Here is a 229,546-nt window from a genome sequence, read left to right as displayed (position 1 = left end):
GCGTTCCCTGGCGGCCCAGCTCGCGGTGAGCAGGACCGTGATCACTGAGGCGTACCAGCAGCTGTACGCCGAGGGCTGGCTGGACGGGCGGCACGGCTCCGGCACGTTCGTGGCCGAGATGGAGGTCACCAGGCCGCAGCCCAGGGAGAGCACGTACGTGCCCGCGCCGCCGCCGGCTCCGGCCGACTCGATCGACCTGACGCCGGGCGAGCCCTGGGTGCGCGACTACGACCAGGCGGCGTGGCGGCGGGCCTGGCGCAAGGCCGCCGACCTGCCGCCCGGCGCCGCACCCAACCCGTACGGCCTGCCCCGGCTCAGGGAGCTGCTGGCCGACCACCTGAGACGGGCCAGAGGCATGGCCGTCGGCCCGGAGAACATCCTGGTCACCAGGGGCACCGGCAACGGGCTCGACCTGTGCGCGCTGGCCCTGCTCGGCGGCGGCGCCCGGGCCGGCGTCGAGGACCCGGGCTACCACGTGGCGCGGACGGTGTTCGCGGCCAGGGGCGCCGAGGTGGTGCCGTGCCCCGTGGACGAGGACGGCGTGATCGTGGACGGGCTGCCCGGCGATCTCCGCGTGCTCTACACCACCCCCGCGCACCAGTACCCCCTGGGCGGGCGGCTGCCGGTCCCTCGCAGGGAGCGGTTGCTGGCCTGGGCCAGGAGCACCGGCGCGACGATCGTCGAGGACGACTACGACGCCGAGTTCCGCTACGACGTGGCCCCGCTGCCCGCACTCTACGGGCTGGACCCCTCCCGGGTGGTGCTGCTCGGCACGCTCTCCAAGACCCTCGCGCCCGACGTGGGCGTCGGCTGGCTCGTCGGCGACCCCGAGCTGGTCGCCACGATCGCCCGCCTGCGCCGCAGCGTCGCCGACCGCACCAGCGGCCCCGTCCAGCAGGCCGTGATCACCCTGCTGGAGCACGGCGACCTCGACAGGCACCTGCGCAGGATGCGCCTGGAGTACGCGCGCCGCCGCGCCGCGGTCGTCGAGCTCCTCGGGCCCGTCTGCCGCCTGCGCGGCGACACGGCCGGGCTGCACGTCCTGGCCGAGCTGCCCGCCTCCGTCGCGCCGGAGGTGATCGCGCGGGCCGGTGAGCGCGGCGTCCTGCTCGACTCCACCACGCGCCACCACCACGGCCGGGCCCACCTGCACGGCCTGGTGATCGGCTACGGCTCCGCCTCGCTCGCCGACGTCCGGCGCGGCTGCCGGATCCTGGCCGACCTGATCCGCGCCGCCCGTCCGCGCTGACGCCGCCGTCCCACGCTCGGCGCGGTGGCCGCTCTCCCGCCGTTCGTGGTCGCGGTCCTTGGGGGAGAGTGTGTGACCGACGGGTCACGGGGGCGTCAATGCTCAGGCCGGATCTGAGTAGCCGAGCCCTCGTGCCACCGAGCGCCGGCACCGCGAGGACGAGGCCAGGCGCATTGCCCGCCGCATGCTCGTCCTCGCGATCTGCGGCCACGTCGTGTCCGCCGCGGTGATCGCGGTCGTCACGTTCTTCTCAGGGGCCCAGACCGGTTATTACTTCGCCGGGTTCTACCTGCTGGCGACCGGTTTCCGGCCCATCGCGGCGTACACGTCGCACCTGCGTGACCGCGTCAGGACGCTCGGCCGGGAGGTCCGGTACCCGCGCGCGGACGTGGTGGCCCTGCGCGATCAGGTGTTCGAGCTGGAGGAGACCGCGCGGGGCCTGCGGCGGGACGTCGAGAAGCTCACCGTGGACCACCGCGCGCTGGAGCTGGCGGACCACGATCTCGGCCGGCGGATCACGCTCATGGCCCGCCGGTTTGACGAGACGGTGGACGGGCTGAGCGACAACCAGGAGGTGATCACGGGGCTGAAGGCGTTCCTGCGGCTGGTAAGGGCGGAGCCTGTGTAGGGGGCTCCAGGTCGCGCAGGACGGGGAGCGCTCGGCCGGCGTACATAGGGTCGACCGGGAGCACGTGCCGCGCCCACCAGCGCGCGGGGCCGGGGTCGGGGGACGGCTCGGTGAAGGCGGGGGCGTAGTCGTCGTACGGCGGGTCGTACAGGTAGCCGGTGGCCACCCCGCGCCGCTCCAGCTCCGCGATGGCCGCGTCGCGGTGGCGCACCAGGAGCGGCACGCGGAACAGCGGCCGCCGCACGTCGTCGCGTACGGCCGGGGCGGCCGTGGGCAGCCCGGCCAGGCGCGCGACGCCCGCCAGCCGCCGCCGGCGGTCCGCGGGCACCTTGGCCAGGCGTCTGGACTGATACCAGCGGGCCACCGGGCCGCGGCGCGAGCGGTAGTCGTGCAGGTCCGCGCGGACCCAGGGGTCGAAGGGCGGCAGCTCCGGGGCCTGGTCGAGCGCCCGCTTCAGGGCCTCCGGCTCCAGCGGGATGCGGTAGCCCTCGCGCTCCTCCTGCATGCCGAGGGCCCGCATGAGCCGGAGCGCTGGGCGTACGAGGTCGAGCCTGAGCGCCGCCTGGCGGGCCATCGAGGTGGCCACGCCGATCAGGTCGGCCCTCAGCGAGCCGGGCGCCAGCAGGGCGTCGCGGGCGCGTTCGAGCGCACGCAGGTCGGACTCGTGCTCGACGGCCAGGACGCCGCCCGAGCCCGCGCCCGGGTGCTTGGCCAGGCTGAACACCCCCGCCTGGCCGAACGTGCCCAGCGGCCGGCCGGCGATGCCCGTCTCCATCGCGTGCGCCACATCCTCGATCAGGATTTTTCCGGACAAGGCGGGGGCGTTGTCAGGGAGGCCGTACAGATTGGTCGTCAGGACGGCGTCCACCGCGGCGAGGTCGGCCCGGGAGACGTCGATGTTGCCGTCCCGGGGAGAGAGCGGCGCCATCACCGGGCGCAGCCCGGCCGCGAGCACCAGGAACAGGATCTCGTCGGCCGAGACCGGCGACATGAGCAACCGCTGCCCTGGCTCGCACCAGTGGCGCAGTGCCAGGTAGAGGCCGAGGCGGTTGGAGGGGAGCGACAGGCAGCGGCGGCCTGTGCGCTCCCGGATGAGCCTCACCCTTGCAGGACGGTACGGAGCCGCCCGTACGTCTTGAGCGCCTTGTCGGCGGTCTTGAGCAGCAACGGGTTGCCCAGCACCGTGGCGCGCGTCTTGCGCACCGGCACCCGCAGCATCCAGTGGACGCCCGCCGCCGCGCCGATCCGTGCCACACGGCCCTCGGCCACCTCGAGCTGGCCCGTCTTCAGCTTGTCCTTGTACTCCTTCTCCCCGCGGCCCATGTCGATCATCTGGATGCCGTTCTTGGCGGCCTGCTCGGCCATCGCCAGGTGGTGGATGAGGCCGGGGGAGTATTTAGCGAAATGGGGGTCGTAGGCGGGGAACCACCCGGCGAGCGTCGTACGCGTACGCAGCCCGAAATGCCCGGCCATCGGCCGGTCGTCCACGTACACCATGTCCAGCACCCCGGCGAAGCTGTCCGAGCGGGTCGCCAGCAGCCGCTCGACCAGCTCCACGATCCAGCGGTGCGCGAACCTGTCGGTGCGCCCCGTGCGGCGGTACTGGTCGGTCTTCCAGCCGAGCAGCGTGTGGAGGGGCGCCAGATCGGTGGTGGCGTAGTCGTGGCGGACCGTCCCCGCCTCGCGCTCGAGCTTGCGCGACTTGGCCAGGGTGGACTTGTACGTCTTGCCGGAGTGCTTCCTGAGCTCCTCCGTGTAGTGGTCGTAGCCGCCCCGCAGGTCGATGATCGGCGACGGGTGCCGCGAGTGCCGGGCGCTCAGCAGCGGCTGGCCGGACACCAGGTGGTCGAACTCGTACACCGCGAGCCCGCAGGCCTTCATCAGGCTGCGCGGTTCGATCTCGAAGTCCTTGGCGCGGATCAGCCCCTGCGCGTCGGTCAGCCCGGCGGCGACCGGTTTGCCGATGCCCAGCGGATGTCGCTCAAAAGGAAAGAAGCCCACGATGTCCGGACCATCGTAAAGAACGGCGACTCGCACCATATTTCGGAGTTTGCTGACCGTAATGGTGAATTCTGGGGACAAGAAGGGGCTGTCGACCGAAGGGTCCGCCTCCTGCAGATCCCGCCATCGGGTCAGTTCGGAATGGCCCAGCTCATGGGGGAGGGCAAGGGTGACGCGCATGGGCTCCTACCGTTGGCATGCCACTATTTCTCGATATTGAGGGGGGACCTGTACGGTCAGAGTAAAGGTTATTACTAGAAGCGTCATTGCCGCAGGTCCGGAACGTTGCAGAACTCCCAGCTGGTGTTCAGGACCGAGTGACGTTCTAATGTTGGTCCATGACCGTACCTGGCATTGACCGGCCCGCACTGGTCGCATGGATGGGCCGGCACGTGCCCGACGCGGGCGAGCCGCTGTCCGTCTCGCTGATCTCCGGCGGCAGGTCCAACCTGACCTACCTCGTCGAGGCCCGCGAGCGCCGCCTGGTGCTGCGCAGGCCGCCGCTCGGTCACGTGCTGCCCACCGCCCACGACATGCGGCGCGAGTGGCGGGTCATCTCGGCGCTCGCGCCCACGCCCGTTCCGGTGCCCTCGCCGGTCGCGTTCTGCGGGGACGAGTCAGTCATCGGCGCGCCGTTCTATCTCATGGGGTACGTGGCGGGCGCGGCCGTACGGACCCGGGAAGAGCTGGGCTCGCCTTCGCCGGAGCGGACGCGGCGGCTGTCGGAGCGGCTGGCCGAGGTGCTGGCGGCCATCCACGCGGTGGACTACCGCGAGGTGGGGCTGGGGGATTTCGGGCGGCCCGAGGGGTACCTGAGCAGGCAGCTCGACCGTTGGGGGCAGCAGTGGGAGCGGTCGAAGACGGCGGATCTGCCCGAGTACGACCGGCTCGTGCGGCGGCTGCGGGAGCGGCTGCCCGCCTCGTCCGACAGCACGCTGGTGCACGGGGACTACCGGCTGGACAACACGTTGATCAAGCTTGGCGACTCTCCCGAGATCGCGGCCGTGGTGGACTGGGAGATGTCCACGCTGGGTGATCCGCTGGCCGATCTGGGGCTCACTTTGACGTACTGGCACGATCGGGGGGATTCGGAACGGGCCGGGATTCCGGTGGCGGGAGATGTGACAGTGGCGCCCGGGTTCATGAATTCATCGGAGTTCGCCGCCCACTACGCAAAGGTTTCAGGCCGGGATATTTCAGATCTTGGGTTTTATGTGGCTTTTGGAAACTTCAAGCTCGCGGTCATCGTGGAGGGTATCCACGCCCGGTTCCGGCAAGGTAAGACGGTTGGGGAGGGATTCGACCGCATCGGCTCCGCGGTGCCGACGCTGATCTCCCGCGCACATCGCATGCTCGACCAGCCCTGACCCGTACGGGCACCCCTGATCCTCAGCCCTCAAGGAGCACCATGAGCACTGTTGCACTCATCACCGGAGCGGCCAGCGGCATCGGCGCCGCCGTGGCGCGGCGGCTGGCGGCGGGCGGTGCCAGATGCGTCCTCGTCGACCTCGACGGCGAAGGCGTCGAGCGGCTGGCCAAGGAGCTGGGCGGCGCGTGGCTGGCCGCCGACGTCAGCCAGGAGGAGGCCTCCCTGGAGGCGGTGGCGCTGGCCGAGCGGCGCTTCGGCCGGCTCGACCTGGTCCACCTCAACGCGGGCGTCTCCGGGCAGGTGGACCTCGCGGACTTCGACGTGGCGCGGTACCGCCAGGTGGTCGGGGTGAACATGGACGGCGTCGTGTTCGGGGTGCGGGCCAGCGTCCCGCTGCTCATCCGGTCCGGCGGGGGCGCCATCGTGGCCACCTCGTCGCTGGCCGGACTCGTGGGATTCTCCGGCGACCCGATCTACACCATGACCAAGCACGCCGTCGTCGGCCTGGTGAGGGCGCTCGCCGAGCCGCTGGCCGTGCAGAACATCCGGATAAACGCCGTATGCCCGGGATTCACCGACACGCCGCTGGTGGCCGAGTCGCGGGAGATGTTCGTCGATGCCGGGTTCCCGCTGCTCACGGCAGAGGACGTGGCCGCCGCCGTCGAATCCGCCTTCTACGCCGACACCCCCGGCACGCTCCTGGTCGTGCAGCCCGGCAGACAGCCGGTGCCGTACCGCTATGCGGGGGTGCCGGGCCCCGCAGGAGGCCAGCGGCCACCCGCGCTCTGATAAACGGCAAGTCACTTGCAAGCGGGATTATTACCGTAATAAGAGCCGGGGCTATCCCGGCTCTTGTGCGTTTCCTTATGTTCGCGCGCCCTGAAAAACCTTCGCCGGCTCGTGAGCCCCTTGTACATTTGCGCCACGATGAGGAGCCTCCAGTGATTCCAACTGACGGCCGGCACGCGCGGCGACGATCTCCGTGGCCGCTCGCTCTGGGAGCGGGCATTCTCGCGGTGGTGCTCGTGGCGGGCATCATGGTCTACGCCTCGACGCGCAGCAAGGCCCGGAGCATGTTCAGGGGCGACGAGGTCGCCTCGACGGTGCCCAACGAGCCCGCGCCGCAGCTGGAGCAGCCGCCGGCGCTCGCCAACTGGCCGCGCTGGGGCGTCACCCACACCCAGTACAGCGCCGACAACGAGCCGCGGCGGGTCGCCGAGCAGGCCAAGGGCATGCTCGGCCGGGTCCCGATGCTGCAGAACCAGCACATCATGGGCTGGGGCGTCGGCAACCCCGAGCCGAGTCCTGGTCAGTTCAACTTCCGCGACCTGAACCGGCGGCTGAGGTTCATGGCGTCGTCGCGGGCCGTGCCGGTGATCACGCTGTGCTGCGCGCCCGACTGGATGAAGGGCGGGCAGGCCGGGCGTACGGACTGGAGCAGGAACCATACGGTCGCGCCGAAACCGGAACACTTCGACGACTACGCGAAACTGGCCGCCAGGGTCGCCAGGCAGTATCCGACCGTCAAGCACTACCTGGTGTGGAACGAGTTCAAGGGCTTCTGGGATCCGTCCAGGAACCGCTGGGACGCCGAGTCGTACACCGCGCTGTACAACAAGGTCTACACGGCCTTGAAGCAGGTGGACAGGAACATCCAGGTCGGCGGCCCGTACATGCCGATCGAGAGCAACGCCAGAGGCGGCCGCTCCGAACTGAGCGGGCCGTGGGGCACGGTCGACCAGAGGGCGCTGGACGCGATCGAATACTGGCTGGACCACAAGAAGGGCGCCGATTTCGTCGTCGTCGACGGCGCCTCCATGACGAACGACCGGGGCAACATCCCCGATGATTTCGCGGCCCAGAACAAGTTCGGCGCGATCACGACCTGGCTGCGGCAGAAGAGCCGTGACCTGCCTGTGTGGTGGGCCGAATGGTACGTCGAGCCGGAGAATTCGGGCTGGTCGGAGCGGAAGCGCACGGCGGTTCAGGCGGCGGCGCTGATGGAGTTCGCCAGGAGCGGCGTGACGACCGCTCTTTACTGGAATCCGCAGCAGCAGGGGGCGGGCGAGTGCTCGGGCTGCCTGTGGGCCCCGAAAGTCGGCGGTGAGATGCCGATGGCCGGCCTGCTCAGCGGCTTCACGAAGTGGTTCCCGGTGGGGGTGCGGGTGGAGCGGGTGGACACCTCGAACCCCCGGATCACGGCACTGGGCCAGGAGCGCCAGGTCGTCATGGTGAACACCTCGGACAGGCCCGTCTCCGCGAGGGTGGACGGCCGGCGGGTGACGCTGAAACCGTACGAGATCAAGTGGTCAGGCCGCGGCGGCGCCTGAAAGCGCTCGCTTCGCTCTGAGCCGCCTCAGGCACCTGGTGCTTGGCTGTGGAGGCTGTGAGCCAGGTCGGTGAGCGCCTTGATCATCTGATCGACCGAGGTGTCAGTCAGGCCTGCGACGGTCTCGTCCGCGAGATCTTGCCACAGCTGCTTCAGCTGCGGGATGACCTGCTGCCCTTTGTCGGTCAGCTGTACGACGTTCGCGCGCGCGTCCTGGACCGCGGCGACGCGGCTGACCAGCCCCGCCGCCTCGAGCTTGCGCACCATGAGGGTGATGCTGGGTGGTTCGCAACCCGCTCCGGCAGCCAGCTGTCGCTGAGTCTGCGGGCCGTCGGCGTGGAGCAGGAGCAGCACGGCCTCATGCCCTGGGTGCAGTCCCAGCTCTGCGAGCTTGGCGCCGGCCCGGGCCCGGTGTTTCAGGGCGATCATCCGGATCGCTCCGTTCAGCGCCTCGGCCCGTTCGAAGTCCACCAGGCCTCCTTGCGTGCGAGATGGTTACGTGCATAATGGTTAGGCGCATAACGTTATGCCCGTAACCATCTGTTGAGTCTACAAGGGAGATCACCATGCGTGTAGTGGGCTTCACCTCCTTCGGCGACCCCAGCGTGCTGGCCGTCGTCGACGAGCCTTTACCCCAGCCCGGCGAAGGTCAGGTGCGGATCCGCGTCGAGGCGGCGACCGTCAATCCGGCCGACGTCGCCGCCCGTTCCGGCGCTTTTGGGCCGATGCTGCCCGCGGGACCGCGCTACGTCCTGGGCTGGGATGTGGCCGGCTGGGTCGACGCCGTCGGACCGGCCACGCCCGGCTTCGCGCCAGGAGACAACGTCGTCGGCATGTCCGACTGGCTGACAACCAAGCGCGGCACGCACGCCGAGTTCGTCGTGCTGGACGCCGCCGCGGTCGCGTCCGCTCCGGCCGGAGTCGACCCGGCCGAAGCGGCGACGCTCCCCGTCAACGCCCTGACCGCCGACCAGGCTCTGGACCTGCTCGGCCTGACCGAAGGCCAAACCGTGGCCGTCACCGGAGCAGCCGGCGCGGTCGGCGGCTACACCGTCGAACTGGCCCGGCACCGGGGTCTCAACGTCATCGGTATCGGTTCTCCCCAGGACGAGACTTTCATCAGCAGGCTCGGAGCCACCTTCCTTCCCCGCTCCGACGACCCGGCCCGCGCCCTGCGCGCGATCATGCCCGAGGGCGTGGACGGACTGCTGGACGCGGCGGTCATCGGCCCCCCGGCGCTGGCCGCGGTCAGGGACGGTGGCACGTTCGTGAGCGTGATGCCGCCCGCCACGCCACCGGCCGAGCGTGGCATCAGAGTCGAGACCGTCTTCGTCCGCAGTGACGGCGCACGCCTCAGCGAACTGGTCACCCTCGTCGAACAGGGTCGGCTCACCCTCCGGCTGGCCCAGACCTTCACCTTCGACCAGGCCGCCCAGGCCCACGAACTCTTCGCCAAGGGCGGCCTTCGCGGCCGCCTCGTCCTGACGCCGCGAGACCGGCCATGAACCACGAGGACGAGTTCGCCCGGGCATGGGCCGATCCGCGCAACACCCGCTTCGAGCCACCCTCCATCGACATCAACCGCGTGCTCGCCGAGCGGTACAAGACAAGCGAGCCGCTGACCTTCACCCGCACCATGCTGTGGGACCTCGAGGTCCGCAAGGCATGGCATCCCGACATCTACCTCCCCTACGTCGTACGCGAGGGGAGCGCCGTCACCTGGAACGCCGCAGACGATCGAACGACGTTCGACCGCTCCTCAGAGCAACGGCGCTGGATGGAGCAGGACGACTTCGGGCTGGTCCTGGAAAGGGTCCACCTGAACCCTGCCGAGCAACGGGTCACCTTCATCGGCGCGGCGGAACTGCCCGGTCCGACCGGCGCCACGCTGCGGGCGGGAACGAAGCAGCCGTTGTTCCACATCGAGCACGCGGTCGCCGGCGATGAGAAAGAGCCGCTGAATCTGTGGCGGATAGTCAACCTCACTCAGGAGCCGGACGAACGCCTTGCCCAGACGCTCAGCAGGCGCACATATGAGGGATGGCTGCCGGGCTTCATCGAGATCTACATCCGTTCAGCACTGAACATCGAGCTGACCAGGCTCGACACCGCCTGACCAAACGCACGCCGTACTTGCGTCCGGGATGGGCCAAAGCGGCCTCCCGGAGCGCGAGACTGCCAGGCCCACCGCTCGTTCTCCCCGAGCAGCAGCTAGTGCGGTGGCCACAAACGTTCGCCGGGTCTGGTGGCTGCTCCAGTTTGGGCAACAGCGACCGCTGGTCTGCAATGATCCGGGCGATTAGTCTGCTTTGCGTCGCACTAGCGAGGGGAGACCTTGTGGCTGTTCGTCATGTCATCACGATCCAGGTTGCCGCTGGCCAGGCCGCCAGTTTCGCCAGCGCTTTCAAGGCGCTGCAGGCTCTCGTGCAGCAAGAAGAGGGCTGCGAGCAGTACGAACTGTTCCAGAGTCTGGACGCCCCTGACCGGCTGGTGATACTCGAACAGTGGGCCAGCCAAGAGACGCTGGAGAAACACATGGAGGCGGAGCGCAACGACTACTCCTCACGCGTTGACGCTCTCGTGGCTCTGTGGGCACCCGGAGTTCTCCCGACAGTCGAGCGCTTCGACGTGTGACTGCAGTTCATCAGACCCGGCGCACGTTTGTGGCCACCGCACCAGGTCGGCAACACCGACTTTCGAGCTACGGTCGTTCGGGTGAGTACCGATGAGGACCGTGTCCGCCTGGCCCGGCAACTCGGGCGGTTACCCGTGCGCGAACTGGTCGACGTGCTGCGCCGGGTCCTGCCCCAGCACGCCGAGGACGGCAACGGAATGCGTACGACGCTGGTCCTGGCCACGGCCACCGTCTACGAGCAGGAGCCTGCCGGCATCGACGTGACGCTGGTGGCGTGGCCCGATCGGGACCACTACGACGATGGTCCCGGACCCGAGCAGGGCCTGTGGGAGGACGGGCGCTGCGCACGGTGTGACGTCGAGGTCAGCTCCAACGCCAAGCGGGCTTACTGCCCGGTGTGCAACACGCGCTGCACGCTGACCTGAACTGTGAATCAGGCTCGGGCTGCAACTTTGCCTTGTAGGGGTAATGAAGGCGATCCGAGGTGAGGTAGATCTTCTGCAGTGGTCACTGGTTTGATCAGCTTGCTCCACAACGCCGCTGGCTACGGATCCGGCCTGCGCGCCTTCCCCCAAGGCACGTTGACCTCCTCACCGCTCATCGCGCGGACCCGGTACGGCGTCAGGCGGGCCGGACATCCAAGTGATCAAGCCTATAAGAGTCAGGACGGGAATGGCGATCAACGCGGGAGAATGCCACTCGGGAGCTATCATCTCAAGATCGCTATCGTCATTGAGCAGCCAAAACCGTGTCAGGGGAGAGAGCAGCACCCCCACGACCAGAGTCAGTTCGTACAGGATGAGCCAGACGCCGGTCGGCACGGTGGACCTGAAAGGTGATCGATGGTTCAGGCGGTCGAGCACGGCGATGAGAACCGCCTCGGCGGCCAGAACCATGGTGATGCCGAGCGTCACATTCCGCGCATGCGCGACCTCGCGCTTCAGCTGTTCCAGCAATATGTCATTCCATGGCTCTTCGTACCAGGGATTGAGTTCTCCCTTCGGATGGGCGATCAGCTGGAGCGCGGTCATGTTGACCGCGGCATACAGAACCGGGGCTGCCAGAGCGGTCGAATATATGAGGCGACGTACGTTCATGCGCTGTTGGATGCCAATGTCGGCGTGCAAGTTTCGCTGGGCGCCCAGCCGGATGGCGAGGACGGGTTTGGCTCCATCCGAGGGAGCGGCTGAGCTGGGCGGATAAGGCATGGGCTGTTTGGACGGGTGGTCGTTGTCCACCGTGTGAGCAGACGCGCGAGACGGTGGTGGCGGCGAGCTCGGTGCTGGAGGAGTCTGTCCCGTTAACTGGCCACAGCCCCTGGCGACTTCAGTTGCGCCGGTGATGTGAGGCTCATCGTGACGGAGTAGTTACAGGATTTACATCACATTTTTGGGTAATTAGCACTTCCTCTGTGATTTCCGTCACATGGCCTTCTTGGTTTGCCAGCGTTGCAGGCATGTGAGCTGCCCGAACTCCATGAGCTGACTCAATTCGCCAGCCCTCTGCATCAACTCTTACCAGCTTGTCAAGATCTATTCCTGGTTCATCCTATCTGTGTATATCTGTGGCGTTATTTATGTGGCGCTTATGGGGATGCGCCTGAGGCCCTTGGGGTTTCTGGTCTACGGGGAGTGTGGGCGTGGCCATGCGGCGTGTTCAGGCAGCTGCGAGGGTGCTGGGTCGGAGCCGGTTAGGGCTTGGACAGAGTGGACCATCGAGATGGGCGAGTCGCGTCGCCCTGGTCGTGACCGTGGCTCTCATGCCGGGCGTTCTCGCGCTGGAGACGCAGGCGTTCGCCGTCGCCCCTTCTCCGAACCGGCTGGCTATCCCCGCTTCCCCGTCTTCAGGTTCCGTCAACAGTGCACCTGTCCAGGATTCCGGGTCCGCGGCGAATCTGCCGCACCTCGTCGGCCCGGCCGCCACTCAGCCCCAGGCGGAGGGCAAGACGGACAGCGACAGCAAGCGGCCCAAGGGCTCGCTTCCGCTGGAGAAGCCGCGCGAGATGGTGGACGAGCCGGCCGCAGACGGACTGAACAGCCCGCCGCCGCTGACCTGGGAATCGTCCCCCGACGCCGCCGGATCAGCACAAGCGACGAACGACGGACGACAGACCCGTGTTCGCGCTGAGAGCGCCGGCCTGCACAAGGTCTCCCTGGGAAGCGCGGCGCAGGACGATGCGAAGGCAACCTGGACGCAGGCTGTCACGGCCGCCGCGCTTCCGGCGGTGTCGGGAATGTTGGCCTCTCCCGGCCAGCAGGTGTCGGGGTTGTGGACGTTGCCGTCCACGCAGCCGACCTTCTACGCCTACGGCGGGGACGCGGACTCGCGGACGTTGCGTCTGGAGGCCCAGGTCGAGCACGACCCTTCGGTCGCCACCCAGGGTACGGGGCTGATCTGGTCCGCTACCGGCGACCTTTCGTCCAGCGGGTGCTACACGACCAGTAGGTGCTGGTTGCAGTCCCCTGCGGTGACGGCGGGCAAGTTGAAGGACGGTTGGCTGATCCGCTGGCGGGTGCGGGTCTCCACGTCCGGCGGCGTGGTGAGTGCGTGGTCGCCCTGGCAGGCCGGACGGGTGGACACCTCCAAGCCGGTGGTGTCGGAGGCGACGGCCTCCCCAGGCCAGTTGACGTCCGGGATATGGAGCCTGCCGTCAACTCAGCCGACTTTCTACGCGTACGGCGGAGATCCGGAGTCGCGGACGTTGCGCCTGGAGGCGCAGGTTGAGCACGACCCTTCGGTTGCGACGCAGGGTACGGGGTTGATCTGGTCGGGTTCTGGTTCTTTGTCGTCCAGTGGGTGTTACACGACCAGTAGGTGCTATCTGCAGACGCCTGCGGTGACGTCGGGCAAGTTGAAGGATGGTTGGCTGGTTCGCTGGCGGGTGCGGGTGTCGGCTGCCGACGGGGTGGCCGGTCCGTGGTCGGAGTGGCAGGGCGGACGGGTGGACACCTCCAAGCCGGTGGTGTCGGAGATGACGGCCTCCCCAGGCCAGCAGGTGGCGGGTCTGTGGACGTTGCCGTCCGCACAGCCGAGCTTCTACGCGTACGGCGGCGACCCCGATTCACGGACGTTGCGCCTGGAGGCGCAGGTTGAGCACGACCCTTCGGTCACCACGCAGGGCACGGGCCTGATCTGGTCGGGCTCAGGTGACCTGTCGAGCAGCGGCTGTTACACGACCAGTAGGTGCTATCTGCAGTCTCCTGCGGTGACGTCGGGCAAGTTGAAGGATGGTTGGCTGGTCCGCTGGCGGGTGCGGGTGTCGGCTTCCGATGGGGTGGTGGGGCCGTGGTCGGAGTGGCAGGAGTCGACGGTCGCGGTGAGCGGTACGGCGGGTAACGGCCTGGGTGCGGTGCCCGCTACCCGCGGTACCGACTCGTGGACGCTGGCGTCCGTCACACCGTGGTTGTACGCGAAGGTGACCGATGCCGGTGGTTCGAAGCTGGTGTTGGGCGCGGAGGTCGAGCACGACCCGGCCGTACCGGCGCAGGGTACGGGGCTGATCTGGTCTGGCAAGGCCACGACCTCCTATGCTTCAGGTGGCAATGCCTGGCTGCAGGTCCCGGCTGGGCAACTGACGGACGGGATGAAGGTCCGTTGGCGGGTGCGTGGTGTGACCACGGCGGGCGTGGAGGGCGCATGGTCGCCCTGGCAGAGCGCGATCGTCGATGCGACGAAGCCGGCCGCGTCCGATGCTGGGCTGACCCCGGCGACCAAGGGTGCGACGTCGTGGACGGCGTCGTCGGTGATGCCGTGGGTGTATGCCAAGGTCAGTGATCCTGATTCGCGCGCTTCGAAACTGTGGGCGCAGGTCGAGCACGACCCGGCCGCGACGGGGCAGGGTACGGGGCTGATCTGGGAGGGCAAGGGAACCACGGCGTACGCCTCGGGGGGCAACGCGTGGGTGCAGGTCCCGGCAGGAAAGCTGACGGATGGGATGAAGGTCCGCTGGCGGGTACGCGGTGAAACCACTACCGGCGCCCTCGGCCCATGGACCGACTGGACCGCTGCCGGCATCGACCTCAACAAGCCGTCGGTCGAGTCGCTGGGGATGGACCCGGCGCTTCCCGGTTCCGCGTCGTGGACGGCGGGAACATTGACGCCGTGGCTGTTCGCCAAGGTGACCGATCCGGAGAACCGGTCGAGCAAACTCAACGTGGAGGTCGAGCACGACCCGGCCGTTCCCGCTCAGGGGGCGGGGCTGATCTGGTCGGGTTCTTCGGACAAGGCGTACGTGTCAGGCACCAATGCCTGGGCGGTCGTGCCGTCAGGGAAGCTGACCGACGGATGGCAGATCCGCTGGCGGGCTCGCGCCACCACCACGTCCGGCGTATCGGGGCCGTGGTCGGAGTGGGTGTCGGCGCGCGTGGACACGACAGTGTTCAAGACGATCCCGCCCGGGCCCGCAGTGAGCATGGTGTCGGCGCCTGTCGGCCAGTTGGTGACGGGCAAGTGGATACTGCCGACCACCAGCCCGTCCTTCACCGCCGCGATCTCGGACGTGGACCGGCGGCCTGGCGTGCTGGAGGCGGAGGTCGAGCACGACCCGGCGGCGACCGGCCAGGGTACGGGTCTGATCTGGTCCGGGCAGAGCACGACGTTCGACGAAACATGTTTCACGGGGCAGACGTGCTGGGCTTCGCACGAGTCGCCCGCGGTGACGGGGCTGCAGAACGGCTGGCACGTCCGGTGGCGGGTGCGCGCGGTGGTGCAGTCCACCGCCACCGCAGGCGCGCTGGTGTCGGGCCCGTGGTCGGAGTGGCAGTACGCGCGCGTGGACACCTCCAAGCCGGTGGTGTCAGAAATGCTGGCTTCCCCGGGACAGCAGGTAGCGGGCTTGTGGACGTTGCCGTCCACCCAGCCGACCTTCTACGCCTACGGCGGCGATCCCGATTCACGCAAGTTGCGCCTTGAGGCGCAGATCGAGCACGACCCGTCGGCCGCCGGCCAGGGCTCCGGGCTTATCTGGTCCGATACCGGCACGCTGTCGAGCAGCGGTTGTTACACGTCGAGCAGATGCTGGTTGCAGTCTCCCGCGGTGACGGCGGGCAAGCTGAAGGACGGCTGGCTGGTCCGCTGGCGCGTGCGGGTGTCCACCTCCGACCAGGTGGCGGGCCCGTGGTCGGAGTGGCAGGGCGGACGGGTGGACACCTCCAAGCCGGTGGTGTCGGAGATGACGGCCTCCCCAGGACAGCAGGCGTCAGGACTGTGGAGGTTGCCGTCCACGCAGCCGACCTTCTACGCCTACGGCGGCGACCCGGATTCGCGGCCGTTGCGCCTGGAGGCGGAGATCGAGCACGACCCGTCAGCGGCGAGCCAGGGCTCGGGCCTGATCTGGGCGGCCGCCGGCGCGGTGTCGAGCGGCGGTTGTTACACGACCAGCAGGTGCTGGTTGCAGACCCCAAGCGTGGCGTCGGGCGAACTCAAGGACGGCTGGCTGATCCGCTGGCGCGTGCGGGCGTCCACCGCTGAGGGGGAGGCGGGCCCGTGGTCGGAGTGGCAGTACGCGCGCGTGGACGCCTCCAAGCCGGTGGTGTCGGAAATGCTGGCCTCGCCGGGACAGCAGGTAGCGGGCTTGTGGACGTTGCCGTCCACGCAGCCGACCTTCTACGCCTACGGCGGCGACCCCGACTCGCGGCCGTTGCGTCTGGAGGCGCAGGTCGAGCACGATCCCGCGGTCGCAGCGCAGGGCACAGGGTTGATCTGGTCCGGTACCGGCGCGGTGTCGAGCGGCGGTTGTTACACGTCGAGCAGATGCTGGTTGCAGTCTCCCGCGGTGACGGCGGGCAAGCTGAAGGACGGCTGGCTGATCCGCTGGCGGGTCCGCGTGTCCACCGCTGACGGGATTGCCAGTCAGTGGTCGGAATGGCAGGCCGGACGGGTGGACACCTCCAAGCCGGTGGTGTCGGAGATGACGGCCTCCCCGGGTCAGCAGGTGGCGGGGTTGTGGACGTTGTCGTCCGCGCAGCCGACCTTCTACGCCTATGGCGGTGACCCGGATTCGCGGGCGTTGCGTCTGGAGGCGCAGGTTGAGCACGATCCGTCGGTCGCGGCGCAGGGTACGGGGTTGATCTGGTCGGGTTCTGGTTCGTTGTCGTCCAGTGGTTGTTACACGACCAGTAGGTGCTATCTGCAGACGCCTGCGGTGACGGCGGGCAAGCTGAAGGACGGCTGGCTGGTCCGCTGGCGCGTACGGGTGTCCGCCTCCGACGGGGTGGCCGGGCCGTGGTCGGAGTGGCAGGAGTCGACGGTCGCGGTGAGCGGCACGGCGGGTAACGGCCTGGGTGCGGTGCCCGCTACCCGCGGTACCGACTCGTGGACGCTGGCGTCCGTCACACCGTGGTTGTACGCGAAGGTGACCGACGCCGGCGGTTCGAAGCTGGTGCTGGCTGCGGAGGTCGAGCACGATCCGGCCGTACCGGCACAGGGCACGGGACTGATCTGGTCCGGCAAGGCCACCGCCTCCTACGCCTCGGGCGGCAATGCCTGGCTGCAGGTCCCGGCCGGGCAACTGGCGGACGGCATGAAGGTCCGCTGGAGGGTACGCGGCGTCACCACTGCCGGCGTGGAGGGCACATGGTCACCCTGGCAGAGCGCCACCGTCGACGTGACGAAGCCCGCCGCCTCCGACGCCGGATTGACCCCGGCGACCAAGGGCGCGACGTCGTGGACGGCGTCGTCGGTGACGCCGTGGGTGTTCGCCAAGGTCAGCGACCCTGATTCGCGCGCTTCGAAACTGTGGGCGCAGGTCGAGCACGACCCGACCGCGACCGGGCAGGGTACGGGGCTGATCTGGGAGGGCAAGGGCGCCACCTCCTACGCTTCGGGCGGCAACGCCTGGGTGCAGCTCCCCGCAGGAAAGCTGACCGACAGCATGAAGGTCCGCTGGCGCGTACGCGGTGAGACCGCCACCGGCGCCCTCGGCCCATGGACCGACTGGACCTCCACCAGCATCGACCTGCGCAAACCCTCGGTGTCGGGCTTGTCGATGACTCCGGCGACCTGGGACGCCGGAAGCTGGACGGCGGCGGCGACCTCGCCATGGCTCTACGCGAAGGTGACCGACCCGGAGACCAGAGATTCCCTGCTCGCCGTGGAGATCGAGCACGACCCGGCCGCGACCGGCCAAGGCAGCGGCCTGATCTGGACGGGGAAGAGCGCTCAGCCGTACCACTCCGGCGACAACGCGCTGGTGCAGGTACCGGGCGGGAAGCTGACCGATGGGATGAGGATTCGCTGGCGGGCGCGTGCTGAGACCACCACCGGCGCCATCAGCCCGTGGTCGGACTGGACCCAGGCACGCATCGACCTCAACAAGCCGTCGGTCGAGTCGCTGGGCATGGACCCGGCGCTGCCGGGCAGCGCGTCGTGGACGGCGGGGACGCTGACGCCGTGGCTGTTCGCCAAGGTGACCGATCCGGACAACCGGTCCAGCAAGCTCAACGTGGAGGTCGAGCACGACCCGGCTGCCGCCGGGCAGGGGACCGGGCTGATCTGGTCGGGCTCCTCGGACAAGGATTACGCGACGGGGACGATCGCCTGGGCGGCCGTACCGGCAGGAAAGCTGACCGACGGATGGCAGATCCGCTGGCGCGCCCGCGCCACCACCACGTCCGGGGCGTCGGGGCCGTGGTCCGCGTGGGTGTCGGCGCGCGTGGACACGACGATCTCCAAGACGATCCCGCCCGGCCCTGCCGTGAGCACGGTGTCCACGTCTGTCGGCCAGTTGGTGTCCGGCAAGTGGATACTGCCGAGCACCAACCCGTCCTTCACCGCCGCCATCTCCGACGCCGACCGGCGGCCCGGTGTGCTGCAGGCGGAGGTCGAGCACGACCCGGCGGCGACGGGCCAGGGTACGGGGCTGATCTGGACCGGGCAGGGCACGACGTTCGGTGACACCTGTTTCACGAACCAGACGTGCTTGGCCTCGCACGAGTCGCCCGCGGTGACGGGGTTGCAGAACGGCTGGCAGATCCGGTGGAGGGTGCGCGCGGTGGTGCAGTCCACCGCCGCTCCGGGCGCGCTGGTGTCCGGCCCGTGGTCGGAGTGGCAGTTCGCGCGCGTGGACACGTCCAAGCCGGTGGTGTCGGAGATGCTGGCCTCTCCGGGGCAGCAGGTGGCGGGTTTGTGGACGTTGCCGTCCACGCAGCCGAGCTTCTACGCCTACGGCGGCGATCCCGACGCCCGGGCGTTGCGCCTGGAGGCCCAGGTCGAGCACGACCCGACGGCCACCACCCAGGGCACAGGTTTGATCTGGTCCGGTACTGGCACGGTGTCGAGCAGTGGTTGTTACACGACCAGTAGGTGCTGGTTGCAGACGCCTGCGGTGACGTCGGGCAAGTTGAAGGACGGCTGGCTGGTCCGCTGGCGCGTACGGGTGTCCACGTCCGGCGCGGTGGCCAGTCAGTGGTCGGAGTGGCAGGCCGGGCGGGTGGACGCCTCCAAGCCGGTGGTGTCGGAGATGCTGGCCTCTCCGGGGCAGCAGGTGGCGGGTTTGTGGACGTTGCCGTCCACGCAGCCGAGTTTCTACGCCTATGGCGGTGACCCGGATTCGCGGCCGTTGCGTCTGGAGGCGCAGGTCGAGCACGATCCGTCGGCCGCCGGCCAGGGTTCAGGTTTGATCTGGTCCGGTACTGGCACGGTGTCGAGCAGTGGTTGTTACACGACCAGTAGGTGCTGGTTGCAGACGCCTGCGGTGACGTCGGGCAAGTTGAAGGACGGCTGGCTGGTCCGCTGGCGCGTACGGGTGTCCACGTCCGGCGCGGTGGCCAGTCAGTGGTCGGAGTGGCAGGCCGGGCGGGTGGACGCCTCCAAGCCGGTGGTGTCGGAGATGCTGGCCTCTCCGGGGCAGCAGGTGGCGGGTTTGTGGACGTTGCCGTCCACGCAGCCGAGCTTCTACGCCTATGGCGGTGACCCGGATTCGCGGCCGTTGCGTCTGGAGGCGCAGGTCGAGCACGATCCGTCGGCCGCCGGCCAGGGTTCAGGTTTGATCTGGTCCGGTACTGGCACGGTGTCGAGCAGTGGTTGTTACACGACCAGTAGGTGCTGGTTGCAGACGCCTGCGGTGACGTCGGGCAAGTTGAAGGACGGCTGGCAGGTCCGCTGGCGCGTACGGGTGTCCACCGCCGACGGAGTGGCCAGTCAGTGGTCGGAGTGGCAGGCCACACGGGTGGACGCCTCCAAGCCCGTGGTCTCAGAGGCGACGGGCTCCCCAGGACAGCAGACGTCAGGGTTGTGGACGCTGACCTCGACGCAGCCCACCTTCTACGCTTACGGCGGCGACCCCGATTCGCGAACGTTGCGCCTAGAGGCGCAGGTCGAACACGACCCTTCGGTCACCACGCAGGGCACGGGCCTGATCTGGTCGGGCTCAGGTGACCTGTCGAGCACCGGCTGTTACACCACCAGTAGGTGCTGGCTGCAGACCCCCGCGGTGACGGCGGGCAAGCTGAAGGACGGCTGGCTGGTCCGCTGGCGCGTACGGGTGTCCACCTCCGATGGGGTGGTGGGCCCGTGGACGGAGTGGCAGGCGTCCACCGTCGCGGTGAGCGGCACGGCGGGTAACGGCCTGGGTGCGGTGCCCGCCACCCGCGGCACCGACTCGTGGACGGTCGCCTCGGCTACACCGTGGTTGTACGCGAAGGTGACCGACGCCGGTGGTTCGAAGCTGGTGCTGGGCGCCGAGATCGAGCACGACCCGGCTGCTCCCGCCCAGGGCACGGGTCTGATCTGGTCCGGCAAGGGCACCGCCTCCTACGCCTCGGGCGGCAATGCCTGGGTGCAGGTCCCGGCAGGGAAACTGTCGGACGGGATGAAGGTCCGCTGGCGGGTACGCGGCATCACCACCGCCGGCGCTGAAGGCGAATGGTCCCCCTGGCAGAACGGCACCGTGGACCTCCGCAAGCCCAGCATCGACGGCCTGGGGATGAACCCGGCGATCCGCGGCACGACCTCGTGGACCGCCGAGTCGCTGACGCCGTGGATGTACGCCAAGGTGACCGATCCCGAGAACCGGCCCAGCAAGCTCGATGTCGAGGTCGAGCACGACCCGGCCACCGGCGACGAGGGCACGGGCCTGATCTGGTCGGGCTCCTCGGACAAGGAGTACGTCTCCGGCACCAACGCCTGGACCGCCGTACCGGCCGACAAGCTAACCGATGGCTGGCACATCCGCTGGCGCGCACGCGCCACCACCATCTCTGGAGTGTCGGGGCCGTGGTCTGACTGGGTGTACGCGAGTGTGGCGGCGCTGCCGTTCGAGTCGTTCTCCCCGGAGAACAACAGCCAGGTGGGCACGTTGACGCCGGTGCTGTCGGCGAACGCGCGGCCCTTCAACAAGGGCGAGGTCAAGTACTGGTTCCAGATCTGCGCGGGCAGCGCACCGAACTGGCGCTGGTGTAAGGACTCCGCGGAGCAGACCGAACAGTGGACCACGGAAGGCGCCTGGCAGGTCAACGACAAGCGGTTGAAGTGGGGCGAGACGTACTCGTGGATGGCCAAGGCGGCCACGACGTACACCACGGTGACCTCCTCGTGGCGGACCTTCACCCCGGTGCCGGAGCAGGGCAACATCAATGGGTTGCTGGCCGCCGGCACACAGGGCCGCGAGTTCAACCACACCTCGGGCAACTTCGCGCACACCTCGACCGATGCCTCAGTGGCGGTGGTGGGGCCGCCGCTGTCGGTGAGCCGTACCTATAACAGCCTGGACCCGCGCACCGACGGCATGTTCGGCGCCGGGTGGACAACCCGCTGGGACATGCGGATCGAGGCGGAGCCGACAGGCAACCTGCTGGTGACCTACCCGGGCGGTGAGCAGCTGCGGTTCGCGCCCACGGGCAACGGCACGTATGCGCCTCCGCAGGGGACGTTCGCGACGATGGCCGCCGACCAGGCGGGTGGCTGGCGATTGATGGACAAGTCGGCCACCTCCTACTGGTTCGCCGCGTCCGGGCTCCTTACGAAGATCACCGATCATCGGGGACGGGCTCAGGAGCTGACCCGGGGCAGCGATGGCAAGCTGGCCAAGGTGACCGCGACGGGCGGCCGGTCGTTGACGTTCACCTGGTCAGGGAACCACGTGGCGAGCGTGTCCACCGACCCGGTGGACGGCAACCCGCTGACCTGGACCTACACCTATGAGGGTGATCTGCTGGTCAAGGTGTGCCCGCCGACCTCGGCGACGGACTGCACCGGCTACACCTACGGGACGAGCTCGCGGTACAAGAGCGTGATCACCGACGACCGGCCGGAGTACTACTACCGGCTGAACGAGGCCGAGACCCGTACCGGCACCACCGTCGCGAGCGCGGCGGGCTGGAACATCACCGAGGAGCAGGCCAAGCTGAACGGGACCACCCCGGCCGACCTCGGCACCCAGGTGCCGGGTGCGCTGGCCGGATCGCCGGACACCGCCATGCGTTTCAAGGGTGCGGCGACCTCGACCTTCGTGCAGCTCCCGCGGAACGCTGTGAGCGGCCAGGGCGGGGAGCTTGCGGTCGAGGCGTGGTTCAAGACCGCCGCCTCCGGCACGGTCATCGGCATGCAGGACAAGGCGGACAACCAGCCGTCGGCGTCCGTACCGGTGGTGTATGTCGGCACCGACGGCAAGCTGCGCGGCCAGTTCTTCACCGGCCTGTCCACCATCGCGCAGACCCCGATCACTTCCTCCGGGGCGGTGAACGACGGAGCCTGGCACCATGTGGTGCTGTCGGCGGTGGAGACCAAGCCCGCCACCAGCTCGGCGCCGGCGGAGCACACCCAGACGCTGTACCTGGACGGAGTCGCGGCGGGCACGCGGGCCGGGGAGATCCAGCACGGTGACATGGTGGAGACCCGGATCGGCTCCGGCTACAGTTCCTCGGCCTGGCCATCCACCACTGGCAGCGGCGCGCTGTTCCCGTTCAACGGCGACATCGACGAGGTCGCGATCTATGGCAAGCCGCTGGGCGCGGCGGCCGTGCAGCGGCACTTCGCGGCAGGGAAGCCGCAGCCGCAGCTGACCAAGGTGACCCAGCCGTCGGGCCGGGTCGGGGTGGTCAACGCCTACAACCCCGACGGCGGCCGGCTGGTGACGCACACCGACGCGCACGGCGGCACGTGGAAGCTGTCGGACCCGGTGTACGCCAAGCAGACCACCATCTCGACCTTCGCCACTGTGACGGTGACCGACCCGCACGACGGAGTCGTCACGTATGTCGCCGACGCGCAGCGTGGCTACCGGCAGGTGTCGGTGACCGACCAGGTCGGCGCGACCACGAAGTACACCTATGACATCGGAGGGTTCCCGGCCAAGGAATACGACCCCAACGGGAATGCGGTGGAGATGGCGTTCAACGCCCGGGGCAACATGTTGTCCAAGAAGACCTGCCGGGCGGCCGGAAATTGTTCCACCGAATACTTCGCCTATTTCCTGAATGCCGAGAATCCCTTCGACGCTCGCAACGACCTGAAGATCGCACACCGGGACGGCAGGTCGGCCTCGCCGACAGACGAGACGTACCAGACGTCCTGGACGTTCAACACCTATGGCGAGGAGATCAAGCAGACCACCCCGGCCACCGCGGACTTCCCGCAGGGCCGCTCGGCGGTGAAGACCTACACCGACGGCACGGAACCGGCGGCGGGCGGAGGGAACACTCCGGCAGGACTGCTGGAGTCGGCCAAGGACTACAACGGCAACGAGGTCACCTACGCCTACACCACGTCGGGGGACGTCGCCGTGGAGGCCACGGCGACCGGGCTGACGTACGCGCGGGAGTACGACGTGCTCGGCCGGGCGGTCAAGGAGACCGAGATCTCGAAGGCGTTCCCGGACGGGCTGGCCACGACGATCACCTATGACGCGCTCGGCAGGAACACCTCGCGTACGGGAACGGGCGTCAAGAACGAAGTCAGCGGCGTGACGCACACGGTGAAGTGGACTCGCACCTACGATCCGGACGGATTGCCGCTGATCGAGACGCTGTCCGACCTGACCGGCGGCGACGCGGCCAGGACCACCGCCTACGACTATGACTCCTACGGGCGGCTGGAGACGGTGACCGGTCCGGAGGGCGGCGTGCAGCGCTTCGCCTACGACCACAAGGGGCAGAAGGTCAGTTTCACCGATGAGCGTGGCGCCACCTTCCATTACGGCTACACGGCGCGGGGGGAGCTGGCGACGAGCACGTTGAAGGGGTGGACCGGTAGCCCGCTGGACCCGCAGCAGGTGGCCGACGTGGTGATGGTCTCATACGCCTACGACCTGGGCGGTCGGCTGGCCTCGGAGACCGACGCGATGGGCCGTACCACCGCCTACACCTACTACGGCGACGACCTGCCGGCGAGCAGAATCGCCAAGGGAGCGCGGCTCAACGGATCCTCCACACAGCGAGACGTGGTGCTGGGATCACGGGTGTATGACGCGACAGGCAATGTCGTGGAAGAGACGACCGATGGCGGCACGCTGCGGCTGGCAGGCACGTACGACGCTGCGGGACGGCTGACCAGGCTCGCGACGGATCCGGACAAGCTCAACCGGATCGCGAGCTACAGCTACGACGCCAACGGCAACGTGATCAAGATCAGCCGGACCGCGGCGGGCTCGGACCGCACCGAGGTCAGCGAGTACGCCTACAACGCCGCCAATCAGCCGATCCGAGAGGTGGTGCACAACGACGGCGGGGAGGATCTGATCACCACGGTGACCGTGGACGACCGTGGCCTGACCACGGCGACGACGGATCCGCGGGGTAACGCGCCGGGCGCCGATCAGGCGGCGTACACCACCAACATCACCTATAACGCCCTGAGGATGCCCACGCAGGTGCAGTCGCCGCCGGTGGCGGTGGAGCACGCGGGTGCGGCCCCGGTCAACCAGCGGCCGGTGACGAGAACCGGTTACAACACCTATGGGGAGCCGACGCACCGGGCCGACGCCGAAGGCAGGGTCGTGACCAGCGTCATGGACCGGGCCGGCCGAGTGATCGAGCAGACGATGCCGGCCTACACGCCGCCGGGCGGCCAGTCGGTCACGCCGAAGACCATCTCCCGCTATGACGCGGCGGGCCAGCTGATCAGCAACACCGACGCCAGAGGGCAGGAGACCACGTTCGTCTACGACGGTCTGGGCAGGAAGGTGCAGGTCAGAGCGCCTAAGGCGGCGGTGTCGAGCTACGGCTACGACCTGCTGGGCGAGGCGTTGTGGACGGTCGACCCGACCGGCGCCCGGTCGGAGTCCACCTACGACGACCTGGGCCGCCAGATCACGCTGACGACGATCGAGCGCCGGCCGGCTCAGGCCACCTATGTCACCCGGATGGAGTACGACGACGCCGGCCAGGTCACCAAGACCACCCGGCCGACCGGAGACAGCTCCACCCGGACCTACGACGCCACCGGCGCGCTGACTTCGCACACGAACGCGCTGGGCGACACCACGACGTTCGTGTACGACCTGGCCGGGCGCCCGGTCAAGTCGACCGATGCCCTGGGGCTGTCCAGCACGGCCGCTTTCGACCTGGCCGGGCGGAAGATCCAGACGCAGGAGCTGGACGCGCAGGGCGCGGTGCTGCGCACTCTGCGGTTCGGGTACGACGCGGCCGACAACCTGGTCAGCGAGACCTCGGCCGAGGGGCACACCACCACGCAGGTGTTCGACGCGGCCAACCGGCTGGTGGAGCGCCGTGAGCCGGTGTCGGCGACCGAGACGATTACCACGAGCTTCGGTTACGACGCCGCCGGGGCGCAGACCCGCTCGACTGACGGGCGCGGTAATGCCACCTACACCACCTACAACAGTCTCGGCCTGACCGAGTCGGTGATCGAGCCGAGCACTGCGGCGCACCCGCAGGCGGCCGACCGTACGTGGACCACCGTCTACGACGCCGGGAGCAATCCGGTGACCACCCTGCTCCCCGGCGGGGTGCGCATCGACCGGGTCTTCGACGAGCTGAACCGGTTGACCCAGCAGACCGGCACCGGCGCGGAGACCGCTACCGAGGCCAAGACGTTCGCCTACGACCTCGCGGGCCGGGTGACCAGCGCCAACGACCTGGGCTTCACCCTCAACGACCGAGGGCTGCTGCTGAAGGTCAGTGGGGCGGGCGGGGATGTCAGCTCCTACGCCTACGACTCCAACAGCCGGTTGGCTCAGCGCGTGGACGTGACCGGTACCTCCACCTTCACCTGGGACGACGCCGACCGGCTGACCCAATCGGTCGACCCGGTCAGCGCGGTGACCATCGACTATGGCTACGACAAGAACTCGCGGCTGACCTCGATGGCCTACGGCACGTCCGGGGCGCGGCGCAGCTACAGCTACGACGGGCTGAGCCGGCTGACCAAGGACCAGCTCACCACCTCGGCGGGAAGCCCCATCGCGTCGGTCGAGTACGGCTACGACCTGGACGACAACCTGACGTCCAAGACGACCGCGGGTACGAGCGGCGCCGGACAGAACACCTACACCTACGACTGGTCCAACCGACTGACCTCCTGGACCGCGCCGGACGGCACCAAGACCGGCTATGAGTGGGATGCGGCGGGCAACCGGGTCAAGGCCGGCGACAAGACCTTCACCTACGACGAGCGCAACCGCCTGACCTCGGGAGACGGACACACCTACACCTACACCGCCCGTGGAACCCTGGCCGAGGACTCGGCCGGCATCGTCCGCCGCACCAAGTTCGACGCCTTCGAGCGGTTGATCAACGACGACGGCGTCGTCTACGACTATGACGCCCTGGACCGGGTGGAGAGCCGTACCGGAGGTGGCAAGAGCACCCGGATGGCTTATGACGGCATAAGCAACAACCTGACGGCGGTGACCGACGGAGACACCGGCGTGGCTAAGTCGATCTTCGGACGCGACGCGCTGGGCCGCACACTCGGATTGTCGGACGGGGCCGGAGGGCGGCTGGCCTTCTGTGATCTGCGCGGTGACTTGATCGGCACCTTCGGGGCAAGTAGCACGTCCCTGGCCGATTCGGTCGCCTATGACCCCTTCGGCGAGGTGCTTGCCCGTACCGGGCAGGCTCACGACCTGGGCTACCAGGGCGGCTATACCGACCCGGACACGGGCAAGGTGAACATGGCCTCCCGCTGGTACCAGCCCAGCACCGGCAGTTTCGTCAGCCGGGACACTCTCGGCCAGGCCCCCGACCCCAGCGTGCAACTCAACCGCTACGCCTATGCCAATGACAACCCGCTGACCTCGGTGGACCTGGACGGGCACGCGACCAAGACGAAGACGAAGACGAAGACGACAACGAAGACGAAGACGAAGACGACGACGAAGGTGAAGACCCAGAAGGAGAAGGAGAAGGAGTACAAGGCTTGCGAGAAGCAGAACTTCTCAAACAAGAACGGGCTCAACTGTGACGCGGAAAAGAAGATCTCCAAAGAGACGAAGAGTTTCATCGTCGACTGCAAGAAGGGTCTCAGCGACGAGAATGCGTGCTCGGACGGTGGGACGGCTTACACTTCCTGCCGCCTGAAGGGCACGAAGTCGAGTACCTGCGAAGGCGACGGAGTCAAGCAAGCCTGCGTCACCCAGGGCGGAGGCAGCCTCTGCAAAAATTCCATCGAGGCATACGACGCCTGCCGGTCGGACAAGTCGATCTCCCGATTCGTGTGCATCGAAGGCAATCCACAGTACGTCGACTGCATGCATCGCTACACCAACGCGCACGACACCTGCGTCGGGGCGACCGGAGCCTATGAGCGGTGCCGCATCGACGGCAACCACGGTTCCAAGCCTCAGTGCATGGTGGCGGGCGAGGTCTACGCGGTCTGCTCCTACAAGGGAGGCCTCAAGGATCTGGGCTCTCGCAGCGGCTACGACCAGATTGACTCCGTCTGCAAGGAGGTGGCGAATGACACGGTCCGGTGCTTCCTGAAGGTTCAGGGCTCGCTCGGAGACTGCTTCGCCGCCGGCCTCGTCCAACTGGACTGCATCAAGGCGACGAAGAGAGTCGGCGATTGCGGAAAACTGGCCGACGGCATCTACTGGTGCATGTCCAATCCCAAGTCGGACTTCTGTGACTCCACCCCTTACGAGAGGCCCTGCGTCACCAAGAACAAATCCAAGACGTGCGAGAAGTACTACTCGGCGGTCCAGGCATGGTTCACATCGGAGATCTACAAGAAGTCCGATCTCACGACACCCGGGGTCTGTCAGGTGAAGGATTTCCTGTCCTTCATACCCATTGCCAAACCGGCGGAGACGGCGGCGGGCACAGTCTGTGGACTCATTGAGAACGGGATCAAGATTATCAACACGGTGACCAAGGACGCCGATGTCAATGCCGCCTGGAAGAAGGCGCGCCTGAGTTCCCCCGGCACCGGGCTCATCCTCAAGCGCGTCTGTACCGACGTCGCCAGCGATATAGGCTCCGTTTGTACCGACTCCATCCGTCCTGCCTGAATGGGAGGCTCTCATTGAGGCGGAATCAACGCTCCACGTGGATCCGGGCAGGGCTGTACGGCGGCATCGCGCTGATGGCCGCCCTGCTGGGCATCGGGTTTCTCTACGCGACGCCCAGCCCGCCCGCCGGGCCCGGCACGCCGGTTCACCAGCGGGTCACCGTCGGGGCCGCGGCGGAAAGGGCCCCGGCCCGGACCGCCGGCGCGCCGCTGAACGCGCCGGGTGTGTCGCGGGCCGGCTACCGGTCCTGCAAGTCGTCCGGCTTCAAGGGGAAAGCCTGCAAAGGGGCCGCCGGCCTCGACCGCGACCTGAAGGCGTTTCTCGCCGACTGCCGCAAGGCCGACGTGGCCGGAAGAGGCAGGAAGCCGTGTGTCACGGGCGCCGACGATGTCGCCAAGACCTATCTGAACTGCCGGTTCACGGGAAAGACGGATCGGCAGTGTGAGTCGCCCGCGGTATACGAAGCCTGCGTCTACCGGGGGGCCGGGCTGCTCTGCAAGGACGCCGTTCCGATCTATGCCGACTGCCGCGGCCCCGACGCTAATGGCGTGGTGACGAAGCGGAGAATCTGCGTCGAGGGGAACATCGAATACGAATATTGCAGGTATGCCTGGGGGGTAACTGTCAGCGGGGATGTCTGCGTGCCCGCGACGGCGGTCTACCAGGCCTGCAGGCGCGGATCGCCGGTCCTCGAATGCGAGGCCAGGAGAGACGAGTACGCGAGGACCCACCATCAGTAGTGTTCCGCGCTGGCCCAGTGTCATTTCCTGGGCCATCACCCTGCCACCTTGGAGCGTCGGAAGACCAAAAGGGCAGGCGTCAACGAATCGGCTGGGTGCCGCAGAAGACCCTCCCTCCCTGGTCCAGAGAAGAAAGAGAGGCTCGGAAAACGCGGATCGAGCCTCTCTTCCCATCTCGTCCGGCCAGGAAATCCGGCCAGGAAATCCGGCCAGAAAGTCCGGCTAGAAGGTGAATTCGCCCTTGCCCATGCCGTCTTGGAAGGCAGCCCATTCCGCCGCCGTGAACACGAGGGCGGGGCCGCCCCGGTCCTTGCTGTCTCTCACGGCGACGCGTCCACCGCTGAGGGGTGCGACCTCGACGCAGCTGCCGCCGTTGCTCCCCGATGCCCTGGCCTTGCGCCAGGCGGCCGTGAGCAGTTCGTTGTCAGTCTCCATACCTCTCCATCATCTCGCGAATGACTTTCTCGCTGACGTTCACGGGATGCGCCATGCTGCTCAGCGCATCCCACCGCACCCCAAGGGCTCGGACCTTGTCGATGTGCGTGATCACCTCACCCGTTAGCGCGCTCTCCAGATAGGCGGCATCGGGAGAGCCGTCCACCTGCGCGATTTCGAACGCGCCCAGCAGACCGGTGGTCATCCCCGCCGACAGGGGGACGACGCGTACGGTGATGCACGGATGCTTCATGACGGTGACCAGGTGTGCGAGTTGTTTGCGCATCACCTCTGCCCCGCCGATGGGTCGAAATAGCACGCTCTCGTCGATGAGGGTCGAATACATGGGCGGATTCGGCTCGTCGAACACGGCCTGGCGCTTCAGCCGGACCTTGACGGCCTTGTGCACCTGTTCTCGCGTGGTGCCGGGCTCGCCGAGCAGAACCTGTTCGGCGTATCCCTCCGTCTGGAGAAGGCCGGGAATCACCAACGGCTCGGACGTCCGGATGGTGTGGGCCGCGGCCTCGATGCCCGGCCATGGCCTGAACCATACGGGTCCCAGGTCTGTGTGGATGTCGGGCAGGAGTTCCTTCAGTTCGCCGTTGAGCCCGAGAACGCGCTCGATTTCCTCCGTGAAAGCCTCGCTCGGCGTGCGCTTGCCGCGCTCGACGGCGCCGATCTGGCTCTCGCTGTAGGTGACTCCGGGAGCTGCGGCAAGGCGTTCCTGCGACAGGCCATGACTTGTCCGGAATTTCCGCATTCGTGCGCCATACTCCGCTCGCGCGCGTAGGCGGGACTCCTGCCCGTTTGCCGTCATATCATGCCCTTTTGCCTTCCATCTCTGGCGCCCCCTACAAAGCTCACACACACCGCCGGCGGCACTTGGAGGAAAGTGGAGTCCTTTTCCCGCAACACAAAGTAACGGCATGACGCCATGCTGTGCAGAGGCTCCGGAGTTTTAGGCGCAGGCAATTCTCCGCTGCGCTGACCGTTTCAACGCTCTTCGAGGTGATTCCATGCGGTCAGGAGGGACAGCCCCGACACGGCTCCGGCGCGCCAGGCTCCACCAGGATCCGTACGCGCCTCACCGCGCCAGACTCGCCGTCAGAGGCTGGCTGGGAGCGACGCATCCGGCGCTGTACGACACCGAGCTCGTCGTCTCGGAGCTGGTGACCAACGCCGTCAAACACGCGCTCAAGGGCCCTGGCCGCGACTGGGTGCGGCTGAGCCTGGACCAGGAGCCGTCCTGCGTTCGCCTGGTCGTGACAGATCCCGGCAATCCCGGGTCCGAGCCGACGTGCAGGCCGCTCCCCGCCGACTGGAACGACTGGCTCCCGCGCATGAGACAGCCCGGCGGCATGGGCATCGCCACCGTTGTCGCGATCTGCGGCGGCGCCTGGGGGACGCACCTCACCGAGCGGGAAGAGCGCGTGGTCTGGTGCCACGTGCCCATCCACGCCCTTTGACGCGGTCACTCCGGGAGGGCGGCGGGGGAGTGAGGGGCCCGGGTCAGGCGGGCGGGGGTGGGTCTGCGCCAATATGTGAGAAAGCGCAGCAGCCACTCCACCGGCCCGTACCGGTGGCTCTTGAGCCACCAATGGCTGTAGACGACCTGGACGGCGAAAATGCCGAGGGCCATCAGCACCTCGAGCAGCGGGCTGACCCGGTCCACGAGCCCCAGCCCGTACCCAGTGAAGATCAGCGAGCAGATCAGCGACTGCGCGAGATAGTTGGACAGCGCCATGCGGCCGGGCGCCGCCAGCACCCGCGCGACGCGCGGCATGGACGGCAGCCGCCGCAGGAACGTCGCCGCGTACGCCGCCGCCAGCAGCGGTGCCGTCACCAGATCCACGGACTCGCCCCAGAACTTGTGCATCGTGCCGTGCCAGGCCGACAGCGTGTAGACGCACGCGCCCCCGAGCCCGAGCGTGAAGCCGATCCATTGCAGCGTGCCCAGTGTCCTGGTGTGGGCGGAGATGTCGCGCAGGGCGCCCAGCTTGCCGACCGCCAGGCCGATCAGGCACGCGGCCAGCACGGCGGGACCCTGGAAGAAGACGCGGAACAGGATGATCAGCGACAGCTTCCTGAGATGCTCGGTGACGATCTGCCCGACGGAGGCCATCAGAGCGGTGTCCGACTTGGCGGCCTCCGCCGCCGTGTCGGCCACCGTGCCCGCCGTGTCCAGGCCCAACGTGGCCAGCAGGGCCAGCAGCACGAAGCCGAGCGCCAGCGCCGCGGTCAGCAGCACCGCCAGCACCACCGCCGACCTGGGCTTGATCTTGCGGAGGACCAGCAGGGCCAGGCCGACGGCGGCGTACGTCGTCAGGATGTCGCCGGGGAACAGCAGCACGGCGTGCGCCAGCCCGAGCAGGAGCAGCCCGGCCAGCCGGCGCAGGAACATCGGCACGAACGGCCGCCCCTGCCGCGCCGCCGAGTCGACCTGGAGCGTGAAGCTGTAGCCGAACAGGAAGGAGAACAGCAGATAGAACTTGTTCTCCACGAGCATCGTCACGACCCACCGCACGTTCCAGTCCAGTGAGGACTGGAACGCGGGCTCCGCCATTCCGGCCATGCGGTAACCGGAGGCCAGGAAGGCGATATTGACGATGAGGATGCCGAGGAGCGAGAAACCCCGTAAGGCGTCCACAGAAGCGATTCTCGCTGCCGCGAGTCGTGCGTCGGACATGGCGGGACGTGTCTCCTGTGTCCTGAGATCGGGTTACATCATCCCGCACAAGCTGAGTGTTTCCTGTGAATTCAGTTATTTTGTGCGATGTAAATGAATCTCTCGACAATCACTGCCAGAGCCACCGCGAAAGCGGGAACCGCCAGGAACAGCAGCCGCTTGCGGGTCCTGCGCGCCCGCTTCCGGCCGTTCAGGCAGATGATCTCGTACGCGAAGAGCGCCACCCAGGTCACGCCCAGCGCGCCGATGCCCACCGGTGTCCAGGGCGAGGTGGGGTCGCCGCGCCCCTTGTACGGCCGGGGATCGGGGATCTCGGTGCCCCTGACGAACTTCTTCCAGGTGTAGAGCGCGGCGTCCTCGTTGGAGAACACCCGCTTCAGGTCGGGCGAGGCGTCCAGCGCCGCGCGGAACCTCGTCCCCCAGTCGTCCGGGAAACCATCGTTGAGCTGCAGGTAGCTCACCTGCCCGCGGCTCACGATCAGGTACGAGTTCCGCGGCTCCGCCTTCAGCGCCTGGACCGTGTCCGCGATCTGCGCAGGGTCCTTGTGCACGAGAGCCTGAACGCCGAAATTGACCAGCTCGACGTCCTTCTCGCCCCACGGCAGGGTCGGCGTGACCTCGGGACCCTTCTTGGGCACCAGGTAGAGCACCTTGGCGCTCGGCTTGTCGTGCTCGTAGATGTAGTGCAGGGCGGCCACCTCGCCCGTGGTGACCCGCTCGAACTTCTCGTTGCCGTACCTGGCCAGCAGGAACGCGAACGCGAACACCACCGCGAAGCACGCCGCCAGCACCACCGAGAGCTTCCTGGTGAACTGCGGGTTGACGCGTACCTTCCTGGGACGCAGCGGCTGGGTCTCCTCGCGCACGTCCACGCTGTCGGCGGGCAGGTTGGGGAAGAACGCGTACGCGGCCAGCAGGCACGCCCCCGGCAGCGCGAACATGTAGATCCGCAGCCCGATCTCGCCGCCGTAGCTCTGCAGCCCCAGCGCCAGCACCGGCACGCAGAGCAGGATCAGCGCCGACCGGTCGAACACCCCACGCCGCCACCGCCTGACCAGCCCGGTGGCCGCCAGGCTGAGGATCAGCGCCAGGATGCCGAGCCGCGCCTTCAGCACCAGCGCGTGCGCGGGGTCGCTGCCCTCGATCCGGTCGCCGGTGTTGCTGCGGAGGTTCTGCAGGATCCGGCCGAGCCCGCCGAAGATGGCGTCGATCTGGCCGGACCAGAAGCCCACCGTCATGTAGCTGATCCAGGCCAGCACCACCAGCCCGAGGAAGAACGGCAGTGCCCAGCTCAGCGAGGTCCGCTTGAAGATCAGGAGTGTGGTCACGACCCCGAGCATCATGAACGGCGTGATCTGGTGCGAGGCCACCGCCGCGACGAACAGCGCCAGCAGCATGAGCAGCATGAGCAGCTTGTCGACCCGGAACGTGCCGGTGTTGGCCAGCTCGCCGGGGGTCATCGCGTCCAGCTTGCCGAGCAGCTTGCGCAGCCCCTTCGGCGGGATCGGCTTCTTACGCGGCTCGACCCGGCCGAACCATCTGAGCAGGATCGCCACGAACGCCAGATACAGCGCGAACGTGAAGCCCTGTGGCGAGAAGTAGTCCTGCCCGATCCACTGCACCAGCACGAACAGCAGCGCCGCGAACCACCGGGCCCGCGTGGTGGCCACGACCTGGCGCAGGATCAGCACGAAAGGGAGCAGGTAGAGCAGGTTGGAGACGAGCGGCGTCCACTGCAGGATCGTCGTGAGGTCGGTGATGCCGGCCGCCTGCGTCACGAAGGCGAACAGCGCGAAGAAGCCGGGCCAGCCCATGCGGGCGTCAATGCTGATGGCCGACTCGCCGGTCCTGCTGATGAACTCCACGAAACCGGCATGGATGTACGCCGTGGGGAAGCGCGGCTCCGTCGCCACCAGGGCCCCGGCGCCGTGCAGGGCGAACGTGATGGCGGCGATCTGGAACAGCAGGAGGAACTTGCGGTCGCTGCTCTGGGCGACCGTGACGAAGAACGACACGATCATGATCAGGATGGCGAAGAACGCCGTCGGCGGGAGCGCCGAGATCAGGCCCAGGCCGTCGATGTCGTTCGGATCCAGGCCACGCAGCGGGCCCGGGGGGACCTTGAGGGCGAGGACGTACATGACGAGGCCCTCGAGGACCAGCACCGCGGGCAGCCACTTGGGCGCACCGGCGACCAGCGCCGCGAGCCGGCCGCCCCGCGCGCGCGGCCCGGCCGGGGCAACCTGCTGAGGCTCGGCTTCCGGCGCTGCTTCGGCGGGGGAGGTCTCGCTCGGCGGTGCTTCGGCGGGGGAGGTCTCGCTCGGCGGTGCTTCGGCAGGGGAGGTTTCGCTCGGCGGCGCTTCGGGCGCCGCCGGCGGGTGCCCGATGTGCAAGGTGGCAGGCAGTCGTACGACCGCCGTCGTGTCCGCGTCCGGCTCAACGCCGTCGCCCTCGCGTTGCGTCACGTTGACCATCATGCGACCCCGGCCGACCCGTGGGTAACAGCCTGCGTCCCTCTTTCGCCGAACCTGAGAATTCTGCGGAGGTTCCCAAGGATCAGAAGCCCCATGAGCACCTCGCTGAAGAGCAGTCCGTACCCGACCGCGTTGACGCCGGCGTACGGGAACAGCGCCACGGTGGACACCAGCACGAGAACGGCCAGCCCGATCTGCACGGCCGCCAGCATCCGCGCCCGCGACTGCGCCCGCAGCGCGCTCAGGTAGACCTCGATCAGCACCCGCGGCAGCACGGCCAGCGCCATCAGGCGCAGCAGCGTCGTGCCCTCGGCCGCGAACTCGGACCCGAAGACGGTCAGGATCAGCGGCGCGGCGATGATCGCCACGGCGATGATCGGGGTGACGATCAGGAAGGCCCGCCGCAGCGCATGACGGCAGTTCTCGGCCAGCCGGGCACGGTCGAAGGAGCCCTCGACGGTGAGCGAGACCGCCATGTTCATGGCCAGCAGCTCGATCATGCTCGCGAGGGTGTGCGCCATCGAGAAGCGCCCGAACGTGGCCTCGCCCACCCGCGTGGCCACCACCACGGGCACCAGGTAGACGATGCCCAGGATCGACAGCGTCCCGGGGAAGTCCCCGGCGAGGAACCTGCCGACCTCGCGCAGCCGGGGCGGCTCCTGCTCGGCGCGGGACTCCTTGACGTGCCTGGGCACCACGACGCCGAAGATCAGCCAGTTCACGGGGATCAGCGCGAGCGCGGTCGGGATGACCCACGAGACGAAGATCCCGCCCGACGGGAGCGCCCCGGCCAGCGCGACCAGCAGTCCCATCTTGACGATGCCGAAGAGCAGGTTGTTCACGGGTACGAACGGCGCCCTGCGCAGCCCGGTCAGCACCACGTCCTGCAGCGTGAAGACGGCCCACACCAGCACGGACGCCAGGAAGAACAGCCCGGGCCAGAAGCCGCTGAGCACCGAGTACGTCTTCCCCCACAGCGGCAGGGTCAGCAGGAACCCGAGCGCGGCGACCCCGCCCGTGGCGGCGGCCAGGACGTACCCGCGAAGGATCAGCTCGGGGGTGCGGCGGCCGGCCACCGGCAGGAAGCGGGCCAGCGCGCCCACGAACCCCAGCGCCGTCAGCGACGCGAACAGCCGCATCGCCGTGATCACCGCCTGCCCGCGGCCGAACTCCTCGGGCGAGTAGTGGTGTGCCGCCAGCAGCCAGTAGCCCATGCCGAGCACGCCGGTGACGACGGTGTTCGCCATGAGCGCGTAGCCCTGGCGGAACAGCGGATTACGCAGGTCGCCGAGGATCCTGCCCCAGAGGTTAGACATTTCCGCGCACCCGCTGCAGCCCGTACCTCGTCCGGCGCACGACCGCGTACCCCTTGGTGAGGATGCGCTCGCGCAGGTAGATGAGAGGAACGGCGCTGCCCTCGACGGCGCGTCTGAACATGGCGATGGTCGTGCCCTTTCCGACCGTCAATCGGGGGATGGCGAGCATGTCGTGGCGGTCGGCGGCGATCGTGTTGTTCACGGCGCAGGCCGCGAAATATCCGGCCTTACGGACTTCCTGGCGGACGCGGGCGCTGGAGTAGCCGTAGGGGTAGGCCATGGTGGCTACCGGCGCGCCGATCTTCTCCTCCAGCAGGCCCTTGTTCCTGCGCAGCTCCTGCCGGAGTTCTTCGGTGCGGAGCTGGTCGAGTTGGGGATGGCTGTGGCTGTGGCCGCCGATCTCGATGCCGGTCTGCGCGGCCTCGCGGGCCTGGCCCCAGCTCAGCATCCTGTCGAGAGGGCGGCCCGCCGCGTCGCTGCCCGCGTCGGACACCCAGCCACTGGTCAGGAAGACCGTGGCGGGGAACTTGTGGCGCTCGAGCAGAGGCAGCGCGTGACTGTGGAAGTCGGCGTAACCGTCGTCGAACGTCACCACGATCGGCTTGTCGGGTATCGACCGGCCGTTGTTGTGGTTGAGCGAGGCCACCAGGTCCCCCAGCGTGAGCGGGGTGAACCCGCTCTCCGACAGGTACGCGAGCTGCTCGGCCAGGTCGGACGGCCGCACCGCATGCGGGCTGGTCTCCTTGTTGGGGGTGTCGCTGACCGAGTGGTACATCAGGATCGGGATCCGGGTCATGAGCGTGCCGCCTTCAGCCGGGCGGAACCCACCACGTAACCCCAGGTCGTCCAGGCCAGCCCGACCACGATCGCGGCCGCCCTGCCGAGGCCGCCCAGGTCGCCCCGCAGCGCCTCGCCGACGCCGCGCAGAGCGCCGAGCGGCAGCGTCCTCAGCGCGTGGGCCCGCTCGCTGGCCAGGCCGTCCTGCGTGCCGACCTCCTGCGTCACCAGGGCCTTCGACAGCCCTTCCGCATAGCATCTGGATCTGAAGTAGGCGAACCGCTCGCGCTGCCTGGACACCTTGTGCCCGATCACCGCGCGCGGCTCGAAGAGCATGACCGAGCCCGGCCTGCGCTGGTTCAGACGGATGCAGAACTCCGTCTCCTCGCACCCCAGGGGGCGCGACTTGCGGCCCTGCACGCTGCGCCCGATCCCGCTGTGGAACCCGCCCACCTCGGACACGACGTCGCGCAGGAAGGCGGCGTTGCCGCCCATCACGTTACGGATCGGCGCACGTACCTCGGGCATGCCGCGGTAGGTGCAGCCGACCGTCCAGTCGAACTCGTACGGGAACCACTGTGGGCGCCTCCCCGACGCCCACAGCGGATCCGTCCGACCTCCTACGCCCACCACACCGGTTACCTGGAAGCCCTCCTCCAAAGCCTCCAGCCACCCGGGATCGGCGACCGCGTCGTCGTCGAGGAACGCGACGATCTCACCGCCGGCCGTGGCCACGCCGGTGTTCTTGCCTCCCGACAGGCCCTTCTCGTGCGTGTTCGCCACCACAGTGGCCTGCGGGTACGCGTGCTTGAGCTTGAGGTGCAGGTCGGGGTTGTGATCGACCACCAGGATCAGCTCGTGTGCCGGGCGTGTCTGGCTCTCGACCGACTCGACTGCCTGCCTGATGTCCTCCCACCGTTCCTCGGTGTAGACGCAGATGACAACAGACGTGTTCACAAGTGTTTCCTTTTATGCGACGCCTCGGTCAGCGGCGGGAGTGGCGGTCGGCTCAGGCTGAGGAGGAGCGGGCTGGCGACGCCACTCCTTCAGGATGGTCTTGAGCACGCGGAAGCCATCTCGTACGGCGCGAAGGTTGCTCTCGCCGTGAATGCGGGTGCGTTCGTGACTCGGCACCTCGTGCACCTTCAGCCCGGCCTTGGCGGCCCGCACGTTCATCAGCGTCTCCACCTCGAAGCCGTCGCAGTCGAGGTCGAGCACGTCGAGGTGGCGGGCCCAGAAGGCGTTGTAGCCGTAGCACAGATCGGTGTATCTGGTGCCGTACAGGACGTTGACGATCGTGGTTAAGACCTTGTTGCCGAGCCGCCGGTTGAGCGTCAGGTCGTCGCTGCCGCCGCCGGCCGCGTGGCGTGAGCCCTTGACGAAGTCGGCGCCCGTCACCAGGGCCCCCACGAAGGAGATGATCTCGCGGCCGTCGGTCGAGCCGTCGGCGTCGATCATCACGATGATGTCGCTGGTGCACGCCGCGAAACCGGCTGCCAGGGCGTCACCCTTGCCCCTGCCGGTCTGCGTGACCACTTTCAGGTTCGGCCGCAGCCGCCTGGCCACGGCCACCGTGTCGTCGACGGAGTTGCCGTCGACGAGCACGATCTCGTCCACCCACTTCGGGATCGTGGCGAAGACGTGCGGCAGGTTCTCTGCCTCGTTCATCGCCGGTACGACCACGCTCACCGTCGGGGAAATGGCCAGGTGAGGCGTGACCGGCGTGAAGCTGGTGGGTGGCGGCATCGACCGCAAGGGTGCTGCCTGCGGTTTGCCGTTGTGCTTGGCTATCTCGGGACTCATGGCGAGGGAGATCCTTCCGGGACCCCTCCCCGCCGCGAGCCGGACGCGGCCACACCCGGGTGCCGAGGGAATGGCGAAGCCGGTGAACGATGCATCGAAGGGTCCTGTGCTGTGAGGGTGTCTGCCGGGGACTCGGAAGCGCTCAGCGTGCTCCCGTTGGTTCTTTCACTACTGAGTTGGGTGACTCTTGCTGCTGCATCGAGGTACGCATTCGACCGAAGCCCTTGAGCACACGGTCGGCCGCCCTATAAAGAGACGGTCGTTCCATGACGATTGTTCGGGCCTTGTTGAAAGGAGTTCGGCCCATCCAGTGGACCGCGGCTGCCGCGGAGGGTCGTGAGATGCGACCTTCGGCGACGTACAAGACTCCGCTCTTGAGCCAGTCTTTGTACTCTTTGCCGCCTTTGCCCATATCCACCATGTGCAGCCCGTCGTTCGCGGCGGCCTCGGCCATCTGGAGATGGTGCACGATACCCGGTGAATAACGGCCGAACTCGGTGTCGTAGGCGGGGAACCACCCTACAAGCGTGGTGGCCGTTCGGAGGCCGAAATGCCCGGCAACCGGGACATCCCCGGCATAAAGCATGGTCAGGACACCTGCGAAGTCCGATGACTTTTCGGCATGCATCATGTCCGTCAATTCGACGATCCACGGCTGGGCGAATCTATCCACCCGGCCAGTTCTTCGATACTGGTCGGACTTCCAGGTCAGCAGCGTGCGCAGCACCTCGGGGTCGGCCGAGGCCCACTCGAAGCGCAGCTCGCCCTGTTCCCGGCCGAGCTTGCGCTCCTTGTAGCGGACGGTCTTGAGGTTTTTCGGGGAATTGGACTTGACCTGCTCGAGCCAGGCGTCGAACCCGGAGGTGAAGTCCATGACCGGAGCGGGCCGGACATCCTGTTCGTAGGGCGCGAAGGTCGGCTGGCCCGCCACCAGGTGGTCGAAGTCGAACACGCTGAGCTTGCAGGCCCGCAGCAGCGCCTTGGCGTCGAGCTGCAGCTCGGGGGTCGAAATTAACCCGTGGCACGTGGTGAGGAAGCCGCCGAGCGGCTTGCCGATGCCGAAGCTGTGCCGCTCGTGCGGGAAGAACCCCACGATGCCGTCGGTGTCGGAGATCACCGCCACCCTCACGTAATCGCGCAGGCGGTCCATCGCCACTGCGAATTCGAGCGAAAGGAATGGATTGTCCAGCCTCGAATCGGCTTTCTGGAGTTCCCGCCATCGGCTCCGCTCGGAGTCCCCGAGCTCTCCCGGCCGTATTACCTGGATGTTCACCTGGCCCCCTGCCGCGTCTGCATGCTCTTCCCCCGGTACAACACGCGAAGCACGTACATGAACCCTCCGAGCACGGCGACCGTCGCGACGCCTGCCCGGGGCGACCACGCGCCGAACATCAACATCGCCTGAGCGAGAAGCACGTTGAGTACGAGACTTGCCGCAGCCCCTACTGATAACGCGGCAAGGGGGTCACGATCGCGCAACAGTCCTACAACCGCCGCACCTGGAACGACCAGAAGGAACAGAGAGATCAAAAATGGGCGCAACGGCGTGTTTATGTCGAAAAGCGCCACAACTGCTCCAGCTATGCAGGCGAGAGCCACCAGCCACTTCAGTACCCTGCGGTGCTGCTTGAGCATCCTTCTCTCCTGCTCTGTTATCAAAGCACTACTGATCGCTATTTCATGGGACCAATCTGTGCCATGGGACGTCAATGCCGACGCTTGGCGACGCACCCTGGTTTACCGGCATACAAAGATTTTCTCGTGGGGTTTCAACGCGTAGTCAAGGGGTTTCGGCCTCGGGCCTGCTTCCAGACACACCACAATGCCCTATGTGGACAGTCGTCTTCGAGTGAAGGGTCAAATCATCCATTTATGTCGGCTATAAATGCCGATCTACACAATGGTGATCTTTTAGCCGTCGAGATTTTCGGCGTCGTCCGCGGACGCGGTCTCGGAGGGCGACGCGCTGGGCTCGGCGGAGGCCGTCGGCTCACGGGTCGGCTCGGACGTCTGCCCCGTACGGCCGTTCCAGGTCAGCGAGCAGCTCGCGGTGCCGCCGTTCGAGGTGAAGGTGACGCGGCCCCTGCCCGAGCTGTCCGGGTCGAGGACCGTCACCCAGATCGCCACGGAGCCGCCGGCCTTGATCGACCCGCTCGCCGGGAACACGTCCAGTCCTGGCGAGGCGGTCGCCACCCACGAGACCGCGGCGTTGCGGGCTCGGATCCCGATCTTGGCCGCGCCGTCGAGCGCCTGCGGGCACGAGGTGCCGAGCCGGGCGCCGGGTGCCGGCCTGCGGCGGGCGGGGGTCGGGACGGTCGCCTGCCTGGCGCTCGGCCGCGCCGTCGGGGTGGCGCGGCCGGAGGGGGTGCGGCTGGGCGTGGGGGCCGGCGTGAGCTCGTCCTGCTCGTCCGTGGGCTCGGGCGTCGGCGGGTCCTCCGTGGTGTCCTCCGTGGTGTCCTCCCCAGGGCTCTCCTCGAGGGAGACGGTGGGCGAGGGCGCGGCCCGCAGGGGAGTGTCATCGGAGGCGTCGCCGCCGTTGATCGCGACCATGGCCCCCGTCGCGGCCAGCACGCACGCGCCCGCCAGCAGGACCGGCGCCAGGCGGCGCGGTCTGCGTCGCCGCGAGCGGGGCTCGACGGCCACGGGGAAGCCGGCCTTGTCGAAGCTGTCCCCGCGATCGGTGATCAGGGTGCGGGTCTGGTCGCGTTCGGGGTTGACGCACGTGTCGATCACGCGGCGGCGCAGCGAGATGGGCGGGTACGCGACCGGCACCATGTCCAGGAGCCGCCCCGCCGAGACCTGCCGGTGCCGGCCCTCGGTGCACACCTCGCATCCGCCGATGTGCCCCGACAGCCGCCGCCGCAGCAGCGGGGTGAGCGGGGACTCGCAGCCGTCCAGCATGGCTGACAGGTCAGGGCAGTGCGCCCGGCCCGTCCTGGCCAGCACCACGGCGGCGGCGGCGTTCTCCAGGTGGTCGCGGGCCCTGCCGAGCCTGCCCACCGCCTGCCGCGAGGTCAGCCCGAGCACCGCGCCGACCTCGGCCGGCGTCAGGCCGTGGCGCAGCGACAGCTCCAGGACCTCGCGCTCGCTCCTGCTCAGCTCGCCCAGCGTCTCGTGGACCAGGTCGGCCAGCTCGGGGTCGTCGTGCTCCTCGAGCACCGGCAGCGGCATGCCCTCAGCGGGCGTCCGATGCGCCAGCCTGGCCCGCACCTGGAACCTGGTCAGCGCGTACAGCCAGGCGCGCAGCCTGGCCGGCTCCTTCAGCCGGTGCACGCACCCCTGCGCGGTGACCAGGGCGTCGTGCACGGCGTCCGCGGCCACGTCGGCGGCGAAGGAGGCGGCGTAGTCGTGCAGCCGCTCGGCGTAGGAGTCGTACAGCTTGGCGGGAGCGTCGGTGTGCGCGCGGCGCAGAGCCTCGACCAGCTCATGCTCCTCGGCGCGACCGATGGACGGCCATCCGGGCACGGATCCCCTCCCCGCGGGTAGAACGGGCACTCAAGCCCCACGCGGAGAGGACGCGGCCTCGTCATGACGGGTTCGCCCGCCATGCCCAACCGCTATGCGTGCTTATGGCCTCTGCTCCGCAGAGGCGGGTTCGGTCGCTTGGAGCCGTCGCCTTCCCTCGTCACTCCGGTCGCTACGCTCCCTGCGTTCCTCAGTCCAGGCGACGGCGCTCCCTCACCCGTCGCAGTTGGGGGTGCAGAGGCGGCGTTCCATGCCCTGGAGGAAGAAGTCGCGCACCTGGAGGATGTTCTTGGCGATGTACGCCTCGCCGCCCGTGGCCTTGGCCAGGGCGTCCATCTGCTGCTTGCCCTTCTCGGCCTCCGGACCGAACGCGATCAGCAGGATGCTGACGGGCCGCTTCGGGTTGTAGGTCTTCTTCAGGAACTGCAGGATCTCGCCGTTCTTCACGCCGCCGTCCGGGTCGTCGTTGCCGGCGCCGTCCGTGAGGATGACCATCGTGTTGATCTTGTCTTCCGCGTATGTCTTGGTCATCTGCGTGTACGCGGCCTTGATCGTGTCGTTCAGCCCGGTGTCGCCCGTGGCCTTGGCCTGGATCGAGGCGAACGTCTTGACCATCATGTCCTTGCGGAGCGTCCCGTTGATCGACTCGCTGAGCGGGCCCACGGAGACGAGCTCCTTCCAGTCCCTGCCCTGTCCGTCCATGTGCGTGGAGAACGTCCACAGGCCCAGCTCGGAGTCGGCGGGGAACAGGCCGAGGCCCTCGGTGGCGATCTTGTTGATGGCCTGCATGCGGGTCATCCCCGTACCGGGGACGGGCAGCGCCATCGTGCCGGAGACGTCGAGCAGCGTGAGCAGGCGGCTGCCGAGGTTCAGCCTGGACCAGGTCTGCACCATCCTGGCGACGGTCGCGCCGTCCGGCGGCTCCAGGGCCGGCGGCGTCTCAGGCGTGAACCCCTTGTCCTTCGAGAGCGCGTCGCCCGCCTTGCCGTCCGTGCTCCGGAAGCCCGCCTCGCGCAGGACCTTCTTGGCCGACTCCGTGGCGAGGTCCTGCTTGAAGTCCGCCGCGGCCTTGAGCACCGACGGATCCTTGGTGAGGATCGTGACCGGGTAGTCGAGGCTCAGCGTGCCTTCCTTCGGATAGAGCGCGACCACCGGGTTCTCCGGCTTTTTCGCGTTGTGGGCGTAGATGGCCTGCTCGGAGGCGACGCCGACGGGCACCCTGCTGCCCGACTTCACCGTGAGGCTCGCCAGCAGCGCCGTCGAGTCGGACGCGAGCTGCCCCGACAGCTCCTTCAGCGCGCCGACCAGGGCCTTGTCCTGCTTGGCCTCCTTCGCCGCGCCGGCGGCGGCCAGCAGCGCGGCCAGCCCGGCGGAGTTCTTCTGGGGGTCGAGCGCGAGCACGCGGACCTTCTTGCCCGGACCGTCCACGTTGGCCACGTTCGCCGCCGAGATCATCGCCGCCCAGCTCGGCTGGAGGGTGCCGGTCAGTTTCGACGCGAACGACTTGGCCGCCGCCAGCACCACGGGCGAGGCCGCGATCGAGCCGTCCACCTGCGGCAGCGCCTGGCCGGCCGGGGTGGTGCGCAGGCTCTCCATCAGCAGGCTGGAGTCGGCCACCCAGAAGTCGGCGTTGACCTTGCCCGCTGCCACCGCGTTCGCGGTCCTGGCCGCGGCCTCCTTAGCCACCGTCACCTCGACGCACTTGCTGTCTATCGAGTGCATGGCCTTGTTGTAGTTGCCCGCGATCTTGTTGAGGGCGGGCTGGATGTCGGGGGTGGCGACGACGCGCAGCGCCAGCTTGCCGCCCGAGCAGTCGTGATCGCGGTTGAAGATGACGAACGCGGCGACACCGAGGAGCACGGCCAGCGCGACGGCACCGGCCAGCGGCACGATCACCCTGCCGCGACCGCTGCTGGAGCGTCTGCGGGCCGGGGGTTCGTGCGATCTGTATCCGCCGTCGAGCTCGTCTGTGCGGTGTCGCCCCACGATGTCCTCTTAGCTATGGCTTGAACTTTCTCGGAGACCCTAGCGGGAGATGCTCCGCAATACTCCGGGAACGATACTCGGTGTGCTGAGTGTGGGAAAACAGCCCTTTTGGTGCGGTGATTACCGTCTGTAGGTGATGTTTCCTATCTGTGTGATGTTTTCGGAGAGGTATGGGTGATCGGCGGATGGAGTGGCTAATGGCAGCAGCCGTGGCCACGCCAGGCCCGTCCGCCCTCCCGAACGGCGACCCCGGCCAGCGCCACCGCCACGGCCGGATCGACCCACCACCAGCCCAGCGTGTTGAGCCACAGGCTCGCCAGCACCCCTGCCGCCATGGCGGCGCAGATGAGGTTCTGCGCGCCCTCTCCCGACGTGGCCGCGGACGCCAGCCGCGCCCCGAGCCGCCGCTTGGCGATCCCCAGAGCAGGCATGCTGATCAGGCTGAACGTGGTCACCAGAATCCCCAGCACGCTAGGCGCGGACCGCTGCCCGGCGTCCAGGTCGTAGACCACATGGAGGACGAGGTAGGGCGCGAGCAGCCAGCAGCTCACCGCGACCGCCCGCCGGGCGGTGCGCTCCGCGCTCAGCGAGAGCGTGCGGGCGCCGGTGAACCGCCACACCACGATCAGGCTGGCCGCCGCCTCCACGAACGACGACAGGCCCCACCCGATCAGCGCCAGGGAATGCGCCGCGAAGCCGGCTGCCAGGCCCAGTGTGCTCTCGATGCCCAGCCAGACAAGCGTGGCGATCGAGAGCGAACGGGCGGCGCGGGCAGCGCGCAGCCACTCTGCTGACGCGGCCGGATGCTCATGAATCCGCTGGTCAGGCACCATGACCCTCCGCACTCCCCGGCTATCCGGCCGTCGACAGCGATATGTAATGTACCCACTACGTACCGTAACGTAGCGTCCGGGCGGCAAAGGATGGACAAGTTTGCCCGCATAATGAGCGCTGATCGCAACGGAGGGGGGCCCGGTTTGCCGTTCACGCCCAGTCACATGGCCGCGGTGGTGCCGCTGATGTCGTCGCCGCGCGTACGCAGGTTCGCCGATCCGTGGGCGCTGGCGCTCGGGGCGATGGTCCCCGACCTGCCGATCTTCCTGCCGTTCCTGCCCGACTACGGCAAATGGCACTCCTGGGTCGGCGTGGTCACCATCGACCTCGCCTCCGTCCTGCTGCTGCTGCCGCTCTTCCACGGCGTCTTCAGGGAACCCCTGATCTCGCTGCTCCCGCCCTCGCTCGGGGGCCGCGCCGCCGTCCTGGCCTCCTCGCGGCCCCAACTCGTCCCCATGGCCGTCGGAGCGGTGATCGGCGCGGCCTCCCACGTCTTCTGGGACTCCTTCACGCACTCCAGCGGCCCCGGAGAGTGGGGTGACTGGCTGTCGATCCGGGTGTTCGGCGTGATCAGGCTCTTCCGGCTGCTGCAGTACGTCTCGTCCGTGATCGGCCTGGCCATCGTGCTGTGGTGGGGATGGCGCGGCCTGTCCCGGATGGCGGACAGTCCCGTGCCCGAACGCCTGCGGGTCAGCCGGCGCGTGCGGGGGCTCGTCATGCTGCTGTGCTCGATCGGCACGATCGCGGGCGCGTTCCTCTGGCCTCTCGTGGACGAGCCCGCTCCGGAGCTCGGCATCCCCAGCGTGCTCACCAAGACGGGCGCGGGCACCTTGATCGGCCTGTGCCTGGTGCTGACCTGCTATGCGACCGTCTGGCAGGTCAGGCAGCGCATGGCACTATCGGAAGGTGCTTGAGTATGTAACCGACGCCGACGACCCCCGCCTGTCCGACTACACCCGGCTCAGGGACGTGGAGCTGCGCAAGAGCCTGGAGGCCTCGCGCGGCCTGTTCCTGGCGGAGGGGGAGAAGGTGATCAGGCGGGCCATCGGCGCCGGCTATCCGATCCGCTCGGTCCTGACCACGCGCCGCTGGCTGGCCTCGCTCGAGGACGTCCTCGGGGACGCGCTCGTCTACGTGGTGAGCGACGAGATCATGTCGGGCATCGCGGGCTTCCAGGTCCATCGCGGTGCCCTGGCCTCGATGGAGCGCCTCCCCCTGCCCTCCGTCGAGACCCTGCTGAAGGGGCACGCGCGGCGGCTGCTCGTCCTGGAGGACCTGGTGGACCACTCCAACGTCGGAGTTGCGAAACAACACCCTCGGCGGATTCTGGTTCTAGAGGATTTGGTTGATCACAGCAACGTTGGCGCGATCTTCAGGTCGGCGGCTGCGTTGGGGGTGGACGCGATCATCTTGTCGCCCCGGTGCGCCGATCCGCTGTACCGGCGGGCGGTGAAGGTCTCGATGGGGGCGGTGTTCTCGATCCCGTACGCGCGTATGGACAACTGGTTCGAGGGGCTGTCGCAGTTGCGGGAAGCAGGTTTCCAGACGCTGGCTCTAACCCCGGATCAGACGACCACACCCATAGACACGGTCAAGCTGGGGGATCGGGTGGCGCTGTTGCTGGGTTCCGAAGGCGATGGGCTGTCGTCCCACTGGCTGGAGGAGGCCGATGAGGCGGTGTGTATCCCCATGAGCGCGGCGGCGATGGCAGCGGGCGTGGACTCGCTGAACGTCGTGGCTGCGGCGGCCATCGCTTGCCATGGACTGATGAGGTCAGCGGAGTTGCCGCGCTAAGTGCCCGTGTACAAACTGATCGTCAGGTTGATTTGGGAGATGCGGATCGTGTGAGTCGTCGTCCCATGAGGATGATCATCGCCCACAAGACCATGGCCTCGTGATGCTCGGATAACCGCTCATAGTCCCGCACGCACCGCCTGCGCTGGGAGATCCACGACAGCGTCCTTTCCACCACCCACCTACTAGTTACGTGGAATCTGGCCGCAGGGAACATCATCTCTCTGCGGAGCCACCACGAACTGAGGAGATGGGTTGGGCGGCACGGTGGTGCTGGAGGAGAAATGGCCGGTCCTGGTCAGGCACGAGCGGGCGGCCGAATGGCTGCGGGTGTGGACCGATCTCGGGCGGGCACCTCGGACGATCGACGCGTACGCGCGAGGGCTGGCCGAGTACCTGGCTATGTGCGACCGGGAGGGCGTCGACCCGCTGGCCGCGAACCGGGCGCACGTCGCCGCCTACGTGCGTGAGCTGACTGAGCGTCCCAGCCACAAGGGCGCGAACGTGATGTCGATCGACTCCGGGTCGGGCCTAGCCAACGCCACCATCCAGCAGCGGTTGGTTCCCGTCCGGCTGTTCTACGACTACCTGATGGAGGAAGGGCTGCGGGAGTTCAACCCGGTCGGCCGGGGCCGTTACACGCCCGGTCGTCGTCACGGCGGGCATCGGCGGGGCCTGGTGCCGAGGCTGACCAAGCTGCCGTGGATCCCCACTGAGCAGCAGTGGACGGACATCCTGGCTGTCGCCGCTGATGAGCCGGTCCGCAACCGGGTGATGCTCGCGTTGGCATACGACGCGGCGTTGCGCCGGGAGGAGTTGTGCTCGCTGCGCACCGATGACCTGGACCCGGCCCACCGGACGCTGCGGGTGCGGGCAGAGACGACGAAGAACCGACGGGAGCGTGTGGTGCCGTACTCCGCGCCTACCGGCGTGCTGCTGTCCGGCTACCTTACTCACCGCGCCACGATCAGCCGGGCACGCGGGCCGCTGTTCCTGTCGGAGTCGCGCCGCAACCACGCTCAACCGCTGAGCCTGTGGACCTGGTCCAAGGTCGTCCGCCGGATCGCCCTGGCCGCCGGCCTCCCGCGTTTCTCCACCCACACCACCCGGCACCTGTGCCTGACCGACCTGGCCCGGATGGGGTGGGAACTGCACGCCATCGCCACCTTCGCCGGCCACCGCTCGACCGACTCGACGCTCACCTACATTCACTTGTCCGGCCGCGACCTGGCGGACAAGCTCACCAAGGGCATGAATCAGATCCATGCCTGGCGCGTGGAGATGCTCGCCCGCCTCGGCGAGCAGGGGCTCGGAGCCGTGCGCCGGTGACCCTTTCGCCATCAGTGGCCGTCGACACGGCGGCCGCGGACGTCACGTGGACATGGCCGTTCGACCCGTCTCGCTACCAGCAGCGCGATGGTCTTACTGCCCAGGAGGTGTCAGCGCTTCAGCAGCTGGGCACCGACCTGCGTCGCCGGCCAGGCCGCCACAACCCCGACGCTCCGGGGTGGACAGCCATCGAATGGCTGCTCCACCCGCTCGACGACGTCCGGGCGTCATTGTGGTGCCCGGACAGCACATACCAACGCCAGGGCATGAACGACGCCATCGCCCTGATCCTGCTGCGCTGCATCGGGCAGGGCAGGACGTTCTGGTGCTGGACCGCAGAGGACTGGCTTCAGCTGATCGGCGTCGGCACCGCGGAGTTCCGCAAGTCCAGCCCAGGGTGGGTCGATGGGACCGCGCGGTCGACCCTAGCCGCATACGCCTACCTGCTTAGCGGCTTCACCGACTTCGACCGCCTCGGTGGGTTCCAGCGCCTCCCGCTGAGCCGACGCGTGTTCGGTGAAGAACTCGTCGAACAGGCCCACCAGCAGGTCAAGCGGGTCCTCTACGGATGGGGCTACCGGATCGAGTCCGACGTGGACTCTCGAATCTCTCCGGTCCTCTGCCAGGCCCTTCTGCTCAACCGCAGCCCACTGCTGCAAGACCTGACCACCGAGGCGTTCGCCCGGCTGCGCCAACACCCCGCTATGCGACGCCCACACATCGGGGCCCTGCATGCCATCCAACGCGCCGTCGCCTCCATCGGCTTCTGCGAACCCCCACCCTCCCCTTTTCGGGGGCGGATGCCTGAAATCGAGGGCACCGCGCGGCCGTGGGCGGATTGGGTCGAGCGGTGGCACGCCACCTCCACGCTCGCACCCAAGACCCGCGCGACCGCTCGCAGCGTCTTATCCAAGATCGGCCGCTGGCTCGCTGAGGAACACCCGGAGATCACCGAACCCGGCCAGTGGACCCGGCGGACCTGCGCGTCCTGGATCGCCGCGCTGGATCGGATGAGTATCGGTGACTACGTCCAGCGACGCGGCGGCCTGGGCGACAGGCAAGGACAGCCGATCTCCGCAGAAACCAAGGCCGGCTACCTGACCGCGACCAGGGCGTTCTTCCGCGACTGCCAGGAGTGGGAGTGGATCCCCCGACGCTTCGACCCCACTCGAGCCCTCGCCACGCCCAGAACCGTCCTGGCGATGCTCGGACCGGACCCCCGCGTGATCGCCGACGACATCTGGGCCAAGCTGCTCTGGGCCGGGCTGAACATCCAGCCCGAGGACTTGCCGACCAGCTACAACAGCCTTCGCTACCCCCTTGAGTTCCTCCGGGCTGTATCCCTGGCCTGGCTCTTCAGCGGCCAGCGCAGCGCGGAGATCGCCCGACTGCGAGTCGGCTGCGTCCGCTGGCAGCACGACGGATTCTCCATCCCCGGCGACTCCCGCGAGGTCCTGGCCCGGGACGCGGTCTGCCTCCTGGACGTGCCCACCCACAAGACCGGCACCGCGTTCACCAAACCGGTCGATCCGTTGCTGGGCAAGGCGATCGAGGCATGGGAGGCCGCTCGGCCGAGCCAGCCGATCCTGACGGATCGCAAGACCGGAGACCAAGTGCACCTGCTGTTCGCGCTGCGGGCCCACGCGATGGACAAGACCTACATCAACAGGACGATCATCCCCGCCCTATGCCGCAAGGCCGGAGTTCCCGCCGCGGACGCGCGTGGCGCCATCACCAGCCACCGGGCACGGTCCACAATCGCCAGCCAGCTCTACAACGCCAAAGAGCCGATGACCCTGTTCGAGCTGCAAGCATGGCTCGGGCACCGAAGCCCGGAATCGACCCAGCACTACGCCAAGATCACGCCGAACACGCTGGCCAGAGCCTACAACGACGCCGGCTACTTCGAACGCAACGTGCGCACCATCGAGGTCCTCGTCGACCGGGACGCCGTCACCTCCGGCGCCGCCGCGAATGGCGAGCCCTGGCAGTACTACGACCTCGGACACGGCTACTGCACCTACACCTTCTTCGAGCAGTGCCCACATCGAATGGCCTGCGCCCGCTGCGACTTCTACACCCCGAAGACGTCCAGCAAGGGCCAACTCCTGGAGGCCAAGGACAACCTCCAGCGCATGCGGGCCAACGTTCCGCTCACCGACGACGAACGAGCGGCCGTCGACGACGGCCAGGCCGCCCTTGACAAGCTTCTGGAACGTCTCGCCGACATCCCCACACCGTCCGGTGCGACGCCGCGGCAGATCGGCATTCCAGCCCAGGCGACGCTGCTCCCGGTCATCGCTGTCAACCAGAAGCCGACCTAATCGAGCTGCGGCAGGCCCCGCGACCAGGCAACATGACGGCATGACGGATCTCCGATGGGACGAGGTCAGGGAATTCTTCGATCCCGACTTGATGGGCGCATTGCCGAACCTCTTCGTCCCGGACGCCACCGTCGAGGACTGGCAGACCGTCCTGGACTTGGTCAGAACGCGTGGATGGCAGTGGCAGTACTCGCAAGGCGACACAGTGCTGCCGCTGCCTACCGCCGCCGAAGTGCTCGCGCGTCCACCCGAGGCCGAAACGGTGTCGCTGCGAGTCTGGCCTGCTCCAGGCGTGCTCGCGATCTTCCGGCTCATATCGGAGACCGAGATCGACTTCGACGTCAACCTTCGTGAACTACAAGGTCAAAAGGGGGTCGACACACTCTGCGACTTCCTTCGGGCGATCGGGAGCGAACTCGGCAAGCCGGTGCTGATGACCCCGGAAGGCGGAAGCCAAGAACACCCGGTCCTCGGCTTCGATCCCGTTGTCAGCAAGGTCATCCTGCTCGGGGATCCGGCACCCAACTGACCGCGACCGATCAGCGCGGCTTGACAAAACAGATTCCACAGAATGCGGGGAAGGACCACGAAGCCGCTGACATCGTCACTGCGCTTGACGATCTCCACAGTGAGCCGGACGTGCTTTTTGGCCCAGGTCACGAGCTTGCCGGCGTAGGCGCTGTCGGCCCAGATCAGCGCGATTCGCTCGTACCAGTCGCGCAGACGCGCCAGCGCGGGCTTGGCGCCGTCGCGGTCCTGGACGCTGGCGGCGGTGACGATGACGACCAGCAGCAGGCCCAGGGTGTCCACGATGACGTGCCGCTTGGTGCCCTGCACTTTCTTGGCCGCGTCATATCCGCGCGAGCCGGCGGCGACGGTCTCGGCGGCCCGCAGCGACTGCGAATCGATGATCCCCGCGCTGGGCTCCGGCTCGCGCCCGTCGGCTATCCGGACCTGTTCGCGCAGGTCATTGTGGAGAGCATAGAGATCACCGTCCTGCCACCAGCGCGTGAAGATCGCATGGACGGTGCGCCAGGGCACCAGGAAGTCGGCGGGCAGATTGCGCCATTTGCAACCGTTGTCGACCACGTATCGGATGGCGTCCACGATCAAGCGGCGGCAGTACTTCTCGGGTCGTCCGCCGTTGCCGTGTAACCAGGCCGGATGGGGCATGACCGGCTCGATGACCTGCCATTCTTTGTCGCTCATGTCGGTGGTGTAGCGGGGCGCACGGATCGGGTGATCGGCTCCGCGGCCGTACCGGCAGGCCACGCATGAGCAGGCAGTTTCTTCGTTACGGGAGACAGCGATGGGGGCGGTGGCGTACAACGGCGGCAGACCTTCCGGTTGGTGACGGGGTTTGGATAATCACCGTTGCTACCGGAAGGTCGCTTTATGTCGCAGGGGATTCACTCTACGTCACAGTTTCGTCCGATATCGGCCCCACGCAGCATGTCCGTTCCGCTTGAGGATTACCTGTACCGAAGAGCTGGGCTGCTGAATGCAAGGTCAAGTGAACAACGATCAGTCTGGTTGTTCGGATTTACTTTTCATTTTCGGCGTCACCCCTGGGCGCTGGGGCACGCCGAGCTCGGCTTCAGGAGGGTCAGTGGCCGACAGGAGGGGGCCCGTGATGGTCACGATCCCCAGTCGGGGTGAGAACGGTTCGGGTGGCCTGACCAGTTCGATCAACTCGGCTGTTGGGCGCTGGCCGGTCTCGATCGCGGCAATGTAGTCACTGGCTTGGGTCATGTTCAGGCTGGGAGCGCGTCGCCGGAGGAGGCGGATGGCGGCGATCCGACCGTCCGCCAGCACCTCGTGAACTTCGGTCGCGAATGGGATGTCGATATGAGGGTCGTTCTCAACAGAGCCGATGGGTTTGATGCGCTGTTCGTAGTCCTCTTCCCAGAGCCCGGCGACGTAGTCGGTGACGGGGATGAGATGGATGCTGCCGTCATGGCGGTCGACGAGATAGGGGCCGTTGCCGGCAAGCAGATCGCCGGTGCTGCCGCTGCGGAGGTACGCCTGGGACTGATAGCTGACGATCCAGCCGAGGCGGTGCTCGGTGACCCTGGTGATCGCAAGGGGCATGACTTGGCCGTGACGATCCACGGTCTCGCGGTCAGCACGGAGCAATCCTTCGATCAAGCGCACGGCGTGCTCTCTGTCGATCATCGGCCCATTCTCCCTGTCAATTCCGTCCTTATGCAGGGTTAGTCCGGACGCTGCGCAGCCGGTGGCAAGGTAAGTCCGGACGTGGCAAGGTTCGTGCGGATCGGACACAGCAAGCGCAGGGATCAGTTTGTACACGGGCACTAAGTGCGGCTGGCGGCAGACAGCCGTTGCATACATGGTCCGGTTTCAGTTGCGAGCCGAAGGGCAAACGTCTCGCTGAATCGCGCGCTCCGAGTAACTTGCAACGTTACTGTTTAGCGAGCGCATCCGCTAAGGCGTGAAGGCGAAGTGCGGTTGTAGCGGGTTTCTCGGCGGCACGATAACGGTCGCCCTCCTTGGTGATCGCACGAACGAGGGGAGAGGCCAAAAGGTCCAGCGACCTCTTTATCTGTGTCATGTCAGGCTGTACAGTCACATCGTTACGAAGGGTGCTGTAGATAACCTCTATCGGCAACGCGCCGCCGAACACCAAGTCCACATTGGTGGCCTCATCGTGGAGAACTTTTAGGATCCGTGCTAGAAGATGCGTTTCGCTGGAGGTGCGATCCCACGCCTCTTGAAGGAGTTCTTGCGAGTTGCCGGTGAAGAGAACAGCTACTTCCTTTGGTGCGAGTGGGGTATGGACTTGCCGGCGGACGGCTTCGGCGAGCAGATGGACATCTACTAAAGCGACGCCGCGCTCTTCAGCGCGACCGATGACCCGTCCCTCGAATCTTGGTGCCACGACAGCAATGGCATCCGCTTGGTGGAGGTTTCTATGCTCCATCAAGGTATCGAAGTCAATGTTGCGCTCGGTGATGACTCCCGCTGCGGAGGATTTGGCATCCACTATCAGGCGTGTGGCTCCCTTTGTCCCGAAGTCGATCCTTACGATCACGTCAGTCCTGCCGGGACGTCCCTCGTGCTCCGCATGAAGGCCGAGTGCCTCCATGGCCTCGGCTATAGCCCGTTCGAACCGTACCGGATGATCGGAATCTACGGAGGCCTCAATAAGCTCACTGGCAACGATCTCGACCGGGGAACGAGTGGTGTTGCTTTCCTCTGCGGGTGCAGTCTGCACTGCATCCGAAGACTCGTTGGCCTGAAGCTTCGGCAGAGAGTCGCGGAAGGCGACGCCTAGCGGAGTAGCACGGTATCGAGCGTTGCCTATATCTTCAATCAGTTGACAGTCTCGCAGTAGGTGCAGGCGGTTTCTCATCTCGTTCAGATTGACTCGCGAGCCCTTGTAGAAGCTTTCAGCATTTCCTACAAGCTTGGGAGCGTTATCGGCATGCTGTAACGAATCGAGGACTTCGCCGAAGTAGAATATCTTGGAATGGATCAGTCGTGCGAGTTCTAGGTCGTCCTCTGATTCCAGCCAATGTTTGGCCACCTCCGTCGTAGCGAACTTGTCTCTTCCGACCTGCTCTAGAATTCCTAAGCCTTTAAGTGTCGATATTGCGCCATCGCCGGACTTTGTATTAAAATCCTCCTCGCAGATGGAATGAAAATCGGCCCGCTCAATGCTAGGTACGGCTGCGGTTGCGAGTATTCTAATGCTGCGAACTACATTTCCGTCTCCTCTGGGAATGAATCCTATAACTGGCTTACGGGCCTTTAGGGCGGTATCGTCTAGGCTGCTCAGAATTCGCTTGAGTTCCTCTGTTGGTTCTGAAAGGAATGCGCTGTCTTCGTGTCCCGAATATCCCGAATCTGATGAGTGCGGCTCATGGATTCTCGTGGTGGAGAGCAATTCGCGCCCTGCTGGTGTTATGATCAGTTTATAATCGAAGCGTAACTCGATAAGGCCTGCTGCGCGTAGCCAGTTAGTTCTACGCCTGAGCTGATCAAGGCTGGACCAGCTCATGTCATACGCTTCGTTCGCGACCTCTAGCAATGATTCGTGCGAGAGGTCGTCTTTCTCGACCTCGGCTAGAATTTCAGCGATAAGTCGCACGTGAGCGTGAAAGACCGTAATGAGATATGCGTCATCACCCGACCGCAGCCAGTGGCGCGCAAACTCCGTGAGCCTTATAGCTTGCCCTTCGCGTCTCAGGAGGCCACACGTACCGAAGTGACGGACGGCATCACGCACCGTAGTTTCCGTGTTTTCGGTCGGCCAAGTGATCCGGCTTTCAAGTGCTGGATGCACCTCCAACTGCTCCAAGAGACGGCGGAGCGTCGCAAGAGACTCCTCCCACCCGCCAGGCATCGCAGGCAGCGAACCGGTCCGTGTCCGCCATGGAAGGAGAGGTGGAGGCGATGAGGTGTCCTGCAACATAGTCTGAGCGTAGAGCGCGGCGCCGACAATCTAGTCATGGTGCGCGAGCGGTGAAGGTGTCGACCGCCGTGAGGGCACGTTTGCCGCGATGCCTGCTGCGGTTATCGCTGTGTGCCATGGGCTTATGCGGTCAGCGGACCTGGCCCGTCAACAGGGCCGACCACATGGCTTCGGCTTTGCGGCGAAGCCATCGCGTCGTCTCCATGACCGTGCCTTCGGACATGCGCCGGATGAACCACTGGCCGCCGGAAGCGCAGAGTTCGTAGATCGGCCCGGAATGGTGGCAGGTCCAGGCGTAGACCCGGACGCGTTCGTCGGCGCGAGATGCACTCCAGTGGAGTGATGCGCAGTCGAGAGCCGCGGCTGGGACGTGAGGGCTCATGCAGGAGTCGTCAGAGCTCATGGCGTGCTGCGCAGGGCTGTCATTTCTACAGAGAGAATGAGATGGAGCAGGTCTTCAGGGCTATGCGCGTCGATCACGACGCACTGGGTGGGAATCCAGCAGGCGAAGGCTGAAAAGCTACGACGCCAGGGAGACCACATGACCATCCATCCAGGGCTCCGCTGTTGGAGGGTGGCCGCCAGCGCGCGTCCTTCCTCGTCGCGCATCACTGGCCGCCTGCCCGAAGGAGGTGCTTCTGTCCCATACCGCCATAGGGTGTAGGGCGTGTCAGAGGCAGGAGCGCCTTCGAGGGGTGTGCGGTCGTGCGGTCTCATCGCGACACCGCCTTCCGCGTGGAAGGCGTATCCAACTCACACCAGACCGCCTTGCTGGTCTCGTTCAGGCGGACGCCCCAGCGGTCGGCGTACGTCTCGACGATCAGTAATCCGTGGCCGCTCGCATTACCCGGCGGGGCCTGCCGCCGTACAGGAAGGTGGTTCGTGTCCCGATCGTGGACTTCGACCCTGAGCGTGCCCCCTGCGTACATCACCAGGCCCGTTACGGTGGCACCGCCGGTACAGGCGTGCTTGATCGCGTTGGTGAACAGCTCGGTGACCAGCAGTTCCGTGCGCCACTTGAAGACAGCAAGATCCCACCTGTCGAGCAGCTGCCGCACCCACTTACGAGCCACAGGAACGGAGGCTGGGATCGGCGACAGGGTGAAGGCCCGCGACAAGGTTGCGCAGGTTTCGTGTGTCAGGCGGCTGGTCATAGATCCGTAGGAAACGCCTCGACGCGCGGCAACTCCACAGCAGAACCGTGCATAGATGATGCATCAGTGTGGCGTTGCCCCTGCGGACCAGCGCGTTCAGGCGCAATACTCGGTTGAGGCTCCTGTCAGCTCGCGCGGGAGGAGATGGACCGTGCCACAGCGGCGGCAAAGGCTCATTCAGCGCCGAAAGACTCTGGGCTTCTCGCAAGAACGGCTGGCTCACACAGTCGGTGTCGAACGATCCACCGTCGTGCGCTGGGAAAGCGGCGAGACGGAGCCGCGTCCCTGGCAGCGTCCCAAGCTGGCCGCCGTATTGAAGATCTCGCTGGACGAGGTGGACGAACTCCTCACACAGCATGTGAACGAGGAACCGGAGGCCGAACGGCTCGACTTCGTGTTGCGCAACCCGGCAGCCGTGGACCTGGTTGCCGTGGCCCATCTGGCGGAGCGAGTGGATCGCCTTAACACCGAGTACGACACCGCGCCCTCCGCTTCACTGCTGGCGGATGCCGGCCACAGCCACAGCCAGGTGACGCTGCTACACAACTTTGCGCCGAACGGGCGCATCCGCCGCGAATTGTGCATCTCGCTCGCCGAGTCAGCCACCCTCATGGGCCAACTCGTATGGGACGCGTCACAGCGGCGCGACGGCGCGGTGTCAGTGCAGTACTTTGACCAGGCGATCACCGCCGCCAGGGAAGTTGGAGATCCCATCCTCGAAGCTCACGCCCAGCTCCGGAAAGGTTTCGTTGCTTTGTACGGCACGAAAGACGCCAGAGAAGGGCTGCGTCTCTGCAACGAGACGGCGATTGTCAGCCGGAATGCTAGCGACGTCCTCGCCGGTCTGGGGTTCCTACACGTCGGCGAGGCGTACGCGATGTTGGGGGAGAGGCGCCACTGCGAGAAGGCGCTTGGAGAGGCGGCGGACAGTTTCGGCCGAATCCACAAAGACGACGAAGCCCTGCACATGTTCTCGCCAACCCAATTCGACCGTCTGGCAGGCTCCTGCTACCTGTTCCTCGGCGTGAACCACAAGGCGGAGCAGATCTTGACCAAGTCGGCGCGCAGTCTGGTCCGCTGGAAGAAATCCCAGTCCATCGCACTGGGGAACCTGACACTCGCCTACATCCGGCAGGGCAAGCCGGAAGAGGCGTGCGGCACCCTGCACGAGGCCATCGACCTCATCGAGGAGACACGCGGGGGAGGAGGACTGAACATCGCCTTCACCGCCGGGAGAGAGCTTGGACCCTGGTGCCACGAGCCATGGGTACAGGAGATCAGCGATCGACTGTTCGCGCTGATGGCGACGTGATGAACTGGCGGTATGAGCCTCGACGATGCCAAGAACGCCGTCCGGGAGCGTATGTGGTCGGCCTTGATCGAATCTGAGATCTCCGCGCCCGACGCACGCGGCTACATCCCTCATTTCGTCGGCTCTGACAAGGCTGCTGAGCTACTCGCCACCACGGATGCCTGGCGGGCAGCACACACCGTGAAGGCCAACCCCGATACGGCGCAGCTTCCAGTCCGTGCCCGCGCCCTGGCCGAGGGCAAGATCCTTTACATGGCTGTCCCGAAGATCGCCACGATCGAGCCGTTCTACTTCATTGACCCGGCTCATTCCACACTGCCACCCGCTCAGGCAGCGTCGAGTAGCACCGCCTCGAAGGCGAGCCCCCGAGTGGGCACCGAGCAGATGCGGCCGATCGATCTGATTGTGTGCGGCACCGTGGCGGTCAACCGGGCTGGTGTACGCCTTGGCAAAGGAGCCGGCTACTCGGACATCGAAGTCGCTCTCCTGATCGAAGAGGGCCTCGTCACCGACGACACAGTGATCGTGACGACGGTGCATTCGCTGCAGGTCGTCGATGAGGCGCTGCCGGAAAGGGAGCACGACTTCCGCGTGGATCTGATCGTCACAGAGAAGGACATCATCGCCTGCCCGCGCTCACCGCGCCCCAGCGGGTTGATCTGGTCCAGCATGCCCGCGGACAAGATTGCGGCGATCCCGATCCTCGGCGCCCGCGCCAAGAACAACCTCAATTAGTCGGTGCGCCGATCCACTGAACCGGCGGGCGGTGAAGGTCTCAATAGGGGCGTGTTCTCGATCCCGTACACGCGGACGGGATCAGGCGGTGTGCATCCCGATGAGTGCGGCGGCGATGGCCGCGGGCGTGGACTCGCTGAACGTGGTGGCCGCCGCCGCGATCGCCTGCCACGGGCTGATGCGCGCGAGCTGACGCGGTTTCACCATGAGCAACGTCGCGTCCAGCGGTTGTTCTGGTAAATGCTCATGTGGAGTTCGGCACGGAGGTGGCCGTGCAGAACTCCCATGCGGAGACCGACGACCGGCTCCATCCCCTGCGCGAGGTCCCGCGCTGGACCTGGGAGTAGCGTCAGCGCCGGCCCTCGCCGAGCCAGTCGGGGTAGCCGTCGACGTCGTGGGCGACCGGCGCGCTGACGACGGAGCAGCATTCGCCGGTCTGCCTGATGTGCTGTTCGAGTGTGGCCGCCTGGCGGTCCGTCGTGACGAGCGTGAGCTCCCAGGTGATCGCGCCGGGGCGCGCGGACGGCACTTCCGCGATGTCGATCGAGGCCGCCAGACCCGCGCCGAGGAGGGCGTGCGCCAGGGCGGCCGCTCTCTCATAGCCCTCGACCGTGGCCCGGACCTCGATGAATTCCGCCATGGAGATGCCCCTCCGGGATGCTGCGAAGCCCAACCCTATCCGCGGGATCGGCCCGCCGGTAAGCGGTTTCTGGATCAGGTGGTCCAGCTGGCTGCCCTCGCCGGCTCTCATGCTCCTACTCGGGTGACTCCGCGGCGGCCGCCTCCAGGGCGGCCAGCCAGTCGTCCGCTGGCGGGAGTGCCCTGAGCAGCCAGGTCGCTCCCGCCTTCGCGTACTCCTCGGCCGCCCGTCCGGGACTCCAGATGGCCACCACGTCGAACCCCGGCGCGGCCGGCCCCAGCGCCTCCACGACGCGCCGCACCTCCTCCGGCTCCATGAACCCCCGCTGCCGGTCGATCGCCACGACGCCGTCCCAGCGGCGGGCGCGGGCGAGCGGGCGCGCGTTCGGCCAGCCGCAGGCGATCCAGATCGGCGGACGCGGGCGCTGCACCGGGACGGGCCGCATGACGGCGTCCACGGTGAAATGCGCCCCTTGGTGCCGCACCCGCTCCCCGCTCCACAGCGCCGAGACCACGTCCAGCGCCTCGTCCGTCCGCTCGGCCCGTTCCTTGAGCGAGGCCGCGTCGCCGAAGGCCGCGAACTCCTCCTCGGGCAGGTTCCCCAGCCCGACGCCCGTGATCACCCGCCCGCCCGACAGGTGGTCGAGCGTCACCACCTCCTTGGCGAACTTCTGTGGCCGCCGCCTCGAGAGCGGCGTCACCATGGCGCCCAGCCGGATCCGCCCCGTGGTCTGCGCGATCGCTCCCAGCAGCACCCATGGGTCGTGCGGCTCGAGAGCGGTGGCGGCGGGCATCTGTATGTGATCGTCGACGAAGACCCCGTCCCAGCCCGACCGCTCGGCCGTCACGGCGAGGTCCACCAACCGGCGGGGCGGAGCCATGCTCGGCAGTGCGAGCCCGAAACGCATGAGAACCTCCACTAAGATGAACCATCGTTCACGTTATATAGTGAACCATAGTTCATGTTGAAGGGGGAGACCTGTGGCACCGCGAGCGGACGCGATCAGGAACAGGGCCGGCATCCTGCGGGCCGCGCGCAGGCTGATCGCCGAGCGCGGCCCCGAGGTGGGCATGGACGAGATCGCCGCCGAGGCCGGCGTCGCGGTCGGCACGCTCTACCGGCACTTCCCGACCAAGGTCTCCCTGGTGGGCGCCGCCATGGCCGAGCTGGCGGACGAGATCGTGGCGCGCCTCGACGCCGCGCTGGCCAGGATCGACGCCGGGGGAGCGGCTCTCGCGGAGATCACCGCACTGCTCCGGTGGGTGGCGCTGGAGATGGACCAGGATCGGGCGCTGCGCGAGGCCGCGACCAACCTGGGCGCGTACTCGCTGGCCGACGCCGAGCGCCGGTCGAGGGACGCGCTCGGCATGATGGTGGAGGCGGCTCAGCGGCAGGGCGACCTGTACGCCGACGTCACGGTCGACGACCTCGCCCTGCTCATGACCACCATGCCGGGCACGGACACGCCCGCCGCGCGCAGGGAGCGCTGGCTCGAGCTCTCGCTGCGCGGCCTGATCCGTCAGGCCTGAGGCGGGGGAGCGGTCGAGGTGCGGACGACCAGCTCGTACGGGAAGATCAGGCGCTCCGGCTCGGCCGCGGCCCCCGACAGCAGCAGCCGCCCCGCCGCCTCGCCCATCTCCTGCTTGGCCTGCCTGATCGTGGTGAGCCCCGCCTCCTCGGCCGCGCTGTCGGAGAAGCCCACCACCGACAGCTCCCTCGGCACCTCCAGCCCCAGGTCGGCGGCCGCGTCGAGGATCCCCAGCGCGAGCACGTCGGTGTTGGTGAGGATCGCGGTGGGCCGCGGGTCGCGCCGGAGCAGCGCGTGCCCCGCCTTCCGCCCGGCCTCCCGTGAGTTACGCGCGACCTCGTAGAACGGCACTCCTGACCAGTCGACCCCGGCCTCCTCGCAGGCCTGCTGGTAGCCGCTCCGCCGACGCCGCATGGCATCGAACGCGGCGCCTTCCTGCCGCTCCTGGGAGGCCCAGCCGGTGTAGCCGTCGTCGTGCAGCCCGACCATGGCCACCCCCACCCGCCGGTGCCCGAGCCGCAGCACGTGCCGCGCGGCGGTGGCCGCGGCGGCGGGCTCGTCGATGCCCAGGAACGGATGTCCCGGCACGTACGGCTCGTCCACCACCACGACGGGCAGCTTCCTGGCGAGCACCTCGGCCAGCGCCGGATGGCCGTCGGGCAGCGACATCACGCAGAAGGAGTCGACCACCGCGTCCCTGACCGTCTCGCTGCGCCGGTCGCCGTGCGGCAGCGGCAGGATGAGCAGCCCCACCCCCGCGTCCTCGGCCGCCGTGGCCAGCCCCTGGAAGAACCCGATCGCGTACGGGTCGGCGAACGCGTACGCCAGCGTCTCGCTGAAGATCAACCCGAGCGCCCCCGCCCGCCCCAGCCGGAGCGAGCGCGCCGTCGGGTTGGGCCCCGCGTAGCCGAGCTCGTCGGCCACCTCCATGATCCGCTGTCGCAGCCCTTCGCTGAGCTGGTCGGGCCGGGAGAACGCGTAGGACACGGTGGCCCGGGACACGCCCAGCCGGTCGGCGATCGTCTGCAGTGTCACCCTGGCCATCGTCCCACCGTACCGAAGAGCTTGTCCGATTGGCCTTAATCGATTAAGGTCTTAATTGATTAAGGAGGAGTCATGGATGCTATGCAGGTCCTCGCTCACCAGACGGCGATGGGCTACCGGGATCAGCTGGGCGACGCGCTCCCTGGCGCGCCGCGCAGACCGCACCGCCCCAGGGCCAGGGTGCGCGTACGAGTGGCGTACTCGCTCAGGTGGACGGCCGACCGACTGGATCCGGCCTGCCGGACCATGTGAGAAAAGTGAGCCCGGCCTTCCTGAGGGCACCTGTGTCTGTGCCATGAGAAGCACAGAGATCGAACTCGAACAGCGGACGGCCAGGCTCGGCGACTGGTCGGTGACCGGATGGCGGCGCGTCCCGCCGGACGCGGACGGAAGCCCACCCGTGGTCTGCGTGCACGGCGCGGGCGTGTCGAGCAGGGAGCTGCGCCCTCTGGTCGCCGCGCTGGGGGAGCACCTGCCCGCCTGGACCGTCGATCTGCCGGGATTCGGGCAGAGCACGAAGCCGCCGTACGCGCTCGGCCTGACCGAACTCGCCGACGCGCTGGCCGACTGGCTGGAGGCCGAGGGGCTTCCGCCCGCCTGCCTGGTGGGCTGCTCGTTCGGCTGCCAGGTCGCCGTGGACGTCGCGGTGCGCCATCCGGAACGGGTCCGCTCGCTCGTACTGATCGGACCCACCGTGGATGCCGCGGCCAGATCGTGGCCGCGGCTCATCGCGCGGTGGGTCCGCAACTCCAGGCGCGAGGACCCGCGCATGATGCCCCTCAACGCCGCCGATTACCGCGATGCGGGGCTCCGGCAGGTCATGGCCAGCTTCGGCGCGGCGGTACGGGACCGCGTGGAGGACAAGCTCCCGCATCTCACGGTGCCCACGCTGGTCGTCAGGGGAGAGTTCGACAGGCTGGTGCCACAGGACTGGGCCGAGGAGGTCACCCGCATGACGCCGCGTGGCAGGCTGACGGTCGTGCCCGGTGCGCCGCACATGATCCCGTTCCGCGATCCGGCGGTCCTGGTGCCGCTCATCAGGGAGTTCGTGGCCGATGCATAAGTACGCCGCCTCTTTCGACTCGGCCACGGGCATGCTCCGTGCGCTCTCCCGCCATCTGCGCGGACGTGACTTCCCGGCGCTCGGGCAGTTCCCCGCCGCCGCCGAGCCGGTCGTCTCCCGCGTGCTGGGGGCGGCGAACCGGCTGCCGCGCCGCCTCTCGGAGCGGGCGTACGCGCTGTCCGGGTGGAGCGAGGCGAGCGCACCGGCGAAGCTGGCGAGCCTGCGCGCGGACGAACTGGCCGAGTGGGTCGTCGGGCACTACCCGCGCCGCCGCTACCCGGTGGTCTTCGTGGGCTCCGCCTCGGGCGCGCTGGTCCACCTGGCCGCGGCGCTCGGCGCGCCCTGGCTGCCCCAGACCCTCTTGGTGCCGGTACGCCAGCGCGGCGGCCACCCCGACGCCCCCAAGGACTGCCTCCGCCGCGTCCGCCCGGCCGGTGAGGCCATGCTGGCCGCCAACCCCGACCTGATCCTGCACCACATGCACGACGCGAACCAGGACCGCCTGATGATTTCGGGAATGTCCTATTTCCGGATTAAGTGGCGGCGGTTGCCGGAGGCCTACCGCCGGTTCCTTGATGAATGTCTCGACGGCACGCTCGTCGTCTCCGACTGCGAGCTGAGCTGGCCGACCACCCGCATCGGCGAGCGGTACGTCTTCCAGCACGGCGCGCTCGGCGGCCTGTCCCCTCAGGAGTACCGCCTCGGGAGCCCCGAGATCGCCCGCTACCTGGCGAGCCACGGCTCCCCGTACCGCAGCTGGGACGCTCCCGAGCCGGACGGCGAGAGCCCCGAGGCGGAGTGGGGGTTCGAACCCGAGCTCATGGACGATCTGCGGGACGCCGCCGGCCGTGTCGACAACGAGGTCGCCCTGCTGCGGTTCGCGGATCCCGAGGCGCTGACCCCGGCGGTGGCCGACCTCTACCGGTCCTGGTACGAGTCCCGCGGCCTCCCGGGTGACCGGCTGCTGGTGGAGTCGTTCGTGCTGCTGGAGCCGTGGTGGACGCTGCGTACGGGATCGGTGCCGTACTGGATGGTCTTCAACTCGGAGAGTTCACGCAAAGGGCTGCTGTCGTACCTCGACGGCGGGGAGCCGTACGACGAGATCCGGATGGCGCTCTTCTCACACGGCGTGGAGTCGCCGGGGATCGCGCCAATCGACGCGTGGCAGGACGTGCTGGCAAGGGGGCGGAAGATCGGGGTGTTCGCCGGGGTCGATCCCCGGGCGTTCCCGCGCGACTTCGCGGTCTTCGCCCGCATGCACCGTGATCTGTCCAGGGTGCGCACCACGTACCCGATGCCGCTGGCTCTGCCCCTGTCCCAGGTGGAGGAGGCGCTGGGGGCGCGCGAGGACGTGAGCTGGACCACCGGATGACGGCCGTGCGGCTGCGCCTGGTCGGCGTCGGCGCGATGAACTCCCCGCGCTACCGCCCCGCCGGGCTGCTGGCCCGCTGGCAGGGCCACCGCGTCCTGCTCGACGGGGGAGGCGAGGCCGCCGGCGGCGAGCGGCTCGACGGCTGGCTGGTCTGCGACGAACGCGCCGAGCTGATGCCCCAGATCCGCCGCGCGGCGCGGGCGCTCGGGATGACCACCGGGGTGGCGGCCTACGAGGCCGCGGGCGTGGAGATCGTGCCGCTGCCGGTCACCCACACCTCCCACCCCACCTACGGCTACCTGATCAGGACGGAGCGGGCGAACGCCGCCTGGGCGCCGGAGTTCTGGACCTTTCCCGCCTGGGCGGCCGGGGTGGACCTGATGTTCGCCGACGCGGCGGGCTGGGACCGGCCGATCCGCTTCGCGGGCGGCGTGGGCGGGCACGCGAGCGTGCTCCAGGTCGCGCGGCAGGCCCAGGAGCTGCGGGTGGGGCGGCTGGTGTTCGCCCACATAGGCCGCCCCTCCATCCGTGCGATCGATCGCGGCGAGCGCCCGCCGTTCGGCGAGTGGGGCGTCGAAGGTCGCGCCTACCGCCTCGGTCAGCCGCCCGCGATCTGCTCCCCGGCGTAGTCCAGGAGCTGCTCGGCGGTCGCGAAGCGGCGCTCGTTCCGGTCACCGAGCAGCACGCCCACCACGCGCTTGCCGCTCCGCTCCCCGGCGAACAGCAGGCAGTATCCGGCGGCCTTCGTGTAACCGGTCTTCACGCCCAGCACCCCGTCGGCACGCGACAGCAGCTTGTTGGAGTTGCGCCAGGTGTGCGCGCGGTGCAACGACGTCTTGGCCACCTTGTACACCTTGCTCCCCACCACGGCCGCGAAGTCGGCGTCGTCCAGCGCCCGCTGCGCCAGCTTGACCTGGTCGACCGCTGTCGAGTAGCCGCCGTCGCCCGGCGTGGGCATGCCGTCCGGGTTGGCGTAGCGGGTGTCGGACAGGCCGAGGGAGCGGGCGGTGCGGTTCATCTTGGCGACGAACGCCGTCTTCCCCGGACCGTAGCGCCGCGCCAGGGCGTTGGCCGCGTCCGCGCCGGACGGCAGCAGGAGGCCGTACAGCAGGTCCCTGACGGTGAGCTGCTCGCCCTTCTTCAGCCCGGCCGTGGTCGCGCCGTTGCCGGCCGCGTACTTGACGTCGGTCGCGCTGATCGTGATCGTGTCGCTCAGCTTGGCCTCCTGCAGCACGACGTACGCCGTCATGACCTTGACCAGGCTGGCCACCGGAGTCCGGCGAGTCTCGCTCTTGCCGAAGTGGATCGTTCCGGCCGAGTCGACCACGTACGCGGACTTGGCCGCGACCTCCGGCGCATCCGCCGCCGCGGCCGGGGAGGCGACCCCAACAACCAGCGCGAGTACGGCAGAGCCAATGAAACCCCCAATACGCATGCCAAACATGGTGACAGGAAATCAAGGGTCCGTTTGCCGAACTACGCCATAAAGCCCAGATCGGATCAGGAGACCAGGGCCTCTGACGAGGCGGCGCGCCGCTTCCGCCTGCGCCGCACCACCGCCCAGGAGATCGCGGCCACGGCGAGCACGGCCACGACCGCCGCCGTGACGGGGGAACGCGCGGCCAGCTCCAGCCATCCCCACACGACCGCCGTCGCGGCGAACCACCACAGCGGCGCCCAGGTGAGGCAGCCCAGCGCGCTCGCGACCACGTACCAGGGATAGGACACGCGCAGCGCCCCCGCCACCCACGGCAGCGTGTGCCGCAGCATGGGCACCCAGAAGCAGCCGTAGACGGCCAGCGCGCCCCACCTCTCGACGACCTGCTCGATCTTCGCGATCCGCTCGCGCCCCAGCCGGACGCCCACGCGCGAGTCGTAGAGCTTCTCGCCCAGCCTGCGGCCGACCCAGTAGTAGACCTGGAACGCTCCGAACAGGGCGAGGATGAGCACGGCTCCGACCAGCCAGTGCGGCAGGCCGAACCAGGACGGCTTCAGAGGATCGGCAATGCCGCTCATCCGCACACCCCTCCCAAGTCTTAGGTCAGGCTTACCTTAGTTCAAGCTGAAAGTTTCCGCCACACCAGCTTGCAAGCCACGGCAACCAGGCGACAACCAGGACTCAACCACCCAGCCTCACTCTAGGGGTGAGGCAGAAGGGGGTTGGACATGCCGGGGAGAAGCGCAGCGGTCCTGGCCTGCGGCGTCACGAACGCGGCCAAGCTCCTCGTGGCGTCCCTGGCCTTCACCGGCGCGTACGCCGGCGTCTCCGTCCACGACGGGGCCGGCAGCGAGCCCGCGCCTGTGACGACTGTCACCCTGTCGGCCCGCGAGATGCCCGTCACCGAGCCACTGCAGGAGCGGCCCGTGGCGGTCAGCCGGTCCAAGGCGCCGAGGCCGTCAAGAGCGCCCGTTGCCAGGTGAGCTGCTGACCGACCGCCGTCAGGAGCGTCCGTTGCCAGGTGAGCTGCTGACCGACCGCTGCGCCGCCTCCACCCAGCGCGGCACGCCGACCCGCTCGGCCACCTCCAGCGCCTTCGTGTAGTGGTCGCGCGCGGCGTCGGGCTGCCCCAGGCGGATGGCGAGGTCTCCGAGCGTCAGCGCCACCGGCCACAGCGCCACCACGCCGGTGCCCGCGCCCGCCACCCGGTCGGCGAACGGCTTGAGCTTGTCGTAGCAGTCGACCATCCGCTCCCGGTCGTCGAGCAGCATGCCGGCCAGGGCCCGCCAGGTCATCGCCAGCTCGTAGAGGAAGTCGGGACGCACCGGCGGACGGGTGGCGGCCACGGCCTTGGCGTCCTGGAGGTGCCCCGCCGAGGCCAGGGCCAGCGCGTACGCGTCGAGCGTCCACTTGGCGCCGCGCAGGTGGGCCTCCGCGAGCAGGTCGACCATCTCGGCCGCCCGGCCGTCGACCAGGTGCAGGCAGAAGGTCGTGATCAACGGGAGGTCCTGGCGGCCCTCCAGCATGCCCGCCCGCGCGGTCATCCTGGCCGCCTCGCGGTAGGCCCGCTCGGCGCCCGCGTAGTCGCCGGAGATCATCAGCCGCTGGCCCGAGTACCAGACCACGACCGCGGCGGGGGCCGACAGGTCGTACTGCTTGGCCAGGCGGTCGGCGGCGGCAGCGTGCTCGTCGGCGACCGTGAACTCGCCCCTGGCCGCCGCGCACTCCAGGAGCACCAGGTGGGCCAGCGCCTGCGTGGCCATCTGCCCCGAGCGCTGTGCGACCTCCAGCAGCTCCCTGCCGATGCTCTCGCGGCTGTCCACCGCCGGGATGTCGTACGACTGCCGCAGCCGCCCGCTCAGCGCCGCCGCGATCAGCGTCGGGTCGCCGCTCTGCCTGGCCAGCTCCAGCGCCTCCAGGGACGCCTGGCGGCCGCGCTCCGGCGAGGAGGAGCCCTCCAGCTCCAGCGCCAGCGTGGTCAGCAGGCTGGCCCGCAGCCGCTGCTCACCCTCGGGCAGCTCCATGAGCGCCTTCTCGGTGACGTCCACGATCTCCCACGCCGTGCGGGTGAAGTCGCGCGCCATGCCCTTGTGCGGCACGGCCAGCGACGCCGCCACCTTCGCGGTGATCTCCAGGTCGCCCAGCGGCAGCGCGGCGTCCATGGCCTGGCGTCGCAGCAGCCGGGCCGCCGTCATGTCGCCGCACAGCGCCAGCGCCCTGATCTGGCGGAGCATGAGCCGCAGGCGTTCCTTCGTGCGCTCCGGCGTCTGCGCGCCGCTCTGGTCGTCGCGCGAGCGGTCGAACGCCGCGATGGCCTGCTCCCACAGCGTGGCCGCCTCGCGGTGGGCGAAGCGCCGCTCGGCCTGCTCGGCCGCGAGCCCCGCGTAGTGGACCGCCTTGCCGGCCGCGTCGGCCAGGAAGTAGTGGTGGGCCAGCGCCGCCACGTCGGACGGCCGCTGGTGCTCGATGACCGCCGCCACGGCCGCGTGCAGCCTGGTGCGGCGGAGCCTGGAGGCGTCGGAGTAGATCGTGTCGCGCACCAGGTCGTGGTCGAACCTGAGCTGCCCGGGACCCGGCTCGGTCACCAGCCCGGCCAGCAGCGCCGCCTCGACGGCCTCGATCACGGCGTCCGCGTCGCCGGACACGGCGATCAGCACGTCGAGATCGACGTCGCGCCCGATCACGGCGGCCTGCAGCAGGATCTGCTGCGCCCCCGAGGGCAGCCGCGAGATGCGCCGCCGCAGCACGTCACGCACGCCGGAGGGCACCTGCGAGAGCACCTCGGCGGCGCTGGCCCGGTCGGCCGCGCCCTCGGAGTCGAGCAGGCGGACGGTCTCGCGGACGAAGAACGGGTTGCCGCCCGTGCGCTCGACGATCGACTCGACCGCGTCCTCGTCGATCTCGCGTACGCACGTCGCCTTGACCAGCTCGGCCACGGCCTTGGGGTCGAGCCCCGACAGGCTCACGCGCACCGGGCCCAGCCTGGCCAGCGCGGCCAGCACGTCGGACTGGCGGTCGTCGAGCTCGTTGTCCCGGCACGTCACCACCAGCAGCACCCGGCTGGTGGCCAGCAGGCTGGGCAGCGCGCGCAGCAGGGCGAGCGTCTGGTCGTCGGCCCAGTGGAGGTCCTCGAGCGTCAGCAGCACCGGCGCCCGGCGCGCGACCCCGGCCAGGTAACCGCCGACCGCGCGGTGCAGCCGGAAGCCGCCGGACGCCTCGTCCTCGTCGGGGTCGGGGGCGGCGTCGTCGAGCAGCGGCGCGAGCAGCTGCGCGTATTCGCCCGCGCCGGACACGGCGGTGAGCGAGCGCAGGATCTCCACCCAGGCCCAGCCCGGCGGGGTGGCGCTGGAGTCGGGGCACGCGCCGGACGCGGCGATCCAGCCGTCAGTGGAGAGCCTGCTCTCGAGCTGGCGCAGCAGCGTGGTCTTGCCCGCGCCCGCGACCCCGGCCACGATCGCGACCTGGAACCTGCCCGTGCGCGAGGCGGTCGTGGTCAGCCTGGCCAGCTCGGCGTCGCGGCCGACGAACGGCTCGGGCTCCAGCGGCGGCGGCTCGACGGCCGCGGCCGGCCTGGGCGGCCAGGTGTCGGTGACCGGCGCCGGACGCGTGGGCCGCGCGGGGACGGCGAGGTCCAGCTCCGGCGACTGGGCGAGGATGTCGGACTCCAGCTTGCGCAGCGCGGGACCCGGGTCGATGCCCAGTTCGTCGGCCAGGATGTTCCTGGCCCTGCGCAGCGCGGCCAGCGCGTCGCCCTGCCGGCCGCACCGGTAGAGGCCGAGCGCCAGCAGCCGCCAGCCCTCCTCGCGCAGCGGGTGCTCGGTGGTCAGCGCCTCGAGGTCGGGCACGGTCTCGGCGTGCAGGCCCAGCCGCAGGCCGGTGTCGGCGTGCCGCTCGCGCGTCACGAGACGCAGCTCCGCCAGGCGGTTGACCTCGGCCTCCGCCCACGACTGGTCGGCGAAGTCGGAGTACGGGGTGCCGCGCCACAGCCCCAGAGCCTTCTGCAGGCGGCCGCGGGCGGACTGCGGATCGCCCTCCTCGAGATGCTCGCCCGCCGCGCGTACGAGCTGCTCGAAGCTGAGCGCGTCGACCTGGTCGGCGGCCACCCGCAACGCGTAGCCGGACGCGACCGTCACCAGCAGCCGGTTGGGCCCGCCGCGCGGGCGGCCGGGCTCCAGCACCCGCCGCAGGCGCGAGATGTAGACCTGCAGACCCGACTGCGCGCCCTTTGCCGCGTCGTCGTCCCACAGATCGTAAAGAAGCGTGTCAACGGGCACGACCTGACCTCTGGCCACGAGAAGTCGGGCGAGGACGGCCCGCTGCCGCAACCCGCCGAGGTCGAGTTCGTCGTCTTGTTCGTACGCCTCGACTGGCCCCAGAACTCGGAACGCCACCATGTCAGCCGCCACGCTATGCGGGCCTAGGAATCACGCACAAGGTCTTTGATGGGTTTGGGATTGTCACTACTGGGCCTTCGAGATCGCGGACGGGGGCTCCGCGCCGGCGTTCCGGCCGTTGCGCCTGCGCAGCAGCGCCCATGCGCCCAGTGCCAGGCCGCCGAACGGGATCTCGATAGTGTAAGTCCAGAAGCCGAAAAGCAGCGCGGTGGCGATGGCGGGAGTGGCCGGCACGCCGAACGCGGAGATGAGCAGGGCGGCCACGCCGCTCTCCATGATCCCCGCCCCGCTGGGCGTGATCAGGGCGCTGGTCAGGACCCTGGACAGCGCGAAGACGGCGATCGACTCGGCCGGGCCAGGCCAGGCGCCGGTGGCGTACATGCAGGCCGCCATGATCGCCCACTGGAAGCCGAGGAAGAACACCATGCCGAGCGAGAGCCCGAGCCACCGGGTCCTGACGACGCCGGCGGTGTCGGCGCGCAGCTTGTGGAACGCGTCCGAGGCATGGAACTTCAGCCGGAGCAGCCGGGTGATGCCGTCGAGCGCGCGGCCGAGCACGTCGGCGGCGCGCTCCCAGTAGAGGGCGACGGCCACGATCACGCAGAGCACGAGGATCGAGATGGCCCCCGTCCACCCGGCGTTCGCGACGGTCGCGTTGGGCGCCTTGCCCGCCGCCAGCAGCGCGATGATCCCGACGGCCGGCAGGATGAACCTGAACAACGTGTTCCAGATGCCGCTGACCAGCGTCATCACCACGATCGACCGGCTGGTGAAGCCCCAGCCCTTGGTCATCGCGAACGTCACCGCCACGCCGACCGCCCCGCCGAACGGCAGCAGGTTGCTGACCGCGCTGCCCGCCGCGTTGATGGTGAGGCCCTGCAGGTTGTTGAGGCCGGGCAGGGAGTTGGTCAGCACGAACGTGTACGCCAGCAGGCTCAGCAGCCACAGCGCGCTCATCAGCGCGATCTCACCGGCCCCGAGCGTGCCGAAGACGGCGCCGATCTGGCGCCAGGAGACGGGCTTGCCGGTGAGCGTGTGGACGATCTGCGGCAGGTAGACCACGAGCAGCACGGCGAGTCCGAGCGACAGCACGGACAGGGCGGTCTGGAGCCACTTGTTCTTCATCGGGGTCCAGTCTGACGGGTCGCCGGAGCGACAACGTCCTTCTGGAGGATTATTTGGGCCACTGGTCGAAGGGATGAGTCAGCCGGGTGCCGGGCGGCAGGTCACGGCGTACGTACCACTCGGTGCCGAAGACGAACCGGTAGATCGGGCCGGGGACCTTGAGCATGACGGCGAGCGTGCGGTCGCTGTCGCCGCCGCTGGCCTGGGAGGCGTGCGCGGCCATGGACGCCCGCTTCTGTTTCGTATATTTCCGGACATTGACCCGGTGGGTGATCGTCTCGTTCGACGAGTACGCGCTCTCGAACGTCCGCACGTCGAACTCCGGCGGGAACTTGTAGAACCGGCCCGCCAGCCGCAGCAGCCTGACCAGCGGATCGCGGTTGACCGTCGCCTCCAGGACGATCTCCGTACCGGCGATCTTCGCCGCCCGCTTGCCCACCCGGTGCACCTGCACGTGGTCGGGGTGCCCGTAGCCGCCCGCCGGATCGTAGATCGCCAGCAGGTCCGCCTTCTCCTCCTGCAGGATCGCGGCCAGTGCCTTGGCCGCCTCCTCCGTGTCGGCGTCGATGAAGGCGTTGTCGGGCCGCTCCTCGGCGATGCCGCCCTTGGGACTCAGCCCGGAGTCGCCGTATCCGAGGCACTCCACGCGCGCGCAGCCGAGCATCGCCGCCGACTGGTAGAGCTCCTTGAGCCTGGTCTCGCCGAGCGCCTCGCCCGGCTCCATATCGGCCAGGCCGCGTTCGCCCGCGGTGGCCACCACGAGCACCACGCGGTGCCCCTCGGCCGCGAGCATCGCCATGGTGCCCGCCGTCAGCAGGGCCTCGTCGTCGGGATGGGCATGGAAGAACACAGCGGTACGTGGAGGCACACGCCCAGATTAGTCTGGGAGGGGTGCGGATCTTTCACGTGAGTGACTGTTACCTGCCGCGACTCGGGGGGATCGAGGTCCAGGTGGCCGATCTCGTGCGGATGCAGCGCGAGGCGGGACACGACGTCTCCGTGGCCACGGCGACCAGGGGCGAGGAGCTGCCGGGCGTCCACAGGATCGTCGCCAGGATGCCGTTCGACCTGCCGGTGCACCCGTTCGGCGTGGGGCATCTCACGCGCCGCATCACCTCACTGCGCCCGGACGTGGTGCACGTCCACACGGGGGCGGTCTCGCCGTTCGCCTGGATGGGCGTGCGGGCCGCCGCGAAGGCTGGGGCGCCGTGCGTGGTGACCGTGCACAGCATGTGGGACCCGGTCACGCGGATGGTCTACCGGCTGCTGCGGCTGGCGTTCGGCTGGCAGCGGTGGGGGCTGGTGGCGACCACGGTCAGCAACGCGGCGGCGGCCCCGATCCGCGCCGTGGCCGGGCCCGAGGTGCCGGTGCGGGTGGTCTCCAACGGCCTCGACCTGTCCGGCTGGGCGCCGCCTCCTGGGATCCGCGACCGCCGCGACGAGGTGCACATCGTCGCGGTGGGCCGGCTGGCGCCGCGCAAGCAGCCCGTGCGCCTGCTGAAGCTGCTCCAGGCGACCAGGGCGCGGGTGCCCGCCCGGATCCCCATGCGCGCCACGATCGTCGGCGACGGCCCGGCCCGCGGTCAGATGGAACGGTTTCTCGCCAGGCACGGCATGGCCGACTGGGTCTCCCTGCCCGGCCGCTACACCCGCGAGCAGATCGCGAAGGTGTTGGAGTCCGCGGACGTGTTCGTGGCGCCCGCGCCGCGCGAGTCGTTCGGCATCGCGGCGCTCGAGGCGCGGGCCGCGGGTCTGCCCGTGGTGGCCAGGGCGCAGAGCGGCGTCGCCGACTTCGTCGGGAACGGCACGGAGGGGCTGCTCGGCCGTACGCTCGGCGACCTGGCCCGCGCGGTGGCGCGCCTGTGCACGGACTCCGGGCTGCGCGAGTCGATCGCCGCGCACAACCGCGCGACGGTCCCGGCCGCGGGCTCGTGGCCCACGGTTCTGGCGGGGTTCGAGCGGGCCTACGGGGAGGCGGTTCAGTCGCGTCGCAGGACCACGTAGCCGTCGCGCTCGAAGACCTTCGTGTACCCGTTGGCCTGCAGGCCGCCGACCACCGCGAGCTGCTCGTCGGGGGAGCCGAAGGGGAACTCCCAGCGTGCGGTGTCGGCCACGACCCACGGAGCGCCGTGCGACTTGGCCGTCCACAGCAGGACCGTGGTCCTGGAGCTCAGGGCGGGGCCGAGGGAGTTGACCGCCTCGACGGTGACCCCGGAGGGCACCTTGCTCGCGGCCTCCGCGGCGGCGGCCGCCTTGGGCTCCTTGTAGAAGGCCGGATGGTAGAGCTGGTCCAGCGCGAACTTGGGCACCAGGGTGAGCGCGACCGCGCAGGCCGCCGCCGCCCAGGCCAGCTTGAGCGAGCGGTCGTCGGAGCGCTTGAGCCATCGCAGCAGCCTGGCCAGCCCGTCCACGCCCGCGCAGAACAGGATGATCACGGTGAACGCGCTGTACTGGAAGTCGGCCTGCCACCACTGGTCGCGGTCGGACAGCATGCGTTCGAGCACGTGGGGCAGCGCCGCCAACGACAGCGGCGAGAGCAGGCAGAGCATCAACGTCGGCCAGGCCAGCAGGAGCAGCGTGTCGACCTTGGCCTCCGCGCTGAACGGCAGCAGGACCGCGGAGACGGGATCGCGGACGATCCCCATGAGCGCGTCGGGGAGGTTTTTCCCGAGGTGCCCGTAGCCCCAGTAGTCCGTGGCGTCGCCCCCGAAGACCGAGGTCACCAGGCCGCGGGCGACCAGCACGGCGCCGAGGCCGTACAGCACACAGAGCGCGCCGCGCCACCGGTCGCCCATGACGACCAGGCAGAGCCCCACCCCGGCGACCATGAGCCCCATGTCCTCCTTGACCAGGAGGAGCCCGGACATCGCCAGGAACGCCGGCAGCGTCCGGCCGGCGTGGTAGCGCTCGATCATGATCGCGGTGAGCAGCGGGACGAACATCACCTCGTGCGCGTCGAACGCGACCGCCTGCGCCACGGGCCACGACAGCGCGTACGCCACAGAGAGCAGGTAGGCGGGCGCGACGCCCAGCACGCGCCTGGTGTAGCGCCACAGGAAGGGGATCGCGGCGGCGAACAGCGCCGCCTGCGCCACGATCAGCGACTCCGGCCCGTCGTGGATCCAGTAGAACGGCGACAGCAGCGCGTAGATCGGCGAGAAGTGGTCGGCGAGCTGGACGTAGTCCATGCCGCGGTCGGAGAACACGCCGCGCACCGGGATGTACGGCGGGCGGAAGTGCGCGTAGTTGCGCACGGCCTGGTCCACGATCACCAGGTCGAACGTGGTGGCCCGGAACGTGGCCAGCTTGACCAGCCCCAGCACGGCGTAGACCGCCGCGGAGACGAGCGCCATAGCGCCCACGCGCGCGGGGTGGCCGGAGAGCCGGGCCTTCCACAAGGCGGCGGACGCCCCCGTTCGCGCCGCCAGAATCTCAGCCGTCACGGGCAGCAAGACTAGAACGAATTGGCCCGGATGTGGCGCGGCCGCCGCACCGTCCTGCCCCCCACAGGAGGGGCGGCGACCGCGGGTCTGACGTCAGGAGCAGGCAGACGTGATCTTGCTCTGGAAGCCGCCGATCTTGCTGGTGAACTCGGCCGCGCTGCTCAGGTCGCCCTTCTCCATGGTCTCGAACCCGGCGGCGAGGTCGTTCAGCGCGGCGGCGACGTCGCCGTCGTACTTGCCCGCGAGCTCCTTGGTCTTGTCCGCCGCGGTCTTCGAGGCCTTCCCGAGGGCGTCCTTGTCCGTGGCGGCGCTCGCCATCGCGGAGCTCCACTCGGTGGCGATCTTGCTGGCCTCACTGGCGGCGGTGTTGCAGTCAACAGCCTGGCCGATGGCACCGCAGGCGGTGGTGAGGACGGCAAGGGTCAGCGTCGCGGCCGCGACGGCCAGGCGACGACGAGGGGGTGTCATTTCAAGCCCTTCGTAGGTTTAACGAACGAAGGGAACATTATGGAGCAGTCCTTGACCGTCACTTGCACCCCGCTAACACCATCGGTATCAAGCCGGTGTAAAAACCGGCCACGTTGTCGGGGTACAGCACCTACCTCTTGACAGTGTCCTAGGGCCGACTGACGATGTCCGCATAAAGTCGCATATAGAGCAACTCGGTGCGTCATGCGCAACAGAGGGGGCCGGTTGTCCAGCTTGATGCCCACGCTTCCCGGCCGCTCGTACACCGACCCCGAGGTGTTCGCCGAGGAGCAGGCCAAGATCTTCGAGGCCCTCTGGTTCTGCGCGGTCAGGGGCGAGGACCTGCCGAAGCCGGGCGCGTTCAGGACGGTCCAGGTCGGCAGGGAGAGCGTGATCGTGGTACGCGGCCGCGACGATCGGCTGCGGGCCTTCCTCAACGTCTGCAGGCACCGTGGCGCCCGCCTCTGCCTCGAGCCGGAGGGCGAGGTCAGGAGGACGATCAGGTGCGCGTACCACGCCTGGTCCTACGACCTCGACGGCCGCCTGGCCGCCGCCCCGAACCTGGCGAAGATGCCCGACGTCGACCGCGTCGAGTACGGCCTGGTGCCCGTGCACCTGCGGGAATGGCTGGGGTACGCGTGGGTGTGCCTGGCCGTGGAGCCGCCCTCGTTCGAGGAGACGGTGACGTACGCGGCTGTCGAACGGCTCGGCGACCCCGCCGCCATCGAGCGCTACCACGTCGACAAGCTCGCGCTCGGCCGCAGGATCGTCTACGACGTCAAGGCCAACTGGAAGCTCGTCGTCGAGAACTTCATGGAGTGCTACCACTGCGCCACCATCCACCCCGAGCTGGTCGCCGTGCTGCCGGAGTTCGCGGGCGGCTACGCGGCGCAGTACTACGTGGGTCACGGCGCGGAGTTCGCCGAGCGGGTCGAGGGGTTCACCGTGGACGGCGGCCCGGGGTTCGGCAAGCTGCCCGACGTGTCGCAGGACCAGGATCGCCGCTACTACGCGATCACCGTCAAGCCGCAGGTGTTCGTCAATCTCGTGCCCGACCACGTGATCCTGCACCGGATGGTCCCGCTGGCGGCGGACAGGACCGTGGTCGAGTGCGACTGGCTCTACCACCCGGACGTGGTGGCCTCCGGCGCCGACCTGTCGTCGTCGGTCGAGCTGTTCCACCGGGTCAACGAGCAGGACTTCGACGCCTGCGAGCGGACCCAGCCCGGCATGTCGTCACGCGCGTACCGCGACGGAGGGGTGCTCGTGCCCAGCGAGCACCACATCTCGCTCTTCCATCACTGGGTGAACCAGCGCCTGCGCGGATAGCGCACCGTCAGCCCGCCGTACTTCGTCCTGCCGCTGATCACGACGTAGAGGGCGCCGGGGCGCCGCCTGCCCGGCACGTCGGAGGTCGAGACGTGGCCGTGGTCGCTTCGGAACGCGTCGACGTTCGCGACCCCGCCCTCCGGAAGGATGATCTTGGCGGAGCCGTACGCGAGGTCGAGCTCGATGTCCACGACCGGGTGGGTGACCACGGCCTCGGACAGGTCCAGCTCGACGCCGCCGTACTTGGAGGTCACCCGCAGCCGCCGGGGGACGGCCCAGTCGCCGGAGCGCTTGATGTGGCCGTTCTTCGACTCCAGCTCGACCACGTCGTCGACCTGCGGCTGATCGACGGGGAGATCGTCGATCAGGCCCAGCAGGTCGCCGTAGGTCTTCGCGGTCAGGGCGATCTCAAGGCGGTCCTCGAGCTCCAGCTGGGTGAGGCGGCCCTCGGTGAAGGCATGCTGCAGCTGCTGCGCGGCGCACTCCCGGTCATCGTCGGAAACCCGCATCTGCAATTCCGGCATGTCCTCGAGCATAGGGTTCTCATCGCTCAGAACGGGAGGATCCGGCCGGACGGAGTGCGTAGATCGAGGGGGAGCGGCCTGGTTGCGGGGCGGGGGCGGCGGATAAGCGGCATTCTGCTCTTCACACTCACTAGATACCCAACTGATTGCCTTGAAGTCATCAACGTTGGGTAGCGTGAACCCTGATGTTCGCGGAACCGTTCGTACATCCGGCGCTCCTCTACCGGGGCGACCGGGAATACGTGGCTGCCACCACGGCGTTCGTCCGCGCCGGACTGGCCCTCGGCGAGCCCGTCGCGGTCGCGGTCCCCGCCGCGAATCTCGCGTTGATCGAGGCCGAGCTGGGTGACGACGCCAAGTCGGTGCTCCTGCTCAACATGCAGGAGGCCGGGCGCAATCCGGGGCGGATCATCCCCGCCGTGCTCCGCGACTTCGCCGACCAGCACCCGGGCGTACACGTCCGGATCATCGGCGAGCCGATCTGGGCCGGGCGCACCGACACCGAATACGGTGCCGCCGCGCAGCACGAGGCGCTGATCAACCTGGCGTTCGCGGGGCGGCGGGTCACGATCCTGTGCCCGTACGACGTCGTGGGGCTGGCGCCCGAGGTCATCCAGGAGGCGGAGCGCACCCATCCCGTGATGTGGGACGTCAGGGGGGAGTGGCCCAGCGCCGACTACGCGCCCGAGCTGGTGATCTCGGGGCACAACCGGGCGCTGCAGGAGCCGGCCGAGTTCGTGTCGCTGCGCTTCGACCGCACCAACCTTTCGGAGGCCCGCAGCCTGGCCGCCGGGCAGGCCGCGTTGATGGGGTTCTCCGGCGACCGGCTCGACGACATCCGCCTGACGGTGGCGGAGCTCGGGGCCAACAGCCTCGACCACGGGGGCGGGTCGGGGACCGTCCGGATCTGGGTGGAGGACGGGCGGATGGTGTGCGAGGTCAGCGACTCGGGACACATCACCGACCCGCTGGCGGGGCGCCGGCCGGTCGATCCCCGTCACGCGGGGTCGCGGGGGCTGTTGATCGTCAACCTGCTGAGCGATCTCGTACGCGTCCACACCCGCGCGGGGGCGACCACGATCCGCGCGTACTTCGACCTCCCGTCGTGACCCCGGCCCAAAGCGGCCGCGGGGTTATGCCTCGATCTCCGACATGTCCGGGTAGCGGGTGCCGGTGACGGCGTCGGCGGGGATGGCGCGGGCCAGGGCGTCGAGCTGGTCGGACGTCAGCGTGATGTCGGCTGCCGCAGCGTTCTCCTCCAGGTACGTCAGCCGCTTCGTCCCCGGGATCGGCACGATGTCGTCCCCCTGGGCCAGCACCCAGGCCAGGGCGAGCTGCGCCGTGGTGATCCCGGCCGCGTCGGCGATCTGCCGTACCTCCGCCACCAGCGCCGAGTTGCGCGCGCCGGCCTCGCCCGCGATGCGCGGCATCCACCGCCGGACGTCGTCCTCGGGCAGCTCGTCGACCGGGGGCAGCGTGCCGGACAGGAGGCCGCGGCTGATCGGCGAGTACGCCACCAGCGCCACGCCCAGCTCCCTGGCCGCGGGCAGGATCTCCGCCTCCAGCCCCCTGGCGAACAGCGAGTACTCGCTCTGCAGGGCCGCGATCGGGTGGACGGCGGACGCCTTGCGCAGCGTGTCCGCGCTCACCTCGGACAGCCCGAGGTGGCGTACCTTGCCCTGCTCGACCAGCTCGGCCATCGCGCCGACCGACTCCTCGACGGGCACGTTCCTGTTGCGCCGGTGCATGTAGTAGAGGTCGATGTGGTCCACGCCGAGGCGCTGGAGTGAGGCGTCGCAGGCGGCCCTGATGTACTCGGGGCTGTTCTCGATCGAGCGCGCGCCGGCGCCGCGCTTGACGCCGAACTTGGTGGCCAGCACGACCTCGTCCCGCCGATCCCTGATGGCCCGGCCGACGAGCTCCTCGTTGGCGCCGCGCCCGTACATGTCGGCCGTGTCGAGGAAGTCGATGCCCAGGTCGAGGGCGCGATGGATGACGGCGATCGACTCCTTGTCGTCGCCGGGGCCGTAGAACTCGGACATGCCCATGCAGCCGAGCCCCAGCGCGGAGACCTCCGGGCCGCTCTTTCCGAGAATGCGCTTCTTCATGCCATGTCCCCGTAACGGTTGATCTTGTAGTCGAGCACCTTCAGGTCCTCGGTCAGCTCGGCGATCTTCGACCTGACCCGCTCACGGTGCAGCTTGAGCAGTTCGCGCCGCTCGCCGGCGGTGTGCTTGCCCATGCGCCGCAGCTCCGCGTACCGGCACATGTCGGCGATCGACATGCCGGTGGTCCGCAGCCTGGTGAGGAACTCCAGCCACCGGAGGTCCTCCTCCGCGTAGTCGCGGTGCCCGTTGTGGTCGCGGCCCACGGAGTGGATGAGCCCGATGCGCTCGTAGTAACGCAGCGTGTGCGCGCTCAGTCCGGACCGCTGGGCGGCCTCCTGGATCGTCATGTATCCAGGTTCACCCTTAGAGTGCACTCGAAGTCAAATCGCGGTCGTGCGCCCCGTACGCACCCTGAGGGGGGAGTCCCTACCAAGGGTCGCTTCCGCCCAGGTCAAGTGGCACCTCTCAGGGCCGTGCATACCTCGGTATTAGGGGATGGTTCAGGGCCGTTTCGGGCCGATCTCCGATACTCCGCGAGCGCGCATTCCTCGAGCTTTAGGGCATGAAGGAATTGCTTGTCAGTGGATTCGCGGCCATAGGCACCGGAAGCGGCGCCATGCTCACCTTGCACGCCGAATCCGGCCTCGACCCGTTGCACAGCGTCATCAGTGAGTACGCCTTCCAGCCGTCCGGCTGGCTGCTGCCCGCCTCGCTGACCCTGTTCGCGGTGGGCTCCGCGCTGATCGCCGAGGCGCTGCGCCGGGCCGGGATGAGCCGCTGGATCGTCGCGCTGCTGCTGGTGTGGGGGGCGAGCATGTTCCTGATCGGCGCCTTTCCCACCGACCGGCCGGGCGTGCCACTGTCGTTGTCCGGTGGCATTCACCGGTACGCCGCTTTCGCCGCTTTCCTGGTGATGCCCGCGGCGGGAATGTTGCTGGCCAAGGCGAAGATCAGGTACGCCAGGGCGGTGCGCGTCCTCAGCGCCGTGGCCCTGGGCGCCCTGCTGCTGGTCGTGGTCCCGTACGTGGTGCGGATGTTCGGCATCCCGCTGACCAACGACGACATCCCGGCCGGGCTGACCCAGCGGATGGTGGTCGTCACCGAGCTCGGCGTGCTGGCGCTGGCGGGGCTGTCGATGCTGACGCCGTTGGCTCAGCGCTCCCAGGGCGGTTCTTCGCCCATCTTGGCGTAGTAGCCCGCCAGGTGCTCCTTGACGGATTCGATGTCCTTCTTCGGCAGATCGACCCCGCCCCGGGCGCCCTCCATGACCGCCGCCGCCGAGAACACGGCCCGCGGCACCGCCTTCAGGTCCCCGCCCACGACGTCGGCGATCGGCAGCTTGTACGCTCCGAACTCGTCGGCGTTGTCGGCGTCGTACCAGATGAAGGCCTTGCGGTACTTCTCGTTCGGCCCGTCCTCCGCGCCGGCCCACTTGCGCACCCGCTTGTCCGCCTCGTCGGCGTCCCACTCCCGGTCGCGCTCGGCGAGGGGCAGTTTCTGGAATCGCGTCACCGTCATGAAGGGCGGCCTACCCGTGAAACAGGCGTGAAACGGTTCGTGCGGGAAAGAGGTAGGCCCTGACCTCGTAAAGGAGTGGCTGCGATGACCATCTTGATCGCGTACGACGGCTCGGAGGACGCCAAGGCGGCGATCGCCCTGGCTGGGGAGATCATGCCGGGGGAGCCCGCGGTCGTGCTGACCGTGTGGGAGCGGGTGGCGATGACCACGGCCAGAGCCTCCGCCGGGCTCATGATGGCGGTGGACCAGCTGGGCGAGGAGGACAAGGCGGTCGAGGAGGCGATGAGGGAGCTCGCCCACCAGGGCGCGGACCTGGCGCGCCAGGCCGGGCTGGACGCCACCCCGCGGTGCGACGTGGACTCCGTCGCCGTCTGGTCGACCATCGTGGACGTGGCGGACGAGATCGACGCCAAGCTCATCGTGACCGGCACCCGGGGGCTGGGCGGGCTGCGCTCGCTGCTGCTCGGCAGCACGTCCGACCGGGTGCTGCACCACGCACACCGGCCGATGCTGGTGGTGCCCGCGCCGGAGAAGGCCACGTAGACGGGGCCGGCGGTAAACGTTCACCTGGGCGTCGGTGTGGACTGTCGGTGGGATGCGGCAGAGTAGGAGCCTCCTGAAGCAGAGGGGGAGGCGTGGCCGAGGAGTTGTCGCGGCGGCTCGGCACCACCGACGCGGTCGTCGTGGGCCTGAGCGCGATGATCGGCGCGGGCGTGTTCGCGGCGTTCGCGCCCGCCGCGGGCGCCGCGGGCCACTGGCTGCTCCTCGCGCTCGCGCTCGCCGCCGTCGTGGCCTACTGCAACGCCACCTCCTCGGCGCGGCTGGCCGCTCTTTACCCGGAGTCGGGCGGCACCTACGTCTACGGCAGGCGGCGGCTCGGCCCGCTGTGGGGCTACCTGGCGGGCTGGGGTTTCACGGTCGGCAAGACCGCCTCGTGCGCGGCGATGGCCCTCACGTTCGGCGCGTACGTCGCCCCTGAGCTGGCGCGGCCCCTGGCCGTCGGCGCCGTGGCCGCGCTGACCGCGCTCAGCGTGTACGGCGTGCGGCGCTCGGCGGGGTTCGCCAAGGTGATCGTGGTGTTCGTCCTGGCCGTGCTCGCCGCGGTGGTGGTCGCGGGGCTGTTCGGCGACAACACGGTCACGTTCGGCTGGTTCGTCTACGCGCCGCTCTCCGAGTACGGTCCTGAGCTCGCCAAGGCGCGGCACGACCTCGGGTTCACCCCGCTCGGCCCGGAGCACGTCGATGTGTGGGGCGTGCTGCAGGCGGCCGGGCTGCTGTTCTTCGCGTTCGCCGGTTACGCCAGGATCGCCACTCTCGGCGAGGAGGTGCGAGATCCGGCCCGCACGATCCCACGGGCCGTCGGCATCGCGCTGGGCATCGCGTTCGTCGTCTACACACTGGTCGCGCTGGCCGCGCTGCGCGCGCTCGGCCCGTTCCTGCTGGCCAGGTCCCCGGCGCCGCTGGCCGAGGTCGCCAGGGAGGCCGGGGCCGCGTGGCTGGTGCCGGTGGTGGGGATCGGCGCCGCGGCGGCGGCGCTGGGCGCGCTGCTGGCGCTGCTGCTCGGCGTCTCGCGCACCGTGCTGGCCATGGCGCGCGAGCGCGACCTGCCCGGCGTGCTGGCCGTGGTGGATCCGGTGCACCAGGTGCCGCGGCGGGCCGAGCTGGCGGTCGGGGGCGCGGTGATCGTGCTGCTGCTGGTCGCCGACCTGAGGGAGGCGATCGGGTTCTCGTCGTTCGGCGTGCTGGTCTACTACGGCATCGCCAACGCGTGCGCGCTCACGCTCGGCCCCGGCGAGGGCGCGCCGCCGAGGCTCGTCCCGGTGGTCGGGCTGGCGCTGTGCGCGCTGTTGGCGGCGACACTTCCTCTGACATCGGTGCTCGCCGGGCTCACGGTCTTCGCGGTCGGCCTGGCGGTGTGGCTGATACGCCACCGTGCCGCGCGCTGACGCCGATATGGGTGGCCCGGGCGGGCCGGAGGCCGTTAGCATGAGCGTCATGACCGCCTGCCTGGTGATGATGGCCCCCTAGGGGGTTTCACCGGCGACGTCTTGTTGAGGCCCTGCGACCCGGGGCCTCTCGTCGTGTTCGGGGCCCCTTTGGAGGCAACCGATGTACATCACGACGACCATCCCCTACGTCAACGCCCGCCCCCACGTCGGGTACGCCTTGGAGCTGGTGCAGGCCGACGTGCTGGCCAGGCACCATCGGCGGCGGGGCGAGCCGGTGCGGTTCCAGACGGGCACCGACGACAACTCGCTGAAGAACGTGCTGGCCGCCGAGGCGGAGGGCGTGCCGGTGCGGGAGCTGGTGGACAGGAACGCGGCCGCGTTCGAGGGGCTGAGGGGGCCGCTGGACCTGTCGTTCGACTCGTTCATCCGGACGAGCGCCCACGCCGGGCACCGCGCCGGGGTCGAGCGGATCTGGGAGGCCACGCGGCACGACCTCTACCAGCGGCATTACGAGGGGCTCTACTGCGTGGGCTGCGAGCAGTTCTACCAGGAAGGCCCCTGCCCCGACGGGCATGAGGCGCCGTTGCAGCACGTGTCCGAGGAGAACTGGTTCTTCCGCCTCTCCCGGTACCAGGACGCCCTGAGCGAGCTCATCCGCTCGGGACGGCTCAGGATCGAGCCCGTCGCGCGCCGGAACGAGGTGCTCGCGTTCATCGAGGCGGGGCTGGGCGACATCAGCATCTCGCGGTCCGCCGCACGGGCCCGCGGGTGGGGCATCCCGGTGCCCGGCGACCCGAGCCAGGTGGTGTACGTGTGGTGGGACGCGCTGGCCAACTACGTCACCGCGCTCGAAGGCGACGACTACGACCGCTGGTGGGTCGCCGAGCCGCGCAAGGTGCACCTGATGGGCAAGGGGGTGATCCGGTTCCACGCGGTCTACTGGCCCGCGATGCTGCTGTCCGCGGGGGAGCCGCTGCCCACGGGGATCTTCGTGCACGACTACCTCACGGTGGACGGCCGGAAGATCAGCAAGTCGGCGGGTAACGCGGCCGACCCCCTCGCGCTCGTCGACGCGTACGGGGTCGACGCCGTGCGGTGGTGGCTGCTGCGCGAGGTGCCGCGCGTGGGCGACGCCGACTTCACCGAGGAACGGCTGGTCGCCAGGGCCGACGAGGACCTGGCCAACGGGCTGGGGAACCTGGTCAACCGGGTCGTCACCATGGTCCACCGCTTCCTGGACGGCCACGTGCCCGCCGACGGGGAGGCGCTCGTCGAGGTGTCGGTGGACGAGGCGCTGGAGGCGTTCGACTTCCGGCGGGCGGCGGTGGCCGTGTGGGCGCTCGTCGAGGAGGCCAACAAGTACGTCGAGCGCACCCAGCCGTGGCGTCAGACGCGGGCCCAGCAGGAGGTCTCGCTGGGGACGCTGGTGCGCGCCTGCCGGGAGCTGGCCGTACAGCTCGAGCCCTTCCTGCCGACCGCGGCGGCGCGTGTGGCCGCGGCGGTGCGCGGTGAGCGGCTGCCCGGCCCGGAGCCGCTGTTCCGGCGGCTCGCCCGCGCCGGGGCAGGTGGTTGACGGAGGCCGTGGACGAGCCTAGGTTGAGCGCCTACAGCCCAGTCGGTACGGAGGCGCTCATGCCCACTGTCGACACCGTCCGCGGACCTGTGGACGTCGACCGGCTCGGGCAGACGCTCATGCACGAGCACGTGTTCGTGCTCTCCACCGAGCACCTGGACAACTACGGCAAAGGTGCCTGGTGGGACGAGGAGTACCGCGTGGCGGACGCGGTCGCCAAGCTCGACGCGGTGGTCGCGAAGGGCGTGCGGACGATCGTCGACCCGACGGTGTGGGGCCTCGGCCGGTACATCCCGCGCATCCAGCGCGTCGCCGAGCAGGTGCCCGGCCTGAACATCATCGCCGCCACCGGCGTCTACGCCTTCGAGGAGCTGCCGCACCAGTACGCGCACCGGGGCCCCGGCCTGTTCCTCGACATGCCGGAGCCGATGATCGACGACTTCGTCCGTGACCTGACGGAGGGCATCGCCGACACCGGCGTGAAGGCCGCGTTCCTGAAGTGCGTGGTGGAGCAGAAGGGCCTGACGCCCGGCGTCGAGCGCATCTGCCGGGCCGTCGCGCAGGCGCACGTGCGCACCGGCGCGCCGATCACCGTCCACACGAACGCCTTCACGCAGAGCGGCCTGATCGCGCTCGACCTGTTCGCCAAGGAAGGCGTGGACCTGGCGAAGGTGGTGGTCGGGCACGCGGGCGACAGCAACGACCTCGACTACCTCATGCGCCTGGCCGACACCGGCGCGACGCTGGGAATGGACCGGTTCGGCCTGGACGCGTACAACTCGACGGCTCAGCGGGTGGCCACGGTCGCGGCGCTCTGCCAGCGCGGATACGCCGACCGCATGGTCCTCAGCCACGACACCGCCTGCTTCATGGACTACTTCGGCGGCGCCTGGGACGAGGCCCGCTCAACGCTCGCACCGAACTGGCGCTACGATCACATTCACGACGATGTCTTGGCCGCACTGCTGGACTCGGGTGTGACCGACGACCAGATTGAGCAGATGCTGGTGTTCAACCCGAAGCGCTACTTCTCGTAAAGTAGGTGGATCGGTCGAGCAACGCAGGTAGGTGGAGCTGGGTGACTTCGGAGCAGGCCTTGTCGATAAGCCTCGGACTCCAGGGACCTTGCGTCATCGCGCGGCTGACGGGGGACTTCGACTTCGGCTCCGCGGCGGAGGTCCGCGACCGCGTCACCAAGGCCCTCGACCTCACCCAGCCCCCGATGCTCGTCATCGACATGCAGGCCGTCAGCGTCTGCGACTCCTCCGGCCTGTCCGTGCTGGTCTACCTGCACAAGGCCGTCACCGCCTCGGGCGGGCGGCTGCTGCTGTCAGGTCTGAACGGCAGGTGCAAGCACCTGTTCGCGATCACGGCGCTCGACAAGTTCTTCGACATCCGCAGCACGGCCGAGCTGGCCATCGCCGAGCTCAACGAGACCGAGTAGCCCTGCGGTATAAGCCCGATATAAGCGGATAACCGTTTCGTATCGGATCTTCTTGGTGAAATGTCGGCCTGGTCGGTTTCCTGATAGTAGTCGAACAGGCACAAGTCGCTGCCGGCGGGGGGAGCGACTGCAATCCACCACAGGGGGCAATCATGCTCAAGAGGCTTGCCGGTATGGCCTTAGTCGCGGCCACCGCGACCACGCTCATGGCGCCGCCCGCCGGCGCAACCACGGCCACCACGAGCACCACGAGCACCACGGCCAAGGCTCAGCTCATCAGCACCAAGGTCTACTTCGGCCGGTGCAAGGACACTTGCCTGATCAAGGTCCGGATCAGGAACAAGTCGTACAAGACGCTCTACAACGTGAAGCTCAACGCGCGTCTCAAGGTCAACGGCCGCAAGGCCGGGTCCTGCTACGACTACGTGGGCACCATCCGCCCCCGCAAGATCAAGTGGGCCGCCTGCGTCGTGCGCACCGGGACGCTGGCGCAGATGTGGAACAACTGGCTGGACGGTGAGGACGACTTCGACCGGTACGCCAGCACGTACGTCTCGTACAGGTACTACGGCTGAGTGACAGCCAGGGGCCGGGCCGACCCCCGGCTGGGCCCCTGGCTCACGCGGTGACGAGGAGTGCCACCCCGATCAGCACCACGACCGGGACGAGCCACATCACGGCCTCGACAGCGAACTCCTTGTACATCGCGTAAGTCTCCTTATGAGGGTCCGGCGAACGTCACTGCGCAGTGTAGCGGCCTCGGTGACCTGCTTGATCCCCGTCAGGCGGTGACCGCGCCGTCCGAGGCGGAGCCGACCGTCGCCATGTACTTGGTCAACACCCCCCGCTCGACCTCCCTCTCGGGCCGCTGCCACGAGGCCCGGCGCAGCTCCAACTCCTCCTCCGGCACCACCAGCTCGATCGTCGCCGCCGCGCTGTCGATGACGATCGTGTCTCCGTCGCGCACCAGTGCGATCGGCCCGCCGTGGTACGCCTCGGGCGCCACGTGCCCGACCACCCGCCCGTGCGAGACCCCGCTGAAGCGCCCGTCGGTCACCAGGGCCACCGAGCTCCCGAGGCCGCGGCCGACGAGCGGGCCCGTGATCGAGAGCATCTCCTGCATGCCGGGACCGCCCGCGGGACCCTCGTAACGCAGGACGATGACGTCACCGGGCACGATGCGTCCGTCCTGGATGGCGACGTAGCAGTCCTTCTCCGAGTCGAACACCTTGGCCGGGCCCTCGTGGCGGAAGTCGTCCTTGCCGCCCAGCTTGAGCACGCAGCCGTCGGGCGCGAGCGAGCCCCGCAGGATGGCCAGCGCGCCGCGCGGCTTGAACGGCTCGGCCACGCTCGCCACCACCTGCTGCCCCGGCGTCTCCTGGGCGTCCGCCGCGACCTCGGCGAGGGTACGGCCGTCCACCAGCGTGACGTTCTCGCGCAGCAGCCCGGCCTCCAGCAGGCGGCGCACCACCAGCGAGGTGCCCCCGGCCCGCCACAGGTCCAGGGCCGTGTGCTCGCCGCCGCTCGGCTTGAGCCCGGTGATGATCGGGACCTGGCGGCAGACCTCGCCGATCTCGTCGATGCGCAGGGACAGCCCGGCCTCGCGGGCGATGGCCAGCAGGTGCAGGACGGCGTTGGTGGAGCCGCCCATGGCCGCCACCGAGACGATCGCGTTGTGCAGGGCGTCCTCGGTGAGCACGCGCGAGGGGCGGGCGTCGCGGGCCAGCGCCTCCATGGCGATCTCCCCGATCCGCCGGGCCGCGGCGTTCTTCTCCTCGGCCACGGCGGGGATGTCACCCACGCCGAACGGCGCCAGGCCGAGGAAGTCGGCGACGCCGCCCATGGTGTTGGCGGTGTACTGGGCGGCGCAGGTGCCGGCGCCCGGGCAGGCGTGCCGGGCCAGGTCGTCCAGCTCCGCCTGGTCCAGGCGGCCGACGGCGCGCTCGCCGAGCGCCTCCCACATGTCCTGGATGGTGACGTCGCGCCCGCGCCACCTGCCCGGCATCATCGTGCCGCTGTAGAGGACGACGGAGGGCACGTCGAGGCGGGCGAGCGCCATGATCCCGGCGGGCACCGTCTTGTCGCAGCCCACGATGACCACCAGCGCGTCGAAGCCGTGCGCGCGGCCCATGAGCTCGATCGAGTCGGCGATGACCTCGCGGCTGACCAGGGACGTGCGCATGCCGGGGGTGTGCATGGTGAGGTTGTCGGAGACGGCGATCGTGTTGAACTCCATCGGCGTGCCGCCCGCCGCGCGCACCCCCTCGGCGACGTGGGCGGCCAGCTCTCGGTGGGTGAGGTTGCAGGGCATGGTGCCGGTCCAGGTGGAGGCGATGCCGACCACGGGGCGGCGCATGTCCTCCTCCGACCAGCCCATGGCGTACAGGTGGGAGCGGGCCGGGGCGCGGTCGGGATCGTCGGCGATGCTCAAGGCGCAGTCCTTCGTCGTGCGGGTCGTTGCCCCACAATGATCCCGCGCCGTACTTGGGAACGGGTCCGGTGGGTGGCCACACGCACGGGCAACTCTGGCACCTATGACACCAACCAGGCCGCAGACCAAACCACAGACCGCCCACGAACGGGTGGCGAGACGGCCAACTTCCACGCGCGTCGAGCGGCGGGACAGGAGCGCCACACTCCGTCTCGCACCTGTGGCCTCTAAGGGGCGATACGGTCGAAGAGTGAGCATGACAGCGTTTGCCACGGTGATTGCCCAGGCCCGCGACCTCCTCAGGTGGCGGTCGCCGCTGCGGACCGAGTTGTGGGCGGCGCGGCTCACCGCCGACCTCGAGCCGGACGAAGTGGAGGCCTTCCTGCGGCGGCTGGTCGAGGACGGCAGCACGGAGGCACGTCTCACCCTCGCGGCCCTCTCCGCGGTCAACGCCTCCGCTGAGGTGCGCCCACCCACCGGCGAGGACGCGAGCCTGTCCGCAGGTGAAGGCGCAGGCTCAGCCGTGGGCGGGGGCGTGGGGCGGCGGCCCGTCGATCACGACGGGAGCCGGAGCGTCGGTGGGGGCGCGGACGGTGGAGTGGTCGCGCGTGCCGCGCAGGGCGTGATGGAGACGCTGCCCGGGTGGGTGCGGCGGATGGGGCGGGTGACGTGTGACGGCGCCTGGTACGGCAAGGCCGACCGGTTCGGCGAGCAGACCCTCGCCGCCCTGTCCTTCCGCTATGAGAACGGCAAGGAGCCGCACCTCCTCGTCGTCGCGATCGACCAGGTGAGCGGAGGGCTGGCCGTTGACGCGGTGGTCGAGGAGGTGAAGTTCCTCGACGATCTGGACCTGCGGGCCGAGGAGCCGGGTGTGGTCGCGGGACGGGTGCTGGACGCGTTCGAGCTGGGCGATCGGATCATGGGCGCGCTGGTCGCCGAGACGCTGCCCTCCGTCCGGCCGGTCGCGCTCTCGCGAGCTCACGCGGTGCCCGATCTCGTACGGCCGGCGCCCGACGACACGACGAGCCGGTTCCAGGAGCTACCGGAGCTGCCCGGCGCGCAGGAGGCGTTCGAGAAGCTGGCCGAGTTCGTGGGCGATCGTCCTTTGTGGTGGAGCCCGGCGAGGGTCACCCAGTTCCTGACGTCGTGGCTGCCCAGGGAGGCCATCCTGTCGGAGGCGGGGATCGCGGCGATGCCGGAGGTGGTGCGGGCCTGGAGCCGGTTCGCCGGAGGCCATGCCGAGGTGCTCGCTCAGGTCGAGGCGGACGCGCCCCGGCTGCCCGCCCTCATGGGCGACGACTCCCTGGCCGGCCTGGGTAAACGCATCGCCCAGGCGCAGCGCGACCGCTGACCGGTCGATCGTCCCCCCGTGCCCGAGGCGAGCCCCTCGCATGAGGCCCCGGAGCGGCGGGGTCCCGTCATCCGGTGCGGCGGGTGAGCGCCAGGTAGACGAGGGACAGGACGGCGAGCCCCGCGGCGGCCGCCAGTGCGGTGGGGACGCCGACGGGGAGGAGCAGCCCGCCGAGCGCCGTACCGAGGGCGATGCCGAGGTAGAGCGCCGAGGCGTTGAGTCCGACGACCACCGCCGTCTCCTGGGGTGCGGCCGAGATCAGCCGCAGCTGCTGAGCCGGGGTCTGGGACCACGTGCTCGCGCCCCAGATCACCATGAGCGGACCGGTCAGCGGCAGCCAGTGGGCCTCCACCGCCCACGCGAACAGCGCCAGCGTCACCGCCAGCACCACGTATCCGACCGCCAGGACGCGGATCGGCCCGCGCCGGTCGGCCGCCGCGCCTGCCACCAGGTTCCCGGCCACAGCGCCGACCCCGTACAGGAACAGCATCCACATTTCCGCTGCCCCTCCCGCACCGAGCGCGTGCAGGAGCGGGACGGCGTACGCGTAGAGCCCGTAGCTGGCCGCCAGGCCGAGCACGGTCAGCGGGAGCACCGCCACCACGCCGGGGCGGCGCAGGGCGGCGAGCCGGTCACGCAGGGGAACGTGGGGGCTGCCGGGCAGTGCGGGCATGACGGCGTACACGCCTGCCGCGCACACCAGGCACAGGACCGCGACCAGGGTGAGCGCGGCCCGCCAGTCCAGGAGTCTGTCGGCCAGGTTGCCCAGGGGAACCCCCAGCGCGGTCGCGGCGGTCAGACCCCCGACCACCACGGCCAGCGCGCGGGCCCGCTGCGCGGGGGCGACCAGAGAGGCGGCGACGGCGCCGGCGTTGGGGGTGAACGCGGCGGCCCCGAACGCGGCCAGGACCCTGGACGCCATCAGCCACGCATAGCCCGGCGACAGCGCCGAGCCCAGGTTGGCCACGGCGAGCACGAGCAGTGCGGCCACCAGGAGGGCGCGGCGGGGAACGCGGGCGGCGACGGTGGCGAGAACAGGGGCGAGGACGGCGTAGGCGATCGCGAAGACGGTCGCGGACTGGCCTGCCGCGCCCTCGGAGACGTGCAGGGAGCTGGCCATGGCAGGCAGGAAGCCGGCCACCACGTAGGCGTCGGTGCCGACGGCGAACGTGCCGAGGGCCAGGACGAAGGTCGCGCGGAAGCGGCGAGGGGCGGCTTGTTCGCCGGAAATCAGGACGTCAGACATCCCGGTTCCTCTCATCATGGGTGTGCTGCCGGTGCGGGCAGAGGAGCTTGGTCAAGCGCCCCGCCGGACGGGGCGGCGCGCGCCGGGAAGGGGTCAGCCGCGCATGCGGGCGTAATTACGGCGGGTACGTTCGGCCGCCGAAGGAGCGTGGGCCATCAGGTCGGCGATGGTCTGGGCGGCGAGCTCGCGGCGCCAGGCCAGCTCGGCGCGGCGCATGGCGGCGGCGATGCCACAGGGCCGCCCGAACTCGGCATCCGCGCCGACCGCGCCCGCGCCGCGCTGCCGGATCTCGGTGCACTGGAACGCGTCCTCGGTGCCCTCCATGGCGACGACCACGTCCATCAACGTGATCCGCTCTGGAGCCCTGGCCAGGGAGAAGCCGCCCCGGACGCCTGGCGTGGAGGTCAGGATGCCGGCCTTCGTCAGCGCCTGCAGCCGCTTCTTGAGGTACTCCTGCGGCAGGTCGAACCAGGTCGCGAGCTTACGGATGGACACCGGCCCCTCGTCGGTGAGCCAGGCCAGCGTCACGCAGCAGTGCAGGCCCCATTCGACGCCTTCTCCCATGTTCACGAACAGGGATCATACATGTCCCGATTCAGCGCCGCTCCTCCCCGACTGGCGGGCGTTCCGGTTGAGCTGCCCGGCCGCGCTGGACAGGAGCATGTCGAGGGCCGTCGAGTAGGCGCTGTCGTTCATCTGGTCCACCAGCAGCGGCGCCGTCGCGGCGATGTTCGGGTGGGTACGCGCCGGCAGCCGGGCGTACGTGGCACGCCACACTTCCTCGTCGCCCTCACGCGCCGCCTTCGGCAGGGCCAGCGTCGCGGCGTCCAGGATGGAGAAGGCCAGCGCCTGGTCGATGAACGCGTGATAGATCCGCACCGCGTCCGCGTCCGCGAATCCGGCCTCGCGCAGGATGCCGAGGATGGTCTCGTCACCGGCCACCTCGTTCGGCCTGCCGGTGACCCGGCTGGCGGTCAGCACCGCGGCCTGCGGGTGCGTCAGGTACGCGTGGTGGATGCGGAGGCCCAGCTCGCGCAGGTCGGCGCGCCAGTCCCCCACGGGCCGCCAGTCGGCCATCGCGGTGCCGTACAGCTCGTCGGCGATCGCCAGGACCAGGTCGTCCATGCCGCGGAAGTAGCGGTAGACCGTGCTGGCGTCGGCGCCGAGGGCGAGCCCGAGCCGGCGGGCGGTCAGCCCGGCGGCCCCGTGTTCGCGGAGCATGCGCAGGGCGGTCTCCACGATGAGCTGGTGGCTGAGGACCTGCCCCTGCTTGGTGGGACGCCTCCGCCTGCGCGCCGCGTCCGGCACCACCCGCTTTGCCACGGCGACCGCTCCTTATGCCAACGCCATTGACGTTGAACACCCTATCGGGATTGGATGCACGAAACCCCCCGAAAACCATCAAAAGGGGCCTTATTTATCATGCGTATCCTTCTCATCGGAGCCGGCGGGGTGGGAACCGCCATCACCCGCATCGCCGCGCGCCGCCCGTTCTTCGACCACATGGTCATCGCCGACTACGACCTGCCCCGCGCCAAGGCGGCCGTCGCCGCGCTGGGCGAGCAGGCGGACAGGTTCACCCCGGCCAGGATCGACGCCGCCGACCGGGCCGCGGTCATCGCGCTGCTGAAAGAGCACCGGTGCGACGTGCTCCTGAACGCCACCGACCCTCGTTACGTGCTGCCGCTGTTCGACGCGGCGCTCGCCGCCGACGCCGATTACCTCGACATGGCGATGTCGATGTCCAGGCCGCACCCGGACCGCCCGTACGAGGAGGTGGGGGTCAAGCTGGGCGACGACCAGTTCGCCCGCGACGGCGAATGGGCGGCGAGGGGCCGGCTGGCGCTGGTCGGCATGGGCGTCGAGCCAGGCCTGGCCGACGTCTTCGCCAGGTACGCCGCCGACGAGCTCTTCGACGAGATCGAGGAGATCGGCATCAGGGACGGCGCCAACCTGACCGTCGACGGCTACGAGTTCGCCCCGTCGTTCAACATCTGGACCACCATCGAGGAGTGCCTCAACCCGCCGCTCATCTACGAGAAGGAGCGCGGCTGGTACACCACGGAGCCGTTCAGCGAGCCCGAGGTCTTCGACTTCCCGGACGGGATCGGCCCCGTGGAATGCGTGAACGTCGAGCACGAGGAGGTGGTGCTCGTCCCGAGGTGGATCCCCGCCCAGCGGGTGACGTTCAAGTACGGCCTCGGCGAGGACTTCATCGGCAAGCTCAAGACCCTGCGCGCGCTCGGTGTGGACAGCACCGAGCCGGTCTCCGTCAGGACCGACGACGGCACCGCCCGGGTCGCCCCGCGCGACGTGGTCGCGGCCGTGCTGCCCGACCCGGCGGGCCTCGGCGAGCGCATGCACGGCAAGACCTGCGCCGGCACCTGGGTGAAGGGCGTCAAGGACGGACGGCCACGCGAGGTGTACCTCTACCACGTGGTGGACAACCAGTGGTCGATGCGCGAGTACGGCTCCCAGGCCGTGGTCTGGCAGACCGCCGTGAACCCGGTCGTCGCCCTGGAACTGCTGGCCAACGGGGCGTGGAAGGGCACGGGCGTGCTGGGGCCCGAGGCGTTCGAGCCGCGCCCGTTCCTGGACCTCCTGGTCGAGTACGGCTCCCCCTGGCAGCTGCGCGAACATTGAAGTGTTCTCCTCCGGCGAACGGAGGAGATTCCCTCCTACCTTGCGGTGGCGGGCTCGACGCGGTGAGCGCGCCTGACGATTGCCCTCCCGGCAACCGGGACGAGCGCAAGGCCCATCCGGTACAGGTGCAAGATGTTGCGGGCGGCGTTGTGGTCGGCGTTCCCGGACCAGCCGCAGCCTTCGTTCTTGCAGGCGAACATGGCCTGGCTCTCCCGGCTGCCCGGGGTAGTGAACCCGCAGACTGAGCAGCGCTGGGAGGTACCAGGGGCGGGAACTTTGTGCAGGATGCCGCCGTAGCGCGCCGCCTTGTACGTCAGCATCGTCACGGTGCGGCCCCATGCCTCCTGGCTAATGGAGCGGTTCAGGCCGGACTTTTGTGCAACGTTCTTTCCCGGCTTCTCGACGGTTCCCTTGGCGCTCTTGACCATGTTCGTGATGGTCAAGTCTTCCACCACGATCACGCTGTAGGTGCGGGCGATCTCGGTGGTGGTCTGGTGCTGCCAGTCCACTGCCCGGCGCTTGGCTCTAGCGCCCAGGCTAGCGATCTGGTCATAGGTGGCCCGCAGACGGTGCGAGGTGCGCTCACCCGGCTTGCGGAAGCTCTTGCGGCGGGCTGCCCGCTGCTGTAGCGCGAGCAGCTTGGCCTGTTCCTTGTCGGTCAGCCAGACGTTCGGCTTGTCCTTGGTGGACCTCCACTCATCGTGGGTCTGATGGTTGCCGTCCGACAGAGCCAGGGGCACGCTCACGCCGGCATCGAGGCCAACTTCCGGCCCCTGGTGTCGCTCAGGCTCGGGCTGAAGAGCCTGGACGCGAAGGGCGATGTGCCAGCCCAGCGGATCCTTGACCAGCCGCGCACCGGTAATCCGGTTGTTGGCGCTCGCCTTCTTGCCGATGGGCAGATCCCTGGTCCAGCGGAACCGGACCCGTCCAACTTTTGGGATGGTGACCATGCCCCAGCGGCGGTGTACCCGCATGATACGTAGGTCGCGGCCCTGGGGGATGTCCACAGACATCACCGCGCGCAGACGGGCTTTGAATTTCGGCTTGTCGGCTCGACCTTCCCAGTGGTTCTGCCAGGCCTGGAAATATGTCTTGAGAACTGCCTGCGAGGCTTGGGCGGGCAGAACAGCGAGCCAGTCGATGTCTTTGCGGGCCTGGCGTATCGCGGCGTCTGCTGTGGCAAGTGAGCGCTTGTCCTTGCCTAGCATCGTCCACCAGTCGTGCAGTAGATTCCACAGTGCACGGGCGGCATGCGCCTGTTCATCGATTAGGCGGACCTGGGCGGGCGTCAGCATCAGCCGGGCGCGGTGCCCGAACTGCAGGCCCTTCCTCGCCGATTCGCTCGTCACAATCTGTGATCATATCAGTTATTTGTGTCACTGAAGTAGCGTTTCAAACCTCGATATAGGTAGACACGCGGCACGTCGTATGCAGCCTTATGTCATTTGGTTTTTGCCAGATATCGGCGTTATGTCTTCGCCGATGCCAGGCTGAAGCGGTTCGAGGGGATCATGGTGGACGTGTGCGCCGACTTTGAAGCTGAACTTCGCCGAGCCAACGGCGAGCACGATCACGCGCACCTGTCCGTTCACCGCTCGCCCAAGCTCGTCATCTCTGAGTTGGTCAATTCCCTTGAGGGCGTTTCGGCCCGGCTGCTGTGCAAGGAACACGACTCACGCGCGCGGCGGTATTTGTAGGGCGGATACCTTGGTGCGGCTCACACTTTGCCGAAAGCCGTGGCGAGGTGCCGCTGACTGTCGTACATCAGTACATCGAGCAGCAAAAACGTCGATGTGAAATCACACGAGCGCCGTTTGCCTGACGGCGCAACGGATGCTCCTGTCCGCTGTGCGGTAAGTCGGCTTCACTCATCGGCCTCAAGGCCGAGGCGCTATGGACATTACCGGTGGTGGCTCGATGTCTCGCACCCAGTACGCGGCGACATGCAACCGAGAGGCGCAGTGTGGCGCCCTCCGTTCTGTCATCCGAGTTTAGGGGCACCCAACGGGCGCGAGACGGGGTGTTGATGACTCTCCGCCTCGTCAGGCCTGCGGTGGCACGCTGGCCCGCTTCTGGTGGTGCGGTATGTGGGGTGGCGTTTTCGTCACCCGCGTGTGGCGGCGAGTCGCGCCGCCACACGCGGGCGCAGACCGGCGGCTGGCCGGTCGGCGTGGACGGGTGCCGGCAGGTTAGCGGTCGTTGCCGGTGAGGCCCGCCTTGCGGAGGGCTTCGGCCATCGCGCCGGTGGGTGCCGGGCGGTCCTGGCGGCGGCCGCCGCCGCGCTGGCCGTCTCCGCGCCCGCGCTGGCCACCGTCGCCGCCTCGGCCGCCGTCGCCACCACGGCCCCCAGCGCCGCCCCGGCCGTCCCCGCCTCGGCTTCCTTCGCCACCGCGGCCGCTGTCGCCACCGCGGCGGCCGTCGCCCCGGCTCTGGGCGCGGTCGCGCTGGCCGTCACCCCGTCCGTCACCCCGTGCGCCGTCGCCGCGGCCCGAACCCCTGCGTGAGCCGTCGCCCGAGGCCTGGGCCGGCGTCTCGTCCTCCAGCCGGAGGGTCAGGGAGATGCGCTTGCGGGGAATGTCGACGTCGAGGACCTTGACGCGGACGATGTCGCCGGGCTTGACCACATCGCGGGGGTCCTTCACGAAATTTCGGGACATGGCGGAAACGTGGACCAGGCCGTCCTGGTGGACGCCGATGTCCACGAACGCGCCGAAGGCGGCGACGTTGGTGACCACACCCTCGAGGATCATCCCTGAGGTCAGGTCGGAGATCTTCTCGACCCCCTCCTTGAAGGTGGCGGTCTTGAAGGCGGGCCGCGGGTCGCGGCCGGGCTTCTCCAGCTCGCGCAGGATGTCGGTGACCGTCGGCAGACCGAACGTGTCGTCCGTGAACTCGGCGGGCTTCATGGCCCGCAGCGCCGCCGTGTTACCGATCAGGGACTTGAGGTCGGTCTTGGCCGAGGTGAGGATGCGGCGGACCACCGGGTAGGCCTCGGGGTGGACGCTCGACACGTCGAGCGGGTCGTCGCCGCCGCGGATGCGCAGGAAGCCCGCGCACTGCTCGAACGCCTTGGGCCCGAGCCGGGGCACGCCCTTGAGGGCGGCACGCGTCCTGAAGGGGCCGTTGGCGTCACGGTGGCGGACGATGCTCTCGGCCAGCGTGGAGCCGATGCCGGACACCCGCGTGAGCAGCGGCGCCGACGCGGTGTTGACGTCGACGCCGACGGCGTTGACGCAGTCTTCGACCACCGCGTCGAGCGAGCGGGAGAGCTTGGACTCGGCCAGGTCGTGCTGGTACTGGCCGACGCCGATCGACTTGGGGTCGATCTTGACCAGCTCGGCCAGCGGGTCCTGGAGCCTGCGGGCGATCGACACCGCCCCGCGCAGGGACACGTCGAGCTCGGGCAGCTCCTGCGACGCGTACGGCGAGGCGGAGTAGACCGAGGCCCCGGCCTCCGAAACCACGATCTTGGTGATCGACGGCATGTGCTGGACCAGCTCGCCGGCCAGCTTGTCGGTCTCGCGCGAGGCGGTGCCGTTGCCGATGGCGATCAGCTCGACCCCGTGGCGCTGCGCGAGCGCGCCGAGGACGGCCAGCGACTGGTCCCACTGCCGCTTGGGCTCATGAGGGTAGATGGTCGCCGTCTCGACGACCTTGCCCGTGGCGTCGACCACGGCGACCTTCACGCCCGTACGCAGGCCGGGGTCGAGGCCCATCGTGGCCCGGCTCCCGGCGGGGGCGGCGAGCAGCAGGTCGCGCAGGTTGGCCGCGAAGACCCGCACCGCCTCGTCCTCGGCCGCCTGCCACAGCCGCATCCGCAGGTCGATGCCGAGATGCACGAGGATGCGGGTGCGCCAGGCCCAGCGCACGGTCTCGCCCAGCCACTTGTCGGCAGGCCGGCCCTGGTCGGAGACGCCGAAGCGGGAGGCGATGCGCAGCTCGTAGTCGGGGCTGTCGTCGGGCTCCAGCGTGACGGAGAGCACCTCCTCCTTCTCCCCCCTGAACATGGCGAGGATCCGGTGGGAGGGCAGCTTCGTGAACGGCTCGCCGAACTCGAAGTAGTCGGAGAACTTGGCTCCCGCCTCCTCCTTGCCCTCGCGCACCTTCGACACCAGCCGACCGCGGCTCCACAGCTGCTCGCGCAGACCGCCGATCAGGTCGGCGTCCTCGGCGAACCGCTCGATCAGGATCGCCCTGGCCCCCTCGAGTGCGGCGCCCGCGTCGGCCACGCCCTCGGTGACGAAGCCCTCGGCCGTCGCGGCGGGGTCGAGCGTGGGGTCGCCGAGCAGCTGGTCGGCCAGCGGCTCAAGGCCCAGCTCGCGGGCGATCTGCGCCTTGGTGCGCCGCTTGGGCTTGTAAGGCAGGTAGATGTCCTCGAGCCTGGCCTTGGTCTCCGCTGCCATGATCTGCTCGCGCAGCTCGTCGTCGAGCTTGCCCTGAGACTCGATCGACTCGAGGATCGCCGTCCTGCGCTCCTCCAGCTCGCGAAGGTAGCGCAGCCGCTCTTCGAGCGTGCGCAGCTGCGCGTCGTCGAGGGCGCCGGTGGCCTCTTTCCGGTATCGCGCGATGAACGGCACGGTCGCGCCGCCGTCGAGCAGATCGACGGCCGCCTGCACCTGGCCGTCGCGTACGCCCAGCTCTGCCGCGATCCGCTGGTGAATAGAGAGCACTTGCCTGCCTTTCGATGGTCCCGCCGGTCAATTGTGCAGGACTACGCCGTCTTTCATGACCAGTGTGCGCGCAGGGTGAACGACCACCGCCTCCGCCGCGCCCCCGCACGGCACGACGACGAGGTCGGCCCGGTCACCCGGCGCCAGCCCGTACGACTCCAGCCCGAGCGCGCGGGCCCCGCCGTAGGTGGCGGCCTCCAGCGCCAGCTCGATGTCCTGGTCCCTCCTGAACGTGCTGCGGTAGGCGACGTGCATCGCCCGCTCCAGCATGTCGCCGCTGCCGTACGGGCCCCACAGATCGCGGATGCCGTCGTGGCCGCAGGCGACCGTGACCCCCGCGGCCCGCAGCTTCTTGATCGGCGGCACGGGGAAGCTGTAGACGGCCGCGGTCGCGATGGCGACGCCCGCCTCGGCGAAGCCCTGGACCAGCCGATCCTGGTAGGCGTCGTCGAGCTGGCCGAGCGCGTACGCGTGGCTGACCGTCACCCGGCCGCCCAGCCCCAGCGCCCGGGTGCGTTCGGTGATGAGCTCGAGCTCCCACCCGCCCAGCGAGCCGCCGTCGTGCAGGTGGAGGTCGAGATGGGCGCCGTAGCGCTCCGCCAGCCCGAAGATCAGGTCGAGGTGGCGTACGGGGTCGCGGTCGATGCCCGCCGGGTCGAGGCCGCCGACCGCCTCGACGCCGCTCTTCAGCGCCTCTTCGAGCAGCTCGGCCGTGCCGGGGTTGATCAGCACGCCGTGCTGCGGGAACGCCACCTGGCGCACGTCGACGGGGGAGCCCGCGGCGGCCTCGAGCACGGCCTCCACGCCCCGCAGCCCCACGACGGGGTCGATGTCGGTGTGGGTGCGGACATGGCACGTGCCCGCCGCGCTCATGCGTTCCAGCAGCGCGCCGATCCGCTCGACGCTCGGCACGCCCAGCTCCGCACGGCGGCCGAGGTCGTTTCCGATGCGGCCGGCCAGCGTGTCATCGGCCGAGTGGGGCACCCACGGGCCGCCGAAGAGGGTCTTGTCGAGATGGCAGTGCGCCTCGACGAGGCCGGGCAGCACGAGCTGCCCCGCGATGTCGACGACCCGGGCGCCGGGCGCGTCGATGCCCTGGCCGACGAGGTGGATCCGGCCGTCGCGGACGAGGACGTCGGCAGGGCCCTCGAGCCCCCAGGGGAGCCCGCCGCGGAGCAGGACGTCGGTCATGCCAAGCACCCTAAACGGCGGCGCCGACGATTTCCGCTCCTCGGCCGCGACCGGCCACGCTCACAAGAGCAAACCGGCCACGCTCACAAGAGCGGGCCGGTCCGGCTCACGAGGGGCGGGCCGCGAAAAGCTCCAGGTGGTGGCAGTAACGGCAGCGGTAGGCGTCGATCTCCCACTTCGGCCGGCCCATCAGCTTGGCGCCGCCGAAGATCCCACGCTCAAGCGCGCCCTCGACCCACCTGGCGAAGCCGCGCGAGTTCTCGCCCGAGTCCATGATGAACCCGGGCTCCAACCCCTCTTCGCCGCAGTGCGTACAGCGTAAGTCCATACCCACACAGGGTAGTCAGATCTCCTCAAGATGGGCGACGTTCGCCAGGTCGGCGGCGTCGGTGCTGGGACGCCCGTCCAGCCAGGCGGCGAGGATCTCGTCGAGCACCACGTCGGAGGTGAGCCGGAGGCTGAGCGCCAGCACGTTGGCGTCGTTCCACTTCCTGGCTCCGTCGGCGGTGTAGGCGTCCACGCAGAGCGCCGCGCGGACGCCCGGCACCTTGTTCGCCGCGATCGACGCCCCCGTACCGGTCCAGCAGCAGACCACCGCCTGGTCGGCCCGACCCTCGCTCACGTCGCGGGCGGCCAGCTCGGAGGCCCACGCCCAGTCGGCGCGCTCCTCGTCGCTGAGCGCGCCGTGGGTCACCACCTCGTGCCCCCGCCTGCGCAGCTCCGCCACGACCCGTTCCGCCACGCCGTCCTTGCTGTCGGCGGCCACCGAAATACGCATGCGCCCTCCCTTACCCGATCTCAGGTCTACCAAGGGCCGCGAACGGAGGTAAAGCACAAGCACATCCGCTGGACTGGCTAAATGAGATGAAATGTGCTTGGTTGTGTCGCCATATGAGCAGCGTTGATGTGAGCGACATTCCGGCTCTCGCCCGGGGGTGCGCCGTTCTCGGCACCGGAGGCGGCGGCGACGTGCGTACGGGATCGCTGGCGGCGATCAGGGCCATCCGCGAGCACGGCGAGGTGCCGCTGGTCGAGCTGGACGACCTGCCCGAGGACGCGTTGATCGTGCCGCTGTCCGGCATCGGCGCCCCGACCGTCAGCCACGAGATGATCCACAGTGCGGACGAGCCCGGCCGCATCGCCGAGGAGGTCGAACGCCTCTTCGGTCGCCCCCCGAGCGCGATCATGTCCTCCGAGATCGGCGGCTCGAACGGCGTGGCGCCCGTCGCCTGGGCGGCCCAGCTCGGGCTGCCGCTGCTCGACGCCGACGGCATGGGGCGGGCGTTCCCCGAGGTCCAGATGGTCTCCATGTACGTGGCGGGACTCCCGGCCGACCTGGTGATCATGTCGGACATCGTGGGCAACGTGGTGACCATCCGCCCCGTCGACGGCCTCTGGTCGGAGCGGCTCGCCCGCGCCGTGTGCGTGGCCGCGGGCTCGACCGCGCTGATGGCCGACTACGTGCTCACCACCGCACGGGCCAGGGGCGCGGTCATCGAGGGTACGGTCACCCGCGCCATCGAGATCGGCAGGGCCACGGAGGGCACGGCGGACCCCCTCGGAGCGCTCCAGGAGAGCCTGGACGCCGTACGGCTGATCACCGGCAAGCTCACGGACGTGGAACGCCGCACCACCGGCGGGTTCGTCAGGGGGACGGCCACGATCGAGGGCACCGGGGACGACCGGGGCCGCCGCCTCACCCTGGAGCTGCAGAACGAGAACCTGGTCGCCCTCGAGGACGGCCGGGTTCGGGCCATGGTGCCCGACCTCATCACCGTCGTGGACACCGAGACCGCCGGCGCGATCCAGACCGAGGCCCTCAGGTACGGCCAGCGCGTCACGGTGCTCGCCTGGCCGTGCGACCCGCTCTGGCGCACCCCCAAGGGCCTGGACACGGCCGGGCCGCGGGCCTTCGGGTACGACCTGGACTACCTTCCCGTCGAGGAGCTGACAACCCATGGCTGACCTGCCGGAGCTCCGGATCGGGATCGACGTCGGCGGCACGAACACCGACGCGGTGGTGCTCGGCGCCGACGGCCAGGTGATCGCCAAGGCCAAGCGCCCGACCTCCCCGGACGTGACCGAAGGGCTGCGGGCCGCCCTCGACGCGGTCCTCGGCGAGCTCGAGGGCGGATGGGAGCGGATCAGCCGGGTCATGCTCGGCACCACGCACGCCACCAACGCGATCCTGGAGCGCAGGAACCTCGGCCGCGTCGCCGTGCTGCGGCTCGGCGCGCCCGCCACCACCTCCGTCCCCCCGCTCTCCGGCTGGCCCGACGACCTGCGCGAGGCCGTCTCGGCGGGGGAGGCGATCGTGCCCGGCGGCCACTACGTCGACGGCCGCGAGATCGCCCCGCCGGGGCTCGACGCGGTCCGCCGCTTCCTGGACGGCGTGGAGGCCGACGCCGTGGCCGTCACCAGCGTGTTCAGCCCGGCCGGCGGCGAGCACGAGCGGCTCGTCGAGGAGCTGGTCAAGGCCGAGTACGGCCTGCCGGTCTCGGTGAGCCACGAGATCGGCTCGCTCGGCCTGCTCGAGCGCGAGAACGCCACCGTGCTCAACGCCGCCCTGTACGGCGTCGCCGCCCACGTGACCGAGGCCCTGGTCACCGCGATGGCCGAACGCGGCCTGGGCGCGCGGCCGTACCTGGCGCAGAACGACGGCACGCTCATGACGCTCGAGCACGCCGCGCGGCTGCCGGTCTCGACGATCGGCTCCGGCCCGGCGAACTCCCTGCGCGGAGCCGCGTACCTGTCCGGGGTGTCGGACGCGATCGTGGTGGATGTGGGCGGTACGTCCACCGACCTCGGCGTGCTCGCCGGCGGCTTCCCCAGGGAGTCGGCGGCGGCGGTGGAGATCGGCGGGGTGCTGACGAACTTCCGCATGCCCGACATCCTGGCCATCGCGCTCGGCGGCGGGACCGTGGTGCGGAACGGCGGCATCGGCCCCGACTCGGTCGGTTACCGGATCGTCAGGGAGGCACTCGTGTTCGGCGGCGCCACGGTGACGATGACCGACGCGGCCGTGGCGGCGGGCCGGAGCCCGCGGGGCGTGGCCGGGTGGCGAGAGCGCCTCGAAGCCGCCGTCCAAGCCGACATGTCGGAAAGAGCCGACATATCGGAAAGAATGGAAGACATCCTGGAAAGAGCGGTGGCCATCGCGGACGAGACGGTCATCGACGCCGTGGACAGGATGGCACTCGGCAGAACCGACAGACCGCTGGTCGCGGTGGGTGGCGGGGCGTTCCTGCTGCCCGACGTGATCCCGGGCGCGAGCCGGGTCATCCGCCCGGAGCACGCCGAAGTGGCCAACGCCGTGGGCGCGGCCATCGCGCTGGCGAGCGGCAGAGTGGATACGATCTTGCCAGCGGGAGATAGCCGGTCAGAAGCGATCGAAAGGGCCAAGGAGGAAGCGGCGGCGCGAGCCGTGGCGGCGGGGGCGGATCCCTCCGGCGTAGAGATCGTGGACCTCCTCGAGGTGCCGCTGAGCTACCTCTCCCAGCCCGCCGTGCGGGTACACGTCAAAGCAGCCGGACCCCTCGCCCGGTAAGATCGAAAGGACCCCCCCACCATGCGCTGGCACAAGCGTCTGCTCGTCGCCGGGGTCACCGGTGCCGTGGCCTTGACCGCATCCGCGTGCGCGGGCGGCCAGGTGCGCGGCGCCGGCGGGACCCCCAAGCCGGCGGCGAGCGACAGCAGTCAGCCGGCGGCCTCCCCGGCCGCCCAGGCCAACGACAGCACGTTCGTCTACGTGCCGAACCTGGACGTGGTCACCGACTGGGACCCGGCGACCTCGTACTCCAACGAGATCATGGCCATGCAGAACATCTACGAGGGCCTGACCAGGTACAACTCCCAGTCCCGCAAGGCCGAGCCGCGCCTGGCCACCGAGTGGAGCTCGGCGGACGGCGGCAAGGAGTGGACGTTCAAGCTGCGCCAGGGCGTCAAGTTCCACTCCGGCGCGACGCTCGACGCCGAGGCCGCCAAGAAGGCCATCGAGCGGACGATCGAGAAGAAGGGCGGCGCGTCCTACATCTGGGGCGCGGTCAAGAAGATCGACGCGGTGGACCCGTCCACGCTGAAGTTCACGCTCAAGTACGCCACACCGCTCGACCTGGTCGCCTCCTCCGCCTACGCCTCCTACATCTACGACGTGAACGCCGTGGACAAGGACGGCAAGTCGGATGCCGGCACCGGCCCGTACACGATCGGCTCCTGGCAGAAGGGCAAGGAGACCGAGCTCACGCTGAAGGCGTTCGACGGCTACTGGGGCGGCTGGAAGCCGGAGCAGTACAAGAAGGTCGCCTTCCGCGTCACGCCCGAGATCACCACGGCCTGGCAGCTCCTGCAGAAGGGCGAGGTGAACTTCGTCCAGCGCCTGAACCCGCAGCTGTTCGAGAAAGCCGGCATGACCGAGAACGTGAAGACGTCCTCGTCGCCGTCGTTCCAGAACCTCCTGGTGCTGTTCAACACGGCCACGGGCCCGACGAAGAACGTCAAGATCCGGCAGGCGCTCCAGTACGCGATCGACTACGACGGCCTGACGGCGGCGCTGAAGGGCTCGGGCGAGAAGGCCAGCGGCCTGGTGCCGCAGGGGCTGCTCGGTCACATCAACGGCATGGAGCCCAAGCAGGACCTGGCCAAGGCGCAGGCGCTGCTCGCCGAGGCCGGGTACGGCCCCGACAACCCCGAGCTCAAGCTCACGATGACCTACGCCCAGGGCGACGACGACCAGAAGCTGCTGGTCACGCTGCTCAGCTCGGCGCTCAAGGGCGTGAACGTGACGCTGCAGGCCAAGCCCATGTCCTGGGCCGCGCAGTGGGACCTGGGCAAGAAGCAGGGGCAGGACATCTTCGTCATGTACTGGTATCCGGACTATCCGGACGCCTACTCCTGGTTCCTCAACGTGTTCAAGAGCGCGGACAAGCCGCAGTTCAACCTCTCGTACCTGAAGGACCCGGCCGTCGACAAGGAGATCGACTCGCTGCCGCAGCTCACGGCGACCGACCAGCTCCAGGCCGACCTGGCGTACAAGGATCTGCAGAAGAAGATCATCGAGGAGCAGGCGGCGGTGGCGGTGCCGTACGTGCAGACGTACCAGCGCGCACTGACGGCAGACGTCGAGGGATATGTGGACAATCCCGCTTATCCCAACGTCGTCTTCTTCTACGACCTCAAGCGCGCAAGCTGACCCATGCTGCGTTACCTGACCCGCCGGCTCGGCCAGGCCCTCCTGGTCGTGGCCGGCGTGGTCGTGCTCACGTTCGCCGTCATGCGGCTGGTGCCGGGGGATCCGGCGGTCGCGTTCGCCGGGCCGAAGGCCACGCCGGAGGAGCTCGCCGCGGCACGCAGGCAGTTCGGGCTCGACGACTCGATCCCCGTACAGCTCCTGAACTACGTACGCGACCTGCTCTCGGGCGACTGGGGCATCAGCCTGCACACCAGGCAACCAGTGCGTGACGACCTCTACCTGGCCTTTCCCGCTTCTCTTGAGCTGGTCGGTACGGCTCTGCTCATCGCGGTCGTCGTGGGCATCCCGGTCGGAGTGCTCGCAGCCCGCTATAAGACGAAATTTCCGGATATAGGGGTGCGGTTCGGCAGCATGCTGGCCGTCTCCGTCCCGGTCTTCTGGCTGGCCCTGGCCCTGCAGACGGTCTTCGCCAGCAACCTCGGCTGGTTCCCGATCGCAGGCGAGTACGACGCCAAGCTCGACACCACCAGCCCGCTCACCCTCTGGACGAACATCACCGTCGTCGACGCCCTCATCACCGGCAACTGGCCCATCTTCACCAGCACGCTCCAGCACCTGGTGCTGCCCGCGCTGGTCGTGGCCGCGTACCCGACGGGCGTGATCGCCCAGATGACCAGGGCGGCGCTCATCGAGGAGTCCGGACAGGACCACACCAGGCTGGAACGCGCACTCGGCTTCGGCGAGACGTCCATCCTGACCAGGTTCGCCCTGCGACCCGCGTTGAACCCCGTCCTGTCGCTGATCGCCCTGGTCTTCGCCTACTCGATCGTCAACGGTTTCCTCGTCGAGGCCGTGTTCAACTGGCCCGGTCTGGGCCGCTACGCCGCCGACTCGATCCGCTCGCTGGACACCCCGGCCATCGCGGGCGTCACGCTGCTCGTGGCCCTGGTGTACGTGCTGGCCAACCTGGTCGTGGACATCCTCCAGGGCTTCGTCGACCCGCGAACGAGGGCCCGATGACCGAAGCTCCCCTGCGCCGCACGCTGCCCAGGATCCCCGACCGGTTCGCCGCGCTCGGCGCGGTGCTCATCGTGCTGGTCCTCCTGGCCGCGATCTTCGCGCCGTGGCTCGCCCCGTACCCCGTGGACCAGCTCAAGCCGGTGGAGGGGCTGCAGCCGCCGAGCGGCGCCCACTGGTTCGGGACCGACCAGTACGGCCGTGACGTGCTCACGAGGATCCTGTACGGCGGCCGCACCTCGCTGTTCATCGCCGTGGCGGTCCTGGCCGTGTCGTCGGCGGTCGGGGTCACGCTCGGCGTGGTCGCCGGGTACGCGGGCGGCTGGATCAGGGACGTCATCATGCGGGTCACGGACGTGTTCCTGGCCTTCCCCGCGCTGCTGCTCTCCCTGGCCCTGGCCGTGGTGCTCCAGCCCAGCGTGAACACGGTCATCCTGGCCATCGCGGTGACGTGGTGGCCCTGGTACACCCGGCTGGCCGCCTCCGTGGCCGCCTCGATCGCCACCCGCAGCTACGTGGACGCCGCCCGGTGCCTCGGCGTGCCGGCGCCGCTGATCGTGCTCAGGCACGTGCTGCCGAACTCGCTCACCCCCGTGCTGGTCCAGCTCTCCCTGGACGCGGGCGGCGTGATCCTGACCTCGGCGGCGCTGTCGTACCTGGGGCTGGGCGCGCAGGAGCCGACGGCGGAGTGGGGGCTGATGGTGCAGCAGGGGCAGACGCTCTTCACCACGAACTGGTGGGTGGTCACGTTCCCCGGGCTCGCGATCCTGGTGACGGCGTTCGCGTTCAACGTGCTGGGGGAGGGTTTGCGCAACGCGCTGGATCCCCGGAGCGGAGGAGCTCGGCAGGAGAGAGCGAAGCCAACGAGTGCCGAAGCGGCCGCGACCATAAGCACGAGGGCGGTCAGATGATCGAGGTGCGCGGACTCCAGGTGCGCTACGGCGGGCGGCTCGTGGCCGACGTGCCGGAGCTGGACGTGGGGCGGGGGGAGTGCGTCGCGATCGTGGGGGAGAGCGGCTCGGGCAAGTCGACCACGCTGATGTCGCTGCTCGGCCTCACCCCTGATGCCGAAATTTCAGGACATGTACGGGTGTGCGGCGTGGACGTCCTGACAGCCCCGCCGCGCCGGCTCCGCGAGATCCGGGGCGCGAGGGTGGCGCTCGTCATGCAGACGCCCCAGGCCGCCCTCAGCCCCGCCACCCGCCTCGGCGTCCTGATGCGCCGCGCACTCAAGCTCCACGGCGTCGGCAAGGTCCCTTCCTCCCCAACGGACGGTACCTCTCCGCAAGGTGCCGTCACGCACGGTGGGAAGGGACGCCTGGACGAGATCATGGGGGAGGCCGTGGAGGCGGTCATGCTCGACCGCGAGATCCTGCGCCGCTACCCCCACGAGATCTCCGGCGGCCAGGCGCAGCGCTTCGCCCTCGCGCTGGCCATCGCCCTGGGCGCCGAGGTGATCCTGGCCGACGAGCCCACGAGTGCTCTCGACGTGACCGTGCAGGCCGAGGTGGTCGGCGTGCTGCGCAGGCTGCGGGCGGAGCGCGGCCTGGCGCTGCTGCTCGTCTCGCACGACCTGGCCCTGGTCTCGACGGTCGCCGACCGGGTGCTGGTCATGAAGGACGGCGTCGTGGTGGAGTCGGGACCCGCCGCGAAGGTGCTGGCCGAGCCGTCCCATCCGTACACGCGCGAGCTGCTGGAGGCGCTGCCGTGACCATGCTCAGGGCCGAGCGGGTCACGCTCGGGTACGGCCGCCACCCGGTCGTGCACGACGTGACCCTGGACATCACCGAGGGCGGCGTCGGCCTGATAGGGGAGAGCGGCTCAGGCAAGACGACGCTGGCGCGCGCGTTTCTGGGCCTCCTCACCCCCATGTCCGGAAATATTTGGTACGGCGACCAAACCCTGAAAAAGGCTGACATGAGGAAGTTCCGCAAGGACGTCCAGCCTGTCTTCCAGGCCGAGGCCCTCGACCCCAGGATGCGCATCGGCACCTCCGTCGCGGAGGCACTCCCGAGAAGCGCCCGGTCCAGGGTGAAGGAACTGCTCGAACAGGTCGGCCTGGACCCCGAGGTGGCCGCCCGCAGACCGCACCAGCTCTCCGGAGGCCAGCGCCAGCGCGTGGTCATCGCCAGAGCCCTGGCCGTCGGCCCCCGCCTGCTCATCCTGGATGAGCCCACCAGCGCGCTCGACGTCACCGTCCAGGCCAGGATCCTCGACCTGCTGGCCGCACTGGAGACCGAGCGCCTCCTCATCACCCACAACCTCGCCGTCGTGGACCGGCTCTGCCGCACCTCGCACGTGCTCTTCGCGGGCCGCGTGGTGGAGTCGGGCCCCACGGGCGACCTCCTGGCGAAACCGGCCCATCCCTACACGCGTGCCCTGCGCGACGCCGTGCCGAAGCTGGGCGGCGCCCCGCCGGAGGCCAAGGGCAGGACGGAGGCCGTACCCGCCCGGACCGGGTGCGCCTTCAGGCTGCGCTGCCCGCTGGCCGTGCCGGAATGCGAGCAGCCGCCCGCGCTCAGGGAGATCGGAGGAGGCCGTCAGGTCGCCTGCCACCGCGCGGAGGACGTACTGGCTAAATAACGCCTCGCAGGTGTGCGGTGAGGTCGTCGGCCAGTTTCTCCATCAACCTGGACAGCTCCGCTCGATCCGCCGTCGGCCACGCGGCGAGCGCGCCCTCGAACCAGTCGGTCGTCACCTTGCGGCACCTGTTCGCGACCTCGATCCCCTCCTCGGTGAGCGCGATGCGCCACGCCCTGCCGTCGTCGGGGTCGCGTACCCGCTCGACCAGCTTGCGCTGCTCGAGCGAGGCGACGTGCCTGGTCACGTGAGGGCTCTCCACCTGCAGACCTTGGGCGATCGCCCCGATCCTGCACGGCTCGGGCGCGTCCAGCAGGTGGGCGAGGATCTGCACGTCCGGCCGGTCGAGCCGGACGCCGGCGGCCTCGGTCAGCCGCTCGTGCGTCTTGGCACGGTGGAGTGAGTTCACGAGTGTGCGGAACGCCACAACCGTCCTGTTGAGATCTTCGTCCATCCTGATTTACTTACCTAACTTACGTATGTAGTATCGTCGCTTGTTACTTACCTAAGTTACCTAAAGGAGCCGACATGGCGACAGTGGTCGTGCCCGCCGCACGCGAGACGCCCACCAAGAACCCGTGGCCCGCGGTGGTCGCGTTGTCCTTCGCAGCCTCCATCGCCGCGCTGCAGAACACCGCGGTGGTCCCGTTGCTTCCCGTGCTGCAGCGGGAGCTGCACGTCTCCCTCTCCGCCGTGAGCTGGACGCTCACGCTGAGCCTCCTGGTCGGGGCGGTCGCCACGCCGTTGCTGTCGCGCTTCGGCGACATGTACGGCAGACGCCCCATGATCCTCGGCGCCCTGACCCTGCTGGTGGTCGGCTCGGTCATGGCGGCGCTGGCGACCTCGCTGACCTGGTTGATCGTGGCGAGGGTGCTGCAGGGCTCGGTGGCCGCGCTGGTGCCGCTCTCCATCGGGGTGGCGCGCGACGTGCTGCCCAGGGAGCAGCTCGCGACCGGCATCGGGGTGATCAGCGCGACGATGGGGTTCGGGAGCGGCGGCGGGATGATCCTGGCCGGGCTCGCGTCCGGCGACTTCCACCTGGTGTTCTGGATCACGGGCGGCATCTCGCTGGTGGCCGCCGTGATCGTGGCCTTCCTCGTACGCGACGGCGCCCCGGCAGGCAAGGGCCGGCCTGACCTGGCCGGTGCCGCGCTGCTGACCGCCTGGCTGGTCGCCCTCCTGCTGGCCATCAGCGAGGGCGGCTCGTGGGGCTGGACCTCGCCGGGCGTGCTCGGCCTGTTCGCCGCCGCGGTGGCGCTGGCGGCCGTCTGGGTGCTGGTCGAGCGGAGGGTGGCCGAGCCGCTGGTGGAGATGGCGATGCTGGCGCAGCGGGGGACGATCGGCGCGACGGTGGCCTCGATGCTGCTCGGGTTCTCGTTCTTCACCCTCATGACCGGCATCTCGAACTTCGCCCAGATCCCCGAGAAGACCGGCTACGGCTTCGGCGCGTCCACCCTGGAAGTCGGCTTCTTCCTGCTGCCGAGCACGCTCTTCATGCTGGTGATCTCGCTGTTCGCCGGGCGTTTCATGCGCCGCTTCCAGGCCTCGTCCATGGTGGCGGCGGGTTCGGCGGTCACCGCGCTGGCCGCGATCTGGCTGGTGGTCGAGCACAGCAGCCCGGCCCACCTGTATGTCGCGACCTCGCTGATGGGCATCGGGCTGGGCGTCGGCTACGCGGCGCTGGGCACCATGGCCGTAGAGCACGTGGACCCGGCCAAGACCGCCCTGGCGGCGGGCGTCAACGCGCTCGTGCGCATCGTGGGCGGCAGCACGGCGGGCGCGGCCATCGCCGCCATCCTGGCGGCGCAGCCGGGGGTGGGCGGCTACCAGCGGGTCTTCGGGGCAGCCGCCCTGGCAGGCGTCGTGGCCGCGATCTTCGCGGCCGTGTACGGGCGCCTCAACCGCAGGATGGTCACAGCGCCTTCAACCCGCTGATCACCTCGAGCAGCACCTTCGCGTCGGGGGCGGGTGGCGGGTGCTCGACCTGCACGAGCTGCTGCGCGTGCAGGTCGCCGACCAGCACCCTGACCACGCCGATGGGCAGGTTCAGCTCGGCCGCGACGTCCACGAGCCGAGTCGGCTTGGTGCACTTCTGCAGGATGATCAGATGCTCGGGGCCCAGGCCCACGGGCAGGCTCAGGCCGCCGGCGGTGATGATCACCGCGATGAGGTCGATGGCCTCGCTCGCGGGCACCGTACGGCCACGGGTCAGCAGGTAGGCCGGGACGATAGGACCGGCGTCCTCGTCCAGCCAGCGCTCGTCATTCACTTCGCACCACCCGCATGGGTCGAGCGGGCTCGTTCACGTGGGCCTCCGGTTCCGGCTCGGCCACGTGTTCTTCCGGGATCAACACGATCGCGGTGGTCCCTCCATATGGTGAACCGCGCAACGTCACGCGGATGTCGTGCCTGGCGGCCAGGCGGGAGACGACGAAAAGGCCGAGCCGGTCGCTGTCGGCCAGGTCGAACTCCGGTGGGCTGGCCAGCCGCTCGTTGAACTCGGCCAGCTCCGCTGCGCTCATCCCGAATCCGCGGTCCTCGACCTCGAAGGCGAAGCCGCGGGCCGCCACCTCGCCGCGCACGATGACCGTGGTGTGCGCCGGCGAGTAGACGGTGGCGTTCTCGATGAGCTCGGCGATCAGGTGGATCACGTCGCCCACCACGGGCCCGGCCAGGCGCTGGCCGGACATCGGCTCGACGGTGACCCGCTGGTAGTCCTCCACCTCGGCCGACGCGCCGCGGGCCACGTCGAGCATCGGCACCGGCCGGCTCCAGCCGCGGCCGGGGGTGGCGCCCGAGAGGATGATCAGGCCCTCGGCGTGGCGGCGCATGCGGGTGGTCAGGTGGTCGAGCTTGAACAGGTCGTCCAGCGCGTCGGGGTCGGTGGCCCGGTGCTGCATGTCCTGCAGCTGGATGCGCTGGCGGTGCAGCAGCGTCTGGCTGCGCCTGGCCAGGTTGCGGAACACGTGCCCGACGCCCTCGCTGAGCTGCGCCTGGCCGACCGCGGCCTCGACGGCGGTCTGCTGGACGGTGGAGAACGCCTGGCCCACGTCGTCGATCTCGACCGTGGTGCTCGCCACGGAGAGCTCCGGCACCTCGACCGTCTCTCCCTTGCGGAGCTTGGCGACCACGCGGGGGAGCCGCTCCTGGGCCACCTCCAGCGCGGCCATGCGCAGCGCGCCCAGCTCCTTGGAGAGCCGGTTGCCCATGCGCAGCGAGAACGCGATCGACACGACCACCAGCCCCAGCGCGGTGCCCGCCAGCAGGAGCGCCCTGGACAGCACCTGGTCGGCGATCGGATCCGCCCGCCCGTTCAGCACCGTGCTGGCCTGCATCTGCGCGTCCTGGAACGACTTCGCCAAGCCCTCCGTGGTGGCGAGCCAGCCCTGCGGCGCCCGCCCCGCGATGATCTGGTCCTCCATCAACCGCATCCGCTGGTAGGCGGGGGAGGTGATCAGCGCCACCTGGGTGTCGCGCAGGACGGGGTCGAGCTCGCCGAGCGACTGGTCGACCAGGAAGCGCCGGTTGCCGGCGAGCTGCGTGAACAGCCTGCGCTCCCCGGCCGTCGTCGGCCCGAACGCGACGGCCTGCTCCCTGGTGAGCAGCTCCTTGGCGTACCCCATGTCGATGACCACGCGCGACTGCTCGTAGATCGGGATGTCGTCGATCAGCGCGACCCGCTTGTGCAGGCCGAACAGGGTGTCGATGATCGCGCTGTACGCCTCCACGGTGTGCAGACGGTCAGACAGGCTCGTGTCGATCTCTCCTCGGATCGCCTCGAGCCTGTCGAGCTGCGTGTTCACCGCGTCCACTTGTGTGCGGATCTCTTCCGATCGGTCCTTGGATGTGCTGGAGAGCTGCTTGAAGGCGTCCCTGGCGGCGTCGGTCCGGGATCGCTGCGCTGTCACGGTCGACTTGTTCTCGGAGTGACGCAGGAGTTTGGCCGAGACAAGACGTTCACGCTGGATCTCGCTGATCAGTTTGTACGCGGGAAGGCGGAGGTTCGTCCAGAGTGTCTTATATTCGCGTAGCTCCAAGCTCTCAGTGGCGGTGACGGCGGTGATGACCCCCCACAAGACCACCATGGAGGTCAGCGGCACCAGTAGTAGTCCGATGATCTTCATGCGGATCGTTCGGCTACGACCCATGGCACCTCACTCCGGTCGGTCCCCTGCTGGCAACCCCGGACGGGACAAGCCCCGAGGATAGCAATTCGATCACCAGAATGCCCAATTTTTCGGGACTTTTGGACACCTGGGCACCGATCCTATCGATCTTGGAGTAGGTTTCCCGAGTACATCGCTGACAAAGGGAGTTGCGTTGCGCCGTCGTCTCGCAGCGGCCGCCGCGCTGATGCTCCTCGCGGCCTGTTCGACGCCTCCGGAGCCGCCTCAGGCTCCGGCGGGGGTGTCCTCGTTCGTCTACGTCGACAACCTGGACATCGTCACCGAATGGGACCCGAGCCGGTCCTACTCCAACGAGATCGTCGCCTTCCAGAACATGTACGAGACGCTCACCTTCTGGAACCCCGTCACCAAGAAGTCCAGCCCCCGCCTGGCCACGTCGTGGCGCTCCTCACCCGACGGCCGGACGTGGACCTTCAACCTCCGTCCCGGGGTGACCTTCCACACCGGCAGGCAACTGGACGCGACCGCCGTCAAGGCGTCGATCGAGCGCACCATGCAGGCCAGGACGGGCGCGTCCTACATCTGGGACGCCGTCTCCTCCATCAGGGTCGACGGCCCGGCCACGGTGACGTTCGCGCTGAAGTACCCCGTTCCCCTGGATCTGGTGGCCTCGTCCACGTACGCGGCCTACATCTACGACACGCAGGCGGCGCCCGACCTCGGGAAGTTCTTCGCGGCCGGCAGGGACGCCGGCTCGGGGCCGTACACGGTGACGAAGTGGCAGAAGGGCAAGGAGGACGAGCTCACGCTCAGCGCGTACGACAAGTACTGGAGAGGGTGGGAGGGGCCGCACTACAACACGGTGAAGTTCCGCGTCGTGCCCGACCCCGACCGGGCGTGGCGGCTGCTGCAGCGGGGCGAGGTGAACTTCGTGCCGCGGCTCAACTCGCGCCTGTTCGCCGAGGCCGCCGCCGAGCCGGGCGTGCGCACGTCGGAGCGGCCGTCGTTCCAGACGGCGATGATGCTGTTCAACACCGCGAGCGGGCCGATGCGCGACGTGCGGGTGCGCCGCGCGGTCCAGAAGGCCGTCGACTACCAGGGCCTGATCAAGGACCTGAAGGGCGCCGTCGCCCCGGCCAGCGGCATCGTGCCCGAGGGGCTGATGGGTCACGTGCCCGGCCGCATGCCTCGGCAGGACCTGGCGGGCGCGGCCCAGCTGCTGGCCAAGGCGGGGTACGGCCCGGCCGGCCGGCCGTTGCGGCTGAAGCTGACGTACGGGGAGGGCGACACGGACTGGCATCTGCTCGCCACCAGGCTCGCGTACGCACTCAAACCGCTCAACATCACGATCGACGCCCAGGCCATGCCCTGGAACGCCCAATGGGACCTCGGCAAGAAGCGCGGCCAGGACATCTTCGTCATGTACTGGTGGCCCGACTACGCCGACGGCTACTCCTACTTCGGGAACGTCTTCCACAGCGCCAGCCCGCCCGTCTTCAACCTGGCCTACCTGCGGGACCACACCCTGGACGCGCTGCTCGACACCGTGCCCGAGCTGACCGTGACCGACAGGGCGGCGGCGCAGCGGGCGTACGAGCAGGCCACGAAGCGGGTGCTCGACCTGCGGGCGGCCGCCGCGATGCCGTGGGTGGTCAACTATCAGCGGGCCTTCCAGGGCGCCGTGCAGGGCTATGACGACAACCCGGCCTATCCGGACGTGGTCTTCGTCTACGACCTGCGGCCCTCGGGCTGACCTTCCCCCGCTCCCTCGACGCGCTCTTTCAGGCGCGCCCGGATCTCCTCGGGGGTGTAGGCGCGGCGGCGGCGTTCGGCGCGCGCGATCACCACTCCCGTGGCCGCGACCCCCATGATCCCTGCCAGACCGAGCATCTTCCACCAGCGCATGCGCATGTTGCCTAGGCTAGCGGTGTGCTGACTCTCGATGAGGCCGTCCGGGTGACGAGGACCGGCGATCTGTGGATCTTCCGCGGGCGTTCGGTGCCCGACCGCGCCATCCAGACGATGACCAACAGCCCGGTCAACCACGTGGGCATGGCCGTCGTGATCGAGGACATGCCGCCGATGATGTGGCACGCCGAGCTCGGCAAGTCGCTGCTCGACCTGTGGTCGGGCACCCACCACCGCGGGGTGCAGCTGCACGATCTGCGCGACGCGGTGACCACCTGGGGCGACCGCTACGGCCAGCGGGCCTGGCTGCGCCAGCTCGAGCCGGAGGCGACGGGGGAGATGGAGGACGCGGCCCTGCGCACGGTGGCCCGGCTCGACGGCACCCCGTTCCCCTCCACCGCCCGCCTGGCCGGCCGCTGGGCCAAGGGCCGGCTCCCGCGGCTGCGCCGCCGACTCAAGGAGGAGACGCTCGAGAGCGCGTACTGCGCCGAGGTGGTGGCCGTCACGTACGAGACGATGGGCCTGCTGCCCGCCGGTCGGCGCCCCAACTGGTACGACCCGGGCAAGTTCTGGAGCGGCGACGACCTTGAGCTGCTCATGGGGCACAGGCTCGGCAACGAGATCATGGTGGGCGTGGAGCGCAGCCGACCGTGACTCACGGTGCTTCTCCCGCCACGACGTCCAGCAGCGCGTCAGCGTGGCACTCCTGGTCGGGATGGCACCAGCAGGCGAGGTCCTTGCCGCCGAGCTCGTGGCGGGCCCGCTCGACCAGCTCGGGGTGCTCCCGCAGATAGGCCCGGTAGAGCGGGATCACCTGAGACCGCACGTGGACCCTCCTCGGGCACGCGGCCGTGGAACCGTCGCGCTCGACCTTGACGCGGCGTGTCATGATGCCTCCTCTCCGTGACCATTATGCTCGGGCCGCGACGGGGTGGCAGGGTGGAGACATGCGGCTCGCAACGTGGAACGTCAACTCCGTGAAAGCCCGCCTGCCCCGTCTGCTCGAGTGGCTGGCCGAGGCGAAGCCGGACATCCTCTGCCTCCAGGAGACCAAGTGCCCGGCGGAGGCGTTCCCCATGGCGGAGGTGGCCGAGCTGGGCTACGCCGCCGCGGCCCACGGCGACGGGCGGTGGAACGGCGTCGCCCTGCTGTCCAAGGTCGGCCTCGACGACGTCACGCTCAGCTTCCCGGGCGAGCCGGGGTTCGGGGAGCTCGACGGGGTGGGCGCGGCCATGCCCGAGGCCCGCGCGATCGGCGCGACCTGCGCCGGCATGCGCGTGTGGTCCCTGTACGCGCCGAACGGCCGCACCGTGGACTCGCCGCACTACGCGTACAAGCTGGACTGGTTCGCCGCCCTGCGGGACGCGCTGGCGGACGAGATGACCATGCCTCTGGTGGCGTGCGGCGACTACAACGTGGCGCCCACGGACGCCGACGTGTGGGACGCCGCGCTGTTCGCCGGCTCCACCCACGTCACCCCGGCCGAGCGCCAGGCCCTGGCCGAGCTGCGCGCCCTGGGGCTGCGCGACGTGGTGCCGACGCCGATGAAGGGCCCGCACCCGTTCACGTACTGGGATTATCGGGCCGGGATGTTCCACAAGAACATGGGGATGCGCATCGACCTGGTCTACGCGAGCGCGGACGTCGCCGGACGGGTGCGCTCGGCGTACGTCGACCGCGAGGCCCGCAAGGGAAAGGGGCCGTCCGATCATGCGCCGATCGTGGTTGATCTCGGGCCTTAATTGCGATTACAAACCGCTGTCGGCCGAGTATCGTGAGTTCTCAAAGTTTCGGGGGCGTGAGTAACCTTCAAGGCCACAGGGGGATCTCCGTGGAACCTGCAGACGGTCGCATCATCTTATTCATCATCATCGCATTCGCCGTGTTCGCTCTAGGCCGCCGGTTCCAGAACATGATCATTATGCGTCAGGTCTGGAAGCAGAGCGCCAAGCAGGTCGTCGCCAGGAAGGAGGTGGCGAACAGCGCCGCGAAGTCGATGATCGGGATCACCTTGGTGGCGATATTCGTCGTCTGGCTGGTGCTCAACCTCAACCGCGTCATGTGAAAAGCATTCAATAGCTCATTACTGCGCAATTGCGACGTGGTCCGCAATCTTCCGGACGACCTATTTGTGGCGATTTTGGAGGGCCCAGGCTGTCAGTACGGCCACGCCGGCAGCGGCCAGGCTCACCGCGCGTGTCAGGCGTACGGCCCGGCGGATGTCCTTGACGCCGGGCTCCGGCCCGTCCCCCATGGTGGGGCGGTGCTCGGTCCTGCCCTGATAGACGTTGGTGCCGCCGAGGGTGACGCCGAGCGCGCCGGCGAAGGCCGCCTCGCACCGGCCGGCGTTCGGGCTGGGGTGCCGGTGGCCGTCCCTCCTGAGCACGGCCAGCGCGCGGCCGGGGCTCGGGCCGGTCAGGACCGTCAGCAGGGCCGTCACCCTGGCGGGCACGTAGTTCGCGACGTCGTCCAACCTCGCCGCCGCCCAGCCGAACCGCTCGTAGCGGGGCGAACGGTGGCCGATCATGGCGTCCAGCGTGTTGATCGCCCGGTACGCCAGCAGCCCCGGCACCCCCGCCACGGCGCCCCAGAAGAGCGGGGCCACGACGGCGTCGGAGGTGTTCTCGGCCAGCGACTCGACCGTGGCCCTGGCCAGTTCCTTGGCCTCGAGGTGCGAGGGGTCGCGGCCGCACAGGTGGGGGAGCCTGGCTCTGGCCCGTGCCAGATCGTCGCGCTCGAGGGCGTCGGCCAGGTACTCGCCCTCGCGGGCGAGCGTGGTGCCGCCGAGCACGGCCCACGTGGCGACGGCTGTGGCGGCCGTACGCGCCTTGGGTATCCGCTGCGCGATGACCCCGAGCGCGGTCACGCCTCCCACGCACATAGCGACATGTACGACTCCGTACGCCTTCTTATCCGCGTACAGGGATTTTTCAATCTTCGCGGCGGTACGCCCGAAGACCGCCACCGGGTGAGCGGGACTCTGCGGGTCGGCGAACACCTGGTCGAGGGCCACCCCGAGGGCGAGCCCCAGCGGATCACACCAGGTGCGCATGGAGTGCGTCTTCGTGCGTGTCCAGCCAGGCGGAGGCGCGCCGGATGCGCTCGCCGGCGCCGCCGGCCCACATCTTCGCCCAGTTGCCGCCCGACGAGGCGCGGGTGCGCATGACGGTGTAGGAGCGGTGGAAGCGGAGCCTGGCGAGGTCGAGGAGGCGGCGGCGGTCGCGGGGCGGCACGCCGTACGCGTCGCAGAACAGCCGCAGCCGGGCGCCCACGTCGAGGTCGCGGAGGAGGGGGTGCCGGTCGACGGGGTCGGCGATGGGGGCCCAGTGGCGGAGGGCGGTGACGATGTCGAAGAGCCGGGTCGTCGGACGGGCCAGATCGAAGTCGATCAGCGCGCGAGGCTTGTCGTTGTGAAATATCATGTTTTCTGGCGTTAAATCACAATGTCCTATGACTTCTGGCGCTTTGTCGTCATTCGACCCGTACGCCCATCCTTCCGTCGCCAGCGGGAACCCGGCGGTCGCGTCGTGGAACTCCCGCACCAGCACGGCGATCGCGGCCAGCGCCGCATCGGTCACGCTCCCGACCCGCAGCCCCGTCGTGCCGGGCACGTAGGTGAGGATCTCGCGCCCCAGCGCGTCCATCCCCAACACCCGCGGCGCCCCCTCGAACCCCGCGGCCTCGAGATGCCTGAGCAGGGCATGCACGGCGGGCGTCGACGTACTGGCCGGTCTCCGTACGGTGTCACCGACCCGCACCACCCCGTCAGTCACGTCGCCGCCCTGCAAAGGAACCTCATGCAGGAGCGTCGCGACCATGCCACGAGAGCTTAGACCCTTTTGCCCCGTCCCCGCCCGGCCTTTTCACAGCTCGGCCGTCGCACCCCGGCACCTCTAACCTTGACTCCCATGCCGATCCTGCTCGCTCTGGCGGCGTTCCTCATGACCCTCCTGGGCGGCCTGGCCGCCGACCGCGTCGGCAACCGCCGCCACCTCCTCCTCGGCGCCGCCGCCGGCATGATGCTCGGCGTGGTGGCCTTCGACCTCCTCCCCGAGGCCCTGACCCACGACACGCTCCAGGCGTACGGCGTCCCCGTGCCGATGCTGACCTTCGCCCTGGCGTTCCTGGCCCTCCACGTCGTCGAGCGCTCGATGGGCATGCACGACGCCCACGAGACCGACTACGCCACCCACCGCCACGCCCGCTCCGGAGTCGGCCTCACCGCCGGCGCGGCCCTGGTCGTCCACAGCCTCCTGGACGGGGCCGCCATCGGCGCCGCGTACCAGACGGACACCGCCCTGGCGGTGGCCGTGGCGATTGGAGTGATCGCCCACGACTTCACGGACGGTTTCAACACGTACACGGTCACTTCCCTGTACGGCAACGCCCGCCACCGCGCCCTCACCCTCCTGCTCCTGGACGCCCTGGCCCCCGTGACAGGCGCCACCCTGACCACCCTGGTCACCATCCCGGACAGCCTCCTGGGCGGCTACCTGGGCTTTTTCTCCGGTTTTCTCCTGTACCTGGCAACCTCCGATATCCTCCCAGAGGCCCACACACCCAGACGCGCCACCGGCTGGACCCTTACGGCGACGGTCGCGGGGACGCTGGTGATGTGGGGTGTGATCGGGCTGACAGGCTGACACGTGGAAAACGTGTGCGTGACAAGTCGCCGGATCATGCACAATAAGGCGGGAGCGCCCTTAGCTCAGCTGGATAGAGCACCGGACTTCTAATCCGACGGTCGCAGGTTCGAATCCTGCAGGGCGCGCTTTTGTGATGTCTCACAACATCGGAAACCCTCGAACCTACGGGTTCGGGGGTTTCGTCCTGTTGGGGTTTGCCTGTGGTTGGTAGTCGCGGGTGGGGTCGATGGTCAGCTCGCGCAGGAGTTCTCCGGTGACGGCGTTGGCGACGCGGACGTGCAGGTCGTCGATAAGCAGGATGACGTGGGTTCGGGCGTGGGTTCGGCCGATGCCGAGGTGGTGGAGCCGGCCGTTGACGCGCAGGGTGACCACGCCGGAGGGGTCGATGCGGTCGTGGCGGACGCGGGCGTGGGTGTCGGCGTCGCGGCTGCCGTCGGGCAGAGCCTTGGGCGAGGCGGCGTAGACGGCTGCCGGGGTGGCTCGGTGTGGCAGGGACCGGTGCGGGCGGTGATGGTTGTAGGAGTCGCAGAAGCGGTCCAGGAGCGCCTGCAGGTCGGCCAGAGTGGCCGGCTGGTCGGGCTGAGCGCGTAGCCAGTTCTTCATCGTCTGCTGGAAGCGTTCGACCTTGCCGCAGGTGGTGGGGTGGTTGGGGGTGGAGTTCTTCTGCCGGACGTGCAGGCGGCGCAGGTCGTGTTCGAAGGCGTTGCGGCCGCCGCGGCCGCCTGCCAGGGGGGTGGTGAAGACCATGCCGTTGTCGGTCAGTGTGGAGGCGGGGACGCCGTGGGCGGCGACCGCGGCGCGGAAGGTGGTCCGCACGATCGGGCCTGTGACGCGGGCGTGCGCGGTCACCGACAGGGCGTAGCGGGAGTGGTCGTCCAGCCAGGACAGGATCTCGGTGTCGGTGCCGTCGGCCAGCCGATAGTGCGTGAAGTCGGCCTGCCACGTCTCGTTCGGCAGCTCTGCTTGGAAGCGGATGTAGGACGAGCGGGGCCGCTTCTTGGGCTCGGGCACGACCAGGCCGCGACGAGTGAGATGGCGGCTGATCGTGGCCCGCGACACCGTCCGCTGATGGTGCTGTCGCAGGTGCCAGGCGATGGTGTCCGGGCCGGCGTCCAGTCCCTGTTCGGCGAGTTCCTTGCGCAGCCGCACGATCAACTCGACCGTGTCGGCGTCGATCGTGGTCGGAGAGGTCTTCGGTCGTCGCGACCGAGGCTCGAACGCCGCCTCGCCCTCGGCCCGGTAGCGCGCCACCAGCTTGGACACCCAGCCCTTGGACACCCCGTAGGCACGGGCAACCTCTGCCTGGGACCGACCCTCGACGACAACGGCGGTGATCACAACTCTGGCCTTGGACACACCCCCCACGCTGTTGACCGCGACGGTTGCCTATGTCCTGAGACACCCTGTGTTGAAGTTTCCTATGTCTTGCGACATGGGTTTCCTATGTCCTGAACCAGCACACTGCAGGGCGCGCTTTGATCATGGCCTGACTTGCGGTTATGCGGGATCGGATGCGTTCTAGAATTTTCGTCTAGCGCTTGCGTGCTCCGTACGTGCTCGCCCGCACCAACCCCGCACACACCATGATCCATTTACCATCCTCCCACTCGGCCCAAGAGCGGCGGCCCCGCCTCGCCGCGAGCAGGCGGCGAACGCGGGGCCGGATGCTTAATCCGACTGTCAGCTCCTCAGCGAGATGACTTGCCCGAGCTGGGCCTGGTCTTGCTTGCCGAACAGCAAGGCGGCGGTCTTCTCGGCCGCAGCCGTGGCCACCTGCGGGTAGACGGAAGTGTAGGTATCGGCGGTGAACGCACTGGAGGTGTGTCCCAGCGTTTCCTGTACCACCTTCATCTCCACCCCGGCGGCCAGCATCAGCGAGGCCGCGCCATGGCGGAGGTCGTGGAGCCGGACGGGTGGCAGGCCGGCGAGGCAGGCGAGCCAGAGGAACTGGTCGGAGATGTGCTGGGGATGGAGCCGGTTGCCGTCCGGATGGGTAAAAACGAACCCGCTATCGGCCAGCGCGAGCAGGTCGCGCACCTGGCCGAGTCCGTCTTTGGCGGCGTCCTGGGTGGCGAAGCCGCCGCGCCGCAGTGGCCCGCGGCGCTTGCCGTCGGGTCCGGGTGGGAGTTCGATCTGGTAGTTCCAGATGCCGTGCCGGTAGCTCCATCCGCCGTCGGCGCGGCGTAGCTTAGGGCATTTTTGCCCGAGTGCCTTGCCGTCGCTGTTGCGGCAGGAGCAGCGTTTGAAGGTGCGTCCCTCGGCCATGGTGGTGCCTGTCCCGTTCTCTTTGGTGCTGTCGGGCGGGGCCGGTGGGGTGGTGAGCAGGGGCGGGGTGGTGCTCAGCCTGGAAGCGGCCGGTGAAAGGACTGATCGCCCTGTTCGACGGGCGTGCCTTCGGTAGTCCTGTTCCAGACACGCATCCCGCGCTTTCCCGTTCAGCCATGGCCCCGGTGGTGGCTGTCCCCGCGGGTTACAAGCGGAACTTCTGGAATGCCGCTTAGCTCGCTGCCGATTCCCTCATCCCTGATGATCGGGAAGAACCTCAAGCCAGGGCACGCCAGCCTATGGTCGGGAGGTGCAGGGGAGAATACCGCCCTTACGATCGCCTGACTGTGGCGGGCCGCCGTCCCTGGCTGGGGGCGATCAAAGACTGCGGTGAACGGCGCCGAACAGCCCGAGCACCGGTGGCCTGCGCGGCGAACTGATCAGAACGCCCCTGGAGATCGTTTGGAGACCTTGTAAACAGAAGGTCGGGGGTTCAATTCCCCGGCTCACCAGCGGGACTCGGTCTCCTGACACAAGAGTCGATGACGGCCTGCATGAGGCATGGGAAGCGGGCGTAGTGCGTTGGCGGCAGTTCCAGGCGGTCGTCAAGACGATTTCCGTGCCAATTGGTGATCGGGACTGAAGTGTTGTTTCTGCACGCTCGAAAGTTTCATTCGCGGAGCCCTTTCAGGGTTTCCTGGTCCGAGCCCGGGGGAGAAGTGCGGCAATCTCGCCGATCGTCCCGATGACCCGTAGGGCAAGGCGCCGGCGGGTCATGACGGGGAGCGCCGCCACGTCCACCGGGGCGCCCGGAAGGCGGCCGCCGCCGTTTCCGTGAGACGGAAACGGCCAGGCCTGCTCTTTCCGCAGCTTTGACCCGGGCCGCGGATTCCGTCTAACCTACGGCGACGCCGAAATCCCGGAAATAAGAGGAGCGCGCCATGTCGATTGAGGAAAGAGAAAGGCTCTGCCTGGCACTCGACACCCTTGACCGCGACGAGATTCTCGGCACCGTGGACGAGCTCAAGGATCTCGTCGGCTATTTCAAAATTCACGCGGGCTTCACGCTGCACGGCCCCGGCCTGGTGCGTGACATTCTCGCCAGGGACGTCAAAGTGTTTCTCGACCTGAAACTGTACGACATTCCCAACACGTTGGCGCATTATGGCGAGGCCGTCACGCGGCTTGGCGTGCACCTGGTGACGATCGACCCGTCGGGTGGCCTCGCGATGATGCGCAGCGTGGCGGAGGCCGCCGCGCGGACCGCCGCCGAACTGGGCACGGGGCGGCCGAAGCTGCTCGGCGTCACCCTGCTCACCAGCGTCGACCAGCACGTGCTCAACAACGAGATGAACATAGCGGGAACAGTCGAAGACGAGGTGCGCCGCCGGGCCTTGCTCGCCGCGGAAGCGGGCCTGGACGGGATCGTCTGCGCGCCCGCGGAAACCAGGGCGATCCGCCACGAGCTGCCCGCTGATTTCTTCTACGTCACCCCGGGGACCAGGTCAGCCGGGCACTCGAACCATGACCACAAGCGTATAGGCACGCATGCGGAAGCCGTCGCCGGCGGCGCCTCGCTCCTCGTCGTCGGCCGCGAAATTCGGCAGGCGGCGGACCGCAGAAAGGCCGCGCTAAAGGTGCTCGACCAGATCATCCGGTGAATCGCGGCGAACCAGCGGATCCGGAAGGAAGCGCGTGTCCGTTCCCTTCCGGGGAAGCTCGCCCCCGCCGGACGGCGGATCCGGCAAGCCGGAAGCAGATCTGCTGACCCATTCGATTCCTTGACCGGTCTGAACGGCCCGCATTTCAATCTGCGCATCGGTCAAGGAACGAAGTGGAGGGAACCACATGAAGATTTCCGCCGACATCATTCGCCAGCTGTCGACCGGCGCCGTGAAGAAGGGTTGTCAGAACGGCAACGGGAAGTGATGCGACGGCGACCGTGACGGCCGGCGAGGCCGCCACGGTCGCCGTGCTGAAAGTATCCGAAGGAGCGAGCGACATCGTGTCTCTTGAAATGATTCTCGGGGAGAGACGGCTCGCGGGCAGAGCCGAGCTGGCTGAGGCGATGCGGATCCTGGCCTCCCAGGCGGTGCCCGGCGACGCCGCGGGCGAGCTGGGCGACGTGCCGCCCGGCGCGTTCCACGAGCCCCGGCTCTATTCGCAGCTGGTCAGGCCGGGCTTCGAGAGCATGACGCTCGCGCAGCTGCTCTACGGCGGCCTGGCGGAGCGGCCCGCGGTGATCGTGGCCAGGACTGACGCCGCGGGGGTGCTGAGCCTGCCCGGCGTTGGCACGCTCGCCACCGGGTTACCTGGCGCCGAGGTGCGCCTGCGCCGCGACGAGGCCGCTCGCGCCTTCGTGGTCCGGGACGCCGGCGGCGAGTCGCGCACCTGCGCTCTGCGGCCGAGCGCGTTCGCCGCCGGCATGGAGATCGTGGGGTGGCTGGACCCCATGCTCGGCCGGTTCCTGGCCGACCACATGGACGACGCGCAGGAGCTCGTCCTGGTGGACGACCCGCGACGCTACCAGGGGCCGATCACCCGCGCCCTGGACCTCATCGCGGTCGTGCGCCCCGAGTTCCACGTTTGGCTGGTGGAGAGCCTGCGCGGCGTGCTCCTGTTCCGGCATCCGCACGCGGAGTCCTTCGCCGCGCTCGGCATGCACGGAATGATCTTCCTGAACGTGCCGCGGCAGACCACCGCCGCCTACTTCGTCGAGCAGCTCACGCACCAGGGCGGCCATGTCGTCTTCAGCGAGGCGACGCTGCGGCGGGCCGACTTCTTCCTCGTCGATCCGGAGACGCCGCTCGCGGAGTGGGCAGGCCGGGACGATCCGCGGACGGTCTACGACGCCTTTCACGGTCTCTACACCGAGCACATGGAGACCCAGGTCTACCGGGCGATCCTTGAGCAGGGGCCTACCTCGCGCGACGAGAGCGCGGACCTGCGTGAACTGCTGGCCACCACCGCCAAGCGGCACGCCGCGGACCTCGAACTGATCGCTCCACACGCCCGGCGGATCTTCTCGGACACCGGGCTCACCGTCTTCGCCGAGTTCCAGAGCAGCCGCGAAAGTGAGACTCATGGTTGACCCAGCCGCACTCGATCGCCTCTTCCGCCCGGCCCGTACCGACGCCGGGCTGCTGATCTCCGTCGTCGGATTCGACGGCTCCGGCAAGACCACCCAGATCGAGCGGCTGGCCGAGGTCTTCCGCGCCCGTGGGCGCGAGGTCGTCGAGACTCGGCAGCCGACCGACTGGTACCGCGGCCTGTCGGAGGTGCAGACCTTCCACGACCAGGGCGGCGCGGTGGAGACGGCGCACGTGCTGGCCCTGCTCGCGGCGGCCGACCGCCGCCGGCACGTCATGAACGTGATCGACCCCGCCCTCGCCAGGGGCGCGGTCGTCCTGTGCGACCGCTACGTGTACGCGACCTTCGGCGTCTTCGTACACCGTGGCGTGGACTTCGACTTCCTCGTGCGGATCAACAGCGGCATCCCGCGCCCCGACTACGCCTTCAGCCTCCAGGTGCCGACCGAGGAGCTGGTACGCAGGCTCAGGGCCCGCGACGGGGACAACCTGAAGCACGAGGAGAAGTCGGCCGACAAGATCGAGTCGATCACGCGTACCTATGAGCGGCTGGGCGACCGGCTGATCCCCATCGACGGATCCCTCGGACCCGATGAGGTGACGAAGGCGATGCTGGCCCACCTCACCGCCGCTCTCCCCGCCGTTCATCAGGGGGACCGCCATGCTTGACGCGAGTGACCTACTGACCCGGCTGATCGCCATCCGCAGCGTGAACCCGCTGCTGCCCGGCGCGGCGCCCGGCGACGGCGAGCGGGAGGCGGCCGCGTTCGTCGCGGACCACCTGCGTGCCGCCGGCATCGAGACAGAACTGCAGGAGGTCGAGGACGGGCGCTGCAACGTCATCGGGCACCTGCCCCGCGCGGGCGGCGCCGACGACGCGGTGATCCTGCTGGTCGGCCACCTCGACACCTATCCGGCGGGCGGGCCGCGCTCCGGTTACGAGCCCGTACGCGAGGGAGACCTGCTGTACGGAAGGGGCAGCGCCGACGCGAAGGGCTCCCTCGCGGCCATGATCACCGCCTTCCTGGCGGCGGCGCGGTCTCCCGTGCGGCGGGAGGCGTACCTGGCGGCCACCGTCGACGAGGAGTGCCTCCTGCTCGGCGCCCGCCGGCTGGTCACACATGCCATGCGCCCCAGCCTGGCCATCACCGGGGAGCCCACCGGCCTGGTGCCGATCACCGCGCAGAAGGGCATCGTCCGCGGCTCGTTGCGCGTGCGGGGCGAGCGCTGCCACGCCGCCTACCCCAAGGACGGCACCGCGATCGACGCAGCGGCCGGGCTCGTCAAGGCCGTGCGCAGGCTCAACGAGGACTACCGGCGAGGCCCCTCGCACCCTGTCCTCGGCGTGCCCACCATGACCGTGACGAAGGCCCGGAGCGACGGCGGCATGAACCTTGGGGCCGGCGAGGTCACGCTCTGGTTCGACGCCAGGTTCCTGCCGGGGACCAGCGCGGGGAGCTTCGCGGTAGAGCTGGAGAACGGCCTGCGCCGCCTGGCCGGCGAGATCGACTTCGCCGCCGACCCGCCCTCCTTCCTCTCGCCCGCCAACCAGTGCCTGGTGGACACCCCGGTGGTGGCCGGCTTCTTCGACCACGTCAAGCAGGTGGCGGGCGCCTGCGAGCCGGAGGGCTTCTGTTACGGCAGTGAGGCGGGCGTGCTCGCCAAGATCTGCGATTCCAGCCTGGTCTTCGGCCCCGGCGACGCGGCCTACTCTCACGGACAGGTCGAAGTCATCGACACCCGTGAGCTCGCCGCCGCGACCGAGATCTTCCGCAGGCTCCTCATCGACCACGAGTGACCCTAGGAGCGCGACATGCCGCTCACCCTGCCTGACAAGGCGGTCATCGCCTGCGTGCACCTGTTGCCGACGCCGGGCTCGCCCCGGTACGACGGCGACCTCCGGCGCGTCTACGAGACGGCCGTGTGCGAGGCGGAGATCTTCCTCCGCCACGGCGTCGACGCGCTGATCGTGGAGAACGCCCGGGACTTCCCGTGGCATCCGCAGTCGGTGCCCCCAGAGACGACGGCGACGATGGCCGGCGTCACCCGCGAGATCGTCCGCATGTCCTGCCGCCCCGTCGGGGTCGCCGTCCTGCGCAACGACGCGTCGGCGGCGATGGCCGTGGCGGCCTGCACCGGCGCCGCGTTCATCCGCGTCAACGTGCACATCGGCGCCGCCTTCGCCGCGCAGGGCATCCTGACCGGCGACAGCCACCGCACGCTCCGCCTCAGGCAGGCGTTACGCGCCGACGTGGCAGTTTTCGCCGACGCGGGCGTCAAACACTCCCAGCCCTTCGCCTACCCCGACCTGGCGACCGAGATCAGGGACCTGTCGGGCCTCGCGGACGGCGTCATCGTGTCGGGCGAGCTGACCGGCGTTGGGACGAGCGTCGACGACCTCGACCTTGCGCGGCGCACCACCCGCCTTCCGCTGCTGGTCGGCAGCGGGGTCACCCAGGACAACCTGTCGGCTATGTACGAGCGGGCCGACGGGTTCATCGTCGGCAGCCACTTCAAGATCGACGGGCTGGCCGGCAACCCGGTGGACGAGGGACGCGTCGAGGCACTGATGAAGCATGTGAGGTCGCTGAGGTGACGATGATCGATAGCCACACGTACCAGCCGTCCCACGTGGCCGGGTGCCGGTGCCGGGTGCTCTGGCTGGTGGAGGACGAGGTCGCCCTCTATGTGCTGCCGCCCCTGCTCGACCGGATGACGATGGTCGGCTCGCACCGGCTCTGCCGGGACCTGCTGGCGTTCGAGCGGCTGATCTCGGAGTACCGGCCCGACGTGGGCGTTCTGCCGAAGCGCATGTACACGCGCGGGCTGGCGTCGCTGGCGAAGGGCAGGGGCACGAAACTCGTGCTGAGCGCGCCCTACGGAGAGGAGCTGGCGGCCCAGAACGGTTCCGGCAGGAACCCAGACGCCTGGATCCCGGAGCAGGGGATCACCGCGTCCCTGCTGGGTGACACCTTCCTGCAGCTCATGACCGAGCCCGTCACCGACTGGGGAGCCGAACCGGGGTCCGACCCGGCGCCGCACGGCGTCCCACCGCGCAGTCGCGAGCTCGACCGGCTGACGGAACGGGAGCGCGTCGTCCTCCGGCTGCTCGCCCAGGGGCGCAGCAACCAGCAGATCGCGACCACGCTCGGCATCTCCATCCACGGAGTGAAGCGGCACGTCTCCAATCTCCTGCTGAAGCTCGACTGCTCGAACCGCACGGAGGCGGCGCTGAAGTTCACCAGACCGGAACTGTTCAGCGCCGCCGCCGAGGCGTGATCCTGGGTCACTGGTCCGCGGGTCCCAGCAACGATTCCGTCCTGCTCCCGGCCAGGACCACCTCGACGAGGTGGAGAGCCGCGAGGCCGTCGTCGAAGCTCGCAACCGAACTGGCGGACGACCTGACCGTCAGATCGTCGGCAAGGCGCCGGTAGGGGTTCATGGGGTGCGGGTCGAAGAGCTTCTGCCTGGACCTGGCGCCCGTGTCCAGCGTCATGACGCCGGAGCCGTCGCCGGCGTTCACCGTCACCTCCAGCCGCCCTCGCGTGCCGAGAGCGGTCAGCCGCAGCTGTCGTCGCCCCGGAGTGATCCGCGAGACCATGACCCGGGCCCGCGCCGGGGAGCCGAACGGGCGCAGCTCCGCCTGGGCCACGTCGTCCACGTCCACGCCCACCGGCCCGGCCGCGGCCGAGCGGAGATCCAGGGTCCGGTGAGTCCAGGACGAGGTCACCTCCCACAGGTCCAGGCCGGTCAGCCAGGGCAGCAGGTCGAAGGCGTGCACGCCGAGGTCGGCGAGGGCGCCGCCGCCCGCCGTCCTGAGCTGCTGCCGCCAGGGCCACGGGGTGCGCGGGCCCACGTGCGAGTCGTCGTGCAGGTCGATCGTCACGGTCAGCAGCTCGCCCGTCTCCGCCTCGGCGAGGGAGGCGCGGGCCCATCGCAGCGCCGGGCTCTCCCGCCACTGGAACGGGACCACACCCTGTCCTGGCGTCGAGGCCGCGAGGTCGGCGAGCTTCCTGGCGGCGGAGACGTCCGGGGCCAGCGGGGTCTCGCACACCACCAAGAGCCCGCGCCGCAGGGCCTCGTCGACCACGCCGTAGTGGGCGTCGGTCGGAGACGCCACCACCACCATGTCGATCCCGCCCTGCCGGACGAGCGAAAGGGCGTCCGTGGTGATCCGAGCCCGCGGGTGATGCTCCATGACCAGGGCGCGGGCGGCCGCCACGTCCCCGGCGCAGGCCACGGCCACCACCGGGAACTCCGGGCAGGCGGCCAGCCATCTCGCGTGCACTCCGCCGCGCCTCGTTCCTATCAGTGCCACATTCACGTACGGGTCCTCCCAAGTGCTTGGATGGGTCAACGGTTCAGAGGCCGGTCTCCTCGGCGGCCTCGAGCCCCGCGCGGGGTTGCGCGGTGTTCTGCAGGAGGGGGGCGAACACGAGCGTCGAGGCGATGCCCGCGATGCCGAGCACCAGGAACGAGGCCCAGAGCCCGAAGTGCTGCCCGGCCCAGCCAGCAGACGAGGAGCCGAGGGCGTTCCCGGCGAGGATGGCGGTGATCATCCAGGCGAATGCCTCGGTGGCCGTGCCCTTCGGGGCCAGCTCGCCGATGATGGTAAAGGCGCATGCCAGCACCGGCGACAGGAAGAGCCCCGCGCAGAAGACCAGCACGCCCGCCACCACGGGAGGCGGCACCAGGGCCATCGGCAGGTAGCACACGGCCATACCGGCGAGCAGGAGCGTCAGCTGCCGCGGGGGACTGATCCGCCACTGGCGGGCGCCGTAGTAGAGCCCGCCCAGCAGTGCGCCCGCGGCGTTGACGCCGAGCAGGATTCCGGACATGCCGGCGTTCCCGACGTGCTCCTGGTAGACGACCGATGAGATGTTGAGCGCGCCCAGGGAACCGCCCACGAAGAGCATGCTGACCAGCAGTCGGCGGAACCGTCCTGAACGCAGCGGGCCGGCCCAGTCGGGATGGCGCGGCTCGGCCCGCCACGCCTGTACCGGCTCGGGCAGCACGAAGCCCAGCGTCCCGGCGATCATGGCGGCGGTGGTGACGACGAGCCCGGCGGTCGGGTCCGCCAGCGAGGAGACCAGCACCACCAGGAGCGGCCCCGCCATGAAGATCACCTCTTGCAGCGAGGCGTCCAGGGCGTAGGCGGCGCCGAGGGCCCGCCGGTCACGCAGCACGCTCGGCCACAGCGCCCGCAGGGACGGCTCCAGCGGAGGGGACAGCAGTCCCGCGAGGATGGCCGACGGCGCGGCCACGCCGATGCCGCCGTCCCCCGACCAGGCCAGCGACAGGAAGCCGGCGCCCGAGCCGATGGCGCTCCAACACAGCACGCGAACCTGCCCGTACTTGTCGACGGCCCGGCCGAGCAGCGGTCCTCCCACGGCCATGGACAGGCCGTAGAGCGCGGTGATGACGCCCACCGTGCCGAAGCCCAGGTGTTGCGACCGCAGGTACAGGGCGATGGCCAGGGGCGCCATCCCCTGGGGAAGGCGGCCCAGCAGGTTGGTCGCGAACAGGTACTTGGCATGGGGAGAGCTCAGGCAGTCCCGGTACGTGCTCAGCATGATCAAGCTCTTTCTCTCCGGAAGGGCTAGACGGGAAGCGTGGCGGCCTGTGGCGCGTCACCGCCCAGCCCCTTGAAACGGTTGGCGATGAAGTCGCCCCAGGTCTCGTCCAGCGTCGTGAGCTCGCCGTCGACCATCTGCCACTGCGGGGCCTTGTGCGGCGGGTAGGCGAACATGACGGAGGACAGCCGCGTGTAGCCGCCCTCGGTGTCCGAGCAGTGCACCCGGTGCGTCGAAGGCCGGAACTGGCCCGAGGAGGCCATGGACAGCATGCGGCCGATGTTGCACAGGACGACGTCCGTCTTGGCGATCACCGGCTCCACCCAGGTGCCGTCGTGCAGCACGTACTGCAGGCCCTGGTCGCCAGGGGGGAGTTGCAGGCCGAGCATCTGGATGCCGGAGTGCTCGTGCGCCAGCACCTCGCGGCCGTTGACGTCACGGTAGTAGATGACCCGCAGGTTGGTGGCGTCCCGCGCGAGGCCGAAGCTGGGCGTGCCGTCCGGCATGATCCCCCGGATGACTTCGCCGAAGAGCGAGATGAGTCGGAAGGCGATCTCGAAGACCTCGCGGGCGCTGGCCCCGAACTCGGGGAAGACCCGCAGCACCGAGTCCGCGCCGGCCGGACGGTCGTCCAGCATGGCGCCGCTCACGTGGATGAACTCCTTCGGGTCGGGCACGCCGTTGGCCAGGCGCGGCACCTCCGAGTGATAGGGGAAGAAGCCATGGGTGCCGCCGTTGGAGATCTGCGGGACGCGCGAGAACTCATAGTCCGCGAGCGCGGGCTGCTCGGACAGGCACGCGGCGGCGAAGTCGTTCATCATCTTCTGGACCTTCGCCCCGATCCCGGGAACCTCGACCGCCATGAACCCCCAGTCGATGAGCTGGGTCGCGATGCGCTGAGCGGCGGCGGGCATGTCTTGCTCCGCGGTGTCGGCGCCGATCGACGGGATCAGGCCGCTGAGGGGCATCGGGGATACTTCCATGGGAAATGGTCCTTTCTTAAAAGGCGGCGCTGGTTTCTCTCATATCTGTTGACTCATGGCGGAATCCGGCACGTGGCCGGGGTCGTTCAGCAGTTCCAGGGCTTCGGGCACGGTGAACGCGCCGGCGTAAAGCGCCTTGCCGACGATGACGCCCTCCAGGCCCATGGGCAGGAGGGCCGTGATCGCGCGCAGGTCGTTCAGCGAAGAGACGCCGCCGGCCGCCACCACCGGTTTTCCGGTGGCCGCGCAGACGCTTTGCAGCAAGGGCACGTTAGGGCCGCGCATGGTGCCGTCCCTGGTGATATCGGTGACGACGTACCGTGCGCAACCGGCGGCGTCGAGGCGGGCCAGCGTGTCGAACAGGTCGCCCCCGCCGCGGGTCCAGCCGCGACGGTGCAGCGTGGTGCCGCGGACGTCGAGGCTGACGGCGATCCTGTCGCCGTGCTCGGCGATGGCCGCGGCGATCCAGCCGGGGGTCTCCAGCGCCGCCGTGCCGAGGTTGATGCGGGCGCAGCCGGTGCCGAGGGCACGGGCCAGCGTGCGGTCGTCGCGGATGCCGCCGCACAGCTCCACCCGCACGTCCACGGCCTGGATCAGCTCGGCGACCAGCGCATGGTTGTCGCCGGCACCGAAGGCCGCGTCGAGATCCACCACGTGCAGCCACTCGGCGCCCGACCGCTGCCAGGACAGGGCGGCCTCGACGGGCGAGCCGTAGGAGGTCTGGGTGCCGGAGCGGCCCTGCACGAGGCGGACGGCCCGGCCGCCCTGGATGTCGACGGCGGGGAGCAATTGCAGACTGGCGGCACGCATGTGGTTTTCACCCGATGGAAGAAAGGCGTCTGAAGTTCGGTGCATGATATGCCTGCCCCTGCGCTGCGGGCGAGGTATACCAACGGCTACCACTTTCGTTTACTTGCCGGAGTCAGACAGCCTTCTGAGAATGCAGTTGTTGAACGATGAGGTGATTTTAAGGATGTGAAGTTTTGAAAACCCAGGCTGACGAGCGGATTCTCGGCATTCGCCACGAAAGAGCTCCTGATATCGAGGGGCGAAGCAAGAAACTGTGGCTGCTGGACGGCGGGCTGTGTCTGGTGGAACTCGTCCCCACCCTGCGCAGCTTCACCTACGCGCGTGACGAGGTCGTCACCGAGACCGGTCCGCTCAGGCTCGACTTCTACGAGCGGGCGGCCGCCCGGCTCGGCCGGAACGGCGTGCGGACGGCTTTCGTGCGGCGGCTCGCACCCACCTCCTACCTGGCCGAGTACCACCCCGCCCCGCCCTTCGAGGTGGTCGTCAAGAACCGCGCCGTCGGCTCCACGCTGCGCAAGTATCCCGGTCTCTTCGAGGCCGAGCAGGTCCTTCCCGCTCCGGTGGTGAAGTTCGACTACCGGACCGATCCCGAGGACCAGCCGATCGCCGAGAGCTACCTGCGCGCGCTGAAGCTGCCGGTCGACGAGCTGAGCAGGCTCGCGCTGGTGGTCAACGACACGCTGACGGCCTGGCTGAGCCCCGTCGAGCTATGGGACTTCTGCCTGATCTTCGGCCTCACCCCCGAGGGGGAGCCGGTGCTCATCTCGGAGGTTTCGCAGGATTGCATGCGGCTGCGTCATCCCGACGGATCCGCCCTGGACAAGGACCTCTTCCGGGGAGGCGCCACGCACACGGAGATCACCACAGCGTGGCGGAAGTTGTTCGATGAGCTCGGATGAGGCGCCGGTCGCGCTGGTCACGGGTGTCAACCGGGGCAGCGGGAAGAGCATCGCGGAGGAACTGCACCGGCGGGGCTATCGTGTCTTCGCGCTGGGCCGGACCCTCCTCGGGGAGGACTGGCTCACGGAGTACGCGTGCGACCTGACGGACCCCGCGCAGATCAGGAGCGGCGTCGGCCGGGCGGTGAGCGAGGCCGGCCGGGTCGACGTCTGCGTCTCGAACGCGGTCGATCGTGTATGGGACCCGATCGCGTCGCTGCGGGAACCCGACTGGGACCGGCTGATGGCGGTGAACCTGAGCGCGAGCTTCCACTTGACCAAGGCCCTGCTGCCCGCCATCCGCGCCGCCCGGGGCCAGTTCGTGTTCATGGGCAGCCATGCCGGCACCCACTACTTCGAGGGCGGCGCCGCATACAGCGCGACCAAGGCGGCGATGAAGGCTTTCGTGGAGACTCTCCTCCTGGAGGAGCGCAAGCACGGCGTGCGCGCATGCCTCGTGTCGCCGGGGGCCATCGCCAACCTTGACGGCGACGAGGCCGCGTACAAGATGGCCACCGCCTCGGTCGCCGCCTGCGTCGGCGCGATCATCGACGGGGTACCCGGCGACCTGGTGGTCGGTGAGATCGAGATCAGGCCCGCCCAGCCCCTGCCCCCGCCGGTCGCCGGCATCGATCGGCTGTTGTACGTCTGAGGAGCGCGCATGATCTCCCTTGCCCTGCCCAGAGGATCCTCGCTGGAGAAGCGCACGCTTGACCTCTTCGCCCGGGCCGGCCTGCGCATACAACGCCCGTCCGATCATTCCTACCGCGGCACCATCACCTACGGGGACACCGGGCAGGTCTCCTTCTACAAGCCGCGTGAGATCCCCCTGGTGGTGGAGAGCGGGCTGTTCGACGCCGGGCTGACCGGCGCGGACTGGATCGAGGACTGCGCGGCCAAGGTCGAGATCGTGGAGTCCTTCACGTACGCCAAGGTGACCGATTCCCCCTGGCGGCTGGTGCTGGCGGTGCCCGAGGAGCACCCGGCGAGCAGCGTCGCGGACCTCGGCCCCGGCACCCGCGTCGCCAGCGAGTACCTCAACGTGGCCCGCCGGTTCTTCAGGGACGCCGGGACGCGCGTGGAACTGGTGCCCTCCTACGGTGCCACCGAGGCGAAGATCCCCGAACTCGCCGACGCCGTGATCGACGTGGTCGAGACCGGCGCCTCGCTCAGGAACAACGGGCTGCGGATCCTGGAGACGATCAGGACCTGCACCCCGCAGGTGATCGCCAGCCCGGCCGCGTGGGCCGACGCGGGCAAGCGGGACCGGATCCGCGGCATCGCGCGCCTGCTGGTGGCCGCCAGCAGGGGGCCGCTGCGTATCCTGCTGACCGTACGGGCGCCCCGGCACAGGCTGGGGGAGGTGCGCCCGCACCTGCCCGCCGGATCTTGGCGGGCGGGGGTGGACCTGGCCGACGACGACCTGCTCGTGCTGCAGGGGCTCGCCCTGCGCGAGGGGCTGCCAGAAATGATCGACGGGCTGCTGAGAGCCGGGGCCATCGACGTCATCGAGTCCGAGGTGGGCAAGGTCGTAGAGGTCGGACCATAACGCCGTACGCCTTCGCCGGCCGTCGGGAGGATGACGCGTGAAGCGCCGGATGATCGTCTGTGACTTGGACGGGACGCTGCTGGACTCCTCTGGCCGGGTGTCGGCGCGTACCCGGTCGGCGATCCGCCGCGTCCAGGAGGCGGGGCACCTGTTCGTGATCGCGACGGCCCGGCCCGTACGGGACACGCGCAAGGTGGCCGCGGCACTTGGCAACCGCTCCGTGGCCGTCTGCGGGAACGGATCGGTGGTCTACGACTTCGCGCGGGGCGAAGTGGTCGAGTACGTCCCGCTGGTCCGCACCGACGTGACGTCCGCGCTCCTGGCGCTGCGCGGCCGCTTCCCCGAGGTCCGCATGGGCGCGGAACACGGCCTGGAGATGGTGCTCGAGGAGCGCTTCGACCTCCCGCTCACGTTGTGCCGGCACGCGCTGCGCGTCAGACGGTTGGAGGAGACGCTGCTCCTGCAGGGCGCGGGGAAGCTGATGGTCCAGCTCGACGGGGTGGCCGGGGGCTACTTCGCGGAGGTCCGCGCCCTGCTGCCCGACTTCGAGGTCACCATTTCGGCGAACCTGTTCTGCGAGGTCATGCGGCGGGGGGTGACCAAGGCGCGGGCGCTCGAGCGGCTGGCGCTGGCGGCTGGGTTCGGCAGCGGGGACGTGATCGCTTTCGGCGACATGCCCAACGACCTCCCCATGCTGCTGTGGGCGGGACGCGCGGTGGCGGTGGCCAACGCGCATCCGGACGTACTCGCGGCGGTCGCCGAGGTGACCGGGTCCAACGACGATGACGGCGTCGCGACGTGGCTGGACCGGATGGCGGCCGGCGGCCCGTTCACCGGGTAGGCGGGCCGCCGGTATTGCCGGCGAATTAATACCGCATCCGGAAAGGAACTCCCCGTCACTTGTCCGGCGTACTCGGCGTGCCGTCATGAAGAGAATTTTCAGCTCCATGTCGGATAGTGGCGATTCCCCCTTGACGTGCGAGATGACGTGTTGCAGCATGGCTTTCCGCAGTGAAAGGGAGGTTTCCGCCATGCGAAAAGGTGCTCGTCCACTGGCCGTGGGTCAGCGGATCGATCCATTGTTTTGCACCGCATAGAAATCGCCTGGCGATCGCTCGCATTTCCATGGACCTGATCTGGCTAATGTGCCGGACCGCCTCGATAATTCGAGCTCCCTGTCGCCCACGAAGAACGGGAGCCCGCCTGACTGTTGGATCGGAGCCGAGATCGTGCAACCACTCGTACGGGCACTCAAGACCATGGGAGCACTCGCCAGAGCGAATCGCGGGCTCACGCTCCAGGACCTGTCCGCGGTCGTCGCGGCGCCGATCGCGAGCGTGCACCGCCTGCTGCCCACCCTTGAGGAAGAGGGCTTCATCGTGCGCTCTCCGAGCAACCGGCGCTACTTCATCGGGCCGTCCGCGGCCGACATCGGTCTCGGAGCCACCAGGCGTCCCGCTCTGATCGGCATCGCCTACCGGCACCTTCAGGAACTCGCCCAGACGGCCGGCCATCCTGTCATCGTGGCCGAGCAGTACGGCGGCCGGGCCGTGTGCACCCTGCGCCTGGATCCGACCGGCACGCGCGGCGCCGGAGTCTCCTCCACGGTGCAGGTCGGCGAGAAGCTGCCGTGGCACGCCTCGACCTCGGCCCGCACGCTGCTGGTCGATCTCGACGAACAGATGGTCTGGCGCCTGCTGAGCGGCTGGCGCTTTCACCACTTCACCGAGCGCACCCCCGTCTCGGTCGAGGCGGTGTGGGGTCACCTCGAGGAGGCCAGGAAGCACGGGTACGGCATCAGCTACGACGAGTGGGAACCGGGCATCTGGACGCTGTCGGCACCGGTTCGCGACGCGGCGCAGCGCCTGGTGGCCACCATCTCCGTGGCGGGGCCGGCGTCGGAGGTCGGCAGCTCACGCACCAGGGCGCGGATCCGCGATCTGGCCCTGGACACCGCGGAGCTGATCGGGGCGGACCTGGGCAACTCCGAGGCGTGCCGCCAGAGCGGCCAGGCGCCGCTGGCCCTAAGAATGAGCGCGGCCCGCGGCGGCTGGCAGCATGCCGACCCTCAGGAGGCGGGCGTCCACGCCGACACCGCGTGACCGGCGAGGGCGTCGTGACATCACACGAACACGAAACGGGGACGTCGAGAAGATGCAACTGATCGTCCGAGCTCTCAACGTGCTGCAGGCCGTGTCACGGTCACAGGAGGGCATGACCCTCCAGGAACTGGTCGTGGCCCTGGACATACCGCTGGCCAGCATGCACCGTCTGCTCGCGGTGCTGGAGGAGCAGCGGTTCCTCAGCAGATCACCCACCAACCGCCGGTACTTCCTGGGCGCCGAGGCCAGGGCGCTCATCGAGCATGGCAACGAGCGCAACCCGTCGCTCGTCCCACCCCATCCCGAGCTGAGCGCTCTGGCCGACCAGTCCGGTGAGACCGTGTTCCTCACCGAGATCTTCGAGGACCGGGCCGTGTGCACCGCGCTGGTCGAGGGGCGGCACCCGCTGCGGCTCTTCGTACGCATCGGTCAGGAGATGCCGCTGCACGCAGCCGCGGCCGCCCGCGCGATCCTGGCCTTCCTGGACGACCAGCTGACGCTGCAACTGCTGGAGTCCCGCCCGCTCACGCCCTTCACGGAAGAGACCCCGCGCACCCCGCCCGAGGTGATGGAACGGCTGGCCGCCATCCGTGCCCGCGGGTACGACACGTGCGACGACGAGCTCGACAGGGGAGTGTGGGCGGTCTCCTCACCGGTCCGCATGTCCACGGGGAAGGTCTGCGCCAGCGTCACGCTGGCGGCACCCGCCCGCAGATCCGAGCGCGCCGAGCAGCGACAGGCATTCCGCGGCCTGGTCATCCAGGGAGCGCAGCGCATCTCGGAGGACCTCGGCTTCGTGGAGACGGCCGGTCCGGCGGTCAAGGACGGCCTGCCCGCCGCCAAGATCCGCCCCAGGGGCGCCTTCCACCCGGTCGCCCCATGATCACGCTGACCGCCGGCGGCGTCCGGATGGCGTTCACCGACCGGCACGCGGGGGTGAGCCTCTCCCCGGCGGAGGTCCTGCGGCTGGGGACACGGGCGGCCGACGCCGTCAGGCGGCGGAGGCGCGCGGACGTGGCGCGCGGCTTCGGTCTGTCACCGGACCGGGTGGTGTTCCTGCGTCAGGTGCACGGCGCCGACGTCAGCCACGTCACGGGGCCGTTCCTCGACACGCCTCCCGCTCTTGACGGCGCCTGGACCGACAGGGCCGGGCTGGCGATAGCCGTCCTGGTGGCCGACTGCGCACCCGTGCTGCTGGCGGATCCGGTGGCCGGCCTGGTGGGAGCCGCGCACGCCGGTCGGATGGGGATCGCGGCCGGGGTGGTGAGCGCGCTGGTGGCGGCCATGGAGAAGGGCGGCGCCGTGCCCTCGCGGATGACCGCGCTCATCGGGCCCGCTGCCTGCGTCCTGTGTTACGAGGTGTCCGTGGAGATCCGGGAGGTGACGGCCGCGGCGGTCCCGGAGGCGTGGGGGACGACCCGGCGGGGCACGCCCGGAGTCGATCTCCGCGCCGCCGTCGCCGGGCAGCTCAGCCGGTCGGGGGTAGGCGACGTGCGCCACGACGGCCGGTGCACCGTCGAGTCCGCCGACCTGTACTCCTACCGACGGGAAGGCCCGACGGGCGACTTCGCGGGCTACGTCTGGCGGGCGTAGCGAGGCTACGTCTGGCGGGCCCAGCGGAGTCAAGTCCGGCGGGACCATGTCCGAGTGGAGCCCGGCCCGAACCGCCTGACCAGGTCGAGGAACGCGGTGTAGTTCGCCACGACGTCGAGCGGGCCGGTCGGCGCAAGGGCGCACGCCTCCTCCAGCGAGGACACGAGCTTGAACTCGACCTCGGCCAGGTCCAGCCGTACCGCGAGATCCAGCCGGCGCTCCCCGGTGACCAGCACCGTCTGGCCCGCCAGCTCACGGAAGTCGACGTCCCAGATCCAGGACGTGTCCTGGCCGTCCAGCTCGCGGGCGTTGAGCACGAGCAGGACCCCGGGCGAATGCTTGATCATGCGGAAGATCTCCGCCCAGCTCGCGGGATTCTTGGCCAGCAGCAGCCGGACGCGCCTGCCGCACATCTCCGTGACGCCGTAGCGCCCGGCGATCGACTCGACGCCTTCCAGCGCGGTCACCGTCGGCTCCACGGGCTGCCCGAGCGAGGCGGCCACGGCCAGGGCCATGGCGGCGTTGGCGACGTTGACCCGCCCCGGCAGCCTGAGCTCCGGCTTGTACGATTCGCCCGTGCGCACGCAGGTCACGCAGCGCCCCTCGGCCAGCCAGTCAGGGTCGGGACGTTCGAGCCCGCAGCCCAGACAGGCCCAGGTACCGGACGCCTCCCTGGTCAGCGGCTGGCCGCAGGCCGGGCACCACCACGCGTCGTGCCAGGCATCCCCCATCGAGACCCACGTGACCAGGGGAGAACGCGCCGCTGCCCAGTAGACGTTCGGGTCATCGCAGTTGGCCACCACCCTCGTCGCCGGGCCGTGCGGGATCTCCCGCCACGCCCGGGCGACGAGGGCCGTCTCCGGGTTCCTGTCCAGCTGGTCCCTGCTCAGGTTGAGCAGGACGACAGCCGCCGGACGGGTCTGCGCGCAGGCGAGCGCCAGGTAGCGCTCGTCCACTTCGAGCACCGCGTAGCCGGTCCGCCGCTGCAGGACCAGCGCTGTGACCAGCCCGGCGGGCATGTTCGCGCCGGTGTCGTTGCTGGCCACCCGGCCGGTCCCGCGAAGCGCCTCGCAGATCATCCTGGTCGTGGTGGTCTTCCCGTTGGTGCCGCTGACCAGCACCACGGCCCGGGAGGCCGTCAGCCGCAGGAGCGCGTCCGGCGCGAGAGCCAGCACCACCCGGCCCGCTATCGTTCCGCTCCCCGGCAGGGAGGCGGCCCGGAAGTAGGCCGCGCAGGCCCTTCCCGCGAGTACGGCCAGACGCAGCCGCATGGCTCCCCAGAGGTTCGCTGCGCGCAACGGTGCGGCCCGTCAGCTCATGCGCTGTTCGACCGCGAGGATGAGGCGGGCGGCGATGTCGGTGACGTTCTCCACCCACTTGCCCGGCGCCTCGTAGCAGCCAGCCTTGCTGAGCACCTTCCACGCGTCCTCGACCGTGATCTCGTCGGGGGTGTACTTCTGCAGCCGCCGGTAGAGCCACTTCGGCTGCTGGGAGAAGTCGCCGTAAGTGGCCAGCAGCGCGGCCAGGGCCTTGGTGAAGGCGTCGTAGCCGGCCAGCACGGCCGACTCGTGATCCCCGGCGCTCAGCATGCCGACGGCGTCCTCCAGCCGGTTCTCGACGGAGTTCTTGATCTCCTCCGCCAGCCAGAGCCGGTAGTCCGAGGTGAGGATGGCCTCCTTCTTCTCCTGCCACCAGTCCTCGCCGCTCAGCGGGACGCCGACCCTGAGCCGGTAGAACAGCTCCCGCTCGGCCACCCCGAAGGGGCCGTTGTAGCCGCGGTAGTGCCCGGTGCCTGTCCGCGCGAAGCGCTTGACCAGCTCGTCGACCTGGGCCTCGTGCCAGATCTCGATGTCAGCCCTGTAGGGGCCGAGTTGCCCGACCGCGATCCAGGCGACCGGATCCACCGTGGAGACCCGCTGCTCGATGAAGAGCAGGTCGCTCGTCTCCGTCGCGAACGGCTCGCGGGTGATGATGAAGGCGTCGATGTCGCTGGTCTCGTTGCCCCAGCCCAGGGTGACGGAACCGCTGAGGAACGTGCATGTCGCCTCGGCGAACTCCGGGTAGGACTTCACGAGTTCCGCGTGGTCGGGCAGGTCCTGCGAGGCTCGGGCCTCCTGCAGTTCGGTGCGGCCCCGCTCAGTGGATTCGCCGCCGCTGCCGTGCGACAGCTGCAAGGTCGGCTCTTGGAAGGTCATGGTCGCGCTCCCATGGTGAGGTGAGATCTATCGGTCAGACCGCATCGAGCGAGGCGCCTGCGCGGCTGCTCCGCTCGAAGTACTTCAGCAAGGCGGTGGCCAGGGCCGCGTAGCACAGGCAGACGGCCAGCTCCTTGCCTATGTGGCCGAGGACGACCGCCATGTCCGCGCCGGCGGAGCAGGCACGGACCGCCTCGGTGGCGTAGGTGAGCGGCAGCACGCTTCCGATGGCGGCCATCCAGCCGGGAAGGGTGTCGTGCGAGACGATGGTCCCGGTCAGCAGGATGAGCAGGGTGTAGGCGATGTTCGCCATGACCATGGTGTTCCTGGCCCGCAGTCCGATCGAGCCGATGACCATGCCGAACGCCGTGCCGGACACGCTCGCCGCCAACAGGGCGAGGACCAGCCCCGGGATGTGCGAGGCCGGCATCCGCAGACCCACCGTCAGGGCGGCGCAGGCCAGCGTGAACGTCATCACCAGCAGGGCGTTGCCGACGTAGGGCAGGGCCCGCCCGCCCCAGAGCACGAGGCGGCTGCGCGGGCTCAGCAGCAGGGGACCGAGCGTGCCGTAGCGCCGCTCGTTCGCGATCGCCATCGTCCCGCCGGTCACACAGGCGCCGGTGGAGGCCAGCAGAATGTTGCCCAGGACGTAGAAGTTGTCGTCGGCGACGCCGATCTCCCGGCCGAGGTAGACGAAGAACAGCAGCTGGAACACGGGAGCGGCCATCAGCGAGCCGATGAACAGGGACGGGCTCGTCCAGTTGAACAGGGCCCGGTAGGCCAGGACCCCGCCGACACCCGCGAGCCGGAGCGTACGCATGGGCTTTCACCGCCTTTCTGATGGAGGAGGGCTCAGGCCAGGGCGAGCGTCGCCTGCCGGCGGGCCAGGTACTCCACGCGGCGCAGCGCCAGCAGCGACAGAAGGAGGTACCCGGCGCCCAGCCCGAGCGCCGCGGCCATGGGCCAGAGCACCGGGCCGCCGTTGAGCGTGTTGTGCACCGCCGCCGCGCCCCAGGTGCTCGGCAGGACCCAGGCCAGCGGGTGCAGCCAGCCGGGCAGAGTGGAGATCGGCACCAGCATGCCGGACAGCAGCCAGATCGGATGGTCCAGGGTGTTGGCCAGCGCGTTGGCGTTGCGCATGAAGACGAAGGTCGAGGCCAGCAGCATGCCCATCATGCCCATGGCCAGCACGCAGACGACGGTGGCCGCGAGAAACAGCGGCGGTGACGGGAACGCCAAGGGGATGCCGAAGAACACCGCCCCCCACAGCACGGTCGCGATCATGGCGTAGATGCCGACGATCGAGGTGGCCAGGGAGATGGAGAACAGGACCACCGAGAAGGGGGCGGGCGTCGAGATCAGCGGCTCCAGCAGGCCCGCCCAGCGCTTGTTCTGGATGGCGCCGCCCGAGCCGAACAACACGGAGGTCCACACGCCCATCAGGCCCGCGCCCACGCTGACCTGCAGGAGCTTGTCGGGGCGGTCCGCGCCGTACAGGTACGTCGCGATGATGGCGTACACGACAGGGGTGAGCACGTTGAAGACGATGAGCAGCCTCGCCCGCGACATCGTCAGGAACTGGGCCCGCACACCGAGATAGACGACGCGCAGGAGGCGGGGCGAGTGGTACCTCATGGCGTCTCTGCGGAGGCGCGGTACGCGGGGCCGCCCACGATGGCCACGTAGGCGTCCTCCAGGCTGGGTTCGCGGCCCGACACGCGCACGATGTGCAGGCCGGCCAGGATCCCGAGCGCGGCGGAGTAGATGTCGGCCCCGGCCTTGGCCCTGATGGTCAGCAGGCAGGCCTGGGCCTCGGTCTTCTCGGCCTCCACCCACAGCACGCCCGACAGCGCCCGCAGCGACGCCTCGTGCTCGCCGGTCAGTCCCGCGACCTCGATCTCGACCACCGTGTCGGCCGCCACGCCGGACTTCAGCGCCTCAGGCGTGCCGATGACCTGGATGACGCCGTCGGCGATGACCGCGATCCGGTCGCAGAGCTCGTCCGCCTCCGCCATGTAGTGCGTGGTCAGCAGGATCGTGACGCCTTGGGCGTTCAGCCCTTCGACCGTCTCGCGCAGGGCGCGGGCGGCGACCGGGTCCACGCCGATGGATGGCTCATCCAGGAACAGGACCTCCGGCTCGTGCAGCAGTCCCCTGGCGATGTGCAGCCGCTGCCGCATGCCTCGCGAGTAGCCCTCGACGCGCTCGCGCTCGCGGCCCGACAGCCCGACCAGTTCCAGCAGCTCGTGGATCCTGGGCAGCTGGCGCGCGGCCTCGACCCCGTACAGCTCGGCGAAGTAGCGCAGGTTGTCCAGGGCGCTGAGGCGGTCGTAGAGGCCCTTGTCGCCGCCGAAGACGTACCCGATGCGGCGCCGTACCTCGACCGGGTGCTCGGTGACGTCGAACCCCAGCACCCGGGCCGTGCCGTCGGTGGGCAGGAGCAGTGTGTTGAGCATCTTGATGGTGGTCGTCTTGCCGGCGCCGTTGGGCCCGAGAAGACCGAACAGCTCGCCCCGCTCGATAGTGAAGCTGACGCCCCGCACCGCGTCGATCGTCTTGGTCCTCGGCCTCAGCCAGCCCGACCGGATCTGGTACGACCGGCTGAGGTTCACGGCCTCGATGGCCGGGTTCGCGCCATGTGGAAGGCCCATCGTCACCCCTTTCAGAGCGCTGCGGCCGTCAGCGTCAGGAAGCCTTTGGCGAGCATTTCCTCAAGAAATCGGGTGGTCACGGAGATGGCTCGTTCCGGCTCGATGTCATAACGCTTCCGCAGCTCCTGGACAATGTCCTCACCGGAGTGCCGGCCATCGCACAAAGCGACGATGAAACCGCCCACCTCATTGGTCCTGTACCGGTCGATGTACCGGAAGAGAATCGTTTCTCCCTGTACGCGATACGCCCTGACCGTTTTCTCGCGGACCGGATAGTCAGCCAAGTTCATACGATTACCATCTCCCGGTGCGGCATGGACTTCAGCGAACACTAGAGCTAGGCGATTGCCCCAGTCCAGGGCGAGACGGCGTCCGTCGCGCGGCTTCCATCTGGCCGGAAACGGCGCCACGCGGACCCGGCTGGAGCCGGAAACAATCCGACGCTTCCTTCCGCCGCGTTTCCCGGCACGGCGTCGCTGACAGAATGAACCCGTCGATGTCAGTTCTAGCCTTTAGGCGGTCCCGAACAGATATGGCTGGTGGCGTATTCATCCAGGAGCGACGGTATCCGACGGTGATTCCATTGGTCACCTCATGAAACGGGAGGACGTGGCTGACGCATATCTCGATCTGCTCTATTCCTACGGCCTCACCGCGGCGGAGGCGGCGGCCACCCTGCGCGCTCTGACGTTCGGCGAGCGCTCGGGAACGACGAGCCACGGCCTGCGCCGCCTCACCCGCGGATTCGTCCAGGACGTGCTCGACGCCGGTCTCTGCGAACCCGGCGTCGAGCCGGTGTACCACGGCGAGCGGAACGGGCTGCTGTGCTGGGACGCCCGCGGCGGCATCGGCTACTACGCCCTGGAGAAGGTCCTCACGACCGTGCTGGGCGAGCGGCGCGACTCCTTCGTCCTGCAGATCGCCAACCTCTACCCCACGAACACCCTCGCCCAGCCGGCCGAGCTGCTGTGCGAGGCGGGCTACCTGTGTTTCCTGGCCTCCAGGTCGCCGGCCCGGGTGATCGGGCCGGTGGGCGGCCGCGAGGTGGTCCACGCCGCGCCCGTCATCGGCACCAACGCCCAGGCCTGGGGCTGCCCAGGTGCGGAGGGAGAGCACGTCGTCTTCGACGGCTCGCTGGCCGCGATGACCAACGGCGATGTCCTGACCGGCTCCCGTCCCTTCGACGAGTCGGCCTTCCTGACCACGGCGCACGCTCGCGCGCGCACACCCTCGGACGTCTTCACGGACAGCGGGTTTCGCGGTTTCGTCCGCCCGATGGGGGGTGGCGGCGACCACAAGGGCTTCGGCGTGCTGCTCGCCGCCGAGATGTTGCACTGGCTGGGGAACGACGGGAGCCCGGGCTCCACTTTCGTGATGGCGATCAGGCCTCCCGACCCGGCGGCGTTCGAGGCGGCGCGGCAGGCGTTCGAGGAGCGTTACCGCCGCTCGCTGAGGTTCGCCGACGGTGGCCCGCCACGGCTGCCGCACGAGAGGGCGCGGGCGGCGCGGCGCGGGACCACCGACGACGGGGTGCTGGCCGAACTGGCGGGCGAGCTGCCGCCGGTACCCGAGCGAACGCGCTCGCTCCTGCGGGTGCGCCTTCCCGCTGGCGCACCGTCGGTCATCGCCCCCTCGGGCCGCGCCATACCGGCGGGCACGCCCGCCGCCGGCCTCCTCGACCTGCTGGCCCGTGAGAACCGCGTGTCGGCGCGGGCCGCGCGCTTCCCCGAGGACGTGGCGGACCTGGAGCCCGGCGGCCTCGCCTACACCGACCCGGCCGGCATGGCGGCCCGGTGCGCCTGGCTACCGCTGGAGCGGTCACGCCTGGACGCCGTCCTCACGGACGGGCTCCTGCGGGCGGCCCCACAGGCGAGCTGGGTGGTCCCGGCCGGCAGCGCGCCGTCTTCCGCGCAGTCGCCGGTCCGCCCCGCCGTCGTCATGATCGAGCCCGACGACGCCGGCCGCCTGCCGGAGATCTCGGGACGGTTCCCCGGGTCGCTGGTGGGCGTGCTGGGCGAGGAGCCGGTTCTGGGCGCCGACGTCGTCGTCTTTCCCTCGGGGGAGGGGACCCTGGACCTGGAGGCTGTCGCCCTCCCGCAGCCGTACGACGGCCGCTCGCCGGGAAGCCACCGGGCGGCGCGGCTGCGCGAGGTGCTCGAACGCGTGCTCGCCGACACCGGCCTCGATCTCTCGCTCGCCGAGCTGACCAGGCTCGCCACCGGCGAGACGCAGCCCGGCCGCCAGTTCTTCGACTCCTGGGCGCGAGAGGGGTACGCGCTGCCGTCCCTGTCCCAGCACGCCCAGCTCCTAGAGGCCTGCATAGGGACCATGGCGTTCGAGCCCGGCCATCGCGTGCTCGACCTCGGGTGCGGCGACGGGAAGCTCGCCGTCCGCCTCCCCGAGGTCGCCCAGCTCGACCTGCTCGACCTGAGCAAGGAGATGCTCGACCGGATCCCGCTGGAGCGGCTGCGCGCGGGCACCGTCCGGCGCCTGCACACCAGCTTCTCGCAGTGGACGGGGACCGGCTACGACCGGCTGGCCGCCATCATGTCGATGCACCACTTCGACCATGACGAGATCGGCCGGGTGCTGACGTCCTGCCGCGCCCGCCTCGGGTCGGGCGGCCGGATGTTCCTCGGCGAGAGCTTCCTCGACACGCATGACCTGGCGGCTCCCGGCGTGATCGACCGCATCTGCGACGTCTACCTCAGGAAGATCGTGAACGCGGCCCGCCAAGGCTGCCTCCCGCACGCGGTCCGCGACGTGCAGATCATGGGCCGGGTCCTGCGCGGCGAGGGCGAGCACATGCGCACCCGGTTGCAGTGGCGCGCCCTCCTGGAAGACAGCGGTTTCCGGGTGGTCGAGGAGCGGACCACGGCTCCGGAGATCATGTACGGCTATCTGGTGGCCGAGCCGGCGTGACCGGCGGCCACGGAAGGAATGAGGGTGACCATGCCCGATGTGATCAGTGAGGCCGTCGGACGGATCCGGGTGAGCGGCGCCGACGAGGCGATGCTGGAGCGGGTCCTGGGCAAGTATCGCACGATCCACGAAATACGGCCGGAAGAGCCGGACGAGGTCCTGGCCTGGCACATCAGCTATGACGGAGACGGCGCGTCCCCCGTCACGGAGGGGCGCCGGGTCCGGGTCGAGCACGAGACGACCGCCATCCGGGTGCCCAGAGGCGACGGCTACGAGCTGCACCTCCCCGAGCGCGGCGCGACGGTCGTGCGCACCGCAGGGCACGCCGCCGTACGGGGCGACAGGAAGGTGGCGGCGGAACTGATGCGCAAGGCGCTCCGCCAGATCCTCACCCGCGGCGAGCAGCGGCTCGGCATGATCCAGCTGCACGCCTCAGCGGTCACGGACGCGGCGGGCGGGGTGCTCGCGTTCGTCGGCCACAAGGGCGCGGGCAAGACCACGACGCTCACCGCCGCCCTGGTCCACGGCGGGATGGACCTGGTCGGCAACGACCGCCTCTGCCTGGTCGGCGGGTCAGGGACCGGTCAGGGCCCCGGTGTGTACGGCTGGCCCACCGACTATCCGATCGGCCACGGCACGCTCCAGGCGGCGGGACTGTGGGACCGGGTGCCCGGTCACCTGCGGGACGAGACGAGGAAGGTCTCCTTCACCCCGGAGCACTTCGCCTCCCTGTGCGGTGCGACCATCACCCCGCGCGGCACCCTGCAGGCCATCGCGTTCCTGAGCATGGACCTGACCAGGAAGGACGTGGACTTCCACGAGCGGGAGCCGGCCGAGTCCATCGAAGAGATCCTGCGCGAACACCTCTTCGACGCGGAGGACGATGAGGACCACCCCGACTGGCTGGGACTGGACCGCCATGCCTCGTCCTTCGGCCGGGAGATCGCCGCGGCGCGGCTGGGCGGCGTGCGCTTCTTCCGCTTCGCCATCGGCGGCGACCTGCGGGCGATCGCCTCAGGAGTCAAGAAACTGCGCCAGTGCGTGACAGGCTGATGCGGAAGGCGAACGGCACGGAGGTCCGCCACCGCCAGGTCGTGCCGCCGATCGAGAGCGCGGCCGTCGCGGATGAGGCGGCCGACCGCAGGTACCGCCGGATCTGGGGAGCCCTCGCCGGGCTGGCCTACGGCGACGCCCAGGGGCAGCCGTTCGTGTTCTACCGGCCCGCCCAGGTCACCGAGGTCTACGGCGCCGACCCCGACTGGCCGGTGCCGGTCCCGGCCGCCCCCGGTCGCCGGTGCTGGATGCGGTACGAGGCGAGCGACGACACGTTCCAGAGCCTGTGCGTGGCGCAGAGCCTGATCAGCAGGCAGCGCCTGGACACCGAGGACATCGCCGCCCGGCTCGCGGCGCTCCCCGGCCGGTACGCCAGCGCCCAATCGGCCATTCACGACCTGCGGGCACGGCGGCGCGGCGGCGACGTGCGAATGGCCAGCCTGGGCGCCGGCGCGGCGATGCGGATCGCCCCGGTCGCGTTGGCCTTCGCCAACAACGACCTGCCCGGCCTGGTCGCCGCCGTGGCCGCGGCCTCCCGCATCTCGCACACCGCCCGCAGCACGATCTCAGGTGCCGCGGCGGCCGCCGCGTTCGTGCGCGCCATGCTCCGCGACGACGACGTCACCGCCGGGGTACGGCAGGCGCTGGAGGCCAGCGCGCTCGCGGCCCCGTACGGCGAGGAGGACGGCGCGCCGCCGCTGCACGAGGCGATCAGCCGTGCCCTCGAACACTGCGACGACCTCGAATCGCTGCTGCCGGCCGACATCGACGCCTGCAAGGACGTGACTTACGTGGTGCCGATCGCCTTCGCCGTCATCTGGCGGCACCGCCATACGATGTCGCTGCCCGACGCCGTCCTGGACGCGGTCAGGATCGGGGCGGACGCCGACACGCAGGGCGCGATCGTGGGGTACATGGCGGGCAGCGCCAATCCCGCTTCGGTGCCGTACGACGTCATCGGCCTCATCGAGGACAGGAACGCCTTCCGGCTCAGCGAGACCGCGGTGGCCTTGTGGCGCATGACGCTGTGCCCCTCGGACGGATCTGACAGGTGGGTCTGAAGAGGTCCCGGGCGCGCTCGGAAGGTCAGCTTCTCTCCGCGAGGTCGCCCAGCGCGCGCAGCACCTGGTCCAGGTCACGGTCCGTCATGCCGTGGAAGAGCGGCAAGCTGAACAGCCCCCTGCGCACCTCGTCGAGCACCGGGAAGGCGCAGCCCCGCACGGCGGGCAGCGATGCGAAGGCGGGCTGGCAGTGGATCGGGGTGTAGTGCAGTTGCAGCAGGATCCCCCGGCGGCGGAAGAACTCGAAGACCTCGCGCTTGGTCATACCGAGCGCGTCCAGGTCGAAGACCGCCGGCAGGAGATGGTGTGCGGAGCCGGCGCTGTCATCCGGCGTGACCAGCCGGACGCCAGGCAGCTCCGCGGCGGCCGCCCGGTATCGGTCCACGAGGGCCCTGCGGCGGCTCAGACTCAACGGCAGGCGTGCCAGCTGGGCCAGCCCGACGGCCGCGTGGAGGTCCGACATGCGCAGGTTGGAACCGGGCGCGAGCACCTGGTAGTACCAGGGGTTGGGGCCCAGGCCTGGATCCACCGCCGCCTCGAGGTCGAGGAAGTCCTCGCGGGACATGTTGTGGTTGCGGTAGCGGCGCACGCGCCCGGCCAGCGCCGGATCGGCCAGCGCCAGCGCGCCGCCCTCTCCCGCGGCCACCGGCTTGGTCGGATGGAAGCTGAAGGCGGCGCCGACGCTCGCCGGATGGCCTCCGACCGGCGGGCCGCCGGGGTGGTAGGCGGCCCCGATCGCGTGGCAGGCGTCCTCGGCCAGGAGCGCGCCGTGCGCTCGGGCGATCGCCGAGAGGGCCGCTATGTCGCACGGCAGGCCCGCGAAGTGCACCGGGAACACCACGATCTGCGCGTAGCGAGGGGCCAGCCTCTCCAGGACCTCCGCCAGGGAGCCGGGCGCCATGTTGAGGGTGTCGCGCTCGATGTCGGTACAGGCGAGGTCGTAGCCGGCGTGCAGCGCCGCCGAGGCGACCGCCACGAAGTTGAGCGACGACGTGACCACCAGCCCGCTGGACTCCGGCCGGCGGAGCAGCGTGAGCAGGGCCTGGATCGCGGTCGTCCCGCTGGACAGGCAGACCACCTCGGGAACGCGGAGCGCGTCCCGCAACTCGTCCTCGAAACGTGCAAGTGCCGGGCCCCCCGTCCAGGTGCCGGACTCGATGACTTTCCGGATCTCGAGCAGCTCGGTCTCGTCCCAGAAAGGACGGCTGTAGGTCAGCACGCCGGCCACGTTACCAATACGAAGGAAAAAGCGACTTTACCGGAAAGAGTGGGGCCGGGATTTCCAGTGGGCAGCCGCGGCGGCCGTCGCGTCGATTTCCCGCAGAAAGGCGGGGCGGTTTCTGTTTCGCCGAATTGACCAGCCTGATCTCGCACTCGTACCCTCGCCGTGGAAACGCCCAAAGGACAAGCGAAAGGGCGGCGATGGCACCGCACGACTCCACTCCGCGCGCGCTGATCACCGGCGGTCTTGGATTCATCGGGGGCTGGCTGGCGCGGCGGCTGCTCGCCGAGGGCTACCGCGTGACCGCCCTGGACATGTCCGGCGTGCCGGGCAGCACCGCGGAGGCGCTCGGGCTCGTCAGGCACCCGGCCTTCACCGTCGTACGGGGTGGCGTCACCGACCCCGGCACCTACGCCGACCTGGACGACGACTTCGAGGTCATCGTGCATGCCGCGGCGATCCTGGGCGTCGACCGGGTGACGCGGCAGAGCATCGAGACCCTCGATGTGAACATCAGGGGCACCCAGTTGTGCCTGGAGTTCAGCCGGCGGCAGCGCCTGCTCCGCAGGTTCCTGCTCATGAGCACCAGCGAGGTGTACGGGCCGCGGGCGGGCAACGCCTACGAGGTGTCGTCGCTGTCCCTGCAGACCGACTCGATGCGCTGGAGTTACGCGGCGAGCAAGGCAGCCTGCGAATTCCTCGGCATGGCCTACCACCACGAGCAGGGCGTGCCGGTGACTATTGTCCGGCCGTTCAACGTCTACGGGCCGCACCGTTATTCACCCAATGCGATGACCACCTTCATCGCCCGTGCGCTGCGCGGTGAGGATCTCGATATCCGTGGCGACGGAAATCAACGGAGATCGTGGTGCTACATATCGGATTTCGTACACGGGCTGCTGCGTTGCATCGAGCGGCCGCAGGCGGTCGGCGCGACGTTCAACCTCGGGAACGACGCGGCGACGCTGTCCGTCACCGAGCTGGCGCGCCGGATCGTGGAGTTGTCAGGGTCGGCGTCCTGCCTGCGGACGGTGGACGGGGGCGGGCCCGACGTGCTGGACCGCAGCCCGTCCATCGAGAAGGCGGGACGGCTGCTCGGCTACCGGCCGGTGGTCGGCCTGGACGCCGGGATCGCCCGCGTCATCACGTCCATGCGGGCCAGTGAACTCGCCTGCTCCGCTGCCTAGCCTGTTCTTCGAGGAGATCGCCATGACGGCATCGCATCTTTCCGCCGCGTTCCCGGCAGGGGACGGCGTCGAACATCCGGCGGAGGAGGATCCCGCGCTCGTGACGGGGGAGGGCGTCGCGCTCGGCGGCTACCCTCGCCTGTACTCGGCGGCCGACCTGTCCGCCGGGGTCCGTACCGGAGAGCGCGAGACGACCTTCGCCGTCGCGGCGGGAAACTGGGTCGCCGAGCGGCAGCGGGTGGGCGGTCGTGCCTGGACCGCCTACGGCGCCGCGCACGACGCCGACCTCGACGACCTCGTGGCGGAGGCGATCCGAGCCTTCCGCACTCGCCACCCATGGGGCCGGGTCGTCGGCGTGATGGGAGGCCATGCCGTCGCCAGGGACAGTGCGGTCTACCGTGACTGTGCCCGCTTGGGCTGGGCGCTGGCCGGGCGTGGCGCGCTGGTGATCACGGGCGGAGGGCCCGGCGTCATGGAGGCCGTCAACCTCGGCGCCTACCTCGCCGCCCGGCCGCGGGCCGACCTCGACGCGGCGCTCGCCCTGATCGCTGCCACCGACCAGGAGGACCTCGCACCCGTCCACGAGCTGCGCGCGAGCTTCCCGCCGCCGGACGCGGACGACCTCGCCCGCAGCGGCGGTCTGGCCATCGCGTCGTGGCAGAACGAGGTGCCCCAGGAAGCCAACCTCTTCGCCGCCGCCACCGCCCGCTACGTGGCCGACCCCGCGCCGGAGGGCCGTCTCATGACCGTCACCGCCTGCCGGGTCCTGTTCGCCCCTGGCCGCGTCGGCACCGTTCAGGAGGCGGTCCAGGTGGCGGCCCGGCTGTACTACGGAATCGAGGGCGCCACGGGCCCTGTCGTGTTCCTGGGACGCCGATTCTGGACCGAGTCCATGCCGGTCCGGCCCCTGCTGGACCGATTGCTGCCCCCGGGCGCCGCCGTCGTCTACACCGACGCCGTCGAGGAGGCCGTCGCCACGCTCATCGAGCCTGCCATCACGTTGAGCGAGACCGCCGGTACGCCCGTCGAGCCCGGCGACGACCATGACCGCTGACTCCCCGTGGCTGCGGGAGGAGTGGGGGGACGAGGCCGTCGCGTGGACCCACCGCCAGTTGCGGCAGGCGGGCATCCGTCCCGCCGGGCCGGGGGAGGTCGTCCATCTGCGGCCGTGGTCGGTCGTCATGCGGCTGCCCACCTCCATCGGGCCCGTCTGGTTCAAGGCGAACGCGCCGGACGGCCGGTACGAGGCCGACCTCGTCAGGGTGTTACGCGACCTGGTGCCCGCGTACATCGCCCCGCTGATCGCCGTCGACGCCGACCGGGGGTGGTTGCTGAGCGAGGACGCGGGCACCCGCCTCGCCGACCAGCCGACAGCCGTCGATGATCCCACGAACTGGCAACGGGCGCTGGCGGCGTACGGTCAGGTGCAGCGCGACCTGAGCGGGCACGCCGACGCGCTGGTGTCGGCGGGCGTCCCCGATCATCGGCTGGAATCGCTGCCCGAGCGGTTCGAGCAGGTGCTCGCGGCCGGAGCCCGGCTGGCGGGCGCCGGCCTGGTGCCCCCCGGCGTGCTGGCACGCGCGGGCGCGCGCACCGCGGAGGTCGCCGCCTGGTGCGCGGAGCTGGCCGAGCTGGGCATCGGACCGTCCCTTCAGCACGACGACCTGCATGACGGCAACATCTTCCTGAGCGATGGCGGGGTCACGTTCATCGACTGGGCTGACAGCGTGGTCGGTCACCCGTTCGGCAGCCTGTGGTATCCGCTGGCCCGGGCCGCGGAGATTTTCGGGGAGCCGCTGGACGGCCCGACGGTCCGTGCGATCCGCGACAGTTACCTGGAGCCGTGGGGCGACCAGCATGCCAGGCCCACTCTGCTGCGCGCCGCCGGCCTGGCGATCCGGCTGGTCTCCATCGGGCGCGCACTGGCCTGGGACCGCATCCTGCGCACGAGCGACGTGTCCAAGCTCAAGCCGTACCACGCGGCGGGGGTGGCCCGGTGGCTCGGCCGGCTGTTCGACGATCCCGCCGGGATGGACGGAAACGACCACACCGATCCCCACATGTGGGCACTCAAGCAGCTGAGTGACGCGGGCCGGCGGGTGGCCGGGCGGAGCGAGGGCGAGCGGTGGCACGAAACAGCGTGGAGTTCGGTACGGAGCATCGACACGAGCACGGGCCGGGTATGGCTGAAGGTCAATTCTCCCCGGCTGGCGCACGAGGTGACGATCACCACCACGCTCGCGTCCATCGCCCCCCGGCAGGTGCTGCCACCGATCGCGGCCGACGAGCGGCGCGGCTGGCTGCTGCTGCCCGACGCCGGCCGGAGCCTGGCCGAGATTTTGGACGAGAGCCGGGAGCCCGGTCTCTGGGAGCCGGTGCTCCGTGACTACGCGCGGCTGCAGCGGGCCGCCGAGTCCCAGGTGGCGGGGCTGCGGAAGGCCCGGGTCGCCGACCGGACCGCGGCGCGTCTGCCCGGCCTGTTCGCGGAGCTGCTGGCCGACCCCGGTGCGCTCAGGGTCGGCGAGCCTGGCGGGCTCAGCGAGAAGGAGTACGCGCGCCTCAGCGAACTGGAGGACGGCTTCCTCCGAATCTGCGGGGCGCTCGCCGGGATCCCGGTCCGCGACACGGTGCAGCACGACGACCTCACCGAGGAGAACGTCTGCGTCCAGGGTGGTGAATTCCGCTACATCGACTGGTCGGACGCCGTGATCGCGCCGCCGTTCGGCAGCCTGCTGTATCCGGTGCGTTCCCTCTGCCACCGCTTCGGGTACCACCCGGAAGGCCCCGAGGCTGGCCGCCTCGTGGACGCCTACCTCGATGCCTGGACGGACGCCGCCGATCTCCCGGCGCTGCGGTCCGCAGCCCGCCTGAGCTGCGCCGTGGCGCCGCTCGCGCGCGCGCTCACCTGGCGGTCCCTGGTGTGCGCGGCCGGGCGGGGCGCCGGAGAGTATGAGCTGGCCGGCGCGGGGCGATGGGCGGGCGTGCTCGTTCGTTCCATCGAGCGCTGTGGCGAGCTGCTGGAACGGGAAGGGCGCTGATGACGGGGTTCCTGGTGGTCGGCTGGCGCCGGGGTGACCTGGCCAAGGTCTCCGCCCTCGGTGTCGACTTCACCGTGGTGGCGATGGCGGCCGAGCTGGCCGACCCGGAGCTGGCGGACGCCGACACGATAGTCTGTGACGACATCCGTGATCCGACGACGCTGGCTGGCGCGCTGATCCGAGCAGGGGTCGGCCGTGACCGGTTCTCTCACGTGTACACCGACCGGGAGTCGGCCATCATCGCGACGGCCTTCCTCGGCGAGTACTTCGGCGACGACCGCATCTGCCTGCGCACCGCCTTCGCGATGCGTGACAAGTCCCTTCAGAAGGGGCTCATCAGGGACGCCGGTCTGCCCGTCGCCCGCCATGCCCTGCTTGCCTCGACGGTGCGCGACCCGGCCGAGGCGGTGGGCGGGCTGCCGTACCCGATGGTCGTCAAACCGGTGACAGCCAGTTCCACGGCGGGGGTTACCGTTGTCAGGTCGGCCGCCGAGCTGCGGGCGGTCGTGGCCGGGCTGCGGGCGACCGCGCACGGGAGGCAGCCCCTGCTGGCGGAGGAGTTCGTGACCGGCACCGAGCTGCACGCGGACGGCATCGTGGCTGACGGGCGCCTGACATTCATGAGCGTCTCCCGGTATCTTGGCAACGCTCTCGGGATCAGGGACGGCACGGCGTTGAGCTCCGTGGTGCTCCGCGAGGCCAGGCACGTCGCCCTGTTCCGCGAGACACGTCGGCTGGCCGCGGCGAGCCTGGCGGCGCTGGGCCTGCGCCGCGGCGTGTTCCACCTGGAGTTCTTCGACACCGGCCACGGGCTGGTCTTCTCCGAGTGCGGCGCGCGGCCGGGCGGTGCGATGATTGTGGAGGCCGTCGCGGAGACGTACGGCCTCGATCTGTCGAGCGCCGGGTTCGCGCTCGCGGCCGGGCAGGCACCGCGGCCGCCGGCCGCTCAGGCCGCGCAGGACTTCGGCTGGTGCAACCTGCCTTCCCCGCCCGGGCGGCTGCTCCGCGCGCCCAGTGAGCGCGATCTCCTCGGGCTGCCGTGGGTGGTCGGCGTCCGGCTCGATCACCAGCTCGGATCGGTGGTGCCGGACAACAGGCTCACCATCGCCAACAAGCTGGGCATGGCGCTGGTGACGGGACCGGGTGAGGCGGAGGTCCAGCAGCGGATCGCCGACACAGTGGCGTACGTGCGCTCGCGGGTGGAAGTGGCCGCCACATGACGTGGGACGGCACAGGGCGGAACAGCGTGGAGCGTATCTGGTGTGCCGCTGAGCTCGTCCCGGCGGGAAGCTCAGCCCCCATGTGGCTGCCGAGCAGGCTGTGGCCCTCCGACGGCGGGTTCACCGTCTACGACCAGGCCGGCAACGTCCTGCGCGACTGCCTGCTTGACGGATCTTCAGTGCGGGTGCGGCCGCCACGCGAGCTGCGCGCGCCATGGTGGACCGCCCCGCTGCCACCCGCGGCGGCCGCCGCCATCCAGGACGCCGTCGGCGCGGACGTGGCCGCCGGGCGGCTCAGGATAGGCGACGTCTCGGCCGGCGGAGACGGTACCTGGTGCATAGCGTTCAACGAGGCGGCCGAGCGGCGCGGCCCGACGGTCCTGCTCGGCAGCGGAGGCAGGATCGAGGCCCGGTTCTGCCTGGACGCCGCGGTGCTCGCGTACGTCTCCGGCCTCGCCCACCATGAGGGGCAGCTGGTGATGGCGGACTACACGACCAGGTCCGTCGTGTCCGTGGACACCTGCGGCCACCTCAGGTGGCGGTATCGGCCCGAGGCGGAGGACAGGTACTCGCCCTCGGCCTGTGCCCTGGTAAACGGCGAGTTCCTGATCGCGTGCCGGATGAGCTCCCGGGTGACCAGGCTGGGGCCGGACGGTGAGGTCCGCTCCGACGAGGACACGACGGGCCCGGAGTCCGTGGCGAGCCTCGCGGCCGTGGCCAGGGACACGGCCGTGGGCGCGGACTCCGCTTCCGGACGGCTGTACAGCTACACGCTGACCCCGGACCGCGTCGTACCGGCCGAGCTCTGGCATTCCCTGCCCTGCCCGCCTACCGGCTCCCTCTCGTTCCCGCGCGCCGTCGTGCCGACCGGTGACGGCGTGCTCATCGCGGACACCAACCACGGCCGGGTGATCCGTGCCGGCCTGCCGGACGAGTCGTCGCCCGACGGCCGGGCGGAGGTGGAGACCGTGTTCCGCGGCGGCGGCTGGCCCCGCTCCGTCGTGCGGCGAGGCCCTTGCCTGCTGATCGCCGACGGCCTGGAGAGCAGGCTCAGGACGGTGGACACCGCCGCGCCCGGCCGCCCCGTCTCGGACCTGCCCGTGCACGACGACGCCGGGCCGGTGCGGCTCGGCGACCCCCATCACCTCGCCCTCGGCCGGTCGCACTACTGGATCACCGACAGCGAGCTGAACGACGTGCTGTGCATCGGCTTGGACGGCCGCCTGCAGTGGCGCTGGACCACCGGCGCCCTGGCTGGGGACGCCCTCAACAACCCCCACCAGGCGCTGCCCTGCGCGGACGGCTCGCTGATCGTCGTCGACTCGCTCAACCATCGCGTCATCCGCGCCGCGCCCGGCCTGCGCAAGACCGAGACCCTGATCGGTCCCGGAGACGTCTACTACCCGAGGTTCGTGGTGCCGACGGCGGACGGCTGGCTGGTCACCGAGCACACCGCCACGATCGCCGCCTTCGACCGGAGGTGGCGGCGCGTGGGAAGCCTGACCCTGCTGCCCGCCGGCGGCACCCGTACCGTGCACCTCATCGAGCCGCCCAGGGCCGCCGGAACCGGCGGTGGGAAACTGTACATCTCGGACTACGCGCGGGGGATCGTCTATGTCGCCGACGTGTGACACCGCCTACCTCGACCTGTACGACGTGCGCGCGGCCGCCGCGCTGTCACACCGCCTGACGTCCGTACAGCGCAAAGTGGATCTCTACTGCGCCGAAGCCGGCTACCGCGCGGCGCTGTCGGCGTGTGGCGGCACCCTGACACCCGACACGGAGGCTCTCGTGGCGGCCTTCCGCGCCACCGGGCTCGTCCTGATCCGCCCCGACGCCGTGCGGCACGGCAAGACGGCCGGCATCCTCGCCTACTACGCCAAGCTGGGCCTGTACCCGTTCTTCTGCCGGCCGGTCCAGGTCACGCAGGCGCAGCTGCACGAGGTCTGGCGCTACCAGCTGAACGCCGCGTGCGGGCAGCGTATCCGGTGCATGGACCTGGTGCTGAGCGCGGGCCCGTCCGTGGTGGCGCTGTTCGCGGCCGGGCCGTGCGCCGACGTCCCCGTACCGGTGACCACGCTGCTGGCGGAGTCGAAGGGCTCCGCGGACCCCGGCCGCCGGCGCGGATGGGAGCTGCGCTCGCGGCTCGGCGCGGACAGCCGCGCCGTCACCTACCTGCACGTCGCGGACGAACCCGCCGACGTCGTCCGTGACGGCCAGCTGCTCCTGGGCGCGGCCGGTCTGCGGGACGCGCTCGCGGCCCCCCGCGCGGACCGTACCGACGAGCTCGCGGATCTCGCGGCCGGCCTGCGGGCGGACGTCGCCGACACCGTCGTCACCGACGAGCGCGACGTCGCCTGGGGACTGTGCGCGCGGCCGGGCCCGGCGGACCGGTGGCCGGTGCTCGCCGCCGCCGGCCGCCTCCCCGCGGACCTGTGGGAGACGCCCAACCTCGTCGACACCTCCGGCTCGGTCGCCTGGTGGCGGGGGGCAGGGCACGAGGACCGCGGCGCGGGCTACCTCCAGGAGCGGCTGGCATGATCCTCAACATCCCCTTCCTCGCCTCTGACGAGAGCCAGTTCGACCCGAGGTGGGCTGAGCAGGGGTACGGTGTGGAGGCCTCGCTCTTCGACCGGGCCGGCGTCATGGACGACGACATCTGGCGGCGCGTGCGGGCCACGGTCCGCCGCATCGCCCGAGATGTGCGGCCGCGCTCGTTCACCTTCCACTTCCCGGTGAACGACAGCGACTTCGTGGCCGAGCCCGCCGTCCTGGATCGGGTGTTCCAGGCCATCGACCTGGCCGCCGAGCACGGGCTGGACGGGATCGTGCTCCACACCAACCGAACCCGGCCCATCGAGCGGTGGCACGCCATGGACCTCGCCGCCGAACGCCGCAGGCTCGTGGAGACCGTCGCCCTGATCCGCGCCCGCGCGGCCGGGGCCGCCTGCTGGATCGGGCTGGAGAACCTGCCCGTCGTGGGGAACGACGCCACCGACGCGGATCCGCTGCTCGTCTACGCCGCCGACATGCCGCCGTACGTGGGCGGGAACGTCGGGGTGACGCTGGACTTCTGTCACTACTCCTACTCCGTGCACGTCGCGGCCCTTCGCAGGGCTGGGCAGCTCGCCGAGCCCGAGCTCTACGTCAGGGTCCTCGATGAGTCGTTCGAGGACTTCGTCCCGATGTTGCCGTACATCGTCCACCACCACTTCAGCGCCTTCCGCGGGCTGGCATCGCGGGCGGGCGGCCGCTGCGTGGAAGGCGTGCTGCCGTGGCTCGGCACGGTCGGCGAGCCGGTCTACGCGGCGGCGTTCCGTGCCATCGCCGCGAGCGGAGCCCGGGCCGTCACCCTGGAGATCAGGGAGGACGACTACCGGCGGCGCAGGAACGTGTTCCGGATGATCCGGTGGTGCGAGCGGATCATCAAGAGCGCGGGTGCCTCATGACCGCCCTCGTCGCGGCGTCCGTCGCCGCCGTTCGCCGGGATCTCGGCGAACTGGCGGAGCTGCTCGGCCGGCTGGTCAGGACCCATCCCGTCTACGGCTCGGCGGGGCAGGAAGACGCCCTCGCCCTCTCTGAGCGGTGGCTGCTGGAGGCGGGCCTGGAGACGTCCCGCCTGAGCCTGGACCTCGCCGCCGCGAGGGCCCGCCCCGACTTCAGCGACGTGGCGGCGTTCGGCGGCGTCTTCGGCGACTACGACACCACCGAACGGCAGTGCGTGGTGGCCACCCGGTGGTTCAGTGACGACGGACCGCACCTCATCCTGAACGGCCACGTCGACGTCGAGTTCGCGCCGAACCCCGAGCGATGGTCCGCTCCCGGGGGGCCGGCCGGCGGGGACTTCGACGGCACGCGGATCTGGGGCCGCGGCGCGTCGGACATGCTGGGCGGCGTCGCCTGCTACCTCTACGTGCTCAAGCGGCTCGCGCCCCTGTTCCCGTACGCGCGCGGAAGCCTGACCGTGCACCTGGTGCTCGACGAGGAGGTGGGCGGCAACGGCACGCTCGCCCTGCTCCTGGCCGGGAGGTATCCCGGCGACGCGGTGGCGCTGATCGCCGAGCCCACCGGCGGGGAGGTGTGCACGTCCTCGCGCGGCTTCACCCAGTTCCTGATCACCTGTCACGGCGTGGCCGGGCACATGGCCTACTCCCGGCGCGGCGACAACGCCCTGCTGCGGATGGCCGAGGTGATCATGGAGCTGGAGGACCTCGACGCGGAGCTGCGCGGGCTCGCCGGCGATCGGAGGCGGCTGCTCACGTACGGGGTGGACGGCTGCGGCGGGGACCCGGCCACTCCCGCCGACCGCGCCGCCCTCGTCGTCACCGTCGCCCGCCCGCCCGCCATGCCGCTGCCGGACATCCTGCGCCGCCTCCAGGCGCGGCTCGACCCCGTCCGGGCGCGCTACGGGGACCCCATCACCGTCGAGCCCTGCGGCCTGGACCTGGCGCCCGGCGGCCTGAGCAGCCGGGAGCTGGCCTCGGCCCTGCTGGCGACCTCGGCCGGTCTCGGGCTTCCCACCCGGCCAGGACACTTCCCCAGCGCCTGCGACGCCCGCCTCTTCGAGTCCTTCGGCATCCCCGCCGTGGTGTTCGGCCCAGGCCACCTCTCACGAGCCCATGGAGTGGACGAATACGTGACGATCGATGAACTCGCCGGCTACAGCTCTGTCCTGGCGGGCACGCTGGCGCGAAGGTGGTCGGCATGCTGACCGGAGACACGCGGTACAACCGCCTGCCCGCCCGCGTGGCGGTGCCGTTGTTCCCCTTCCCCGCGCCGGGCGCGGCGTTCTTCCGGTGGCTCGGCGCGCCCGCGGACGCGGTGCGCGCCGCCCGGATCAGGATCGCCGGCCTGCTCGGCGTGCCGGCCGACCGCATCACGCTTACCTCCAGCGGCACCGCCGCACTGCGGCTCGCGCTCACGGCGCTGCGCCGCCACGACACCGACGAGGTGATCCTGCCGAGCTTCGGCTGCCCGTCCCTGGTGGAGGCGGTGCTGAACGCCCGGATGCGGCCGGTCTTCGCCGACATCACCGCCGACTTCACGCTGGATCCCGCCGACGTGGCCCGCCGGATCCGCGCCGCGACCCGGGTGATCCTCGCCCCGCACACCTTCGGCACGCCGTGCGCGCTGGACGCCCTGCTGCCGCTGGCCGAGGCGCACGGCATCGACGTCCTCGACGACGCCGCGCAGTCCCTCGCGACCGCCGTGTCCGGCCGGATGCTGGGAACGCACGGAACGGCCGGAGTACTCAGCTTCGGCCGCCACAAGACGCTCTTCGCCGGCGGTGGCGGCGCTCTCGTCTGGAACGGCGCCCCGGAGCGACGACCGCGCCCCCAGGACGGCCCGGCCCGGCCAGGCCGGACGATTCGGGCACTGGCCCGCTGCCACTTGTCCGACCTGGTACGCGCGCTGCACACCGACCTCGCCCGGCACGCCCTGCTGGCCCCCGCGCCTTTCTCCGACGCGGCCGAGGCGCTGGAGCGGCACGTCGTCGAGGCAGGCCCGGCCGCCGCCTTCGACGGCGTGCGCGCGGCCCTGCTGCTCGACCAGCTGCCCAGGCTGGCGCGGTACCGCCGGGTTCAGGAACGTCACCTGCGGCGTTACTCGCTGGCCCTGGCCGGGCAGACGTCGATCGCGCTTCCGCCCGCCCCCGTGAGGGCCGGGGGGATGGCGTTCCTCCCGCTGCGGTGCCCGCCCGGCAGGCGGCACGCGATCTCGGCCGTCCTGGCCGCCCGCGGGGTGGAGAGCACCTGGCTGTACTACCCGTTGCACCTGCTCCGCAGGTACCGCGGCATCGACCCGGGCGCGGTGCTCCCGCGTACCGAGTCGCTCTGGACATCCACGCTCTGCGTGCCGAGCAGGGGATGGCACGGCGAACGGCAGATCGAGCGGGCCGCCGCGGCGGTCGCCGAGGCAGGAGACAGCACATGAACGAAGACACCGCCGACCTCGTCTCCGTCGTCGGCAGGTTCGACGTCGGGCGGTTACACGAGCACCGGCTGCTGGAGGGCGGCCTCATCAACCACAACCACTGGATCCGCACCAGCCGCGGCGAATGGCTGCTCCGCGGCTACCCCTCGGACCGGACCGAGAGCGAGGTCCGGTTCGAGCTGTCGGTTCTCGACCGGCTGGGGCGGGCGGGAGTGCCCGGTCCGGTGCCCGTCCCGTCGCGCACCGGCGAGCCGTTCACGCGGTCGGCGGACGGGGCGCTCTGCAGCCTGCTGTCCTTCGTGCCTGGACGAGGTGGCACGAGGTCCGACCTCACCGCCGAGCTCGCGTACGAGTCGGGAGCCATGTACGCGCGAGTCCGGCGGGCGCTGGAAGGTTTCACCCCCGACGGATCCCACGAGCGCGCCGACGGCGAACAGGTGGCGCCCCTGGTGGCCGACCTCGTCGCCCGGCTGCCCGGCCACGTCGCCAGGCTCCTGGACCGGGCCTGGCGGAGCGTCGCGCCCCGGTTCGCGGCCACCCCGGACGACCGGTTCGCCGTCGTCCACGGCGACCTGTACTACGCGAACATGATCCTGGACGATGCCGGGCGGCTCGTGGCGTTCATCGACTACGACGACGCCTATGTCGGAGACACCGTGCTCGACCTGGCCACCCTGGTGATGGAGATGGCCACGCCGCACACCGCGATCGTGCCCGAGCTGGCGTCCGCGGTCCTGTCAGGATACGGAGACCGCCCGCCGACCGGCCTCCTGCTCGACGCGATCATCTTCCAGCACTGCAAGTTCCTCTGTTACACCGTCGAGCTGTCGGGCACCCTGGACGGCATCGAGGACAACGACTATTATCAGCGGCTCGTGCTGCTGATGGCGGACGGGCACCTGGAGCGGCTGGAGAAGGAGTTGGTCGGTCAGACCTCCAGCTCCGCCGGCCGGTAGGCGGACAGGTAGGGCACGCCCTCGGCCTCGATCTCGTGCCTGGCCCCGGCGCCCCGATCGGCCACGACGGCCACCGCCACCGGGACCGCGCCCGCCTCGCGGACCGCGTGCAGTGCCCGCAGCACCGGGTCGCCCGTGGCGCAGGCGCCCGCCACGAGCAGGACGGGGCGTCCGGCGATGTCCGGGCCCTCGATGGCGAGCTCCTCGCTGATGACGAACGCGTTCATGGCGCGGCCGAGGCGGGCGCCCCGGTGGAGCATCGCGACGGCGATGGAGCCGTCCTGGGCCGTGAGACCGCCGCACGCCTCGAAGTCCAGGTCCCGCACCAGATCGAGCATCACCTGACCTACCAGCGGGGCCGACCGTCCTGAAAGGGCGATCCCGGGCTCGACGCCGTGCTCGCGGATGATCTGGAGGAGCTCGTTCTTCGCACTCATGACATTCCTTCGCTACGCGGGCTGGGCCTCCGCCGCGGGCCGGGCGGACAGGAGGGTGACCTCTTTCCCCGAGACGGTGGCCGAGCGGAGCTCGCCGCCGGAGCAGTCCGAGTCGACGGCCGTGAAGCCGCCCGGCGTCTCGACGCACAGCGATCCCTGCGGCAGGCCGAGCTCCCCGGCCAGGGCATTCGGCACTTCATGAGCCGGGCGGCCGTCTCCCTGATCCGGAGCATCCGCCCCAGCACCCGGTCGTCCGCGGCGAACAGCTCCCGCCTGCCGGCCAGCCCGAGTTGGTCGGCCCGGAGGAAAACGTACGGGTTGCCCATCGAGACGAGCGAGACATCGTAGCTGCGCGAGTCACAGCGGGCGCAGTCGACCGGGCAGCCGGTGAGCAGCAGGTCCGCGACCGTCCCGATCTCGCCGAACTCCAGCAGCGCGGGCAGTTCCGAGGAGAAGTACAGCTCCTTCCTGTCCTCGCGCCAGGAGTAGTGGAGCGGCTTCATGCCCGCCGGGTCGGTGGCGAGCAGCAGCAGCGGTGCGGCGCGGGTGTCGGCCAGGGCCAGCGCGAACATGCCGTCGAACAGGCGGACGAACCCCGGGCCGTACTCGGCGTACAGTGCCGGGATCACCGCTCCGTCGCACCGGCCGGGAACGGTGTGGCCACGGCGCGCCAGCAGCCGCCGGAGCTCCCGGTGGTTGGAGATCTCCCCGTTGAAGACGGCGGTCAACCCGTCGCCCAGGGTGTACGGCTGCGCCCCGCCCGCCGGGTCCACGACTGCGAGCCGGTTGACGCCGAGAGCCCAGGACCCGCCCCTGACCATCGCCTGCGCGTCGGGACCGCCGTGGATCTGCCGGCGGGACACCTCCCGCAGCGTCTCAGGGGCGGGAGATACGCCGAAGCAGCCGAACACCCTACACACGACTTTCTCCTTCGGTGGCGTTCCTCAGGGACAATCCGGGTTGAGCAGGACCCCGACGGGACTCCCGAAGCGACCCTCCGCCTGGTCCCAGATGACCTCCCCGCGCCGGACGGTGGCGAGGACGCGCCCGGCCATGGTCCATCCCTCGTAGGCCGACCAGCCGGCCTTGGTGTGCAGGTCCGCCGCGGTCACCATCCAGGGCCGGTCGGCGTCGAAGACGACCAGGTCGGCGTCCAGGCCGGGCACGATCGACCCCTTGCGGTGCGCCAGGCCGAACAGCTCCGCGGGCCGGCGCGCCAGGTGCTCGGCGAGCAGCACGAGGTGCCGGTCAGCGGGCGCCTCCGGCTGTCGCCTGCGCATCCCGGTGAAGACCGCGGTGGCCAGCTCCTGCACCCCGGGGATGCCGGGCGGGGCCTGCGCGACCCCGCGCGTCTTCTCCTCGACGGTGTGCGGGGCGTGATCGCTGCCCAGGGTGCCGGCCTCGCCGGACAGCAGCGCCGCCCACAGCGCCTCCTGGTCCTCCGCCGACCTGATCGAGGGAGACAGACGCAGCCGGGCGCCCTGCCGGGCGCTGTCAGCGGCCGTGAACGACAGGTGATGACCAGTGAGCTCGAAGCTGATGGGCAGGCCCGACCTGCGTGCCGCGATGAGCAGCTGGACCTCCTCGGCGCTCGACACGTGCAGGATGTGCGCGTGGGTGCCGTACCGCTGCACGAGTTCGATCACCTGGGTGACCGCTACGATGCCGCCGGAACGGGGGCGGGCCCGCTCGTAGTCCCGGTACTGGGCGGGTGGCGCGCCCGCCGCGTCGAGCAGCGCGAACACCGCGTCGGCCTCCGCGTGTAGCACCAGCAGGACGCTCTGGCCGGCGGCGAACTCGAAGGCCCGGCGCAGGTCGGACGGACTGCGAAGCACATTCGGCGCCGTGTGGTGCCCGGCCATGAAGATCTTCACACTCGTCGCGTCCTGCGGCGTCAGCGCCTTGAGCCGATCCAGCGTCTCGGGCGAGGTGCCGAGATGGAACCGGAAGTCGACCAGCGAGCGGCCCGCCACCAGCTCCGCCCGCTCGCTGACCTTGGCCGGATCCAGCAAGGGAGGCTGGGTGTTCGGCATGTCGATGACCGTGGTGACCCCGCCGGCCGCGGCCGCCCTGCTGCCGTGCGGCCAGTCCTCCTTGTGCGTCAGGCCCGGCGTGCGGAAGTGCACGTGCGAGTCGATCAGGCCGGGCAAGACGTGGCAGCCGGTCACGTCCCGTACGTGCGCCGCGGTCGCCCGGTGGCCCCGCTCCAGCAGCGCGGTCACCTTGCCGCCGTCCACGGCGATGTCGACCTCGCGTACGCCCTCGGGCGTCACCGCCCGGCCGCCGGTGATCAGCAGGTCGTGGCGGCTCCTGGGCGGGCTGGTGTCACTGATCATGTGCTGCCTTTCTCACGTGCGCCCTTGCTCTCGACGAGCCGGAAGACCGGCCCGTCGTGGCAGATCAGCGGAGCCTCCGCGGCCGCCGTCTGCTGCCCGGTCGAACAGCCGTGGCAGTAGCCGAGCCCGCAGGCCATGCGGGCCTCCAGGGAGACCAGGACCTCGGCGTCCCAGGCCTGGCCGAGCCGATGTGCCAGGGCGGTCAGCCGCAGGGATCCGCAGACGGCGATGGAGTCCCAGGGGCCGCCCTCGGACAGCAGACTGCTCAGCACGGCGGGATCGCTGCTGCCGTCGCTGTCGTGCGCTTCGACGAAGGGGATCCCATGGGCGGCGTAGTAGCCGGCGCCGACGGTCGCGGCGGGGCTGCGCCCGCTGGCCAGGGCCATCACCTTGAGGCCCGCGGCCCGGGCGCTCCTGGCGAGCATGGTCAGCGAGCAGGCGCCGATGCCCCGGCCCATGACCAGCAGCGACCGCGAGCCCTCAGCCAGGGTGAAGGGCCGTCCCAGCGGCCCGACGGTCACCACGCTCTCGCCGGCCCTGAATCCGCTCAGGTGCCGGGTGCCGTCGCCCACCACTCCGTAGACGATGGTCACCGTCGCGGCGTCGGGGTCGGTGTCGTACACCGCCATGGGGCGGGGCAGCACCGGCCAGGACTCGCCGCGCCGGGCGGGGGTGATCATCACGAACTGCCCGGGCAGCGCGGTCCGCGCCACCGCGGGGGCATAGAGGATCATCCTCCAATACCGGTCCCTCTCGTGGCGGTGGACGAGGATGGGGGACTCGTGGGAGGTCGCGGCGGGGCGGAGGTCGGTGCCGGCCGGCAGCGTCTCCAGCGCGGTCCCCTCAGGTACGGCGGCCTGGATCACTCGGGTTCTCCTGATGGTCCTGGGGAACCGGGCCCCAGCTCGGCGAGCCGGGTGAGTTCCCCGTCGATCCGCAACAGGGCGGCCAGCAGGACGTCGGTGCCGGTGGCCAGGTCGGCGCTACTGGTCCACTCCTCGGCCACGTGGCTGAGGCCGTCCCTGCTCGGTACGAAGAGAATTGCCGCGGGCATCAGGCCGTTGATCACCTGCGCGTCGTGGCTGGCGCCGCTGGTCAGCACCCGGTAGGGGACGCCGGCCGCCCGGCAGGACTCGGCGACGATGGAGCGCAGCCAGACCGGCAGCACCACCGGGGAGGTGTCGCCGAGCAGTTCCAGCGACAGCCGCAGCCGCCTGCGGTCGCAGCACGAGCGAGCCCGCCGCACGATCTCGGCGACGGTGCCGCGCTGGCGGTCGCTGTCGACGTCGCGCACGTCCAGCGTGAGCACGATCTCCCCGGGGATGGTGGTGATGGACCCGGGGCGGACCTCGAGCCGGCCGACCGTCGCCCGCGTGCCCCGGTGTTGCGGATCCAGTGCCAGCGACTCGGCGAGCAGGACGATCTCGGCGGCCGCGGCCAGCGCGTCCGCGCGCTGCCCCATGGGTGTCGCGCCGCTGTGCGAAGCCTGGCCGGTGACGCGGAACTCCAGCCGCGTGCTGCCGGACACCAGATCCACCACGCCGATCGTCACCCCCGCCGCCTCCAGCACGCCGCCCTGCTCCACGTGCAGCTCGACGAAGGCCGCCCAGTCATCGGCGGACCAGGGCGTCTGAGCCGCCAGGGCGGGATCGAACCCGGTGCCGGCCATCGCCTGCGCGAGGGTGACGCCGTCGCGGTCCCGCCGCTCGGTGAGCTGACGTTCCGGCATCCGTCCTGCGGCGAACCGGCTGCCGACGCAGGCCTGGCCGAACCGGGCGCCCTCCTCGGCCGCGAACGCCACGAAGCGAAAAGGATGCTGGTGCGCGATGCCCGCCTCCACGACGAGCCGGGCCACCTCCATGGCGGCCGCCACGCCCGCGATGCCGTCGAAGCGTCCGGCCCCGGGCACGCTGTCCAGATGCGAGCCGGTGCCCACGGCTCCGAGGTCGCGGGCCTGCCCGGGGTGCTCGGCGATCGTGTTGCCCGCCGGGTCCGTCCGTACGCGCAGGCCCAGGCCGGCCATGTGCTTGGCGAACTGGTCGTGCGCGGCGCGTTCCAACGGGGTGTAGGCGAGCCGGGTGATCCCGTGCGGTTCCGAGGTGAGCGCCGAGAAGCCGTCTATGGTGGCGGACAGGCGCGCGGCGTCCGCGAGCGATCCGGCCGGCGTGGCGAGGGGCTCGGTCTGCGTGTCGCTCAACGCGCCGCTCCCTGGACAGGGGAGAACGTGGGGTACGGGATGGTCAGCATGATCTGCTCGAAGACCTCGCCGGGCTGGATCGCCGCGATCACGGCCGGAGTGATGCCGGCTCGCTCGGAGACGCCGATGAGCGAGCGCACCGCGTTCTCCGAGTCGAAACTGTCGGCCAGCAGGAGGCCGTGCTCGCCCCCGGCCGGCGTGTCGACCAGCTCGACCAGGCCCTCCTCGCTCAGGACGCGTACCACGCCGCAGTTCATCTCCCTGGCCACGACGTGGGCGAGCACCGCGGCTTGCGGCTCGTCCCAGATCACCACGATCTCGGCGCCGTAGGTGCGGGCCTGGGCGGCGAACCACCTGCCCAACGTCTCGGCGGCGTGCGCGTCGCCCAGCAGGTTGAGCCGGCCGCCCGGCCGGTTCGCGGCCAGCCGCTCGACCGCCTCCAGCGCCGTGACGGTGGACACTTCGGCCTGGCCGGTCATCGCATTCCTCCCAGGTTGAAATCGGAGAGCCGGAAGAGCGCGTCGAAGGGCAGCCCGGCCGCGGCGATCGCCTCGCTGCCGCCCGCCTGGCGATCGATGACCGCGAGCACGCCGATGACGTGCGCGTCGGCGGCGCGCAGCCGTTCGACGGCGGCCAGCGCCTCCCCGCCGGAGCTGACCACGTCCTCGATGAGCAGCACCTTCTCCCCTGGGTGCAGTTCGCCCTCGATGGCGGAGGCCGTGGCGTAGCTCTTCGGCTTCCTGCGGACGATGACGAAGGGCAGGCCGGTCTCGAGCGAGACCACCGCGGTCAGCGCGACCGCGCCGAGTTCCGGGCCGGCCAGCCGCATGGCGTCCCGCGGCACCCGGCGGCCGAGGAACTCGGCCAGCCGCCGCATGACGGTCGGCTTGGTTTCGAAGAGGTATTTGTCGAAGTAGTACGTGCTGCGCGCGCCCGAGCTGAGAACGAAGTCGCCGCGCAGGTAGGCGGCGGCGGTGATGTCCATGGCGAGCTCGTCGCGTCGCTCGGTCTCCGTCTGGAAGAACGCGTGGCCGGGACCGCTGAGCAGGTCGTTCGTCGAGATAGGCATCAGACTGCAGTGCTCCAGTAGCGGTGGAAGGAAAGGTCGTCGGAGGAGGTGATCTGGCCGGCCACGTCCCTGACGAGGCCGATCAGCAGGCGGCGCCTGGCCCCGTCACCGGCCCGGCTGGTCGGCACGGCCAGCGAAAGGGCCGCCACGACGCGGCGTCGGGGGTCGCGGACGGGAGCGGCGGCGACCCAGACGTCCCGGTCCAGCTCCTGGTCGCAGATGTCGTAACCGCGCACGCGCACGGCCGTCACGTGCCGCAGGACCTCGGACACCGTCTGGGGGCCTCCGGGGTGAACGGGATGAGCGGGGTGGCCAGCAGGATCGCGGTGACCCGCTCGTCGGGGAGGTCCGACAGCAGCACCCGGGCCGATGCCGCCGCGTCTCCGGTCTCCGCCACCAGCACCGCCAGCATCCTGTGCATGCTCGCGACCGGGATGTTCAGCTGCCGGCTCAGAGCTTGCAGGCCAGCTCCCTCGCGCGGCGGCGACGGTCCCCAGCACGCGGAGCGCTCTGAGAACGGGTTGCACGTGCCCTCCCTGCGAGTGACAGAACGCGGCTAGGACGAGAAAATGCTGCCGATGAGGTCTTTGACCGTGCGCGCTCCCAGGTCATCGAGGATGAGCGGCAGCTCGGCGACGATCTCGGACATCGTCGACGGACGGGTGAACGTGGCCGTGCCTATCTGCACGGCGGCGGCGCCGGAGATCAGGAACTCGGCGACGTCCGCGGCACAGCTCGCACCACCGCAGGCGATGACGGGGATGTTCACGGCCCGCGCGCTCTCCCACACCAGCCGCAGGACGAGCGGCCGGATGGCCGAGCCGGACAGCCCGCCCAGGCTGTTGCCCAGGGAGGCGCGCCTGGTGCTCCGGTCGATGCTCATGCCGACGAAGGTGTTGGCCACCGTCACCGCCTGTGCCCCGCCGGCCTCCGCGGCCTTGGCGATGTCCGCGATGGACGAGACGTTGGGCGTCAGCTTGACGATGACGGGCCGTCCCGCCGCCCGCTCACGGACGCCGGCCGTCACCTTCTCCACCGTGCGGGGCGACGTGCCGATCGCCAGCCCGTCCTGCTCCAGATTGGGGCAGGAGAGGTTGACCTCGAAGGCCGCCAGCTCGTCATCGGCCAGCGCGGTGGTCACGTCCCAGTAGTCGCTGGGCGAGAGCCCGCCGACGGAGACGATCACCGGTGGGCCCAGCTGCTGGTAGCTCGGCAAGGTCTTCGCCCGGAACTGCGCCATGCCGGGACTGGGAATGCCGATCGAGTTCAGCATCCCGCCCCGCACCTCGGCCAGCCGATGCGCCGGATTGCCCGAGCGCACCGAATGGAACACGGTCTTGGTCACCACGGCGCCGAGCCCGTCGAGTGGCGTCACCAAAGCGAGCTCGGGTCCGAAACAGCCACTCGCGGGCATGACCGGATTCGTCAGCCGGAGTTGCCCGATAGCTATCTCAAGACGTCGCAAGTCATTCACTGGAGGCCGGTCCAGAGAGCCAAGATTTCCACCTCAAGGAAATATGGTCGGCGTTGGACCTGGACGAGTGTGATATCCCCGGCGGGGTATGTCAACCCAGCTAGGGGGCATTTCCGTGGACGTATGACGATCGGCCGCGCCGGTCGCCAGGCTCGTTCGAGTTTCGCCCCGACAAAATTCCAGAACGTCCCCCGAGCGTTCATCCGCGCTATTGACGTGGCTGCCGATGTAAATGCAGGATTGCACCTCCTCGGCGAGGGCCAATTTCCGTGAGGCGAAAACTTCCGGGGTTAGTCTCCTATCGTCCTATTCAAGGCTGGTTGTGTGACATGGGTGATGACAACAATTTCTCGAGGCCGGGGCGCGTGACAGGCGCCGAGCGCGTGCCGCCGACTGCGACGCGGAGGTTGCGTGAGCTGTTCGAAGGGCCGCGCATCATCCGGGCGATCGGCGCGCACGACGCCCTCGGCGCGCGTCTGGGGGAACGCACCGGTTTTGACGCCATCTGGTCCAGCGGTCTGGAGATCTCCGCCTCGCACGGCGTTCCCGACGCGGACATCCTGACGATGGGCGAGTTACTGAACGCCGCACGGTGGATCGCCGACGCCGTCCGCATCCCGGTCATCGCCGACTGCGACACCGGGTACGGGAACGCGTCGAACGTCGTCTACATGACCCGTCGCTACGAGGCCGCGGGCATCGCCGCGGTGTGTATCGAGGACAAGCCGTTCCCCAAGCTGAACAGTTTCATCCCCGGCCGCCAGCGGCTGGTGCCCATCTCGGAGTTCACCGGCAAGATCCGGGCCGCGACCGACGCCAGGAGCGATCCGGACTTCATGGTCATCGCCCGCGTCGAGGCGATGGTGGCCGGGCTGGGGCTGGAGGAGGCCACCCGGCGGGCGCACGCCTACGCCGACGCGGGCGCCGACGCCGTCCTCGTCCACGCCAAGGGCGCCTCGCCGCAGCCGGCGCTCGACTTCCTGGCCGCTTGGGACCGGCCCACGCCGGTGGTGGTCGTCCCCACCACCTACTATCGCGTCAGCGCGGCCGAGCTCGAGGCGGCCGGCGCCAGCATGGTCATCTATGCCAACCATGGCCTGCGCGCGGGCGTCAGGGCCGTCACCGACGCCTTCTCCGAGATCCGCCGCACCGGCAGCACGGAGTCGATCGAGGATAAGATCGCCCCGCTGAGCACCATCTTCGACCTGCAGGGGGTGAGCCATCTCCGGCAGCACGAAGACAGCTACATGCGCACGGGCGGCGACGTGCACGCGGTGGTGGCGGTCATCGACGGGCTGACCCCGGCCCCGCCGTCCCACGACCGCCGCGCGCTGGCCGAGAGCCAGGTGCGGAACCTGCGCCTGGGCGGAGCGCAGCAGGTCTCGCTGGTGCTCGGTCCTGGCGCCGGCCTGGCCACTGAGGCCGAGGCGCGCGTGCTCGCCTGGGACGAGACCTGGTCCACCGAGCTGGACGCGGTGCTCCGCGCCTGCTCGGACGACGACCAGGTGGTGCTCGTCGCCGCCGCCGACACCCTCTACGACCCGGAGCTCGTCCGGCGGCTGGCGGCCCATCCCGGGGACATCGTGCTGGCCGTGCACACGCCGAGGCCCGGCGAGTCCGGCCTGGACCCCGCCCTGTTGCCCGTCGCCTTCGGGCCGCCGGAGCAGGACGGGTTCGACATGACCAGCGCCGAGCGCGTGGTCGCTCTGGGTTCACCCGCAGCCGAGTCCGGGTCCGCTTTCATCGGCCTGGTGCGGTTCACGCGCAAGGGCCTGGACGTACTGCGCGACGTACACGCGCGAATGCCCTTTGCCCGCACCATGGCCGACGCGCTGGCAGCCGCCGCGGCTGAGGGGAACCATGTCAGCGGCATGGAGTTCACCTGCGGCTGGTCACGACTGTCCGCATCCGGCGCCCCGACGCTGGCCACCCGATGAGTTGATCCCCTAACCCCCCACCCCCAGGAGAACCGCATGTCCGACACCCTGAGCCCCGAGCCCCACGCGTCACATGCCAGCGACGCCGTCGACGCCTACGGGCGCAAGGCCATCATCGCCTCGGTGTCCGGATATGCGATGGACGGCTTCGACCTGCTCATCCTGAGCCTGTCGATGGCCGCCATCACCGCCGAGTTCCACCTCTCCAAGGCCGAGGCGGGATCCCTGACCAGCCTCACGCTCTGGGGCGCCGTCCTGGGCGGCGTGATCTTCGGCGTCCTGGCCGACCGGCTGGGCCGGGTTCGCATGCTGAGCTGGTCCATCCTGATCTTCGCGGTCTTCACCGGGCTCTGCGCCCTGGCCCAGGACTTCACGCTGCTCTCCGTCTTCCGCTTCATGGCCGGGCTGGGGCTGGGAGGCGAGTTCGGCATCGGCATGGCGCTGGCCGCCGAGGCGTGGCCAGCCCGACTGCGGGCCAGGGCGACCTCCTGGGTGGGGCTCGGCTGGCAGTCAGGCGTGTTCCTGGCGGCCCTGGTGTCGCCGCTCGTCATCGAGCACTGGGGCTGGCGCGGGCTGTTCGCCCTGGGAATTCTCCCGGCGGTCGCGGCCTACCTCATCCGGCGCAAGGTGGGCGAGCCCGAGAAGTTCAAGCAGCGTCTTGAGCGGCCCAGGATCCCCTGGAGCCGGCAGCTGCGCAGCCTGATCGCCGACTCGACCACGCGCAAGGCCACCATCGGGATCCTGATCCTCTGCTCGGTGCAGAACTTCGGCTACTACGGCATCATGACCTGGCTGCCGAGTTACCTGTCGATCCGGTTCGGCTACAGCCTGACCCAGTCCGGCCTCTGGACGGCCGTCACGGTCGTCGGCATGGCCTGCGGCATCTTCGCCTTCGGCCAGTTCGCCGACCGGATCGGCCGTCGCCCGGTGTTCTGGGCGTACCAGCTGGGCGCGGTCGTGAGCGTGATCGTCTACAGCCAGCTCACCGGCTCGACGGCGTTGCTCGCCGGCGGCGCGATCATGGGCTTCTTCGTGAACGGCATGCTGGGCGGCCTCGGCGCGCTGATGGCGGAGACGTACGGCACCGAGATCCGCGCCTCCGCGGAGAACGTCCTGTTCAACATCGGCCGCGCCGTCGGCGGCCTCGCGCCCGTGACCATCGCCTACGTCTCGACCTCGCACGGCTTCCCGATCGCCATCGCCGGCCTGGCCGCCCTGTACGTCCTCGACATGGTCGCGATGACCCTGATCCCCGAACGCAAGGGCGGCGCCCTCACCTGACCGGCCGGCCGAAGGGCCCGTCACGAGTTCAACGGGCCCGCTCCGCATGCTCGCGGGAGCGCCGGGCCAGGGCGCGGTTGCCCCACTCCGGCTGCCCGGTGACCTCCTCGCCGAGCCACTCCGGCGGGCGGAAGTCCTCCGCCGAGGCGAGGTCGTCGAATTCCACCTCCGCCACGCGCACCCCTTCGAGCACCCCGTCGTAGACGTCCACGGTGATCTCGTGCCCCTCCCACGGGATCGACCACCGGGTCTTGCTCAGGCAGTCGCCCGCCGCCAGGTTCCACAGCGACAGGAACACGTCCTCGGTGATCTCGAACTCGATCTCCTCGCGGACCGCGACGTGCGCGGGAGACGACCGCTTGCCCGCCTTGACCGTCATGAGGTACGTGTCGCCGCGCTGCCTGACCCGGAACTCGGTCGGCGCGCCGGCGGGCGACAGGTACGCCTGCCGGATCGCGTCGCCCCGCGCGCCACCTGGGACCTCCCAGCCGGCCGCCACCCTGAACTTACGCTCGATCTCCAGAGCCACGAGAACATCCTCGTCTTTGAGTCATGGAAACGCGTGAACGGCCCGCGGAGCCCCTACGTGAACATGGAGCTGATCGACTCGCCCTCGTGAATGCGCCGGATGGCCTCCGCGAGCGCGGGCGCGATGGACAGGACCCGGAGCCGGGACACCTTCTTGTCCGACGGGATGGGCACGGTGTTGGTGCAGACGATCTCCTCCACCCCGGGCAGCTCGCTGAGCCGCTTGAGCGCCCCCTCGCTGAACAGGCCGTGCGTGCACGCGACGCGGATGGCGCCTACTTTGCACTTGTGCAGGTGCTGCACCAGCTCGGCCACCGTGCCGCCGCTGGCGATCTCGTCGTCGAGAACGATGACGTCCCGGCCCGCCACGTCGCCGATGAGGGCGCTGATGCTCACCCGGTCGCCGCCGAACCGCTGCTTGGCGGCGGCCGCCACGGTCGTCCCCAAGCGCCGGGCCAGCGCCGCGGCCTCCTTGGCGTTCCCCAGGTCGGGAGAGACGACCACGGTGTTGCTCATGTCGTATCGCGTGAAGTAACCGGCCAGCTCCCGCAGGGCGTGCAGGTGATCCACGGGGACGCTGAAGAACCCGTGCACCTGGGGGGAGTGGAGCGTGACGCAGAGCACCCGGTCGGCCCCCGCGGCCACCAGCAGGTCCGCGACGAGCCTGCCGCCGAGCGAGATCCGCGGAGCGTCCTTCTTGTCGGAGCGCGCGTACGCGAAGTGGGGCATCACCACGGTGATCCGCGCCGCCGACGCGCCGCGCGCGGCGTCCAGCATGAGAAGCAGCTCGACGAGGTGCTCCTGCACGGGAGGGACGAGCGGCTGGATGATGAAGACGTCCCGCTCCCGGCAGTTGGCCTGCAACTGCACTTCCAGGCAGTCATTTGCGAAGCGGGACAGGCGCGAGGGACGCAGCGGGACCCCCAGGTGATCGCAGATCTCCAGTGCCAGTTCCGGATGGGCGCTGCCGCTGAACACGGTGATGTCATGGACACGCAAGATTCCTCCGCCTGCGAAGACCCAGCCTTCTGATGTGCACGGTAATGCCTCCGGCAACCGGCCGCCCTCCCATGGATCGTCCTGCGGCGTTCTTTCCGTGTCACGGACAGGCGGTCGGCGGCGGGCCTCCGCCGCCGGGAAACCACGCGGGCTCGACCGGTCTGTCGCGGCGGTCAGAAGCGGCTGTGGCTCGAATATTCAGCCACAGCATATGACCTGCTGATTCGCTGAAAACGCTGGAATCTCGACGCTTCGATTTGAGCGGATGCCCGTAATGTTTTGAGCGACCGCTCAGCGGTGGCGCCCGAAAACCGCACGCGTGTTCAGAGGCGCAGGCGACCGCGTGGATCGCGTTATCGACCCCACAACATGCCCGAACTGCACTGGCCGTCCGGCTGCCCCCGCGTCCTGGGCGTCAGGATGGTCGTCGCGCTCATCGTCCACCGGCTGCTGTGCAGGAGCGGCCTGCTGCGGGAGCTCCGAAGTGCCGCCTTGTTCTGCGGATCGTCCATCACCAACCGTCGGCGATGAGGTGCTCGGGCGGGGCCGTGATCTTGACGGTGGTTCCCCATCCTCGATAGATGATGTTCATCGTCATGGTCTCGGCCTCGCCGCCCTCCGGCCAGGTGAACGTCATGATGGCGTGGAAACGTCTCGGCAGGTTGTCCGGGCCCGCCCAGAGTTTCCACGTGATCCGCCCGCCGTGCACCCCCTCCTCCTTGGTATCGAAGGAGATGCCGGCCTGCCTCTCATTCAGCTTGGTAACAGTTATGGTGCCGCTGTGGAGGGTCGTCTTCACTCCCTCGACGGTCCCGCCGTCGGTGCTGGTCGCACCGTAAGAGGCGGCCAGTTCGAGAAAGCCCGGGTTGATCCCGTTGACCAGATCCTTGCCCCAGACGACTCCGGCGAAGTTCCGCCCGTAGGCCCATTCCCCCAGCGTCGGTGGCGACTTCCAGGTGTACTTGCCCTTATCGGAGCGCACGGAGCTTTGTGAGTAGAACTTCCGGCCTATGGTGATCTCTCGGGATCGCCCCGTCGCCTGACGGAGAAGCGCACGCTGCTCTTCTTCGCGAACTGCTTGTTGATCGCTTCGACATCGGAGACGGTGCGCAGGCACGCCCCCGAGCGGCAACTGGTCTTCACCGTGGACGCCCATACCGAGCTGGACCTGCTCAGACAGCACCCCGGGGTCCTCGACCTGGCAGAGCACCGGATCAACGGCAGCGTGCGGGTCACCCTGTCGACCAGCGACGCGGACGCGCTGCTCGGCCTGGTGACCACCGGGCTGGGAGGCAGGGGGATCCAGGTGCGAGACGTCGGCCTGGACGGCGTGTTCCTGCGGCTGACCGGCTCGGACTTCTCCACCCACGACGACCCCGTCAAGGAGGCGTGATGTCCACGGTCACTCGTGAACTGATCGGGCTGCACCGGCGCGAACTCATGCGCGACAAGCGTTACTTCTGGTTCGCACTGCTGTTCCCGCTCGTGATGATGAGCATCTTCCTGGTGCTGTCCACGCTGATGCCGAAGGTCGAAGGAGCCCCCGACTTCACCGGCGTCGCCATCCCGATGGCGCTGTTCCTGGCCGTCACCTCCACGGCCCTCATCGTCACGTCGGGATCGCTGGCCACCATGCGCTCCAAAGGGGTGCTGCGGCTGATGGGCACCACTCCGGCCGGCCGGGGCAGGCTGCTGGCCACGCACATGGCGGTGCGGGTGGTCATGGTCGTGGTCCAGGCGGTGGGGCTCCTGGCCATCGCCGCCATGGTCGCCGGCCTGGAGGTGTCGGCCATCCCGGCACTCCTCGGCATCACCCTGCTGGGAATGGCGATGTTCGGCGGCATCGGCTATCTGATCGGCGGCCGGATGAACTCCCCGGACGCCGCCTCCAACTTCTCGGTCCTCATCCAGATGCTGGGCTTGTTCCTGTCGGGACTGGCCTTCCCGTTCCAGCTCATGCCCGAGGGCGTGGTGAAGGTGCTCTCCTTGCTTCCCACCTCGTTCTTCGCGAATCTGATGCTGACCCAGATAACTGGCGCCAAGCCGTACCATCCGGCATGGTTGTCGATCGTCGTGATGGTCGCCACCGCGCTGGCGGCGGCGTACGCGGCGGTCGTCACCTTCAAGTGGGACCAAGGGGAAGGACGGTAAGCAGTGGTGGACGAGGACAGGCATGCGCGCGAGGCGCTCGAACAGGCCGACGTCCTGGCCCGGCGGATGCGCGCCCAAGGCCGCTGGCACGTCACCGTCATCGCCCTTCTCGGCCTGCTCATGTTCGCCCTGATCGCCGCCGGCGGCCTCCTCACCGACCCGCCGCTGCAGGGAGGCTGGTTCGTCCTGGCGCTGATGACCCTGCTCGGCCTGGTGATCTACACCGCCTCCCGCAAGGTGATCCCCAGGCATCACAGGCTTCTGTACTCGGTCATCACCCCGCTCGGCGCCGCGCTGTTCACGCTCACGGTCGTGCTCGGGCCGGTGTTCTTCCCCGGCGTGATCTGGTGGTGGGTGATCGGCGCGGCGGCCTCCACACTGCCGTTCTGGATCGTCATCGCGGTCAACCTGAGCACGCGCAGGGAGCGGTGAGATCGTGGCGGTTCACCCTCGCAAGGACCTGGACGGCGTCATCCACGCGCCGGTGCGGTTCTCGATCGTCGCGGCGCTGGCGGTGGTCGACGAGGTCGACTTCAAGACACTGGCCGAGACGATCGACGTGTCGGACTCGGCCATGTCCAAGCACCTGTCGGTCCTCACCGAGGCCGGATACATCGCGCCGCGCAAGACCTTCGTCGGCAAGTTCCCCCGCACATACGTGTCGCTGACGACGGCCGGCCGCAAGGCGTGGGAGCGCCATGTGGCGGCGCTCAGGGAGATCGCCGGGCTGACGGAGCCGTAGGCTTTTGGCAATGGACGTAATCTTCCCGCCCAAGCTGAAAAGCGGCGACCTCGTACGAGTCGTGCCGCCGGGTTGAGCCGGTCGCCGCGTGGCTGGCCGCTCACCCGGAGATCGAAGTAGTGTGTCGAGACCGCCCTCGACGAGGCTGCCGGATCCGACGGTTCCGGCGGGTGCCTCGCAGCTGTTTCGGGAGGTCACCGCGCAGGGTTAGCGCCCGGGCCCGGAACTCCGGATCAAAGCGCCACCGCTTGACTGCTGCCACGACCAAACCTCTCCCGGTTCGGTCTCCACGCTAAGAGGGGAAGCTCACGTCAAGCAGCCCACTGGAGCGTGGGCTTGGATCGACACCACCTTGGCCGAGCAGAGTGGAGTCCTCCGCCCCAAGGTCGCCAAGACCACCGCCGAGTTCTCGGCGGGAGGCTCGGACAAGCCCTTCGTCAGGATGGGCTTCAACGACAAGCAGTCGGTGCGCCGAGTACGGTGCGCGCCCTGCTCGTGTGGCTGGTCACCAACGTCACCCGAGCGCTCGCCGCCGCGGTGACCCCGTGGTGAGCGCGCAGGTGCGCCTGAGGCCGAACGGAGGAGGCAGGGACTGGTTCCGCTCTGCGCGAAGCCGGCGGAACTCGACCGCGCTGTCTACCTATGGTGTGGAGTATGGCCTCCTCCATCCCGCAGCCATCTTCCATCTCGCCGCTACGTCCAGCGATCGATCGGACCGCCCTCAAGCCCTCTCCGGCTCGCGAGCCGCTGTGGCGGCAGGTGCTCGGTGAGTGTCTGAGGGACCTTCGTCAACAGCGGGGCGAGAAGTTGAGTGAGACGGCGGGTCGCGCCGGAGTCTCGCCGCAATATCTCTCCGAGATGGAACGAGGCGTCAAAGAGCCGTCGAGTGAAATGATCGCCGCGGTCGCCGGCGCGCTGGATGTGACCCTGGTCGATCTGACTCTTGCTGTCGCAGAGAGTTTGCGGTCTGCTCAGCCCAGCGGGTCGAGGGGTGCTGTCTGCTCGGCGGCGTATGCTCTGGCCGCGTAGCGGCTTGCCGGGGTTGTTCTCGGGCCTATGAGTGCTCCTCGATGATCTGATCGAGGAGCCCGTACTCCAAGGCCGCGGTCGCGGTGAACACGCGATCGTGATCGGTGTCGGCGCGTAGGGTCTCGATCGTCTGGCCGGTGTGCCGTGACAGGATGCGCTCGATGTCTGCCCGGACTCGTACAACCTCGTCGGCCTGCAAGATGAGGTCGGGGATCGTTCCGCGCCCCTGAGCGGCTGGTTGGTGCAGGATCACGCGTGCGTGGGGGAGAGCGGCACGTTTTCCCTCGGCACCTGCGGCGAGAAGGACGGCACCGACCGCGACGGCTTGTCCGACGCAGGTTGTCGAAACCCGCGGGCGGATATGGCGCATGGTGTCGTATATCGCGAGCATCGCACTCGGGTCCCCGCCTTCGCAGTTGATATAGAACTGTATTTCGGCATCGGGGTTGTCCGACTCCAGAAAAATCAGCTGCGCGATGAGCGCGTTGGCGACGCCCGCGTCGATCGCGGTGCCCAGATAAACGATTCGCTCGGTGAGCAGGTGCGAGTAGACATCCATGATCCGCTCGCCACGGGGATTCTGCGCGATGACGTTCGGTATCGTATATGTGGTCACTTGCCGACTCCTTCGGTGATGCCGAATCCGGGCCGCGGGCGATTGTGCGGCGCGACTTCGTCGAAGGTCTGCACGATCGCATCTATGAAACCGTAGTCGAGCGCCTCTTGCGCTGTGTACCAACGATCGTGCAGAGAATCCTCGAATATCCGCTCGACGGGCTGGCCCGTGTCCTCGGCGATAAGACCGAGCACCGTGTCTCGAGTATGCCGGAGGTCGCCGGCCTGCAGTTCGATGTCGACCGCGGTGCCACCGATTCCCGCCGAGCCCTGGTGCATCAGGACGCGTGCGTGCGGCAGGGCGCGGCGCTTGCCTCGGGCCCCCGACGACAGCAGGAATTGCCCGGCGCTGTAAGCGATGCCCAGCACGAGGGTCGATACGTCACAGGGAATGAGGCGAATGATGTCGCGAATCGCCAGCATCGAGGGGACCGAGCCGCCCGGGGAGTGAATCCACAATGCGATATCGGTCGACGCGTCCTGGGTGGCGAGTGCCATCAGTTGCGTGGCGAGCAGTGTCCCGTTGTCGTCGTCGAGAGGGCCGTCGAGAACGAGAACACGCTGCTCGTAAAGCTCGCCTCTCATCCGCTGGTTGAACAGCGGAAGTTTCGATTCTTGGCTCATGCGTCCATCATGTGAGGCGATTCGGATCGGCGTCCACACGATCCGCCTGCGGCAGATCTGCTCTGAGCAGCGTGCAGGGCCGAAGCGTTCTCATGTGGTGAGCACGTCAACAGCTTCCATGCCCACGAGCGCTTAAGCCTTCGTCAGCCGGCTCGGCGTCCTGGAGCTACTGCTGACCGCCGCTCAGCTGATCAGCGGATACGTCGGTGAGGTGGCAGGGCCTGGGTATGGGTGATCCCGGGAGAGCCGCTATGCTCCCGTGGCCCCATCGATGCGCTCTCGGATCAGGTCGGCGTGCCCGGTGTGCTGGGCGTACTCCTCCAGGAGGTGGATGTAGATCCAGCGGAGGCTGACCTTGCCGGTCGGCGCCCGGGGGTCGTCGGCCAGCTCATCGAGGTCGATGTCGGCAACCGCGGCATCGCAGGCAGCCGTCTCCGCGAGGAAGGCGGCGTAGTCGGCCTCGGCGTCGGCGTCGGCCACCAGGTCGAAGTCGCCGTCTTCGTACTCCTCCGTGATGTGCAGCTCGGGCAAGTTTTCGTGCAGGAACTTCTCCCGGAACCACCAGCGCTCGACTTCCGTCATGTGTCGCAGGAGGCCGAGCAGCGTCAGGTTGGACGGCTCCACGGAGGCGGTCTTCAGTTGCTCGGCGGTGAGGCCGGCGCATTTGCGCAGCAGGAACACCCGGCGGAGCTTCAACCAGTTATCCAGCATCTCGCGTTCGCCACAGGCCATATCCGTCCGAGGTCCCCGCTCTACGTCGGGTGCTGTCCACGTCATGTCATCATCATGACGACCTGCGCAACCGATTTGCGGGGTACGCGCGTATCTTGCCCGCCGCCGGGCGTATCGCTCGAAGATGGAGCTCGACCAGGGCATCCCTGTCCCGGCCTCAGCGACCAAATCCTTTGTCAGCAGGCTCTCAAACCCGGCGCCGAAGCTATCGCCAAGGTCACCGAGATCCTGGCACACCTCCGCCGTACCCACTGATCAACCGAGTGGCTGCCCCTGCAGGCCACTGCCGCCGAATCCTGCACTCAGCCTCGGGCTGGCGATTCTCGGTTCAGGCGTGTCGGCGGCACCGGGAGGAAACCCGCTGATTGGAAGTAGTCGAGGTACACCCCGATGAGGGCGCCGTCCAGGGGTGGGCAGGTGATGCCGGTTCCGGCCAGGTCCCGTACGGTGTTCCGGTCGTCGGCGGTCGGCGGGCGGCCGGTTCCCGTGAGCAGCGCCCGGTAGTACTTCACCAGGATGCCGGCCTTGAGCAGCGCGCCGTCGTACCGGTGCCGTGCCTGCCACAGGCGTTCGAGCCATGTGTCGCGCGAGATGTAGGAGACGGCGTACCGCTTGGCCACGTGGCCGATCAGGTCGCTCAGCGGCATGCGGGAATGGTTGACCAGGTAGCGCAGCGGGGCGGGTCCAGTGTCCTGCGCGGACATGTGGACGATGGCGCGGGCGACGTAGTCGACCGGCGAGAACGACACCGCGGGGCCGCCGCCTTCGGGCGCCGCGACGACGGGGGCCAGGCCGAGCAGGACGATGGCTCGTACGAAGTGCCATATTCCGTCGTCGAGTTGGCAGGCTCCGGTGACGGAGTGGCCGCTGATGCGGCCGGGGCGGTGGATCCGTACCGGCAGCCCGCGGTCGCCGGCCTGCCGGACCAGGCGCTCGGCGACCCATTTGCCGGTGACATAGCCTCCGCCCGGGCGCCCGGGCGGAGGAGGTGCCGCGGTACGGTCCGCCGGATCACCCGGCACGGCGGCGGTGGAGATGAAGCTGAGCGGCTTGCCGCGGCGCTCGCAGGCCAACCGGATGATCTCCTGGGTGCCGTACACGTTGGCCGCCCGCAGCGCGGCGTACGGTGCGGCGTGGCCGACCTGGGCGCCGGCGTGCTGCACGGCGTCAATCCGCTCGGCGAGTTCCGCCCAGCGGGCGGGCGTCAGGCCGAGGTCGGGCGCGGTCAGGTCTCCGGCGACCGGGATGACGCGCCCGGCCGACCGGTCGTCCCAGATCAGATAGCGCCGCATGGCCTCGCGCAGGCGGGACGCCGCGTGGTGGTCGCTGTCGGCGCGCACCAGGCACCACACGTCGGCGTCGGCGCGGTCGAGGAGTTCGCGGAGCAGGAACGCGCCGAGGAAGCCGGTGGCGCCGGTGAGCAGCACGTGGCGGGCCGGTCCGACGGCGGATGCGGTGCCGTCAGGGACGATGCCGGGGTCGAGCACGGCATCCGTGGTGGGATCGTGGTGGTGCATGGGCGCCTTTCGGTCGCGCGGCGGGCGAGGCTGGTCCGCTTGTGGGTCACGTGGTCGAACGGCGGTGCTCAGCGGGCCGCCTTCACCCGGGTGGAACCGGTTCGGGCAGCGCGTCGAGGCCGGTGAACTCGAGGATGCGGGCGCGGCGTCCGAGCTTGAGCAGGGTCGTACCCGGTCCGGCGTCGACGAGGCCGGGCACGCCGAGGTCTCGTACCGTACGCACGGCCTCGTGCCAGCGCACCGGGAGCACCAGGCCGCGCGCGAGTTGTTCGCGGACCTGGACCGGGTCGGTGTGCGGTCGTACGTCGATCGCGGAGACGAATCGGGTCGTACTCGGGCGGAAGTCCGCGGACTCCAGACGGCGCCGCCACGCCGGGACGGCGTCCATCATCAGCGGGCTGTGGAAACCGCCGGGTATCGGCAGCACTTCGGCGCGCAGGCACTGTTCCTCGGCGATGCGTACGGCCGCGGCCACCGCCTCGGGAGCGCCCGACAGTACGGTCTGCCGGGCGCTGTTGAGCCCGGCGACGTCGAGGATCTCGCCGTGCTCGGCGACCACGCTCCGGCGCAGCCATTCGAGTTCGCCCGCGTCGGCGCCGACGATCGCGACCATCGCCCCGGGCCTGCGCCGGCTCTGGTCGTGGCACAACCGGCCGCGGTCCACGGCCAGTTCAAAGCCCTCGTCGATACGGAGGAATCCGGCGTAGGCCGCGGCGGTCAGCTCGCCCAGGCTGTGGCCGAGCGCCACCGGTGGGCAGTGGTCCGGCCCGAAGGCCGTGTCGGCCGCCGCGAGGCCGGCGGCGAAGGTGGCGGGCTGGACGACCGAGGTGTCACCGAGGTCCAGCGCCTCGGGGTCCGCCGCGCCGAACGTCGTCAGCAGCCGGGCGACCAGCGGGTGCCGGACGTGGGCCCACAGGGCGCAGAGCAGCGTCTGCGCCTTGATGCCCTGTCCGGGAAAGGCGATTCCGTACTGTTCGGCGATCACGCCGTTACCTCCTCAGACCGGTTACCAGGCACGAGGTCGGGCACGGGGCCGGGCACGGGCACGAGGTCGGGACCGGTGCCCGCCGCGCGGTCGAAGAACGCCTGCACCCACGCCGGGTCGTGCGCGAGCCCGGCGATCCGGGCCTCCACACGGTCGGCGCGGAGCCGGGCGAGCGCGAGGGTGTCGGAGTAGCGGGCGGCGAGCATGCGGTCGCGGTCGAGGGCGTAGCGCTCCAACGCGGCCTGCCGGCGCGCCGGGTCGGGCAGGTCGGCGCCCAGGCGGGCGGCCAGGAGCGCCGCCTGCTGGAACGCCGCGGTGATGCCGTCGGCGGTGATGGAGTCCTTGTGGTGTCCCGCGTCGCCGACCAGCGCCCATCCGGGTCCGGCCGCGCGGCGGAAGAAGTTCCGCTGTGTGCCGCTGCCGCGGAGCGGGCCGACCCGGGTGCCGGCGAGGGCACGTTCGTACAGTTCCGGGGCCGCGGCCGCGAGTCCGCCCAGGTAGGCGTCGGGCAGGTCGCGACGGACGGCCTCGAACTCGGCCTGGGGGAAGTACACCGCGAGCAGGGTACGGCCGTCGTTGGTGGGCAGGCAGCCGACCCAGCGGCCGCGTACCGCGTGGGCCTCGAACCGGGTGACCGGCACGCCTTCCCAGTAGCCGTAGTAGACGCAGGTCAGCGGCGGGTGTTCGCGGACCGTCTCGGCACGTACGGCGTCCGCCACGACCGAGCGCATACCGTCCGCGCCGACGACCAGCGCGGCGCGGTCGGTGCCGCTGCCGGAGGCGGTACGCCATCGCACCCCGACGGCCCGCCCGTCCTCGACGACCACGTCGGTGACCCGGCAGCCCTCGCGGAACTCCGCTCCGGCGTCGGTCGCGGCCTTGGCGAGGAGGGTGTCGAGGAGGTAACGCCGTGGCGCATAGGCCGCGTGGATGCCGTGAACCGGAGTGGGAGCGCCTTCGACGGCGACTTGGCCCATACGGTGCATGGCCGAGGTGATCGGCGGGCAGCCGGTGGCGGCGACCTGGTCGAGCAGGCCCCAGCGGTCGAGCAGGGCGGTGCCGGGTTGGTGGATGTACAGGGTGGACAGGGTGTCGCGGGGGAAGCGAGCGCGGTCCAGGATGAGGACGCGGTAGCCCGCGCGGGCCAGCAACATCGCCGCGGGCGCTCCGCCGCAGCGGGCACCCACGACGATCACGTCATAGCCGGCGCCGGAACCGGAGCTGGAGCCCGGACGGCCGGTGGCGGATGCGGTCACGGCACCAGCCCTCCATCGACACCGATGACCTGCCCGGTGATGTAGCGGGCGCGGTCGGAGACCAGGAAGGCGACCAGATCGGCGACCTCGCCGGGAGTCCCGGGCCGGCGCAGCGGGATCTTCCCGATGATGGACGCCTGCACCTTGGGCGGCAGATCGTTGGTGATGTCGGTGGTGATCAGCCCGGGCGCGACGACGTTCGCACGCACCCCGGACCGGGCGAGTTCGCGCGCCAAGGACGTGGTGAAGCCCACGATGCCGGCCTTGGACGCGGAGTAGTTGCTCTGTGCCGGGCTGCCGTGCGCGGCCGCGACCGAGGACAGCGTGACGATCGAGCCGCTGCCATGCCGCATGAGCGGGAGCGCGGCGGCACGACAGACGTGGTACGTGCCGTACAGGTTGGTCTGGATCACATCGTCCCATTCGGCGTCGGTCATACGTGCCAGCGGCCGGTCCCGGACGATGCCGGCGCAGGTGACGAGCACCGACAGCGGCCCGAGGTGCTCCTCGGCGGCCGCGACCAGCGCCCGTGCCTGGTCGGCGGACGCGACGTCGGCCTCGTACGCGAGCACACGGGCACCCGTCGCCCCGGCCTCGGCCGCCACCTCCTCCGCGGCGTCCTTACGGGTGCGGTAGCAGAACGCGACGTCGAACCCGTCGGCGGCCAGGCGGGTCACGACAGCGCGGCCGATGCCACGTGATCCCCCGGTCACGATGGCGACCGGGCGGTGGGCGCCCGTCATGCTCACGCCGCTTCGAGCCGGTCGGCGAGGAAGGCGTGGACGGCGTTCACGGAGGTGAGACCGGCGAACTCGGACTCCTCCAGACGAATGCCGTACTTCTTCTCCAACTGCACGAGGATCTCCATGGTGGCGAGCGAGTCGACGCCGAGGTCGGTCTCGAAGTCGCTCTCGTAGCCGACGACGTCGGCCGGGAGTTCAAGCTCTTCGGCGAAGAAGTCGCGCAGTTCGTCGCGGGTGGGGATCAGGGTGGCCATGGGGTCCTGCCTTTCGGGGTCGGTGATGCCTGTTCGGTTGGGGGGTAAGTGTTCGGCCGACGGGCGTACCGTCACGGAACGCCCGCCGTGCCGGGGAGCACGTCGGCGATCGAGACGTGGCCGTGCGCGGACACGGCGAGCACCACGGCTCGCTCGGCCGTACCGGCCGCCATCCGGCCGACCACGCGGCGCAGCGGTGCGAGGGATCCGCTGCCCGGCGGCCGGGTGAGGATGGTGACGGCGCGGTCGCCCGCGCGTGCGGTCAGCCACCTGGCGACCGCCGCTCCCGCGGGCGAGTCGTCGAGCACGGCGTCGATGCGCGCGACCGGCCGGCCGTCGGCGAGGAGTTCCTTCCACAGCGGGTCGAGTACGTCGGAGGTCTCGGGCACCCCGCCCGCCGCGCCGACGAACGCGCCGCGCACGGAGCAGTGGCCGTACGCCCGTTCTCCGGCGACCGAAACACCTTCCTGTACGCACACGAGCACGGCGGCGCCGAGATCGTGCGCGGACCCACCGCCTTGGACGGGCGTGGGCCGGTCTTCGACGGCGCCCGCGAGCACAGCCGTGGCACGCCCGGCGGCCAGTGCGCGCGCCGCCGTCTGTACGGCCTCCAGTCCGGCGACCGCCGGGGAGTTGGTGGTCAGGACCAATGCCTGCAGCCCGTGTTCCGGGGCCAGCCGGCCGCCGAACATGCTCAGCGCCATGTACGGTACGCGGGCCGGGGACAGGTCCGCCGCCCCCGTGGCGATGACGGTACGGTCGAAGTCGTCCTGGAGCGCGGCTCCCGCGTTGTTGCCGCCGATCACGGCCGCCCGGTCCCGTGGTGAGAGGCCGGCGAACCACGTACCGGTGTCGTCGAGTGCCGAGCGGGCCGCAGCGAGCAAGTACCGGCAGGCCGGTGGCAGTTTCCGGTAGCCGCGGCCGGGGAGCAGCGCCTGGGTGTCGAACCAGTCGGGAAACGGTTCCGCGGGAGGTTCGAGGGCGCGGGCCGGCCGGAGGGCGCCGGGGGCGATCATCCCGAGGCCGAGGACGCGTACGCGGACCGGGGCGTTCATGCCGGGTCTCCCACACGGGAGAGCACGAACGAGGCGTTGACTCCGCCGGTCGCGCACGAGTTGACGAGCACGGCCGGCCGGTTCAGCGGTACGGGCCCGTCCTGCGGCAGCCACACGTCGCACTCCGGGTCCTGGTCCAGGGGCGCGTTGGCCGGGATCCTGGCCCGGGAGGCGATGAGCGCCGCGGTCAGGCACGCGAACATGCCCGCGGCCCCCGAGGTGTGGCCGATGAGCGCCTTGAGCGCGAACACCGGTGGACGGCCGGAGGAATCGCCGAAAACGCGGCGTAGTGCCCGGCTTTCCACCGCGTCGTTGACGGGGGTGCCGGTCGCGTGCGGCAGCACACAGCCCACCTGCTCCGGCCGGACTCCGGCGTCGGCGAGCGCGTTCCGCATGGCCCGGACCAGTTGCACCGCGTCGGGCTCCGGGGCGGTGGGGTGGTGGTAGGCGTCGCAGCTCCAGGCTGCGGCGCCGAGTTCTGCGTACGGCCGGGCTCCCCGCGATGCGGCGTGGGCGGCGGATTCGAGGACCGCGAACGCGGCGCCGTCGGCGAACACGGTGCCCGCCCGGTCGCGGGCGAACGGCCGGCAGCCGTACGGATCGGTCACCCGGATCCGGTCGAACCCGGCCATGCCGACCCGGGTGATGCCCTCCGCGCCGCCGACGAGCACCACGTCGGCCTCGCCGGCACGGATGACGTCCAGCGCGACGCCGAGCGCGTAGCCGCCCGCGGCGCAGGCGTTGCCCAAGCCGGCGGTGCCCGCCCGCGAGCCGACCGCCTCGGCGACGACCGCGGCGGTGACCGCGAGCGGGGTCCACGGCGGGGTGCCGCCCGCGCCGCGCTGCTCTTCCTGAACGCTCGCGTTGCCCATCTCGACGCCCATCACGACGGGGATGCGTACGGTGTCGCCGCGGCCGATGCCGGCGTCCGCGAGTGCTTCACGTGCGGCCGCGACCGCCATACGCGGGGCCGGTCCGAGCGGGATTCCGGCGTGGGTGCCGGGGTCGGCGGGGATCGCGGAAGGCGGTGTCAGGTACATGCGCCTGGCCCGCATGTGCATGTACGGCAGATCGACCTCGCGGGGCGCCGCTCCACCCGCAAGCAGACCGGCCCAGTGAGCCTCAGCGCCCGCGCCCAGGCAGGAGACGGCACCAAGCCCGGTCAGCACCGCACGACGCCGATCAGGCATCATCATGCCGATCACCTCCAGAGCCGTTCTCGTACGTGACGTCGTCAGCGGGCCGGGCGAGCAGGCCGTCAGCGGGCCGAGTGGGCACGTTCCCGGCAGGCCGGGTGAGCAGCACGGCGGCCACCGCGCTCGGATCGCCTTCCCCGTCGGGTTGGTCGCCGGTGCCGTCGTCGCCGGCGACCGCGAGCACGGCGTCGTGGCCGGGCCGGTCGAGCCAGGGGAGGGCGGCGGCGCACTGCAGGACACCGAGCGCGCCGGAGCAGCGGCCGAGCCGGGCGGTGAGATCGACGGTGATGGCCGCGTGGCCGGTACCCGGACCCGCGGGGAGATCGACCGCGTCGGCCGCGATACCGATACCCGGCCCCCCGGCGAGCCGCAGTCCGATGGGGCCCCGCCACGTGCGGGTCGCGCGGTGAACGGCCTCGGCGCGGTCGGCGGCTCTGCCGTAGGCGTGGATTTCGGCGCGAGGCCGGGCGCCGCGGGCGCGGGCCCGCGCGGGTGTCTCGAGGATGAGGCACACGGCGCCGTCCAGTCGCGCTGTGCCGCCGTGCAGCCTGGCGACCGGCGCGGTGTCCGGTTCGACGCCGACGACGACGGCGACTTCGGCGCGGCCCGCGGCGAGCAGGGCGGTGGCCCAGAAGATCGCGTCCAGGCCGCTGGTGGTGCCGCTGCACAGGGTGATATTGGGTCCGCGCAGGCCGTGGTCGAGGGCGATCCAGCTCGCGGTGACGTTGCTGGACATGTGCGGCACGCGCATGGGGCTGAGGCCGATGACGGTCTCCTTGCCGATGGTGTCGACGAACTCGCAGACGGTGTCGAGGTTCCCGAGGTTGCTGCTGACGATGACGGCGGTGCCCGACGCGGGCAGCGTGACGCCGCGCAGCGCCCGTCGTGCGGCACGGAGGGCGAGCCGGGACGCGCGGTCCTTGTGCCGCAGCCCGATTTCGGCGCGGGCGGCGTCGTCCTCGGGTGCGGCGGCGGTGCCGAGTCCGAGGAGGTCGTATTCGTCGGCGACGCCGGTGACGGCGAGCGCGCAGCCGGTGATCACGGCGCGTGTCATGCGGCCCCGCCGATGACGGCGACGGCGTTGATGCCGCCGAGGCCGATGGCGTTGATCTGCGCTGTGTCGAAGTGGCCACGGGCCGGGTGGTCGGCGACGAGGCGCAGGTCCCCAGCCTCGGGGGCGGGGTCGCTCAGCCCGGGTATCGGCGGCAGTTCCCCGGTCCGCATGGCGAGTACGGCGATGATCAGGCTCATCAGACCGGATCCCCCGCAGGTGTGGCCCAGGCCGGACTTCACCGAGGTGACCAGCGGGCCGGGCCGGACGCCCCGGAAGACGTCGCGCAGTACGCCGGCCTCCACCGCGTCGTTGTGGCGTGTGCCGCTGCCGTGCACCACGACCAGGTCGATGTCGGCGGCGTCGACTCCGGCACGGCGGTGGGCGTCGCGGACGGCGCCGGCGACGCCCGCGACGTCGGGTACGGTGGCATGCGCCGCGTCACAGTTCATCGCGACCCCGCGGACACAGGCGTGTGCGGGGCGGGGATGGGCGCCAGAGGCCCGTACGACGACCGCGGCGGCGCCCTCGCCCATGACCATGCCGCGACGGTGCCTCGCGAACGGCTGTATGGCCTGCGGCGGCGGGTTCTGCACGCGGTCGAGTCCCCCGAAGGAGCTCTCGGTGACGGCGTCGGTGCCCGCGACCACGACGGTGTCGGCGAGGCCGAGCGCGATCAGGTCGGTGGCCATGCCCAGGGCGTAGAGAGCGGCGGCGCACGCGCTGGCCACGGTGTGCGTCTCCGTGGTGCCGAACGCGTCGCGCATCACCTGGCCGAAGTGCATCTCGGCGGGGGTGAGCGAGTGCCCGTCGCGCCACCACAGCTCGGCGGAGCGCAGTTCGCGCAGTGTGGTTCCGACGATGACCGGCACGTCGGGGACAGTGGCGGGCAGCCCCGCGTCGGCGAGCGCCGCGGCGACGGCGGCACGCAGCCAGCGGGAGGCGCGCCCCGGTTCGTCCTGGCCGGGGACGGTCCGGTCATCGATCTCGTACGCGTGCTTGACCCGGAAGAGTGCGCTGTCGAAGGCCCGCAGCGGCGCGACACCGGTGCGTCCGTCGCACAGCGCCCGGTGCACCGCTTCGGGTTCGTCGCCGAGGCAGGTGACGACGCCCATGCCGACGATGTCCCCGCTCATCGCGGCTCCCGCGGGGCGCGCAACCGGTAACGGGCGAGCTTCCCGGTGGAGGTGGTGGGCAGCGCGGCGAGCACCTCGACGCGCGAAGGCCGCTTGTACGGCGGCAGGTTCTCCCGGATGGCACGTCTGAGGGAACGGCGGGCCTGATCGGGTGTGACGCCGTCGGCGGGAACGGCGTGAACCACGACCTGCTCCAGCCCCGTGTCGTCGCGCCCGCCGACGACGACCAGGTCGGCGATGCCGTCGGCGGTACGCAGTTCCGCCTCGATCTCGGCGGGCGCGACCTTGAAACCGCCGAGGTTGAGCAGGTCGTCGGCCCGGCAGACGTGGCGGAAGTCGCCGTCCTCGGTACGGTAGGCGATGTCGCCGGTGTAGACGCCGCCGTCGGCGAACGTGCGCGCGGAGTCCTCGGGCCGGTCGATGTAGCCGAGCGCGGCCGAGGCGGTCCGGATGTGCAGGCGGCCGTGCGAGCCGGTGGGCAGCGGGCGGCCGTCGTCGTCCCGTACGGTCGCGGTGACGCCGGGCACCGGGTTGCCGGTGGAGCCGTGCAGGATGTCCTGCGGGTCGGTCGCCAGGACGATGTGCAGCACCTCTGTCGCCCCCAGCCCGTTCACCACCGGGACGCCGAGCAACCGCGCCGCGCGGGCGGACAGCTCGGCGGGCAGATGCTCGCCCGCGGCGAGCGCGAGGCGGAGGGACGACGGGTCCAGCACCGTGCCGCGCGCGACGATGTCGAGCAGGGCCGCGTACAGCCTGGGCACCGCGCACAGCACGGTCGGCCGGTGCCGGTGGACGGCGGTGATCACGGTGTACGGATCGACGGGGCCCGCGAGCAGCACCGACCGGGCGCCGGCCGCCAGCGGGAACAGCACGGAGTTCCCGAAGCCGTAGCCGAAGGACAGTTTCGCGGTCGACAGCACCGTGTCGTCGGGTGTGAGGGCGAGGACACCGCCGAAGCCGTCGAGGACGGCGCGGAGCCCGGCCATGCTGTGGCGCACGCCGCGCGGTTGGCCGGTGCTGCCGGAGGTGTACTGGACCAGGACCTCCGCTTCCGGCACGAACGGGGCGGGCGGCCCGACGTCGGCGGCGCGAGTGGCGCGCGGTTCGTGCACGGGCAGCGGGCCGAGCGCCTCACGCAGGCTGTCGCGCCGCCCCTTGGGCAGCGCTATCCAGGCGTACTCGGCGGCGGAGTCGCGGGCGACAAAGGCGATCTCCGTATCGCGCAACATCGGGCTGAGGACGACGGGGACACAGCCATACCACCACAGGCCCAGCACCGCGACGACGGTGTCCGCGCTGTCGTCGCCGACGACCAGCGCACGGCAGCCGCGGCGTACTCCGGCGGCGGCGAGCGCTCCGGCGTGGTCGCAGGCAGCCTGGGTCAGTTCGGCGTAGGTCAGGGTACGTAGGTGGTCGGCGAGAGCGGTCCGGCCGCCCTGCCCGGCCGCGACGTGGCGCAGCAGCAGCATCTCGACGGGGTCCATCACGCGCCGCCCGTCGGTGCGGCGGCGACCAGGCCGCGGCGGGTCAGGAGATCGAGGACGTCGGCGAGCGCCTCGATCCCGGCGGCCTCCTCGGCCTCCAGCCGTACGGCGAAGGCGCGTTCGACGCGAGTGACGAGCTCGATCTTCTGCAGGGAGTCCATCTGCAGGTCGGTGTGGAAGCCGTCGGCCATGGAGACCTGCCCGGGCTCGGCGTCGAGTACGTCCTCGGCGAGGTGGCGCAGGGTCTCGACCACCTGCCCCCAGGGCCGTACGCGCCCTGCCGCGGCGGCGTGCGGCGCGGTGGCCAGATGAGCGGCCAGATCCCGGTACTTCTCGCGGAGCCGGCGCTTGAGCACCTTGCCGGTCGCACCGACCGGCAGGTCGTCGTCGGTGACCGCGATCTCCAGCGCGGCGAGGGGCGGCTGGCCGATCGCCACGAGCGCGGAGTTGGCCCGGCCAAGAAGCCCGGCGGCGGGGCTGGCGTCCGGGCCGGTGTCCAAGCCGCTGTCCGGGCCGGACTCCGGATCGTCGTCGCGCAGCCTGACCACTGCCACCGGAACGATCGCCCCGGCGCCATCCCCGGCCACCACCGCGCAGTCGGCGACCTCGGGCAGCGCGAGCAGCACCGTGTCCTCCATCAGGACGGAGTGGCCCGTCCCCCCCGCCGTGGGGATCGCGTCCACGATGCGGTCAACGTGGAAGTACTCGTTCCGGGCGGTGCGGCGTACCAGGTCGCCGGAGAGGAAGTACCCGGCGAGTCGGCTGCGGTGAGTGGTGTCGGAGTCGTTCCAGTAGCCGGTGGTGACCGAGTCGCCGCGTACGCCGAGCATGCCCACCTCATCGGGGCCGGCGTGGCTGCCGTCCTCGCGCAGGACCGCGACCTTCATCGCGGGCACCGGTCTGCCGAGGTGGCGCGGGGCGGACGGCATGTCGGCGGTGGTGGTACGGCGCAACGCGGCCCAGCCGAGTTCGGACGAGCCGAGGATGTCGTGGAACATCGAGCCGGGCACCCGCTCGCCCCCGACGACGCGGTGGCCGAGCCGCACCAGCCGCCGCATGTGGACCTCGTGCGCGGAGTCACCCACGTTCACCCAGTCGCGTACCGAGTGGAAATCCGCCGGATCGGCGTCGGACAGCGCCAGTTCGGCGAGGACGTGGTTGAACGCGAACACGGTCGTGGGACGGTACCGGGCGGCCGCCCGGGACAGGCCCGCCGCGCTGCGGTCGGCCAGCGCGACCATCGGCAGGCCGGCCAGCAACGCGAAGAACGTGACGGCGATGGCCGCTCCGTGCGACAGCGGCGCCGCGCACAACAGCAGCGAGTCGTCCGGCTCGGGCTGGGTGGACAGCCGGAAGGCGGGCCCCGCCGTGCCCTGCCCGTGCGTCCAGATGACGAGCTTCGGGTCGCCGGTGGTGCCGGAGGAGTGGCACAGGAAGATCGGGTCGGAGTCGCTGTGCCGGTACCGGGCCCGGTCCGGCAGGACGGCGCCGCTCAGGTCGCCGGCCTCAGATCGGGTGAACGCCCATCGCAGCGAAGGGAGCTCTTTCTCGCCCCCGCCGAGTCGCGCCAGGTGCGCGGCGTCGGTGTAGAGGCCCACTGCGCCGGCGCGCCGCATGAGCCCGAGCGCGACCTCGCCGGGAAGCCGACCGTTGACGACGACGGCGATCGCGCCGATCTGCGCGAGCGCGGCGAGGTGCGCGTGCTCCTCGAACGAGTCCTCCAGATACAGCGCGACCCGGTCGCGTGGCCGCACGCCCTGTGCGAGATACCAGGACGACCACGCGTCCGCGAGCGCGCACAGCGCGGCGATTCCGAACTCGGCGCGAGGCGTTCCGTCGACGCCGGGTATCGGCGGATCCGCCACGACCAACGTGGCATCCGGATCGCGGCTGTGCGTCAGCGCCGTCCGCCACAGGTTCCCGCCGCCGAGACCGGGGTCCTGGGCCACGGCGACGCGCTCCGCCCTGGGGAGCAGGGTACGGCGCGCGGATGCCACGGACAGATCGGTGAACGCGGACAGCATGGGACCACCGGCTTTCACGGGAGGGAACGCGCCGCCGCGCGCACCCTCTCTCCGGTGCCGCGGTCGTTGCGGAAACGAGTCAAGTTCACCTGCGATTTCGCTTCCGGGCAACCGATTGCGGGCCCCGCCCGGCGTGTCGAGCAACATCCACCAGATCTCGACCGAGCGCGGAGATTGTCCCGCGCAATTTCTGCCGCAGGGGAACCCGCGACTGGTCAGCCGCCGGGTGTGATCAACGGCTTGAGCGCCGTCCTGGCGTCCATCGCCTGGTAGGCGGCGGGGACCGACTCCAGCGAGAGGCTGGTGTCGAAGACGGGCGAGGGATCGAGGGTGCCGTCGAGCACATGAGGGAGGAGGTCGTCGATGTAGCGGCGGGTGGGGGCCAGGCCGCCGCGGAGGCTGATGTTGTGGAGGAAGAGCGTCATCGGATCGAGGGCGTCGGTGTTGCCGTGGGGGGCGCCGACCCATCCGATGGCGCCGCCGGGGCGGGTGACGCCCAGGGCGGTACGCATGGACTCGCGGGTGCCGACGGCTTCGATCGTCGCGTGCGTACCGTGGCCGTCGGTGAGTTCGCGGACGGCGGCGACGGCGGCCTCGCCGCGCCGGGTGACGACGGCGGTGGCGCCGAAGGAGCGGGCCAGGTCGAGGCGGGCGGGATGATGGCCGAGTGCGATGATCTGCTCGGCGCCGAGCATGCGGGCGGCGAGGACGGCGCACAGGCCGACGGCGCCGTCACCGATGACGGCGACGGCCGCGCCGGGGCGGACGTCGGCGGACACCGCGCCGTGGTAGCCGGTGCCCATGACGTCGGAGAGCGCGAGCAGGGCGTTGAGGAGCCGGTCGTCGGAGGCGGCGTGGGACGGGAGGCGGACCAGGGTGGCGTCCGCGTAGGGAACCCGCACGGCCTCGCCCTGGGCGCCGTCGGCGCCTACCGCCCCCCAGATGCCGCCGTTCACACATGAGGTGGGCAGGCCGTCGGCGCACGGGGCGCAGCGGCCGTCGGACCAGGCGAACGGGGCGAGGACGAGGTCGCCGGGGCGGATCGCGGTCACGTCGGGCCCGGTGTCGGTCACGGTGCCGAGGAACTCGTGGCCGAGGCGCTGGCCGGGCCGGCGCGGCGATTCGCCGCGGTAAGCCCACAGGTCGGTGCCGCACACGCAGGAGCGCAGGACCTGGACGACGGCGTCGCCGGGTTCGCTGAGGCGGGTGTCGGGGACGTTCTCGACGCGGACGTCGTAGGGACCGTGAATGATCGCGGCGCGCATGGTGGGTCCTTAGTCGGTGGTGGGCCGGTCGGCGGTCAGGGTGGTGAGGTCGAAGCGGGCGACGGGCCGGTCTCCGGCGCCGGTGACGACCGCGTGCCAGCGGACCTCGCCGCGCCCGGTGCCGGGGCGCGGGGTGATGCGGACGGCTGTCATGGTGACGGTGAGCGGGGTGCCGGGGCGGACGGGGGCGAGGAAGCGGAGGTTGTCAAGACCGAGGTTGGCGAGCACGGGCCCGGGTTCGGGCGGGACGAGCATCCCGGTCGCGAGCGCGGCGACCAGGTGGCCGTGGGCGATGATGCCGCGGAAGATCGGGTGATCGGCGGCGGCGGCCTCGTCGGTGTGCAGGTAGTAGTGGTCGCCGGTCAGTTCGGCGAAGGCGGCGATGTCCTCACGGGTCACGATGCGGGGCCCGGCCGTGGCGGTGTCGCCGAGGCGCAGGTCGCGCAGGTGCAGGCGGAGCGGGCTCGTACCGGGTGTGTTCGGCGGGCTTCCTGGCGTCCAGCGGTCGGTGGCGGCGGTCAGGTGGGCCGGGGTGCCGCCGACGGTGGTCGCGGTGAGGCGGGTACGCAGGCGGCCGGGGTGCTGCCCCTTGCCGGGCGCGAGTGCCGCGTCCGTGGCGGGTGAGGTCTCGGGGTCGATGAGGTGCAGGCGTTCGTGGGTCGGAGCCAGGGCGCGGGCGAGGTCGCGGGCCTGGCCGGGGTCCGCTGTGACGATCCAGCTTCGGAGGCCGCCGGCGCCGAGGGCCAGCGCGCGGGCGATCTCGCCGGCGTCGCGGTACGGGACGAGTGCCACGACGGGACCGAACGCCTCGACCCGGTGCAGGTCCTGGGCCTGTGCGTCGTCGGCGGCGAGGAGGACCGGCGGCAGGTATGCCCCGGGCCCGTACTCCTTCGCCGCGAACGCCACAGCCTCGGGCGTGCCGCACACCGTACGGGCCGCTCGGCGCAACCGTGCGAGCGCGGACAACAGGCGGCGCCGGTGCGCGGCGTCCACCAGCGGGCCCAGGGCCGGGTCTCCGCACTCCCGGTCCGTGAACCGGAGTTCGCCCAGGGCCGACGACGCGGCCTGGCTGACGGCGTCCATCAGGGTCTCGGGAACGAAGGCACGGCGTACCGCCCGGCGGGTCTGGCCGTTGTGCGCGGACATGCCGGCCACGAGACGTTCCACGTACAGGTCGAGCGCCCGGCCGTGGTCCGCCGCGTCCATGCCTAGGACGGCGCAGTCGAGAATCCCGGCGGTGAACTCCGCGCGGGGCGGCATCGGCCGCCGCGCGAGCAGGGTGCGCAACCGCCCGGCCGTGGCGGCGGTGCCGTTGAACCGGAGCTGGTCGTGCGGGCCGAGATGGCCGGTCAGGTCGGCGGGACCGGTCACCAGTTGCAGGCAGCCCGGCGGGACGGCGTCGCATTCGCTGACGCGCCGTACCAGGTGGGCCGTCAGCTCCGCGGTACGGCGCGACGGCCGGACGATGCTCGGCGCGCCGAGCACGAACGCGCCCGCGAAGCCGTCGAGCATCGTGCTCACGGGGTCGGCGAAGCCGCTGACGTGAACGGCGATTCCGGGCGGGGCGGCGGACAGGTGGGCCATGGGCGGCAGATGGGTGACGGGCTCGACGAGCAGGTTCCCGTCGCTGGTCGTCTCGCCCGCGAAGTGGCGGGTCACGGCGTCGGCGTGACCGAGCAATGCGTCCAGCCCCGCCCGGACGTCCTGTTCGGCATCGGCGGGCGAGCCGCCCAGGTGCCCGGCCAGAGCGACGAACTCCGCCTGGTACCGGGCCAGATGACGCGCCAGCAGCCTGGCGACCCGGGCGCGCTCCGCGAAGCCGAGGCCGCGCAGGGCGGGGATGCCGACCGTACGGGCGTGTGCCACGGCGGGGCCCGCGTCGACGCCGACCGCGGTGACCCGGTAGACCTCCTCCCCTGACACCGCGTGCCGCCGCGGTGTCCCGAGGTCCGTGGGCGTATGCCATCGGTCGCACAGGTAGTGCGGCACGAGCCTGGTCACAGCCGGTTCCCGGCAGACGAGGAGACCAGTACGGGCTCGGACGACGAGGCGTCGGGCCCGCCGGCCTGGGCGGTGCCCGCTGAGGTGAGCCCAGCGAGGGCCGCCGACCGGTAGACGGACGGTGTCACGGCGAAGGCCGCCTTGAAGGTCCGCTGGAAATGGCTGAGATCGCGGTAGCCGACCTGTACGCAGATGTCGGACAATGGCAGATCCGTTTTCAGCAGAAGCGTTTGGGCGCGCTGCATGCGCAGTTCGGTGACGAAGTCGATGAACCGGCGTCCGGTGTGCTTCTTGAAGGTTCGCGAGAAGTGGTACCTGCTCATGTGCGCGACGTGGGCCGCGGACTCGAGGGTCAGGTCGTTGTCGGCGAAGTTCTCGGTGATGTACGAAACGGCGGCCGCCACGTGCACGGCGGCGGCGTGGTCGTGGCGTTTCGGCGGGTGGGCGGTCGTGAGCGGGACGTCCTCCCGCAGCCGCGCGGCGAACCACAGCAGTTCGTCGACGAACGCCCGGGCACCGTCGCGCGGCTGTCCCAGGCCGGGCGGCGGCTGCTCATGAACCGGCAGGTGCAGGGCCTTCGGAATGGCCACCGCCCCCAGCGCGGCCAGCACGACGCGGAGGTGGTCCACCGCGTGGCTGCTCTGCCCGACGCCGACCGACACGATGCCGACCGGCTTCCGGCGCAGGGCGCCGCCCGCGAGCCGGTCCAGGGCGAGCTGGACCTCTACTGAGCAGGATTCGTTGCGGACACCGGCCAGGAGAACCAGCCCGTGGGCGCGGCGCGCCCAGGTCCTCAGCGTGTCATCGGCCGCCGCGCCACGGCGGGGCCGTCCGATCCAGAGCCAGCACGCGGGCCGCCCGGTCGCCTTGCCGATCACGTCGCGCAAGGCCGGGAGCACGGAGGCGAGTCCGGGTAATTCCGCGGGAACGTCACTGACGACGAGGACGGTGGGCGGGGCGCTGTGCGAAGACGGCAAAGTCATGTAGTGACCTCCGGAATTCGTGTTTTGCGCAACCTGGATCGCGCAGAACCTGAGCCTCAAGCTATTGGGACCTGATTCAGCTGGGCATAAGGCACACCGCCTTCCGATGCGGAACGCTCCATGACCCGTCCACTATCGACTTGACGTGTTCGCGGCTCATCCGTGTCAGGTCATGGTCGCGTCACGGTCGCCCCCGCCGGGTAAGGGACGTTGAGGGACAGTCAATACGGCAGGGGGTTTCCTCGGCGTTTGCGCCACCGGAAACGGTGATCCTTTCAGTGCAGCTTCCCGCCTTGGATTCTCCGGTGCCTCCCAGGTCGCGTTCTCCCGCGCCATCCGCACAACCAGTGCCTTGACCGGCTGGAGGGTGCAGGGTCGTCGGGCGCCTCCTGTCGGTGAAGGTCCACTTACGCCTCACGAGGTTGCGATGCCAGCGCATGATTGTCGCCGGGGCGTCCCGCGCAGTGCCGCACCATGCTCAGCAGCACCTCCCAGCGCGGCACATGCTCGGCCCCGCCGGCCCGCAGGTGGTCGCGCAGAGCGTTCAGCGTGCTCTGCGCGATCTCCGCTCACGGAGATCGCCCGTGGGTGGGATGTCATTCCATGTCCACGGCCATCGATGATGGCCTGCTCACGCCGCGCGTCGCGGCTTCGGAGTGTCCAAAAGGTACGCGGCGAGGCTCGTTCTCCAAAGTGACGTGCAGTTCGCTCGATTCCGAGCCCGGAAACGTCTGCCTGGCTGCTTCATTCCCGGCGACGGCTCTGGCCTGCGACACCTCGCTGTGGAGCGATGAGGTGTGGGTGGCCGTCTGCACGCCGCTCGGTGGAGAGCGCACGGCGCAGCGCGCTGGCCGGATGGGCCGAATACGGCCGACGCCCGCACCCAACGCTCATCGCCGACCGGCAGTTCTACGGCCGCGCGTTCGAGCGGGAATTGGCCGAGCGCGGGGTGAGGCTGCTGCGCCCTACCCACGCCGGCGAGGCCGAACGAGCCGGCGCGCACCTGTTCAAGCCGTTGCGCCAGACCATCGAGTCGATCAACCAGACCTTCAAGGGCCAGCTTGACCTCGAACGACACGGGGGACGCACCCCAGCCGGCGTCACCGTCCGGATCTTCGTCAAGGTCCTGGCCCTGGCCCCGGCCATTTGGCACAACGACTGCACCGGCCAACCGATCAAGAGGTCACTCACCCGCTGCGACCACTGATCCGCGCCAGACCCCTTGGACTCATCCATCTAGTCGGCGGAGCGCAAGAGCATTGCCTCCACCTCAGGACCGGCGTCGGCCGTGCAGACATACGTGGGTCTTCCGGTCGCCGGATCAACGTAGTAAAGAGTCGCACGCTTGCCGCATCTTGAGCACCAGGCGTCAGGGCCGCCACCGAGTTCGGCCAGGCCGACCTTGATCTCTGGGATAACAAAAGCCATGCGGGAATCGTAGATCGGCATGGTCAAGACTTCCGTGGTGACAGCGCGTCTTGCGGAATCCATGCCCGTAGATTGTTCGACACGGGAGGTGACGGGGCCGCCGGTATCGTGCCGCCGGTGGTGATGGGGCGGCGGCGTGATGATCAGTGATTCGGGACGTGGCCGATACCCGGATGCCGGGCGACGTCTCGCAAGGGACCAGGGCTCAGTGGGCGGGAACCGGGTCGGACGACGGCTGCCACTCGCGCCTGATCAGCCCGTATACCCACGAGTCGGAGACCTCGCCGTTGACGACGCAGTCTTCCCGCAACGTTCCCTCACGCACGAAGCCGAGCTTCTCCAGCACGCGGGCGGATGCCACGTTGCGCGTATCGGCCTCGGCCTGGACGCGATTCAGGTCCAGCGTGTCGAATGCCCACCGCAGCAAAGCGCGCGCGGCCTCGGTCGCGTAGCCGTGGCCCCACGCTGCATCGTCGAAGCAGTAGCCCAGCGACGCGCTGCGGTAGTCCGGATTCCACCTCGTCAGGCTGCACCAGCCGATGAACACCCCGTCGGAGACGCGATCCACGGCCAGTCGCGCCCCGGTGCCCTCCTGCGCCATCTGTTGACAAGCCGTGATGAACTGCGCGGCGCGCACGCGTTCGCTCCACGGTGGACTGTCCCAGTAGCGCAGCACGTAGGCGTTGCTGTGCAGCGCGAAGAGGGCGTTCGCATCCGCGTCGTCGAAGGCTCGCAGCCGAAGGCGAGCGGTGTGCAACGAGGGCGTGGGCAGCGACATACTCATGTTCCCTCCCGTGATTGGTGGCCGATCAATCAGACATCCGGTGCCGGTCACTCGCAACGGGATTTCTCGCCTCACCGACACCGCCGCGGGCGGTGGCGAACCTGGCCGCCGAAGCGGAGGAAGCCGGGTGGGACGGCTGCTTCGTGTGGGATCACCTGTCCTGGCGGGCGCCGGTCCAGCAGGTCGCCGACTCGTGGATCGCGCTGGCGGCGATCGCGGCCGCGACCGAGCGGCTGCGGCTCGGCCCGATGGTGTCGACGCTCGCCCGCCGGCGGCCGGCCAAAGTGGCGCGGGAGACCGCGACACTGGATCAGCTGAGCGACGGCCGTCTCACCCTCGGCGTCGGACTCGGAAGTGACCGGTTCGGCGGCGAGCTGTCCAAGACCGGTGAGCAGCTCGACGACCGGCAGCGGGGGCGGATGCTCGACGAGTCCTTGGCGATCCTGGCCGCCGCCTGGTCCGGCGAGCCGGTGCGCCATCGCGGCGAGACATACACCGTCGACGAGGTCGTCGGCACCCTCACGGAACTGCGACATGGCGAGATGGCCTCGTACGACATCGCCATCGGCCTGCCCTCCGACGTCGACCCACTGCCGTATGCCGCCGCCGGCGCGACCTGGTGGCTGACGGAGTTCGACCCGGGTGTACGGCTCGACACGGTGCGCGGCGTACTCCGCGACGGCCCAGCGAATCCGGGCGGCGATTGAGCCGTTCTACCACGACGCCGGACTGGGGCGCTCCAACGTGCGGCCGCTGACATCCGGACCGCTGATCGCGTGCGGCGTCGGCTGCGGTCGCACAGCGATGGCGGGCGCGCGCTCATCCGGCGCAGCGCGCGGCAGCTCCTGCGCGACATGGATGACGGCTGGAGCCTGCACTCCAGCGGCTTACAGTTGGTCGGCCAGCCGCCGGGCCGCGACCTGTACGATGTCCCACGCGGTGGCGAACGGCGGCGCGTAGGACAAGTCAGACCAGGCTAAGTCCTCAACGGTCGCGCCGTGCCACAACGCGGTGGCAACGGTGTCGATACGTTTGCCCGCGCCACGCCCGCCAACGATCTGCGCGCCCATCAGCCGATGATCCGACGGCGCTGCCAGCAACTTCACCGCGACCGGGTCGGCCTCGCTCATGTAGCCGCTGGCCGTGCGGCCTTCGGTGACCAGGGACGTCACCTCGATGCCGGCGACGGCTGCCTCACGCTCATTCAGACCGGTGCGGGCGATCTCCAAGTAGGTCGTGCCCTCAGCGAATCGGGTGATCGCAGTGCCCAGCACGCCGCCGAACCGCAGCGCGCCTGGTGTGACGAGGTTGGTGCCGACGATCCGGCCCTGTTTGTTGGCATGGGTGCCGAGCGGCATGTAGGTCCACGTGCCGGTGAGCCGATGCCGGGTCTCGCAGCAATCACCGGCGGCCCAGATCCCGTCGGCCAGGCTCCCGTCCGGCTCGGGTCGCAAACCGCCATTTGGGCCGCTCGGCAACTTGTCGAGGTCAAGGTAACCGGTGTTCGGTGTGATCCCCAGCGCCAGCACGACCAGGTCCGCCGGATGGTGCTCGCCTTCTGCGGTGTACACGCCACGCACTCGTCCGTCCGCCACGTCCAGCCGCACGACCGGTGAGCCGACCACGACCCGGACTCCCGCCTCGTGCATCCCCTTCTCGATGCGAGCGGACAGGTCGGGGTCCAAGGAACTCATCACCCGGGTCCGGGTGATCACGGTGACCTCGTGGCCACGCCTCCTGGCGGCCTCGGCCATCTCGACGCCGATGTAGCCGCCGCCGGCGACAACCACCCGGCCACTGCCCTTGGGCAGTTTCTCGAGCAGGTCCAACCAGACAGCGCCGTCGGTGAGCGTTTTGACCGGCGCGACGCCGGCATACCGTTGCCCTGTGCCGGGGTGGACGGCCCAGTCCGGCACCACGGCCGACGCACCGGTCGCGATCACCAGCTCGTCGTAGCCCAACACCTGCTCACCGTCGGCATCCTGGTAGGTGACGGTGCGTGCCTGTCGGTCGATCCCGGTCGCGGTGGCGCCGAGCCGCAGGTCGATCCCGGCTGCCCGGTGCTCCTCGGCGGTGCGGGCCACCAGGGCGTTGCCACTGGACACGTCTCCGGCGACCCAGTAGGGGATGCCACAGGCGGAGTACGACGTATCGCCGGTCGCCTCCAGCGCGGTCACAGCCAGCTTGGTCCCGGCCGCCCGGATCGCCTGGTGCGCCGCACTCATCCCTGCTGCATCGGCTCCAATGACCAGCAGACGGGTGGCGCTCACCGGGTCACGTCAATCGAGGCCATGGCTTGGAGCCTATCCAGCTCCGGACGGAGGTGGAGGCCTCGAGAGAAGCAGTGAGCTGACCTGCGGCGATGTCTACCGGGGGGCCTGTGCCGTTGTCCGTGGCGATCGGATTGCCGACCTGGAGATCAGCCTGGTGTGCTGTTCGCGCTCGCTGGCGAGTCGTGGAGCCCACACAGGTTCTCCACCCGAAGCGGACGCGGGCTCCTCGCGGTAGAAGATGTCGATGTCGACCTCTTCCCCGCCCATGACCACTGTGTCCCACGCGTCGCTGATGACCAGGATGCGAAGAGTCTCAGCCGACAGCCGGCCGAGGTGGGCCCGCAGGGCGGCGTCGTCAGGCAGGCCGGAGACGCGCTGTGACAGACGGCCCCGGACGATCCCGAGCCGGTTCATCAGTGTGTCGATGTCCGCCGCGACCTGCGCGTCGGACCTCGGAGCGGCCTGCGCGTCGGCGCAGCCTCTGGCGATGTTGTCCTTGATGGCACGGGTGACGCCATCCTCGTCGGTAGTGACCATCGCCTGCCAGGCACGGCTCTTGTGCCGGTACTGGAGCATCGCCATGGCTGCCTCGTGGCGGATGAAGTCCGCGTCGCGGAAGGCCCGCCCGCGCCAGGCCTGGCTGAGCGACCGGGCCAGAGAGATGGCCGAGGCCAGCCCGCTGTTGAGCCCGCGCCCCGGCCAGAAATGGATGGCGTTGGCGGCGTCGCCGAGCAGGAAGCCGTAGGTGCCCGGAGTGGCGGACGTAGGGGGGTGCAGGTGCGCGGTGAAGCGCGGCCGCTGCACCATGTCGAGCCGGAAGGCGGTGACGGCGCTGAGGTTGTGCTCGGCCACGCCGAACATCGCCAGCCCTTCCTGCACCCGCCGCCACAGGGCGGACCCTTTGATCAGGGCGGGCAGGAACAAGGTGCCGTGAGTGGAGCAGTGGAAGTCGCCGTCGTCGGTGCGGCCCATCATGCACGGGTTGGCGGCGACACACTCCTCGAACACGCGACGGACGGGATCGATGCCGATGACCTCCTCGGCCTCCTCGTCGGTGAGTCGCATGTTGAGGAAACCCTCGCCGCCCAGGGCGTTGAGCAGGTAGCGGTTCTGGGCCACGGTCAGCAGGACCGACATGGCGTCAGGCAGGTCGGACTTGACGCGTAAGCCCAGCACGACATCCTGCAGGTGCTTGCCGTTCAGGGAGTAGATCGAGCTGTCGGCGGTGCCGAACTTGCCGGTGAAATGCTCCCGCGTGCGAGAACGGCCACCCTCGCAGATGGCGAGCACATGATCCTGCTTCGCGGTGTCGCCATGCTCGTCGGGATCGAAGCGGGTGGGGACGAGCCGGATGCGGTCGGACTTCTCGCCGGCCATCTCCAGGAGCGTGTCCTCGATGTAGGCGATGCGGAGGTTGCGCGGGGCTTGTCCTCGGATGGAGTCGGGGCCGGGCGGCCACATCTCGGAGTACGCCCCGGGCTTGAACAGCCGAGTCTGCACCGGGTGGGGGAGGTTGAGGTACTGGCGGCTCTGCACCGTGACGACCTGCTGGCGCCGTACATTTCCCTGATCTTGCCCCTTCCACGCGACCTGAGCACCGTTCTGGGTCCAGCGGCCGTCGTAAACAGTGACGACGACCCGTGATCCCATGAGGTGCTCCAGGAGGAGCGCGAAGCTCAGCCCGACGGGCCCACCGCCGGAGACGGTCACCCGGAGTACCGGCCCCGGATCGACCGATGGGGCGGGTCCGCTCGCACGCGGCAGCGGGAATGCGCCGTAGACTGTCGCGACGTCGTCTGAGCTTGTCTTTTAACCTCTGGCCTGGACGTTTGTGGCGATCGGGTCTGAGAGTCATCTATCCGGCATAGCGGATTGTGTCCTCTGCGATACGGCGTGTCGCCGTGACCCAGGCCAGCCACCGTCTCCACCTTCAAGGTGTCAACCCAAAGAAGAGGAGGCGGTGGCTGTGTCCTCCATGCTGGCATCCGCGGTGGCGGCTGTCCTGGAATCGGGCCAGGAGGGTGAGCGGGCCGAAGCGATGGCGGAGTTGTCGGAGTTCCGCCAGGAGATATATGGCTGCCTGACGGCGCGCGCGGATGAGCTGTTCGAGCTGGCCGAGGCGGTGTTATGCGCCGACGGGCCGGTACGCAGCCTGGTCGGACTGGCGCTGGCCCCCGAACACCGGCGCGGTCACGGCGCCTTGTATGACGCGATCAACCACGGCCGGATCGAGATCGGCCGGCTCCGCAGAGCCCTGGCTACGGTGCCGCTGCCGCGCGCGGCGGGCGGGCGGATCGTCCTGGCCGCCGATGTGACTGCGTGGCTGCGGCCAGACGCGCCGACCAGCCCCGAACGGCTGTTCTGCCACACCTACGGCCGCCGCAAGGACGAGCATCAGATGATCCCCGGCTGGCCATACTCGATGATCGCCGCACTGGAGACCGGCCGGACCTCCTGGACTGCGGTGCTCGACGCAGTGCGGCTCGGCCCCGACGACGATGAGGCCGCCGTCACCGCAACCCAGCTTCGCGACCTGGTCGCCCGCCTGATCCAGGCCGGGCAGTGGCGTCAGGGCGACCCGGACATCCTGCTGGTGGTCGACGCCGGATACGACACCGCCCGACTGGCCTTCCTCCTGGACGGCCTGCCGGTGGAGGTGCTGGGCCGGTTGCGCTCGGACCGGGTGCTGCTGCGTCCCGCCCCATCGCGTGAGGAATTCCTGCTGGCCAGCCCCGGTGGCGGACGTCCGCCCAAACATGGAGGCGAGTTCCGGATGAAGGACGAGACCAGCTGGGGCGAGCCGGCCCACCTCACGAGCACCGCCACCAGCCGGTACGGCACGGCGGTCGCCTCCTGCTGGGACCGGCTACACCCTCGGCTGGGCCGCCGCAGCGCCTGGATCGATCATGTCGGCGAGCTCCCGGTCATCGAGGGCACCCTCATCCATCTGCGGGTCGAGCACCTGTCCGGCGAACGTGATCCCAAGCCGGTGTGGCTGTGGACATCGGCCATCGGCATCACCGCCGCGCATCTGGATCGGCTCTGGCAGGCGTTCCTGCGCAGGTTCGATCTTGAGCACACGTTCAGAATGTGGAAGCAGACCCTGGGCTGGACCGTCCCCAAGATCCGCGACCCCTACGCCGCTGACCGCTGGACCTGGCTGATCATTATCGCCTACACCCAGCTTCGTCTCGCTCGCCTCCTCGCCGAAGACCTTCGCCGCCCGTGGGAGAGGCCGCTGCCGCCCGAGCGGCTCACCCCCGCTCGCGTCCGCCGGGGGTTTCGCCACCTCCGCACGAGCCTGCCCCAGCCCGCCGGTGCGCCCAAACCCACGAGCGCTGGTCCCGGACGCCCCAAGGGATCAAGGAACCGCGTCCCCGCCCGTCATCACGAGGTGGGAAAGACCGCCAAACGCGCGGCATCACTCACCGAGCACCGCGAGCAGGCAGGTTAAACGACAAGCTGAGGGCAGGAAGCGGAACTGCTCGTCGCCGATCGTGATCAGGTCGCCCGGTTGGAGCACCTGTGAGGTGACGCGCCTGCCGTTGACCAGCGTTCCGTTTCGGCTTCCCAGGTCGTGCAGGATGTAACGCCCTGCCTCGTGGCGTATCTCGGCGTGGCGGCGCGAAGCTCGTTCGCTGGAGAGCACCACGCTGCAGTCTTGCCTGCGGCCGAAGGTGGTCGGCGTGTCACCGAGCGGGAAGTGGCGGTCGGTGAGGGGGCCGTCGTGCCCGACGATGGCAGGGGGCATGATGCCTTCCTTATCGTGACAGGAGATCTAGTCATCGATGAGTCCAACTCCATCATGTGCGACCAGAAGCAGCCACGTAAGTGAGAAGTACGCACATCGGCAGCTGGGACTTCTCTGTTCCGCGCCACTCAACGTGAGTATGAAGCTTGGGTTGATGGTCAGCGGGCGTGAGGACAACCTTGACGACCGCCCCAGAACCTTGACGAACCGGCATTGCCACTAGCCGGCGAGGCGGTGGCGGGCGAGCGCGTCGTAGAACGGTTGGTGGTACTCGGCGACGCGGCGCAGGTGCGCGTTCGTGTCGGGCGTCTCACGCCGCTTGGACGTCTTGGCCTCCAGCCCGCTGCTCTCGGCCACCTCCGCATGCCACCGATCCGTACGCTGCCAGTTCGCGCGCTGCCCGGGATCCCAGCGCAACGCCTCGGACTTGAACTCGAGCCCGACCCGCTCACAGTAGGTCCGGACCGTCGCCTCCGGATCGGACACGAGATCGTCACCGTCGATCACCAGCGGGACCTCGCCGATGGCCGACCGCACGGCATCGAAAATGACGTGCAGGTACTCGAATCCGTACTCGTCCAGGGTGGCGTCGGGGTTCATGGCGTAGTGCGATGAGATCGCCCCCCGCGGCTCCCGGATCATGAAGGTGTTGACGACCTCGCTGTACAGGCGTCCGTCCTCGAGCAGCGGCGTGTACGTGTAGTCGGAGGTCTCCTTGACGAACACCCGGCGCTCGTTGGCATTGACCTCGAGGATCACGTCGAGCAGCTCGATCGCCGACGTGACCCGCCGGCCCGCCACCTCGAAGTGCCCGTCCACCTGCAGGTACGAGAACGGCTCGTGGAGCACCTCGAGATCGCCGCGCTCGAGCATGATGCGCAGGAACGCCGTGGACCGCGACCGAGGAACCGCCCACAGCACGATGGGCTTCGGCGCGGTACTCATTGCGACCACGCAGTGGGTCGGCGGTCCCAGCGATGCTCGCGCAACCGCGCCATCAGTTCGTCGCTCAGTGGTTCGCCGTCGCTGGCGGCGATGTTGGCGTGCACGTGCGTGTGCTTGCGCATGCCGGGGATGACGGTGGCGACGTCGGGGTTGGCGAGGATGAAGCGGAGGGCGAGTTCGGGCATGGTCATGCTCTCGGGCGCGATCCGCGCCAGCCGTTCGGCGCGCTCCACACTCGGGATGAGGTTCTCGGGCACGAAGTACGTGTTGCGCCAGTCACCTTCGGGCCAGCGGGTGTCCCGGGTGAGAGTGCCGGTGAGTGTGCCTTCGTCGAAGGACACCCGAGCGATCACCGCGACGTCCAGCTCACGGCAGGCCGGGAACAGTTCGTCTTCGGGGGCCTGGTCGAAGATGTTGTAGATGACCTGCACCGTGTCGATCAGCCCGGTGCTCAGCGTCTGAAGGACGTTCCAGGGTTCCCATCGGTTGACGCTGATCCCGACACCTTTGATCAGCCCGCGTTCCTTCATCTCGGTGACGGCGTCCTGCCAGGACGCGTCGTGTGCCCAGGCGTCCTCCCAGACGTGGAACTGGAACAGGTCGACGGATGGCATGGCCAGCCCTTCGAGGCTGCGGTGCAGGTATTCCAAGAGATGATCCGGTGGGTACACCTCGGCCAGTTTGGAGTCGCGGGTGGATGGCCAGGTTCGATCCTTCGGCGGGGGCTTGGTCGCGAGGTAGAGGCGGCGGTCCGGGTGCCGCTTGACCAACTGCCCGAGCATCCTTTCGCTGTGTCCCCGCCCGTAGATCCAGGCACCCCGACCTGGTGGTCGACGGCTCCGGTTCGCTCGACGACGTGACGGATGAGCTGTGCGCCCTGCTGGACGCCGTACCGAGCGAGCCCTGACGTACACGCGGGCGCTATGTCGTAGATCGTGCAGCCGGATGGGCGGCTGTCCGGAGGCGGTCACCAGCCGTCGGAACCGGCCGCTACAGGTGCCTGTCGAGCAAGATGCGCCCGTCCTTGGTCAGCCGGACGTCGATGCTTCTGATTTGCTTCTTGGTCAGCCCGGTCGTGCCGACGGGCATGGTCGTGGTGTCGGGCGACGCCATCCAGGTAGCCAGCCTGGTACTGCTGCCCAGCGCATCGGTGACGTACATGGCGTACTCGAACGTCTTGCGTGGGGCAGGGGCGGCGGGTACGGCGTAACGGCAGGTCAACTCCACTCGGGTGCCCCAGGGTTCCTGGATGACGCGCACCTCGGCGGTGACAGGGCTGGGAATCGTCTGCAGCATCGGCAGGGCGGCCTCCTGCCGCTCGGGCAGGAGCGGGGACGCCATCAGCCCGGCAAGGGCCGCCGCGATGGCGACCGCGGTGGCACGTATCCGGCCCCACCGCCGGGACCGCCGGCTGGAGTCCATCAGCTTGGGCAGCAGACTCGCCGGTACCTCGGCAGGCGAGGGGTCGGCGTGCGGCGGGCGCAGGGCGCGATCCGCCGGGACGGCCGAGAGGATGCCGGGTATGCCGGCGAGCGAGGCGACCGCCTGCGAGCAGGCGGCGCATCCGTTCAGGTGCTCTTCGTACTCGAGTCGTTCGCGGGGTGACAGGGCCCCAAAGACGTACGCCGCATCCCATTCCGCGTACGGATCCGTTGAGGACATCAATGAGTGGTAACCCCCCTTTCCTGCAGCGCAAGTCGCAGGGCCCTGAGAGCGTAGTGCAGTCTCGACTTCACCGTGCCGGGCGGCAGGTCGAGCTCGTCGGCGAGCTCGGCGACGGATTCGCCGCCATAATAGGCGCGCACGATGACGGTCCTGTGGTTCTCCGACAGTTGCGCGAGGGCGTCGGTGACCAGCCAGGCGTCGAGTGTGGCGTCGATCTGGTCGGCGCTGGACGTTTCGGGGAGCCGGTCGGTGCCGACTTCCCGGCGTACCCGAGCGCTGCGGCTATGGTCGATCACCACGTTCCTGGCCACGGTGTACAGCCAGGCGCGCGTCGCCGTGTCACCCTTGTGGAAGACCTCTGGACTCTTCCACGCTCGTAGCAGCGTTTCCTGGACGACGTCATGGGCGAACTGGTTGTCGCCGGTCAAGCGGACAACGAAGCGCCACAGCGCGGGCGCGTGCTCGTCGTACAGCGCCCGCAGGAGTGCCGCATGCGCGTCGGTCATGTCCACACCCATGTGAGAGGAAGGAGGTTACTTTCCCGGGAAAGCGGGCCTTCGCTTGCTCAGGAAGGCTTGCGTGCCCTCGTGCATGTCCTCACTGGTGAACGCTCGGCGGAAGGCGTGCGCCTCGATGTCGAGCGCGGCGCCGATCTCCCGGCCGCGCGAGTCGTTGACGACCTCCTTGGACAACGCCACGGCGACCGGCGAGTTCGCTGAGACCAGCGCTAACGACTCGTACGCCGCCTCCAGCATCTCCTCCCTGGTCACGAACACCCGGTTGACCAGGCCGATCCGCAGGGCCTCCCCGGCATCGACGTTGCGGCCCGTGTAGATCATCTCCCTGGCCCGGCCGGGGGCGACGTGGCGTTGCAGCCGCACGCATCCGCCGAAGGCGGGGATCAGCCCGAGCCGTACCTCCGGTTGGCCGAATACGGCGTCCGCCGTCGCGTAGATGTAGTCGCAGGCCATGGCCAGCTCACACCCGCCCCCGAGCGCGTACCCATTCACGCAGGCGATCACCGGGAACGGCGCCGCCTCGATCAGCCGGGTGACCTCCTGGCCCAGCCTGCCGAATTCCTCGCCCTCCTCCGGCGTCATCGCCGCCATCTCCCGGATGTCGGCACCGGCGACGAAGGCGCGTTCTCCCGAACCGGTGAGGATCATCCCGCGGAAGCCGGTCAGGCCGGTGAGGAAGCGTTGCAGCTCGGTGAGGGTCTGCCGGGACAGGGCGTTGAGCACGCCGGGCCTGTCAATGGCGAGCGTCACGATCCCATCATTGTCGTCGACCGTCAGTGTTCGGAAAGCCATGGATCATCCTCCAGAGATCACGCGCTGTCAGGTCAGGAATCCCAGATCGCTCCGTACGCGGGGACACCTCGCATCTCAAGTTGTTCGACGAGGTGCCATGTGGTCTTCTTGTTGGAGATGCAGATGATCGCCTCGGCGTCGAACTCCACATACACCCGGTAGGCCAGGGCCAGAAGGTCGGGCTTGCCGTTGGCATCGGTGTCCCAGACGACCGCGTCCGGCTGCACGGCGAGGATCTCCTCCACCAGTTCGTCGCCGTATGTCGTGCGGGGGTGCCGTGTCGACCAGACCAGCCGCGACGGCGTGTCGCGGGACAGCAGGTGCGGCAGGCACGGGCCGATGCCGCTGCCCGTGGCCACCCAGACGACGCGCGCGAACAGCTTGTCGATGTTGCCGACGCCGGCCGTCGGTATGCCCTTGACCCACAGGTGAGAGGGACCGTCGTCGATCAGCGACCCCGTCCAGTCGCCGGCCCGCGAGACGGTGAGCCGGAAGCCGTTCCTGCCGGGGGTGGGCACATTGGCGAAGGAATGCCACTCAAGCAGCGGGTTACGGCTCACGGTGGTCGACGAGCCCGCGAACGGCGTGACGCCGTAGTCGAACCCGAGCAGGGCCACGTGCGACGACGGCCTGGAGATCCGGACCGGCACGCGCCGCAGGCGCAGCCACGGCAGCGCGATGCTGAGGGTGATGGCCGTGAGCGCCCAGAACGTCGCCTGGTGGGCTGCGGTCAGCAGCGCATGCGCCCAGAACAGGGCGAGCACCGTCCAGCCGCCGAACCGGTGCACGACCTCGAACACGTTGTGGCGCCGCGCCCGCAGCGAGGGCAGCGCGAAGACCACCATCGCGACCAGCAGCGCCAGGATCGCGTACGTGAGCGTGAGCAGCCCCGCGGAGACCCCGGCGGGGTGCACGGTCATCACCCCGGCGAGGAAGGCGAACCACAGGGTGGCCGCGACCGCCCCGCCGACGTGTAGTCCACCGAAATGGTAGACCTTGCCAAGAATGCGCCGGACCGCCAGCGGCCAGCGGACGGGGGCATCGGTGGCCACGTGAAAGAGCAGGTTGATGACGTACTGCTGGCGGATCAGCACGGCCAGGGTGACATTGGCGACTACCAGGAGGGACAGAGTGCTCGGGTCGTCCCACCAGCCGGCGGTGATCGCGTGGACGAGGAACCCCGTGTTGACGGCCAGTACGACGGCGGCGAGCCGGTTGTAGTGCATGAAGCGCCGGCCACTGCCCAGGCTCCTGATCGCCGAGCGCGGCGGAGGCAGTTCGAGCTCATCTGATAAGGAGCGCACAACCGTCATGCGACCACCTCGATCAGCGGGTCGATCAGGTCGGGCAGGGCGTTCTTGTCGACCTTGCCGCGGTCGGTCATCGGCAGCTCGTCCACGGCCACGATGCGGGAGGGCACGCAATAGTACGGCAGCGTCTGCTCGACGGCCTTCCTCGCCGCCTCGACGTCCACGCTCGCCGGGCTGACGAAGCCGATCAGCTCGCCCTCGCGCAGGACTGTGGTGGCGCGGACGCAGTCCGCGGTCAGCTCCAGCGCGCCGGTGACGGCGTCCAGCTCGACCCGGAAGCCTCTGACTTTCACCTGGTCGTCGGTGCGGCCGTGGTGTTCCAGCTCACCGTCCGGTGTCCAGCGGCCCAGGTCGCGAGTGCGGAACATCAGGTGGCCGCCGCCATGGAAGGGATCGGGCCGGTACCTCTGCATGGTCAGGACGTCGTTCCCGAGATAGCCCGCGGTCACGCAAGCGCCGCCCGCCCACATCTCGCCGATCTCGCCGATCGGGCATGGCCTGCCGTTCTGGTCGAGGATGTAGACCGTGGTGTTGGGCAACGGTCTGCCGATGGTCAGGACGCGGCGCTGCGGATCGTAGCGCTGCATCGTGTTGACGATGGTGACCTCGGTGGGTCCGCACGCGTTGTGGAAGGCGCTGAAGCGAGACCAGGTGTCCGCCAGGTGCTGGGGGCAGCGCTCGCCCGCGACCGCGACCACCTTGACGTTGCGGCACCGAGAGGCGTCGAGGGAGCCCAAGATTCCCGGGGTGGCGATGACGACGTCGACGTCGCGCACGGTCTCCTCGATGTCGTCGCCGCGGATGACGAGCGTGGCGCCGTGCGACAGGGCTCCAAGGATCTCCCAAACCGCCATGTCGAAGGCGATGTTGAGGATCTGGGCCACCCTGGTGCCAGGGCCGATTCCCAGGGAGCCCGGCTCGTTCAGCAGGATGTTGCACAGGTTGGCGTGGGTCACGTTGACACCGTTGGGATGGCCGGTCGTCCCAGAGGTGAAGATGACCACCGCCACGTCGCCCGACCCGCCCGGGACTCGCGGGGACCACTCTCCCGAGCGCGGGACCTCGTCTACCGCGATGACCTCGTGACGATCGCTGGAGGGGATCCTCGGCGCCGAATCAGAGGAGGTCAGGATCACCTTGATGGAGGCCGTGTCGATAATGTGGCGCAGGTGGACGGCCGGGGTGATCCGGACATCCTGCGGCACGTAGGCCGCGCCGACCTTCAAGATCGCGAGGATGCCCACGACCATCGGGATCGACCGCGTCATGAACAGGCCGACGCGGTCGCCGGGACGCACACCACGGTGGGCGAGCGACGCGGCGAGTCGGTCGGCTTGGCGGTCGAGTTCCAGGTAGGTCATGCTCTCGCCGAGATGAGTGACGGCGGTCGCGGTCGGCGTGGCCTTGGCGTGGGCCTCGAAGGCATGGTGAATACGGTCGAACGCCGGGGTGGCCTCTGGGCCGGTGCCGAAACTCTGGAACAGGATTCGATCCGCAGAAGGCAGATCGACGAGAGCAGAGTTATTCAGACGCAGTGTCACTGGAAGTCTCCCGCTGGGTCGACGTGAGCTTGCTGTCCGCGTTTGGCTGATCTTCGAAACGATGTAGCCGCCGAACCGGTTCAACGATGGGGCGAACTTTTCGCAATCGATTCGACCTGGCTGCGACGGGGCCTCGGTAGCCACCCCCGGCGCCTGCCGGGTGCCACACCGCTTTCATGCGGGCACCGCCGACCAGGACGTCCTGGTCGGCGGTGCCGCCGGAGACGCCGACGGTCCCGACGAACTGGCCTCACGGGGTGCGGTGCCGACGCAGGATCGTCGCCGGGGTGACCGGGAGGAGCTCCGCCCACCGGTGGCGGTGGATCAGCCGCGACGGCTCGGGCGCTCACAGGCCCCAGCAGGTGAAACGCGAGATCCACCGGCAGTTGATGGCCGGGCCGTTCGGTATAGGCGTCCCGGCCGGGCTCGAAGTGGTGGACTTACCGCACCAAGGGCAGACACCCAACGGACGCCTCACCCGTGGACCGCCGTGTACGCCCAGCACCGTCCGGACTACGCGCGCGCATGCCATCACGCTTGCCCGGCGACACCTTGATGAGCGCCTGTCCAGAAGTTCTGGGTTGCGCCCTCCTGTTGTATTCGCCAATCCCCGGCCGAATTCAGCGCCGGACACCCATGCGGTGCCGCCAGGCGAGGGCGATCCAGGCCACGAGGGCGACGAGCGCCACGAGGACGATGATGCCGATTTTGAGGGGAGTCCCCATCGCGCCTTGGTCGTCCATCACGGTCGCCGGTGCGGCGGCCTTGTTCCGCGCGGGCGCCGTCGCCTGCCCCGTTGCGGGGGCGGTCGCCGCCACGGGTGCGGCGGCGACAACGCCCGCCTGCACCTTCACCGTCGCTTTCGCCTTGGAGGGCTCGGTCGCGGTCACGGTGACCCGCCACTCGCCGCTCGGCAGCGGCTCGGCGGAGTGGTAGAGGTTCTGGCCCTCTGGCGCCGACCTGAGCGGCACCGGCCCGAAGGAACGGCCGTCTGCCGAGGTCGCCTTCAGCGTGGCCTCGATGATCTCCGTTACGGGATGGCCGTCCTTCTTGTACGTGACCAGCACGTTGACGTTGTCGGCGCCGTCTCCCGTCACCTCCAGCTTGATCGGCCCGCCGTGGGCGGAGGCCGCCGGTGCGCCGAGCACCAGCATGAGCCCGGCCAGCAGGACGGTGAGGACGTATGCCGGTGCCTTGTTCACGAGTCGTGACTCCCCTCGGGTTCGGTGTCGGGGGTGAGCGCCCCTTCGCCGGGTGATGTCGGTAGGAACACGTGCTGGTGGCCGTAGCCCGCGTCGATGTTCACGGCGTCGAGAGCGGTGGCGCCGATCGACCAGGCGAAGAGCGCGTCGGCGCGTTGCCGTACGGCCAGGTCCATGGCGGCGGCGCGGGCCGGTCCGGTCAACCCCCGCGCGGCCGCGTAGGTGTCGACGGTCGTGGCGAGCTGCCGTACGGCGGAGGCGAGACTCGACCGCGCCACGTTGGTGGCGGTCTCACCGGACGGCGGGTCGGCGAAGCCTTGGATGGCCGCGGCGGCCGCCTGCTGCCAGGCCTCGACGTCGGCGGCGGTCACCGCGACGGGCCCCGCTGTGCCGTCGGACGGCATGGCCCGGCTCAGCCCGTCGAGCACGGGCAGGAGCCGGGTCCGCGTGCCGCGGGCCAGCTCCGTCAGGGCCTTGATCTGCGTTTTGTCGCGGAGGGCGGACTCGGCACGGAGACGGTCGGCCGTCTGCTCGATCGAGTCCGGCCGGGTCAGCGCGAACACCACACCGCCGGCGACGATCGCGCCGAGCGCGAACGCGACCGCGAGGGCGAGCACGCGGGCCCACGTCGCACCCTGTGCGGGGGCCGGTTGCCTGGGTCGGTTGATGGTCGCCACCTCCTGAGGACGGATGTCGATGGCGCTCACGCCTCCTGAGGCGTGCCTTTGCCGTGGAGCATGATCAGCTTCTCGATGCGCTTGCGGCGCCAGGCGGCGACCAGCCGGACGGCGAAGGGGGCGAGGATGAGGAGGACGAGGAGGGCGAGCTGCGGCCACGGCAGGGCCCAGACCGTGGTGTCGATCGCCATCCGCTGGGCGGTGACGCCCGGGATCGGCTTGCCCGCGGGCGAGGGGATCACCGTGACGGTCGTGCCGATGGGACCCAGCGGCCAGGCGCCGGGCACCCGTGCGACGAACGTGCGGCTGCCGCCCGGCATGAGCTCCCTGGCCTTGGCCGCGGACGGGTCACTCCAGTTGTTCTCGCCCACGAACGTGGACGTCAGGACCCGGTTGTCCGCGACCAGCCGGACGTTGCCGACGTTGGCCACGGTGTAGGTCACCTCGACGGATCCGGCGGCGAAGGGATTCCACGATCCCGTGTACTCGGCCTGCACGTCGCTTACCGCCACCTTGGCCACATAGTCGCCGGTGACGCGGATGTTCAGGCGGACGCCCACCCGGTTCTGGACCCGTACCTGACCGGAGACGGTCTCCAGGGACGCGGTCACACCTGCGGGGTGATCGCCCGGCGTCGCGTTCTGGGGGATCGACACCGTCACCGGCACGACGGAGGTGGCCCCGGCGGCGATGGTCACCTTCTCGGGAACCGCTATCCAGGAGCCGCCGTCGGTCGGTTTCGCGTCCGAGGGCCGCATGTCGAAGTAGCCCTTGGAGGTCAGGTAGCCGTCGTTGGCGTCGATCGCGAAGTCGACCGGCTGAGTGGAGCGGTTGACGACCGCCACATGCTCGACCACCTGCTGCCCGCCGGCGAGTTCGAGGTCGATGACGCTGCGGCCGTCAGGACCGTCGGCGTTGGCCGGAACGACCGACCAGGTGGTGTCGGCGTTGGACGGGGTCGCGAACGTGACCGCGGTGACCAGGACGGCGACCAGCAGGGCAACGCCGACAGCGGGTAAGACGGCGAGGTGGGCGAGGGCGCCTCGCGAACGGCTTGTGGTCAACAGAGGTGTCTCCAGTCTCATCGTGGTCGTCCGGGACCTGCGCCAGGCCGGCCGGCACAGGTCCCGGACGCCCACAGCGGGCGATGGCGTCCTGCCTCCGGTTCAGGACTGGTTGAAGAGGGAGAGCGTCAGAGTCGAGTGGTACTCGCCGGCGGCGACGTCGGCGGGAGTGCGCAGCGCGAGGCCGGCGTTGACCTGCCAGGTGCCGATCTCGTCGGCGGAGTTCGCGGTCGACACCAGCAGTTCCTGCCCTTGCAGGCCGACGGTGGGCGCTCCCGAGCCGTCTGAGATGACGCTGGAGACGGGCTCACCGGCCGCCACCGCACCGGAGGAGGAGTCGCTCAGCAGGCGCGGCCGCCAGCCCAGGTACTGCGGGCCGATGGGCGGCGCCGAACCGCTCGTCGCGGTGAACTCGCTGGCCTGGCCGACGACCGCCCAGAAGTCACCGGCGGGGATCTCCTCGGGCCGGCGGCTGTCGGTCACCGTGACCGTCGGCAGCGTGCCGACGAACTGGCGGGCGGCGGCGTTGGAGCCGTCCTCCCGCAGGGCCACTCCGCCGTTGTCGGCGACGGTCATGGACAGCTCACCGGGAGTGGTGTTCGGCTCGATCGTCACTGACACGTCGATGCCGTTGTCGGGTTCGTCGTCCGCCACCGCGGGACCGCCCACGCCGACGCCGGCGGCGGTGAGCGCGACACCGAGCATCGCCGCGGCGAGTATCTGTGTGGTCCTGTTCATTTTCATGTGTTCGCTCCATTGAGGGGGTGGGGCCGGTCGGCTGCTCGGCCGGCCGGCCCCGGTTCTGCTGTCGGCGCTCAGCGGCAGCTGAGCGCCGGGTAGGCGGCGTCGTACGACGAGGTGACCTGCCCGCCGCCGATCGTCGCGGTCCCCTTCACGGTCACCGTGCCCGCGTCGATCTGCCCGGCCCGGCTGTTGAAGGACTGGTACGCCTGCTTGCCCGGGGCCACGTCGGCCACGGTCTTCGAACCGAACGGGGTGGTCAGCGTCACCGTCGCCGGCACGTCCGAGCCGTTGACGGCCGTGACCGCCACGTACGCCGAGGTGCCGATGCAGCGGGACGAGGCGGAGACCGTCAGCTTGACCTGCGGCGCGGACGCCGAGATCGTCAGCGTCAGCGTCTTGGCCTCTTCGACGTTGCCCGCCTTGTCGGCCGAGCGGTACTTCAGCGCGTGCTGCCCGTCGCCGGTCACGGTGACCGGTCCGGTGTAGGCGGTCCAGGCACCGCCGTCGAGCTGGTACTCGGTCTTGTCGACCCCGCTGCCGCCGTCCTCGTCGGCGGCCTTCAGCGTGACCGACACCGGGCCGGTGAACGTGCCGCCCGCCGGCTGCTCCGGATCGGTCGTCGCCGTCGTCATGGGCGCGGTCTTGTCCGAGCCTGCCTTGGTCAGGTGGAAGTAGTCGAACGTGACCGTCTTCGACGCCGACTGGTTGGTGCCGATGGTGTACACACCGACCTTCGCGCCGGTGGCCACCGCGGTGTTCTCCACCGTCGCGGAGAGATCCGTCCAGGTCCGGCCGTCGGAGGAGTAAGAGCCGGTGTAGGTGGTGCCCGCCTTCCTCAGCCGCAGCCACCACACGCCGCCGGTGAGGTTGTTCACTTGCGGCTGCGGGTTCTGCACGGTGCCGCCGGCCTCGCTGCGCAGTTCGATGCTCCGCGCCACCGTCGAACCTGCCGAGTTGGTGGTGAGGAAGTCGAGCTTCACGTAGTCGTCGTCGCCGGTGTACACCATGAGGCCGCCCTGCTGGTACTGCTCGGTGAGCGCCGAGGCGTCCACCTTGGTCTCCAGCGTCCAGTCGCCGCTCGGCGCCGTCTGCAGGATGAAGTTCTTCGGGCCGGTGTTGCCGGTCCCGTAGATGTCACCGGTCGTGGTGTCGAGCTCCAGCTTGCCGTTGCCGACGCGCGCCGCCGTCGCGTCCGGGCGCACGACCGCGTTCCAGCGGCAGGCGTCGAGCGCGGTGCCGTCGAACTCGTCGTCCGGGGCCGGCGCCGTCGCCTTGTCGTCCGGCGTGATGTGGAACCAGTCGAAGGACGCGTCCACCACCGGGTGGCCGGCCCCGGCCAGCGAGATCAGGCCGATCTTGGGGTTGGCGATCCCGGCGAGCGGCTTGGTCTGCGGCATCGCGGTGAACGTGGTGCCGTCCGAGGAGTAGTGGGCGGTGATGTTGGTGCCGTCGCTGACGAACCGCACGTACACCGTGTCGGGGTAGGCGTCCCCGAGGTTGGCCGAGTTGCTCTGCGACACCTCGTTCGGGCTGCCGTTCTCCTCCCGGATGAACTGGAAGATGCGGCTGGCGTGGTCGGAACCCGAGGTCGACCGCGCCTCGAGCACCATCTTGGCGTAGTTGTCGTCGTCGCCGTAGATGAGCAGGCCCGCCTGCTGGTACGCGTCACGCGCGTCCAGCGTGAGCTTGGCGGTGGCGGTCCACGCCCCCGACGGCGCCGGCTGCACGACGATGTTCGGCGTGTTGCCGCCCGTGCTGTAGATGTCGGTGGTCGAGGTCGGGATCACGAGCTTGCCGTCCGCGACCCTGAGGTCCTGGTTCTCCCGGATGACCGACCAGCGGCCACGGTCGAGCCCGGTGCCCAGGAAGTCGTCGGAACGGCCGGTGAAGCAGACCGTGGCCGCCGCGTCCACCTTGACCGGGACCCGGGCGGTGGCCGAGGCGCCCTTGTCGTCGGTCGCGGTCACCGTGGCCGTGTAGTTGCCCGGCGCGGTGTAGGTGTAGCTCGCCTCGGCCGTGGTGGGCTCCGGCGCGCCGGTCACCCCGAAGTTCCACTTGTAGGTGATCGGGTCGCCTTCGGGGTCGGTGGCCGTCGCCTTGAAGCCGACCTTCAGCGGGGCGACGCCCGTCGCCGGGGTCGCCGTCGCCGTCACGGCCGGATGCTGGTTGTCCGTGGCGCCCTTGCCGACGAAGTCGACCCAGTTGACGTTGACCAGGTAGGCGTTGTCGGCCGTGCTCGCCGGCTTGCGCACGACGAAGTACAGCGGTCCGCTCTCGGTCGGTGGGTTGGTCAGGTCGAGTGTGACGTCGGTGAACGTCTGCCAGCCGCCGGTGGGCGGCACGTCGACCGAGCCGACCAGCGCGCCGGTCTCGGGGTCGCCCGCCCGGACCTGTACGGTTGCGCCGGCTCCGCCCGAGGAGGCCCGGAGCCGGATCGCGGTGACGTTCGACAGGTTCACCGGGTCGAACGACCACCAGTCGCCGTCCTGGACGAACGCGATGTGCTGGTTGCCGCCCTGGGTGTCGGTCGTGGTCTCCGCCTGGACGCCTGCGGCGTCGGTGCCCTTGCCGTCGGTCACCCGGCCGGTCCGCGCGAAGTGCTCGGCCTGCTTGCGCTTGGGCTCCAGGATGATCTGGCCCCGCCCGGTCAGCGGTCCGGCGCCATTGGCGCCCCCGTCGGTGTAGCTGGCCTCGATGGCGTAGAAGAGGTTGTCGTACTCGCCGTGGCCCGCCTGCTGGGTCTGCAGGGTGCCCTCACAGCCCTTGAGCTGGTCGAGCGGGTGGCCGTGGCTGTCGTGGCCGAGGATCGCCTGGATCTTGACCTTGTCGCAGTCGATCGTGCCGTCCTCGGCGTCGGTGACGGTGACCTTGAACTTCACCTGGTCGCCGAACTCGAAGAAGGCGCCGTTCGGCGGAACGTCCACCTTGACGGTGGGACGGGTGTTGCCCGCGCTGATCGGCACGCTGGCGGTGGCGGTCTTGCCGTCGGGGGTCTTGACGGTCAGGACCACGCTGTAATCACCCCCCTTCTCGTAGGTGAAGGTGGGGTTGGGGTCGGTGGAGTCGGTGTCCCCGTCACCGTCGAGGTCCCAGGCGTAGGTGAGCGTCTTGCCCTCCGGGTCCCGGCTGCCCTCGCTGGAGAACTTGACCGTCAGCGGCAGGGGCCCGTCGGTCTTGTCCGCCGTGGCACGGGCGATCGGCGGTCGGGTGCCCTTGGTGTACTCGATGCGGTAGATGCCGGAGTCGGCGTTGTCGCCGCCGAAGCCGGATCCCCACTCGATCATGTACAGCGCGCCGTCGGGACCGAACTTCATGTCCATCGGCTTCTTGAACGACAGGGAGCCGAGGATCGGGTTCATCTCGACGACCTTGCTGCCGTTCTCGTCGAGCTGGAACGACCACACCTTGTCGTTGTTCCACTCACCGAAGACGGCCTTGCCGTCCCAGTACGCCGGCCACTTCACGTCCGACTGCAGGTTCGGGTCGGAGCGGTAGACCGGGCCGCCCATCGGCGCGCCACCGCTCAGCTCCGGGAAGTTCTGCGGGTCGGCCGCGTAGTGGTACCAGATCGTCGCCGGGATCACCGGCGGCAGGCTGGTCAGGCCGTCGTTGTTCGGCGACTCGTTGACCGGCGCGGCACAGTTGAACGGCGACCCCGACTGCTTGGTGGCGAAGTTGTAGTCGACGTACGGGGTGTTGTTGCCGATGCAGTACGGCCAGCCGAAGTTGCCGGGCTTCGTGACGAGGTTCCACTCGACCGTGTTCTGCGGACCCCGGGTGGAGCTCGCCGCGTTCGCGTCGGGACCGTACTCACCGAGCATGATGTTGCCCGTCTTCGGGTCGAGACCCATGCGGAACGGGTTGCGCAGGCCCATGCCGTAGATCTCCGGCTTGGTCTTCGCCGTGCCCGGCGCGAACAGGTTGCCGGACGGGATGGTGTAGGTGCCGTCGGCCTCGGGGTGGATCCGCAGCAGCTTGCCGCTCAGGCTGTTGGTGTTGCCCGCGGTGCGCTGGGAGTCCCAGTTGGCGCGGCCGGACTGCTCGTCGAGCGGCGCGTAGCCGTCGGAGGCGAACGGGTTGGTGTTGTCGCCCGTGCCCAGCCAGAGATTGCCGGTCCTGGGGTCCATCACCATGCCGCCGCCGTGGTGGCAGCACTCGGCCCGCTGCACCGGGACGTCGAGGATCTTCTTCTCGCTCGACAGGTCCAGGGTGTCACCGGTGACGGTGAACCTGCTCAGCCGGTCGACGTCCGTCCCGGTGGGCGAGTAGTAGAGATAGACCCAGTGGTTGGAGTCGAAGCCGGGGTCGAGCGTCAGCCCGAGCAGGCCGCTCTCGTTGGCGGTGAAGACGTTCAGCTTCGCCGCCGTCACCGTGCCGCCGGTCGGCTTGATGATCTTGACCTCGCCGAGGCGGTCGATGTAGAAGACCCGGCCGTCCTTGGCGACGTCCAGCATCATCGGGTTCGACGTGCTGTCGTCGAGCGTGACCTTCTCGAAGCTGCTGCTCTGCGAGGCCGAGCAGTCGGCCTTGACCGCGCCGGCGGCGGTCTGGATGCCGCCGAGGAGCAGCTTCAGGAAGTTGGGCTCGCTGTAGTTCTCCTTGAGGTGGCCGAGCCCGGTGTACCACGAACGGCCGCCGTCGAAGTCCTGACACCACGTGTTCGGGTGGTCGGCGCCCATCGTGGCGCCGGTGTAGGACTTCTCGTCCATCGACGTCAGCACGTGGACCGTGCCACGCGGGTTCGCCTGGTAGTCGTACCATTCGTCGGTACGGGTCCAGGTCGTCGGGAGATCCTTGGTCGCCGGGTGCGCCGGGTCCTCGACCTTGACCGTGGCCTGCTGGATCGCCGGGTGCTGCTTGAAGTACGCCCCGACCAGCTTGCCGTACCAGGCCCAGTTGTAGCCGCTGTCGGCGGCGGCGTGGACGCCCACGAAGCCGCCGCCGCCCTCGATGTAGCGCTGGAAGGCGTCCTTCTGCTCCTGCGTGCCCAGCGGGTCACCGGTCGTGGACATGAAGACCACGGCCTGGTACTGCGCCAGGTTCTGGTCTGTGAACAGGGCGCTGTCCTCGGTCGTGTCGACCGCGAAGTTGTTGTCCTGGCCGAGCTTCTGCACGGCCGCGATGCCCTCGGGGATCGAGTCGTGCCGGAATCCAGTCGTCTTCGAGAAGACGAGCACCTTGAAGGCGGGCTCCGCCGCCGTGGCGGCCTCGGCGCTCACGGGCGCCGCAAGGGGTATGAGGAAAGGGGCGACGAGGGCTAAGGCCATCGTGGTGGCGGTTCGACGTCTCGGACGCCGTCCGCCTTCTGGCAGGACCGCGTTGAGCAGCCCCGCCGCCCGCGCCCATGTTCGAGGACGTGGTGACATGGAAAACCCTTCCTGACCGGGGGGACGTCAGGCAAGGCGCGCGCCGCCGCGCTGTTGCCACTTGGTGGTAGCGGATAGTGCGGTTGCTGGAGGGTGCCGTCTCCAGGTCTGTGGGGCCGTCAGTAAGGTGCCGGCCTGCGGAGTGAATCCAAGATCGTCGTCGGATCGTCGATGATGTGGTTGACCACCATGCTCGCGGCGCCCCGGGAGGCGGCGCCGAAGCCGAGCGTGGAGGCGACGAATCGGCATTCGGCGGCGGGAGCGGCCACTACGAGCCGTCGCAGCTGATCTTGTGCGTGCGGCAGGAGCCACTGGGCCAGTGAGGCGAAGTAGCCGCCGATGACGATCACCCGCGGGTTGAACAGGTTGGCCAGGATCGAGCCGCCGAGCCCGAGCCACTCGCCGACCTGCGCCACCGCCGTCATCATCCGCCGGTCGCCCGAGGCAAGGCCCCTGGCGATGTCGGCCACCCGTTCGCCGGGATCGGGCACCGGCATGCCGGGCAACCCGTAGGCCTGTTCGGGCATGGCCGCGCGGACGAGCGCGGCCAGGCCGACCTTGGTCTCCCAGCAGCCGATGCGGCCACAGCCGCATCGGTCGCCGTTAGGGTCGACCCGCAGATGTCCGACCTCGCCGGAGAATCCGTCCGCTCCGCGCAGAAGTTCGCCGCCTGAGATGATGCCGCCGCCCACGCCCACCTCTCCGGTGAGATAGACCAGGTGGGGCGTGCCGGCGGCGACGCCGGAGGTGTATTCGGCCAGGGCGGCGAGGTTCGCGTCGTTGTCCACCCGCACCGGCACGCTCTGTGGACCGAGTATGGAGCTCAGCTGCTCGGCCAGGGGCAGGTCGCGCCAGTGGAGGTTCGGCGCGAGTGTCACGACGCCGCGTGTCACGTCCACGAGTCCGGGGACGGCCACCGCGATGCCGGTCGGGACCGCTCCGGCCCGCCGCATCGCCTCCACTGCTTCCTTGGCCACGAGCCCGAGCCGGCGCACGGCGAGGTCCGGGCCGCTGCCCATCGCGTCGTGGACCACCCGGCGCTCGACCAGGCTCCGGCCGCTCAGGTCGGTGCCGTGGACCGCGATGTAGTCGACGTTGATCTCCATGCCCAGGGCGCCGACGTGCGCGCCGTGCAGCGCCACCGCCCGTCGGGGACGCCCGATCGCGCCCACGTGCTCGACACCGACCTCCCGCACCAGCCGCCGTTCCAGGAGCTCGGCCATGAGATTGGAGACGGTGGCCCGGTGCAGCCCGGTCGCCTGCGCGATCTCGGCACGGGACAGGGATGTGTGGTCGCGCAGTTCGCGCAGCACCAGCGAGAGGTTTGCCCGGCGCAGCGTGGCGGGACCCGTCGGCGCGGCGCCGCCAGGGGGGCGGGAGCGGGACGGTCTGTACGTCACCCGCACCACCTGCCCCTTTGTTTGTCTCCGAGATCAATTAATCAGGGTTGTAACACGGCGATGTCGGACTACGCACCCCTCAAGTTCGTAACGAGTTGGCATCGCTCGCTTCCCCGCAGTTCCGCCACGCTTCTCGCTCTAGTTATCGGAACGTTACGCAAGTTACGAACGATTTAATACTTGTGTCCGCAGGAAGTCGTGCTTTTAATTCGGCTAGCCATCTGAACTAATCGAGGAGGAGCGTGGACCACAGCCGGGCCGACGGCCGCGCGACCGAGTCGATGAGTCGCGGCGGGTCCGCGGGAGTTCCCGCGGATCAGGCCACCGTGCGCCGTTCCAACCTCGCCCTCGTGCTGCGTCACGTCAGCGCGTGCGGCCCGTGCACCCGATCGGCAGTCGCCGCCGCGACCGGGCTGAACAAGGCGACCGTCACCAGTCTGGTGAGCGAGCTGCAGGCGCGTGGGCTGGTCAAGGAGATGGGGCCGCAGCACGCCGGCTCCGTCGGCCGCCCGGGTGTCGCGCTCACCCTGGACGGATCCCGGATCGGCGCCCTCGGCATGGAAGTCAACGTCGACTACATCGCCGCGATCGCCACCGACCTGGCCGGCAGGGTGATCATCGACCGGCGCATCGGTTTCGACGCCATGGGCTCCGGCCCGGAACGCTCGCTGGACGAGCTGGCCCGCATGGCCGAGAGGACCGTCGCCGACCTCGACCGGCTCGGGATCACGCCGGCCGGGATCATCGTGGCTGTCCCCGGCCTGATCGACACCACCACCGGCACCGTCGTCGTCGCCCCGAACCTCGGCTGGCGCGGGGTGGCGGTGGCGGAGCGGCTGTCCCACGCGAACATCGCCGCGGACATCCCCGTCGCGGTGGACAACGACGCCAACCTCGCCGCCCTGGCCGAGTACACCTCGGGCGTCGCGGCGGGCACCTCCGACCTGGTCTACCTCACAGGCGAGGTGGGCATCGGCGGCGGCGTCATCGCCGGCGGCCGGCTGCTGGGCGGAGCGGACGGATTCGCGGGGGAGGTCGGCCACGTCATGATCGACCCCTCCGGCGAGTCGTGCCGCTGCGGCCGGGTCGGCTGCTGGGAGACCAAAGTCGGGCTGGCCGCGCTGGTCCGCATGGCCACACCGGACCGCGCGTACGGCACAGGCCCGCAACTCGTCCGTGACCCGGAGGAGCGGCTGGCCGAGATCGAGCACCGACGGGCCGAAGGAGATCCCCGCGTCGACGCCGCTGCCGCGGAGGTGGGCCGGTGGCTCGGAATCGGGGCGGCCATGCTGGTCAACCTCTTCAACCCACGGGTGATCGTGCTGGGCGGGTACTTCGCGCGACTCGCCGACCTGATCATCCCCGCAGCGCAACAGACGCTGGCACGCCTGGGCATGCGCGACGCTGTCGAGCGCTGCCGGTTCGTCGCCTCCGACCTCGGCTTCGGCGCCGCCTCACGCGGAGCGGCCGGAGTCGTCGTCGAACGAGCACTGTCCGACCCCACAAGCATCTCGAGCCGAACGTCTCCAACCATCGGGGTCATCGAGGGAACCCCGATGGCTTGATCGCCACAGTCAGCCTGACCCGCGCGCCGGCACGCGGGTCCGATCTACCGCCCGCTCCCTGAACCTCCCGTCCGCCTGACCGTCCTGTTCCGCACCGCCTCGGCTCATCCCACCCATCTCGCGTGCCGCGGCCATGGGGCATGCGGCCGGGCGGGCGGAAACCCCTGTGCCCTTTTCCCATGCCCTTTGCCCACCCAGAACGTCCCGCCCGCCTGATCGGTCGCCCGGAGCCGCACCGGCACCGTTGACGCCGACCTCGGTGCCGTCGCGGCGGTGCCAACCGGCGCCGTCAGGCGGGCGGGGCCATCAAGCGGGCCCGGCCACACCGTAACCGAGGGAGGCCCCTGTGCCGCGGTCACCGTCCGACTCGTCATCGCTGCTCGTGATGCGAGGAATCGTCAAGCAGTTCCCGGGCGTGCGCGCCTTGGACGGCGTGAACCTTGAGGTGAGAGCCGGAGAGGTGCACTGCCTGCTCGGCCAGAACGGCGCCGGGAAGTCCACGCTCATCAAGATCCTCTCCGGTGCCCACGAACCCGACGAGGGCGAGGTGCTGCTCGACGGCTCGCCCGTACGGCTGGCGCCGCCGACCGCGGCGATGGGCCACGGAATCGCCACCATCTACCAGGAACTCGATCTGGTGGACGGGTTGAGCGTGACGGAGAACATCTTCCTCGGCCACGAGATGGCGACCTTCGGGTTCTCCCGCCGGGCCGAGGCCGACCGGGCGACGGCCGAGCTGCTCGAGCGGCTGGGGCACGGCGAGATCCGCCCCCGCACCGAGGTGGGCTCGCTGTCGCCGGCCCACAAGCAGATCGTCAGCATGGCCAGGGCGCTGTCGCACTCGGCCCGGGTGATCATCATGGACGAGCCGTCGGCCGCGCTGGACCACGACGAGGTCGGCAACCTGTTCCGGGTGATCCGTGACCTCACCTCCCAGGGCGTGGCGGTGATCTACATCTCCCACCGGCTGGAGGAGATCCGCGAGATCGGCGACCGAGTCACCGTGCTCAAGGACGGGCGCACGGTCGCGGTGGGGCTGGTGGCCAAGGACACCCCGACCTCGAAGATCGTGGCGCTGATGACCGGCCGCAACGTCGAGTACGTCTTCCCGCCCCGGCCGGGCAGGGGAGCCCACGACGGGCGGCCCGAGGTGCTGCGGGTGGAGAACCTGACGCTGCCCGGCCGGTTCGCGGACGTGTCGTTCAGCATCAGGGCCGGGGAGATCGTCGGCCTGGCGGGCCTGGTCGGCTCCGGCCGCAGCGAGATCATCGAGGCGATCTACGGCGCGCGACGGGCCGGTGGCCGGGTCGTGCTCGATGGGCGGACGGTGCGGCCGGGCAGCACGACCCGCGCGGTGCGGATGGGCATGGGCCTGGCCCCCGAGGAGCGCAAGACGCAGGCGTTGCTGCTGGACCACCCCGTCGCGCAGAACATCACGCTGGCGAGCCTGAGCCGCTACACCAGGCCGCGGTGGCTGGGCTGGCTCGACCGCCGGACCGAGTTCGCCGAGGCCGAACGGCTGTCGCAGGCGCTGGACATCCGCCCGCCCGATCCGCGCCGGCCCATCAGGACCTTGTCGGGCGGCAACCAGCAGAAGGCGGTGCTGGGACGCTGGCTGGCCGAGGACCGCAAGCTGCTGCTGCTCGACGAGCCCACGCGTGGGGTGGACGTCGGTGCCCGGGCCGAGCTGTACGCGCTGGTGCGCAAGCTGGCCGACGACGGCATCGGTGTGCTGCTGGTGTCCAGCGAGGTGCCTGAGGTGCTGGGCCTGGCCGACCGCGTGCTGGTCATCCGCGAGGGCCGGATCGTCCATGAGGCGCCGGCCGAGGACCTGGACGAGCACCGGGTGCTCGACCTGGTGATGGTCTCCGCAGGACAGAGGCCCGGATCCGATGTGGCACATCCCTCCACCGAAGGAGCATCGCATGACTGAGGTTGATCAGGCCGCGCCGACAGGTCCGCGATTGAAGGCGGCGGGACCGGGCGGGCGGTTCGGCCGGCTGGGCGAGGTCCGGCATCTGGGGCTGGTCGCGGCGTTGACACTGCTGGCGATCGTGGGATTGGTGACGAGGCCGGAGAACTTCGCCACCTCCTCCAACTTGGTGAGCATCCTGGCGCTGGCCTCGACCATCGGGGTGATCACTGTTGGCATGACGTTCGTGATCATCGGTGGTGGCATCGATCTGTCGGTGGGCGCGCTGATGGCGTTGGCGTCGGTATGGGCGACCACGCTGGCGACCCAGTCCTACGGGCCGGTTGTGATGATCGTGTGCGCGGTGCTGGTGGGCACCGGCGCGGGCCTGCTGAACGGGATCTTGATCGCCTACGGCCGGATGGTGCCGTTCATCGCGACGCTGGCGATGATGGTGGCCGGGCGCGGCCTGGCGCAGCGGATGTCGAACCAGCGCACACAGCTCGTGCAGCAGGACAACTCGTTGATCGTGAGCCTGTCGACCACGCGGGTGCTCGGGCTGCCGCTGCTGGTGTACGTGTTCGCGCTGGTGGTGCTGTTCGGCTGGCTGGTGCTCAACCGCACGACGTTCGGCCGGCGCACCTACGCGGTGGGCGGCAATCCCGAGGCCGCCCGCCTGGCCGGCATCGACGTGCGCAAGCACACGCTGCTGTTGTACGCCCTGTCGGGGTTGTGCTGCGGGATCGCCGCGGTGCTGATCATGGCCAGGACCACGACCGGATCGTCCACACACGGCGACCTGTACGAGCTGGACGCGATAGCCGCAGTGATCATCGGCGGGACGCTGCTGAGCGGCGGCCGGGGCACGATCATCGGATCGATCCTCGGTCTGCTGATCTTCACTGTGATCACCAACCTGTTCATCCTGAACGGCCTGAACACCGCCGACCAGCTCATCGCCAAGGGCGCGATCATCGTCGCCGCCGTGCTGCTGCAGCGGCGAAGCCTCAAAACACACACCTGACACCAGGGCCGGATCGCAAGCCTTCCGGCTTCAGCAAGGCTTCAGCAAGGAGAGAAGACATGGACAAGAACGTCGCCCGGCGCGGCTTCCTCTTCAGCGGCGCCGCCCTCGGCGCTGGTGCCCTCGTCAGCGCCTGCACCAGCAACGAGCCGGTCGCCACCCAGCAGGCGAGCGCGCCCGCCGCCGCTCCCGCGGCCAAGGACGGCAACGACGCCCCTGGCGAGAAGGTCGTCATCGGCTTCTCGGCCCCGGCCGCCGACCACGGCTGGATCGCCGCCATCAGCAAGAACGCGGCGGACGCGGCAAAGCAGTACACCGACGTCGAATTCAAGCCGGTCGAGCCGACCAACGACATCAACCAGCAGATCTCGGCGGTGGAGTCGCTGATCCAGGCGAAGGTCAACGTGCTGGTGATCCTGCCGAACGACGGCCAGCAGCTCAACCAGGTCGCCCGGCAGGCCATGGACGCGGGCATCCCGGTGGTCAACGTGGACCGCGTCTTCCCGGACAAGCTGTCGTACCGGGCCTGGATCGGAGGGGACAACTACGGCATGGGTGTGGCCGCCGGACACCACATCGGCAAGACGCTGAAGGACAAGGGCGTCTCCAACCCGGTCATCCTGGAGATCCAGGGCATCGCCACGCTGCCGCTGACCCAGGACCGCAGCAAGGGCTTCGCCGACGCGCTGAAGACGTACGGCTTCAAGGTGACCGCGCAACAGGACGCCAAGTTCACGGTGGAGTCCGGAACGCAGGTGGCCGCCAACCTGCTCCAGGCGCACAAGAAGATCGACGCGATCTGGAACCACGACGACGACCAGGGCATCGGCGTGCTGGCGGCGATCAAGGAGGCCGGTCGCAACGAGTTCTTCATGGTCGGCGGCGCGGGCTCGGCCAACGCGATGCGTGACATCCAGGCCGACAGCGGCGTGCTGAAGGCCACCGTCACCTATCCCCCCACGATGGCCGGCTCGGCGATCAAGGTCGCCCGGCTGATCGCCCAGGGCAAGGGCATGAGCGACCTGCTGGAGCAGCAGGTGCCGCAGTCGATCACACTGGCTTCGGAGACCATCACCAAGGACAACGCCGCCCAGTACCTGCCTCTCGGGTTCGAGTCATGAGGCCTGTCATCGGGATCGGCATGGTCGGCTACGCGTTCATGGGCCGTACCCACTCCCAGGCGTGGCGCAGCGTGGACGCGTTCTTCGACCTGCCGTTCAGACCCTCGATGGTGGCCGTGGCCGGCAGATCCGCCGAGGCGACCGCGCAGGCCGCCGAGAAGCTGGGATGGGCCGGCGCGGAGCCCGACTGGAAGCGCCTCCTCGACCGCGACGACGTGCAGGTCATCGACATCTGCACGCCCGGCGACTCGCACGCCGAGATCGCCGTCGCGGCGCTGGCGGCAGGCAAGCACGTGATCTGCGAGAAGCCGCTCGCCAACACCGTCGCCGAGGCCGAGGCCATGGCCGCGGCGGCGAAGGAGGCGGCGGCGCGCGGCGTGCGCAGCATGGTCGCCTTCAACTACCGCCGCGTGCCCGCCGTCGCGCTGGCCCGGCGGTTCGTCGAAGAGGGCATGCTCGGCGAGATCCGGCACGTACGGGCGCAGTATCTGCAGGACTGGATCGTCGACCCCGAGTTTCCCCTGGTCTGGCGGCTCCAGAAGGACAAGGCCGGCTCCGGGGCCCTCGGCGACATCGGCGCTCACATCATCGACGTCGCCGAGTTCATCACCGGTGAGCGGCTGGCCGGGGTGGCGGCGCTGACCGAGACCTTCGTCAAGGAGCGTCCCCTGGCGGCCAGTTCGGCCGGGCTCTCGGCCGGCGGCGGAACCGGGAGGGGCGCGGTCACCGTGGACGACGCGGCGCTGTTCATCGGACGGCTCAGCGGCGGCGGGCTGGCCTCCTTCGAGGCCACCCGCTTCGCGGCGGGGCGCAAGAACGCGCTGCGCATCGAGGTCAACGGCGCCCTGGGCAGCCTGGCCTTCGACTTCGAGTCGATGAACGACCTGTGGTTCCACGACCACACCATCGACAGCGCCGAACACGGATTCCGGCGGGTGCTGGTCACCGAGCCGGACCACCCGTACGCCGGGGCGTGGTGGCCGCCGGGCCACGGCCTCGGGTACGAGCACACCTTCGTCCACGAGACGAAGGACTTCCTGGAGGCGATCGCCGCCGGCACCGACCCCACGCCGTCCTTCGAGGACGGCCTGCGGGTGCAGCGGGTGCTGGCGGCCGTCGAGCAGAGCGCGGCTGAGGACAGCCGCTTCATCACTGTGGAGGGTTCATGACGAGGCCGGTCACGTTGTTCACCGGGCAGTGGGCGGACCTGCCGTTCGAGGAGGTCTGCCGGCTGGCGTCGGAGTGGGGCTACGACGGCCTGGAGATCGCCTGCTGGGGCGACCACTTCGAGGTCGACAAGGCCCTCGCGGACGACTCCTACATCGAACGCAAGAAGGAGACCCTGGCCAAGTACAACCTCCGGGTGTGGACGATCTCCAACCACCTGGTCGGCCAGGCGGTCTGCGACCACCCCATCGACGAGCGCCACAAGGGCATCCTGCCCGCCCGCATCTGGGGCGACGGCGAACCCGAAGGTGTACGGCGGCGCGCCGCCGAAGAGATCAAGAACACCGCCCGCGCGGCGGCCGCGCTCGGCGTGACGACCGTCGTCGGCTTCACCGGCTCGTCAATCTGGCACACGCTGGCGATGTTCCCGCCGGTGCCCCCGTCGATGATCGAGGCGGGCTACGCCGACTTCGCCGACCGGTGGAACCCGATCCTCGACGTCTTCGACGAGGTCGGAGTGCGCTTCGCCCATGAGGTGCACCCGAGCGAGATCGCGTACGACTACCACACCACGGTGCGGACGCTGGAGGCCATCGGGCACCGGCCGGCCTTCGGGCTGAACTGGGACCCGTCGCACATGGTGTGGCAGGACCTGGACCCGGCGAACTTCATCCTCGACTTCGCCGACCGGATCTACCACGTGGACTGCAAGGACGCCCGGGTGGCCACCCGTGACGGCCGGCGCGGCCGTCTGGCCTCCCACCTGGCGTGGGCCGACCCCCGGCGTGGCTGGGACTTCGTGTCCACAGGCCGCGGCGACGTGCCGTGGGAGGCGTGCTTCCGCGCGCTCAACCACATCGGCTACGACGGCCCGATCTCCATCGAGTGGGAGGACGCGGGCATGGACCGGCTGCACGGCGCACCGGAATCCCTCGCCTACATCCGCTCGCTCAACGCCATCACCCCACCGGCCGCCGCTTTCGACGCCGCCTTCTCCTCCGAATGACCCATCACGCCGGGCGGCGGCCGCACAGTGGCCGCCGTCCCCCGCCGCTGCTGGTGAACTCGGCCCGCTGACCCTTGGAGGACGCGCTTCGGCTCAGGCGGCCGGGAGTGTGGGAGGCCCGGTGCTCTGGCGTACAACGAGTTCGGTGGCCGGTCGACATCGACGAAGCGCAGGTAGTCAAGAGCGCGGTTCTGGTTGTCCGGCCAACGACCGGAGGTCAGCCGGACCTGGCCGAGGTCGAACTCGTAGGCCGAGACACCGATGTCGGATCTGGCCCAGGGGAGTGCCGCCAGAGCGGAGGACATGCCGACTGCCTGGCCGGCGACCGAGAGCGCGGTGGTCGCGCCTGCGGCCCGAAAGAGCTGACGACGGCTCAAGGACATGCGGAGCTCCTTGGTGATGGGGGGTGGTGACCGGTCACCGCCGTCACGTGTTCACCGGGTCAGGCCCTCGGAGAGGCCGCCGTAGGTTGTCGGCGCGGAGATATCGCTGTCAGACCATGTGTTAGCGCTAACAGTTACAGCCTAGCGGTGGCAGGTGGTGACATGGTCAGGTGGGACTCGGGTGAAAGTTTCAGGCGACGATCTCGCTGATCGACTGCGACCGGACTCGAGAATCCGAGGTGAGCGCGCCGGCGCGCCGCCTCCGCCGACCGGCAGTACGTTAAGGCGCTCTTGACAGTACCTTTCCGCCCCGTATTTGCTCCGTCCTAACCACCACCTCCACCGGCCCGAGGGAGATTCGCCCAGCCAGCGGGTTGTTAGCGCTAACAGCGGAGAGGCGAACCAATGCAGCGAAGCGAACCGCGTACGAGAAGGTACGCAGGCATCGGAGCCGCCTTGACGGCTCTGATCACGGCGGTGGCCACCGCTCTGTCCGTGTTCCTCACGGCTGTGCCAGGAGCGTCGGCGGCGGTCCTGACCGAAGTGACGGGCTTCGGCGCCAATCCCGGCGGTCTGCGGATGTACCTTTACGTCCCCGACAGAGTGGAGTCCAGGCCGGGCGTCCTGGTGGCGATGCACGGCTGCAACGGCTGGGCTCCGGGCTTCCACCAGGGCACCGAGTTCGCCTCGCTGGCCGACCGGTACGGCTTCATCGTCATCTACCCGCAGGCGAACAAGAGCGCCAACGGCCTGTCGAACTGCTTCGACGTGTGGTCCAACGAGGCCCTGCGGCACGGCGGCGGCAGCGACCCGGTGTCGATCGTCTCCATGACGAACTACGTGCTGCAACGCTACAACGGCGACCCGCAGCGGGTGTTCGCCACCGGCTTCTCCTCCGGCGCGATGGAGACCAACAACCTGCTCGCCACGTACCCGGACGTGTTCAAGGCCGGCGCGCCGTTCTCGGGGGTCCCCTACGGTTGCCTTGGCCCCGCCGGCTGCGGCGACAAGACGCCGCAGCAGTGGGGTGACCTGGTCAGGAACGCCTACCCCGGCTACACGGGGCCCCGGCCGCGCGTGATGGCCTGGCACGGCACCGCCGACTCGGTGCTGCCGTACACGATGTTGCAGGAAGAGGTCGACCAGTGGACCGACGCGCACGGACTGAGCCAGACCCCCGCCTCCACTGACAGCCCGCAATCCGGCTGGACCCGGCGGATCTTCGGCTCCGGGCAGGTCGAGGCGTACACCATCGCCGGAGCCGGCCACGACCTGCCGCACACCGGAATGGCCG

At 69.6% G+C, this 229,546-nt stretch carries 206 protein-coding genes, 1 tRNA gene and 2 pseudogenes (2 of these 209 only partly in view); 95 read left to right on the top strand and 114 right to left on the bottom strand.

The window, feature by feature from the left end; genetic code table 11:
* Together pdxR and ABD830_RS23270 are read left to right on the top strand one after the other, a co-directional pair.
* Positions 1–1,249 carry the 3' portion of a MocR-like pyridoxine biosynthesis transcription factor PdxR gene (pdxR, locus tag ABD830_RS23275; RefSeq protein ID WP_378520757.1) on the top strand. Its footprint begins 170 nt before the window's first position, so only the last 1,249 of its 1,419 coding nucleotides appear in the window; its start codon lies beyond the left edge, outside the window; the stop codon is at positions 1,247–1,249.
* Between the two features lie 184 nt (positions 1,250–1,433).
* On the top strand, positions 1,434–1,877 hold the full coding sequence (locus tag ABD830_RS23270; RefSeq protein ID WP_344990875.1) for a hypothetical protein: 444 nt from the start codon (positions 1,434–1,436) through the stop codon (positions 1,875–1,877).
* On the opposite strand, the gene ABD830_RS23265 is transcribed toward ABD830_RS23270, so the two are convergent.
* Together ABD830_RS23265 and ABD830_RS23260 are read right to left on the bottom strand one after the other, a co-directional pair.
* Positions 1,828–2,979 (bottom strand): DegT/DnrJ/EryC1/StrS family aminotransferase, encoded by a 1,152-nt coding sequence (locus tag ABD830_RS23265; RefSeq protein WP_344990872.1) that lies wholly within the window; start codon positions 2,977–2,979, stop codon positions 1,828–1,830. The two genes, ABD830_RS23270 and ABD830_RS23265, sit on opposite strands and share 50 nt — an antisense overlap.
* Positions 2,976–3,917: a GNAT family N-acetyltransferase gene (locus ABD830_RS23260; protein WP_344990869.1), complete on the bottom strand. Its 942-nt coding sequence runs from the start codon at positions 3,915–3,917 to the stop codon at positions 2,976–2,978. Before ABD830_RS23260 ends, ABD830_RS23265 begins: the two co-directional genes overlap by 4 nt.
* A gap of 299 nt (positions 3,918–4,216) precedes the next feature.
* Here ABD830_RS23260 and ABD830_RS23255 point away from each other — a divergent pair, with 299 nt between their 5' ends.
* The 3 genes from ABD830_RS23255 (at position 4,217) to ABD830_RS23245 (ending at position 7,577) form a co-directional block, all read left to right on the top strand.
* Positions 4,217–5,245, top strand: a complete 1,029-nt coding sequence (locus ABD830_RS23255) for a phosphotransferase family protein (protein ID WP_344990867.1) — start codon at positions 4,217–4,219, stop codon at positions 5,243–5,245.
* A gap of 41 nt (positions 5,246–5,286) precedes the next feature.
* Positions 5,287–6,036 (top strand): SDR family oxidoreductase, encoded by a 750-nt coding sequence (locus tag ABD830_RS23250; RefSeq protein ID WP_344990864.1) that lies wholly within the window; start codon positions 5,287–5,289, stop codon positions 6,034–6,036.
* Between the two features lie 152 nt (positions 6,037–6,188).
* Entirely contained in the window at positions 6,189–7,577 is a 1,389-nt protein-coding gene (locus ABD830_RS23245; protein WP_344990861.1) for a xylan 1,4-beta-xylosidase, read from the top strand.
* A gap of 26 nt (positions 7,578–7,603) precedes the next feature.
* Here the strand turns inward: ABD830_RS23245 and ABD830_RS23240 are convergent, their stop codons facing one another.
* Positions 7,604–8,047: a MarR family winged helix-turn-helix transcriptional regulator gene (locus ABD830_RS23240; RefSeq protein ID WP_344990858.1), complete on the bottom strand. Its 444-nt coding sequence runs from the start codon at positions 8,045–8,047 to the stop codon at positions 7,604–7,606.
* A gap of 95 nt (positions 8,048–8,142) precedes the next feature.
* Here ABD830_RS23240 and ABD830_RS23235 point away from each other — a divergent pair, with 95 nt between their 5' ends.
* From ABD830_RS23235 to ABD830_RS23220, 4 genes are all read left to right on the top strand, one after another.
* Positions 8,143–9,081, top strand: a complete 939-nt coding sequence (locus tag ABD830_RS23235) for an NADP-dependent oxidoreductase (protein ID WP_344990856.1) — start codon at positions 8,143–8,145, stop codon at positions 9,079–9,081.
* Positions 9,078–9,692 carry a hypothetical protein gene (locus tag ABD830_RS23230; RefSeq protein ID WP_344990853.1) on the top strand — a complete coding sequence of 205 codons (615 nt, stop codon included), beginning with the start codon at positions 9,078–9,080 and terminating at the stop codon, positions 9,690–9,692. Before ABD830_RS23235 ends, ABD830_RS23230 begins: the two co-directional genes overlap by 4 nt.
* 221 nt (positions 9,693–9,913) lie before the next feature.
* Positions 9,914–10,210 (top strand): putative quinol monooxygenase, encoded by a 297-nt coding sequence (locus ABD830_RS23225; protein ID WP_344990850.1) that lies wholly within the window; start codon positions 9,914–9,916, stop codon positions 10,208–10,210.
* A gap of 81 nt (positions 10,211–10,291) precedes the next feature.
* Positions 10,292–10,636: a hypothetical protein gene (locus tag ABD830_RS23220; RefSeq protein ID WP_344990847.1), complete on the top strand. Its 345-nt coding sequence runs from the start codon at positions 10,292–10,294 to the stop codon at positions 10,634–10,636.
* A gap of 165 nt (positions 10,637–10,801) precedes the next feature.
* Here the strand turns inward: ABD830_RS23220 and ABD830_RS23215 are convergent, their stop codons facing one another.
* Positions 10,802–11,449: a hypothetical protein gene (locus ABD830_RS23215; RefSeq protein WP_344990844.1), complete on the bottom strand. Its 648-nt coding sequence runs from the start codon at positions 11,447–11,449 to the stop codon at positions 10,802–10,804.
* A gap of 521 nt (positions 11,450–11,970) precedes the next feature.
* Here ABD830_RS23215 and ABD830_RS23210 point away from each other — a divergent pair.
* Together ABD830_RS23210 and ABD830_RS23205 are read left to right on the top strand one after the other, a co-directional pair.
* Positions 11,971–27,615, top strand: coding sequence for an RHS repeat-associated core domain-containing protein (locus tag ABD830_RS23210; RefSeq protein ID WP_344990841.1), 15,645 nt, complete (start codon positions 11,971–11,973; stop codon positions 27,613–27,615).
* Between the two features lie 74 nt (positions 27,616–27,689).
* Positions 27,690–28,355: a hypothetical protein gene (locus tag ABD830_RS23205; RefSeq protein WP_344990838.1), complete on the top strand. Its 666-nt coding sequence runs from the start codon at positions 27,690–27,692 to the stop codon at positions 28,353–28,355.
* A gap of 222 nt (positions 28,356–28,577) precedes the next feature.
* On the opposite strand, the gene ABD830_RS23200 is transcribed toward ABD830_RS23205, so the two are convergent.
* Together ABD830_RS23200 and ABD830_RS23195 are read right to left on the bottom strand one after the other, a co-directional pair.
* A complete protein-coding gene (locus ABD830_RS23200; protein ID WP_344990835.1) occupies positions 28,578–28,790 on the bottom strand; it encodes a DUF397 domain-containing protein in 213 nt (70 codons plus the stop codon).
* The gene (locus ABD830_RS23195) at positions 28,780–29,607 is read right to left on the bottom strand and encodes a helix-turn-helix domain-containing protein (protein WP_344990833.1); all 828 of its coding nucleotides are present in this window, start codon (positions 29,605–29,607) and stop codon (positions 28,780–28,782) included. The genes ABD830_RS23200 and ABD830_RS23195 overlap by 11 nt, the downstream gene beginning before the upstream one ends.
* A gap of 199 nt (positions 29,608–29,806) precedes the next feature.
* On the opposite strand from ABD830_RS23195, the gene ABD830_RS23190 reads away from it, so the two are divergent.
* On the top strand, positions 29,807–30,256 hold the full coding sequence (locus tag ABD830_RS23190; protein ID WP_344990831.1) for an ATP-binding protein: 450 nt from the start codon (positions 29,807–29,809) through the stop codon (positions 30,254–30,256).
* Positions 30,257–30,261: 5 nt separating this feature from the next.
* Here the strand turns inward: ABD830_RS23190 and ABD830_RS23185 are convergent, their stop codons facing one another.
* From ABD830_RS23185 to ABD830_RS23135, 11 genes are all read right to left on the bottom strand, one after another.
* Positions 30,262–31,437 carry a DUF418 domain-containing protein gene (locus tag ABD830_RS23185; RefSeq protein WP_344990828.1) on the bottom strand — a complete coding sequence of 392 codons (1,176 nt, stop codon included), beginning with the start codon at positions 31,435–31,437 and terminating at the stop codon, positions 30,262–30,264.
* Between the two features lie 110 nt (positions 31,438–31,547).
* The gene (locus tag ABD830_RS23180) at positions 31,548–33,941 is read right to left on the bottom strand and encodes a hypothetical protein (RefSeq protein ID WP_344990825.1); all 2,394 of its coding nucleotides are present in this window, start codon (positions 33,939–33,941) and stop codon (positions 31,548–31,550) included.
* An 8-nt stretch (positions 33,942–33,949) separates the two neighbouring features.
* Complete coding sequence (locus ABD830_RS23175) at positions 33,950–35,266, bottom strand: lipopolysaccharide biosynthesis protein (protein ID WP_344990823.1); 1,317 nt, start codon at positions 35,264–35,266, stop codon at positions 33,950–33,952.
* Entirely contained in the window at positions 35,259–36,062 is an 804-nt protein-coding gene (locus tag ABD830_RS23170; protein ID WP_344990820.1) for a polysaccharide deacetylase family protein, read from the bottom strand. The genes ABD830_RS23175 and ABD830_RS23170 overlap by 8 nt, the downstream gene beginning before the upstream one ends.
* On the bottom strand, positions 36,059–37,000 hold the full coding sequence (locus ABD830_RS23165; protein ID WP_344990817.1) for a glycosyltransferase family 2 protein: 942 nt from the start codon (positions 36,998–37,000) through the stop codon (positions 36,059–36,061). Before ABD830_RS23165 ends, ABD830_RS23170 begins: the two co-directional genes overlap by 4 nt.
* Positions 37,001–37,012: 12 nt before the next feature.
* A complete protein-coding gene (locus tag ABD830_RS23160) occupies positions 37,013–37,846 on the bottom strand; it encodes a glycosyltransferase family 2 protein (RefSeq protein WP_344990814.1) in 834 nt (277 codons plus the stop codon).
* A gap of 142 nt (positions 37,847–37,988) precedes the next feature.
* The gene (locus tag ABD830_RS23155) at positions 37,989–39,119 is read right to left on the bottom strand and encodes a GNAT family N-acetyltransferase (RefSeq protein ID WP_344990812.1); all 1,131 of its coding nucleotides are present in this window, start codon (positions 39,117–39,119) and stop codon (positions 37,989–37,991) included.
* A complete protein-coding gene (locus tag ABD830_RS23150) occupies positions 39,116–39,481 on the bottom strand; it encodes a hypothetical protein (protein WP_344990809.1) in 366 nt (121 codons plus the stop codon). Before ABD830_RS23150 ends, ABD830_RS23155 begins: the two co-directional genes overlap by 4 nt.
* Positions 39,482–39,757: 276 nt before the next feature.
* Positions 39,758–41,311 carry a sigma-70 family RNA polymerase sigma factor gene (locus ABD830_RS23145; RefSeq protein WP_344990806.1) on the bottom strand — a complete coding sequence of 518 codons (1,554 nt, stop codon included), beginning with the start codon at positions 41,309–41,311 and terminating at the stop codon, positions 39,758–39,760.
* 213 nt (positions 41,312–41,524) lie between these two features.
* Positions 41,525–43,297 carry a substrate-binding domain-containing protein gene (locus ABD830_RS23140; RefSeq protein ID WP_344990803.1) on the bottom strand — a complete coding sequence of 591 codons (1,773 nt, stop codon included), beginning with the start codon at positions 43,295–43,297 and terminating at the stop codon, positions 41,525–41,527.
* A gap of 194 nt (positions 43,298–43,491) precedes the next feature.
* Entirely contained in the window at positions 43,492–44,130 is a 639-nt protein-coding gene (locus ABD830_RS23135) for a cation diffusion facilitator family transporter (RefSeq protein ID WP_344990800.1), read from the bottom strand.
* Between the two features lie 90 nt (positions 44,131–44,220).
* Here ABD830_RS23135 and ABD830_RS23130 point away from each other — a divergent pair, with 90 nt between their 5' ends.
* From ABD830_RS23130 to ABD830_RS23115, 4 genes are all read left to right on the top strand, one after another.
* Positions 44,221–45,045: a DUF4184 family protein gene (locus tag ABD830_RS23130; RefSeq protein ID WP_344990797.1), complete on the top strand. Its 825-nt coding sequence runs from the start codon at positions 44,221–44,223 to the stop codon at positions 45,043–45,045.
* Positions 44,993–45,925 (top strand): TrmH family RNA methyltransferase, encoded by a 933-nt coding sequence (locus tag ABD830_RS23125; protein ID WP_344990794.1) that lies wholly within the window; start codon positions 44,993–44,995, stop codon positions 45,923–45,925. Before ABD830_RS23130 ends, ABD830_RS23125 begins: the two co-directional genes overlap by 53 nt.
* A gap of 255 nt (positions 45,926–46,180) precedes the next feature.
* Positions 46,181–47,254, top strand: coding sequence for a tyrosine-type recombinase/integrase (locus ABD830_RS23120; RefSeq protein ID WP_344988560.1), 1,074 nt, complete (start codon positions 46,181–46,183; stop codon positions 47,252–47,254).
* Positions 47,255–47,268: 14 nt separating this feature from the next.
* A complete protein-coding gene (locus ABD830_RS23115) occupies positions 47,269–49,578 on the top strand; it encodes a tyrosine-type recombinase/integrase (RefSeq protein ID WP_344988562.1) in 2,310 nt (769 codons plus the stop codon).
* Positions 49,579–49,941: 363 nt separating this feature from the next.
* Here ABD830_RS23115 and ABD830_RS23110 read toward each other — a convergent pair whose 3' ends face one another.
* The 4 genes from ABD830_RS23110 to ABD830_RS23095 form a co-directional block, all read right to left on the bottom strand.
* A complete protein-coding gene (locus tag ABD830_RS23110; RefSeq protein WP_344990791.1) occupies positions 49,942–50,787 on the bottom strand; it encodes an IS5 family transposase in 846 nt (281 codons plus the stop codon).
* A 315-nt stretch (positions 50,788–51,102) separates the two neighbouring features.
* Complete coding sequence (locus tag ABD830_RS23105; RefSeq protein WP_344990789.1) at positions 51,103–51,753, bottom strand: YrhB domain-containing protein; 651 nt, start codon at positions 51,751–51,753, stop codon at positions 51,103–51,105.
* 247 nt (positions 51,754–52,000) lie between these two features.
* A complete protein-coding gene (locus ABD830_RS23100) occupies positions 52,001–54,013 on the bottom strand; it encodes a hypothetical protein (RefSeq protein WP_344990786.1) in 2,013 nt (670 codons plus the stop codon).
* A gap of 713 nt (positions 54,014–54,726) precedes the next feature.
* The gene (locus ABD830_RS23095) at positions 54,727–55,167 is read right to left on the bottom strand and encodes an ATP-binding protein (protein WP_344990783.1); all 441 of its coding nucleotides are present in this window, start codon (positions 55,165–55,167) and stop codon (positions 54,727–54,729) included.
* 151 nt (positions 55,168–55,318) lie between these two features.
* Here ABD830_RS23095 and ABD830_RS23090 point away from each other — a divergent pair, with 151 nt between their 5' ends.
* Together ABD830_RS23090 and ABD830_RS23085 are read left to right on the top strand one after the other, a co-directional pair.
* Positions 55,319–56,479 (top strand): helix-turn-helix transcriptional regulator, encoded by a 1,161-nt coding sequence (locus ABD830_RS23090; RefSeq protein ID WP_344990780.1) that lies wholly within the window; start codon positions 55,319–55,321, stop codon positions 56,477–56,479.
* Between the two features lie 12 nt (positions 56,480–56,491).
* Complete coding sequence (locus ABD830_RS23085) at positions 56,492–57,214, top strand: 5-formyltetrahydrofolate cyclo-ligase (protein ID WP_344990777.1); 723 nt, start codon at positions 56,492–56,494, stop codon at positions 57,212–57,214.
* Positions 57,215–57,295: 81 nt separating this feature from the next.
* Here the strand turns inward: ABD830_RS23085 and ABD830_RS23080 are convergent, their stop codons facing one another.
* From ABD830_RS23080 to ABD830_RS23070, 3 genes are all read right to left on the bottom strand, one after another.
* Complete coding sequence (locus tag ABD830_RS23080) at positions 57,296–57,421, bottom strand: hypothetical protein (RefSeq protein WP_344990774.1); 126 nt, start codon at positions 57,419–57,421, stop codon at positions 57,296–57,298.
* A 142-nt stretch (positions 57,422–57,563) separates the two neighbouring features.
* On the bottom strand, positions 57,564–57,854 hold the full coding sequence (locus tag ABD830_RS23075) for a hypothetical protein (RefSeq protein ID WP_344990771.1): 291 nt from the start codon (positions 57,852–57,854) through the stop codon (positions 57,564–57,566).
* A gap of 115 nt (positions 57,855–57,969) precedes the next feature.
* On the bottom strand, positions 57,970–58,761 hold the full coding sequence (locus ABD830_RS23070; RefSeq protein ID WP_344990768.1) for an LLM class flavin-dependent oxidoreductase: 792 nt from the start codon (positions 58,759–58,761) through the stop codon (positions 57,970–57,972).
* A gap of 73 nt (positions 58,762–58,834) precedes the next feature.
* On the opposite strand from ABD830_RS23070, the gene ABD830_RS23065 reads away from it, so the two are divergent.
* Positions 58,835–59,383 carry a TetR/AcrR family transcriptional regulator gene (locus ABD830_RS23065; protein ID WP_344990765.1) on the top strand — a complete coding sequence of 183 codons (549 nt, stop codon included), beginning with the start codon at positions 58,835–58,837 and terminating at the stop codon, positions 59,381–59,383.
* On the opposite strand, the gene ABD830_RS23060 is transcribed toward ABD830_RS23065, so the two are convergent.
* Complete coding sequence (locus tag ABD830_RS23060; RefSeq protein ID WP_344990762.1) at positions 59,374–60,426, bottom strand: LacI family DNA-binding transcriptional regulator; 1,053 nt, start codon at positions 60,424–60,426, stop codon at positions 59,374–59,376. The two genes, ABD830_RS23065 and ABD830_RS23060, sit on opposite strands and share 10 nt — an antisense overlap.
* 72 nt (positions 60,427–60,498) lie before the next feature.
* On the opposite strand from ABD830_RS23060, the gene ABD830_RS23055 reads away from it, so the two are divergent.
* Genes ABD830_RS23055 through ABD830_RS23040 form a run of 4 tightly spaced genes read left to right on the top strand, consistent with a single transcriptional unit; the run spans position 60,499 to position 63,490 of the window.
* On the top strand, positions 60,499–60,678 hold the full coding sequence (locus tag ABD830_RS23055) for a hypothetical protein (protein ID WP_344990759.1): 180 nt from the start codon (positions 60,499–60,501) through the stop codon (positions 60,676–60,678).
* A 43-nt stretch (positions 60,679–60,721) separates the two neighbouring features.
* Positions 60,722–61,489, top strand: a complete 768-nt coding sequence (locus ABD830_RS23050) for an alpha/beta fold hydrolase (protein WP_344990756.1) — start codon at positions 60,722–60,724, stop codon at positions 61,487–61,489.
* Positions 61,482–62,861 carry a hypothetical protein gene (locus ABD830_RS23045; RefSeq protein WP_344990753.1) on the top strand — a complete coding sequence of 460 codons (1,380 nt, stop codon included), beginning with the start codon at positions 61,482–61,484 and terminating at the stop codon, positions 62,859–62,861. The genes ABD830_RS23050 and ABD830_RS23045 overlap by 8 nt, the downstream gene beginning before the upstream one ends.
* The gene (locus tag ABD830_RS23040; protein WP_344990750.1) at positions 62,858–63,490 is read left to right on the top strand and encodes an MBL fold metallo-hydrolase; all 633 of its coding nucleotides are present in this window, start codon (positions 62,858–62,860) and stop codon (positions 63,488–63,490) included. Before ABD830_RS23045 ends, ABD830_RS23040 begins: the two co-directional genes overlap by 4 nt.
* On the opposite strand, the gene ABD830_RS23035 is transcribed toward ABD830_RS23040, so the two are convergent.
* Both ABD830_RS23035 and ABD830_RS23030 read right to left on the bottom strand, forming a co-directional pair.
* The gene (locus ABD830_RS23035) at positions 63,460–64,296 is read right to left on the bottom strand and encodes a D-alanyl-D-alanine carboxypeptidase family protein (RefSeq protein ID WP_344990747.1); all 837 of its coding nucleotides are present in this window, start codon (positions 64,294–64,296) and stop codon (positions 63,460–63,462) included. The genes ABD830_RS23040 and ABD830_RS23035 overlap by 31 nt on opposite strands.
* Before the next feature lie 65 nt (positions 64,297–64,361).
* Complete coding sequence (locus ABD830_RS23030) at positions 64,362–64,877, bottom strand: DedA family protein (protein ID WP_344990744.1); 516 nt, start codon at positions 64,875–64,877, stop codon at positions 64,362–64,364.
* Positions 64,878–65,027: 150 nt separating this feature from the next.
* Between ABD830_RS23030 and ABD830_RS23025 the strand changes: the two genes are divergently transcribed.
* A complete protein-coding gene (locus ABD830_RS23025) occupies positions 65,028–65,282 on the top strand; it encodes a hypothetical protein (protein WP_344990741.1) in 255 nt (84 codons plus the stop codon).
* A gap of 18 nt (positions 65,283–65,300) precedes the next feature.
* Here the strand turns inward: ABD830_RS23025 and ABD830_RS23020 are convergent, their stop codons facing one another.
* From ABD830_RS23020 to ABD830_RS23010, 3 genes are all read right to left on the bottom strand, one after another.
* On the bottom strand, positions 65,301–68,693 hold the full coding sequence (locus ABD830_RS23020) for an ATP-binding protein (RefSeq protein WP_344990738.1): 3,393 nt from the start codon (positions 68,691–68,693) through the stop codon (positions 65,301–65,303).
* A gap of 66 nt (positions 68,694–68,759) precedes the next feature.
* The gene (locus ABD830_RS23015) at positions 68,760–69,818 is read right to left on the bottom strand and encodes a lysylphosphatidylglycerol synthase domain-containing protein (RefSeq protein ID WP_344990735.1); all 1,059 of its coding nucleotides are present in this window, start codon (positions 69,816–69,818) and stop codon (positions 68,760–68,762) included.
* 49 nt (positions 69,819–69,867) lie between these two features.
* Positions 69,868–70,686 carry a PIG-L deacetylase family protein gene (locus ABD830_RS23010; protein ID WP_344990732.1) on the bottom strand — a complete coding sequence of 273 codons (819 nt, stop codon included), beginning with the start codon at positions 70,684–70,686 and terminating at the stop codon, positions 69,868–69,870.
* 38 nt (positions 70,687–70,724) lie between these two features.
* Between ABD830_RS23010 and ABD830_RS23005 the strand changes: the two genes are divergently transcribed.
* A complete protein-coding gene (locus ABD830_RS23005) occupies positions 70,725–71,822 on the top strand; it encodes a glycosyltransferase (protein WP_344990729.1) in 1,098 nt (365 codons plus the stop codon).
* On the opposite strand, the gene ABD830_RS23000 is transcribed toward ABD830_RS23005, so the two are convergent.
* A complete protein-coding gene (locus tag ABD830_RS23000) occupies positions 71,798–73,261 on the bottom strand; it encodes a DUF2079 domain-containing protein (protein ID WP_344990726.1) in 1,464 nt (487 codons plus the stop codon). The genes ABD830_RS23005 and ABD830_RS23000 overlap by 25 nt on opposite strands.
* A gap of 93 nt (positions 73,262–73,354) precedes the next feature.
* Positions 73,355–73,729 (bottom strand): hypothetical protein, encoded by a 375-nt coding sequence (locus ABD830_RS22995; protein WP_344990723.1) that lies wholly within the window; start codon positions 73,727–73,729, stop codon positions 73,355–73,357.
* A 204-nt stretch (positions 73,730–73,933) separates the two neighbouring features.
* Between ABD830_RS22995 and ABD830_RS22990 the strand changes: the two genes are divergently transcribed.
* A complete protein-coding gene (locus ABD830_RS22990; RefSeq protein ID WP_378520985.1) occupies positions 73,934–75,058 on the top strand; it encodes an aromatic ring-hydroxylating oxygenase subunit alpha in 1,125 nt (374 codons plus the stop codon).
* On the opposite strand, the gene ABD830_RS22985 is transcribed toward ABD830_RS22990, so the two are convergent.
* Positions 75,028–75,582 (bottom strand): DUF1707 SHOCT-like domain-containing protein, encoded by a 555-nt coding sequence (locus ABD830_RS22985; RefSeq protein ID WP_344990720.1) that lies wholly within the window; start codon positions 75,580–75,582, stop codon positions 75,028–75,030. The two genes, ABD830_RS22990 and ABD830_RS22985, sit on opposite strands and share 31 nt — an antisense overlap.
* 185 nt (positions 75,583–75,767) lie before the next feature.
* Between ABD830_RS22985 and ABD830_RS22980 the strand changes: the two genes are divergently transcribed.
* Positions 75,768–76,691 carry an anti-sigma factor RsbA family regulatory protein gene (locus tag ABD830_RS22980; protein WP_344990717.1) on the top strand — a complete coding sequence of 308 codons (924 nt, stop codon included), beginning with the start codon at positions 75,768–75,770 and terminating at the stop codon, positions 76,689–76,691.
* Between the two features lie 24 nt (positions 76,692–76,715).
* Here the strand turns inward: ABD830_RS22980 and ABD830_RS22975 are convergent, their stop codons facing one another.
* Both ABD830_RS22975 and ABD830_RS22970 read right to left on the bottom strand, forming a co-directional pair.
* Positions 76,716–77,690 carry an aldo/keto reductase gene (locus ABD830_RS22975; protein ID WP_344990714.1) on the bottom strand — a complete coding sequence of 325 codons (975 nt, stop codon included), beginning with the start codon at positions 77,688–77,690 and terminating at the stop codon, positions 76,716–76,718.
* On the bottom strand, positions 77,687–78,037 hold the full coding sequence (locus ABD830_RS22970) for a MerR family transcriptional regulator (protein ID WP_344990711.1): 351 nt from the start codon (positions 78,035–78,037) through the stop codon (positions 77,687–77,689). The genes ABD830_RS22975 and ABD830_RS22970 overlap by 4 nt, the downstream gene beginning before the upstream one ends.
* 215 nt (positions 78,038–78,252) lie before the next feature.
* Between ABD830_RS22970 and ABD830_RS22965 the strand changes: the two genes are divergently transcribed.
* The gene (locus ABD830_RS22965; RefSeq protein WP_344990708.1) at positions 78,253–78,882 is read left to right on the top strand and encodes a DUF998 domain-containing protein; all 630 of its coding nucleotides are present in this window, start codon (positions 78,253–78,255) and stop codon (positions 78,880–78,882) included.
* Here the strand turns inward: ABD830_RS22965 and ABD830_RS22960 are convergent.
* The gene (locus ABD830_RS22960) at positions 78,843–79,208 is read right to left on the bottom strand and encodes a hypothetical protein (protein ID WP_344990705.1); all 366 of its coding nucleotides are present in this window, start codon (positions 79,206–79,208) and stop codon (positions 78,843–78,845) included. The two genes, ABD830_RS22965 and ABD830_RS22960, sit on opposite strands and share 40 nt — an antisense overlap.
* A gap of 84 nt (positions 79,209–79,292) precedes the next feature.
* Here ABD830_RS22960 and ABD830_RS22955 point away from each other — a divergent pair, with 84 nt between their 5' ends.
* The 6 genes from ABD830_RS22955 (at position 79,293) to ABD830_RS22930 (ending at position 84,749) form a co-directional block, all read left to right on the top strand.
* On the top strand, positions 79,293–79,751 hold the full coding sequence (locus ABD830_RS22955) for a universal stress protein (protein WP_344990702.1): 459 nt from the start codon (positions 79,293–79,295) through the stop codon (positions 79,749–79,751).
* Between the two features lie 92 nt (positions 79,752–79,843).
* The gene (locus tag ABD830_RS22950) at positions 79,844–81,154 is read left to right on the top strand and encodes an APC family permease (protein WP_344990699.1); all 1,311 of its coding nucleotides are present in this window, start codon (positions 79,844–79,846) and stop codon (positions 81,152–81,154) included.
* 163 nt (positions 81,155–81,317) lie between these two features.
* A complete protein-coding gene (locus tag ABD830_RS22945) occupies positions 81,318–82,730 on the top strand; it encodes a methionine--tRNA ligase (protein ID WP_344990697.1) in 1,413 nt (470 codons plus the stop codon).
* A 59-nt stretch (positions 82,731–82,789) separates the two neighbouring features.
* Positions 82,790–83,767 carry a phosphotriesterase family protein gene (locus ABD830_RS22940; protein WP_344990694.1) on the top strand — a complete coding sequence of 326 codons (978 nt, stop codon included), beginning with the start codon at positions 82,790–82,792 and terminating at the stop codon, positions 83,765–83,767.
* A 41-nt stretch (positions 83,768–83,808) separates the two neighbouring features.
* Positions 83,809–84,174, top strand: a complete 366-nt coding sequence (locus ABD830_RS22935; RefSeq protein ID WP_344990692.1) for an STAS domain-containing protein — start codon at positions 83,809–83,811, stop codon at positions 84,172–84,174.
* Positions 84,175–84,347: 173 nt separating this feature from the next.
* Complete coding sequence (locus ABD830_RS22930; protein ID WP_344990689.1) at positions 84,348–84,749, top strand: hypothetical protein; 402 nt, start codon at positions 84,348–84,350, stop codon at positions 84,747–84,749.
* A gap of 206 nt (positions 84,750–84,955) precedes the next feature.
* Here ABD830_RS22930 and ilvD read toward each other — a convergent pair whose 3' ends face one another.
* On the bottom strand, positions 84,956–86,605 hold the full coding sequence (gene ilvD / locus ABD830_RS22925) for a dihydroxy-acid dehydratase (protein WP_344990686.1): 1,650 nt from the start codon (positions 86,603–86,605) through the stop codon (positions 84,956–84,958).
* A 256-nt stretch (positions 86,606–86,861) separates the two neighbouring features.
* Here ilvD and ABD830_RS22920 point away from each other — a divergent pair, with 256 nt between their 5' ends.
* On the top strand, positions 86,862–87,956 hold the full coding sequence (locus tag ABD830_RS22920; RefSeq protein ID WP_344990683.1) for a hypothetical protein: 1,095 nt from the start codon (positions 86,862–86,864) through the stop codon (positions 87,954–87,956).
* A gap of 67 nt (positions 87,957–88,023) precedes the next feature.
* Here ABD830_RS22920 and ABD830_RS22915 read toward each other — a convergent pair whose 3' ends face one another.
* The 3 genes from ABD830_RS22915 to ABD830_RS22905 form a co-directional block, all read right to left on the bottom strand.
* Positions 88,024–89,202 carry an MFS transporter gene (locus ABD830_RS22915; protein ID WP_344990680.1) on the bottom strand — a complete coding sequence of 393 codons (1,179 nt, stop codon included), beginning with the start codon at positions 89,200–89,202 and terminating at the stop codon, positions 88,024–88,026.
* Between the two features lie 93 nt (positions 89,203–89,295).
* Positions 89,296–89,766, bottom strand: a complete 471-nt coding sequence (locus ABD830_RS22910; protein ID WP_344992984.1) for an RrF2 family transcriptional regulator — start codon at positions 89,764–89,766, stop codon at positions 89,296–89,298.
* A 15-nt stretch (positions 89,767–89,781) separates the two neighbouring features.
* A complete protein-coding gene (locus tag ABD830_RS22905) occupies positions 89,782–90,525 on the bottom strand; it encodes a TetR/AcrR family transcriptional regulator (RefSeq protein WP_344990677.1) in 744 nt (247 codons plus the stop codon).
* 99 nt (positions 90,526–90,624) lie between these two features.
* On the opposite strand from ABD830_RS22905, the gene ABD830_RS22900 reads away from it, so the two are divergent.
* Complete coding sequence (locus ABD830_RS22900; protein WP_344990674.1) at positions 90,625–91,845, top strand: saccharopine dehydrogenase family protein; 1,221 nt, start codon at positions 90,625–90,627, stop codon at positions 91,843–91,845.
* Between the two features lie 35 nt (positions 91,846–91,880).
* On the opposite strand, the gene ABD830_RS22895 is transcribed toward ABD830_RS22900, so the two are convergent.
* Positions 91,881–93,194, bottom strand: a complete 1,314-nt coding sequence (locus tag ABD830_RS22895) for an RNA-guided endonuclease InsQ/TnpB family protein (RefSeq protein ID WP_344990671.1) — start codon at positions 93,192–93,194, stop codon at positions 91,881–91,883.
* Between the two features lie 68 nt (positions 93,195–93,262).
* On the opposite strand from ABD830_RS22895, the pseudogene tnpA reads away from it, so the two are divergent.
* Positions 93,263–93,667 (top strand): annotated as a pseudogene (gene tnpA / locus ABD830_RS22890) (IS200/IS605 family transposase); the annotation flags it as partial.
* A gap of 367 nt (positions 93,668–94,034) precedes the next feature.
* On the opposite strand, the gene ABD830_RS22885 reads toward tnpA, so the two are convergent.
* The 4 genes from ABD830_RS22885 to ABD830_RS22870 form a co-directional block, all read right to left on the bottom strand.
* Entirely contained in the window at positions 94,035–96,515 is a 2,481-nt protein-coding gene (locus ABD830_RS22885) for a Tex family protein (protein ID WP_344990668.1), read from the bottom strand.
* 27 nt (positions 96,516–96,542) lie between these two features.
* Positions 96,543–97,706, bottom strand: coding sequence for an amidohydrolase (locus ABD830_RS22880; RefSeq protein WP_344990665.1), 1,164 nt, complete (start codon positions 97,704–97,706; stop codon positions 96,543–96,545).
* Positions 97,707–97,812: 106 nt separating this feature from the next.
* Entirely contained in the window at positions 97,813–98,034 is a 222-nt protein-coding gene (locus tag ABD830_RS22875) for a hypothetical protein (RefSeq protein ID WP_344990663.1), read from the bottom strand.
* Positions 98,035–98,049: 15 nt separating this feature from the next.
* Positions 98,050–98,484: an RpiB/LacA/LacB family sugar-phosphate isomerase gene (locus ABD830_RS22870; RefSeq protein WP_344990661.1), complete on the bottom strand. Its 435-nt coding sequence runs from the start codon at positions 98,482–98,484 to the stop codon at positions 98,050–98,052.
* Positions 98,485–98,597: 113 nt separating this feature from the next.
* Between ABD830_RS22870 and ABD830_RS22865 the strand changes: the two genes are divergently transcribed.
* The 7 genes from ABD830_RS22865 to ABD830_RS22835 are packed head-to-tail and all read left to right on the top strand — an operon-like array spanning position 98,598 to position 106,494.
* Positions 98,598–99,671 carry an S-methyl thiohydantoin desulfurase family protein gene (locus ABD830_RS22865; protein ID WP_344990659.1) on the top strand — a complete coding sequence of 358 codons (1,074 nt, stop codon included), beginning with the start codon at positions 98,598–98,600 and terminating at the stop codon, positions 99,669–99,671.
* On the top strand, positions 99,664–101,253 hold the full coding sequence (locus tag ABD830_RS22860; RefSeq protein WP_344990656.1) for a hydantoinase/oxoprolinase N-terminal domain-containing protein: 1,590 nt from the start codon (positions 99,664–99,666) through the stop codon (positions 101,251–101,253). The genes ABD830_RS22865 and ABD830_RS22860 overlap by 8 nt, the downstream gene beginning before the upstream one ends.
* Before the next feature lie 21 nt (positions 101,254–101,274).
* The gene (locus tag ABD830_RS22855; protein WP_344990653.1) at positions 101,275–102,894 is read left to right on the top strand and encodes an ABC transporter substrate-binding protein; all 1,620 of its coding nucleotides are present in this window, start codon (positions 101,275–101,277) and stop codon (positions 102,892–102,894) included.
* 3 nt (positions 102,895–102,897) lie between these two features.
* Positions 102,898–103,914 (top strand): ABC transporter permease, encoded by a 1,017-nt coding sequence (locus ABD830_RS22850; RefSeq protein ID WP_344990650.1) that lies wholly within the window; start codon positions 102,898–102,900, stop codon positions 103,912–103,914.
* A complete protein-coding gene (locus tag ABD830_RS22845; protein ID WP_344990647.1) occupies positions 103,911–104,822 on the top strand; it encodes an ABC transporter permease in 912 nt (303 codons plus the stop codon). Before ABD830_RS22850 ends, ABD830_RS22845 begins: the two co-directional genes overlap by 4 nt.
* Complete coding sequence (locus ABD830_RS22840; RefSeq protein ID WP_344990645.1) at positions 104,819–105,622, top strand: ATP-binding cassette domain-containing protein; 804 nt, start codon at positions 104,819–104,821, stop codon at positions 105,620–105,622. The genes ABD830_RS22845 and ABD830_RS22840 overlap by 4 nt, the downstream gene beginning before the upstream one ends.
* A 2-nt stretch (positions 105,623–105,624) precedes the next feature.
* A complete protein-coding gene (locus ABD830_RS22835) occupies positions 105,625–106,494 on the top strand; it encodes an ABC transporter ATP-binding protein (RefSeq protein ID WP_344992981.1) in 870 nt (289 codons plus the stop codon).
* On the opposite strand, the gene ABD830_RS22830 is transcribed toward ABD830_RS22835, so the two are convergent.
* Entirely contained in the window at positions 106,487–106,945 is a 459-nt protein-coding gene (locus ABD830_RS22830; RefSeq protein WP_344990642.1) for a MarR family winged helix-turn-helix transcriptional regulator, read from the bottom strand. The two genes, ABD830_RS22835 and ABD830_RS22830, sit on opposite strands and share 8 nt — an antisense overlap.
* A 74-nt stretch (positions 106,946–107,019) precedes the next feature.
* Between ABD830_RS22830 and ABD830_RS22825 the strand changes: the two genes are divergently transcribed.
* Positions 107,020–108,426 carry an MFS transporter gene (locus ABD830_RS22825; protein ID WP_344990640.1) on the top strand — a complete coding sequence of 469 codons (1,407 nt, stop codon included), beginning with the start codon at positions 107,020–107,022 and terminating at the stop codon, positions 108,424–108,426.
* On the opposite strand, the gene ABD830_RS22820 is transcribed toward ABD830_RS22825, so the two are convergent.
* Both ABD830_RS22820 and ABD830_RS22815 read right to left on the bottom strand, forming a co-directional pair.
* Positions 108,404–108,760, bottom strand: coding sequence for a DUF742 domain-containing protein (locus ABD830_RS22820; protein WP_344990638.1), 357 nt, complete (start codon positions 108,758–108,760; stop codon positions 108,404–108,406). The genes ABD830_RS22825 and ABD830_RS22820 overlap by 23 nt on opposite strands.
* The gene (locus ABD830_RS22815; RefSeq protein WP_344990636.1) at positions 108,753–110,639 is read right to left on the bottom strand and encodes a sensor histidine kinase; all 1,887 of its coding nucleotides are present in this window, start codon (positions 110,637–110,639) and stop codon (positions 108,753–108,755) included. Before ABD830_RS22815 ends, ABD830_RS22820 begins: the two co-directional genes overlap by 8 nt.
* Before the next feature lie 172 nt (positions 110,640–110,811).
* On the opposite strand from ABD830_RS22815, the gene ABD830_RS22810 reads away from it, so the two are divergent.
* Positions 110,812–112,371: an ABC transporter substrate-binding protein gene (locus tag ABD830_RS22810; protein ID WP_344990633.1), complete on the top strand. Its 1,560-nt coding sequence runs from the start codon at positions 110,812–110,814 to the stop codon at positions 112,369–112,371.
* Here ABD830_RS22810 and ABD830_RS22805 read toward each other — a convergent pair.
* Positions 112,347–112,529 carry a hypothetical protein gene (locus ABD830_RS22805; protein ID WP_344993068.1) on the bottom strand — a complete coding sequence of 61 codons (183 nt, stop codon included), beginning with the start codon at positions 112,527–112,529 and terminating at the stop codon, positions 112,347–112,349. The genes ABD830_RS22810 and ABD830_RS22805 overlap by 25 nt on opposite strands.
* A gap of 21 nt (positions 112,530–112,550) precedes the next feature.
* Here ABD830_RS22805 and ABD830_RS22800 point away from each other — a divergent pair, with 21 nt between their 5' ends.
* A complete protein-coding gene (locus ABD830_RS22800) occupies positions 112,551–113,180 on the top strand; it encodes a hypothetical protein (RefSeq protein WP_344992979.1) in 630 nt (209 codons plus the stop codon).
* Between the two features lies 1 nt (position 113,181).
* On the opposite strand, the gene ABD830_RS22795 is transcribed toward ABD830_RS22800, so the two are convergent.
* Positions 113,182–113,415 (bottom strand): DUF4326 domain-containing protein, encoded by a 234-nt coding sequence (locus ABD830_RS22795; protein WP_344990630.1) that lies wholly within the window; start codon positions 113,413–113,415, stop codon positions 113,182–113,184.
* A 58-nt stretch (positions 113,416–113,473) separates the two neighbouring features.
* On the opposite strand from ABD830_RS22795, the gene ABD830_RS22790 reads away from it, so the two are divergent.
* The gene (locus ABD830_RS22790) at positions 113,474–114,268 is read left to right on the top strand and encodes an exodeoxyribonuclease III (protein ID WP_344990627.1); all 795 of its coding nucleotides are present in this window, start codon (positions 113,474–113,476) and stop codon (positions 114,266–114,268) included.
* Between the two features lie 89 nt (positions 114,269–114,357).
* Positions 114,358–114,591, top strand: coding sequence for a hypothetical protein (locus ABD830_RS22785; RefSeq protein ID WP_344990624.1), 234 nt, complete (start codon positions 114,358–114,360; stop codon positions 114,589–114,591).
* 60 nt (positions 114,592–114,651) lie between these two features.
* Here ABD830_RS22785 and ABD830_RS22780 read toward each other — a convergent pair whose 3' ends face one another.
* Positions 114,652–115,578 (bottom strand): cobalamin biosynthesis protein, encoded by a 927-nt coding sequence (locus tag ABD830_RS22780; protein WP_344990621.1) that lies wholly within the window; start codon positions 115,576–115,578, stop codon positions 114,652–114,654.
* Positions 115,562–116,344, bottom strand: coding sequence for a phosphotransferase (locus tag ABD830_RS22775; protein WP_344990618.1), 783 nt, complete (start codon positions 116,342–116,344; stop codon positions 115,562–115,564). Before ABD830_RS22775 ends, ABD830_RS22780 begins: the two co-directional genes overlap by 17 nt.
* 90 nt (positions 116,345–116,434) lie before the next feature.
* Here ABD830_RS22775 and ABD830_RS22770 point away from each other — a divergent pair, with 90 nt between their 5' ends.
* Both ABD830_RS22770 and ABD830_RS22765 read left to right on the top strand, forming a co-directional pair.
* Positions 116,435–117,169, top strand: coding sequence for a ZIP family metal transporter (locus ABD830_RS22770; RefSeq protein ID WP_344990616.1), 735 nt, complete (start codon positions 116,435–116,437; stop codon positions 117,167–117,169).
* Between the two features lie 54 nt (positions 117,170–117,223).
* A tRNA-Arg gene (locus ABD830_RS22765) sits at positions 117,224–117,297 on the top strand.
* A 37-nt stretch (positions 117,298–117,334) separates the two neighbouring features.
* On the opposite strand, the gene ABD830_RS22760 is transcribed toward ABD830_RS22765, so the two are convergent.
* Both ABD830_RS22760 and ABD830_RS22755 read right to left on the bottom strand, forming a co-directional pair.
* Positions 117,335–118,528, bottom strand: coding sequence for an IS481 family transposase (locus tag ABD830_RS22760; RefSeq protein ID WP_344990613.1), 1,194 nt, complete (start codon positions 118,526–118,528; stop codon positions 117,335–117,337).
* A gap of 324 nt (positions 118,529–118,852) precedes the next feature.
* Entirely contained in the window at positions 118,853–119,437 is a 585-nt protein-coding gene (locus ABD830_RS22755; RefSeq protein WP_344990610.1) for a tyrosine-type recombinase/integrase, read from the bottom strand.
* A 941-nt stretch (positions 119,438–120,378) separates the two neighbouring features.
* Between ABD830_RS22755 and pyrF the strand changes: the two genes are divergently transcribed.
* The 6 genes from pyrF to ABD830_RS22725 all read left to right on the top strand — a co-directional run bounded on the left by pyrF (position 120,379) and on the right by ABD830_RS22725 (position 125,805).
* A complete protein-coding gene (gene pyrF, locus ABD830_RS22750) occupies positions 120,379–121,098 on the top strand; it encodes an orotidine-5'-phosphate decarboxylase (RefSeq protein ID WP_344990607.1) in 720 nt (239 codons plus the stop codon).
* A 344-nt stretch (positions 121,099–121,442) separates the two neighbouring features.
* Positions 121,443–122,528 carry a hypothetical protein gene (locus ABD830_RS22745; protein WP_344990604.1) on the top strand — a complete coding sequence of 362 codons (1,086 nt, stop codon included), beginning with the start codon at positions 121,443–121,445 and terminating at the stop codon, positions 122,526–122,528.
* Positions 122,521–123,195, top strand: a complete 675-nt coding sequence (gene tmk / locus ABD830_RS22740) for a dTMP kinase (protein ID WP_344990601.1) — start codon at positions 122,521–122,523, stop codon at positions 123,193–123,195. Before ABD830_RS22745 ends, tmk begins: the two co-directional genes overlap by 8 nt.
* Positions 123,188–124,324 carry a M20 family metallopeptidase gene (locus ABD830_RS22735; protein WP_344990598.1) on the top strand — a complete coding sequence of 379 codons (1,137 nt, stop codon included), beginning with the start codon at positions 123,188–123,190 and terminating at the stop codon, positions 124,322–124,324. The genes tmk and ABD830_RS22735 overlap by 8 nt, the downstream gene beginning before the upstream one ends.
* A 15-nt stretch (positions 124,325–124,339) precedes the next feature.
* Positions 124,340–125,122, top strand: coding sequence for a BtpA/SgcQ family protein (locus ABD830_RS22730; RefSeq protein ID WP_344990595.1), 783 nt, complete (start codon positions 124,340–124,342; stop codon positions 125,120–125,122).
* Between the two features lie 2 nt (positions 125,123–125,124).
* Entirely contained in the window at positions 125,125–125,805 is a 681-nt protein-coding gene (locus ABD830_RS22725) for a response regulator transcription factor (protein WP_344992976.1), read from the top strand.
* Positions 125,806–125,812: 7 nt separating this feature from the next.
* On the opposite strand, the gene ABD830_RS22720 is transcribed toward ABD830_RS22725, so the two are convergent.
* Genes ABD830_RS22720 through priA form a run of 4 tightly spaced genes read right to left on the bottom strand, consistent with a single transcriptional unit; the run spans position 125,813 to position 129,892 of the window.
* A complete protein-coding gene (locus ABD830_RS22720) occupies positions 125,813–126,844 on the bottom strand; it encodes a Gfo/Idh/MocA family protein (protein ID WP_344992973.1) in 1,032 nt (343 codons plus the stop codon).
* A 43-nt stretch (positions 126,845–126,887) separates the two neighbouring features.
* Positions 126,888–128,099, bottom strand: coding sequence for an MFS transporter (locus ABD830_RS22715; RefSeq protein ID WP_344990593.1), 1,212 nt, complete (start codon positions 128,097–128,099; stop codon positions 126,888–126,890).
* 26 nt (positions 128,100–128,125) lie between these two features.
* The gene (locus ABD830_RS22710) at positions 128,126–129,082 is read right to left on the bottom strand and encodes a 2OG-Fe(II) oxygenase family protein (RefSeq protein WP_344990591.1); all 957 of its coding nucleotides are present in this window, start codon (positions 129,080–129,082) and stop codon (positions 128,126–128,128) included.
* A gap of 39 nt (positions 129,083–129,121) precedes the next feature.
* A complete protein-coding gene (gene priA / locus ABD830_RS22705; protein ID WP_344990588.1) occupies positions 129,122–129,892 on the bottom strand; it encodes a bifunctional 1-(5-phosphoribosyl)-5-((5-phosphoribosylamino)methylideneamino)imidazole-4-carboxamide isomerase/phosphoribosylanthranilate isomerase PriA in 771 nt (256 codons plus the stop codon).
* Positions 129,893–130,065: 173 nt separating this feature from the next.
* Between priA and ABD830_RS22700 the strand changes: the two genes are divergently transcribed.
* From ABD830_RS22700 to ABD830_RS22670, 7 genes are all read left to right on the top strand, one after another.
* Complete coding sequence (locus tag ABD830_RS22700) at positions 130,066–130,791, top strand: phosphoribosylaminoimidazolesuccinocarboxamide synthase (RefSeq protein WP_344990585.1); 726 nt, start codon at positions 130,066–130,068, stop codon at positions 130,789–130,791.
* Positions 130,778–131,482 carry an SDR family oxidoreductase gene (locus ABD830_RS22695; RefSeq protein ID WP_344990582.1) on the top strand — a complete coding sequence of 235 codons (705 nt, stop codon included), beginning with the start codon at positions 130,778–130,780 and terminating at the stop codon, positions 131,480–131,482. Before ABD830_RS22700 ends, ABD830_RS22695 begins: the two co-directional genes overlap by 14 nt.
* A 9-nt stretch (positions 131,483–131,491) precedes the next feature.
* On the top strand, positions 131,492–132,379 hold the full coding sequence (hisG, locus tag ABD830_RS22690; RefSeq protein WP_344990579.1) for an ATP phosphoribosyltransferase: 888 nt from the start codon (positions 131,492–131,494) through the stop codon (positions 132,377–132,379).
* Positions 132,380–132,416: 37 nt separating this feature from the next.
* Positions 132,417–133,220, top strand: a complete 804-nt coding sequence (locus ABD830_RS22685; protein ID WP_344990577.1) for an HAD family hydrolase — start codon at positions 132,417–132,419, stop codon at positions 133,218–133,220.
* Positions 133,221–133,608: 388 nt separating this feature from the next.
* On the top strand, positions 133,609–134,481 hold the full coding sequence (locus tag ABD830_RS22680; RefSeq protein WP_344990575.1) for an IclR family transcriptional regulator: 873 nt from the start codon (positions 133,609–133,611) through the stop codon (positions 134,479–134,481).
* A gap of 52 nt (positions 134,482–134,533) precedes the next feature.
* Positions 134,534–135,364 carry an IclR family transcriptional regulator gene (locus ABD830_RS22675; protein ID WP_344990573.1) on the top strand — a complete coding sequence of 277 codons (831 nt, stop codon included), beginning with the start codon at positions 134,534–134,536 and terminating at the stop codon, positions 135,362–135,364.
* Entirely contained in the window at positions 135,361–136,074 is a 714-nt protein-coding gene (locus ABD830_RS22670; protein WP_344990572.1) for a purine nucleoside phosphorylase YfiH/LACC1 family protein, read from the top strand. The genes ABD830_RS22675 and ABD830_RS22670 overlap by 4 nt, the downstream gene beginning before the upstream one ends.
* A 29-nt stretch (positions 136,075–136,103) precedes the next feature.
* On the opposite strand, the gene ABD830_RS22665 is transcribed toward ABD830_RS22670, so the two are convergent.
* From ABD830_RS22665 to ABD830_RS22640, 6 genes are read right to left on the bottom strand one after another with little or no spacing between them, the layout of a single operon-like run.
* Positions 136,104–137,345: a MurT ligase domain-containing protein gene (locus tag ABD830_RS22665; RefSeq protein WP_344990571.1), complete on the bottom strand. Its 1,242-nt coding sequence runs from the start codon at positions 137,343–137,345 to the stop codon at positions 136,104–136,106.
* Between the two features lie 39 nt (positions 137,346–137,384).
* Entirely contained in the window at positions 137,385–138,269 is an 885-nt protein-coding gene (locus ABD830_RS22660; protein WP_344990569.1) for a hypothetical protein, read from the bottom strand.
* Between the two features lie 34 nt (positions 138,270–138,303).
* The gene (locus ABD830_RS22655; RefSeq protein ID WP_344990567.1) at positions 138,304–139,089 is read right to left on the bottom strand and encodes an ABC transporter permease; all 786 of its coding nucleotides are present in this window, start codon (positions 139,087–139,089) and stop codon (positions 138,304–138,306) included.
* A 32-nt stretch (positions 139,090–139,121) separates the two neighbouring features.
* Positions 139,122–139,904 (bottom strand): ABC transporter permease, encoded by a 783-nt coding sequence (locus ABD830_RS22650; RefSeq protein ID WP_344990565.1) that lies wholly within the window; start codon positions 139,902–139,904, stop codon positions 139,122–139,124.
* Positions 139,901–140,920, bottom strand: coding sequence for an ABC transporter ATP-binding protein (locus ABD830_RS22645; RefSeq protein ID WP_344990562.1), 1,020 nt, complete (start codon positions 140,918–140,920; stop codon positions 139,901–139,903). Before ABD830_RS22645 ends, ABD830_RS22650 begins: the two co-directional genes overlap by 4 nt.
* Positions 140,921–140,931: 11 nt before the next feature.
* Positions 140,932–141,210, bottom strand: a complete 279-nt coding sequence (locus tag ABD830_RS22640; RefSeq protein WP_344990560.1) for a PqqD family protein — start codon at positions 141,208–141,210, stop codon at positions 140,932–140,934.
* 319 nt (positions 141,211–141,529) lie between these two features.
* Between ABD830_RS22640 and ABD830_RS22635 the strand changes: the two genes are divergently transcribed.
* The 3 genes from ABD830_RS22635 to ABD830_RS22625 are packed head-to-tail and all read left to right on the top strand — an operon-like array spanning position 141,530 to position 145,956.
* Positions 141,530–143,842 carry an Ldh family oxidoreductase gene (locus ABD830_RS22635; RefSeq protein WP_344990558.1) on the top strand — a complete coding sequence of 771 codons (2,313 nt, stop codon included), beginning with the start codon at positions 141,530–141,532 and terminating at the stop codon, positions 143,840–143,842.
* Between the two features lie 24 nt (positions 143,843–143,866).
* Positions 143,867–144,895 carry a hypothetical protein gene (locus tag ABD830_RS22630; RefSeq protein WP_344990556.1) on the top strand — a complete coding sequence of 343 codons (1,029 nt, stop codon included), beginning with the start codon at positions 143,867–143,869 and terminating at the stop codon, positions 144,893–144,895.
* Positions 144,880–145,956 carry an ADP-ribosylglycohydrolase family protein gene (locus ABD830_RS22625; protein WP_344990555.1) on the top strand — a complete coding sequence of 359 codons (1,077 nt, stop codon included), beginning with the start codon at positions 144,880–144,882 and terminating at the stop codon, positions 145,954–145,956. Before ABD830_RS22630 ends, ABD830_RS22625 begins: the two co-directional genes overlap by 16 nt.
* A gap of 25 nt (positions 145,957–145,981) precedes the next feature.
* On the opposite strand, the gene ABD830_RS22620 is transcribed toward ABD830_RS22625, so the two are convergent.
* Positions 145,982–147,175 (bottom strand): DegT/DnrJ/EryC1/StrS family aminotransferase, encoded by a 1,194-nt coding sequence (locus ABD830_RS22620; protein ID WP_344990554.1) that lies wholly within the window; start codon positions 147,173–147,175, stop codon positions 145,982–145,984.
* Positions 147,176–147,378: 203 nt separating this feature from the next.
* On the opposite strand from ABD830_RS22620, the gene ABD830_RS22615 reads away from it, so the two are divergent.
* From ABD830_RS22615 to ABD830_RS22570, 10 genes are all read left to right on the top strand, one after another.
* Positions 147,379–148,365 carry an NAD-dependent epimerase/dehydratase family protein gene (locus ABD830_RS22615; RefSeq protein WP_344990552.1) on the top strand — a complete coding sequence of 329 codons (987 nt, stop codon included), beginning with the start codon at positions 147,379–147,381 and terminating at the stop codon, positions 148,363–148,365.
* Positions 148,366–148,387: 22 nt separating this feature from the next.
* Complete coding sequence (locus tag ABD830_RS22610; protein ID WP_344990549.1) at positions 148,388–149,419, top strand: SLOG cluster 4 domain-containing protein; 1,032 nt, start codon at positions 148,388–148,390, stop codon at positions 149,417–149,419.
* On the top strand, positions 149,409–151,403 hold the full coding sequence (locus ABD830_RS22605) for a phosphotransferase (protein WP_344990546.1): 1,995 nt from the start codon (positions 149,409–149,411) through the stop codon (positions 151,401–151,403). The genes ABD830_RS22610 and ABD830_RS22605 overlap by 11 nt, the downstream gene beginning before the upstream one ends.
* Positions 151,403–152,623 carry an ATP-grasp domain-containing protein gene (locus ABD830_RS22600; protein ID WP_344990544.1) on the top strand — a complete coding sequence of 407 codons (1,221 nt, stop codon included), beginning with the start codon at positions 151,403–151,405 and terminating at the stop codon, positions 152,621–152,623. The genes ABD830_RS22605 and ABD830_RS22600 overlap by 1 nt, the downstream gene beginning before the upstream one ends.
* Positions 152,624–152,703: 80 nt before the next feature.
* Positions 152,704–154,254, top strand: a complete 1,551-nt coding sequence (locus tag ABD830_RS22595) for an NHL repeat-containing protein (RefSeq protein ID WP_344990542.1) — start codon at positions 152,704–152,706, stop codon at positions 154,252–154,254.
* Positions 154,238–155,164 carry a hypothetical protein gene (locus ABD830_RS22590; protein ID WP_344990540.1) on the top strand — a complete coding sequence of 309 codons (927 nt, stop codon included), beginning with the start codon at positions 154,238–154,240 and terminating at the stop codon, positions 155,162–155,164. The genes ABD830_RS22595 and ABD830_RS22590 overlap by 17 nt, the downstream gene beginning before the upstream one ends.
* Positions 155,161–156,072: a TIM barrel protein gene (locus tag ABD830_RS22585; protein WP_344990538.1), complete on the top strand. Its 912-nt coding sequence runs from the start codon at positions 155,161–155,163 to the stop codon at positions 156,070–156,072. Before ABD830_RS22590 ends, ABD830_RS22585 begins: the two co-directional genes overlap by 4 nt.
* Positions 156,069–157,334, top strand: a complete 1,266-nt coding sequence (locus ABD830_RS22580) for a M20 family metallopeptidase (RefSeq protein ID WP_344990536.1) — start codon at positions 156,069–156,071, stop codon at positions 157,332–157,334. Before ABD830_RS22585 ends, ABD830_RS22580 begins: the two co-directional genes overlap by 4 nt.
* Positions 157,328–158,557 carry an aminotransferase class V-fold PLP-dependent enzyme gene (locus ABD830_RS22575; RefSeq protein ID WP_344990534.1) on the top strand — a complete coding sequence of 410 codons (1,230 nt, stop codon included), beginning with the start codon at positions 157,328–157,330 and terminating at the stop codon, positions 158,555–158,557. The genes ABD830_RS22580 and ABD830_RS22575 overlap by 7 nt, the downstream gene beginning before the upstream one ends.
* A complete protein-coding gene (locus ABD830_RS22570; RefSeq protein WP_344990532.1) occupies positions 158,554–159,513 on the top strand; it encodes a phosphotransferase in 960 nt (319 codons plus the stop codon). Before ABD830_RS22575 ends, ABD830_RS22570 begins: the two co-directional genes overlap by 4 nt.
* Here the strand turns inward: ABD830_RS22570 and ABD830_RS22565 are convergent.
* The 10 genes from ABD830_RS22565 to ABD830_RS22520 form a co-directional block, all read right to left on the bottom strand.
* Positions 159,486–159,950, bottom strand: coding sequence for an orotate phosphoribosyltransferase (locus tag ABD830_RS22565; RefSeq protein WP_344990530.1), 465 nt, complete (start codon positions 159,948–159,950; stop codon positions 159,486–159,488). The two genes, ABD830_RS22570 and ABD830_RS22565, sit on opposite strands and share 28 nt — an antisense overlap.
* The gene (locus ABD830_RS22560; protein ID WP_344990528.1) at positions 159,947–160,870 is read right to left on the bottom strand and encodes a class II glutamine amidotransferase domain-containing protein; all 924 of its coding nucleotides are present in this window, start codon (positions 160,868–160,870) and stop codon (positions 159,947–159,949) included. Before ABD830_RS22560 ends, ABD830_RS22565 begins: the two co-directional genes overlap by 4 nt.
* A gap of 24 nt (positions 160,871–160,894) precedes the next feature.
* Positions 160,895–162,286, bottom strand: a complete 1,392-nt coding sequence (locus tag ABD830_RS22555; RefSeq protein ID WP_344990526.1) for a dihydroorotase — start codon at positions 162,284–162,286, stop codon at positions 160,895–160,897.
* Positions 162,283–163,152, bottom strand: coding sequence for an iron-sulfur cluster-binding protein (locus tag ABD830_RS22550; RefSeq protein ID WP_344990523.1), 870 nt, complete (start codon positions 163,150–163,152; stop codon positions 162,283–162,285). Before ABD830_RS22550 ends, ABD830_RS22555 begins: the two co-directional genes overlap by 4 nt.
* The gene (locus ABD830_RS22545; RefSeq protein ID WP_344990521.1) at positions 163,149–164,483 is read right to left on the bottom strand and encodes a Zn-dependent hydrolase; all 1,335 of its coding nucleotides are present in this window, start codon (positions 164,481–164,483) and stop codon (positions 163,149–163,151) included. The genes ABD830_RS22550 and ABD830_RS22545 overlap by 4 nt, the downstream gene beginning before the upstream one ends.
* Positions 164,480–164,962, bottom strand: coding sequence for a hypothetical protein (locus ABD830_RS22540; RefSeq protein ID WP_344990519.1), 483 nt, complete (start codon positions 164,960–164,962; stop codon positions 164,480–164,482). Before ABD830_RS22540 ends, ABD830_RS22545 begins: the two co-directional genes overlap by 4 nt.
* A complete protein-coding gene (gene pyrE, locus ABD830_RS22535; RefSeq protein WP_344990517.1) occupies positions 164,959–165,552 on the bottom strand; it encodes an orotate phosphoribosyltransferase in 594 nt (197 codons plus the stop codon). Before pyrE ends, ABD830_RS22540 begins: the two co-directional genes overlap by 4 nt.
* A complete protein-coding gene (locus tag ABD830_RS22530) occupies positions 165,552–165,824 on the bottom strand; it encodes an IclR family transcriptional regulator domain-containing protein (protein ID WP_344990515.1) in 273 nt (90 codons plus the stop codon). Before ABD830_RS22530 ends, pyrE begins: the two co-directional genes overlap by 1 nt.
* On the bottom strand, positions 165,800–165,973 hold the full coding sequence (locus ABD830_RS22525) for a hypothetical protein (protein WP_344990513.1): 174 nt from the start codon (positions 165,971–165,973) through the stop codon (positions 165,800–165,802). The genes ABD830_RS22530 and ABD830_RS22525 overlap by 25 nt, the downstream gene beginning before the upstream one ends.
* Before the next feature lie 135 nt (positions 165,974–166,108).
* The gene (locus ABD830_RS22520; RefSeq protein ID WP_344990511.1) at positions 166,109–167,026 is read right to left on the bottom strand and encodes a dihydroorotate dehydrogenase; all 918 of its coding nucleotides are present in this window, start codon (positions 167,024–167,026) and stop codon (positions 166,109–166,111) included.
* A gap of 365 nt (positions 167,027–167,391) precedes the next feature.
* Here ABD830_RS22520 and ABD830_RS22515 point away from each other — a divergent pair, with 365 nt between their 5' ends.
* Together ABD830_RS22515 and ABD830_RS22510 are read left to right on the top strand one after the other, a co-directional pair.
* On the top strand, positions 167,392–168,963 hold the full coding sequence (locus ABD830_RS22515) for an isocitrate lyase/phosphoenolpyruvate mutase family protein (protein ID WP_344990509.1): 1,572 nt from the start codon (positions 167,392–167,394) through the stop codon (positions 168,961–168,963).
* A 36-nt stretch (positions 168,964–168,999) separates the two neighbouring features.
* A complete protein-coding gene (locus tag ABD830_RS22510) occupies positions 169,000–170,244 on the top strand; it encodes an MFS transporter (RefSeq protein ID WP_344990506.1) in 1,245 nt (414 codons plus the stop codon).
* Between the two features lie 28 nt (positions 170,245–170,272).
* On the opposite strand, the gene ABD830_RS22505 is transcribed toward ABD830_RS22510, so the two are convergent.
* Together ABD830_RS22505 and ABD830_RS22500 are read right to left on the bottom strand one after the other, a co-directional pair.
* Positions 170,273–170,773 carry a CYTH domain-containing protein gene (locus tag ABD830_RS22505; protein WP_344990504.1) on the bottom strand — a complete coding sequence of 167 codons (501 nt, stop codon included), beginning with the start codon at positions 170,771–170,773 and terminating at the stop codon, positions 170,273–170,275.
* A 53-nt stretch (positions 170,774–170,826) separates the two neighbouring features.
* Positions 170,827–171,771, bottom strand: a complete 945-nt coding sequence (locus tag ABD830_RS22500; protein ID WP_344990502.1) for a ribose-phosphate diphosphokinase — start codon at positions 171,769–171,771, stop codon at positions 170,827–170,829.
* 369 nt (positions 171,772–172,140) lie between these two features.
* On the opposite strand from ABD830_RS22500, the gene ABD830_RS22495 reads away from it, so the two are divergent.
* The gene (locus ABD830_RS22495; protein ID WP_344990500.1) at positions 172,141–172,302 is read left to right on the top strand and encodes a hypothetical protein; all 162 of its coding nucleotides are present in this window, start codon (positions 172,141–172,143) and stop codon (positions 172,300–172,302) included.
* On the opposite strand, the gene ABD830_RS22490 is transcribed toward ABD830_RS22495, so the two are convergent.
* Positions 172,283–172,753 carry a hypothetical protein gene (locus ABD830_RS22490; protein ID WP_344990498.1) on the bottom strand — a complete coding sequence of 157 codons (471 nt, stop codon included), beginning with the start codon at positions 172,751–172,753 and terminating at the stop codon, positions 172,283–172,285. The genes ABD830_RS22495 and ABD830_RS22490 overlap by 20 nt on opposite strands.
* Before the next feature lie 123 nt (positions 172,754–172,876).
* Here ABD830_RS22490 and ABD830_RS22485 point away from each other — a divergent pair, with 123 nt between their 5' ends.
* From ABD830_RS22485 to ABD830_RS22465, 5 genes are all read left to right on the top strand, one after another.
* Complete coding sequence (locus ABD830_RS22485; protein WP_344990495.1) at positions 172,877–173,164, top strand: hypothetical protein; 288 nt, start codon at positions 172,877–172,879, stop codon at positions 173,162–173,164.
* Positions 173,164–173,922: an ABC transporter permease gene (locus tag ABD830_RS22480; RefSeq protein WP_344990493.1), complete on the top strand. Its 759-nt coding sequence runs from the start codon at positions 173,164–173,166 to the stop codon at positions 173,920–173,922. Before ABD830_RS22485 ends, ABD830_RS22480 begins: the two co-directional genes overlap by 1 nt.
* A 6-nt stretch (positions 173,923–173,928) precedes the next feature.
* On the top strand, positions 173,929–174,354 hold the full coding sequence (locus ABD830_RS22475) for a hypothetical protein (RefSeq protein ID WP_344990490.1): 426 nt from the start codon (positions 173,929–173,931) through the stop codon (positions 174,352–174,354).
* Positions 174,355–174,358: 4 nt separating this feature from the next.
* A complete protein-coding gene (locus ABD830_RS22470) occupies positions 174,359–174,664 on the top strand; it encodes a winged helix-turn-helix domain-containing protein (RefSeq protein ID WP_344990488.1) in 306 nt (101 codons plus the stop codon).
* A 654-nt stretch (positions 174,665–175,318) separates the two neighbouring features.
* On the top strand, positions 175,319–175,693 hold the full coding sequence (locus ABD830_RS22465) for a helix-turn-helix domain-containing protein (protein WP_344990486.1): 375 nt from the start codon (positions 175,319–175,321) through the stop codon (positions 175,691–175,693).
* 25 nt (positions 175,694–175,718) lie between these two features.
* On the opposite strand, the gene ABD830_RS22460 is transcribed toward ABD830_RS22465, so the two are convergent.
* From ABD830_RS22460 to ABD830_RS22380, 17 genes are all read right to left on the bottom strand, one after another.
* Positions 175,719–176,309, bottom strand: coding sequence for a ClpP family protease (locus ABD830_RS22460; protein WP_192787173.1), 591 nt, complete (start codon positions 176,307–176,309; stop codon positions 175,719–175,721).
* Positions 176,306–176,932 (bottom strand): ClpP family protease, encoded by a 627-nt coding sequence (locus ABD830_RS22455; protein ID WP_344990482.1) that lies wholly within the window; start codon positions 176,930–176,932, stop codon positions 176,306–176,308. Before ABD830_RS22455 ends, ABD830_RS22460 begins: the two co-directional genes overlap by 4 nt.
* 249 nt (positions 176,933–177,181) lie before the next feature.
* Entirely contained in the window at positions 177,182–177,709 is a 528-nt protein-coding gene (locus tag ABD830_RS22450) for a DinB family protein (protein WP_344990480.1), read from the bottom strand.
* Positions 177,710–177,966: 257 nt separating this feature from the next.
* Positions 177,967–179,181, bottom strand: coding sequence for an SDR family oxidoreductase (locus tag ABD830_RS22445; RefSeq protein ID WP_344990478.1), 1,215 nt, complete (start codon positions 179,179–179,181; stop codon positions 177,967–177,969).
* Positions 179,182–179,263: 82 nt separating this feature from the next.
* The gene (locus tag ABD830_RS22440; RefSeq protein WP_344990475.1) at positions 179,264–180,166 is read right to left on the bottom strand and encodes an ACP S-malonyltransferase; all 903 of its coding nucleotides are present in this window, start codon (positions 180,164–180,166) and stop codon (positions 179,264–179,266) included.
* The gene (locus ABD830_RS22435) at positions 180,163–181,422 is read right to left on the bottom strand and encodes an NAD(P)/FAD-dependent oxidoreductase (protein ID WP_344990473.1); all 1,260 of its coding nucleotides are present in this window, start codon (positions 181,420–181,422) and stop codon (positions 180,163–180,165) included. Before ABD830_RS22435 ends, ABD830_RS22440 begins: the two co-directional genes overlap by 4 nt.
* Positions 181,419–182,165 carry a 3-oxoacyl-ACP reductase FabG gene (fabG, locus tag ABD830_RS22430; RefSeq protein WP_344990471.1) on the bottom strand — a complete coding sequence of 249 codons (747 nt, stop codon included), beginning with the start codon at positions 182,163–182,165 and terminating at the stop codon, positions 181,419–181,421. The genes ABD830_RS22435 and fabG overlap by 4 nt, the downstream gene beginning before the upstream one ends.
* A 2-nt stretch (positions 182,166–182,167) precedes the next feature.
* Positions 182,168–182,419 carry an acyl carrier protein gene (locus tag ABD830_RS22425; RefSeq protein WP_344990469.1) on the bottom strand — a complete coding sequence of 84 codons (252 nt, stop codon included), beginning with the start codon at positions 182,417–182,419 and terminating at the stop codon, positions 182,168–182,170.
* A gap of 71 nt (positions 182,420–182,490) precedes the next feature.
* Positions 182,491–183,474, bottom strand: a complete 984-nt coding sequence (locus tag ABD830_RS22420) for a beta-ketoacyl synthase N-terminal-like domain-containing protein (RefSeq protein WP_344990467.1) — start codon at positions 183,472–183,474, stop codon at positions 182,491–182,493.
* Positions 183,471–184,670 (bottom strand): beta-ketoacyl-[acyl-carrier-protein] synthase family protein, encoded by a 1,200-nt coding sequence (locus ABD830_RS22415; RefSeq protein WP_344990465.1) that lies wholly within the window; start codon positions 184,668–184,670, stop codon positions 183,471–183,473. Before ABD830_RS22415 ends, ABD830_RS22420 begins: the two co-directional genes overlap by 4 nt.
* Positions 184,657–185,724, bottom strand: coding sequence for a beta-ketoacyl synthase N-terminal-like domain-containing protein (locus ABD830_RS22410; RefSeq protein WP_344990463.1), 1,068 nt, complete (start codon positions 185,722–185,724; stop codon positions 184,657–184,659). The genes ABD830_RS22415 and ABD830_RS22410 overlap by 14 nt, the downstream gene beginning before the upstream one ends.
* On the bottom strand, positions 185,721–186,857 hold the full coding sequence (locus tag ABD830_RS22405) for a beta-ketoacyl synthase N-terminal-like domain-containing protein (RefSeq protein WP_344990461.1): 1,137 nt from the start codon (positions 186,855–186,857) through the stop codon (positions 185,721–185,723). The genes ABD830_RS22410 and ABD830_RS22405 overlap by 4 nt, the downstream gene beginning before the upstream one ends.
* A complete protein-coding gene (locus tag ABD830_RS22400) occupies positions 186,854–188,341 on the bottom strand; it encodes a class I adenylate-forming enzyme family protein (protein WP_344990459.1) in 1,488 nt (495 codons plus the stop codon). Before ABD830_RS22400 ends, ABD830_RS22405 begins: the two co-directional genes overlap by 4 nt.
* A complete protein-coding gene (locus tag ABD830_RS22395) occupies positions 188,341–190,365 on the bottom strand; it encodes an AMP-binding protein (protein ID WP_344990457.1) in 2,025 nt (674 codons plus the stop codon). Before ABD830_RS22395 ends, ABD830_RS22400 begins: the two co-directional genes overlap by 1 nt.
* A 215-nt stretch (positions 190,366–190,580) precedes the next feature.
* Complete coding sequence (locus ABD830_RS22390; protein ID WP_344990454.1) at positions 190,581–191,630, bottom strand: zinc-binding dehydrogenase; 1,050 nt, start codon at positions 191,628–191,630, stop codon at positions 190,581–190,583.
* A gap of 9 nt (positions 191,631–191,639) precedes the next feature.
* Positions 191,640–193,631, bottom strand: coding sequence for an aldehyde dehydrogenase family protein (locus ABD830_RS22385; RefSeq protein ID WP_344990452.1), 1,992 nt, complete (start codon positions 193,629–193,631; stop codon positions 191,640–191,642).
* Complete coding sequence (locus ABD830_RS22380) at positions 193,628–194,614, bottom strand: helix-turn-helix transcriptional regulator (RefSeq protein ID WP_344990450.1); 987 nt, start codon at positions 194,612–194,614, stop codon at positions 193,628–193,630. The genes ABD830_RS22385 and ABD830_RS22380 overlap by 4 nt, the downstream gene beginning before the upstream one ends.
* Before the next feature lie 762 nt (positions 194,615–195,376).
* Between ABD830_RS22380 and ABD830_RS22375 the strand changes: the two are divergent.
* Positions 195,377–195,821, top strand: a pseudogene (locus tag ABD830_RS22375) (transposase); the annotation flags it as partial.
* Between the two features lie 29 nt (positions 195,822–195,850).
* Here ABD830_RS22375 and ABD830_RS22370 read toward each other — a convergent pair.
* Entirely contained in the window at positions 195,851–196,063 is a 213-nt protein-coding gene (locus tag ABD830_RS22370; protein ID WP_344990446.1) for a hypothetical protein, read from the bottom strand.
* Between the two features lie 184 nt (positions 196,064–196,247).
* Positions 196,248–196,820: a GNAT family N-acetyltransferase gene (locus ABD830_RS22365; protein WP_344990444.1), complete on the bottom strand. Its 573-nt coding sequence runs from the start codon at positions 196,818–196,820 to the stop codon at positions 196,248–196,250.
* A gap of 41 nt (positions 196,821–196,861) precedes the next feature.
* Between ABD830_RS22365 and ABD830_RS22360 the strand changes: the two genes are divergently transcribed.
* Complete coding sequence (locus tag ABD830_RS22360) at positions 196,862–197,533, top strand: LLM class flavin-dependent oxidoreductase (RefSeq protein WP_378520989.1); 672 nt, start codon at positions 196,862–196,864, stop codon at positions 197,531–197,533.
* Positions 197,534–197,713: 180 nt separating this feature from the next.
* Here ABD830_RS22360 and ABD830_RS22355 read toward each other — a convergent pair whose 3' ends face one another.
* Positions 197,714–199,096: an FAD-dependent oxidoreductase gene (locus ABD830_RS22355; RefSeq protein ID WP_344990440.1), complete on the bottom strand. Its 1,383-nt coding sequence runs from the start codon at positions 199,094–199,096 to the stop codon at positions 197,714–197,716.
* Positions 199,097–199,192: 96 nt separating this feature from the next.
* Positions 199,193–200,809, bottom strand: coding sequence for a hypothetical protein (locus ABD830_RS22350; RefSeq protein ID WP_344990438.1), 1,617 nt, complete (start codon positions 200,807–200,809; stop codon positions 199,193–199,195).
* A 265-nt stretch (positions 200,810–201,074) separates the two neighbouring features.
* Between ABD830_RS22350 and ABD830_RS22345 the strand changes: the two genes are divergently transcribed.
* Complete coding sequence (locus ABD830_RS22345; RefSeq protein ID WP_344987595.1) at positions 201,075–202,553, top strand: NF041680 family putative transposase; 1,479 nt, start codon at positions 201,075–201,077, stop codon at positions 202,551–202,553.
* On the opposite strand, the gene ABD830_RS22340 is transcribed toward ABD830_RS22345, so the two are convergent.
* The 14 genes from ABD830_RS22340 to ABD830_RS22275 all read right to left on the bottom strand — a co-directional run bounded on the left by ABD830_RS22340 (position 202,521) and on the right by ABD830_RS22275 (position 220,074).
* The gene (locus tag ABD830_RS22340) at positions 202,521–202,850 is read right to left on the bottom strand and encodes an FHA domain-containing protein (RefSeq protein ID WP_344990436.1); all 330 of its coding nucleotides are present in this window, start codon (positions 202,848–202,850) and stop codon (positions 202,521–202,523) included. The two genes, ABD830_RS22345 and ABD830_RS22340, sit on opposite strands and share 33 nt — an antisense overlap.
* Positions 202,851–203,069: 219 nt before the next feature.
* Entirely contained in the window at positions 203,070–203,795 is a 726-nt protein-coding gene (locus tag ABD830_RS22335; protein WP_344990434.1) for a sulfotransferase-like domain-containing protein, read from the bottom strand.
* The gene (locus tag ABD830_RS22330; RefSeq protein WP_344990432.1) at positions 203,792–204,709 is read right to left on the bottom strand and encodes an aldo/keto reductase; all 918 of its coding nucleotides are present in this window, start codon (positions 204,707–204,709) and stop codon (positions 203,792–203,794) included. Before ABD830_RS22330 ends, ABD830_RS22335 begins: the two co-directional genes overlap by 4 nt.
* Before the next feature lie 76 nt (positions 204,710–204,785).
* Complete coding sequence (locus ABD830_RS22325) at positions 204,786–205,457, bottom strand: anti-sigma factor family protein (protein WP_344990430.1); 672 nt, start codon at positions 205,455–205,457, stop codon at positions 204,786–204,788.
* Positions 205,457–205,966, bottom strand: a complete 510-nt coding sequence (locus ABD830_RS22320) for a sigma-70 family RNA polymerase sigma factor (RefSeq protein ID WP_344990428.1) — start codon at positions 205,964–205,966, stop codon at positions 205,457–205,459. Before ABD830_RS22320 ends, ABD830_RS22325 begins: the two co-directional genes overlap by 1 nt.
* A gap of 27 nt (positions 205,967–205,993) precedes the next feature.
* Positions 205,994–206,770, bottom strand: coding sequence for an enoyl-CoA hydratase-related protein (locus tag ABD830_RS22315; RefSeq protein ID WP_344990426.1), 777 nt, complete (start codon positions 206,768–206,770; stop codon positions 205,994–205,996).
* Positions 206,771–206,802: 32 nt separating this feature from the next.
* Complete coding sequence (locus tag ABD830_RS22310) at positions 206,803–208,083, bottom strand: ferredoxin reductase domain-containing protein (protein WP_344990424.1); 1,281 nt, start codon at positions 208,081–208,083, stop codon at positions 206,803–206,805.
* Positions 208,080–209,621: an amino acid adenylation domain-containing protein gene (locus ABD830_RS22305; protein ID WP_344990422.1), complete on the bottom strand. Its 1,542-nt coding sequence runs from the start codon at positions 209,619–209,621 to the stop codon at positions 208,080–208,082. Before ABD830_RS22305 ends, ABD830_RS22310 begins: the two co-directional genes overlap by 4 nt.
* A 620-nt stretch (positions 209,622–210,241) precedes the next feature.
* Positions 210,242–210,823, bottom strand: coding sequence for a hypothetical protein (locus ABD830_RS22300; protein ID WP_344990419.1), 582 nt, complete (start codon positions 210,821–210,823; stop codon positions 210,242–210,244).
* Positions 210,820–211,530: a hypothetical protein gene (locus ABD830_RS22295; protein WP_344990417.1), complete on the bottom strand. Its 711-nt coding sequence runs from the start codon at positions 211,528–211,530 to the stop codon at positions 210,820–210,822. The genes ABD830_RS22300 and ABD830_RS22295 overlap by 4 nt, the downstream gene beginning before the upstream one ends.
* The gene (locus tag ABD830_RS22290; protein ID WP_344990414.1) at positions 211,527–212,564 is read right to left on the bottom strand and encodes a COG1470 family protein; all 1,038 of its coding nucleotides are present in this window, start codon (positions 212,562–212,564) and stop codon (positions 211,527–211,529) included. Before ABD830_RS22290 ends, ABD830_RS22295 begins: the two co-directional genes overlap by 4 nt.
* Positions 212,565–212,666: 102 nt before the next feature.
* A complete protein-coding gene (locus ABD830_RS22285; protein ID WP_344990412.1) occupies positions 212,667–213,308 on the bottom strand; it encodes a hypothetical protein in 642 nt (213 codons plus the stop codon).
* Between the two features lie 71 nt (positions 213,309–213,379).
* The gene (locus ABD830_RS22280; protein ID WP_344990409.1) at positions 213,380–218,527 is read right to left on the bottom strand and encodes a ThuA domain-containing protein; all 5,148 of its coding nucleotides are present in this window, start codon (positions 218,525–218,527) and stop codon (positions 213,380–213,382) included.
* A 266-nt stretch (positions 218,528–218,793) separates the two neighbouring features.
* The gene (locus ABD830_RS22275; RefSeq protein ID WP_344990406.1) at positions 218,794–220,074 is read right to left on the bottom strand and encodes an ROK family transcriptional regulator; all 1,281 of its coding nucleotides are present in this window, start codon (positions 220,072–220,074) and stop codon (positions 218,794–218,796) included.
* Between the two features lie 242 nt (positions 220,075–220,316).
* Here ABD830_RS22275 and ABD830_RS22270 point away from each other — a divergent pair, with 242 nt between their 5' ends.
* The 6 genes from ABD830_RS22270 (at position 220,317) to ABD830_RS22245 (ending at position 227,869) form a co-directional block, all read left to right on the top strand.
* Positions 220,317–221,639: an ROK family transcriptional regulator gene (locus tag ABD830_RS22270; protein WP_344990403.1), complete on the top strand. Its 1,323-nt coding sequence runs from the start codon at positions 220,317–220,319 to the stop codon at positions 221,637–221,639.
* A 346-nt stretch (positions 221,640–221,985) separates the two neighbouring features.
* On the top strand, positions 221,986–223,572 hold the full coding sequence (locus tag ABD830_RS22265; RefSeq protein WP_344990400.1) for a sugar ABC transporter ATP-binding protein: 1,587 nt from the start codon (positions 221,986–221,988) through the stop codon (positions 223,570–223,572).
* A complete protein-coding gene (locus ABD830_RS22260; RefSeq protein WP_344990397.1) occupies positions 223,565–224,575 on the top strand; it encodes an ABC transporter permease in 1,011 nt (336 codons plus the stop codon). Before ABD830_RS22265 ends, ABD830_RS22260 begins: the two co-directional genes overlap by 8 nt.
* Positions 224,576–224,634: 59 nt before the next feature.
* Positions 224,635–225,696 carry an ABC transporter substrate-binding protein gene (locus ABD830_RS22255; protein ID WP_344990395.1) on the top strand — a complete coding sequence of 354 codons (1,062 nt, stop codon included), beginning with the start codon at positions 224,635–224,637 and terminating at the stop codon, positions 225,694–225,696.
* Positions 225,693–226,865 carry a Gfo/Idh/MocA family protein gene (locus ABD830_RS22250; RefSeq protein WP_344990392.1) on the top strand — a complete coding sequence of 391 codons (1,173 nt, stop codon included), beginning with the start codon at positions 225,693–225,695 and terminating at the stop codon, positions 226,863–226,865. Before ABD830_RS22255 ends, ABD830_RS22250 begins: the two co-directional genes overlap by 4 nt.
* Positions 226,862–227,869 carry a sugar phosphate isomerase/epimerase family protein gene (locus ABD830_RS22245; RefSeq protein WP_344990389.1) on the top strand — a complete coding sequence of 336 codons (1,008 nt, stop codon included), beginning with the start codon at positions 226,862–226,864 and terminating at the stop codon, positions 227,867–227,869. Before ABD830_RS22250 ends, ABD830_RS22245 begins: the two co-directional genes overlap by 4 nt.
* Here the strand turns inward: ABD830_RS22245 and ABD830_RS22240 are convergent.
* Positions 227,800–228,252: a hypothetical protein gene (locus ABD830_RS22240; RefSeq protein WP_344990387.1), complete on the bottom strand. Its 453-nt coding sequence runs from the start codon at positions 228,250–228,252 to the stop codon at positions 227,800–227,802. The genes ABD830_RS22245 and ABD830_RS22240 overlap by 70 nt on opposite strands.
* 405 nt (positions 228,253–228,657) lie before the next feature.
* Here ABD830_RS22240 and ABD830_RS22235 point away from each other — a divergent pair, with 405 nt between their 5' ends.
* Positions 228,658–229,546: the 5' portion of an extracellular catalytic domain type 1 short-chain-length polyhydroxyalkanoate depolymerase gene (locus tag ABD830_RS22235; protein ID WP_344990385.1), read on the top strand. 443 nt of this gene lie beyond the right edge of the window; 889 of the gene's 1,332 nt are visible here — the first part of the coding sequence; it begins with the start codon at positions 228,658–228,660; its stop codon lies beyond the right edge, outside the window.

Source organism: Nonomuraea helvata (assembly GCF_039535785.1).
Lineage (GTDB): Bacteria > Actinomycetota > Actinomycetes > Streptosporangiales > Streptosporangiaceae > Nonomuraea > Nonomuraea helvata.
The sequence above is the reverse complement of the archived record's forward strand: the minus strand, read 5'-3'. Positions and strand labels throughout refer to the sequence as shown.

Coding starts and splice junctions, on each gene's coding strand:
- hisG (WP_344990579.1), top strand. CDS start 131,492: ATGATCTCCCTTGCCCTGCCCAGAGGATCCTCGCTGGAGAAGCGCACG.
- ABD830_RS22645 (WP_344990562.1), bottom strand. CDS start 140,920: ATGGGCCTTCCACATGGCGCGAACCCGGCCATCGAGGCCGTGAACCTC.
- ABD830_RS23160 (WP_344990814.1), bottom strand. CDS start 37,846: ATGAGTCCCGAGATAGCCAAGCACAACGGCAAACCGCAGGCAGCACCC.
- ABD830_RS23055 (WP_344990759.1), top strand. CDS start 60,499: ATGGATGCTATGCAGGTCCTCGCTCACCAGACGGCGATGGGCTACCGG.
- ABD830_RS22725 (WP_344992976.1), top strand. CDS start 125,125: ATGATCGATAGCCACACGTACCAGCCGTCCCACGTGGCCGGGTGCCGG.
- ABD830_RS23150 (WP_344990809.1), bottom strand. CDS start 39,481: ATGCTCAAGCAGCACCGCAGGGTACTGAAGTGGCTGGTGGCTCTCGCC.
- ABD830_RS22450 (WP_344990480.1), bottom strand. CDS start 177,709: ATGACGTGGACAGCACCCGACGTAGAGCGGGGACCTCGGACGGATATG.
- ABD830_RS23210 (WP_344990841.1), top strand. CDS start 11,971: ATGCCGGGCGTTCTCGCGCTGGAGACGCAGGCGTTCGCCGTCGCCCCT.
- ABD830_RS22260 (WP_344990397.1), top strand. CDS start 223,565: ATGACTGAGGTTGATCAGGCCGCGCCGACAGGTCCGCGATTGAAGGCG.
- ABD830_RS22780 (WP_344990621.1), bottom strand. CDS start 115,578: ATGCGCACCTGGTGTGATCCGCTGGGGCTCGCCCTCGGGGTGGCCCTC.
- ABD830_RS22240 (WP_344990387.1), bottom strand. CDS start 228,252: ATGTCCTTGAGCCGTCGTCAGCTCTTTCGGGCCGCAGGCGCGACCACC.
- ABD830_RS23050 (WP_344990756.1), top strand. CDS start 60,722: ATGAGAAGCACAGAGATCGAACTCGAACAGCGGACGGCCAGGCTCGGC.
- ABD830_RS22555 (WP_344990526.1), bottom strand. CDS start 162,286: ATGATCAGTGACACCAGCCCGCCCAGGAGCCGCCACGACCTGCTGATC.
- ABD830_RS23070 (WP_344990768.1), bottom strand. CDS start 58,761: ATGCGTTTCGGGCTCGCACTGCCGAGCATGGCTCCGCCCCGCCGGTTG.
- ABD830_RS22675 (WP_344990573.1), top strand. CDS start 134,534: ATGCAACTGATCGTCCGAGCTCTCAACGTGCTGCAGGCCGTGTCACGG.
- fabG (WP_344990471.1), bottom strand. CDS start 182,165: ATGACGGGCGCCCACCGCCCGGTCGCCATCGTGACCGGGGGATCACGT.
- ABD830_RS22920 (WP_344990683.1), top strand. CDS start 86,862: ATGACAGCGTTTGCCACGGTGATTGCCCAGGCCCGCGACCTCCTCAGG.
- ABD830_RS22805 (WP_344993068.1), bottom strand. CDS start 112,529: ATGCGCATGCGCTGGTGGAAGATGCTCGGTCTGGCAGGGATCATGGGG.
- ABD830_RS22380 (WP_344990450.1), bottom strand. CDS start 194,614: ATGACTTTGCCGTCTTCGCACAGCGCCCCGCCCACCGTCCTCGTCGTC.
- ABD830_RS23100 (WP_344990786.1), bottom strand. CDS start 54,013: ATGTTGCAGGACACCTCATCGCCTCCACCTCTCCTTCCATGGCGGACA.
- ABD830_RS22850 (WP_344990650.1), top strand. CDS start 102,898: ATGCTGCGTTACCTGACCCGCCGGCTCGGCCAGGCCCTCCTGGTCGTG.
- ABD830_RS22665 (WP_344990571.1), bottom strand. CDS start 137,345: ATGCGGCTGCGTCTGGCCGTACTCGCGGGAAGGGCCTGCGCGGCCTAC.
- ABD830_RS23230 (WP_344990853.1), top strand. CDS start 9,078: ATGAACCACGAGGACGAGTTCGCCCGGGCATGGGCCGATCCGCGCAAC.
- ABD830_RS23200 (WP_344990835.1), bottom strand. CDS start 28,790: ATGGAGACTGACAACGAACTGCTCACGGCCGCCTGGCGCAAGGCCAGG.
- ABD830_RS22600 (WP_344990544.1), top strand. CDS start 151,403: ATGACGGGGTTCCTGGTGGTCGGCTGGCGCCGGGGTGACCTGGCCAAG.
- ABD830_RS22325 (WP_344990430.1), bottom strand. CDS start 205,457: ATGTCCTCAACGGATCCGTACGCGGAATGGGATGCGGCGTACGTCTTT.
- ABD830_RS22875 (WP_344990663.1), bottom strand. CDS start 98,034: ATGGACTTACGCTGTACGCACTGCGGCGAAGAGGGGTTGGAGCCCGGG.
- ABD830_RS23130 (WP_344990797.1), top strand. CDS start 44,221: ATGGACAAGTTTGCCCGCATAATGAGCGCTGATCGCAACGGAGGGGGG.
- ABD830_RS23080 (WP_344990774.1), bottom strand. CDS start 57,421: ATGGTGAAACCGCGTCAGCTCGCGCGCATCAGCCCGTGGCAGGCGATC.
- ABD830_RS22845 (WP_344990647.1), top strand. CDS start 103,911: ATGACCGAAGCTCCCCTGCGCCGCACGCTGCCCAGGATCCCCGACCGG.
- ABD830_RS22670 (WP_344990572.1), top strand. CDS start 135,361: ATGATCACGCTGACCGCCGGCGGCGTCCGGATGGCGTTCACCGACCGG.
- ABD830_RS22400 (WP_344990459.1), bottom strand. CDS start 188,341: ATGGACCCCGTCGAGATGCTGCTGCTGCGCCACGTCGCGGCCGGGCAG.
- ABD830_RS22480 (WP_344990493.1), top strand. CDS start 173,164: ATGTCCACGGTCACTCGTGAACTGATCGGGCTGCACCGGCGCGAACTC.
- ABD830_RS23260 (WP_344990869.1), bottom strand. CDS start 3,917: ATGGTGCGAGTCGCCGTTCTTTACGATGGTCCGGACATCGTGGGCTTC.
- ABD830_RS22580 (WP_344990536.1), top strand. CDS start 156,069: ATGACCGCCCTCGTCGCGGCGTCCGTCGCCGCCGTTCGCCGGGATCTC.
- ABD830_RS23255 (WP_344990867.1), top strand. CDS start 4,217: ATGACCGTACCTGGCATTGACCGGCCCGCACTGGTCGCATGGATGGGC.
- ABD830_RS22715 (WP_344990593.1), bottom strand. CDS start 128,099: ATGCTGAGCACGTACCGGGACTGCCTGAGCTCTCCCCATGCCAAGTAC.
- pyrF (WP_344990607.1), top strand. CDS start 120,379: ATGTCGATTGAGGAAAGAGAAAGGCTCTGCCTGGCACTCGACACCCTT.
- ABD830_RS22755 (WP_344990610.1), bottom strand. CDS start 119,437: ATGGCCGAGGGACGCACCTTCAAACGCTGCTCCTGCCGCAACAGCGAC.
- ABD830_RS22315 (WP_344990426.1), bottom strand. CDS start 206,770: ATGGCTTTCCGAACACTGACGGTCGACGACAATGATGGGATCGTGACG.
- ABD830_RS23235 (WP_344990856.1), top strand. CDS start 8,143: ATGCGTGTAGTGGGCTTCACCTCCTTCGGCGACCCCAGCGTGCTGGCC.
- ABD830_RS22880 (WP_344990665.1), bottom strand. CDS start 97,706: ATGACCGACGTCCTGCTCCGCGGCGGGCTCCCCTGGGGGCTCGAGGGC.
- ABD830_RS23250 (WP_344990864.1), top strand. CDS start 5,287: ATGAGCACTGTTGCACTCATCACCGGAGCGGCCAGCGGCATCGGCGCC.
- ABD830_RS22655 (WP_344990567.1), bottom strand. CDS start 139,089: ATGCGTACGCTCCGGCTCGCGGGTGTCGGCGGGGTCCTGGCCTACCGG.
- ABD830_RS23030 (WP_344990744.1), bottom strand. CDS start 64,877: ATGAGCGGCATTGCCGATCCTCTGAAGCCGTCCTGGTTCGGCCTGCCG.
- ABD830_RS23060 (WP_344990762.1), bottom strand. CDS start 60,426: ATGGCCAGGGTGACACTGCAGACGATCGCCGACCGGCTGGGCGTGTCC.
- ABD830_RS22640 (WP_344990560.1), bottom strand. CDS start 141,210: ATGAACTTGGCTGACTATCCGGTCCGCGAGAAAACGGTCAGGGCGTAT.
- ABD830_RS23105 (WP_344990789.1), bottom strand. CDS start 51,753: ATGATCGACAGAGAGCACGCCGTGCGCTTGATCGAAGGATTGCTCCGT.
- ABD830_RS22965 (WP_344990708.1), top strand. CDS start 78,253: ATGAAGGAATTGCTTGTCAGTGGATTCGCGGCCATAGGCACCGGAAGC.
- ABD830_RS23125 (WP_344990794.1), top strand. CDS start 44,993: ATGCGACCGTCTGGCAGGTCAGGCAGCGCATGGCACTATCGGAAGGTG.
- ABD830_RS22370 (WP_344990446.1), bottom strand. CDS start 196,063: ATGCCGATCTACGATTCCCGCATGGCTTTTGTTATCCCAGAGATCAAG.
- ABD830_RS22860 (WP_344990656.1), top strand. CDS start 99,664: ATGGCTGACCTGCCGGAGCTCCGGATCGGGATCGACGTCGGCGGCACG.
- ABD830_RS22345 (WP_344987595.1), top strand. CDS start 201,075: ATGCTGGCATCCGCGGTGGCGGCTGTCCTGGAATCGGGCCAGGAGGGT.
- ABD830_RS22735 (WP_344990598.1), top strand. CDS start 123,188: ATGCTTGACGCGAGTGACCTACTGACCCGGCTGATCGCCATCCGCAGC.
- ABD830_RS22830 (WP_344990642.1), bottom strand. CDS start 106,945: ATGGACGAAGATCTCAACAGGACGGTTGTGGCGTTCCGCACACTCGTG.
- ABD830_RS22930 (WP_344990689.1), top strand. CDS start 84,348: ATGGCCTTAGTCGCGGCCACCGCGACCACGCTCATGGCGCCGCCCGCC.
- ABD830_RS22390 (WP_344990454.1), bottom strand. CDS start 191,630: ATGCGCGCCGCGATCATTCACGGTCCCTACGACGTCCGCGTCGAGAAC.
- ABD830_RS23190 (WP_344990831.1), top strand. CDS start 29,807: ATGCGGTCAGGAGGGACAGCCCCGACACGGCTCCGGCGCGCCAGGCTC.
- ABD830_RS22730 (WP_344990595.1), top strand. CDS start 124,340: ATGCCGCTCACCCTGCCTGACAAGGCGGTCATCGCCTGCGTGCACCTG.
- ABD830_RS22840 (WP_344990645.1), top strand. CDS start 104,819: ATGATCGAGGTGCGCGGACTCCAGGTGCGCTACGGCGGGCGGCTCGTG.
- ABD830_RS23040 (WP_344990750.1), top strand. CDS start 62,858: ATGACGGCCGTGCGGCTGCGCCTGGTCGGCGTCGGCGCGATGAACTCC.
- ABD830_RS22790 (WP_344990627.1), top strand. CDS start 113,474: ATGCGGCTCGCAACGTGGAACGTCAACTCCGTGAAAGCCCGCCTGCCC.
- ABD830_RS22455 (WP_344990482.1), bottom strand. CDS start 176,932: ATGAGCCAAGAATCGAAACTTCCGCTGTTCAACCAGCGGATGAGAGGC.
- ABD830_RS22340 (WP_344990436.1), bottom strand. CDS start 202,850: ATGCCCCCTGCCATCGTCGGGCACGACGGCCCCCTCACCGACCGCCAC.
- ABD830_RS22795 (WP_344990630.1), bottom strand. CDS start 113,415: ATGACACGCCGCGTCAAGGTCGAGCGCGACGGTTCCACGGCCGCGTGC.
- ABD830_RS22365 (WP_344990444.1), bottom strand. CDS start 196,820: ATGTCGCTGCCCACGCCCTCGTTGCACACCGCTCGCCTTCGGCTGCGA.
- ABD830_RS23015 (WP_344990735.1), bottom strand. CDS start 69,818: ATGAAGAACAAGTGGCTCCAGACCGCCCTGTCCGTGCTGTCGCTCGGA.
- ABD830_RS22495 (WP_344990500.1), top strand. CDS start 172,141: ATGCCCGAACTGCACTGGCCGTCCGGCTGCCCCCGCGTCCTGGGCGTC.
- ABD830_RS22465 (WP_344990486.1), top strand. CDS start 175,319: ATGGCCTCCTCCATCCCGCAGCCATCTTCCATCTCGCCGCTACGTCCA.
- ABD830_RS22245 (WP_344990389.1), top strand. CDS start 226,862: ATGACGAGGCCGGTCACGTTGTTCACCGGGCAGTGGGCGGACCTGCCG.
- ABD830_RS22615 (WP_344990552.1), top strand. CDS start 147,379: ATGGCACCGCACGACTCCACTCCGCGCGCGCTGATCACCGGCGGTCTT.
- ABD830_RS22395 (WP_344990457.1), bottom strand. CDS start 190,365: ATGCTGTCCGCGTTCACCGATCTGTCCGTGGCATCCGCGCGCCGTACC.
- ABD830_RS23085 (WP_344990777.1), top strand. CDS start 56,492: ATGAGCCTCGACGATGCCAAGAACGCCGTCCGGGAGCGTATGTGGTCG.
- ABD830_RS22940 (WP_344990694.1), top strand. CDS start 82,790: ATGCCCACTGTCGACACCGTCCGCGGACCTGTGGACGTCGACCGGCTC.
- ABD830_RS22425 (WP_344990469.1), bottom strand. CDS start 182,419: ATGGCCACCCTGATCCCCACCCGCGACGAACTGCGCGACTTCTTCGCC.
- ABD830_RS22825 (WP_344990640.1), top strand. CDS start 107,020: ATGGCGACAGTGGTCGTGCCCGCCGCACGCGAGACGCCCACCAAGAAC.
- ABD830_RS22335 (WP_344990434.1), bottom strand. CDS start 203,795: ATGAGTACCGCGCCGAAGCCCATCGTGCTGTGGGCGGTTCCTCGGTCG.
- ABD830_RS22445 (WP_344990478.1), bottom strand. CDS start 179,181: ATGCACCACCACGATCCCACCACGGATGCCGTGCTCGACCCCGGCATC.
- ABD830_RS23205 (WP_344990838.1), top strand. CDS start 27,690: ATGGCCGCCCTGCTGGGCATCGGGTTTCTCTACGCGACGCCCAGCCCG.
- ABD830_RS22650 (WP_344990565.1), bottom strand. CDS start 139,904: ATGAGGTACCACTCGCCCCGCCTCCTGCGCGTCGTCTATCTCGGTGTG.
- ABD830_RS22285 (WP_344990412.1), bottom strand. CDS start 213,308: ATGAAAATGAACAGGACCACACAGATACTCGCCGCGGCGATGCTCGGT.
- ABD830_RS22910 (WP_344992984.1), bottom strand. CDS start 89,766: ATGGGAGAAGGCGTCGAATGGGGCCTGCACTGCTGCGTGACGCTGGCC.
- ABD830_RS23270 (WP_344990875.1), top strand. CDS start 1,434: ATGCTCGTCCTCGCGATCTGCGGCCACGTCGTGTCCGCCGCGGTGATC.
- ABD830_RS22590 (WP_344990540.1), top strand. CDS start 154,238: ATGTCGCCGACGTGTGACACCGCCTACCTCGACCTGTACGACGTGCGC.
- ABD830_RS23045 (WP_344990753.1), top strand. CDS start 61,482: ATGCATAAGTACGCCGCCTCTTTCGACTCGGCCACGGGCATGCTCCGT.
- ABD830_RS23025 (WP_344990741.1), top strand. CDS start 65,028: ATGCCGGGGAGAAGCGCAGCGGTCCTGGCCTGCGGCGTCACGAACGCG.
- ABD830_RS22660 (WP_344990569.1), bottom strand. CDS start 138,269: ATGACCTTCCAAGAGCCGACCTTGCAGCTGTCGCACGGCAGCGGCGGC.
- ABD830_RS22250 (WP_344990392.1), top strand. CDS start 225,693: ATGAGGCCTGTCATCGGGATCGGCATGGTCGGCTACGCGTTCATGGGC.
- ABD830_RS22595 (WP_344990542.1), top strand. CDS start 152,704: ATGTGGCTGCCGAGCAGGCTGTGGCCCTCCGACGGCGGGTTCACCGTC.
- ABD830_RS23095 (WP_344990783.1), bottom strand. CDS start 55,167: ATGACCAGCCGCCTGACACACGAAACCTGCGCAACCTTGTCGCGGGCC.
- ABD830_RS22310 (WP_344990424.1), bottom strand. CDS start 208,083: ATGACGGTTGTGCGCTCCTTATCAGATGAGCTCGAACTGCCTCCGCCG.
- ABD830_RS23175 (WP_344990823.1), bottom strand. CDS start 35,266: ATGTCTAACCTCTGGGGCAGGATCCTCGGCGACCTGCGTAATCCGCTG.
- ABD830_RS22405 (WP_344990461.1), bottom strand. CDS start 186,857: ATGAGCGGGGACATCGTCGGCATGGGCGTCGTCACCTGCCTCGGCGAC.
- ABD830_RS22410 (WP_344990463.1), bottom strand. CDS start 185,724: ATGACACGCGCCGTGATCACCGGCTGCGCGCTCGCCGTCACCGGCGTC.
- ABD830_RS23035 (WP_344990747.1), bottom strand. CDS start 64,296: ATGCGTATTGGGGGTTTCATTGGCTCTGCCGTACTCGCGCTGGTTGTT.
- ABD830_RS22835 (WP_344992981.1), top strand. CDS start 105,625: ATGCTCAGGGCCGAGCGGGTCACGCTCGGGTACGGCCGCCACCCGGTC.
- ABD830_RS22815 (WP_344990636.1), bottom strand. CDS start 110,639: ATGGGTCGTAGCCGAACGATCCGCATGAAGATCATCGGACTACTACTG.
- ABD830_RS22575 (WP_344990534.1), top strand. CDS start 157,328: ATGCTGACCGGAGACACGCGGTACAACCGCCTGCCCGCCCGCGTGGCG.
- ABD830_RS22540 (WP_344990519.1), bottom strand. CDS start 164,962: ATGACCGGCCAGGCCGAAGTGTCCACCGTCACGGCGCTGGAGGCGGTC.
- ABD830_RS22960 (WP_344990705.1), bottom strand. CDS start 79,208: ATGACGGTGACGCGATTCCAGAAACTGCCCCTCGCCGAGCGCGACCGG.
- ABD830_RS23170 (WP_344990820.1), bottom strand. CDS start 36,062: ATGACCCGGATCCCGATCCTGATGTACCACTCGGTCAGCGACACCCCC.
- ABD830_RS22610 (WP_344990549.1), top strand. CDS start 148,388: ATGACGGCATCGCATCTTTCCGCCGCGTTCCCGGCAGGGGACGGCGTC.
- ABD830_RS22510 (WP_344990506.1), top strand. CDS start 169,000: ATGTCCGACACCCTGAGCCCCGAGCCCCACGCGTCACATGCCAGCGAC.
- ABD830_RS22985 (WP_344990720.1), bottom strand. CDS start 75,582: ATGCCGGAATTGCAGATGCGGGTTTCCGACGATGACCGGGAGTGCGCC.
- ABD830_RS22975 (WP_344990714.1), bottom strand. CDS start 77,690: ATGAAGAAGCGCATTCTCGGAAAGAGCGGCCCGGAGGTCTCCGCGCTG.
- ABD830_RS22415 (WP_344990465.1), bottom strand. CDS start 184,670: ATGATGATGCCTGATCGGCGTCGTGCGGTGCTGACCGGGCTTGGTGCC.
- ABD830_RS22855 (WP_344990653.1), top strand. CDS start 101,275: ATGCGCTGGCACAAGCGTCTGCTCGTCGCCGGGGTCACCGGTGCCGTG.
- ABD830_RS22775 (WP_344990618.1), bottom strand. CDS start 116,344: ATGGTCGCGACGCTCCTGCATGAGGTTCCTTTGCAGGGCGGCGACGTG.
- ABD830_RS22710 (WP_344990591.1), bottom strand. CDS start 129,082: ATGGAAGTATCCCCGATGCCCCTCAGCGGCCTGATCCCGTCGATCGGC.
- ABD830_RS22900 (WP_344990674.1), top strand. CDS start 90,625: ATGCGTATCCTTCTCATCGGAGCCGGCGGGGTGGGAACCGCCATCACC.
- ABD830_RS22995 (WP_344990723.1), bottom strand. CDS start 73,729: ATGACACCCCCTCGTCGTCGCCTGGCCGTCGCGGCCGCGACGCTGACC.
- ABD830_RS22915 (WP_344990680.1), bottom strand. CDS start 89,202: ATGTCTGACGTCCTGATTTCCGGCGAACAAGCCGCCCCTCGCCGCTTC.
- ABD830_RS22320 (WP_344990428.1), bottom strand. CDS start 205,966: ATGACCGACGCGCATGCGGCACTCCTGCGGGCGCTGTACGACGAGCAC.
- ABD830_RS22420 (WP_344990467.1), bottom strand. CDS start 183,474: ATGAACGCCCCGGTCCGCGTACGCGTCCTCGGCCTCGGGATGATCGCC.
- ABD830_RS23110 (WP_344990791.1), bottom strand. CDS start 50,787: ATGAGCGACAAAGAATGGCAGGTCATCGAGCCGGTCATGCCCCATCCG.
- ABD830_RS22945 (WP_344990697.1), top strand. CDS start 81,318: ATGTACATCACGACGACCATCCCCTACGTCAACGCCCGCCCCCACGTC.
- ABD830_RS22525 (WP_344990513.1), bottom strand. CDS start 165,973: ATGCACAGGATGCTGGCGGTGCTGGTGGCGGAGACCGGAGACGCGGCG.
- ABD830_RS22255 (WP_344990395.1), top strand. CDS start 224,635: ATGGACAAGAACGTCGCCCGGCGCGGCTTCCTCTTCAGCGGCGCCGCC.
- ABD830_RS22565 (WP_344990530.1), bottom strand. CDS start 159,950: ATGAGTGCGAAGAACGAGCTCCTCCAGATCATCCGCGAGCACGGCGTC.
- priA (WP_344990588.1), bottom strand. CDS start 129,892: ATGCGTGCCGCCAGTCTGCAATTGCTCCCCGCCGTCGACATCCAGGGC.
- ABD830_RS22970 (WP_344990711.1), bottom strand. CDS start 78,037: ATGACGATCCAGGAGGCCGCCCAGCGGTCCGGACTGAGCGCGCACACG.
- tmk (WP_344990601.1), top strand. CDS start 122,521: ATGGTTGACCCAGCCGCACTCGATCGCCTCTTCCGCCCGGCCCGTACC.
- ABD830_RS22870 (WP_344990661.1), bottom strand. CDS start 98,484: ATGCGTATTTCGGTGGCCGCCGACAGCAAGGACGGCGTGGCGGAACGG.
- ABD830_RS22770 (WP_344990616.1), top strand. CDS start 116,435: ATGCCGATCCTGCTCGCTCTGGCGGCGTTCCTCATGACCCTCCTGGGC.
- ABD830_RS22955 (WP_344990702.1), top strand. CDS start 79,293: ATGACCATCTTGATCGCGTACGACGGCTCGGAGGACGCCAAGGCGGCG.
- ABD830_RS22695 (WP_344990582.1), top strand. CDS start 130,778: ATGAGCTCGGATGAGGCGCCGGTCGCGCTGGTCACGGGTGTCAACCGG.
- ABD830_RS22585 (WP_344990538.1), top strand. CDS start 155,161: ATGATCCTCAACATCCCCTTCCTCGCCTCTGACGAGAGCCAGTTCGAC.
- ABD830_RS22990 (WP_378520985.1), top strand. CDS start 73,934: ATGCGCAACAGAGGGGGCCGGTTGTCCAGCTTGATGCCCACGCTTCCC.
- ABD830_RS22570 (WP_344990532.1), top strand. CDS start 158,554: ATGAACGAAGACACCGCCGACCTCGTCTCCGTCGTCGGCAGGTTCGAC.
- ABD830_RS23020 (WP_344990738.1), bottom strand. CDS start 68,693: ATGGTGGCGTTCCGAGTTCTGGGGCCAGTCGAGGCGTACGAACAAGAC.
- pyrE (WP_344990517.1), bottom strand. CDS start 165,552: ATGCCTATCTCGACGAACGACCTGCTCAGCGGTCCCGGCCACGCGTTC.
- ABD830_RS23075 (WP_344990771.1), bottom strand. CDS start 57,854: ATGGCGGAATTCATCGAGGTCCGGGCCACGGTCGAGGGCTATGAGAGA.
- ABD830_RS22980 (WP_344990717.1), top strand. CDS start 75,768: ATGTTCGCGGAACCGTTCGTACATCCGGCGCTCCTCTACCGGGGCGAC.
- ABD830_RS22865 (WP_344990659.1), top strand. CDS start 98,598: ATGAGCAGCGTTGATGTGAGCGACATTCCGGCTCTCGCCCGGGGGTGC.
- ABD830_RS22605 (WP_344990546.1), top strand. CDS start 149,409: ATGACCGCTGACTCCCCGTGGCTGCGGGAGGAGTGGGGGGACGAGGCC.
- ABD830_RS23195 (WP_344990833.1), bottom strand. CDS start 29,607: ATGACGGCAAACGGGCAGGAGTCCCGCCTACGCGCGCGAGCGGAGTAT.
- ABD830_RS23135 (WP_344990800.1), bottom strand. CDS start 44,130: ATGGTGCCTGACCAGCGGATTCATGAGCATCCGGCCGCGTCAGCAGAG.